Raw genomic sequence first — 223,570 nt, forward strand, 5'->3', positions numbered from 1 at the left:
TCAGGCCGAAGACCACGATCTCCGGGGAGAGAATCGTCCGGCAAAGGTTGCGCTTGGCCACCACGACGAAAGAGGGGCGCCCGTCCATAGGCTGTGGATAGACGCCCCTCGGGCATTACCGGACCGGGCAGGCGCCGGTCGTGCAGCTCTCGTCGGTGCTGTCCTCGATCGAGGTCACCTCGTACTTGGCGAACTGCTCGGCGGTGAGCCGCTCGTACGGGGCCTGCTCTCGCGTGCCGTCGACCATCACCGTCGTTCCCTTGAGCAGGGGCAGCCAGCGCTTGATCGTGTCGGCCGTCTCCATCAGGTCCAGGCCCTCCGGCACGTTCACCGTGAACGAGACCGCGTTGTCCGCGTACTCCTCCTGATACAGCGCCTGGAAGGCGAGGAGCTGATCGACCGTGAGCTCGTCCTGCGACTCGACGAGCTCGGCCGGGTAGCCCATCTCCTCGACCTCGGCGACGAGCTTGTCCTTGGTCGGGAAGGTGACGACCAGGGTGTTGCCGCTTTTGTCGTAGACGCACTCCTCGACCTGGAAGCCCTGGGCGAAGAAACGGTTCACCGTGTCGTACTGCTCGGGGTCGGCGATCGAGAAGCGGACCCGGCGCAGGAAGTACCGGCCGTACACCGCGTGGATGCCCTCGGTCACGCCGGGGAGCTTGGCGATCGTCCCGGTCGGGGCGACGGTGGTGACCTTCACCGGCTCCGGGATGCGGAGCTCGAAGGCGTACGAGCGGGCCTCGTGCCGGACTTCGCTCCGGAGTGTCCGCAGCATGCTCCGGACGGACAGGAGCCGCGGCGCCTCCGAGTAGCGGATGCCGCGCTTCGCGAGGAAGCCCTGCACGCCGAAGTGGCCCACGCCGATCCGGCGGTTGGCCGCCAGCTTGGCCGCCTGGCCGGCGTCGTTCACGTCGCCGTACGTCGCCCGGATCAGGAAGCGGGTCACCAGCCGGTGAGCCCGACGAAGGCCCCGCCAGTCGTACTGCCCGCCCATCACCGCTGGCGCGAAGGCGTCGAGGTTGACGTGGCCCAGGTTGCAGTTCTCCCACGCCTCCAGCGCGATCTCACCGCACGGGTTGGTCGCGATGACCTCGCCGACCTCGCCCTCGTTTGAGAAGGTCGAGTTCCAGTAGCCCGGCTCGCCGTTCCGCAGCATGCCCTCGACGACCTTGCGGTGGACGTGCCAGGCCATCTCCATCCCGCCCGGTCCGTGGTCGTCGTGCCGGTCGCCGGACAGGTAGTCGATGAAGTCCTGGTCGATCTCCACTGAGATGTTGGTCGTCCAGTGCTTCGCGCCGTCGGCCTTGCACGCGAGGAACTCGTCGATGAACGGGTCCATCCAGTGCACGATCGCCATGCGGGCCGAGCGGCGGTTGCCGCCCGAGACGACGCACTCCGCGATGGCGTGGTCGATCTCCATCGCCTCGATCGGCGTCAGGTGGTCGCGGTCCATCGGGATCGTGTTCTCGACGTGGACCCGGGTCGCCGGGTCGCTCGCGCGGCTGAGCACCTCGCCGATCTCGATCATCATCCGGGCGAACGGGGTCGGGCCGGAGGCCACACCGCCGAACGTCTTGAGGCGGGCGCCCCGGCCGCGCACGCGGGACACGTCATAGACGCGCTCGCGGTGCTTCACCTCGTCGTTGGTCATCGCGGTGTCGATCAGGTCGACCAGGGCCGCGGCCCAGCCCTCGCGGGAGTCCTCGACCTCGAACGCGCCGGTCCAGTCCGAGTCATACTGCTCGGACAGCATGCCGAGCGCGCTCATCTCGTCGTAGTCGGGGTGGTTGGGGTCGCAGACGATGTGCACGTCCAGCTCGCGGCGCGGGGCGCCGTACGGGGCCAGGAAGCGCGAGGAGTAGTTGGCGCCGACGCCGCCGCCCTCCATCAGTCGCATGAACGAGAACTCGAAATGCTTCGAGAGCTTCTCGGCCCAGCCGGAGACGTGGCAGTTGAAGAGGTACTGACGGCCCTTCACTCCGGAAGCCCACAGATGCCGTCCTGCCGGCAGGATCGCGAACCGGTCCATGAAGGAGACCAGCTCGTCGTACTCGGCCTTCACGGGCTCGCTCCAGCCCTCGGACGGGCCGTAAGCGAGGGCCAGGTTGCCGGCCGCGACGCGGCGGACGGTGTCCGGCCAGGTCTCGCGGGTGCCGTCCGCCTGCACGCGGGAGTAGGTCCGGTTGTAGACGGTCTCGCCGGTCGGGCCGAACAGAACGGTGGTCGGGGTGCCGATTGCAGTCTCCTTCGGGTTGGGGTGTTCTCACTTACACACGGGGCCGTCGAGCTACTCAGTCTCGATGTCCTCGGGGTTGTCGTAGCCGTCCACGTACGGGACGCCGTTGAGTTGGGCGGCCATCTTGCCGACGCCACGCTCGGTGCTCTCCTGCGCGGACTGCTTGCGCACGCCGCGGGCCTTGCCGATCTCCTCGAACGTCCAGTCCAGGCCGTACCGCAGGAGGAGCGACTGGCGCTCCAGGACGGTCAGCGGGGCCGTCTTCCACGCCTGCCGGATGTCGGAGAGGTGAGCCATCAGCGGGCTCCCCTTCTTCTTGTCGACGAAGCCCTTCGGCATGTCGGCGTCCGGCCGGGTCTCGTTCTTGAGGCCGTAGGCCGCGCCCTGGTCCCAGACGGCCGGCAGCAGGTGCTCGACCAGGGCGCGGTTGTATCCAGCGGACAAGTCAGTCCACCGCCGGGTTGAACTTGGCGAGCTCCGCCTCGTACGACCGGTTCTTCCGCAGGTGCGTCGCCTGCGTTTTGAACTTGTCCCGCAGGAGTCGGTACCCGCGGAACGTCAGCACGCCGATCGGCTTCTCCATCGTGGCGAGCACCTCGTGGACCATGCTCGACCTGGACGCGAACTCGATCAGGAGCTCCTGCTCCATGTCCCCGGCTTCGACGGCCCCCTCGTAGTCCCGGGCGAAGGAGCGTGCGGCGCTCTTGGCCGCCGTGGCCACTTCGTGGACCTCGATGAGGGACCAGTCGGTGACGGCCTCCTCGATGCTCTGGCTCGGCTCGATGTCGACGATCTCGATCAACGCACTACCTCCTTCGTGTTGGTCTCGCCGGCGCTGGTGACGGCAACGATCAGGCCCGGGGCCCCAGTGGTGCCCTTGGCGTGCCGCCACCAGGTCGACTCGGATTCCATGGCCGGCGGCTGGACGAACGTCCGGAAGCCGTCGGTGTCGATGAACTCGTGGTGCAGGTGGCCGGCCACCAGGAGGTCGGCCTGGTGCATCGCCGAGGCCCGGTTGAACGCCTGGCCACGCCACCAGTCGAAGTGCTTGCCCGGCCGCCACTGGTGGCCGTGGGCGTGGGCCACGACCGTGCCCGAGCAGTCGACGACGACCGTCAGCTCGTCCGTGTCCGGCACGAAGAACTCGGCGTGCCCGAAGCGCTCCGGGTGCAGATCGGCGGCGTCCTTCACTGCGATCAGGGACTCGGTGTCGTGGCTGTCGTCGTACCGCGTCACGCCCTTGCCGTTGAACCGGACGGCCTCGCCGTGGTTGCCCGGCACCGCGGCCATCGTGACCCGCTCGACCAGCGGCGCGAACAGGAGGAGGGCGTGCAGCATGACCCGGCGGGTCAGGCGGATCTGCTCGGACAGCGTCAGGGGCGTCCGCCAGACGTTGGCGCCGGCCTGCGAGACGAAGCCCTCGATGTGGTCGCCGAGCCAGGCGACGTGCACGTGCCCGATGTCGAACCGGCGCCGGTACTGGCCGAGGAGCTCGGCCGCCTTGTTGAGGCACTCGACCGTGCGTCGCAGAGTGCCCTCGACGCCGTCACCGTCGATCTTGCCGAACTGCATGTCGCCGAGCAGCACCAGGAAGGTGTGATCCCCGGAAGCGCGCTCGAAGTTGACGATCGGCCGGCTGTCGACGGCCGCCAGGAGCTCGCCGAGGTCAAGCGGGGCCGCGCTGGACGACCCGCGCCGGGCGTACGTGAAGCGGGTCGAGACGCCGGTCTCGCCGTTCGCCATCGTCCACTCCGAGGACCGGAAGCCCGTCGCCGTCCAGTCCACGGGGTCGAGGCCCTGCGTTCGCAGGAAGGCCGTGGCCGCGTCCTCGTCGACCTCGTTGGCGGCACCTCGCACGGTCACCTCGGCGACCTCGCCGGACACCTCGATCTGCCGGGTGAAGTCGCGGTCCGGATCGGTCTGCCGGGCCGGCACCGCGGGCCCGACGGGCTTCGCCAGGAGCTCGTCTCGAAGGTCGCTCAACTTACACACTCGCTTCCTGGCGAAGGGCTCGCCGGTAGGTACGGATCGTGGTGGCGGACACCTCGTGTCCGTACTTGCGGAGGACGCCGGCCAGCCAGTCGGCCGACGTCTCGCCCAGCAGGTGGGGCACCAAGGCAAGCTGTTCGCCCAGGCTCATCGAGTCGAAAATGGCGGCGAGGGACGGGCCGGGATTCCCCGGCAGGCCGCTCACTCCGCCTCCTCGGGGTAGATCAGGCAGAGGCCGGCGTCGTACTCGGTCGAGCCGTAGAAGTAGGAGTAGTGCTCCTCGAACCACGACTCGATCAGGTAGCGCCCCGGACGGACGCCATCGGTGAACGAGGTGCCGTCCTCGCCCAGGTCGGGCCGGTGGAAGAACAGGTCGAGCCCGTCCTCCTCGTGGAACACCACGTCGCAGGCGACGTTGCCGTACGGGCCGAGGCAGTCGTCGGTGTGCTCGACCTCGAAGCCGTCGTCGGGGTGCTCGTGGACGACCAGCCAGTGCGGCTGGCCAGCGGCCGGCACCTTGCCCGGGTAGATCATCGCCGGCAGGACGTTCGCCACGCCCAGGTCGGCCAGGCCGGACCACGGATCAGGCTCGCGGTCGACCAACTCGAAGAGGGCCAGGGTCACTCGGACCTCCGGTCGATGTCCTCGACCGCGGAGATGGCCTCGGCGGCGAGCAGGACCAGGGCCCGGCGCACGTCCGCGTCGTCGACCTCGCCGAGGGCCGCGAAGGCGTCCTCCAGGATCAGGCCGTCCTTCCCGAGCGTGCCGGCGACCGACCGAGCTGCGTTGATGGCTGACCAGCGGCCCTCCTGCTCGACGTAGTGAAGCCGTCCAGACTCGGAGTTGAGCCCGCCCCGCAGGGGCAGGGGCTCGCCCTGCCGGTCCTTCACCAGCGCCTTGATCTCCGCCAGGATCGCGGTCACCGGGTCGGCCTTGCGCCCTCCGCGCTTCGCCGTCGTCATCTCGGTCAAGCTCAGTCCTCCTTCTTGATCAGCGCGTACAGCGCATCAGCGCCCCCCGCGAGGTAGGTGTCGGTCACGTCGCCCTCCCGCAGTCGAACGCCCTTGGCGGACCGCAGCGAGCGGCTGATCTTGCTTACGAGCTCGGCGCCCGCGTCGTCCGGATCGCCCCAGACGTAGACCCGGTTGAAGCCGGCCAGCATCCGGCGGTGCCGGCCGGCCCACATGTTCGCGCCGGGCATGGCCACCGCGTGCAGGCCGATCTTCCGCAGGATGATCCGGTCGAGCTCGCCCTCGGTCACGTGGATCACGTCGTCGGCCTGGTGGACCGACTCGATCCCGTACATGCGCGGCGGGTCGTCCTTGATCGTGTTGTACTTCCCGTGGAAGAAGTCCCGGTGGGTGTGCTCCTGGAGGCAGCGGAACCGCACCGTGAGGGGCTGGCCGTTCCGGTCGAGATAGGGGATCGCCAGCATCCCCCGGAACCTCTCGTGACCCGGGTACGGGTCAGCGACGACGCCAAGCCGGGACGTAACCGCTTCCTCCCGACCGATCCCCCTTGCGAGCAGGTAGCCGGCGACCTCGGGCGTAACGGCTGCCTGATAGCTCGTCACCGCCTCCTCCAGCGCCTCCCGCTGCGAGACCGAGAGTGGCTGCAAAGGTGCGTGCTCCGACAAAGTCCGTGTCCTCCTTCTTCATGATCAGCGAGTAGCTGTCGCCCCCCTCACCGCAGGAGTGGCAGCGCCACAGCCCCTTGTCGGTGTTGAAGCTCATCGACGGTGTGTTGTCCTCGTGAAGTGGGCACCGGACCATCCCGGTCGCCCGCAGCGGGTTGCGCCCGACGTCGTAGTGGTCGAGCAGCTCGCCCAGGTCCGGCTTCTCGTCGCCGCCGGACTCGTCCCGGTCGCCGACCCGGCTGAACCTCATGCGACGCGCCGCGCCTGGAAGGCGCCCCGGACCGCGTCGTAGCCCAGCTCCTCCAGCGCGTCTTCGGCCGGCAGCTCCTCGTCGAAGCCGCCCAGGATGCGGATGTCCCGCAGGTCGGCGGCCTCGGTCACCTTCGCCTTGATCACGCCTCGCCCCCGAGCTCGAAGTACCGCTCGACGGTGGTGAGCACGAACGCCTGGCGCCAGCTCTTGCCCCGGCGCTTCACGACCACGATGCCGTCGACCTTGGCCGGGTCCAGGCCGCGGTGCTTGGCGAAGTTCGCGGCCTCGCGCTCCATCTCGCAGATGAACACCCCGGGCTCGAACTTGGCGTTCTTGTTCTCGATGACCAGGAAGTAGCCGTCGTCCTCGCGGATGACGTTGTCGCCCTCGTCGTCCTTGCCGGCAAGCCGGAGGCGCTCGATGTCGAAGCCCTCCTCGCGCATGCCCTGGTTGAAGTCGATCTCCCAGTCGGCGCCCTTGCGCTTGTTCCGCTTGTTCCGTGCCGCCACTGCATTGGTCACACTTACACACCCCTCCCGGAGAGAAGCGGCCGAAGCCGCGTCCGTGCTGTCTGTTGGTCAGGAGCCCATGACGGCATCCGCTGGGCTCCAGGCAGGCTCCGCCTGGAGGGGCGCCGGCTTCGAGCGAAGGCTCAGGTCGAGCTTGGCGAAGCGCGTCACCTCGGGATGGCAGCGCATCGAGGCGTACCGCTTGGCCGTCGGGTCGCACGGGCCCATGCGCTGCTTGATGACCGCGACGCGGTACTCCAGGCTGTTCGGGTCCAGCGCGACGGAGAGGCTCAGCTCCGGCTTCTCGGACAGGCCGCCCTTGACCTGGTCTCGCGACGGCGGCGACCAGGGATCGGTCTTGGCCTCCCACGCCTTATCCGAGGCGTGGTGCAGGATGATGACGGTCGCGCCGGTGGCGCGGGCCAGCTCGGTCGCGTTGCTCATGACGGACATCTGCTCGGTGTAGTCCGACTCGGCGCCCTCGAAGTCCATCAGGTTGTCGAACACGATGACCTGCGGGTACTCGTCCCAGAGCTCGACGTACGCCTCCAGCTCCTCGTCCACTGCCCGCCACGTAATGGGGGAGCCGAACGAGAAGGTGAGGCGGCTGCCGGCGAGCGCCTCCAGGTACGCCTGGCGGTATCGGTCGCCCTCGGCCATGCCGGCCTCGACCATCTCGGTCGTGTCGCCCGTGGCCATCGATGCCAAGCGGGACGACGCCGTGAAGGCGCTCATGTCCGCCGAGAAGTACAGCGTCGGCAAGTTCATCGTGGCCACCCAGAACAGGGCGAAGCCGGACTTCTGCGTACCGGACCGACCAGCGATCATGACGACTTCGCCGTGCCGGGGCCGGCATCCCATGGCGTACAACGCCTCGAACGCCTCGACGCGCGGGAGCTCGCGGCCGGACTCGGCGTGCAGCGCCAGGGACCTTGCAGGGTTGAGCACTTACTCTCCTCTCACGACCACGCGGCGAATGCCCGCGGCCTCGATCAGCGTCTGGCAGGCCGGACACGGCCGGCGGGTGACGTACAGCGTTGCCCCCGCCAACTCGTGCGGGTCCGCGTGGTAGATCGCGTTCGCCTCGGCGTGCACCGCCGGGCAGTTCGAGTAGTCGGCGTTCCGGGCGCACTCCTCGATCGAGAGGCGCCCGCGCGGGCAGTTGCCCGCAGAAGCGCAGCCAGGAAGGCCGGCAGGGAGGCCGTTGTACCCCACGCCCAGCACGCGGTGCGTGCGGCTCAGGAGCACGGCGCCGACCTGCGCTCGAACGCAGTCGGCCCGGCTGGCCACGGCCTCGGCAATGGCCAAGGCCCAGTCGTCCCACGAAGGACGGCTCACTCTCTCCTCCTTCGGTGGAGCGGGGGCCGGTTCGGAACCGGCCCCCTGCTTCTCACTTACACACCGGTCAGTCGAAGTCGGGCGCGTCGTCCAGGGCGGCGTTCACCGCAGCCTCGCGCTTGGTGGCGTAGTCGACGACGTCCTGACGGACCGACGCCGAGGCGACCGGGCGCCACACCCAGGCCGGACGCTGACCCGGCTTCTTCGGCGGGATCTGGTCGAGGGTCACGATCGTGGCCGAGCCGACCATGTCCGCCAGGTCGCGGGCCAGGATGGTCTGCTCGATCCTCTGGCCCTTGGCGATCTGCGGGGTGCCGGCCGCGAGGTCGGCGTCGGACTGGAAGACCGAGACATCGGCCAGGATGCTGTCCTTCGGCCCGTTCGGGGTCGGCCGTTGGCGGTCGAAGCCCTTCACCTCGATGAGGATGGCGACCGCGCTGTTGTTGTCGGCCGGCTTGAACCAGCCGCCACCCTGGGTGGGGATGTCCATGAAGTTGAGGCTCAAGAGTGATGCTCCTTTGTTCGGTGTACCGGTGATCGGTTAGCGGTTGATGCAACGTGCGGGCATGTCGCCCGCCTTGGAGTAGGACCACAGGCCGCAGGGCGCGGAGGTCCAGACCCACACGGAGCCGACGATCAGCACGAGGCCGAGCAGGGCTGCCGCGAGGGAAGACAGGCGGTCTTTCATCAGGCGGCCAGGGCCTTGCCCTTGCTCTTCCAGGCGGCCATCACGGCCGGGTCGGCGAAGAAGCTCTGGTTCTCGGCCCACAGGCGCTTGAGCGAGTCCCGGTCGGGCTGCTTCTCGATCTCGCCGAGAATCCAGGCGTTCGGGTCCTCCGCTGCCGGCTCGGGCCCGGACGCCTTCGGGGCCCAGTTGCTGGCCGGCGCCGACTGAGCGGCAGCCGCCCACGGGTCACCGGTCGGCGCGGCCGGCACCGCGGACTGGCTCACGGGGATGATCGTCGCGCCCAGCATGGCGGCGATGTTGCCCTTGCCGTGCGCCAGGCTGGTCGCGTTGACGACCACCTCACTCAGGGTCAGGCCCTCCATCGCCTCGGGCGGGAAGCCGAAGTACGCGGCGATGTCCTCGCGCACTTCGTTGGCGCTGCCCTTGAAGACCGCCCAGGTCTCCTCGTAGCCCTTGCCGTACTTGATGGTGACCGTGATGCCCCTGTTGTCGCTCACTCGGTGATCTCTCCTCTCGTCGGTGTCGAGTTCAACTTACACACCATGAGATTGATGTGCAACTTGGAACTCCCTGGCGAGGTTGCCCTCGCTGTTGAAGTTCAACTTACACACCCACAGCGTCAGAAACAACTTCGGGTGCCGTGACCTGGCCCACGAACGGGCGCATGGCGTTGCGCGTCCCCCGCATCTTGCGGATCTGGAGCGCGAGCTGAGCAGCAGCCCAGCCGATGTTGAGGTCGACCCAGTAGGGGGTGCACTCACCCTTGCCTGCCGGCAGATGGATGATGATGCCCCAGTCCTGGTTGACCGACGGCAACGCGGTGTACGCCTGGGCGGCCTCTTCGGCTGGCACGGCGGTCTTCTTCCAGGCTGCGAGGGCCTTCTTGTCCGTCGTGTCGATCGGGAAGCGCGTGTGGTCGTAGAGCTCGCCGCGCGAGTACACCGCGAGCTGACTGGCCATCTTGAGGCCGCCGTACTCGACCGAGCCGGTTTTGAGGTCGCCGATGAAGTGGCCCTCGATGTGGTTGCCGAACGGGTCCGGTCCGCTGTACCGCAGCATGCGGTCGAAGGTGCCGGCGGTACTCAGCTCGTTCACCACGACGAACTGTTCGACGGCGATGACCTCGAAGTCAACGGTCGCCATCATGTAGGCCGCCATGTCCCGCATGTCCTCGGGAGTGGTGCCGGCCGGCAGGGCCTCACCGCGGTCTACATACTCGGAGAGAGTGTGCAGGTGCGTCCCCCTCTCCCGCTTGTCGTTGGCGCCTGAGACGTCCGTAGCGCGCTCGGCGAGGGCATTGAGCTGCTGCTTGTCCTCGCCTGCCTCAGGGTCGAGTCCGCGCGCCGCGTCGAGGAGGCTGGGCTGCCGGGAGGCGCCGATGAGGACCATGCGCTTGCCCCAGGCGATGAGGCTGCTCTTGTCCTCGATGCAGTCGATGAAGGTCGTCGTCCTCGTGTGGCCGACGGGCCTTCCGCCGACCCGAGGGACCACAAGAGGTCGATCCCACCCGTCCCGCGGAACCTTGCGGGTGTTGTCGGGCGCGGGCAGATCGATGAAGTTCAGCAAGCGGCTACCTCCAGGGTCGCAGGGATTCGTTCAACGAGGTCGGGCAGCGTGATCGGCAGAAGGATGCGCCCCTTGAGGATGAGCTCCTTGTGGGGCGGATTGTGGATGATCGGCGTCAGGTACAGGCGAACAGCTCCGTTGGGAAGGATCTCAGGCTCGCACTCGTCGTCGTCCATGAGTTCAAGGCCGAGGCGCCTGAGGATCTCCAGCAGTGCCCTCATGATGCGCGGGCTGTACTCGGGCAGGGCGTCGATGTGGAAGTCGCACTCGGAGCTGTCGGCGTAGAAGGTGATCAGGCCGTCAGCCGTGGTGGTCGTGGTCGTCAAACCCGAGAAGGTTCTCCCCCTGCTCGAAGTGGTTGGTCATTCACTATCGCCCCCTCGTGTGTGTAAGTGGAACCGCAAGGGATCAAGTTCTACCCGCTGCCACACCCGCAGTCAAGGAGTTGTAACGCTCAGGTAATGGGCCCGTCCCGCGCCCGATCATCGCACAACCGTTCGACCGCCGGAAGGGGTTAATCCGCTTGCACGTTGCGTAACTATTGCAGGTGGCAGGTGGTGTAGATAGCCACTCTCCGTGACTTGTCGGAGGGGTGCGCTAGCTTGCTGCGTGTTGGGAAACATGAATCCCCCTGCGGTCGTGCCGGCAGGAGGATTCAGTCGGAGAGTGGTGCGTCAGTCGCGGGATTGGCGTCCGGTCTTGGTTGCTGGCTGGCGAACGATGTCCCGATCGGAGGGCTCGCGGTGAACGTAGTGGAAGCCTTCCTCGGTGTCGGGATCGTAGTAGACGACGGCGTTCTCCTCGTCCAGCATCTGGAGCCAGGAAGCCAGGCGAACGGCATCAGCCTCGGTGAGCTCCTTGCCCTCGCGGCGGCGGGCTTCTGCACGAAGCATGATGACCGGGAAGGACCAGCGATGTTCCGCCTTCACAGCCCAGGGGATGAGCTCCTCGTCCCGTGTTAGGCGGCGATCTAGGCCGCGGCGCCGCCGGAAATTCCCCCACATCGAAGGAACGGTCTCGATGTTGTACTTCCGGCGGTACTCCTCCACCATCCAGCTGTACGTTCGCCCCTCCTCGAACCAGCGAAGAACCTCGGTCTCGTCGACGATCTTGCTAGCGGCCATCCCTCCTCCTTTCAACCTAAATTTCACATGGAGCTCATACACTTGCACACTGGCTAGATGATCGTCAAGCTGTAGCTGTGCAAGTGGTTACCCTTGCATGGTGACACCTTGACAGTGGGTGCGGGACGCGAAGGAGGAGGGGAAGTGGCCACGATTACCGTGTGCGATGAGGACATGACCGAAGTGGGGAAGCCGACCGAGAGCTACACCATCACGAGCGGCGACCGCACTGTAACGAAGGATCTCTGCGCGGACCACGCGGCCCCGCTGGAGGCCCTACTAAGCGGACAGTCAATGCCAGCGACTGCCACGCTGGCGCTGACTGGGGGCGGGGAGACCCCGGTCGAGTCGAAGCCCGTCAGCCGGCCGCGGAAGGCCGCCACTGATCCGAAGCCACTGCCGGCGCCAGCCCGGCCAGCCCGCCGCCGGCCGAAGATTCGCACCGTCGAGGAGATCGAGGCGGAGAAGAGCGGTAAGTCTTGAGACACAGAGAAGCCCCGTCGACCGAACAATAGTCGACGGGGCTTCGTTGTATCCGAGGTCACTCGGTGGCGGCGTCCTCCTCGGCCGGCTGGCCGTTCGGCTGGGCGTAGACGCCAAGGGCGGTCAGCACCTGGACGGCTGCTGCCACGCGCGGCTCGTCGCCGAAGTAGAGGACGGCGATGCCGGCCAGGGTGCCGAGCAGAGCGACGACGGCCTTGGCGTACGGCTGGGCCTTGACCGGCAGGAGGGGCAGGATCAGGGTCTTCAACGGGAGTGTCCTTTCTCTCATCGGGATGCAGCCGCCGCGCTCTTCGGGCCCCAGACGCCATCGGCGGTGACGCCGAGGGAGTGCTGAGCCGCGATGACGGCCGTCTTGGTCGCCGGGCCGTACGCGCCGTCCACGGACAGGTGTCCGTACCCGCGAGCGTTGAGCCAGGTCTGGAGGTCGCGCACCGCCTGGCCAGAGCTACCGACGCCGAGCACGGCGGTCGGGATCGGGAGCCGGCTGTACGCCGCGACGCCGGCCGCAGTCTGGGGGCCCCAGACGCCGTCCACCGCGACGTGCACCGCACGCTGGGCGGCCTTCACGGCCTCCTCGGTGGCCGGACCGAAGTCGCCGTCCACGTTGAGCCGAGCGAGGCCCTTGACGTTCAGGAGGGCCTGGAGGGTGCTCACGGCCTCGCCCTTGTCGCCGCGCCGGAGGACGAGCGCAGACGGGTTCGGAGCCGGAGCCGGAGCGGGGGCGCCACCGGAGACGGGCATGCCGGCCTTCACCCAGGCGTAGAGCTTCGGGCCGGGGCAGTCGGTGGCGAAGCCGTCCTTGTGTCCCATCTTGGCGAGGGTGCGGTTGGCCCGGTCGCACGCCTCGTCGTACAGCGCGCGGGTCGCGGCGAGGGCCGCCTCGGACGGGGCCTGGTCGCCGCCGACGGCCACCTGCACGCCGATGCCGGAGCGGTTGTGGTTCGGGCAGTGGGCACCCTGGAGGTTCCAGCCGCGGCCCTCGTAGACGTTGCCGGCCTGGTCGACGACGAAGTTGTAGCCGACGCCCGACCAGCCGTTCGCCAGGTGCTCGCGCTCGATCGCCTGCGGGATCGAGTTGCCCGTCCGGGTGATCGGGGTCGCGCCGTCGTAGTGGACGAAGAACTCGGTCCGCTCGCTGATGGCGACGGTGTTCGGGGTGCCGTTCCAAGGCTTGGCGCCCCAGGCTGCACGGGAGATGACGTTGACGGACAAGGTGATTGCCTCCAGGAATGACGAAGGCCCCGCCGGGTAGGCGGGGCCAGGGATGGATGGATGGATCGGTCAGCGGTCGAGGCTGATGTGCTTGTCGAGGCGCTCGGCGACGGCCAGGCGCTCGGAGCGCTCGTGGGCGACCTCGCGGCGGAGGTCGTGCAGGGCCTCCTCGTGGCGGGCCTGGCCGTCGAGGACGCGGTCGAGGCCGGCGATCACACGGTCGAGGTCGTCGCGCAAGTTCGTGCTGTGCGTGTTGGCGACCTGGTCCCGGGCCTCCTGCGCGTGATCGCGCACCTCGCTGATCGCCCGCCCTTGGCGCCGCAGGAGCTCGACCACGACCCCGACCGCAGCCACCGTGACGGCGCCGGCGGTGGTGACGATGGCGCCCTGGACCGAGGCGTCGATGGCGATGAGTTGGCTCACCGGGCACCCCCGGCCAGCTCCGCGACGACGCCGGCAAGGTGGTAGACGGCGGCCTCCAGGCGCTCGATGCGCGCCTGCTGGTTCTTCGCGACGTCAAGCAGGGCCAGGCCGAGCAGGTCGTAGCGGACGCTGTCGATCTCGCCGTCCTTGCGGATGACGATCTCCGGGACGAGCTGGTCGACCTCCTCGGCGATTAGGCCGTACTCGTCCTTCTGGCCCGGCGTTACGACGCCGTCCTCCTCGGTGTCCTTCCGGTCGTAGACGCGAGGCTGGAGCGCCAGCACCTTCGCGGGGTCCACGGAGTAGTCGCGGACGTTCTTCTTGAACTTGATCGAGGAGGTGTTGCGGCAGAAGTTGTGGTTTCCGTCGACCCACACCGCGTACCAGCCGGAGCCGGCCGGCGTGTACGAGTGCGGCCGGTCAGAGCCGTTCGCCCGGTTGATCGTGCCCCACCACTCCAGGTACTGGCTGTGGTAGTGGGTCGCGGGGGTGTACTCGTTCGGGATCTCGCTCAGCGACCAGAAGGAGTGCTGGTGGCTCGACGGGGGGAACTGCGTCGGCTTGTCCGTGAGCACGTTCCAGGAGTGGGTGTGCGTGCTCGGCGTGAACGAGGTCGGCTTGTTGGTCACGTCGTTGTAGTCGATGACGTGCGTGTGGGTGCTCGGCGGGAACGTGGCCGGCTTGTTGGTAACGCTGGTCCAGGAGACGATCGGCGCGAGGTCGGCCCACGCGGTGCCGCTCCAGAACTCCCACTTCGCGGTGGTCGAGTTGTAGCCGAGCTTGCCGAGTCGTGGAGTGGCCGGCCGGGTCGCGGTCGACCAGGTGCCGACTCGTGTGCCGGCGAAGCGCCGGTCATCGGTGACCGCGGTCGCCGCGATGTTGGTGACGTTGGCGCCGACCGCGACCAGGCCGAGCGACACCTCGAAGATGTCGGTGTCGGTCTGGGTCAGTGCCGGCGCGGTGCCGCCCGCGGCCCCCTTGAGCACGACCAGAGTGATCCCGTTCGTGGTGGGGTTGAGCCGCAGGATCACGCGGTCGGTCCGGGCGGTGGTGTCGGCCGCCGCGACGGTGAGCACCTCGACGGCCGTGCTCAGGAAGGCGTGTCCGCGCACCAGGTGGAAGCCGGGCTGGACGAAGACCTTCATGCCGGAGCCGTCGGCGGAGACCTTGAGGTCGAGACTGTCGGCTGACGCGCAGACGCCGGAGTCCTGGAGCTCGCGGAAGAGCTGCGAGAACTGGCTTTCGGTGGTCGCCTGACCATCGAACGGGTAAGAGCTGGTGGCCACTTAGGGGCTCCCTCCTTGGGGAATGGAAAGGCCCCCGCGGGAGTCGCGGGGGCCGAAAGTCGAGGGACGCTACGCGGTGAGGATGGGGAGGAGCGCGTCGGCCGTGAACTGGTGTCCGGCGTTGCTCATGTGGATGGGGTCGGTGCCGGACACGCCGCCGGCCGTGGACGCGTTGCCCCAGTACCCCTGGTTGCTCCAGTGGTTCCAGGAGTTGCGGCCGAGCGGCCAAACGTTGACGAATGCCGCACCGTAGGCTTCGGCGATCCCGCGTGCCCGGTCGCAGTAGTCGTGCCACCGGGGGGTGGTGGCGTTGTCGTACGAGCCGATGTGCTGCATGAGGATCAGGACGTCGGTGTTGCCCGTCGCCTTCACTCCGCCAACCGTCTGCCCGTCCTTCACGGCCGAGAGGAACTTCCGCAGGTTCGCCGTGTAGGTGTCGATGGCGACACCGCTGGATGCGTCGTTGGCCCCAAGGGCGTAGATCAGGAGATCCGCCGGGTAATTGGGGCCCCCGTTCCAGGTGATCGGCTGGTAGGTGGCCGAGTCGGCACCGACGAAAGTGCTCGTCTGGGCGCCGGACAGGCCGTAGTTGTTCACCACGACTCCGGTCGCGTTCTCGCCGGTGACGCCGCATGGGGAGAAGTTGGAGCCGTTGGCGCCGTTGTGGGCGATCTTGACCGTGTGCTCGCCGGCCGAGAGGCCGCTGATCGTGGTCACCTGGATGGAAGGGGTGCCGCTATCAGTGACAGGAGTGACCGTTCCGCCGTCGATCTGGTAGGTCCAGTTGACCCGGCCGCCACCGCTCATCGTGTAGATGCGGATGGTGGTGCCGCGGACCTTGGTGAACTGGGCGTAGTTCCCGGGGGCCGAGCAGTACAGGTACTGGCCACCGGGGCCGTAGTTGTTTCCGCCGAGCCAGGAGCCCGACAGCGTGGCCAGGTTGCCGGGGAGGGCGTCCCAGGCGTTGGCGATGGCTCCCGCACCGAGGAACGTCACGCTCCGGGTCGTGCCGAAGTATCCGGAGCCGCCATCGCCGTACGAGCTCTGGAGCGAGGTGCGGAGCTTCGAGACGAACGGGTCGGTCAGGAGGTTGCCGGAGTAGAGCCCCTGAGTCGAGCTGGAGCCGACGGCCGCGATGACAGCCTTGCCCGTGCCTGCGGCGGCGGCGTCACGCTTCGTCCGCCAGAACGAGCCCCAGCCGGCCGGCACCCAGATGCCCACGTCGGCGCGAGGCGCATAGGGAGACGACGCTCCAGGGTCACCCTTCGGCCCCTGCGGGCCGGTCGCTCCAGTCAGGCCCGTGTCACCCTTCGGGCCCTGTGGTCCCGTCGAGCCTTGCGGGCCGGTTGCCCCCTGCGGGCCAGTTGCTCCAGCCGGACCGGCGGGGCCGGTCGCGCCTGCGGCGCCTGTTGCGCCGGTTGCACCCTTAGCGCCGGTTGCACCGGTCGCACCCTGCGGCCCCTGCGGGCCGGTGGCCCCCGTCGGGCCAACGACGCCGGAGTCCGCCGGCGATGGGAAAACACTCAGTCCCACTTACACAACCTCCACTCCGCTGATGTGCGTCGGGGCCGCCATGGCGTTGCCCTGCACTTCGATCTGGTCGCCGGCATTGAGCACCTGGCTCAACTCGACGGTGAGCACGCCGCCGGCGGCGATGCCCGTATTGGCGAGCACGTAGATGCCGCCGATCTTGACGCCGACGCTCGCGGCCGACGCGCCCGGATTGGTCGCGACGATGTTCGTGACGATGGCCGAGGCACCCGCAGGCACCGTGTAGACGGACGTCATCGCCGCGGGCAGAGCGCCCCGGTAGAAGTTCTTCGGCGTTGCCGCCATCACCACACCCCCATGATCGACATGAGCTGACTGTCTGAATTCCCGCCCTCGGCCGTGCGCTCCAGGGCGGAGATGCGCGACTCGGAGTCCCGCACTCGTCGATGCAGCGCGGCGTCGAGGTTGAAGCCGGTCGGGTCGCCCAGCAGGGCGCCCAGGAAGAAGCCGTCCGCGTTGGCCTTCAAGGCCATTCCGGTGACCGTGGAGCTGAGCTCCTGATCCTCGACGACGACGCCGACGTGGTCGCCGAGGTGCCAGTCGATGCCGAAGGCCATCGACGAGTCCTCGACGGGGACGGCCTGCACCGCGATGGTCGTCGAGCCCTCGTCGGCGAGCGTCTCGTCGCCGGCCTGCTGGAGCTCGGCCCAGTCGTCGGTGTTGCGCTGGTCGACGAACTTCTCAATCCGCCGGCCCCAGTCGGCCTCGGCGGCGAGCGAGGTGGCGTTGTCGACCAGCAGGAACTGGCGCGCGGTCAGGTCGCCCTGGCCGGCCACCAGGACCCGGGTCGTCTTCGGCGGAGCGATCGACACACGCTGACCGGAGAGCGTCCGGTTGCGCGCGTCGAGGCGGATCTCGCGGGACCGGTCGACGACCGCGTAGGTCTCGAAGACCAGGTGGTTGCCGCGCTGGACGACACGGAAGCCAAGGTTTGCGACGACGGCGATCTCAGCGAGTAGGTCACCCAGGACCGGGAAGCGGGCCGACTTGGAGACGGTCGGCCCGCGGCCCAGGTTGGTGCCCATCGTGAGCCCGCCCCGGCGTCGTGCGGCCGGCGCGGTAGGACCGATGTTCGCGGAGACGTAGGCGTGCATGACGGTCTCGGCGGGGCCGGTCCTACTGTCGTGCGCGAGCTTCTGCGCTGCAAGATCCGGATTGGACGGCTCGGGGATCGCGAGCATGTCGTTCAGCACGACGCTGTCGGACACGCCCTCGAAGGACACCGTGCCGCTGGAATCCTCCGGGGTCGAAGCAAGCTCTGACGCCACGGTCGGACCGGACATCAGCACGTCCGTCGGACCGGTCACGATGATGCCCGACCCGGGGGTGCGCAGGACGCTCGCGAGCGGGTGCTCGGAGGCCAGCACGACCTTCCACGTGCCGACGTTGTTGAACTGGTCGGACAGCTCCAGGACAAGCTCCTCGGGGCGTATGACGCCCTGTCGTGCGAGGGTCTTGTCTCGGACCTCGACGGTGATGTCTGACGCTCGCACCTCAGATCACCATCCACTTCCGAGGCCGCCACGAACAGACGATCTTCGATGTCGGGCTGACACCGATCAGGCTCGCGGTCGCGACCGAGCGGCCGGGGGCGATGCTCCAGAAGCGAGGGGCCGGCGCGAGGTCCGCGTACCGGTTGGCCCCGGCCTGGTCGACCACCAGGCCCGTGCGGGTGTCGATGATGAGCACCTCGCCGTCAGCGAGGGTGCCCTCCCATCGGATCGACTCGGGCGTCTTCTGTCCGTCCCGGAGCGGGGCGATGGCCTCGAAGTCGTGGCCGGGCCCGTGGATCTCCCAGACCGGGTAGGCGTCCGCGTCGCCGACGTTCTCCAGGTCGATCGAGCCGATCGCCTGCGACGAGGCGACAGGCAGCGACACCATCGAGGAGAGGAAAGACCCCGTCGTGGTGTCGCCGCCGATGGACTTGGAGGTCACGTCTTCGGACGTGAAGTACGAGCTCGGCGCCCGGAGGGTGATGGTCGTCTGCCAGTCCCGCTCGCCGGTCGACCCCTCGCCGTACGCGAAGTCGCCCCCGCCGACGAGGACGACGTCCGCAGACCAGCGGGAGCCGTCCTCGTCGATGTGGGTCAGCGTGCACGGGCCGGCGAGCATGAGAGCCAGCCGGGAGAGGATCTTCTTGAGGTGGACTCGGTCCCGACCCACGACGTCGAGCGGGAGGTTGATGTCGCGGGACAGGATGCGCCGGCCCTGGTAGATCGAGCCGTCGCCAGCGCCCTCCAGCCACTGGAGCGAGCGCTGGGGCAGGCCGAATCCGGTCGCGCCGGCCACGGCCTGAATCCCTGTCCCGACTTCGTACTGCTCGTTGAGGTTGATCACAGCGAGCGCGTTGCGAAGTTCGAGCTTGATCACCAGCCAGCCATCCTTCCTCGCGACACCGCAGCGAACAGGTCTTCCTCGCTGCCGAGGCTGCTGCCGGGTGCCGCGTAGTAGTTGAGAACCTTGGTCACACCGCCCTCGGTGGAGAGGCCGGCCAGGGCGCGAGCCGAGGCGTTGGAGGCCCGGCGGGCCGTGTTGATCTGGCCGATGGTCGGGGAGTCGAACTCCGTGCCGGCGACGTCCTCGGTGAGGCCCTTGAGGGACTTCCGGACGGCGTCGTAGCGGGACTCCAGGCCGTCGATGAAGCCGTCGATGATCAGCCGGCCAGCATCCTTGAGTAGGACGCGGTCGAGGCTCTCCGGGCCCTTCCAGTCCGGGAGCATGTCGGTCAGGCCCTTGAGCGTGTCCTTGACCTTGCCGATCTTCTCCTTGATGCCGTTGATCAGGCCGTCGATGATCTTCCGGCCGATGTCCAGCAGCCACTGGCCGGCGCCGGCGAAGACCGAGATGATCTGGCCGGGCAGGCCGGTCACGAAGTCGACGACCGCCGTGATGCCCTGCGAGACGCCGTTCTTGATGCCGTCCCAGGCGACGATGACCGCCGCCTTGATGTCGTCCCAGGCACCCTTGAAGAGCGCCTTGATCTCGGAGAGGAACGCGCCCGGGGTGTTCTTCAACGTCGTCATGAACGAGGTGAAGCGACTCCCGAGGGACTCCCACAGGTCGACGACGACCGTCTTGATCAGCGTCCAGCCGGCCACGAATCCGTCCTTGATCAGGACGAGGGCCTTCTTGGCAGTGCCGAGGATGCCGATGTTGAGGAAGAACTCCAGGGCGCCGAGGATGACGTCCCAGATGCCCTTGAGGAACCCGAGGATGCCGTCCCAGAGGTCCGAGAAGCCCTGCTTGAAGGTGTCCCAGTTGCCGGTGAAGATGCCTTCGAACAGGCCCCACCAGACCTCGAAGAAGCCCTTGATGTAGTTCCAGATGCCGACGAAGACTTCCTTCAAGCCCTCCAGGACCAGGCCGACGCCGTTGATCGCGGCGACAAGCGAGTTCGCCAGGATGTTCACCAGGAAGGTGATCACCGGGACGAGGATCGGCATGATGAAGTTGACGATTGCCAACAGCGCCTGGAGGAAAGGCTGGAGAGCGTCCGCGACGCGGGCGATGGCCTCGCCGAGCTTCGGCAGGACCGCCGACAGCACCGCCTGGAGCACCGTGATGAGCGGCGTCAGGATGGCCGTGACGATCTGGAGCAGGACCGAGATGATCGGCGAGAGCGCCGTCATGATCGTGCTCAGGGCCTGCGCGAGGATCGGCAGGATCGGGGCCAGCGCGTTGACGAGCTGCTCGACGAGCGGGGCGACGGCCGTGAGGAGCTGACCGAAGATCGAGGCGATCGGCGGCAGGATCGCGGCCAGCGCCTGGAAGGCCATGGCCATGGCGTTCTGGACGATCGGCACCAGTTCGTTGATGACCGGCGTGAGCTGCTGGATGATGCCGAGCAGTGCGCCGCCGAGCAGTCCGATCAGCGGTGTGATCGACGGAACGAGGGCCTGGAAGGCCATGGCCAGGGGGACCAAGGCGCCGGCTACCAGCGGGCCGAGCGTCGTCGCGAACGAGGCGACCAGGGACATCAGCGAGCCGAGCGCCTGGCCGAGCGGGACCATCGCCGGAGCGAGGGCGTTCACGGCGTCCTGGATGCCGGAGAACATCAGCTTGAGGCCGTCAGTCACTGCCGGCTGCGACAGGGCGTTGGCGATGGCGCCGATCGCCGTGCCGAGGATCGTGCCGACCTGCGGCAGGACTGCCGTCAGCGTCTCGCCGAGGGTGATGAAGAGCTGCTTCACCGCCGGGCCGGAGCCGGTCGCCAGGTTGGACATGGCGGCGTGCGCGGCCTTGAAGGTGTCGACCAGGCCGGACTGGAAGGTCGGGCTGTCGACGGTCTGGTGGATCGACTGGAGGGTGTCGGCCAGCATCCCGAGGGTGGAGCCGCCGGCTTCCTGTGCGGCCCGGCCGAGGCCGGCGAAGATGCCGCCGAGGTTGCTCAGGACGGACCCGAGATCCTTGAGGTTCTGGAGGGCGACGTCGATCCAGCCCTGGAGCCGGCCATCGGTCTCGGCCGCGGTGAGGAAGTCCGAGAAGCGCGTCGAGATGTTGACGAACCACTGCGCGAGCTCGGGCAGGTAGCTAGTGCCGACCTTGCCGAGCACCGCAATGATGTTCGCGAAGGCCCCGGTGCCGGTCGTCGCGATGGTGATCGAGTCGGACAGGTCCGCGAACATCTGGGTCAGCGCCGGGCTGAGCGCGCCCTTGAGGCCCGTGGCCAGGCCGGCGAAGAACCCGCCGAGCTGAGTGGCCGTCTTGGCAACGCCAGCCGTGAAGGCCGGGAGGAGCTCGTCGACCATCGCGCGGATCGGCGCGGCAGCCTTGTCCCAGAAGTTCTTGCTGATGACGTCCTGGAGCTTCGAGAGCTGACCCTTGACCTCGGGCAGCACCTTGTTGAAGTCCTTGAACGCCGCGATCATCGTGCCGACGCCGACGGCTATGCCGCCGAGCAGGCCGGGCAGCAGTAGGGCTGCTGGTCCGATCTGGGCGAGCGAGGAGCTCAGGGCGAAGAGGTTCGAGGCCGCGGTGAGGCCCCAGCCGGCGAGGCCAGCGATGGCGAGCGCCAGGGAGCCGATGACTGGAACGCTCTTGTCGAGGTTCTTGATCATGTTCCCGAGGTCTTCGAAGATGTTCGTCAGCACACGGGCGCCGCTGAGCGCGGCCAGCGCGGTCGCGACCTTGGTGACCGAGGTGTTGTCCAGCTCGGGCATGATCGGCACCGTGCGGGGCCGGGTGAGCACCTGGAGGCGGGCGGAGACTGCGGCGCCCGCGCCGTTGGCAATGTCGAGCTTGACCTCGACCTTGAGCGGGCTGACCTTGTCGCGCCAGTGCTCCAGGTCGTGCTTGATCTTGTCCAGGTTGGCCTGGTCGAGCTCCAACTTGATGTCGCCGGTGACCTCGACGTCGTCGGCCCGGAACTTGATCGTCTTGCCTGTCGCGCGGGCCTGGAGCTCGCGGACCGCGTCGTTGATGGCCTTGTTCATGCCGGCCGTGGAGATCGTCGAGTAGAAGCGGACCTTGCGCGCGTCCGTCGTCTTGTTCTTGGCGTTGATCTCCTTGATCTGCGTCAGCAGATCCCGCTGGAGGCCGGTCGTGTCGATCTTGACCGCGACTTTGATCTTGAGCTGCTTCTCGATCCGATCGAGCTGCTTCTGCGCGTCGCGGCGGAAGTCATCCGTATCCGGAAGCACCTTGACCGAGACGCGGCCGATGATCTGCCCTGCGGGCATGCGTCACCTCCGGGTGAACTTCTTGTAGATGTCGGCGACGCCGACGCGCTTCGGCTTGTCGCTCGGTGCGGTCTTCTTCTTCGCCCTGGCTGCCGGCCGTGGCCAGGCGGGGAACTTAGGGGCCTTGCCCTTGGGCCAGTTGCCGGTGGCCCGGGTGTTGACGTTCAGCGCGTCGTAGAGGTCGGCCGCGAGGTAGCGGTCAACCCCCCATCCGAAGTGGTCCCGACCGCCCGACGCGAGAGCGACGGTCAGGGAGGTGTCAGGGAGCCTCTGCACAAGCAGGAGCACCAGAGCGGGGCTCGGGCCCCGACCCGCGATCACGTCGGCGAGGTCGACGCCGTAGTGGAAGCGCAGGTCGGGGTACAGCCCCTCTCCGTACTCGTCGATCAGGCGGCAGAGGCCGAGGCTTCCCCCACCTGGGTCGACTTGCTGTAGGTCTCGACGATCTCGGCCAGCACGGCCAGGTCCCCGCCGATCGCGGCGATCAGGGCGTCACCCTTCTTGGGGTTGTCCGCGACGAGGCGGATCACGCCCTCCATCAGGGCCTCCTGGTCGGCGCCGTCGGCCTCCATCTGGTCCTGGAGTCCCTGGAGCTCCTCGCGCGTCGCCTTCGGCAGGCGGAGCGGGTTGAGCAGGCGAACGACGCTGCCGGCGCTGAGCTCGATGTCGGTCGAGCCGTACTTGGCCTCGGCGGCGGCGCGGATGTTGTCGAGGGTGTAGCTGGCCATAGGGGTGCGGACCTCCTGTGCTGGTAGGGATGGTGATGCGGACTTCGGAGAGGGACTCCCGAGAGGGAGTCCCCGGCGCGCAAGGGGTCCGCGTCACTCGCGCGCCGGGGGAGCTGGTTAGGCGGCCTGGCCGGCCTTCCACATGGAGCCGTCCCAGTACGCCTTCGAGGAGTCGCCCAGCACGACGTGCTGGCCGGTGGTCCAGGCGGTTGCCGGGCTGGCCGTGATGCCGGTCAGGCCGGCGAGGTTGGCCGGCCGGACGGCGCCGGTCGGGGTGAAGCTGCCGGGGGTGCCGGCGGTCGCGCCGGTCGGGGCGATCACGCCAGAGCCGAGCGGGGTCACCGCGTAGGTCCAGTTGTTCGAGCCGTACGCCATCGGCTTCACGCCGATCGGCAGGCCGGCCAGCGACTCGGTGTCCGAGAGGGACAGGTCGTCGGCCCGGTAAATCTCGGCCTTCGGCGCGTAGAACGCGAACTCGTTCTCGCCGTCCACGAAGACCGCGAGGAAGGCCGCGACGGTCGGGGTCGGGTCGGTCGGGACACCCACGCTGCCGTCGGGCAGGATCGGCGCGTTGGAGCCGTAGAAGAGCTTGAGGCCGGCGACGTCGAACTGCTGGAGCGTCACGGCCATGGTCTCGGTCCGGGCGCTGTACTTGGTCCGCAGGCTCTTGTTCTGGAGGGTGCCGATGACGGTCGCCTCGCCGCCCTCGGACGAGATCGCGAAGATGTCTTCGAGCGAGGTGTGGCCGACGTTCTCCCACGGGGAAGTGGGGGCGAGCAGGTCCGTCGGGATGGGGGCGCCGACCGGGGCCGTCAGGTAGTTGCCGGACCCGATGACGAGGGTTGCGGCGTCGTTCAGTGCCACTTAGGGGGCCTCCTTGCTTAGGGGATGGGGAGCGGGTACGGGCGCGACTGCGGCTTGCGGATCGCGATGTCGTACTTGGTCTCGTAGCGCCAGACCCCAGTGGGGAGGTCCGCGTACTGCACTGGGCCGGTGCTGGTGGACCAGTCGGGCGCCCGTCGGGGCGCCGAGTTGAGGTCGGCCCGGGTGATGTGGCCGCGGCTGGCGACCACCTTGTGCTTGAGCCAGGCGTCGCGGATGACCACGCGGACGGCCTCGGCGAGGATCGCTGCGTCCTCGTCGCCGTCGGGGTCCTCGCAGAAGGTGTGCACCACCACGAGGGCGCTGTCGGTGAAGCGCGGGTCGCCGTCCCACGAGCCGAAGCTCGGGTCTCGGCGGACCAGGACGAGCGGGAAAGTCTGGGCTTTGCGGATCAGGGACTGGACCTGGATGCCAGGGAGGCCGTCGCGGAGGATCGCCAGGAGGAGATCCTCGACCGGTGACAGCTCGGCCAGGGCCTTGATTTCGGCGGGGAGGCCGGCCACTACTTCTTTCGCCTCCCCTTCGCCTTGGTGCTGGGGACCTTGACCCGCGGGCGCTGTCGCTTCGGCAGGTTCGATGCCTGGGTGAGGATGAACAGGCCATCCATCGCGCCGACTTCGACCTCGAACTCGTTGCCGTACTTGTCCTTGCGGGTGGTCGTGTAGGCCGAACGGCCGAACTCGATCGAGGCGGCCGAGTTGGCGTACTGCTGGCTCTTGTTCTCGCGCTGGTTGGAGGTGTTGGAGTCGGCGAGGACCACGTACTTGTCGACGCCGCCCTCTTCGACCTCGATGTGGGCGATGCCCTCCGCGCGGTGCGCGAGCAGCAACTCCTCGGCGCGGATGCCGATCTCGAAGGCGTAGCGCTCCAACTCGGCCTGTACGCCGTCGTTGAGGGCGATGGCCTTGGAGAACTTCCGGCCCCGGACCTTCTCGTAGAGGTAGGCCGTCAGGGGCGCTCCCTGATGTCGATGCCCCAGTGCCGGGTGCGGCGAGTGCCGTGGTGGTAGGCCGGCGGCGAGACGACGTCCCACTGTCGGCCGCCGTACTCGACGCGGGACCAGAGGGTGACGTCGTCGAGGTCGGGGTCGACGAGCATGCGGACGACGTTGATCTGCTGCTGGCCGGGCACCTCGGCCCTGGCCGAGCGCTGCGGAATGAAGGCCGCCTGCACCTCGTGGGGCCCGTCCGCGTCGGCCATGATGACCTCGTTGCCGCGGTGGTCGGTGATGGTCTTGGTCTTCCAGATGCGGGCCGTCTGGCCGCGCCTGCGCTGCCGGCTCACCAGGGACTCTCCGGGTCATTGAAGAGGGGGAACGGCTTGCCGCCGATGTACTCGACGGGCACCCAGCCGTCGCCGGACCGGTGCTGGTCTCGGATCTTCGAGCCCCAGGCGCTCACGGTCGCGCTGCCGAGGCCAGGCTTGCGACCGCCCAGGCCCTCCAGGAGGCGGACCTCCTCGGCCGTGAAGTAGACGGTGCCAGCGTCGGTGCCGGCCGCGTCGGACCAGGCGAGGGTCTCGTCTCCCGCGCGGCTCTGGATGTAGCCGTCGGGGTTGCGTAGGTACCGGGTCGCGGCCTTGAGTACCAGTGTGCGAACCAGGCGGGGAGCGGACGCCGCTGTCGGCCAGTCGCGGCCGTAATGCGCCGCGAGGTCGGAGGCGTCCTCCAGCGCGGTGGCGGCGATCCGCTCCTCGTCCACGTCAAGGGTCCAGTCGAGGCGAGCTTTGAGCTCTTCGATCGTTGCGTACGCCGTGGTGTACCTCCTTGGTCGGGCCACAGATCAGCGCGAACCTGCTGCGCTGTCAGTCCGAGGCGCTAAAATCGTTCTTCGGCAGCCAATGCTGGTGTTCGTTCCGCGAGGAGTGGATCTGATGCAGTTCAAGCGGCGCACGGTCAATCAGCTCGCGGACATGGTCTGCGGAAATTTCCCCGCGGAGACCACCTTCTTTCCGTATCGAAGCAGCAAATACATTACCGAATTCTTTCAGGACGTAGAAACCGACTACGAACACGATGGGTCAACTCGTGCTGCCTGGGTAGCTGACGTGCTCGCGGAGATTCTTTCGGAGCCGCAGCCTGGATCGGGCGTGCCACCTGAGTCGTTCGCGCGGGTAATAGATAGACTGATGGACCCGCAGGATGCAGTGAACGAGGATAGTTCGCGCCCTGGGGCCCTGTCTCAATTGAATGCCTCGCTCGCCCGTGAAGGCTTCCAAGCCTTCTTTGCGCCCGATGGAAGGTGCTACCTCAAGAATGTTGTAACGAATGAGGTAGCCGCGCCGAGGCCGAACCCTCATCGGCCTTTCTCTGCTGTCGAGATGGAGCGCCGCGAACGGCTCGTCTCCTATCTGGAGTTCGCATCAGAGGACGAGCTAATCGAGGATCTTCTACTTCCCCTGTTTCGGCAACTTGGATTCCAGAGAATCACGGCTGCCGGCCACCGGGACAAGGCACTGGAGTATGGGAAGGACGTGTGGATGAAGTACGTCTTGCCCACCACCCACGTACTGTACTTCGGCATCCAAGCAAAGAAGGGGAAGCTGGATTCGTCGGGCGTCAGTAAAGCGGGAAGCGCGAACGTTGCAGAAATTTTGAACCAAGTGGCAATGATGCTTGGTCATGAAATCTTTGACCCCGAGATCGGGAAGCGAGTGCTCGTCGACCACGCTTTCATTGTTGCGGGCGGTGACATCACGAAAGCTGCTCGAAACTGGCTTGGCAACAAGCTCGACGCCTCAAAGCGAAGCCAGATTCTCTTCATGGACAGAGAGGACATCGTTAACCTCTTTGTCGTGAATAATCTGCCTGTGCCGACTCTGCGGGCACAGGTCGCTGGACCAGTACCTTTCTGACGCCCGCAGCAGGGGAGGCGCTAGACCGCTCATTGCGCCATCCCCTGCTTACGCGATTAGGCGTTGGCCGGGTCGGTCTCGGCCTTGAACCCGGTCGGGGTCCAGACCTTGGCGTCGGAGATGCCGGTGATCTGGGCCAGCTCGGAGGCCGCAGCCGGGTAGTCCGAGGAGCCGTCGAGGCTCAGCTTGATGCCGCGCACAAAGTGCTCCTGGGTGGAGATCACTTCGGTCTTGCCGACCGAGTTGTAGCCGACCAGGACGTCCTTCACGCTGCGGAAGCCGGCGTAGGTGTTCACGACCGAGCGGTCCTGCATGTACAGCGGGTCGTAGTCGCGCACCCAGCGCAGGGCGACACCCTCGAAGGAGGTGGTCGCGCCGTACGGCACGGACTGCGGGACCGACGGGGCGCCGGACAGAAAGATGAACGCGGAGCCGGCGAAGGCGTACGCGGCGTCGCCCGGGATGGTCTGGTCGACCACGATGCGGAAGCCGTAGCGCTGGCCGATGGTGGCGTTGCGCAGGGCGGACTCGGCCTCGGAGTCGCCAACGTTCTGGGCGAGGTTGAGCTTGTCGTCCGAGAGCAGGGCGGTCTCGAAGTCGGAGCCGACGAGCAGGTAGCGGTCGCCCTCGGGGACGTTGAACTTGTTGAGGACCCGGCGGGCCTCTATCAGCGCGCCGCGGAGGTTGGCCTGGGCGTTGCCGATGGTGACGTTATACGTCTGGCCGGTCAGGGTGTCGACCGCCCGGCGCTGGAGACCGCGAGCGACCGCCTTGACCTGGGGCCGCAGGAGCTTGCTCCAGTTGTCGATGTCGAAGTCGTTCTGCTCGTCGGTCAGCTTGACCGCGGAGTAGACGTTGCCACCGAAGGTGACAGCGATCTTGCGCTCGCTGTACTCGTCGAACTGGATCGGCTGGCTGCGGTCGTTGCGGAAGGCGTAGTCGCGGAACGGCAGGACGCCCTCGACCTTGACCGAGATGGTGTCGTTGTCGGCGCCCTTGAACTGGTCGATGCCCTCCTTCTGGAAGAGGGACGGGACGATCAGCTCCTGCTCCAGCATGCCCACGGCAGTGGCGGCGAGCTTCTCGGGCTTGACGATCTGGTGCTGTGCCAAGGTGGGTTACCTCCAGGGGGCATGAGGAAACCCCCGGCCGGATGGCTCGGGGGCTTGGGTGGGTTGGGAGTTGGGCGTCAGTAACGCCGCGAGCGGCGCGCGAGCTTGCGCGGGTCCATCTCGCCGTCGTCGCCGTCGGACGGGTCCAGCCCGCCAGAAAGGGACTGCGGGGCTGGCGGAGTGACGAGGGCCTGGAGCGTCTTGGCGTCGGCCTCCAGCTCGTCGGCGGTGTTGCCGGTGAGGCGGGCCGCCAGGGCGTCGGGCAGCTCGTACTTGCGCGCCACGTTGGCCAGCAGGATCGACCGCTCCAGCGCGGCGTTCTGCGCCTTCACCTTGGCGAGGGCGGCCTCGAACTCCTCGGACGACTTCGCGTCGGACAGCTTGGTCTCGGCGTCGCGCAGGCGGGTGCGGTAGCTCGCGGCCTCGCCGCGAACCTTCGTCAGCTCCTTGCGCGCCCACTCGGGCAGCTCGTCCTCGGCGGTGCCGGCCGGGGCCTGGGTCTCCGAAGGGTTGGGGGTCTCCTCGCCGGCCGGGGGAGTGGCGCCCTCTGCGGGCTTCTCCTCGCCGCTGGTACCGGCCGCGGGGGTCTGGGGGGTCTCGATCTGCTGGGTCACTCTGTTCACGCCTCCTGGACGCTCGTGGTGGATCGCCGAGCCTCCTGGGCTGCGGCCTTTTGCTGGTCTCGGATGTAGCGGCGCCATGCGGACACGGCGGCCTTGCCGGACAGTCCGCGCGTGACGCGGGGCCAGTCCTCCGAGTAAAGGCGGTTGAGCTCGAACAGGGCCGAGCCCTCGAACTGCTGGCGCGAGAAGATCGGCATCGCGTAGCAGTGGCAGTTGTCGTGGTACTTGTCGCCGTCCGCGTAGATTGCGGATTTCTCCGAGCGGTAGACCGCGCCGCGAGAGATGAGCATCGCGCACCACCCGCACGGGGTTCCGGTGCGCGACAGCCGGACGTAGCCGATCGCTCGGCGGTCCTTGCTCGCGTGGTTCCACACTGTCGACCGGCCGCCGTTCATGGCGACGCGCTCGGCGGCTGCGGCCTGGCGGGCGCCGGCCTGATCGTGGGCCTCCTGGCGGAGCCTGTCCGCGTCCCTGGCCGGCTGATCCGGGTCGATGCCGTTGAGCTTGTTGTCGAGGTTGGCAGGCCCGAGGGCCTCCAGGACCGTCGCGAGCTCCTGCTCGGCCTCGCGCTCGATGCGCTCTTCCTCTTCGCGGAGACCGGCGAGCTCCTCGACGAGGATGCGGTCGAGATCGTCGTCCTCCGAGTCGTCCCCGTGGTCCGAGGACTGGCTCGTATCGTCCGCAGGAGCCTCGCTCGCGGCCTGCTGGGAGTCGTCCGGCCCGTCGGTCGTGGAGTCCGTGGAGCCGCCCTCCTGGGGCGGCGCTGGCTGCTCTCCAACCAGGGCGGCGAACTCGCGGCGGAGCACGTCGAGCGTGATGTAGGTCGGCTCCGGGTGGTACGGGTCGGCGACGGTCGTACCGGTCTGGAGCGCTCGCGCGAGCCGGTAGTAGGCCCGCGCCAGGTCGCGGCTCATACGGCGACGGGTCATCACGAGGGTGATGGCCTTCTTGAGCCAGCCGGAGACGACCGGGCCCCGACCAGTGGTCGTGACCTCGGCCCACAGCTTCATGGCCTCTTGGACGGTGCCGGCCCCGATCTGGGTCAGCGCCACCTGGAAGGCGACCGACGCCTTGTCGGCCTCGGCCTGGCGAGCTGCTGTCGTCATGCCGCCGCCGGCAGGTCGTCCGACACGGACGGCGTCGCGCGGGTCAGCGCGGACGCGAGCTGGCCAACGGAGTCGTCCTCCTCAGCCATCTGCTCCCAGTCCTCGTACTCGGTCTGGGTCACGCCGGGCACTCGCTTCCACAGCCCGCGGGCCGGGATGCCGAGCTGTTCGCGCAGCTTGCCGAGCGCGTCCGCGGCCTGGGCCAGCGAGCGGGACTCGACGTCGCGCCAGATGACCTCGCCGGAGAAGTCGGACGCCGAAGCGGCGTTGCCGGCCAGCTCTGCGGCCAGCCGGAAGACGCGCTCCCAGCTCTCACCAAAGGACGTCTTGAAGCGGGAGACCATGCGCGCGAGCGAGGTCTCCGCCGCCTGGAGGGCCTCCGCCGAGAGGTTGGCGATCTGGCCCAGCAGGTGGTGCGGGGGCACCTGCGCGAGCGCGCTGAGGTGCCGGATGCTCATGTCGATCGACTCGATGAAGCCGCCGAGCGGGGTCTCGTCGAGGCTGCCGAACTTGGTGTCTGGGTCCTCGGCGAAGAGGAAGCGCCGGGCGTTGTGGTTGATCGGCAAGGGGATCTCGTTGCCGTTGTCGTCGAGCTCGGGCTCGCCGGTCTCGGGGTTGCGCTTGACCGGGGGCGCCATGCCCGTCACGGTCCGGACCTTCGTCGAGGCGTAGGTCTGGGCCACCAGCAGGTCGAAGACCGTCTGGTTGATCCGGTCCTGGAGGGCGATCATCGGCTCGATCACGCCGACGGTGCGGCCTTCGAGGTCGACGGCGGCGACGAAGCGGGTGACCGGATTCTCGGTCGCGCCGTGCAGCCGGCCGTCACCGACTCGGACTCCGTCATCCGAGTCGCGGCTCTTGAAGGTGACCTCGTACTCACGGCGCGAGTCCCACATGCGGGCCTTGCCGGCGATGTCGCCGGACGGCCAGCGGGTGACGGTCAGGGCCGCGTATGGCGTGTCGTCGTTCGCCGGGTCCTCGAAGAGGGCCGCGGTCCGCAGGGCTGACAGGCCCTTCGTGCGGATCTGGCCCGACCGGACCTTCTCGGTCAGCGTGAAGCTGTGGCCAAAGGTCAGGGCGCCGTTGTAGATGGCAGCCTGGCGGCTGTCGAGCCGCGAGCGCTGCCAGTGCTCCCACTCGGTCGAGGTGGAGGTCGGCGCGGCCGGCAACGAGGTGCCGGCGGAGCCGGGGCGGAAGCCGTCCACGTACATCGCCTGGGCCGGCGTCGAGACCAGCAAGGGCGTCCAGTTGGAGACGGAGCGCTTGGCCAGCAGTCGGTACTCGTCGTCCGCGTTGGGCGGCATGTACGGGTCGTCGTGCTGGCCCTGGTGATACCGGTCGATCCGCTCCAAGCGGTCACGGTCCTTGCGTAGGACGGCGAGGAGCTGCTTCGCCAGAGACAGGGGCGTGGGCTCGGTGGCCATGGCCTCACCGTCCTTTCTCACTTACACACGCGGGTCAGAGGAAGTAGCCGCGACCGGTCCGCTTGCGGACCTTCTTGCCGCGGGCGCGGAGCTCGACGAGGGCCTCGTGGGCCAACATGAGCGCCGCGTAGGCGTCGACCTTCCGGGGCGAGTCCTTGGACTCCTTACGGAAGCTGACGCCGTAGTTGTTCGTGGCCCGCCGCGCGTTGAGCGCGTGCCGACGCAAGGTCAGGTCGCCGTCGTGGGCGAGCTTGCGGTCGAACACCGACCGCATGAGGCGCTCGTGCGCCAGCGTGGACGTCTTGAGCGACGACCGCATGTCCCAGCCGATCTGGTCCTTGCCGAGCGGCGAGCGCACGGCCAGGCCCTCGCCGTAGGTGTCGGCCCACTCGGAGATGTAGCTCTCCCAGAGGGCGACGTCGGCGAAGAAGCCCTGCACCTGGAAGGTGCCGAAGGCGTCGTGCACCGCGCTGTCGACGGAGGCCCGAGGGACGGACCAGCCGTCGCCGGCAGGACCGTCGGGTTTCTCCCAGACGCCGAGAACGAAGGCGCACATGTCGCGCACGCGAAGCGCGACCAGGGCGGTCGCGTCGTCCGTCTTGCCGCCGTCGAAGCCCAAGGTGATCTCGTCGCCGGGCTGGAGCGTCTTGGCGTCGTCCCGGAGGACGTCCCACTCGGCCGGCCCGTACAGCGCGTCTTCCTCGGCCACGATCTGGTTCAGCCACATGCGGCGCGACCGTGACGCCGAGAGCGTCGTGTCGAGCACCGACTGAATGATCGTCTCGACCCGCAGCCAGATCGCGTCACCGCGGATCTTCGGGAGGACGATCTCCAGGGCCGCCGGCGTGAGCGGCGTCTTGGGGTGGGCCTCCAGCGAGTCGTACATGAAGCCGATGTCGACTGCGCGGCCTTCTCGGATCTTCTCGAACGCCTCGCGCATCCGCTCGGCGACAGAGTCCTCGCCGGGCAGGTAGGCGTTGGTGATCGCCAGGTACCGCGAGTCCTTCTTGGTCGCGTTGCCGTCGATCGTCTCGTACATCTTGTCGCCGTTGTTGCCCCGGACCCAGTGATGGGTCTCGTTGAGCACGACGAACGTCGACCGTCCACCTTCCAGTGCGCGGAAGGACGAGGTCACGGCCTCCAGGCGTTGCCGGCCGCCGTTCGCGCGGATCAGCTCGGCGCCGGCCTTGATGCCGTACGTCTCGATAAAGCGGTCCGACATGAGCGACGGGAACAGCGTCATCGTGTTGCGCGTCTGGTCGCGGCTGACGGCGGCGACCTGGACCCAAGCTTGCGGGTGGGCGACGCCGACCGGCTCGCCGTCCGGGCCCCAGTGGGAGAACCGCGACGGGCCGACCAGCTCGACCAGGCAGAGCACCGCGAGGAGCGGGTCCTTCCCCCAGCCCTTGAGGCGCTGGAGGACACCCTTGCGGGCGGTGAAGCGACCGTTCTCGTCCACGGCGTACCAGTGGAGGACGAAGCGGAGCTGTTCCGGCGTGAAGCGCCAGGGCCCGCCATTCTCGGCGCGCAGGTACTCCGCCGCCCAGCCGGCGATCTGCCAGCCGAGCGTATAGCGGGGGAGGAGCCAGGAACCGTCAGGATTCCGCAGCCAGGTAGGGCCGAGGTAGGTCGGCTCCAGGGCGTCGATCTCCTCGGGGGTGAGCGTGGCCTGCTTGGTCACCGATCACCCCCTCAGTCCTTGACGACCCCCAACGCCCGCTTGTAGTCGTCGATCGCGAGCACGGCCGCGGACTGTTCCTCGGGCTCGGGCTCGTGCAGTTCGATGCGCACGCGGCGCCGGTCGCCCTCGGCGACGAGGAGTCGCTCGAAGGCCGAGTAGATGGTCTGGAGCATCTGGCCGCTCCGCTTGCCGGACTTCTTGTAAACCGACAGGTCTTCGCACAGTGAGTAGGCGAAAGCCCAGTCGCTGTTCTGGTAGAAGTCGGCCTGGCCGGACGTCTTGAGCGAGTCCCATAGCCGGCGGGCAATGGGGTGCCAGTCGCGATCCGCATTTGGGATCTTGACTTCACGCATAACGCCCTTGGTCACGGGCTGAACATCGCCGCCCTTGCGCTCGCGGGGGCGAGCGAGGTCGGCCTCGCGGTTTGGCACAGGTCCGGGCATGGACACTCACCCCCACCCTTGCGCGCTGTTGATCTGATGTAGCATCAGGTTGCGGGCTCCATCTTCGGCGGTGTGAGCTGCTTAACTCACGAATTCCGCCGCTGCGAGAGCCGTTTTCGAATTAGGCAGCTGCCTGTAGACGCGGGGCAGGCTGTCTACTGGGACGCAGGCGGGCGTCTTGAGGCAACTTCTTCGAAGGGACTTGCAGCGAAATTGTGCCCCTGTAATCCGAGTAACTGCTTGCGTCGGCAGCCACTCAGTCAAGATCACGAATTTGGTGGTCGGGCTGAGGCTGTCGAGAAACCAGTCCGGAGAGACTGCTCGTAGTCTCTCCGACCGCCATGTGGTTAACCCCTTGAAGGGATTCACCCATGGTGAACTGGAGCCACCTGAACAACGAGACGATCGAGGTATTCGCCTACCTGGGTCTCGTCCTTTTCCTTCTGGTCGGATTCATCGGCCAGCTTCGCGAGGTCGTGGACGCCATCAAGGCGTTCTTCGGAAAGCCTCGCAAGGGCCGGAGGGACCGCAACCGTAAGGGCCGCAAGGACCAGGATGTGGGCCGCGAGGACTGCGAGGAGCAGGACGTGGACCGCGAGGACCGCAAGTAGCGCGCAACTACCCGATAGCCAGCGCCCCCGGACAGCAGTGTCGGTCCGGGGGCTTCTGGTTTAGTACGTGCCGCCGGTCAGGAAGTGCACCGACAGCCAGGCCAGGAACGCGAGCAGGGTGAAGCGGCGCAGGCGAAGCCAGCCGTTGGGCTGGCCCTGGGGCCGGTCGTCGCGGGCGGTGCCGAACCACTTCCAGACGTGCTCGCTGAGGGTGTCGCCCTCGGTCTTGTTGAAGAGGGCCTTGCCCTCGATTGCGGCGAAGGCCGCCAGCCAGGCGACCCAGAGCCAGGACCACACGGTCACAGGCGCCTCCTTCGTTGAACTTGCAGGGCGGGCAGGACTCGAACCTGCGACGTGCGGTGTTGGAGACCGCTGCTCTACCAACTGAGCTACCGCCCTTGGGCCCCTCGGGATGAGCCGTACCGAGGGGCAGGCACCGCGCCCGGGGAGAGGAGGACCCGGGGGTGCCGGCGCGGCTCGACGAGGCGGGGAGCCCTCGGAGCACTGCGCGTCTACAGCAGGCCGGGGTGACCCTCGGTCCTGCGGAACTTGCGGTCCTGGCGCCTACGCGCCGCGGCCTTGGCGACCGCCCCCTCTCGGGAGGACTTGGCCCGGTGATGCCACCCGCAGAGCGATCTGAGGTTGGCCTCGCGATGGTCGTCACCGGGCACGATGTGGTCCACGTCCGTAGCGATCTCCTCGCACCGCACGTCGTTGTGGCGGTGGGTGCAGCGTTGACCGTCGCGGCGAAGGACTCGGGCCCGGATCTGGGGCCAGCTGGCCGGCAGGCGTTCCCGCCTGTCTGAGTTGGACCAGGCCATCCCTCACCTCCCCTTGACGCGGGACGAAGCACCCGACGACGTCCTCGCCCGCCAGGGCGAGCTGCTCGAAGCTGTCGACTCGGGGCTGTCATTGGGAAGTACGTACAGACGTACTAGCGTCATCGACTGAGCGGCCCCGCCAGGGGCCGAAGGCTACAGACGTACTGACGTCATCCTCAGTGAGCCCCGACAGGGGCTCAGTCTCTCAGCCTTGTCACTTACGTACTTACACTTAATAGTCGGAAGTTGATCTTGGTCTGTCAGGGCACCATTCCTGTGAAGCGGCTCACACTTACACATGAGCTCGACGGCGAAGGGCTGGCGCCCCGAAGGGCGCACTGAGGCAGCGGCGAAGCGCTGAGCAGCGACGTCAGACGTACTGGCCAGCCCTCCGGCCGGCATCGAGGCAGCGGCGAAGTGCTCCTTCGAGCGAAGCGCCCTGCGGCCGGCTGTCGCCGGCCAAAAGTCCGTTGCCGACTGGCACTGGCCAGTTACACTGGCACACATGGCAGAGCGAGACCCGATCGAGGAGACGAAGACCTTCGTCCAGCAGATGACCACGTACCGCATCGTCGAGGGGCCGGCGGAGCCGGACAGCCCCCGCGGCCGGCTGGAGCGCTACCTGGCCGAGCACCCGGACGAGAGGGTCACTCCTGAGCTCGTGAAGGCGGCCCGCGAGGGCAAGCTCTGAGCGCCGTCGGGGTGCACACTCAGCGGCCCGGGGCTAGCTTGGCGGCATGGCCGAGAACTGGACGCCGATGGACATCGTCGCCATCGAGGCGCTGACCGCCTACCGTGGTGCGAGCGGCCTGCTGGCGCAAGGCAACGCCGTCGATGCAGTCGTGACTGGCGTCGATGGCTGGGGTTACCAGGGGCTCAGTTTCAGTCTGCTCAGCCTGACGAACAGGCTTCTGCGCACGCTGGTCGAGAAGACCGGAGTCCCCGCCGACCAGCAAGAACAAGCCGTCACAAAGCTCCTCCAAGAGCTCGCACTCCAGGCCCACAGTCGACAGTCCGACGAGGGGTTCTGAGCTCGGCTCTACACCGCCGTCGACCTGGTGAAACGTCCAGGCCGGCGGCTTTTCCGTTCGTCCTGCCGGCACCCCTGATCGACCTTGGAACCGTGGCGCGATCTCAGCGGCTAAGACGTGGCGGTCAGCGAATCGCGTTACCGGGGGTCACCCCCCACCCCCTGCCCGACCGGCTGAGCGCGCCCGCTACCCTCCGCGCGTTGCGTCCGGTTCCCGTTGGCTTGGCGCTGTACGCCTGTCTGCGTGCCCGTTCCCGGCATGCTTGGCACCCGTGCCCAATTGGGCTCTGAGAGGGCCGGAGAGGGGCGGCTGGACCTGCTCTGACCTGCACGGTTTGACGCCATGTGCAAGTGGGACTTAACGTTCTGCCTGTCGTCGCCACGGGACACCGCAGGATCGGCAACGGGAGCGCCAAGCGCGACACCACCCATGGCCACCGGCTCACGGCAGAGTGATCCCGCAATGCAAGTTCCACTTGCACATCATGGTCAGCCCCGATAGGGTTGGACCAACGCCAATCGGCAAGCCACATAGCGCCCCTCACGAGAGGGAGCCCGGGGCAAGTCGACCGGCAAGCAAGGCCAGGCGGTGTGATAGTGTCACCGCAGCGAAAGGCCGAAGGGCCCGACGCACAAGAGCTTCGTAAGGCGCTCGCCCGGCCCCCGCAAGGGATGTCGCAGCCGCAAGGTGTGGGTGAGTACGCAAGGCACAGCTGGGCCCCGAAGTGTGACGGCCGGAGGTGGGACACCCCACTGATGATGGCAAGAGCATGTAGGACGACAGCGAACCCTTGGGGTACAGCCAACGTAAGAGCAAGGACCGGACCTTTGTCCGGACACCGCCCGTACGGCTCCTGGTGAAGCCGCGAACCGCCCCCCTGTGGGGGTAGGCGTGGCGGGAAGTGCCCGTCCGGGTGTCCGGCGGGTGCAGCGTCGGGTAACCGTGTGCGAACTCGAAGGTCAGGGCTCACCGTTCACCGAACGGCCGGGAAACCGGGCCAGACGGAACGAACGGCCGGAAGAGAGGAAGTCCGGCCGGTCGATCGGGTGATGGAGCGGTGGGCCCGGAGGTCGGAGTAATCCCGCTTCCGCTACCCACAGAGCGCCCGAGACCCAGAACTACCGGCCCGCACGGGCCGGGGGATGGCCCGTGCAGGGCAGTCTCGCAGCACCCTCCCGCCCCGGCTAGGTCGGGCGGTCACCGATCTGCCGGTGCCCGAGGTTCAACTCCTGCGGAGAGGGTCTAAGCTCCCCCGATGTGTAAGTGGGAAGCTCACTTGCAAGTCACACACCCTAACCGGATCAAGGAGGTCGAGACGATGCACGAACTCAGCATCACCAGAAGGCCCGTCTACGGGCTGGCCCAGAAGCCCGACAGCATCCAGCAGTTCACGACCCGCGACGAGCTGTACGCCGAGCTCGAATCGCTCGGCATCCCGCCGAAGGACTGGCGGGTCGGCGAGCACCAGCACGCTGGCGACCGGTACGCCTGGCGGGCCGTCGAGGTCCGCGGCGTCAAGAAGTCCGATGAAGACTTCCGCTGCAACGACTGCGTCGACTTCTGCACCTGGCAGCGCGAGACGCACGCCGGTGACGTCACCCAGCGGTGCACCTACTGCAAGGGTCCGGTGTACTTCACCCAGTCCACCGAGACCGAGGTCCGTGCGGCTGACGCCGAGACCTATCGGGCCGCGCTCGCCGCCGCCCGCCGAGACTCCGAGCGCATCGCCGACGCCACCAGCGCGCCGGACGAGATGCCCGAGAACGGCACGTACTTCCTGACCGACGACCTTCAGTCCGGCTTCGGGATCAGTCCCGACCTTGAGCTGATCGGCCTCTTCTCACTGGTGAAAGGGCGCGGTGAGTGCCTGATCACCGAGGCCCTGACTGCCGGCGCCGAGCGCCTCGACTGCTTCGACGGCTTCCTGCCGAAGCTTTACGAGCGGTTCGGCTTCCGCGAGACCGAGCGGGTCGCGAACTGGACGCCGGGTGAGCCTGACGTCGTTTTCATGGCCCTCGTCTGACGCCTGACCTGGCGAAACCGCCGGGAGGCGGTCCGCGGGAGATGGGCTGCCCCGCGCTGAATGAGCCAGCCCACAGCACCACAACCACCTACAGGGGAGGACGGGTTACCTGAGCCCGTCCGGGGCGAGCCCGCCATAGCTCGCTCGGGAATGAAAGCCGTGAGGCATCCATGATCAGCGTTCTCTCGGTCCATCTGGACGCCCGTCGCAACCGCGAGGACAGCACCGGGTTCCCCGGAATCCACAGGAGGTAGCCGCCTCCGCAGTACCAACTCACACTCCGCGTAGGCCCCCTGCGGGGAGGGGGCCACGCAACTTGCGAAGGCGAAACGCCCTGCACTCAGGGCGTCCACGGGACGGCTTCCCGTGCTGACGATGCCAGCCCGCATCTGCACACCCAGGAGAACCTCATGCTCGACGCCGGCTTCCAGGAGAACGAGATCGTGACCGCCACTGCCGCGGTGTCGCTGGTGAAGGCCCCGAACCCCGAGGAGACCACGTTCTGGAAGGGCCGCGCTGCCTCTGTCGAGGAGAAGGCCGCCTACTGGAAGGCTCGCGCCCTGGACGCCGAGGCCGCCAGGGAGGTCGCGGAGGCCGCTGCGCAGGGGGCCGAGAATGAGGTGAAGCGGCGCCTGGCGGAGATCGACAAGCTCTCCGGCTCGTGGACCACCCAGCGCAACGAGGCGAACGCCGCCCGGGAAGCCCTGGCTCGATTCAAGGCTGACCTCCGCGAAGACCTGGCAGACCTCGTCCGCGAGGAGTCGATCGAGCGCGACGTAGCCAACGAACTGCTGGAAAAGCTCAAGCTCGACCCGCTGACCGCCAAGTACACCGCGAGCTTCACCATCACCGTGACGGTCGAGGGGCTGGAGCGTCTCGACGGCAAGGAAATCGAGTTCGAGCGTGCGGCAAAGGCCATAGAGGTCACCGTCGACACCCTTCACGGGTTCCAGCACGACTGGATCAGCGTGGGGACCGTCGAGGTCGACGACCTCGAAGAGCTTGACAACTGAGTGTGCAAGTGAGAATGGGCGAAACCCCTTCGGGGGTCGGGCGGGCCTGGCGACCCGCTCCTGATGAGCCTGCCACCAAAACCGAGAGCGAGCGATCACCGTGCGCAACAGCAACACCCACGCCTCCCGCCAGGCCGCGAAGGGCAAGACCCGGCTCCGCAAGCAGCAGCGCGCCGTCAAGTACGGCCAGGGCGCCCCGGCCTCCGAGGCGGATGCCCGATGAGCACGGTGACCAGCACGCTTACCGACGAGAACGTGGCGGACATCATCGAGATTGCCGCCTACGGAGGCATCACCTACTGGGCGGAGCAGCCGACCAAGGCCGACTTCGAGTCCGCCCCGGAGGGCACCGCGGCCACCATCCGCGAGCAGGAAGACGGCAAGGTCCATTACCTGACAGCCCAGAAGATCCGCGAGGCGTACGAGGCCCTGCTCCAGGTCGACCAGCCGTACGTGAACCGGCGGATTCACGGCTACATCCTCCAATCCTGGGTTGACAGGGGTGACTTGGACGGTATTGACGCCAGCCACATCGACGCCGACGCAGCCGACGTGATCATCCAGGTCGCCGCCTTCGGCGACGTGGTCTACGGGTGAAGCACGTCCAACCGGCCCCGGGAGGGACCTATGAGCGCACGACAACTCACCGTCCGACTCGACGCGGAGATGTCCGCCGACCTTAAGACGCTGATGGAGCCAGGCATCAACCAGACCGAGGCCGTCCGACGGGCGCTCGCGACCCTGGCCGCCGCCCACCGAGGCGCATGGATGCACGGCTACGTCGCGGACGGGGCGGCCGTCCAGGTGACTGCCTTCCGTGTCATCGAGCACGGCACCGAGGTGGAGTCCGAGGGCCTCGAAGCCGCCGCGTAACCCCAAGGCGAAACCCCTGAAAGGGGGTCGGCCGGAGTGGATCTCCGGTCCTGACGAGCCCAACCGAGTGTGAAAGTGAGAAAGCCATGGCCTCCGACGGTAGGGACCTCCTGTTCCAAGTGGCCTGCGAGGAGTGCGGACAGACACCGGAGCTCCTCGACGAAGACCTGACCTGTGCCCCCTGCCGGGAGCACATCCACAAGAAGGGGACCAGCGCATGAGCGCCACCGCCAAGAACTGGATCATCGGCATCCTCGCCTTTGCCGTCGTCGGCGCCATCATCAACAAGCAGGACACCAAGGCCGCCGCGCAGCCGACCGTCGCGGTCGCAGCCCCGACTCAGCCGGCCATCCCGAGCGAGCGAGACCCGCTGGTCGTGAAGACGCCCATCGTCGGCCTCCCGACCCGGGCCTGCGACTACGAGGACGACCGCAACTGCTTCTGGGACGCCGGCCAGCGCGACCTGGGCAAGGGCTACAGCTACTGGGTCGACCGGAACGGCACCGTCACCTACCTCGACCCGCAGCTCAACGACGCCGGCGCCCGCTTGAAGTGGCAGGCCGACAAGAAGAAGGCCGGCTGGGAGCGCTACGGCGCGGTCGGCGGTCACCAGAACTGCTACGCGCTGGCCTCCGCCGTCGAGTGCTGGGACGGCTTCCGCAGCACCCTCTGATCCCCACCGCGGCGAAACCCCTCCGGGGGTCGAGCGGGCTGGCATCCCGCTCCTGATGAGCCTGCCGCAACCCGAGGAGAGATCGGCATGACCGAGCCCTACCAGTTCGCGTACCCCGCTGCCGGCGCCACGCTGTACGTCACCATTCTGGCCGCCAAGCACCGGTCGGACGGAGGCTGGCACAAGCCGGCCGACGAGCAGGTCTTCCTTCCCCGGATACGGGTGAGCACGGCCAAGAGCTCGCGGCTCGACGCCGAGCACGGCCCCGTGACGATCCGAGGCCGGAAGTACACCATCGACTCCTACATCACCTGGGAGGAGCGTCCGGGTTGGACCGACCGCGAGGGCAAGCCGGTCGTCTGGCACACCGAGTCGTCCTACCGAGGGGACTACCGGAGCGACCAGGACCGGAAGGTGGAGTACGACACCCCGACGTTCCGGGCCCTGCGGGCCATCGTCGAGGGCGACGTTCTCGCCCAGTTCGAGGCCGAGCACCCCGGGTGGCGCCGGATCAGCGAGCGCCTGGCGCTGGAGGCTGAGCGGGCGACGTGGCTCCGCAGTGCCGAGACCGCCCTCGCCGAGGTCGCGGCGGCCGAGCGGAAGGCGGCTGCGATCACGAAGCGCCTGCTGCCCTATGTCGTCCAGGAAGAGCCGGCGAAGCTCGGTGCGCGTCTCACGCCGATCGACGTTTTCAACCACCGCGCGGAGCTGATCGGCAAGCCGGCAGCGCTCGCGTACTGGGAGGACAACCTCCCGCCGCACCTGTTTGGCTTCGCCTTCAAGCCGCTGGCCGACGTCGTCCCGAGCCCGCACGGCAACGCCTTCACCCTCGTGTTCGGTGACGGCACGACCGCGGACCTGACGAGCTACGACCGCGTGGCCGTCCTCAACTGACCCAACGGCGAAACCCCTTCGGGGGTCGGGCGGGCCTGGCGACCCGCTCCTGATGAGCCTGCCACCAATCCGAGGAGACAGCAGTGACCTCCCTTGCGACCCTGAGCCGAGGCGACTACCGCGTCCGGATCATCCAGGACAGCGACCAGCGCAACCCCCGCTCCGAGTTCACCAACCTCGCCCACGCGCTCACCATCGACACCCACCTCGGCAACTACATCGAGGTCGACCCCGACGGTGGCCCGCTGGAGGCTGCCTGGAAGCGCGTCGCCTGGAACTACAAGGCCGGCGTCGACACATTCGAGCGGTACGCCCGGATCTACCACGGCGCCACCGTGATCGAGCACCGGCCGGCCAGAGGTGCGGTCAGCCTCTGGTACCTCACCGCGGCCGACATCGAGGAGCACGGGATCGAGAACCCGGAGGCCCTCATCCGGACCGAGATCAGCCAGTACCAGGCGTGGGCGGACGGCGAGGTGTACTCCCTGCTCGCCGAGAAGCTCGCCCTGCTCCAGGAGATCGGCAAGCCGGAGGCGCCCATCCGCCGGGAGTGGAACAGCTTCCACGCCGAGTCCGGTCTGTACGGCATCGAGTACGCGACCGAGGCGGCCAACGACCTCCTCGACCGTGCGCCCGAGACCTGGGCGGCGGTGAGCGGCTGATGCCGTGGGTCAAGGGGGAGTGGCGCCCCACGGTTGGGGAAGTGCTCGCCGACCTGCTCTACGACAAGTGGGGCCAGGAGTACGACGAGGCTGCCGAGGTTCTCGAAAGCCTGATCGAGGCGGTCGTTCGCGAGATTGCCGCCGACGTCCGGGCGGAGTTCCCCGACGCCGGCGAGCGGATCGCCCAGCACATCGAGAAGTACCGAGCGAAGGAGTACGAGACGTGACCACCCTGTTGATCGGGCTGAGCGGGTACTCCCGCAGCGGGAAGGACAGCGCCGCTCAGGTGCTCGTGGACGGCGGCTGGCGTCGAGACGCCTTCGCCGACCGGCTCCGGACCTTCCTCCTCAACCTCAACCCGCTGGTGCCGGCGCACTACGACACCCCGCCCTACCGCCTGTCCAACCTGGTGCACGCCCACGGATGGGACCGAGCGAAGGAGCTCTTCCCGGAGATCCGGTCCCTGCTCCAGCGGACCGGCACCGAGGCCGGCCGGGCGGTACTCGGCGAGGACATCTGGGTCGACGCCCTGTTCCGCGCCTTCCGCCCCGAGGCGGAGGCCCTGGTGATCTCCGACGTCCGGTTCCCCAACGAGGCCCGGCGCGTGAAGGCGGCCGGCGGCGTCGTGATCCGGATCAGAAGGCCCGGGGTCGGCCCGCTCAAGACCCGGGACGGCGCCGTGCACCAGAGCGAGATCGCCCTCGACGACTGGCCCTTCGACGCCGAGGTGGTCAATGACGGGAGCCTGGACGACCTCCGCGACAAGCTCCTGCGAGTCGCCCTCCTCGCAAATACCAAGTTGCACACCACTCAGGCAGGTGTGTAAGTTGAAGACCAGCGCCGAGACGGTCGGATCGGCGGAAGCCGAGACCACGTACACCACCTGCTCCTCCCTCGACGAGCTCCCGAACGGGACTGTCGTGGTGGGGCTGGACCCCTGGAAGACCATGCGAATCAAGGTCTCCGACCGTTGGATCGACCCCAAGAAGCCACTCGGCACCACCTACGACGTCGACACCTACGCCACGGCCCGGCGGTACGGCTTTCGAGCCGCGTTCCTGCCGACCGTGGTGTGAATGTGGAACTGAGCCGAAACCCCCGCGAGGGGGTCCGCGGGACCAGGCCCCCCGCGCTGACGAGGCAGCCACCCGAGCAGAGGAGACACCACCGATGAGCAGGCAGACCACCGACGTGACCCTGACCGACCGGGTGATCGAGCACCTCACCCGAGTCACGGACGGCGCGACCGACTTCGAGCTCGCCGCCGCCAACAAGGCCCTGCTGTCCAGCGTGAACGCCGTGCGGAACGGCCTGATGAACAAGGGCCTGGTCGTCGCCCGCGGAGACAGGCGCCCCTCGGGTCGGGGCGGGATGGCCACGGTCTGGGTCCTCGCTTGAGGCTCACCCCTCGCAAGGAGGAGATCGAGGTCGTCAAGGACATCCTCGAAGATCCGACCTTCGAGAACGCAGACCAGATGGCGAAGGCCCTGATCAAGGAAGTCGCCGACATGCTGGCGATGCGCGACTGGTTCGCGCTGGTGCACACCTGGACGGATGGCACGCGGGGCCTGAACTTCGCCCCGTTCGGCAACGAGGCCGAGGTCAAGGCGTTTGCGACCAAGCTCTCGATTGGCGGCACCGGCCGGCTGGTGAAGCTCTACGGGCCCGGCCCGTTCATCGCCAACATCGACGGCCGCAAGGGCTGGAAGGGCTACTGCCAGCACCCCGAGTGCGGCCACGCGCCCTTCACCCACAGCGCTGTCGGCAACAGCAAGGGCCAGTGCCACGTGCCGACTTGCCCATGCGACAAGTGGATCGCCGAACCCCCCAAGAAGCGGAAGTAGGAGGAGGCCGAAGTGACCTTCAAGACCGTGAGTTTCCGGGTCTGCGAGTGCGGAGCCGGCCGAGGATTCTCGGACACCCGACTCGCCGGCCGCGCCCTCGGCCGCGCGCAGGCCAAGCGCAACAGGCGTGCCGACAAGCACGGCTCCAGGCGCGGCTTGGAGCGCGAGAACCGCTTCTTCGAGTGCCAGTACGGCCTGTTCCACCTGACGCGGCAGAGCCGCCGCGAGCGGACGGTGGTCGGCCTGTGAGCGCGATCGAAATGGCAGACCCGGACGACATTCTGATCGTCTACGGGCGCCACCAGGCCCGGCAGTACCCGCAGTTCAAGTCCTCCCAGGTGATTCCCTTCCTGTCTCTGTACCTGCTCAAGGGCTGGCGGCCCAAGCGGGTGTTTCGAACCGGCCTCGGCGTATCGGACGCCGCCTGGCGGATGCTCGCGGAGCTGGAAGCAATGGCGTGGAAGCGCGGCACCGAGCTGTATCGGATCGAGCAGTACGACGAGGTGATGTGCAAGTGAGAGCGTGTCCCGCGGTGGTGTCCTTCGGCGCGGCGGCCCTGTCGCTGGCCCTGCTGGGCGCGGCCATCATCGACGAGGCGGCCGACGCCCCCGAGATGCCCGAACTGCGGCCGACAGTGAGCGAGACGTCCCCGACGCCGACCGCCGCCACGACCGAGAGCCCCTCGCCGATGCCGTCGCCAAGCGCCACGTCGGCCAGTCCGTCGCCGGCGCCGTCCACCGCCACCCTGGAGCCTGCTCAGACGACACGATCGGCCCCGCAGCCCGCCCGGACAGAGCGAACCTCGCGGACCGGAACGAGAGCACCCCTGACGCCCTCCGGGACGCCCCGTCAGCTCGGCCAGGCGGCCGCCCAGGCGAAGGGCTGGGGTGACGCTCAGTGGAAGTGCCTGGACGCCCTCTGGAGCCGCGAGAGCGGCTGGAACCCGCGGGCGAAGAACCCTAGCTCCACCGCTTACGGCATCGCGCAGTTCCTGGACTCGACCTGGGCCAGCACCGGCATGGCGAAGACGTCCGACCCGGCCCGGCAGATCGAGGCCGGCCTGATCTACATCAACCGCCGCTACGGCACCCCGTGCGCGGCCTGGGCCTTCTGGCAGAAGCGGAGCTGGTACTGATGTGCACCATCCCTGGAGGAATTGGTTGAGCGGAAAAATGATGGACGTTGCGGACGTTGCCGAATACCTCCAGAAGCCTGAGTCGTGGGTTTACGGAAATTGGCGAAGGCGGGAGATTCCGTTCAAGAAGATCGGAAATCAGCTCCGGTGCCGACCTGCTGACCTGGAGCGCTGGATAGACCGTCAGGCCGCGTAGGGCTACGGCTGCGGGAACCTTGCGAGGGGCTCGCAGGAGAGGGGAATTTCAATTGTCAGTCAGTAAGCGTTGCAAGTGCCCGTGTTTGTGCGCTGAAAAGTGCCGCCATAAGGACCCGGCAAAGTGCATGTGTCGCGCGAAGTGCGAGTGTGAGCGTAAGGGCTGCTCTCACGGATGGACTGCCCGTGTCCGTGACGCGAATGGTGACCCGGCGGACATGACCTTCGAAAAGAAGGGTGAGGCTCAGGCGTACGAGCGGCGCGTGCTTGAAGCCAAGTCTGCGGGCGTCGCTGTCCGGCCGAAGAACCTCCGCACGACGTTCCAGGCCTGGTCGGAGGAATGGATCAAGTCGAAGGAGCGGCGCCCGGGAACTCAGCAGTCCTACGAGATCAACCTTCGCAAGCACATCCAGCCGGTCTTCGGCGGCATGCTGCTGCACCGAATCGAGCCGACCCACGTACAGGTGTGGGTCAACGAGCTTAAGGGCAAGGGGCTCGCACCGCGGACGGTGCACCTGATCTACAAGACCTTCCGGGCCTGCGTGAACAGTGCGGTCCGCAAGCGTGTCCTGCCTCACTCGCCGTGCGTTGACATCGATCTCCCGAAGATCCAGAAGAAGCGCATAGTCCCGGCCACCCGCGAGCAGGTATGGGCCCTGTACAAGGCTATGCCTGCACACTCCCGAGCGCTGATCATGGTTGGCGTCGGCTGCGGTCTGCGGTCCGGCGAGGCCCTGGGCCTCTGCGAGGACGCCATCGACTTTGAGGCTGGCACCGTCCTGGTGTGCCGTCAGGTCATCAAGGTGGCGTCCAAGGCCGAGCTGGTTGAGTACAACAAGACGGAAACCTCGCACATGCGAGAGGTGCCCCTTCCGGCCTTCGCCCACAAAGCGCTGATGCTGCACCTCGACACACAGTCCGTGCTTCGAACCCCGGCAGGTCACGGCGTGCTCTTCCGGTCCTCTCGGGGGAACCTCTTCCGCCGGGACGCCTTCTACAAGACGTTCAAGAAGGCCCTGAAGGAAGCTGGCCTCCCGCTCGACTTCCGCTTCCACGACCTTCGGCACACCTTCGCCTCCCATGCCCTCGATCAGGGTGTTCCGGAGTCCACGGTGCAGCTCTACATGGGGCACGCCTCGACGGAGGAGCTGAAGGACACCTACCACCACCAGGTGAAGGGAGCCGCGGCGCGGGACCGCAAGGCACTCGAAGCCGTGTTCTTCGAAGAGACCGCTGCCGTGGACGTTCCCGCTACCGTGGAGGCGGACGACGAGGCCGAGTGAAGTGGCGGTCTCCCGAGGTGTGGCGATTGCGTGGCGATCTGAGCCCGTCGGAGGACGTTTTCGCAGGTCGCTGCTGGTCAAGAGACTGTGCCCGGCGTACAGGCCTGCTCGTCCGCCGCCTGACTGAAGTAAGGCCCCCTGATCTGCATCCTCAGGTCAGAGGGCCTTTTCTGCCAGGCCCTTCTCGGCATGCTCCACGTCGAACCAGACCTTGCCGGATCCCCGCCGGGGCAGACCCCGATCGGTGACCGGCGGCGCAAGCACCTCCTCCGGAAGATCATCAGCCGCACCGGCATGCCGCCGCAGGTCGCCCGCCCGCCGCTCGCGGAGAACTTCCAGCAGGTCATCACCATCGCCATGCGCCAGCACGGAGTGCCACGCATCCGTCAGATCCTGGTGGCGGGCTCGCCGCTTATCGAGGCCGGCTTGCTGGCCCCCGAGGGCCTGGCGGCTGTCGCCGCCCGCCTGGAAACCCAATCCCCGGCCACGGGGGATCACGAGGTTGTGTTTGCGCTCCTGGCCGACTCCGCGCTCACCTGTCGCTGAAAGCGCGGAGTGCCCGCATCGGACTGTCAGCTGCGGGCACTCCTGGCTTGTCGCTACAGCCTGTACCCGGTCATCAGGTCGGCCAGCTCCGGCATGGGCCGGGCTTCCCGCTGGAGGAAGTACACCTTCGCCCCGCGGCGGTCCGCGACTCGCAGCGGCTCCCAACCCTGGGCCTCCTGGTAGTACCGCGAGAGTCGTTCCTGACCGGTCCCACGCCGTACCCACGTCAGCCCCTGGCCGGCAGCCCGGTTCAGGGACCACCAGGCGATCAGGCGGCCGAGCCGGTGGGCGTTCGGCACGGTGAAGGTGGTCGCAAGGAAGAGGGACGGTTCGGCCCGTTCCTCGTCGGTGAACGCCCACTCGGGTAGGGCTTCGTTGCCGTAGTGCGAGGTGCAGCCGACGACGCCGCCGGTCTCGTGCTCCAGCACCCAGACCGGGAAGGCGGGGTTCCCGGCCTGGGAGCCGTACTCATCGGCCATGTCGGCGCACTGGCCCAGTCCTCGCGCGGACAGCCACGCGGACCGAGCCCGGACCATCTCGGCGATCGGGCCGGCGTCAGCAGCCGTTGCCTCACGCATCTGATACACCAGGGCTCTCCCTTCGGCACACCCGGTGCAGAGCCTACGGGCGCGAGCGTTCGCTCATCACTTCCGGCGCCCTCGGGGTAGTCGTGGCCGTCGACGAACGGGACACCGTCGTGGTGGGTGGCCATCGGTCCCGCGTCATGCTCGGTGCCCCTGTGTGCGGACCACTTCCTCGCACCGCGGGCCTCGCCGATCTCCTCGGACGTCCGGTCCAGGCCGCACGGCCGACGCGGTACCCAGAACCCGCTGCCGCGTTTGCAGGAGGCGAGACGGCCGGCTGCGCCGTGTGCGGTCGCAGCGGCGTGTTCAGAGGTCCAGGCCCAGGCGGCGGGCGGCTTCCGCTACCGGGCCGCCGGTGCGGCCGCGGGGTGCCGCCGCGGCCACGGTCTCCCGTGCCAGTGGGTGGCAGCGGACGGTCTGCGGTGAGATCCGGTCCGCGGCGAGCAGTTCGCGCATCGCCCCTTCGTCGTCCCCCGCCCTGGCGCGGGCGCGGGCCCGGTCGATGCCGTGGCGGGCCCGGCGTTCCCTGGGAAGCCGGCTCAGGTCGACCCCGGCGATCCGGTCCAGTGCCTCCAGGTCCTCGCCGAGTTCGAGGGCGGCGTGGACCAGGTGGATCGCGTGGTTCCCGGCCGAGAACTCGGTCTGGTGGCCGGTGTGTTCGGTGTCCGGTCCGCCGATGCGCTCCAGTGCTGCGCGGGCGTCGGCGAGGTGCCCGGCCGACTCCGGCTGGCGTCCGCGCTGGGCCTCCAGTACGGCGGCCACCAGGTGCAGGGTGCCCCAGATGCTCCAGGCGCCGGACCCGGCCCACATTCGGGACCCGGCCCGGGCGTCGGCGCCCGAGGCGGCCTCGCCGAGCAGCCCGTCCGTCCGGTCCAGGGCGTCGGCGATCAGGGCCCGGGCCTGCGGCCCGAAGCCCGCCGCCAGGCAGACCTCGGCCTGCAGCCACTGGGCGGCGAGGACGAGCAGCGGGTCCCCGGCGGCGGCCGCCGCCTCGCGGGCCTGCCCGGCTGCGAGGGCGGCCAGATCGGTGTGGCCGAGTTTCTTGGCCAGCACGGCCGCGTTGTGCCGTGCCTCGGTGAGCAGCCGGTACGCGACGTCCCGCTCGACGCCGTCCAGCAGGGCCGCGGCGCCGCCGAGTTCGGTGAGCAGCGCGGGCAGCCGGTCCCCGAGTTCGCCGTAGCGCGCGTCGCGCCGCAGCCGGTCGGTCTCGTCCACCCGCCGGCGCAGCTCGTCCACCGACGGCGGGGCCGCGGAGGCCGGGGCAAGGGGCTCGGCGTGGGGCCCGGCGTGGGGCCCGAATTGGGGCCCGTACAGGGCGTGCCGCAGGGCCGGGAGAGTCCGGTACGCGGCCAGGAGGTGGGGGTCGCCGCCCGGCCGGGGCCGGCCGAGCAGGTCGGCGAGGTCGGCGTGGAGCGCTTCGGCGAGGGCCTGGATCATGGTGTAGCGGTCGAGCCGGCGGTTGCCGAGTTCGACCGACCGCAGCCACTTGGCGCTGCGGCCGACCTGTTCGGCGAGCTGTTCCCGGGTGAGGCCGGCCGCCTCCCGGTGCGCCTTCACCCGCTGTCCGATGGTCGGCCGGGCCTCCACGGGGCACCTCCGCGGTCGTGTGGTGCCCCCATCTTCGGGCCTGCCCGCCGGCCGGCCGCGGACCGGCCGCCTGCCGCGCGGGTCGTGGGGTCGGGCGCCGTTGCCCACCCCCGTGGGGCAGCGGCGCCCGGGGCGCGGGGTCGAGCTGCGCCCGGGGCAGGCCTGGGCACAGGAGATGCCTGGGCCCTCGGTGTTGATCCTGCCCGTGGCGTGAAGGGGTGTCAACTATCGTTGATTGCCGAGCCGGGAATCAGGGCCGTCGCGCCGGGAGATTCACAGGTTCATCCCGAATTGTCCCCAACGATCGTGCAGTCCGACACCGGAGCCGGATTCTGGCGAACCGTCAGGACGTTCTATGATCCGCCCCATGTCCACGGATTCTCCACCCACTCGAACGCCGGAACCACCGGATTTCGCGGCCCGCCTCCGGCGGCTGATCGCGGTGATCTACCCCAAGGATCTGGGCCGCTCCTGGCGTGACTCGGAGATAGCCGAGGGGACCGGCCTGAGCGGCACCTACATCGGCAACCTCCGCAAGGGCACCCAGAAGCCGAGCCTGGAGAACGCGGTGAAGATCGCCAGATTCTTCGGCGTACCGCTGGACTACTTCAGCGACTCCGCCACCGCCCAGGCGGTCGAGGCCGACCTGCGCAAGATCGAGGCACTGCGCGACTCCCGGGTCGAGCGGATCGCGATGCGGGCCGCCGGGCTTCCGCCCGAGATGCAGGACGCCGCCCTCACCGTCGTGGAGCAGCTCCGCAGGGCGGTCGGCCTCACCGACGACGGCAACCCCGCGGCGTGAGCGATCAGCCCGTGAGCGACCGACCCGTGGGCGACCGACCCGTGGGCGACCACGACGTGGGCGACCACCAGGAGATGCCGCTGGGCCGCTGGCGGCGGCCCGCGGGGGAGGAGGGGGAGCAGGTGCGAGGTGTAGGGCGTACCCGGCGCCGGATGCGGTCCGTGGCGCGGCAGTTGGAGCTGCCACCGCTGAGCACGGTGGAGGAGCTGTGCGCGGCGGTCGCCGACCGCTGCGGGCGCCCCGTGCGGCTGGAGCCGCGACGGATGCGGGTGGGCGAGCCGTCCGGGTTCGTCGAGCGCCGGGCGGACGCGGACGTGATCCACTTCGAGCAGGAGACCTCCGGGCTGCACCAGGCGCACATCATCTGCCACGAACTGGCCCACCTGCTCTGCGGCCACCTCGCCGAGGTCCCGCCGCCGGAGGCCGACCCGGCCCGGGTGGAGCTGCCCACCATCGACCCGGACGTCCTGCGACTGGTCCTCGGCCGCTCGCACTACGACGACGCCGCCGAGGAGGAGGCCGAGGTGCTCGGCGCCGAACTGCTGCGGATCCTGGTGCTGGCCCCCGGCGCCGGGACCACCTCCCAGCTGGCACCCGCGCTGGAGCACCGCAAGGGCCAGCATGTCTGAGCTGCCGTTCGACCTCGGCTACCTGACGATCGGCTCGCTGGCCTGGCTGGTGGCGGCCCTCAAGTTCCGGGCCTGGCGCCGGGAACCGTCCCGCGGACTGCTGGTGGTGGCGCTGGCCGTCGCCTCACCCGCCACCTCGTTCCTGCTGGCCTCCCCGTTGCTGTACCGCGCCGTCGACCGGCTCACCGGCGTCGGCAACCTCGCCACCCTGCTGGTCTACCTCGGCATCGCCGGCTTCTCCGCCGCCGCCGTCGTGCTGGCCCTGATCTGGATGCCGCCCGCCCGCCGGGCCGGCGCCGTGGTGTGGGCGGCGGCCTCTCCGCCGACCTGGCGCCGGGCCCGCCGCCGGCTCGCCGCCTTCGCCGTGCTCGGCCCGCTGATGGCGGCGCTGTTCGCACTCGGCGGCCCGTACCGGCCGGAGACCCCGCTCACCTTCGACACCGACTTCGCCGCCACCCCGGCGACCGCCCTGTTCCTGTCGCTGTACCAGGGGCTGTTCGCGTTCGCGCTGATCGACATCGGCCGGGTCTGCCTCGGCCACGCCGCCCGGCTGCCGGCCGGGTCGCTGCGGCGCGGCATCCGGCGGATCGCCCACGGCTCCTTCACCGCCTGCGGCTACGTGCTGTGCAAGCTGCTCGCGATCGGCGCGGCCTGCGCGGGCGCGCGGGACCTGGACTGGCTGAGCACCGGCCTCGGCCCGGTCTTCGCCGCGGCCGGCGCCGTCCTGATCACCGCCGGGTTCGCCGGACCGGCCGGCGCGGCCTGGCTGCGCCGCCGCCGCGACTACCGTGCGCTGCGCCCGCTGTGGGACCTGGTCTACCGCGCGGACCGCAGGCTGGCGCTGGAGGCGCCGGCCTCGCCGCGGACCGAGCGGCTGGCCCTGCGCGACCTGGAGTGGCGGACCGCCCGGCGCGGACTGGAGATCCGGGACGGGCAGCTGACGCTGCGTCCGTGGGTGGACCCGCAGGCGGTGGCCGCGGCCGGCCGGGTCGCCGAGCGGGCCGGGCTGGACGAGGCGCAGCGGGCCGCGCTGGTCGTCGCGGCCGCGCTGCGGTCGGCCGTCACCGCGCTGGCGGCCGGTGCGCCGCCCCGGCCGCGCGAGGAGCAGCCGGTGCTGCCCGGCCTGGACGCGGAGCCGGCCGAGGAGCGGGCGCACCTGGTCCGGGTCGCGCGGCTGCTGGACGGTCGGCTCACCGCCGAGGCGCTGGCGGAGGGCGTGGACGGCGTGGACGACGTGGCCGGGGTGACCGGGTGAGCGGGATGTCGGCGAGCGGGATGCCGGCCGCCGACCCGTTCGCCCGGCTGGTGCTGGAGACCATGCCGCAGGAGTCCCGGGTGGGTCTGACCCTCGGGTTCGTCCGGACCTTCGCGGTGCCGGAGATCGCCGAGGTGCTGTACGGCACCGGGCGGATGACCGGCGCGCCCAAGGACCGGGCCAAGGCGACCGGTGCGGCGATGTTCGCGCTGATCGGCCACGGGACCGGTAGCCCGGAGGGCCGGCGGATCGTCGAAGACCTCCGCCGGGTCCATCAACGCCCGGGAATCACACCCGAGTTGATGCGGTACGTGCTGGCCTGCTTCACGGTCTGCCCGCTGCGGTTCGTCGAGGAGCACGGACCGCGGCCGGTCACCGGCGCGGAGCGCGACGCGGCCTACCGCTTCCACCTGGACGTGGCGGGGGCGCTCGGCCTGCCGGAGCTCACGGTCGACGGACTGCCGGGCCTGGAGCACTGGATGGCCCGGTTCGAACGGGACCGCTTCGCCCCCGGCGCGCCGGCCCGCGCCCTGTGGCGGGCGAGCGGCGGGCTGCTCGCGGCCCGGCTGCCGCGCCCGCTGGCCCGGCTCGCCCCGCTGGTGGCGGCCTGCCTGCTGGACCAGCCGTTGCGGGCGGCCCTCGGCGTACGGCGTCCGCCCGCGCCGCTGAGGTTCCTGGTCGCCCGGGCGCTGCGGGCCCGCGCCCGGCGGGGGCACTGACCGGCGGGGGCACCTGCGGGGGCACTGACGGGCCGGGCCGGCGCGCGGCACCCCGGGGAGCGCGGGGAGCGGGGCCGGTCAGCGCAGCAGCCGGCGCTCCTTGGCGGCGGCCACCGCGCCCGCCCGGGTGTCGACGCCCAGCTTGGCGTAGATCCGGCCGAGGTGGGTCTTGACGGTCGCCTCGCTGATGAACAGGGCCCGGGCGATCTCCCGGTTGCCGTGGCCCTGGGCGAGCTGGGCGAGGATGTCCTGCTCGCGGTCGGTCAGCTGGGGTGCCGGGGCGCGCATCTGGGCCATCACCCGGGTGGCGACCGGCGGGGAGAGCGCGGTGCGGCCCTCGGCGGCGGCGTGGATGGCGGCGAACAGTTCCTCGGGGCGCTCCGCCTTGAGCAGGTAGCCGGTGGCGCCGGCGGCGATGGCCCGGGTGATGTCGGCGTCGGTGTCGTAGGTGGTGAGCACCAGCACCCGGGCGGCGGCGGGCCCGGTGGTGATCCGGCGGGTGGCCTCGATCCCGTCGATGCCCGGCCCGAGCTGCAGGTCCATCAGCACCACGTCCGGCCGCAGCCGTTCGGCCAGCGCGACCGCCTCCTCGCCGCTGCCCGCCTCCCCGGCCACCTCGATGCCGGGGGCGCTGGCCAGCAGGGCCAGCAGGCCGGCCCGGACCACCGCGTGGTCGTCGCAGACCAGCAGCCGTACGTCCGTGTTCACCGGTCCTCCAGCGGGATCGAGGCGGAGACCACGGTGCCTTCGCCGGGGGTGCTCTCGACGGTGAGGGTGCCGCCGAGCTGGCGCAGTCTGGCCCGCATCGCGGGCAGCCCGTGGCCGCGCCCGGCCGCCGGGGGGCCACCCGGCGGGGTGTCACCATCCGCTCCCGCACCGCCGGGCGGCCCGGCCAGGCCGCGGCCGTCGTCCGCGATGTCCAGGACGGCCTGGTCGCCGAGGTAGGAGAGGCTGAGCGCGGCCGTCCGGGCGTCGGCGTGTTCGCGGACGTTGGCGAGCGCGCCCTGCGCGATCCGCAGCAGGGCGGCCTGTGCGGCGGCGGGCACCGGGACGGGCGCGCCGTCGATGCGGACGTGCACCGGGCGCCCGCTCTCGGCGGTCTCCCGTTCGGCGAGGGCCCGCAGTGCGGCGTCCAGCGTGCCGCCGTCGGCGAGTTCGGCGGGAGCGAGGTCGTGGACGAAGCGACGGGCCTCGGCCAGGTTGCGGGCGGTGATGGCGGTGGCGGTCCGGACGTGGCCGCGGGCGGTGGCCGGGTCGCGGTCCCAGACCCGCTCGGCGGCCTGGAGCAGCATCTGCTGGCTGGACAGGCCCTGCGCCAGGGTGTCGTGGATCTCCATGGCGAGCCGTTCGCGTTCGGCGAGCGTGCCCTCGCGGCGTCCGGTGGCGGCCAGTTCGCGGCGGGTGCTGATCAGGTCGTCGATCAGGGCGCGCTGCCGGGCACCCTGCCGTTCCATGTACCGGAAGACCGCCGTGGCGAGGACCGCGACGGTGGGCGGCAGCAGCGGCAGGGTGGGGTCGAAGCCGTCCGACAGCCGCAGTTCGGCGGTCACCACCAGCGCGGTCATCGCGCCGATCACCGGGACGGCGGCCCGGGTGGGCAGGGCCCGCAGCACGGTGTAGATCAGCGGTACGGCGCACCAGGCGAAGCTGGGCGCCATCAGCACCAGGACCGCCCAGCTGCCGAGCACCGCGAGCAGGCCGGCCAGCTCGGCGGGGCGCCGCCCGGCGGCGGCCAGGCGGCCCGGGCTCCGGGCGGGCAGCAGCAGGTGCGCCGCGGCAAGCGCGACCGACAGTCCGATCACCCAGGGGGTGCGGGCGGAGTGCCAGTGGTGGTCCAGGTACCGGGTGAGCGAGGCGGCGAGCAGCAGCAGGAAGGCGATCCGCATCACCGTGGCCAGCCACCCCGCGTCGGGGTCGCCGGCCGGCGGCCGGTGGTCGTCCACGTGGTTCTCCTCGTCCGTCGGCGGGCCCGCTCCCGCCGGCTGTCCTCCTGGCATGGTGGCCCGCCAGGGGGCCGTGCGCATCGACCGATCGGCCGACCCCCGTGTCGTCCATGATGCCTGCCGGTCCGGGCCGGTCCGACGATCCGGACGGCGGGTGGCCGGCCGGAGGATCGAGGCAGAGCGGGAGCCGGTGCGGTTCCCGGAGCCGATCCGAGCAGGAGCCGAAGCATGACGAAGATGAGCCCGCGGGCCCGTGTACTGACCGGCGCCGTCGCCGTGGCCGCCCTGGCGGCGGGCACCCTCGGTGCGGTGTCGGCCAACGCCGAGACCGGCCGGGCACCGGAGGCCGCCAAGGCGGACGCGGTGAAGGCCGATGCCGCCGACCGCAACCTCACCGGGTCGACGGGCCTGAGCATCGAGGCCGCCACCAAGGCCGCCCAGGCCGCCCTGGACGCCGCCGAGAAGGGCGGCCAGCACGTCTCGGTGGCCGTGGTCGACCGCAACGGCGTGACCCGGGTGCTGCTGAAGGGCGACGGCGCGGGCCCGCAGTCCCCGGAGTCGGCCGAGCGCAAGGCGTTCACCGCGGTGTCCTGGAACGCGCCCACCTCCGAGCTGGTCAAGCGCCTGGCGGCCACCCCGAACCTGAAGGACATCCCCGGCACGCTGTTCCTGGGTGGCGGCGCCCCGGTCCAGGCCAAGGGGGCCCCGATCGCGGCCGTCGGGGTGGCCGGCGCCCCGAGCGGCGACCTCGACGAGCAGTTCGCCCAGGCCGGCGTGGCGGCGCTGGGCAAGTAGCCGCACCGCCCCGACCGGCGGCGCGCCGCTCACCGCGGCGGTGCGCCGCCCGCCCGGGGCGGTGTGCGCAGCGCCGCCGCCACGGCGTCCTCGTACACCTGGCCGGCCAGCCGGGCGTGCTCCGCGCCGTGGCCGCTGAAACGCTCCAGGCAGACGCTGCTGTTGACCTCCAGCACCGCGAGAGCGCCGCCGGTGCTGTCCGGGTCGCGCCCGTCGCCCGCGTCGGCCGTGTCGACGATGTCCACGGCGGCGAAGGTCAGGCCGGTCGCCCGGGCGGCCGCCGCCGCGAGGGCGGCCAGCCGCGCGCGGACCGCCGCCGGCACCTCCAGCCGCGGCACCGCCCCGTACGCCAGGTTGTGCCGCCACTCACCGGAGCCGTCCGGCGGGCGGGCCTTGTCGAACACGATCCGGTCCCGGTCCGCCAGCACGACCACCCGGTACTCGTGCCGGATCGGCACCCACGGTGAGAGCGCCAGCGCGGGATGGACGGCGAACAGCCGCTCCAGCAGCGCGGTCAGCTCCGGCAGGGTACCGGCCCTGGCGACGTCCCGCCCGCCGCGTCCGTCCAGCGGCTTCACCACCAGCGGCAGCGCCAGGTCCGCGACGAGCGCCGCGGGGTCCTCGCCGTCCGCCTGCCGCAGCAGGCGGTGGCCGACCGCGGGGACGCCCGCCGCGGCCAGCACCGCGCAGGTGGCCACCTTGTCGGCGGCGACGGCGGCCGCGGCGGCGTCGTTCAGCGGGAACTCGTAGCCGACGACGTGGGTGTGCCGCCCGCCCCGGCGCAGCTCGGCCACCCAGCCCCGGGAGTGCCAGGTGAGGTCCGCGCCCGCCAGGGCCGCCGCCCGGGTCAGCTGCGCGGTGAAGTACGGCCGCCGCCCGGCCTGCGCCGCGGGCCGGCGCAGCGCGAGGGCCCGCTCGGTGGGAGCGGGCCCGGCGGGCGGACGGGCCGCGGGGCCCGGTCGGCGGCTCAGAACGCCGGCTCCTTGTGGTACACGCACAGCGCCCAGATCACGAAGACGTCGATGGCCAGCAGCACCAGTGACCACAGCGGGTAGTAGGGCAGCGAGAGGAAGGCGGCGATCGCGCTCAGCGAGGCGAAGAAGATGCCGCCGATCCGGGCCCAGGTGGCGGCCCGCAGCAGGCCGAGTCCGGTGAGCGTGATCAGGACGCCCAGGACCAGGTGGATCCAGCCCCAGCTGGTGAGGTCCAGCCGGAAGACGTACCGGGGCGTGGTGACGAACAGGTCGTCGTCGGCGATGGCCATGATCCCCTGGAAGATCTCCAGGATCCCGTTGACCAGCAGCATCACGGCGGCGAACAGCACCAGCCCGGTGACCCAGGCGGTGTTCTCGCCGTCGTCGTAGGAGTCGTAGGAGCTGCCGGTCGGCGGCGGGCCGGTCGGGCCGGAGGCAGTACTCATGGATCCTCCTCGGGTGAGGCACTGTCACCCGACCTTCGACCCGCCCGGGACGGGCCGGCAATCCGGCGGCGCCGTCCGGGTGACCCCTCCCGCGGGACCGGCCCCGGGCGGAGGTCAGGGCTGCTGCGCCGCCAGCTCCTGCAGCGCGGCCACCGCCCGGTCCGCCTCGTCGGCGCCGACGAACAGGTGGTCGTGGTGGAAGCCCGCCACCACGTTGCAGCTGATGCCGTGTCCGGCCAGGTGCCCGGCGACGGCGGCGGTGAGTCCGACGGCGTCCAGCGCGGAGTGGATCTGCAGGGTGATCCAGGCGGCCACGTAGTCGTAGCGCAGCCCCAGCGCGTCGGCCTCCTCCTGCGCCACGACCACGGTCGGGCCTTCGGCTTCGGCGACCGTGACCACCGGCCGGAGCCCGGTGGGCACCTTGCCGGGGAGGGTGCAGTACACGTACCGGCCGGGGTTGAGCACCGGGCGCATACCGCCGAGCAGCTTCTGGAGATCGCGTTCGCCTGCCATGCCGCCACCGTAGTGCGGGGGGACCCGGCGGCGGGGCGCGACGCACCTGTCCCGCCCGGGGGAAGTACCCGGCCCGGTCCGGGCCCGGGGACGGGGTCAGCCCGCGGGCCGGGCCCCCGCGCCGGTCCCGGGGGCGGGGTGGCGGTCCAGGACGGCCTCGACGATCCGCATCAGCCGCTCGCCCGCGTCCCGGACGCTGCCGTTCTGCGCGCTCACCTGGGCGCCTTCGAGAGCGAAGGTGATCTCCGCGGCGGCCTGGTCCGGATCGGACATCCCGGCCCCGGCGCACAGGTCGGCGAGCCGGCGCAGCTGGCCGGCCTTGTGGGCCTCGATCAGGCGGCGGGCGGGGTGGGTGCGGTCGGGCAGTGCCGCGATGGCGTTGATGAACGGGCACCCCCGGTGGGAGATCCCGGGAAGTCCGTCGGCGATGAACCGGGCCATCCCCAGGATCTGCGCCCGGGGCTCGTCGGGGTGCGCGTCCCGGCACCGGTCGAAGGCGGCGGTGTAGTCGGCCGCGACGATCCGCAGCCACTCCTCGACCAGCGCGTCCTTGGTCGCGAAGTGGCGGTACAGCGCCATCTTGGTGGTCGCGGCCCGGTCGGCGATGGCCTGCACCCCGACCGCCTTGATCCCTTCGCGGGAGAAGAGCTCCTCCGCCGCGTCGAGGATCCGCTCCCGGGGCGGCAGCTTGGCCACCCGGGTCTGCCTGCTGACTCTGTCCATGTCCGCCGTTCGGCCCCTCGTCCGGTGGGGTGTCGTCTCCGCCGGGGTGTCGTACTGCCCCGCCCGCAATGCTACGGTACCGACCAGTCCCAAGCGATACCGATCGGTATCGCTGGATACCGAATGGTATCGATGCTGGCGCCGACCCCCTGAACGGATGACCATGAAGCTCTCCGAGTACGTGACCTACGACGGCGTCGGCCTGGCCGACCTGGTGGCGCGCGGCGAGGTGACCGCCGCGGAACTCGCCTCGGCCGCCCAGCGGGCCGTCGAGGCGGTGAACCCGCAGATCAACGCCGTGGTCGAGACCTGGCCCGCGCAGGACGCGCCGATCCCGGGCTCCACACCGCTGGCGGGGGTGCCGTTCCTGATCAAGGACCTCGCCGTCGCGATGGCCGGCAAGCGGGTCGAACTGGGCAGCCGGATCGCCGCGGGGAACGTCGCCGCGGCCGATTCGGCGCTCATGACGCGCTTCCGCCGGGCCGGACTGGTGACGCTCGGGCGCACCACGACCCCGGAGTTCGCCTACAGCACCACCACGGAGGGCGTCCTGTACGGCGCCACCCGCAACCCCTGGGATCCGGCCCGCAGCCCCGGCGGCTCCAGCGGCGGCTCGGGAGCCGCCGTCGCCGCGGGCATCGTCCCGATCGCCCACGCCACCGACGCGGCGGGCTCCATCCGGGTCCCCGCCGCCGCCAACGGCCTGTTCGGGCTGAAGCCGACCCGGGGCCGGATCTCCATGGGCCCCGACGCGGACGAGGTCTTCAACGGGCTCGCCGTCCACGGCGCCCTCAGCCGCTCGGTACGCGACAGCGCCACGCTGCTGGACCTCGTCCACGGCCCCGAGGCCGGCGACCCCTACGCCGCCCGGCCGCCGCAGCGGCCCTACGCGCAGGAGACCACGCGCGCCCCGGGCAGCCTGCGGATCGGCCTGCTCACCCGGCCCTGGGGCGGCCGGGCCGTCGAACCCACGGTGGTCGACGCCACGCTGCGCGCCGCACGGCTCGCCGAGAGCCTCGGGCACCGGGTCGACGAGGTCGAGGTCGGCCTCGGCGTCGACTGGGAGGAGTTCGTCCTGGCCAACGCCCGCCTGTGGAGCACCAACCTGGTGACCTGGATCGACGCCTTCGCCGCGGCCTCCGGCCGGCCCGTCGACGACACCACGCTCGAACCCGAGATGCTGGCCGGCTACGCCTACGGACAGCGGGTCGGCGGGACCGAGTTCGTCCACGCGCTCGCGATGCGCAACAGCGTCGCGCGCGCGATCGGCCGGTACTTCGCCGACTACGACCTGCTGCTCACCCCGACCCTGCCCGAACTGCCGGTCCTCCTGGGCGCTTACGCCGAAGGGGCCGAGGGTACCGACGGTCTCGGCTGGCTCGGGCAGCTCATGCACCGCTCGCCGTTCACCGCCGCGTTCAACGTCGCGGGCACCCCGGCGATGTCGGTCCCCCTGGAGACCGACCCCGCCACCGGACTCCCCATCGGCATCCAGTTCGCCGCGGGATACGGACGCGAGGACGTCCTCTTCCGCCTCGCCGGCCAGCTCGAACAGGCCGCCCCCTGGGCCCGGCGCACTCCTCCCGTCCGGGCCGGCGGCCACGACGGGGCCGTCCTGTGACAGGCGACCCGGACCGATCGCCGTCGACGTCGGACCGCCGCACGGGACGTGCGGGGCGGACCGGCCCCGGCTGCGGTCAGCGGCGCACCCGGTAGCGCAGGTGGAGCACCCGGTCGGCCTGGATCGCCACGTCAGGATCGTCCAGCAGGTGCTGCGCCCGGACCGACCCGAAGTAGCGCTTGCCGGACCCGAACACGACCGGAACGACGTCCATGCGCACCTCGTCGATCAGGCCCGCGGCGAGCACCTGGCCACCGACGTCGCCGGCGGCGACCTCGACGATGCGGTCACCCGCGAGCTCCTGCGCCTCCGTCATGGCCGCCTCGACGCCTTCGACGAAGTGGAACGGCGCCCCGGGGTCCCAGCCCTCGGGCGCAGGCCGGTGCGTCACGACGACCACGTGGTCGATCCCGCCCGGCGGCTTCCCGTCCCAGCCGTCCGTCAGGTCGAAGACGTGGCGGCCGACGATCGTGACTCCGATCCGGTCCCAGTACGGCCGGGTGTAGTCGTAGGACGTCTGCGACACCTTCAGCGCGCCGCTCCCGTCCAGCGGGACGTCACCGCTGGACAGCCAGTCGAACAGCGGTCCTGGCCGGTCGTTCTCGTCCGCGATGAAGCCGTCCACCGACACCGAGCCGTACATGACCGCCTTGCCCACGGGGCTCTCCTCTGCTTCGGGGTGTCCAAGTTAGCCGGGACCTGACCTGCGGCGGTCCGACCGCGCCGGCACGGGCGTTGCCTTCCGACAGTCACCGATATATCGTTGAGCTATCGGGATGCTTCGTTGGGAGGTGTCCGCAGCGGGAAGGGGTGCGTCATGCGCTCAGGAATGCGAAATCGGGGGATGGGTCGCCGTGGACGGCGACCGGGGCCCGGGGAGCCGTTCGGCGAGGAGTTCGAGGTGCGGGAGGCGTTCGGGCCGTTCGGCGGGCCGGGCGGTCCCGGTGGGCCGTTCGGGGCCGGGCCCTACGGGCCGGGGCCGTTCGGGCCGCCCGGGTTCGGCGGCCACGGCCGGGGCGGCCGCGGGCAGGGCCACGGCGGCCGGCGCGGCGGCCGGGCGCGGCGCGGGGACGTCCGCGCGTCGCTGCTGGCGCTGCTGAAGGAGCGGCCGATGCACGGCTACGAGATGATCACCGAGATCGGTGAGCGGACCGGCGGCACCTGGCGGCCGAGCCCGGGATCGGTCTACCCGACCCTCCAGCTGCTGGAGGAGGAGGGCATGGTCACCGCGCAGGAGGCGTCCGGCAAGCGGCTGTTCGAGCTCACCGAGAGCGGCCGGGCGGAGGCCGACGCGGGCGGCGACAGCCCGTGGGCGGAGGCCGGCCGCGGCGTCGACTGGGAGGCCGTGCGCGAGGTGCGCGAGTCGCTGTCCGCGGTCGAGCACGCGGTGCGGCAGGTGATGGCGACCGGCACCGAGACCCAGCGCACGCAGGGCCTCGCGGTGCTGGCCGAGGCGAAGAAGAAGCTCTACCTGATCCTCGCCGAGGAGGCGTGAGCGCTCCGGGCGGCGGGCCTACCGCTCGCCGCCCGCGGGCTGCCCGGCCTCGTCCTCGGCCGCGGTCGCCGTCGTCGTGGCGGTGGCGGCGGACGTGACCGGCGGCCGGCTCCAGGGCCAGCGCAGGCCCCCGGCGGTGTCGCCGTCCGGGTCGTACTCGTAGCGCCAGCGCCAGCGGCCCTTGGCGTCGTACTCCTTGGCCCGCCGGTAGACCAGCGTGGTGGCGGGGACGTCGTGGTACGCGGGCACCGGTACCCGGTAGACCTTGCCGACGTTGTGGAACACGGTCAGCGGGATGCGCAGCTCCCGGCCGTCCAGCGGTCCGCCGACGAATGCGGTGTCCTTGCTCTTCACGTCGTCCAGGGTACGTGCGGGTCGGGCGGCTCCCGTGCGGGTCCGGAGCGGGCCGTGTGCAGCAGATGTGACCGGCGCAGCACCCCGTTCGGTCATCCGGACCGTCCCGGCACCCTTATTCTGCTCTGTACGCCTCCGGGGTTCACCCGGGTCCGCGGGCCTCGTACGGGCCGGGTCGGGTGCCTGTGCGCCTGCCCGCCGAGTCGCAACTCTCGTTCCTCCGTACCGTGCCCCGGCGTCGGCCGCCCGGTCACCCCGGCATCCGGCCGACGGCAGACGTGCCGCACGGATCCGCCCGGGAAGCCTTGGGCGCGTTTCGGTGTTGCGTCCAATGTTGCACCGGTCGCTGTGTCACACCAGGCACAGCAGGTCACGGCAGTGCGGAAGGGGCCCGATGGAAGCCAGCAGCAGGTGGACGACCTGGTGGCGGCGTGACCGGCAGCAGGAGCGGCCGGTCGCGGGTGGGGACGCGGCGACCCGGCTGGATCTGCTGCTGGGGGCGGTGCGTGCGGGTTTCCCGCTGGCGCCCGCCGCGCACCCGGCCGGCCACCGGTGTTCCTGCGACCGGATCGGCTGTCCGGCGCCGGCCCAGCACCCGGTCTCCTTCGCCTGGCAGTCCCAGGCGACCACCGATCCCGAGCAGCTGGCCCGCTGGCTGTCCCGCGACCCGCAGGCGAACTTCGTGACCGCCACCGGCCGCGCCCACGACGTCCTGGACGTCCCCGCGTCGGCCGGCGTGCTGGCCGTGGAGCGGCTGGACGAGCTCGGCATCGGCGGTCCGGTCGCGGTCGTCGGCGAGGACCGCTACCTGTTCTTCACCGCGACCCGCGGCACCCCGGCCGACGAGGACGAGTGGTGGACCAGCGCGCTGGACTCCACCCCGGACACCATGTCCGAGCACCCGGGGCTGCGCTGGCACTGCCGCGGCTCGTACACGCTGCTGCCGCCGGCCGCGCTCGCGGACGGCGGTGAGGTGCGCTGGCTGCGCGGTCCCGAGCAGCCGCTGCCGGACCCGCTGCGGGTGCTGGACGTGCTCACCGACGCGTGCACCGAGGTCGGCGCCGTCGCCGAGGAGCAGTGGCTGATCGGCTGAGCCGCCGCCGACGACGACGTGCGTGAGGGGCCGCCCCCGGCCGGGGGCGGCCCCTCACCCACGTCCGTGCGCTACGGCAGGGTGAGGATCTCGGCGCCGTCGGCGGTGACCACCAGGGTGTGCTCGAACTGGGCGGTGCGCTTGCGGTCCTTGGTGACCACGGTCCAGCCGTCGGCCCAGACCTCGTAGTCGTAGGTGCCCAGGGTGAGCATCGGCTCGATGGTGAAGGTCATCCCGGGCTTGATCACCTCGGTGGCCCGCTCGCTGTCGTAGTGCGGGATGATCAGGCCGGAGTGGAACGAGGTGTTGATCCCGTGGCCGGTGAAGTCGCGGACCACGCCGTAGTCGAAGCGCTTGGCGTAGGACTCGATGACCCGGCCGATCACGTTGACCTGGCGGCCCGGCTTGACCGCCTTGATCGCCCGGGCGAGCGCCTCCCGGGTGCGCTCCACCAGCAGCTTCGACTCCTCGTCGACGTCGCCGCACAGGTAGGTGGCGTTGAGGTCGCCGTGCACCCCGTGGATGAAGGCGGTGGCGTCGATGTTGACGATGTCGCCGTCCTGGAGCACCGTCGTGTCCGGGATGCCGTGGCAGATCACCTCGTTGACGGAGGTGCAGATCGACTTCGGGAAGCCCCGGTAGCCGAGGTCGGAGGGGTAGGCGCCGTGGTCGCACATGTACGCGTGGGCCACCGCGTCGAGCGCGTCGGTGGTGACACCGGGCTCGATCAGCTTGGCGGCCTCCTCCATCGCCCGGGCGGCGATCCGGCCGGCGATCCGCATCTTCTCGACGGTCTCCGCGGTCTGCACCTCGGGCCCGGTGTACGGCGCCGGCGCCGGGCGCCCGACGTACTCGGGGCGCGCGATGTGCGCGGGGACCTTGCGGGTGGGGGACACGATGCCGGGTACCAGAGACATGCCGGTGAGTCTATCGGCCGGGCCCCGGCCCGCCCCGGCCGTGTGTGCGAGGGCGGCGCCGGGAATGATCCGTACGGCACACATCCGGTACGCACGAGGAACGGGAGGCGCACGATGGCGCTGGGATTCGGCCGCAAGGGCACCGGGAACCCGGGGGAGTGGTTCTACTGCATCAAGCACGCCAAGGTCGAGGAGGGCCCGGACTGCCCGGCGAAGGACCGGCTGGGCCCGTACGCGAGCCGTGAGGAGGCGGCGCACGCCCTGGAGACCGCCGCCGAGCGCAACCGGGAGTGGAAGAACGACCCCCGCTGGCAGGACGACGCGCCCGCGGACGGCCAGGGCTGACCCGCACGCCGCCCGCCGCCGCCCTCAGGAGGCGGTGACGGCCTCCGGGACGGCCTGGTCCCGGGCGGCCCGCTCCCGGGCCTCGTGCTCGGCGCGGACGGCGGCCGCGTGCGGGTCGGTGCGGTCGTCGTAGCCGAGCAGCCGGGGCAGCGCCGCGGTCAGCGCCACCACACCGACCACACAGGCCAGCCCGCCGGCCCAGATCGAACCGCGGACCCCGACCAGCGCGGCCATGCCGCCCGCCCGGACCTGGCCGAGCTGCGGGCCGACCGAGTAGCTGAGCAGTTCCACCCCGGCCATCCGGCCGCGGACCTCGTCCGGGATCGACTGGTTCCACATGGTGGAGCGGGCGGTGCCGGAGATCTGGTCGGCGCCGCCCGCCAGGGCCAGGCACAGCAGCACCAGCCAGATGTTGGGCGCGACACCGGCGAGTGCCACCGCGGCGCCCCAGCCGAGCGCGGCGAGCACCAGCATCCGGCCGTGCCGGTGGATGCGCGAGGTCCAGCCGCTGGTCGCGGAGACCACCAGGGCGCCGACCGCGGTCGCGCCGTACATCAGGCCGAGCGCCCAGTCGGCGTGCAGTTCCGCCGCGAAGAACGGGTAGATCGCCACCGGGAAGGCGAACAGCATCGCGCAGACGTCGATCACGTAGGTGCCCAGCAGGTCCTTGCGGCTCCAGGCGTACCGCACACCGGTGGCGATCGCCCGTACGGACGGCTTCTGGGCGCCGGTCGGCGGCGGCACCGCCCGCATCCGGGCGAGCAGCAGCAGCGACACGACGAAGGTCGCCACGTCGAGCGCGAACGCCGTCTGCACCCCCGCGGCCGCCACGATCAGACCGGCCAGCGCCGGGCCGGCCACCGAACCGACGTTGCGGTACAGCGAGTTGAGGGCGAACGCGGCGGTCAGCTGGTCGTGCGCGACGATCCGCGGGGTGAGCGAGTCCAGCGCCGGACGCTGCACGCCGTCGACCGCCGCGACCAGGGCCGCGACCAGGTAGACCGGCCACAGCAGCGGATCCGGCAGCAGCGCGTTCACCAGCAGCAGGCCGGTCAGCAGCGCCAGGCCCGCCTCGGAGACCAGCACCAGCCGGCGCCGGTCCAGCGCGTCGGCGAGCGCCCCGCCCCACAGCCCGAACACGATCAGCGGCACCAGCTCGAACGCCCCGACCAGGCCCACCGCGAACGAGGAACCGGTCAGCTCCTTGATCTGCAGCGGCACGGCGACATAGGTCAGGAAACTGCCGAACGAGGTGACGCACCCCGAGGTCCACAGCAGCCGGAAGTCCCGGGACGAACGCCAGGGCGCGAGGTCGGGCAGCAGGCCGCGGGCGCGCGAAGGTGCCGGGAGGGCCGGATCGGGGGAGGTCACAACGGGACATCATGGGCGCGCCCCGGATCGGTGGCAAACGAATTACCGGCGGGCGCCGCTCACCAGCGCAGCGCCGGCGGCGCGGTCAGCAGCTCCGCCAGCCGGGCCAGCCGGGGGGTCCGCGCCGCCGGCGCCCCGGCCGCCGCGCTGACCAGGTGCTGCACCAGGTCGAACGGCTCGCCCGCCAGGCCCGGCACCGCCAGCCGCTGGTGCACCGGCGCCGCCGGCCCGCCGGTGTCGCCGTCGAGGGCGAGCACCGTCGCACCGCCGCGCCGGGCGTCCTCGACCCGCTCCAGCAGCACCTCGTCCGGCGCCGCCGGGGCCACCAGCAGCACCGTCGTCCCCCGCGGGCGCTCGGACAGCAGCCGCAGGCCGTGCGAGAGGTGGGCGGGCGCGCCCGCCGGCACGCTGTGCCGCAGCAGCGTCGGCGCCAGCAGGGCGGCCCCCGAGCGGGCCGCCTCCTCGTCCAGGTGCGCCGCCAGGTGCCACGGCTCGTACGCCTCGGTGCCGACCAGCAGCAGCCCCCGGGAGGCGCGCCGGGTCACCGAGCGGCGCAGCTCCCCGCCGAACTCGCGGGTCGACTCCAGCCAGCCGCTGCCCGCCAGCCTCTCCCGGAGTGCTGAAACTCTCAGTGCGTCCATGGCGCACAGCGTGGAGCAGCCGCCCCGCCTTTGGCAGGATCTTCGGCATGACGCACCCCGATTCAGTGAACGCACCGGCCGCCGCGGCCACCCCCGAGCGGCCCGAGGTATCCCAGTTGGTGGTCGGTGTCCTCGGCGGCACCGGGGACCAGGGCCGCGGCCTCGCCTACCGGCTGGCCGCCGCCGGACAGCAGGTGATCATCGGCTCCCGGACCGCCGAGCGGGCCGAGGCCGCCGCCGCCGAGCTGGGCGCGGGGGTCCGGGGCGCGGACAACGCGACCTGCGCCCGGGAGAGCGACATCGTGATCGTCGCGGTGCCGTGGGACGGGCACGCCGACACCCTGCGCGCGCTGCGCACCGAGCTGGCCGGCAAGATCGTCGTGGACTGCGTCAACCCGCTCGGCTTCGACAAGCAGGGCGCCTACGCGCTCAAGCCCGAGGAGGGCAGCGCCGCCGAGCAGGCCGCCGCCCTGCTGCCGGACTCCCGGGTCACCGCCGCGTTCCACCACCTGTCGGCGGTGCTGCTGCAGGACCGGGAGATCGAGCGGATCGACACCGACGTCCTGGTGCTCGGCGACGAGCGGGCCGCCACCGACCTGGTGCAGGCGCTGGCCGAGAAGATCCCCGGGATGCGCGGGGTGTTCGCCGGCCGGCTCCGCAACGCCCACCAGGTCGAGGCGCTGGTGGCCAACCTGATCTCGGTCAACCGCCGCTACAAGGCCCACGCCGGCCTGCGGATCACCGACGTCTGAGCCGCGCACCCCGGCGCGCCGCACCGTCCGCACCACCCCGAAGGGGGCCCCTCGACCGGCCGAGGGGCCCCCTTCGGGGACAATGGGCCCGACCGCGCATCCGACCCTGGAGCTCCGCCATGCCCCGCAACGCCCTGCTCGCCTCGATCGTCCTCGTCCTCGCCGTGACGGCGGCGGTGATCTCCTTCGTGGAGGGCAACTGGTTCGGCGTGATCTGGGTGCTGATGGCCGGCGTCGCCAGCAACATGGCCTGGTTCTACGTCCGCAAGGAGCGCGCCGACCGGGCCCGCGCCGCCGAGGCCGGCCAGGGCTGAGCCGCCCGGGCCGGGTGCCTGCGCCCGGTCAGGACCAGAAGCGGAACAGCGCGTCGCCGACCGCGACCAGGTAGTTCTCCACCCCGAACAGATCCATGATCCACAGCGCCAGGCGGCTCAGCCACCTGCCCGCCTCGGTCTGCCAGATCACCAGGAACAGCAGCAGCATCCCGTACGGCGCGAACGGCTCGACCGCGCGCCGGGTCCGGTAGGACAGCCACGGCTCGACGATCCCGTAGCCGTCCAGGCCGGGGACCGGCAGGAAGTTCAGGATCGCCGCGGTGATCTGCAGGTAGGCGAGGAAGGACAGCGCCGCCGGGAACGGCGCGACCGGCAGGTCGAAGCCGTTGACCGGGCTGGTCAGCCCCGGGTCGTCGAACAGGCCGCTGCCGACCAGCAGCAGCAGCCCGATGCCGAGCACCAGGTTGACCAGCGGCCCGGCCGCCGAGATCAGGCTGTGCTTGAGCCGGCCGCGGATCCGGTGCCGCTCGATGAAGACCGCGCCACCGGGCAGACCGATCCCGCCCATGATCACGAAGATCACCGGCAGCACGAAGCTCAGCATCGCGTGCGCGTACTTGAAGGGGTTGAGGGTCAGGTAGCCCTTCGCCCCGATCGAGATGTCCCCGCTGTGCAGGGCCGTCCTGGCGTGCGCGTACTCGTGCAGGCACAGCGACACCATCCAGCCCGCGACCACGAACAGGAAGACCCCGAAGCGGGAGTTGCCGTACCCCGCGGCCACCGCCCACGCGGAGGTGCCCAGGATCGCGACCAGCACCAGGAAGACCGGGCTGATCCGGTTCTGACTGCTGTGGCGGTCGGTGGTGGCGAAGCTCATGTGGCGGGACTCCGGGGCTGGCTCGGGCACGGGCGGGAAGCACGATCATGCCGGGTGCCGGCGGACCGGACAACCGTCCCCGGGTGAACGTACGGCACCCCGGGCCCGTTCCGGCGCCGCGGACCGCCCCGCCTGCCGCCCCGGACGCCAGGCCGGACGCCGGGCCGGACGCCGGGCCGGTAAAGGGCGTGCGGCGGTCCGGCCGTCCACCAGAATGGTCCTGTGCACTACGGCATCCTCGGCACCACCACGGCCCACCACGACGACGGCACGCCCATCGCGCTCGGCGGGGCGAGGCTGCGCGCCCTGCTGGCCGCCCTGGTGCTGCGCCAGGGCCGGCCCGTCCCCGCCGAACTGCTGGTCGAGGAGGTCTGGGACGCCGACCCGCCGCAGGACTCCGCCGCCGCCCTGCAGACCCTGGTCGGCCGGCTTCGCCGCACCGTCGGCCGGGCCGAGATCGGCTCCGGCCCGGCCGGGTACTGGCTGACCGGCGCCGGCACCGACCTCGGCGACTTCCAGCGCCTCGCCGACCAGGGCCGCCGGGCCCTCGCCGACGGCGACCACGCCCGGGCCGCCGACGACCTGCACACCGCCCTCGCCCTGTGGCGCGGCCCCGCGCTGGCCGACCTGCCCGACCGCAGCGGCCCGGCCGCCCGGCTGGAGGCCCGCCGCGACGAGGCCCGCCGGCACCGGATCACCGCCGACCTCGCCCTCGGCCGGGCCGGCCGGGTCACCGGCGAACTCGCCGAACTCTGCGCCGGGCGCCCGCTCGACGAACAGCTCCAGGCCCTGCTGATCCGCGCCCTGCACCAGGACGGCCGCACCGCCGAGGCCCTCCAGCAGTACGAGAGCGCGCGCCGCGCCCTCGCCGACCGGCTCGGCGCCGACCCCGGCCCGGCCCTGCAGGCCCTGCACCGCGAGCTGCTCGCCCCCGCCGCGGCCGTACCTGCCACCGCCGCCACCGCCGCCACCGCCGCCGCTCCGACCACCCCCGCCCCGCCGGCCCGCCAGGCCCGCCAGGGCGGCAACCTGCGCCCCCGGCTGACCAGCTTCGTCGGCCGCGACGGGGACCTCGCCGCCCTCGGCCGGGCCCTCGCCTCCGGCCGGCTCACCACCCTCACCGGACCGGGCGGCTCCGGCAAGACCCGGCTCTCGGTCGAGGCCGGCCGTGTCGCCCAGGCCGACGGCGCCTGGCCCGACGGCGTCTGGCTGGCCGAACTCGCCCCGCTGGAGGACCCGGCCGCCGTTCCCGGCGCGGTGCTCTCCGCACTCGGCCTGCGCGAGACCGTGCTGCACGCCGGCAGCGCCGTCGCCGAGGCGATCGAGGGACGCGAGACGGACCCGCTGCGCCGGCTGGTCGACCACTGCGGCCGCCGCCGGATGCTGCTGGTCCTGGACAACTGCGAGCACCTGATCCAGGCCGCCGCCGACCTCGCCGACCGGCTGCTCGCCGAGTGCCCCGGCCTCACCGTGCTGGCCACCAGCCGGGAGCCGCTCGGCGTCCCCGGCGAACGGGTGCTGCCGGTCGAGCCGCTCCCCGACGCCGCCGCGCTTCGCCTGCTGGCCGAACGCGGCGCCGCCGCCCGCCCCCGCTTCGACCCGGCCGAGGACCCGCAGGCCTGCGCCGAGATCTGCCGCCGCCTCGACGGACTCCCGCTCGCCATCGAACTCGCCGCCGCCCGCCTGCGCGGCCTGACCCCGCGCCAGATAGCCGACCGGCTGGACGGCCGGTTCGCCCTGCTCACCGCCGGCTCCCGGACCCTGCTGCCGCGCCAGCAGACCCTGCGCGCGGTGGTCGACTGGAGCTGGGACCTGCTCGGCAAGCGCGAACGCGCGGTGCTGCGCCGGCTCTCGGTCTTCGCCGGCGGCTGCACCCTGGAGAGCGCCGAGCAGGTCCTCGCCGACGAGGCCGACGTCCCCACCGAGGAGGTCGCCGACCTGCTGCTGTCCCTGGTCGACAAGTCGCTGGTGGTCGCCGGGCTCGGCGAGGAGCCCAGGTACTGGATGCTCGAGACCATCCACGAGTACGCCGCCGAGCGGCTCGCCGGGTCCGGCGAGGCCGGCCGGGTTGCGGACCGGCACACCGCCTGGCACCGGGACCTGGTGCGCGCCGCCGACCACGACCTGCGCGGCCCCGGACAGGTGCACTGGCTGGCCGTCCTGGAGCGCGAGCAGGACAACGTCCGGGCCGCGCTGCGCCGGGCGGTGGACACCGGTGACGAGCAGCAGGCGCTGGTCATCGTGCTGGCGGTGAGCTGGTTCTGGTCGCTGCGCAACTACCGCGAGGAGGCGTGCGTCTGGTACGAGCAGGTGTGCGGGCTCGGCCCCGACCCGTTCGCCGCGGACGCGCCGGCGCCGGTGCCGCTGGAGCTGGACCCGCTGGCGGTGCCGCTGCCGCTGCCGCGCGAGCAGCTGGAGGAGGCCCGCCGCCAGGTCCACCTGCACTGGCTGGTGGCCCGGTTCACCGGCAACATGGCCACGCTCGGCGATCCGGAGACGGCCGCCCGCGCGCGCCGGGTGCTCGAGGTGTACACCCCCGATCTGCCGCAGTCGTACCGCGCCCCGGTGCTGATGCGGGTGTTCGCGGCCTTCCTGTCGGGCGAGATCGGCGAACTGCGGGACCTGCTGGACGACGCCGTGGCCGGGGCCCGCCGCCACGGCCGGCCGCACGACCTGGGGTTCGCGCTGGGGATCCGGGCCCGGCTGCTGAACGACTGGGTGGGCGGCCTGGAGCAGGCGGTGCGCGACAGCGACGAGGCGCTGGCGCTGGCGGTGCGGACCGGCGACCCGTGGGCGATGTCCGAGGCGTACTCCTCGAAGGCCGAGCACGCGGCCAAGCGCGGCGACGCGGCCGGCGCCACCGAGGCGTACCGGCGGGCGATCGAACTGGCCGAGGAGATCGGCTCGCCCCAGGAGGTGCCGCTGCTGCAGGCCCGGCTGGGCGAGGCGCTGTACGAGCTGGACCCGGTGGAGGGCGAACGGCTGATCAGGGCCGCGGTGGGCGCGGTCGACCGGCGCGATCAGGCGGCCGACGGCGCGATGCTGTACGGCCGGCTGCTGCTGTGCAACATCCACGTGGGCCGCGAGGAGTACCGGGAGGCGGCCGAGGAGCTGGACCGGTTGGAGGCCGAGCAGCGCAGCTTCGGCCCGCTCTCGCCGGAGGTCTTCGAGGCGATCGTGTTCTGCCTGCGCGGCTGGGTGGCCGCCCGATCCGGGGACCCGGAGCGGGGGCTCGCGCTGCTGGGCGACAGCCGGCGGGGGATCAGCGGGGTCAGCGGCCTGGTCACGGTCTTCGCCGAGCACATGACCATGATGCTGCTGCTGCCCGCCTCCGGGATCCTGCTGGAGTACGCCACCGCCACCGGCGACCGGGGCGTCGCCCGCCGCTCCGCGGTGATGCTCGGCGCGCACCTGGCCCTGCACGGGGCGATGGGGTCGCTGATGGAACGGGCGGAGCGGGTCCGCACCGCGGAGCGGCTGACGGCGCTGCTCGGCGCCGAGGAGTTCCAGGACGCACGCGAGGAGGGCGGCCGCCTCGGACTGACCGAGGCGACCGCCCTGCTGGACGAGCACCGGCACACGTCCTAGACCGGACTAGGTGCGCTTGCGGAAGCGGGCCACCGCGAGCGGGGCGGTGACCGCGGTGATCACCGCGGAGCAGACCAGCACCACGGTCACCGAGTGGGCGAGCGGGCCGCCGTTGATCAGGCTGCGGCAGGCGTCGGCCAGCGCGGAGAGCGGGTTGTACTCGGTGAAAGCCTGCAGCCAGCCGGGCATGGTGGTGGTGGGCGCGAAGATCGAGCTGCCGAACTGCAGCGGCATGATCACCAGCATCCCGACGCCCTGGACGGCCTGGACGCTGCGCAGCGACATCCCGAGCAGCATCGAGATCCACACGATCGACATGCCGAACACCAGGGACAGGCCGACCGCCGCGAGCAGCTCCAGGATTCCGGTCTTGATCTGCAGGCCGATCAGCATCGCGAAGCCGATCAGGATGGTGAAGGAGACCAGCGCCCGGCAGGTCTCCGCCGCGATCTTGGAGAGCAGCACCGCGGACCGCCCGATCGGCAGGGTCCGGAAGCGGTCCATCACCCCGCTCTGGAAGTCGCTGTTCAGCCCGGTGCCGACGGACATCGCGAGGTTGAGGCCGGTGGTGCCGAGCAGGCCCGGGATCATGTACTGGATGTAGTCCTGCTGGCTGCCGGAGACCGCGCCGCCGAAGACGTAGACGAACAGCAGGGTGAAGATGATCGGGATCAGCAGGGCGTCCAGCATGGACTCCGGGTCGGCCTTGATCCGCATCAGGTTGCGCCGGGTCAGCGCACCGACGTGGCGCAGGTTGGCCCGCAGGCCGATCCGGGGGTCGTCGAGGTGGCCGGGGGCCAGGGTCGCGGCGCTCATGCCACGGTCTCCTTCGGGAGGGTCGGGGCGGTGTCGGCCGCGGCGGCGGCGGGCTTGCCGGTGATGGCCAGGAAGACCTCGTCCAGGCTGGGCAGCAGGGTGTCGATGCCCGCGACGGCGAAGCCGCGGGTGCCCAGCACGCCGATCACGGTGGTGAGCTGGTCGTCGGCGGTGAGCGGTACCGAGAGCAGCCCGGTGTCGGTGGAGAAGGTGGCGCGCAGGCCGGTCTCGTGCAGGCAGCGGGCCATTTCCGGCAGTTCCGCCGGGTGGACCGGGCGGACCTGCAGGGTCTGCCCGCCGACCTGGGTCTTCAGCTCGGCGATGCCGCCGCCCGCGATCACCCGGCCGCGGTCGATGACGGTCAGCTCGTTGGCGAGCTGTTCGGCCTCCTCCATGTACTGGGTGGTGAGCAGGACGGTGGCGCCCTCGCCGACCATCCGCTGCACCTCGTCCCAGACCTCGTTGCGGGTGCGCGGGTCGAGGCCGGTGGTGGGCTCGTCCAGGTAGAGCACCTTGGGCCGGCCGATCATGGAGGCGGCCAGGTCGAGCCGGCGGCGCATCCCGCCGGAGTAGGTCTTGGCGGGGCGGCGGGCGGCCTCGGTGAGGGAGAAGCGCTCGAGCAGCTCGCCGGCCCGGGACTTGGACTCCTTGGCGGACAGGTCCAGCAGGCGGCCGATCAGGTAGAGGTTCTCGTACCCGGAGAGCAGCTCGTCCACGGAGGCGTACTGGCCGGTCAGGCCGATGGTGCGGCGCAGCTGCTTGGGCTGGCGCAGCACGTCGTAGCCGCCGACGAAGGCGGTGCCGGCGTCCGGCTTGATCAGCGTGGAGAGCACCCGGACCAGGGTGGTCTTGCCGGCGCCGTTGGGGCCGAGCAGGCCGAGCACGGTGCCTTCGCGGACGGTGAGGTCGACGCCGTCGAGCGCCTTCGTCGAGCCGTAGTGCTTGACGATGCCGCGGACCTCGACGGCGTTGGTGCGGTGTCCCCGGTCGTTCGGGGCGGTGGCGATTCCTGTCATGCCGTCAGACTGCCCGGCGCCGCTGTCAGCCCGCTGTCAGCGCTCTGTCGCCGCTGACAGCGGGCTGTCGCCCGGCGCCGGGGGCCCGGCCGGAGCTGCCGCCGGGGCCTACTTGAAGCTGTGCTCGGCCGCCGGGAAGGTGCCGGCGGTGACCTCGGCCGCGAACTCGCGGGCGGCCTCGCCGAGGACGGCCCGCAGGTTGGCGTACTGCTTGACGAACTTCGGCACCCGGCCGGCGGTCATGCCGGCCATGTCGGTCCAGACCAGCACCTGGGCGTCGGTCCCGGCGCCGGCGCCGATGCCGACGGTCGGGATCATCAGCTGCTCGGTGACCTGGGCGGCCAGCTCGGCCGGTACGGCCTCCAGGACCACCGCGAAGGCGCCGGCCTGCTGGACCGTCTTGGCGTCGCGCAGCAGCTGGTGGGCGGCCTCGTCGCCGCGGCCCTGGACCGGGTAGCCGCCGAGCGCGTGCACCGACTGCGGGGTGAGGCCGATGTGGGCCATCACCGGGATGCCGGCCTCGACCAGCAGCTCGATCGAGCGGGCGCTGCGCTCGCCGCCCTCCAGCTTGACCGCGCCGACCCCGGCCTCCTTCATCAGCCGGGCGGCGTTGTGCATGGCCTGGGCGGCCGACTCCTGGTACGAGCCGAACGGCATGTCGCCGACCACCATGGCCCGCTTGGTGCCGCGGACCACGGCGGCCGAGAGCATCACCATCTGGTCCATGGTGACCGGGACGGTGGTCTCGTAGCCGAGGTGGCAGTTGCCGGCCGAGTCGCCGACCAGCAGCACCGGGATCCCGGCCTCGTCGAAGACGCCGGCGGTCAGCGCGTCGTAGGCGGTCAGCATCGACCACCGCTCGCCGCGCTGCTTGGCGGCGGCGAGGTCGCGGACGGTCACCCGGCGGTTGGTCACACCGCCGTACAGGGTGGCCGTGCCCCGGTCCGCGGCGGGCTGCGGGGCGGGTGCCTGCGCGGGGGCAGGCGAAAGCGGAGAAGCGTTCATCGAACAGGCTCCTGAAGGGTTGTCGTCTCGTGGCGCCGTGCGGCGTCCCCGGATCTGCTCCCATGCTTGCACGGCCGGGCCCGGGCGCAAAGAGCGGTGCACGGTGGGTTCCGGCCCGGTCCTTTTACCGGAAGTTTGCGATACGGGTCTGTCTCGTATCGAAATCGGGGCTACCCTGGACCCGAGGGGTTACGAGACGAATCCGACTCGTAAGTCCGGACATCCTCGTACGGACAGGGAAGACAGACCCATGACCACCGCTGCCGCCACGCCGCGCGTGTCCGAAGCCATCCACCGCCGCCGCTGGGCCATCCTGAGCACCCTGGTGCTCGCCCTGCTGGTCGTGGTGCTCGACAACTCGATCCTCAACGTCGCGATGAAGACCATCGCCACCCCGGCCCCCACCGGCCTGGGCGCCAGCCAGAGCGACCTGGAATGGTCGATCAACTCCTACACGCTGGTCTTCGCCGGCCTGCTGTTCACCGCAGGCCTGCTCGGCGACCGGCTCGGCCGCAAGTGGACCCTGCTCGGCGGCATGTTCGTCTTCGGCCTCGGCTCGCTGCTCTCCGCCTTCGCCGACTCGCCCGGCCAGCTGATCACCTTCCGCGCCGTGATGGGCCTCGGCGGCGCCTTCGTGATGCCGGCCACGCTGGCCATCATCATGAACGTCTTCGAGCGGCACGAGCAGCCCAAGGCGATCGGCATCTGGGCCGGCGCGGTCGGCCTCGCCATCGCCATCGGCCCGATCACCGGCGGCCTGCTCATCGAGCACTTCTGGTGGGGCTCGGTCTTCCTGGTCAACGTGCCGATCGTGGCCCTCGCCCTGGTCGTGATGGCGCTGCTGGTGCCCAACTCCAAGGACCCCGCCCCGGGCCGGCTCGACCCGGTCGGCGTACTGCTGTCGATCATCGGCCTGGTCGCGCTGATCTACGGCATCATCAAGGGCGGCGAACTGGCCGACTTCACCGACGCCGCCGCCTGGGTGCCGATCCTGATCGGCCTGCTGGCGCTGGCCGCCTTCGTGGTCTTCGAGAAGCGCACCACGCACCCGGCGCTGGACATCACCTGGTTCCGCAACAAGGTGTTCTCGGCCTCGGTCGTGGTGATCGGCGTGATCTTCTTCGCGCTGATGGGCGTCTCCTTCTTCGGCGTCTTCTACACCCAGAGCGTGCGCGGCTACAGCGCGCTGCAGGCCGGCCTGCTGATGCTGCCGCTGGCCGGCGCCCAGATGGTGTTCGCCCCGCGGGCCCGCCTGGTGGTCGACCGCTTCGGCGTCCGCGCCACCTGCGCCGCCGGGATGGCGCTGGTCGCGGCCGGGTTCTTCGGATACCTCACGCTGGGTGTCTCCACCCCGATCTGGGTGCTGATCGTGATCGGCTTCGTGATGGGTGCCGGCATGGCCCACGTGATGCCCCCGGTCACCGTCGCGATCATGGGCTCGCTGCCCCGCGAGAAGGCCGGCGCCGGCTCCGCCCTGAACAACACCTTCCGCCAGGTCGGCGGTTCGCTCGGGGTCGCCATCCTGGGCGCGGTGCTCTCCACCGTCTACCGGGACGGCATGGCCGACCGGCTCGCCGCCCTGCCGCCCGCCCTGCGCGACAAGGCCGGCGAGTCGCTGGAGGCCACCGTGGCCATCGCCAACGGCACCCACAACCCCGGCCTGATCACGCCCGCCCAGGACTCCTTCGTGCACGCCATGCACGTGGTGGCCGGCCTGTCCGGCGGCATCACCGCCGTCGGCGCCCTGATCGCCCTCCTGCTGCTGCCGGGCCGCATCACCCCCGGCACCCCCGGCACCCCCGGCGCCCCCGCCGGACCGGGCCGGCCGGCCGCTGCCGAGGACGGCCGGGCGACCGCCGGGCAGCGTCCCGCACAGGTCTGACCTCGGGCCATGGACAATAGCGGCATGCAGACCGACACCCCGGCCGCCCGCCGCGCCCCCGAGGCCGGCCCCGCCAAGGAGCCCTGCGCTCCCCGGCGGGGCCGGCCCCGCAGCGAAGCGGCGGAGCAGGCCATCTTCGCCGCCGTCGAGCAGCTCATGGAGGACGGCGTCGGCCTCGCCGAGCTCTCCATCGAGCGGGTCGCCGCCGCGGCCGGGGTCGGCAAGGCCACCATCTACCGCCGCTGGCCGAACATGGAGGCCCTGCTGGTCGACGTGGTCGCCCGGCTGGAGGCGCCCCCGCCGCAGCTCACCGGCGGCTCGGTCCACGACGACCTGGTCGGCATGGTCGACTACATGCGCAAGCGCGGCCTGGCCAAGCGCTCCCGCTGGGTCCTCAAGTCCGCCCTCGGCCAGATGAACGACTGGCCCGAGCTGCGCGCCATCTACCAGGAGCGGGTGGTGAAACCGCGCCGCGAACTGGTGCGCACCATCGTCCGCCGCGGCGTCGACGAAGGGGTGCTGCGCGCCGACCTCGACCAGGAACTGGTCTGCGAGGTGCTGATCGGCCCGATCCTGCTGCGGACCATCCTGTGGGACGACGCCCCGCTGGACGACCCCGGACTGGCCCACAAGATGATCGACGCGGTGCTGAACGGCGTCGGCGCCCACCCGCCGCGTGGCGAATCCCACTGATCCGGTGCGTGCCGGAACCTTGTCGGAGGGGAGCGACGTCTGTCCCGTCATAGGCTGAGCCGAGAATCAGACTAAAACGGCATCAGCCGGGCGGAACGGGCTCGTGTGGAGGAGTGGCGATGGTGCAGGCGGACAGTCCGGCGGCGGCCGCGGGGAGCGGGCCGCCGGAGTCCGAACCCGGCGGACGGCTGCGGGCCCTGCGCCGCCGCCTCGACCCGTGGCTGGAGCCGCGCCGCGGCTGGATCGTCGCCACCCTGGCCGTCCTGCTCGCCCTGGTCCTCGGCTTCCACGCCGACATCCCCAACACCGTCGGCAACCTTGGCAGCCTGCTGGAGACCTTCCTGCCCTGGCTCGGCCTCGCCCTGCCCGTCCTGCTGGCGCTGGCCCTGTGGCGGCGCTCCGCGGTGGCGCTGGCCGCCGTCCTGCTCCCGGCCGTGGTCTGGGCCAACCTGTTCGGCGGGCTGCTCACCGACAAGAGCACCGGCAAGGGCGACTTCACCGTCCTGACCCACAACGTGGCCGCCGCCAACTCCGACCCGGCCGGCACCCTGCGGCTGCTGAACGACTCCGGTGCGCAGATCGTCGCCCTGGAGGAACTGGCCTCCGGCGCCGCCCAGACCTACGGCAAGGGCCTGGCCGCCAAGTACCCGTTCCACGTGGTCGAGGGCACCGTCGGGCTGTGGTCCAGCTACCCGATCCAGGGCGTCTCGGTGGTGGACATCAAGATCGGCTGGACCCGGGCCTTCCGGGCCGAGGTGACCACCCCCAAGGGCCCGCTGGCCGTGTACGTGGCCCACCTGCCCTCCGTCCGGGTGAACTTCGACGGCGGCTTCACCGCCGGACAGCGGGACGTCAGCGCCCAGGCCCTCGGCGACGCCATCGAGGCCGAGCCGATCAAGAAGGTGCTGCTGATGGGCGACCTCAACGGCACCATGAACGACCGCAGCCTCGCCCCGATCAGCGCCCAGATGCGCTCCGCCCACGGCGCGGCCGGCGACGGCTTCGGCTTCTCCTGGCCGGCTGCCTTCCCGATGGCCCGGATCGACCAGATCCTCAGCAAGGGCGGCCTGAAGCCCACCGACTCCCGGGTGCTGGCCGCCGACGGCAGTGACCACCGCGCGGTCGCCGCCGACTACCGCTACTGACGCCCGCGGCGCCCCCGCACGGCACGCTGCCCGGCGGGTCCGGGGCGGGACCGGCCGGGCAGCGGACCGTCATCGGCGGGCCCCCGCCGGGCCGACGACCTGGGGATGGCTCTGCGGGTCGGGACCCCAAGACTGGCAGGGGGCCCGGGCATTCACCAGGGTGAATTCAAGTCGTCCGCGGCGCAGCTGGGGTGAATGGCCGAAAGGCGGCCGAACCCCCGGCCGGCCGTGGACGGGCCGGACCGGGGGCCGAGGACCGCGGATCAGCTCGCGCTGAGGTTGATCGTCGCGCCGTCCGGCAGGTTGTGGACCTGCTGCGCGACCGGCCCGCGGATCCGCATCGCGGTCACCGCGTCCCGGACCGCGAAGTTGTCGAACTCGTAGCCGCCGCCGGCCACGAAGAACTGCAGCGGGACCAGCCGCTGGCCGGGCTCCAGCGGACCATTCTGCTGCTGGAAGGCGTACGCGAAGTTCGACGCCGCGTTGACCTCCGGGTCCGCCAGCAGCCACTGCGCCCAGGACTCCAGGCCGGTGCCCAGCACCTCCACCTCGGCGGTCTCCGGGTCGAACACCACCACCTCGGCGCCGTCCATCACCGCGAACTGGTTGCCGAAGATGTCCTGGCCGAAGCAGAACAGCCCGTCGGCCAGGCCGTCGTAGGTGTCCTTCCAGGTGTTCTCCTCGTTCCAGCTCAGCAGGTCGGGGCCGAGCCCCTCCTCGCCGACGCGGAAGACCTGCACACCGGCGTTGAACGCGAAGAAGCCGTTCAGCCGCGAGACCAGGGCGCCCAGCTCGGCCAGCGGCCCGCCCTCCACCCCGAAGTCCAGCTCGGTGGACGGCCCCATCGGCCCCCGGGCGCGGCCGAGCAGCTGCTCCAGCGCACTCTGGGTCATTTCCGGTCACTCCTCGCTTCGGGGCCGATCGGCCGGGTCAGATAGTGCTCACGCACCCGGTCGGTGACGACCGGGCGCAGGGCGGGCTGCAGGACCATCGAGTCGGGGATGGCGTCCCACCGCATGTACGGCCACCAGCGCCCGTGCGCGGCCAGCAGCATTCTCTCACCGGCCTCCACCGCCCCCTCGACGGCGTACCAGCCCGCCAGCCACAGCAGGGCGTCGTACTCCTCGGGCAGCTCGCCCGCGTCCTCGACCAGCGCACGGGCCCGCGGGAAGTCGTTGGTCGTCTTCAGCGCCGTCCAGGCGACCGGCTTGTCCCGCTCGCCCAGCGACCCGAACTCGCGCTCCAGGAGCTGCCCGCCGATGACCCCGTCGGCGGACCTGACCGGGCCGCCCCAGTCGTGCGCGCTAGGCAGCAGCTGCCCCGCCGGGCGCAGCGCCAGCTCGTCGGCCCGCCACAGCAGCGACTCGCCCAGCACCCGGTCCGGCGGCACCAGCGCGGCGGCGGCCCGCATCCGCGGCCCGGCGGGCACCCCGGCGTGCAGTTCGGCGGCCAGGAACGAGTCGTCGAACGGCACGTCCTGGTCGCACAGCTCACCGCCGAGCGGCGCCTGGCGGGTGATCAGCGTCTCGGCCAGGTCGGCCGCCTCGGCGAACCGGTCGTGCCAGAACAGGATCTGGATGGCGGCCGCCCCGGCCTCCCAGGCCGGATCCGGTTCGCCCGCGGGGTCGGTCGCGAGGGCGAGCAACTGCGGCAGCAGTTCCCCGAACCTCCCGCGCCGTGCCTGCGAGATCAGCTGCTCAGCCGCGTCCACGTACATCACCCCTCGCCGTCACCGTACCCGTATTCGCACCCTGGCATTGTGGGGCAGGCCGTGCAGGGCACTGCCCATCGCCGACCCCGAGCCGCGGTTGTCGGAGTCGGAGATGTACTTCACGCTGGCGCCCTTGCCGCCCTCCTGGAACATCGCCGGGGGGTACTCGTCCCGGTCCTTCGGGGGCGCGGTGGGGATGCCGCGCAGCGATTCGGCCCGGTTGGCGTCCGCGTTCGGCCGGTCGATCGTCAGGACCGAGGGCTTGGCCGGACCCGTCCGGGAGCGTCCGCCGCGCCAGATGGTGCCGTTCTGCGCCTCGCGGATGTGCTGCGCCGACTCCGGGTACTTCGAGGAGTCGATCACCATCTCGGCGTCGTAGTCGCCGCGGACCCCGAGGTGCCCGGCGATCCGGGTGCGGGCGTCGTGCTGGCGGACCATCCGCTTGCGGGCGCCCCTACCGGTCATCCCGTCGTTCTTGGCGATCTTCTCGGCCAGCGCGATGATCTGCTTGGCGTGGGCGTCGTCCGCGTCCTTCAGGTTCTTCACGACCTGCTTCGCGCCGTGGCCGGCCTGCTCGTACATCTCGGAGACCGCCTTGGCGGCGTCCTGACTGATGGTCCGGCCGACCCGCTGGGCGGCGTCCTCCAGGGCCTTGGCGATGGGGTGCGTCAACTGAACGACACCCCCGAGGTCGCCGTGGCGAAGGCGCTCGCATGGCCGGCCACCTGGTCGGAGTGGCGCTGGAGTTCGGCGGCGTGCGCGAGCATCCGGTCGGGGTCGACCCGGAAGCCCTCGCCGACCGCGCCGCCCGCGGCGCCGAGCGCCGACTGCACGCCCTTGAAGACCAGCCCGGTCAGCGCCCGGGTGACGGCCTCCTCCAGCGGGGCGACCGCCCGCTCCACCAACATGCCGACCACCTGGTCCTCGGCCTCCTGGATGATCTCCTTGACGATCCGGCGCTGGACCTCGGCGAGCGCGGCCTCGGCCGCGGCGGAGGCGCCGAGGGTCACCACGGCGGTGGCGGCCGCGGCCGCCAGTTCGGCGGCCATGATGCCGAGTTGGGTGATGACCGCGAGCTTGGCCGCCACGATCACGTCGGCGGCGATGTCCAGCGCCGTGGCGGAGGCGTTGCAGACCTGGACGAGGTCGTCCATGTGGTCCTCGGACATCCGGGCCCAGCGCTCGGCCAGCTGCTCGTACGAACTGGCCTGGTAGGCGTCGGCCATGGCCCGGATGGTGGCGGTGGCCGCCTGGTGGGTGCCGTCGATGTTGACGGCGAACCGCCGGACGTGGTCGGCGAACTCGCGGACGCCGTCCTCGTTGACCTGCGGCCAGTTCAGGCCGAGCAGGTCCATCACGAAGACCAGTTCACCGGGTAGTTCGATGGCCATGAATGATGACCCCCCGTCATCGCTCCCGTGACATCTCGTCACTGATGAAGCGATGGTAGTACCAACCGGCGGGCCCCGACCCCGGCCGTGGTGGGCTTCGGGGACGGGGCTCGTGACGGTTCGGTGAGCGTCGCGCGCCGGACGGGTCAGCCGCGGCGCCAGCGGTTGGTGACCGGGAGCCGGCGGTCGCGGCCGAAGCCCTTGGCGGAGATCTTCGGGCCCGGCGGGTACTGGCGGCGCTTGTACTCCGCGGTGTCGACCAGCCGGACGATCCGGTCGACCACCGCCGCCTCGAACCCGGCCGCCACGATCGCGTCCCGGCCCCGGTCGCCCTCCACGTACAGGTCCAGGACGGTGTCCAGCAGGTCGTAGTCGGGCAGCGAGTCGCTGTCCTGCTGGTCCGGGCGCAGCTCGGCCGACGGCGGCTTGACGATGGTGTTCTCCGGGATCGGCGGCACCTCGCCGCGGCGTACGGCCTCCTCGTTGCGCCAGCGGGCCAGCCGGAACACCAGCGACTTGTAGACGTCCTTGATCGGCCCGTACGCGCCCACCGAGTCGCCGTACAGCGTGGAGTAGCCGACCGCCAGCTCGCTCTTGTTGCCCGGCGCGAGCACGAGGTGCCCCTCCTGGTTGGAGACCGCCATCAGCAGGGTGCCGCGCAGCCGGGACTGCAGGTTCTCCTCGGCCAGGCCGGTCAGGCCGAGCGACGCCATGTAGGCGTCGAACATGGGGGCGATCGGCACCGTCCGGAAGGCGAGGCCGGTGCGCGCCGCCAGGTCGGCGGCGTCGTCCCGGGAGTGCTGGGAGGAGTACCGGCTGGGCATCGAGACGCCGTGCACGTTCCCGGCGCCGACCGCGTCCACGGCGATCGCCGCGACCAGCGCCGAGTCGATGCCGCCGGAGAGGCCGATCAGCACCGAGGCGAAGCCGTTCTTGCGGACGTACGCCCGGGTGCCGGTGACCAGCGCGGCGTAGATCTCGGCCTCGTCCTCGAGCCGCGGCGCGGTCCCGGCGGCCGCGGGGACGGCGGGCGCGGGCAGCGGCTCGCCGCCGAGGTCGGTGCGGACCAGGCGCAGCCCGTCGCTCAGGCGCTGCCCGTCGGGGTGTGCGTCGGTGGCGGCCGGCAGGTCGAGGTCGACCACCAGCAGCCGCTCCTCGAACTGCGGGGCCCGCGCGAGCACCTCGCCGCCGGGGGCGACCACCAGCGAGTCGCCGTCGAAGACCAGCTCGTCCTGGGCGCCGACCATGTTGACGTAGGCCAGTGGGCAGCCCGCCTCGGCGGCGCGGCGCCGGACCAGCTCCAGCCGGACGTCGTCCTTGTCGCGCTCGTACGGCGAACCGTTGACGACCAGCAGCAGCCCGGCGCCGGCCTCGCGGGCGGCGGTCACCCGGCCGCCGTCCTGCCAGATGTCCTCGCAGATCGCCAGGGCGACGTCGACGCCGTGCAGGCGCAGCACCGGGAGCTGGTCGCCGGGGACGAAGTAGCGGTGCTCGTCGAAGACGCCGTAGTTGGGCAGGTGGTGCTTGGCGAACCGGGTGGCCACCCGGCCGCGGTGGAGGACCGCGGCGCAGTTCTGCGGTGCCCCGGCCGGGCGGCCGAGGGCGGGGGAGGGGTGCTCCGAGCGGCCCAGGTACCCGACCAGGACCGGCAGCTCGCCGAGTCCCTCGGCGGCGAGCCGCGAGGCCAGCGCGACCAGGGCCGACCGGGAGGCCTCCACGAACGAGTCGCGCAGCGCCAGGTCCTCGACCGGGTAACCCGTCAGGGCCATCTCGGGGAACGCGGCGAGCCGGGCGCCGGCCGCGGCCGCCTGCCGGGCCAGGCGCACCACCTCCTCGCCGTTGTGGACGAGGTCACCGACCCAGGGGTCGATCTGGCACAGGGCGAGACGGAGATTCGGCATGCCCCGGAGTGTAATCGTCAACCTGACGCTATGTCCTGGCCGGGGGGTACGTTCCGAGCGGGGATCCGCCATGATGGGACCAGTCGCCACGGTGGCCGGTTCCGGACGTAACACGGGCGTAAAGAGCAGAGGTGAGACTGTCCCCATGGGCAAGCAGCAGGAGTTCGTGCTTCGTACGCTCGAAGAGCGTGACATCCGTTTTGTCCGGCTGTGGTTCACCGACGTGCTCGGGTTCCTGAAGTCGGTCGCGGTCGCTCCGGCCGAGCTGGAGCAGGCCTTCGAGGAAGGCATCGGCTTCGACGGCTCGGCGATCGAGGGCTTCGCCCGGGTCTACGAGTCCGACATGATCGCCAAGCCGGACCCGACCACCTTCCAGATACTGCCGTGGCGCTCCGAGACCCCGGGCACCGCGCGGATGTTCTGCGACATCATGATGCCGGACGGGTCGCCCTCCTACGCCGACCCGCGGTTCGTGCTCAAGCGCACCCTGGAGAAGGCCTCGGCGCAGGGCTTCACCTTCTACACCCACCCGGAGATCGAGTTCTTCCTGCTGAAGAACCTCCCGGGTGACGGCACCCCGCCCATCCCGGCCGACCAGTCCGGCTACTTCGACCACACCCCGCGCGGGGTCGGGCACGACTTCCGCCGCCAGGCCATCACCATGCTGGAGTCGATGGGCATCTCGGTGGAGTTCTCCCACCACGAGGGCGCCCCCGGCCAGCAGGAGATCGACCTGCGGTACGCGGACGCGCTCTCCACCGCCGACAACATCATGACCTTCCGCCTGGTCATGAAGGAGGTCGCGCTGGAGCAGGGCGTGCACGCCAGTTTCATGCCCAAGCCGTTCTCCAACTTCCCCGGCTCGGGCATGCACACCCACCTCTCGCTGTTCGAGGGCGACCGCAACGCCTTCCACGAGTCGGGCGCCGAGTACCAGCTCTCCAAGGTCGGCCGCTCCTTCATCGCCGGCCTGCTCAAGTACGCCGCCGAGACGGCCGCGGTCACCAACCAGTGGGTCAACTCCTACAAGCGGATCTGGGGCGGCTCGCAGCGCACCGCGGGCGCCGGCGGCGAGGCGCCCTCGTACGTCTGCTGGGGGCACAACAACCGCTCGGCGCTGATCCGGGTCCCGATGTACAAGCCCGGCAAGCAGGGCTCCACCCGGGTCGAGGTCCGCTCGCTGGACACCGGCTGCAACCCGTACCTCGCCTACGCGGTGGTGCTGGCCTCCGGCCTCAAGGGCATCGAGGACGGCCTCGAACTCCCCCCGGGCGCCGACGACGACGTCTGGGCACTCAGCGACGCCGAACGCCGGGCGCTCGGCATCCAGCCGATGCCGCAGAACCTGGGCGAGGCGATCGACCTGATGCAGCGCAGCGAACTGGTCGCCGAGACGCTCGGTGAGCACGTCTTCGACTTCTTCCTGCGCAACAAGCGCCAGGAGTGGGAGGAGTACCGCTCCGAGGTCACCCCGTTCGAGCTGCGCAAGAACCTCCAGGTGCTGTAACCGCAGGCCGGGCCGGGTCCGGGCCCGGGCCGGGCAGTGATGAGCCCCCGTGGGAGACGAGACGTTCCGTCACCCGCGGGGGCTTCCTGATGCTCCTGGGCCGTCTGCGGGCCGTCTCCGCAGGGGGTGGCGGCGGGCCGCGCCCGGGGCGTCGGCCCGCCGGGCTGTTAGGTTGGCGGCCATGCGGATCTGGAAGGCTCTGGCGGCGGCTGCGGCGATGTGCGGCGCCGTGTGGCTGGTCTCGGCATGGCTGGGGGTCGAGCCGTGGATCCGGACCGCCGCGATGACGACCGTCGGGACCTGCTGCGGGGCTGTGTCGGGAGCCTTGCGGGCCTCCTGAACGCTCGCGACCCGGTCCGGGTGCGCGTCAGCCGGCCGGGCCGGACCAGATGACGTCCTTGCGCTGCATCCCCGAGCCGTAGGTGAACTGGACGGTGAACGGGTCGGCCGCGTCGTCGGGCAGGGTGTACGCCTCCAGGCTGGTGGTCTCCTGGCCGGGGGCGAGGGAGTCGGCGAGGAACTTCGCCCGGCCGCTGCCGTCGAAGAAGGCGAAGGCGAGGCTGCCCCTGGAGTCGCGGACGAAGGGCGATCCCGACCCGTAGAGCGAGAGTGCCGCCGGGCCGGTGTTGACGACGGTGATCCGCACCTGGACGATCCTGGCGTTCGCGGGGACCTTGAACACGGTCTCGTTCGGGACGAACGGTTCCGGCGCGGCGGTGGTGACCTTCAGCCCGTCCTCGTAGGTGTAGGACTGCCCGAACGGCAGGCGCCGGGCCCGCTCGTCCGCGGCCTTCTTCTCCTGCTCGGCCGCCAGCTTCTTCCGGGCGGCCTCGAGCCGTTCCCGCTCCTGCGCCGCCTGCTCGTCGGCGCGGGCGCTCGCGGCGGCGGCCTCCGCCCGCAGTTCCTCGTTGACCGAGTGCACGCGCGCCGCGATGAACACCCCGGTGCCGACCGAGATCAGCAGCCCGGCGGCGCCCAGGACGACGCCCGCGAGCGCCATGCCCCGGTTGGTCGCCCGGCCCTTGCGCACCAGCCCCAGCCCGATGGCGCCGAAGACCACGGCGAGCAGTGCCGGCAGCCAGGACAGCCAGAACACGACCAGGAGCAGGCTGAGGACGGTCCCGGTGATCCCGAGCACCATGGCCGCGACGCCGAGGCCGTTGCGCGGCTCCGCCGCCGGCATCGGGTACGGCGGCCAGTACGGCACACCCGGGCCCGGGCCCGGGAGGGCGGCCGGGTCGTGGCCCGATGCCGCGCCCTCGTCCTGCCACGGGCCCGGCGGCGCCCACGGGTCGGCGGCGGCCGGTTCCCCGGCGGGCTGCGGGCTGTCGGGCGGGGCGGGAGTGGTCATGCGAACCCTTCGGGCGGATGGGGACGGTGGGCGGCCGACCGCTCGGCCGCTCGGGCCGGGGGTCTCGACGCCGAAGTCTGTCCGGATCCCACGGTGGTGGCGACCCGATTTCCGGCCGGCGGGCCGGTCGACGATCTTCGGCGGATGATCAACGTACAGGTGTCCGGTTGCGGCCCGGACGCCGCGCCCGCGCTGCGGGCGGCCCGCGCTGCAGGGGCGTTGCAGCGCGTGTCGGCTTGTGAACCGTCCGTGCGCGGGGTGGGGTGGGGGCTCAGGGTGGATCGGGCGCGGCGGGAGGCCGGTCGGCATGGCTCAGGTGGCGCGGGAGCGGCGGTGGCGCGGACGGGTGCGGGTGGCGGCCGGTGCCGGTGGTGACCTGCTGATCGCGCTCGGGGTGCTGCTGGCCCTGTTCGCCTGCTACTCGCTGTGGTGGACGGACGTGGTGGCGGACCGCCGGGCCGAGCGGGCCGGCGACCTGCTGCGGCGGACCTGGTCGGCCGCCGCACCCGCGGGCCGGGCGGTCCCGCCCGTACGCGGCGCCGGGATCGGCTTCCTGCACGTCCCCGCGATGGGCCGGGACTACCAGGTGCTGATCAGACTGGGCACCGACGAGGACACCCTCGCCGAGGGGGTGGCGGGGGTCTACACCGAGCCCTACCCCGCGGCGATGCCGTGGGACGCGCAGGGCAACGTCGCACTGGCCGCGCACCGGGACGGCCACGGCGCGAAGTTCCACGACCTGGACGCGGTGGAACCGGGTGACGCGGTGGTGGTGGAGACCCGTGACAGCTGGTACGTCTACCGGGTGGACGGCGTGCTGCCGCAGACCTCCGAGTACGACACGGGCGTGATCGCGCCGGTGCCGGTGGGCTCCCCGTACCACGCGCCGGGCCGCTACATCACGCTGACGACCTGTACGCCGGTGTACACCTCCGACTACCGGATGGCGGTCTGGGGCAGTCTGGTGCGGGTCGACCCGGTGGACGCGGTGCGCACGCCGCCGGCCGAACTGCGCTGACCCGAGGGACCTCAGGGAGCCCCAGGGGTACCTCGGGGGGCCTCAGGGGGAGGGATGTTCGATGGTGAGCAGGTCGGCCTCCAGCCTGACCGGGTCGCGGCCGACCGGCGGGGAGTGGAAGGAGCCGTCGCTGATCGACAGGTTGAGGATCAGATAGGCCGCGAAGTCCTCGCCCACGCCGGTTCCGTCGGAGAACGCCTCGGTGAGCCGGTCGGGTTGGGCCCCGATGTACCAGGTGGTGTTGTCGGCGCCGAACCGCGCCCCCACGTATATCCAGCGGCCCGCACCGACGTTGGCGTCGCGGTAGACGGTGCTGCCGGAGCGTACGTGGTTGACGAACTCGATCTGGTCGGGCCGGTCCGCGTACCACTCGAAGACGTCGAGCTCGTTGCCGCCGTCGCGCCAGGTCCACAGGCACGGCCAGGCGCCGGTGTCGGCGGCGGGCAGCCGGACGTGCACCATCACCAGGTCGCCGGTGCGGACCATGGCCCCGCTGCCGCCGGAGTCGCAGGAGTCGCCGGTGGTCACCAGGCCGGTGTTCCAGCGGCCGTCGGGCTGCGGGGTGGCGGTGATGACCAGGTGGCCGGAGGCGGTGCTGAGGGAGTCGGTGGTGAGCCGGTCGTACTTCCAGCTGTTGGGGTTCTCGGTGCACTGGGCGTACGCGCCGGTCTGCCAGCCCCAGGCGTGGCCCGGGCCGAGGTCCAGGGTCCGGAAGTCCTCGGCCAGGACCGAGCGGGTCGCGAGCTGCCGGGCGGCGGTGAGGGCCGCGGAGGTGGTGGCGGCCTGGGCGGGGGCGGTGGCGAGGGAGGCGGAGACGGTGATCGCGGCCGCCAGGAGAAGTCGGGTAGCCATGGCGCTCACGATCCTCGGAGGTGGGCGGTTCTGCGCTGAGGCAGAGCTGTCCGGATGAATCTGGCGGGACCGGCGCGCGGGTGCTCCGTCCACGGTGTGGTTATTGGCTGATCGCCAGTTCGCCCGTGGTACATGTTATTCCGACCTGCACCGGGCGTAATCCTCGAACATGGGGTGAATTCCGTTCGACCGCAGGGCGTGAAATCCCTGAAGGTGCCCATTCGGAACGGCCTGAAAAGGATTGACCTATGTATGCTCTCGCTCACACCGGCGTCGCCTCTCTGGCCCTGCTGGCGGTAGGCGGTGCCAGCTCCGCGATCGGTGCGGCCGTGAAGTGGTTCGCGCGCCGGTGACCGAATCGCTCACGGTGCTGATCCCGGCACACAACGAGGCGGACTTCATCGCTGACGCGGTGAGGTCCGCCTTGGGTCAGACGGCCGGTCCCGAGACCGTCCTGGTGATCGCGGACTCCTGCACCGACGACACCGCCGGGATCGCCCGGCGGCTCGGCGCCACCGTCCGGGAGGTGTCCCGGCAGAGCAAGCCCGAGTCGCTGAACATCGCGCTGGCCGAGGTGACCACCGAGTACGTGGCGCTGCTGGACGCCGACGGCTACTTCGCCTCCGACGACGTACTGGCGACCTGCCTCGCGCAGATGCGCGAGAACGGCCACGGCGGCGTCTGCATGTCCGTCACCCCGCACAGCGTCAAGGGCCTGTTCCAGCGGTCGCGGACGATCGAGTGGGCGGCCGCGCACCGGATGTCGCGGACCGTGGAGTCCTGGCACGGCTGGGTGGCGGTGCTGTCGGGCTGCGCCGGGGTGTACCGCACCGAGGCGGTCCGGGAGGTCGGCGGCTGGTCCACCGACAGCCTCTGCGAGGACGTCGAACTGGCGCTCAGGATGAACCGCTCGGGCCACGCGGCCGGCTTCGTGCCGGGTGCGTACGTGTGCGTCCGGGACCCGGGCAGCTGGGGCGTGTACTGGCGCCAGACGCACCGCTGGGCGGCCGGCTGGGCGCAGGCGCTGTACAAGCACCGCGGCCTGTTCTTCCGCAGCTGGGGATTTACCAAGGTGTTCGGCGCGATGCTGGTGGACAGTGCGCTGATGGCGGTCGGATATCTCTCGCTGCTTTATCATCTGATCACCGGATTCACCCATTTCGACACCGTCCGGTGGCTCGGCTGGTGGTTCCTGATGATGCTCGCGCTGACCCTCGGGACGGCCACCGTGCAGATCGGGTTCCGCAAGGCGGTCACCTGTTATCCGGCCTATCTCGTGGTCGGCACGATGGGCACCCTGCTATCGCTCTGGGTGATGTTCCGGGAATGGGTGCTCGGCCGGCACCTGACGTCCTGGACCGGCCGGCAGGACCGCCGGACGGTGATCACCCGGATGCCCGGGGACCGCAGACGGTGCCTCACCGCCGCCGGACTGCTCGGGGGCGCCGTCGCGGCGGCCGCCGGGTCGGTGCTGCGCCGCGAGGACCTGCTGCTGGCGGGTGCCGGGGCCGCGGCCGTGGTGCTGCTGGCGCCGCTGTTCCACCGGCTGCTGGTGGGCGCCGCGCAGGCGGGCCGGCCGGTCGCCGGCGCGCTGCCGGCGGCCGGGCCGGTCGGGCCGGGGGAGCGCGCGGGAGGCACGGGATCGTAGGCTCATCACTCGTAGGCTCATAGACCCGCGCATCTCGCGCGGGTCTGCCGCCGTACCGGAGGGGCCATGGCACTGGAGGATCGGTCCGGGAGCCGGACCAGCCGGCCGGAGATCCGTCTGGTCCGACGCGGGTTCACCGACCCCGAACACGCCCTGCGGCTGCTCGCCGAACCGGCGCTGCACGGACTGGCCGCCGACCCGGTCCTGATCGACGCCCTCGGCTCCACCGCCGACCCCGACCTCGCCCTGCGCGGCCTCGCCCACCTGCTGGAGGCCCTGGACGAGCCCGAACGGGCCGCCCTGCGCGACACCCTGACCGGCTCCAAACCGCTGCGCGACCGGCTGCTCGGCACCCTCGGCGCCTCCGCCGCGCTCGCCGACCACCTCGCCCGCCACCCCCGCGACTGGCACGCCCTGGTCACCTTCGAACAGCGCGACATGCACCCCGGCCAGGCCGAGTTCCGGCGCGAACTCTCCGAGCGGGTCCGCGCCGCCGCGCCGCCCGCCCGCCCGGACGCCCTGCGCGCCGCATACCGGCGCTGCCTGCTCACCATCGCCGCCCGCGACCTGAGCGGCACCACCGACCTGCCGCAGACCTCCGCCGAACTCGCCGACCTGGCCGGCGCCACCCTGCAGACCGCCCTCGACCTCGCCGCCGACGAGGACCAGGAGGCCGCCGCGGACTGCCGGCTCGCCGTGATCGGCATGGGCAAGTGCGGCGGCCGCGAGCTCAACTACGTCTCCGACGTCGACGTGATCTTCGTGGCCGAGCCCGCCGACGGCGTCGAGGAGCAGCGCGCCACCCGGGCCGCCACCCGGCTCGCCGCCCGCACCATGCGGCTGTGCTCCGACACCACCGGCGAGGGCACCATCTGGCCCGTCGACGCCAACCTGCGCCCCGAGGGTCGCAACGGCCCGCTGGTGCGCACCCTCGCCAGCCACCTCGCCTACTACCAGCGCTGGGCCAAGACCTGGGAGTTCCAGGCCCTGCTCAAGGCCCGCCCGGTGGCCGGCGACGCCGACCTCGGCGCCGCCTACGCCGAGGCCATCGCCCCGCTGGTGTGGCAGGCCGCCGCCCGGGAGAACTTCGTCACCGACGTCCAGCAGATGCGCCGCCGGGTGATCGACGCGATCCCCGCCACCGAGGTCGGGCGGCAGCTCAAGCTCGGGCCCGGCGGCCTGCGCGACGTCGAGTTCGCCGTCCAGCTGCTCCAGCTGGTGCACGGCCGCACCGACCCCACACTGCGCAGCGGCAACACCCTCCGGGCGCTGGCCGCCCTCAGCGACGGCGGCTACGTCGGCCGGGCCGACGCCGCCTCGCTCGACGCGGCCTACCGCTTCCTGCGCGCCCTGGAGCACCGCATCCAGCTCCACCGGCTGCGCCGCACCCACCTGGTCCCCACCGACCCGGACGACCTGCGCCGGCTCGCCCGGTCGCTCTCCCCGCTGATCAACGACGACACCCGGGCCGACCCGGTCGCCGCGCTGGACCGCGAGTGGAAGCGGCACGCCGTCGAGGTCAGGCGGCTGCACGAGCGGCTGTTCTACCGGCCGCTGCTGGACGCGGTGGCCGAACTCCCGGCCGGCGCCGCCGCCCTGGACCACGCGGCGCTCGGACCCGCCGGACTGACCCCGGCCGCCGCCAAGGCCAGGCTGGAGGCGCTCGGCTACGCCGACCCCGCCGCCGCCCTGCGCCACCTCACCGCGCTGGCCTCCGGCGTCAGCCGCAAGGCGGCCATCCAGCGCACCCTGCTGCCGGTCCTGCTCGGCTGGTTCGCCGACTCCGCCGACCCCGACGCCGGCCTGCTCAACTTCCGGCAGGTCTCCGACGCCCTCGGCCGCACCCCCTGGTACCTGCGGCTGCTGCGCGACGAGGGCGCCGCCGCCGAGCGGCTGGCCCGGGTCCTGTCGGCCGGCCGGCTCGCCCCCGACCTGCTGCTGCGCGCCCCCGAGGCGGTCGCCATGCTCGGCGACCCGCAGGGCCTGGTGCCGCGCGGCCGGCCCGCCCTGGAGCAGGAGATCCTGGCGGCCGTCGGCCGCGCCCCCACCGCCGCCGCCGGGGTGGCCGCCGCCCGCGCGGTGCGCCGCCGGGAGCTGTTCCGCACCAGCGCCGCCGACCTGCTCGGCCGCCTCGACCCGGACCCGGCGCGCGCCCTGGACACCGCAGGCGAGGCACTCACCGCGCTCAACGCCGCCACCCTGCAGGGCGCGCTGAAGGCCTGCATCGCGGGGTGGGAGGCGACCAACGGCGAACTGCCGACCCGGCTCGCGGTGATCGCGATGGGCCGGTTCGGCGGCCACGAGCTCGGCTACGGCTCCGACGCCGACGTCCTGCTGGTCCACGAACCGCTGCTCGGCATGCTCGACGAGGACGCGGCCCGGGCCGCCCACGCCGTCTGCAACGAACTGCGCACCCTGCTCGCCGCCCCCGCCACCGAACCCCCGCTGCTGGTCGACGCCGACCTGCGCCCGGAGGGCCGGCAGGGCCCGCTGGTGCGCACCCTGGCCTCGTACGAGGCGTACTACCGGCGCTGGTCGCACGTCTGGGAGAGCCAGGCCCTGCTGCGGGCCGAGCCGGTGGCGGGCGATCCGGAGCTCGGGGAGCGGTTCCGGGCGCTGATCGACCCGCTGCGCCACCCGGGCGGCGGGGTGCCCGAGCGGGACCTGCTGGAGATCCGCCGGATCAAGGCCCGGATCGAGTCCGAGCGGCTGCCGCGCGGGGCCGACCCCACCACCCACACCAAGATCGGGCGCGGCGGGCTGGCCGACGTCGAGTGGACGGTCCAGCTGCTGCAGCTGCAGCACGGCCACGCCCTGCCGGAGCTGCGCACCACCCGGACCAGGGCCGCGCTGGCGGCCGCGGCCGGGGCGGGACTGGTCGACGCCGAGGACGCCGGGGTGCTGGACGCCGCCTGGGTGCTCGCCTCCCGGGTGCGCAGCGCGGTGATGCTGGTCCGGGGCCGGGCCGGGGACTCCTTCCCCGGCGACCCGCGCGAGCTGTCCGGCGTGGCCCGGTACCTGGGCTACGGGGCCGGGCACAGCGGGGAGCTGGTCGACGACTACCGGCGCACCACCCGGCGGGCCCGCGCGGTGGTGGAGCGGCTGTTCTACGGGCCGTAGCCGCGGCTGCGGCCGGCCCGGGCCGGTGCGCGGTGCCCCGGTACGGCGGAGCCCCACCGGAGCGGGTCCGGTGGGGCTCGGTGCTGCGGCCGGGCGGCCGGGGCTCAGCGGCGGGCGGCGCCGACCCGGTCGCTCACCCACTGCTCGGGGACGGTGACCTCGTCGTCCTCGGCGGCGCCGGTGACCCTGGGCAGCCGGTAGGCCCACACGTGGTAGATCAGCCGGGCGGCGGTGAAGCCGACGGCCAGGCACAGCGCGCCGCCGACGGCGTCCATCCAGAAGTGGTTGGCGGTGGAGATGATCACGACCAGGGTGGCCGCCGGGTACAGCAGGCCGAGCAGCCGCACCCACAGCGGGCGGGCCAGGAAGAAGATGGTCAGACCGCACCAGAGCGACCACCCGATGTGCATCGAGGGCATCGCCGCGTACTGGTTGGAGACGTGCGCCCCGGCGCCGGAGGCCATCGAGCCCCAGGTGTGGTGGGCGGTCACGGTGTCGATGAAGCCGCCGCCGGTCATCAGCCTGGGCGGGGCCAGCGGGAAGAAGTAGAAGCCGACCAGGGCGATCCCCGTGGTCACGAAGAGCACCGTGCGGGCCGCCGCGTAGCGGCCCGGGTGCGAGCGGTACAGCCAGACCAGCACGCCGATGGTGACGATGAAGTGCAGCGTGGCGTAGTAGTAGTTCATCCCCACGATCAGCCAGCCGACCGAGTCGACCGCGTGGTTCACCGAGCGCTCGACGGCGACGCCGAGGGCGCGTTCGAGGTCCCATATCCAGGTCGCGTGGTGCTGGGCGATCGAGGCCTGCTCGGGGACGGCGTTGCGGACCAGGGAGTACAGCCAGTAGCTGATCCCGATCAGGGCGAGTTCGAACCAGAGCCGGGGCCGGGCGGGCCGTCTGCGCTGTTCCCGCACCCGGCCGCGCAGGGCCGCGCTCGGTGACTGGGCTGCGCGGGTGGCTCCGTCCGGCTGCCCGCCCACGTGGGCGCAGCCAGGGACGGAACCGCCGGTGCGCGCCGTGGCGCGCTCGGCGCCCGGTGCGTGGATCTCGGTCGGTTCCCCCATGGACGAGAAGTCTGCCAGACGTCCCGTGGCCGCCTGCTCATCCTCTGGTCGGGGATTCTTCACCGACCGTCCCCCTGCGGGGGTACGGGTAGAAGAGGTATGGGGACGCATATCGACCATTGTTGCTCGGGGGTAACCGGCGGTCGAACGCGGGTGGCCAAACTTGACCTGGACTTTGGCCGAGAGGTGTCGCGGGGCCCAACGACCGAGGCCCGCCGGGGGTCAGGTGTCCGGCGGGCCGCTACGACTCTGCTGCCTTCACAACGGTTCGGTCAAGACCCTGCTTGCAACATTTTCAGCATCTTGCTGAAACATATTTCAGCGCGCTACGGTCCGGCCACTCACAGACGAGCCGCATCGAGGGAGAGCCAGCCGTGGCCGAAGTCCCGCCCCGCCCGCCCCGGAGCACGACACCCCACCGCAGACCCGGCCGAGCCGCCGTCCTGCTCGCCGCGGCGCTGACCGCCGCCACGCTCGGCGCCGCCCCCGCGTTCGCCGCCGCGCCCCCCGCGCCGCCGTCCGATGCCGCACTCGCGGCCACGGCGGGCCGGCACGACCTCACCAGGGAGCAGTTCTACTTCGTCCTGCCGGATCGTTTCGCCAACGGTTCGAGTGCAAACGACACCGGCGGCATCACCGGAGGCCGCCTGGACCACGGCTTCGACCCCGCCGACAAGGGCTTCTACCACGGCGGCGACCTCAAGGGCCTGATCGACCGCCTCGACTACATCCAGGACCTCGGCACCACCGCGATCTGGCTCGCCCCGATCTTCAAGAACAGGCCGGTCCAGGGCACCGGCGACCAGGCCTCGGCCGGCTACCACGGCTACTGGATCACCGACTTCACCCAGGTCGACCCGCACTTCGGCACCAACGCCCAGCTCAAGGAGCTGATCGCGAAGGCGCACGGCAAGGGCATCAAGGTCTTCTTCGACGTCATCACCAACCACACCGCCGACGTCATCGACCACCAGGAGACGTCCAGCGCCTACCGCTCCACCGGCGCCTATCCCACCCTGGACACCGACGGCCGCCCCGTCGACGAGACCGCCCTCGCCGGCAGCGGCGCCCCCTGGCCCGCGGTCACCGCCGACTCCTTCCCGTACCGCCCGGTGCTGCGCAGCAAGGCCGACGCCACCGCGAAGAACCCGTCCTGGCTGAACGACCCCGCGCTCTACCACAACCGCGGCGACTCGACCTTCGCCGGCGAGTCCGCCACCGAGGGCGACTTCTCCGGCCTCGACGACCTCGACACCCAGAACCCCGAGGTGGTCGAGGGCTTCAAGAAGGTCTACCAGCAGTGGGTCAAGGAGACCGGCGTCGACGGCTTCCGGATCGACACCGTCAAGCACGTGGACATGGCCTTCTGGCAGAACTGGGCGCCCGCGCTCAAGAAGTACGCCGCCGACCAGGGCGACAAGCGGTTCTTCATGTTCGGCGAGGTCTACTCCGGCGACCCGGCCGTCACCTCGCCGTACGTCACCCGGGGCAAGCTGCAGGCCACCCTGGACTTCCCGTTCCAGCAGGCCGCCCGCTCGTACGTCTCGCAGAACGGCTCCGCCGCGGCGCTGTCCGAGCTCTACCGCCAGGACTACCGGTACACCACCGCCGACACCGACGCCTACGAACTGCCGACCTTCCTCGGCAACCACGACATGGGCCGGATCGGCTCCTTCCTGCGCGCCGACGACCCCGCCGCCACGCCCCAGCAGCTGCTGGACCGCGACCGGCTCGCCGACGAGCTGCAGTTCCTCACCCGCGGCCAGCCCGTCGTCTACTACGGCGACGAGCAGGGCTTCACCGGCGCGGGCGGCGACAAGGACGCCCGGCAGGACCTGTTCGCCTCGAGGACCCCCTCGTACAACACCGACCCGGTGATCGGCGGCACCCCCGGATCCGCCGACCGCTACGGCCGCACCGGCCCGCTCTACCAGGACATAGCCGCCCTCGCGAAGCTCCGCAAGGACCACCCGGCGCTCGCCGACGGCGCCCAGCGGGAGCGGTACGCCGCCGACGGGCCCGGCGTGTACGCCTTCTCCCGGACCGACGCCGCCCAGCAGGTCGAGTACCTGGTCGCCGTCAACAACGCGGCCGAGCCGAAGACCGTCACCCTGGACACCTACTCGGCCGGCATGGCCTTCGACCGGATCTACCCCTCGGCCGGGCAGCGGCTCACCACCGGCGCCGACAAGCGGCTCACCGTGACCGTGCCTCCGCTGTCCTCGGTGGTGCTGCGCGCCGCCGGGCGGATCGCCGCCCCGGCCGCCGCCCCCGCCGTCACCCTGACCCCGCCCGCCGACGGCGCCACCGGGACCGTCACCCTCGCCGCCCAGGTGCCCGGCGGCGGCCTCGACCGGGTGAGCTTCGCCGCCCAGATCGGCAACGGCCCCTGGCGCACCCTCGGCACCGCCGACAACGGCGACTACCGGGTCACCCAGGACCTCGGCGCCACCGCGCCCGGCACGGTGGTCCGCTACAAGGCCGTGGTCCGCGACTCCGCCGGCCACCTGCGCTCCGCCACCGCGAGCTTCACCACCGGCACCCCGGCGCCCAAGCCGGTGCCGACCGCCACCAGCCGCCCCTACGCGGTCGTCCACTACCAGCGCAAGGACGGCGACTACACCGGCTGGAACCTCTACGCCTGGGGCGACCTCGCCGACGGCGAGTCCACCCCCTGGCCGGCCGGCCACCCCTTCACCGGCCGCGACGCCTACGGCGCCTTCGCCTACGTCAGGCTCAAGGAGGGCGCCGCCGACCTCGGCTTCATCGTCGAGAAGGACGGCACCAAGGACGTCGACACCGACCGGCACATCGACCTCGGCGCCACCGGGGAGGTCTGGATCAAGGAGGGTGACCCCGCCGTCCGCACCGCCGACCCCGACCCGGTCCCGCCCGTCCCGGCCGGTACCGCCGTGATCCACTACCACCGCGCCGACGGCACGTACGACGGCTGGGGCCTGCACGACTGGACCGGCGCCGCCACCCCCACCGACTGGGGCAGGCCGCTGCCGCCCGCCCGTACCGACGCCTTCGGCGCCGTCTTCGAGGTACCGCTCGCCCCCGGCGCCACCAGCCTCAGCTACATCCTGCACAACGGCAACGACAAGGACCTGCCCGCCGACCAGTCCCTGGACCTCAACGCCACCGGCCGCGAGGTGTGGATCCTCGGCGGCCAGGAGGGCTACCTGCTCCCGCAGGCCGCCGGCAGCAGCTCCCAGCTCGACCTCACCGCCGCCCGCGCCCAGTGGATCGACGCCGGCACGGTCGTCGTCCCGCCCGGCTACGGCGCCGGCGACGCCGCCCTGGCCGGCGGCACCAGCGCCCAGCTGGTCTACGACCCCGCCGGCGGCATCAAGGCCGACCACGGCACGCTCGGCAAGCCCGGACAGTGGATCCGGCTCACCCCGCAGCCCGGCGGCCTGACCGCCGCCCAGAAGGCGAAGTACCCGCACCTGGCGGCCTACCGCGCCTTCACCGTCGACCCGCGCGACACCGCCAGGACCACCGCCGCCCTGCGCAGCCAGCTGCTGTTCACCGAGCACCTGCCGAACGGCGCCGTCCTCGCCGCCACCGGCGTGCAGCTCGCCGGCGTCCTCGACGACCGGTACGCGGCCAGGGCCGCCGCCGTCCCGCTCGGCCCGGTGTACACCGCCGGCCGGCGCGAGGACTGGCTGCGCCGCGACCGCCGCCAGGTGACCCTCTCGCTCTGGGCGCCGACCGCCACCGACGTCTCGGTCCAGCTCTTCGACCGGGCCACCGGCGGCACCCCGCGGACCGTCCCGCTGCGCCGCGACGAGACCACCGGGGTCTGGTCGCTCACCCGCGCCGCCCACGAACTCGACGGCCGGTACTACCTGTTCCAGGTCAAGGTGTGGGCGCCGAGCGTCCAGCAGACGGTCACCAACACGGTCACCGACCCGTACTCGGTGGCGCTGTCCGCCGACTCCGGGCGCAGCCTGGTCACCGACCTCGCCGACCGCGCCAACAAGCCCGCGGGCTGGGACGCCCACACCACCCCGCCGGCCGTCCCGGCCGCCCGCCAGCAGATCCAGGAGCTGCACGTCCGCGACTTCTCGGCCGAGGACACCACCGTCCCCGCCCCCGAACGCGGCACCTACCTGGCCTTCACCGAGTCGACGTCGGCGGGGATGCAGCACCTGCGCGACCTCGCCAAGGCCGGGGTGACCACCGTCCACCTGCTGCCGACCTTCGACATCGCCACCATCCGGGAGCAGCGCGCCGAGCAGAAGCTGCCCGCCTGCGACCTCGCCTCGCTGCCCGCCGACGGCGAACGGCAGCAGGAGTGCGTGGCCGCCGTGCAGGCCGACGACGCCTACAACTGGGGCTACGACCCGCTGCACTACACGGTGCCCGAGGGCTCGTACGCCACCGACCCGGCCGGTACCGCGCGGACCGTGCAGTTCCGCGCGATGGTGCAGGCGATGCACGAGGCCGGGCTGCGGGTGGTGCTGGACGTGGTCTACAACCACACCGCCGCCGCCGGGCAGGACCCGCACTCGGTGCTGGACAAGGTGGTGCCCGGCTACTACCAGCGCCTGAGCGACTCCGGCAAGGTCACCACCGACAGTTGCTGCGCGGACACCGCGCCCGAACACGCCATGATGAACCGGCTGGTGGTCGACTCGGTGGTGACCTGGGCGAAGCAGTACCGGGTGGACGGCTTCCGCTTCGACCTGATGGGGCTGGACCCGAGGTCCACCATGCTGGACGTGCAGTCGGCGCTGCGCTCGCTGACCCGGCAGAAGGACGGCGTCGAGGGCAAGGACCTCTTCCTGTACGGCGAGGGCTGGAACTTCGGCACCGTTGCCAACGACGCCCGGTTCGTCCAGGCCACCCAGGCGAACATGGCGGGTACCGGCATCGCCACCTTCAACGACCGGATCCGCGACGCCGGGCGCGGCGGCAACTTCCAGCTCTCCTCGGCGCCGCAGCAGGGCTTCGCCTCCGGCCTGTACACCGATCCCAACGGCTCCGCCGACAACGGCACCCCCGAGGAGCAGAAGGCCCGGCTGCTGCACCAGATGGACCAGATCAAGGTCGGCCTGACCGGCAACCTGGCCGGATTCCGCTTCACCGACAGCGCGGGCAGGCCGGTCACCGGCGCCGGGGTCGACTACAACGGCTCGCCGACCGGCTACGCGGCCGCGCCCGGCGAGGCGGTGGAGTACCTGGACGCGCACGACAACGCCGACCTGTTCGACGCGCTCGCGTACAAGCTGCCGCCGGCCACCGCGCCCGCCGACCGGGCCCGGATGCAGGCGCTGGCGCTGTCGCTGACGGCGCTCTCCCAGGGCCCGGGCTTCGCCCAGGCCGGCAGCGACCTGCTGCGCTCCAAGTCGCTGGACGCCAACTCCTTCGACTCGGGCGACTGGTTCAACGCGATCCACTGGGACTGCCGCCAGGGCAACGGCTGGGGCCGGGGCGTGCCGATGGCCGCCGACAACAAGGCCATGTGGCCGGCCGCGAAGTCGCTGCTGGCCGACCCGCGGCTGACCGTCGGCTGCGCGGAGACCGGGGCGAGCACCGCGCTGTACCAGCAGCTCCTGACGATTCGTCAATCCTCGCCGCTGTTCGCCCTGGACAGTGCCGATCAGGTCCAGCGCCGGGTCTCCTTCCCGCTCTCCGGCACCGCCGGGGAGGCCCCGGGCGTGATCACCATGCACCTGGACGGGGCCGGGCTGCCGGGGGCCGCCAAGGGCCTCACGGTGGTCTTCAACGCCACCCCCGCCGCCCAGCGGCAGTCGGTGGCCGCCCTCGCGGGCAGCGCCCAGGCCCTGCACCCGGTGCAGGCACAGGGCGGTGACCCGGTGGTCCGGCAGGCCGCGTTCGACCCGGCCACCGGCACGTTCACGGTGCCGGCCCGGACGGTGGCGGTCTTCGTCCAGGGCTGACATCCGGCCAGTTCCGCCCAGGGGTCCCGCCAACGGCGGGGCCCCTGTGGCGTCGATGGCCGAAAAACGACGCCCCCGGCTTGAACAACATGACATGTACCGGCCCTTATGTGCACGCGACGCCGACCGTACGTTCGGCCGGTCTACGCGTGCAGCGTGTCCGCTAGCTCAGCCGCTGTGCAACAGCAATGACATCCATCCCCACCAAACCTTGACCTCGACACCAACTCGCCCTTGCGGTGCCATTGTTGTTAATTGGCCAATCAGTGGCATGCATCTGTCATTCATGGTCCGTTTGCTGCCACGATTCCCCTCGCTGCAGCCGCGCGGGGCCCCACCCCCCGGTGCAGCGGATCCAGCGCACGTTCAGCGCTACCTGGCTCCACCCGCTCCTGATTGCACCGCACCCATCGCCGCGAACCAGCGGCAGGGCCCCCGCTGCGCCGCAACCCCGCGGCCAGGTTCTCTCCACCGGACGTGACCCCGCGCCGGTCGGATAAGGAGTCTGCATGACCCGCCACACCCATGTCCGGACGAGTCTGGCCGCCCTCGCCGCCACCACCGCGCTGCTGGTGACAGGCTTCCCGGTGGTCGCCGCCCAGGCCGCACCCGCCGCCCCGGCCGCGATCGCGCCCGCCGCCGCCCACGCCTCCGCGATCGCCGCCGCCGGCCAGCAGAGCGCCGCGCTGGCGCAGACCCTGGGCCTCGGCAGCCAGGAGAAGCTGGTCGTCAAGGACGCCTTCCGCGACGCCGACGGCACCCAGCACTTCCGCTACGAGCGCACCTACGCCGGACTCCCGGTGCTCGGCGGTGACCTGGTGGTGCACCAGACCTCCGGCGGTGTCGTCAAGGGTGTCGACAAGGCCACCCAGGCCTCCCTGACCGGCGTCAGCACCACCCCCGCGCTGGCCGCCCCCAAGGCCCAGGCCACCGCGCTCGCCGCCGAGGCCGGCTCCAGCCTGGAGAACGCCCCCCGCCTGGTCGTCTGGGCCGCCGACGGCAACCCGCGGCTCGCGTACGAGACCGTCGTCTCCGGCAAGGAGGCCGACGGCACCCCGAGCAAGCTGCACGTGGTCACCGACGCCACCAGCGGCGCGGTCATCCACAGCTTCGAGGGCATCCAGACCGGCACCGGCCAGGGCGTCTTCGTCGGCAACGTCACGATCGGCACCACGCTGTCGGGTTCGACGTACCAGATGAAGGACACCACCCGCGGTGGGATGTACACCACCAACATGAACAACGGGACGTCCGGCAACGGCACCCTGTTCACCAAGTCCACGGACACCTGGGGCAACGGCCAGGCCAGCAACAAGGAGTCGGCCGCCGTCGACGCCCACTACGGCGTCGCGATGACCTGGGACTACTACAAGAACACGTTCGGCCGCAACGGCATCCGCAACGACGGTGTCGGCGCCTACAGCCGCGTCCACTACGACAACGGCTACGTCAACGCGTTCTGGGACGACTCCTGCTTCTGCATGACCTACGGCGACGGCGCCAACAACACCGCCCCGCTGACCGAGCTGGACGTGGCCGGCCACGAGATGAGCCACGGCGTCACCGCCGCCACCGCCAACCTCAACTACTCCGGCGAGTCCGGCGGCCTCAACGAGGCCACCTCGGACATCTTCGGCTCGATGGTGGAGTTCTACGCCAACATCCCGTCCGACAACCCGGACTACCTGATCGGCGAGCTCATCAACATCAACGGGGACGGCACGCCGCTCCGTTACATGGACAAGCCGTCCAAGGACGGCCAGTCCGCCGACAACTGGTCCTCCACCGTCGGCAACAAGGACGTCCACTACTCGTCCGGCGTCGCCAACCACTTCTTCTACCTGCTGGCCGAGGGCAGCGGCGCGAAGGTGATCAACGGCGTCAGCTACAACAGCCCGACCTCCAACGGCTCCACCCTGACCGGCATCGGCCGGGACAAGGCCGCCGCGATCTGGTACCGCGCGCTGACCACCTACATGACCTCCACCACCAACTACGCCGCCGCGCGGACCGCGACCATCAACGCGGCCAACGACCTGTACGGCGCGGGCGGCGCCGAGGCCACCGCGGTCGCCAACACCTGGGCCGCCGTCAACGTCGGCTCCGTGGTCAGCAACTCGCCGGTGGTGACCAACCCGGGCAACCAGGTGACCGCCATCAACACCGCGGTGAACCTGCAGATCTCGGCCACCGGCGGCACCGGCGCGCTGACCTACTCGGCCACCGGCCTGCCGGCCGGCCTGTCGATCAACGCCTCCACCGGCAAGATCACCGGCACCGTGACCACCGCTGGCACCTCCAACGTGGTGGTGACCGCCAAGGACACTGCCAACAAGACCGGCACCGCCAGCTTCACCTGGACCGTCAACACCGGTGGTGGCGGCGGCTGCACCCCGACCCAGCTGCTCGGCAACGCCGGCTTCGAGACCGGCTCCGCCGCGCCGTGGACCACCACCAGCGGCGTGGTCGACAACAGCGCCTCCCAGGCCGCCCACTCGGGCAGCTGGAAGGCGTGGCTGAACGGCTACGGCTCCGCCCACACGGACTCCGCCTCCCAGACGGTGACCATCCCGGCGGGCTGCAAGGCCACCCTCAGCTACTGGCTGCACATCGACACGGCGGAGACCACCACCACCACCGCCTACGACAAGCTGACGGTGACCGTCAACGGCACCACCGTCGCCTCGTACTCGAACCTGAACAAGGCCACCGGGTACGCCCAGAAGACCGTCGACCTGTCGGCCTACGCCGGCCAGACGGTCACCCTGAAGTTCAACGGCGTCGAGGACTCCTCGCTGCAGACGAGCTTCGTGATCGACGACACCGCGATCAACACCAGCAACTGAGCTAGGTGAGCGCAGGGCCCGGTGGCTTCGGCCGCCGGGCCCTGCGGCCGTCCCCGGGCGGGTCGCGGGGCGCCCCGGGCACCGTTCGGACCCGCCCCGCGTCCTTGGGCCCGCGGCGCGGCCCGCGGCTGTACGATCGCGGCGTCCCGGACGGCGGCCGCGCCGCCGCCCACGGCCCACCCCGTGCCCAGGCACCCGTCGAGCGGACCCCGCGCATGAAGCTGATCACCGCCGTCGTCAAGCCGTTCCGGCTGGACGACGTCAAGTCCGCCCTGCAGGAGATCGGGGTGCACGGACTGACCGTCACCGAGGCCAGCGGCTACGGCCGCCAGCACGGCCACACCGAGGTCTACCGCGGCGCCGAGTACCGGATCGACCTGGTGCCCAAGCTGCGGATAGAGGTGGTGGTCGAGGACGACGACGCCGAGGCGGTGATGACCGCGATCGTCGACGCCGCCCGCACCGGACAGATCGGCGACGGCAAGGTCTGGGCCGTGCCGGTCGACACCATCGTGCGGGTCAGGACCGGCGAACGCGGGCCCGACGCGGTCTGAGCCGGGGCGGCGCCGCGGCTGCGGCTACGGCTGGGCCCACAGGCGGCGCCAGAGCGCGCCCTCGGCGATCTGCTCCTGCGGCATCGTCGGCTGCCACTGCGGGTCGGTGGCGACCTGCTCCAACTGCTCCGGGGTCAGGACCGGGGCGTCCAGCGACTGCCGCACCTCGACCCGGCCGCCCTCCGCGTGGGCGGTGCCGTCCAGTGCGGTGATCACGAACAGGACACCCCCGGGGCGCTGCACCGCGACGGTGGACCCGCCGAGGGTGTCGGCGCCGGCCCGGGCGGTGGCCAGGGTCAGCACCTGCGAGCCGTCCGGCCGGGTGACGGCCTCGCAGGTGTCCCCGCCGGGACGGACCGCCGACAGGACCGGTGCGCCCAGCGGCCGGATCGGCACCGCGCAGCTCAGCGCGGGCTGCTCGTCGGCCGCCGTGATCAGCGCGACCGACAGGGTGCCGGCGCCCCGGCCGCCGTCGTAGTCCACCAGGAAGGCGTGCCCGGGCCGCGCGTCCGGTCCGAGGGACGTACGGAAGTGGCTGTACCGGCCGCCGGGCAGCTCGGTGGCGAGCAGTGCCAGCATGCCGTCGGCGGTGGTCGGCACCTCGACCGGGACGGCGGCCGGCGAGGGGCCCGCGGCCGCCGCGGCGGGGACGTCGACCGGGGGCCGGGCCTGCTGGACGGCCACGGCGGCCGTGCCGGCCAGGGCCGCGGCGGCGAGCGCGGAGCCCAGGACGGTCAGCCGGCGGCGCCGGCGCAGCACCCGGCCCCTGGCGGTGGCTTCGCCGACCATCAGGACCACGGGGGGAGTGGCGAGATCGTCCGAGCTCTCCCTGAGCAGGCGGGAGAGTTCGTTCTCAAGGTCCATGTCCGGGTTCCTCGTTCGGTTCTACGGGCGGAGGCAGGGGGGCGGGGGAAGCGGGGTGCGGGGGAGCGCGGTCAGGCGAGGAACATCAGCTCGCGGTCCTCGCCCAGGATGCCCCGGAGCTTGGCCAGCGAACGGGTGTTGAGACTCTTCACGGCCGCCGGGGAGAGGTCGAGCAGATCGGCGACCTCCTCGATCGAACGGTCCTCCAGGTAGCGCAGCACGACGACGGCACGGTTGCGGGGCGGCAGCAGCCGCAGCGCCTCGGTGAGCGCGAGCCGCAGGTCCGGGGTGACGGCGCCGCCGGGGGAGTCCGGCAGCTCGGCGAGCACCACCTCGGTGGACTTCCGCAGCCTGCGGTGCGAGAGGTAGTACCGCAGCATCACCTTGCGGGCGTACGCGTCGAGGCCGGGCTCGTCACGGCCGCGCCGCAGCCGTCCCCAGATCGAGAACATCTTGGCGAGCGTGGTCTGGACGAGGTCCTGCGCCTGGTGCCAGTCGCCGCACATCAGGTAGGCGACCTGGAACAGGCGGCGGGCCCGGGTGCCCGCGAACTCCTCGAACTCGAGTGCCGCGTCGTCCATCCGGAAGTCCCCCGAGGTGCCTGGTGCTGGTTGCCGTCAGCCGTACTGACGTGGTGGCGGGGGCGGAGGTATCACCCGGTCTCCGGCGAGTTCGAACTGTAGTCGTCACCGGTCTTGACGCACCCACGACCCGGTCATATGTTCTCAGCGCACTGCAAGTTTCCTGAAAGTTTCATCGATCTTTCAGCAAGCAGCACGGCCGTCGCGTGGCCCCCACCCACCCCACTCCCCGCGACCCGCCGACGCCGCCGTGCCTCCTGTGCCGTACCCGCTCATCCACCCACCCGCTGCCCGTGCACCTGCGTCCACGGGCCGCACCAGGCCGCCCACCCGCCCCCTGGAGACACCGTGGTCACCACCTCCCCCACCCGCCGTCCCGCCCGTACCGCCCGTACCGCCGGCGCACTGGCCGCCGCGGCCGCGCTCGCGCTGTCGATCGGCACCGGACTCACCCTCGCGCCCACCGCCGGGGCCACCCCGCCCGGTGGCGGCAAGGACGTCACCGCCACCCTCTTCGAGTGGAAGTTCGACTCGGTGGCGAGAGCCTGCACCGACACCCTCGGCCCCAAGGGCTACGGCTTCGTCGAGGTCTCCCCGCCCCAGGAACACATCCAGGGCCCGCAGTGGTGGACCTCCTACCAGCCCGTCAGCTACAAGATCGCCGGCCGGCTCGGCGACCGCGCCGCGTTCCAGTCCATGGTCGCCACCTGTCACACCGCAGGCGTCAAGGTGATCGCCGACTCGGTGGTCAACCACATGTCCGCGGGGTCCGGCACCGGCACCGGCGGCACCGTCTACAGCAAGTACAACTACCCCGGGTACTACCAGGACCAGGACTTCCACTCCTGCCGCAGCGCGATCTCCAACTACGCCGACCGCGCCAACGTGCAGAACTGCGAACTGGTCAACCTCTCCGACCTGAACACCGGCAGCTCCTACGTCCAGCAGACCATCGCCAACTACCTCAGCGACCTGCTCTCGCTCGGCGTGGACGGCTTCCGGATCGACGCCGCCAAGCACATCGCCGCCACCGACCTGGCCGCCATCAAGGCCAGGATGAGCAACCCGAACGCCTACTGGGTGCAGGAGGTCATCTACGGCGCCGGCGAGCCGATCCAGCCGAGCGAGTACACCGGCACCGGCGACGTGGACGAGTTCCGCTCCGGCACCTGGCTGAAGAGCGCCTTCGACGGCGGCCGGATCGCCGACCTGTCGACCTGGGGCTCCGGCCTGCTGGGCAGCTCCCAGGCCCGCACCTTCGTCGACAACTGGGACACCGAGCGCAACGGCTCCACCCTCACCTACAAGAACGGCAACACCTACACCCTGGCCAACGTCTTCATGCTGGCCTTCCCGTACGGCGCGCCCAACGTCTACTCCGGCTACGCCTTCGGCGCCAACGACGACGGCCCGCCGAACGGCGGTACCGTCAACGCCTGCTACCAGGACGGCTGGAACTGCACCCACGCCTGGCGCCAGGTGGCCAACATGGTCGGCTTCCGCAACGCCGTGGCCGGCACCGCCGTCACCAACTGGTGGTCCGACGGCAGCAACGCGATCGGCTTCGGCCGCGGCGGCAAGGGCTACGTGGCGATCAACCACGAGAGCGGTCCGATCACCCAGACCTTCCAGACCTCGCTGCCCGCCGGCAGCTACTGCGACGTCCAGCACGGCGACCCGGTGGCCGGCGGCGGCTGCACCGGTGTGAGCTACCAGGTCGGCACGGACGGGAGGTTCACCGCCACGGTGGGCGCGGGTGACGCGGTCGCCCTGTACGTCGGGGCGAGCGGCGGCTCCACCGCCTCGCCGTCGCCGTCGCCGACCGCCTCCGGCGCCTCGTTCGCGGTCAACGCCACCACGGTGTTCGGGCAGAACGTCTACGTGGTGGGGAACACCGCCGCACTCGGCGGCTGGGACACCTCGAAGGCGCTGCCGCTGTCCTCGGCGGCCTACCCGGTCTGGAAGCTCGACCTGTCGCTGCCGGCCGGCACCGCCTTCGAGTACAAGTACATCCGCAAGGAGGCCAACGGTTCGGTGACTTGGGAGAGCGGCGCCAACCGCACCGCCACCGTGCCGGCCACCGGCCGGGTCACCCTGAACGACACCTGGCGCAGCTGACCCACCGGCACCATTCCCGTCATCCCGTCATCCCGTCGCCCCCGTCCGGCCCTCCCGCCGGGCGGGGGTTACGGCTGTCCGCCCGAAACCCACCGATCGAGTGGCACCCGCGGTGTCGATCCGGCCACCACCACCCCCGGCTGACAGCATCGGCAGCGTGAACGCCACCCCCACCCCCACCCCCACCTCCGCCGTGCTCGACCTCGAACTCCGCGGCGGCCGCTGGGACGGGCACCGCAAGCGGGTCCGGTCCACCGCCCCGCCGCCAGCCCTGCGGATGGTGCTGCGCGCCGACCTCCCGCACCCCGAGGCGGGCGAGTACTGGCCGACCACCAGCATCTACCGGCTCGACCAGGACGGCCCGGTCCGGCACTACCGCCACTCCCACGACGAGTGAGCCGAACGGCACGCGCGGCGGTGGCACCGGGCCGGGCCGGCGGCCGGGGGGTGTGTCCGCGGGGTCAGTGGCCGAAGTCGAACCAGTTGACGTTGACGAAGTCGGCCGGCTGGCCGCTGGTGAAGGTCAGGTAGACGTCGTGGAGGCCGGTGACGTCGGTGATGTTGGCGGGGACGGTCCGCCAGCTCTGCCAGCCGCCGGTGCCGGCGATGGCGAAGGAGCCGATCGGCGCGGCGGTCCGGCTGTCGAGGCGGACCTCGACCAGGCCGCTGACCCCGCCGGCCGCGCCGCTCGCCACCCGGCCGGTGAACTGCCGGGCCGGTGCGGCACCGAAGTCGACGCCCCGGTAGAGCGCCCAGTCACCGTTGGCCAGTGAACCGATGTCCTGCCCGCCCTCGGTGCACGCCTCGGTGGACGTCCCGCCCTGGGCGTCGAAGGACTCCGCCTGGATCGGGGCGTAGGCGTTCCGGTTCCCGCCGGGCGGCGTCGGTGTGGGAGTGGGGGTGGGGGTCGGGGTGGGCGTCGGGTTGCCGCCGCCGGACTGCCAGACGCCGACGTAGTCGACCACCATCGGCACGCCGGAGACGGTGCCGCCGTCCGGTCCGCCGCCGAACGCCCCCGGGAAGCCGCCGCCCATCGCGACGTTGAGGATCACGAAGAACCCGTGGCCGGTGGCCGCCGCCCAGGTGCCGGCGTCCATCTGGGCGGCGCTCACGCTGTGGAACTGCACCCCGTCCAGGTACCAGCGCAGTTGCTCGGGGCTGGTGCTGCGGTCCCACTCCACGGTGTAGGTGTGGAAGCCGCTCTGGCAGGTCCCCGGGGAGCAGGCGCGCTGGCCGCCGATGCCGGTGGTCTCGTTGCAGACGCCGCCCGGGCTGGTGCCGCAGTGCAGGGTGGCCCACTCGTTGTTGAGGCCCTGGACGTTCTCCATGATGTCGATCTCGCCGATGCCCGGCCAGTTCCAGTAGTTGCCCCGGAACGGCGCGCCGAGCATCCAGAACGCCGGCCAGTAGCCCTTGGCGGCCGCGCCGGTCACGTTCGGCATCTGGAGCCGGGCCTCGACCCGGAGCTTGCCGCCGGCCGGGGGCCGGAAGTCGGTCCGGTTGGTCTCGATCCGGCCGGAGGTCCACTGCCCGGCGGCGTTGCGGACCGGGGTGATCCGCAGGTTCCCCGCGCCGTCGAGCGCCACGTTCGCGGTGCTCGAGGTCATCGTCTCGATCTCGCCGGTGCCGAAGCCGGCCGGGCCGCCGGGGTACGAAGTGCCGGTGGTGTAGAGCCAGTTGGCGGTGTTGACGCCGGTGCCGGCCGGGCCGTTGAAGTCGTCGGCGAAGACCTGGGTCCAGCCGCTCGGTGCCGGGACGGCGGCCTGCGCCGGGCCGAACTGCCCGGCGAGGCCGGCGGCCAGCAGTCCGGCCAGGCCGAGCGCGGCCAGCAGCCGGCGGGTACGGGGACGTCGGTGCGGTCGGTGTCTCATCGGGTGCCTCTCGACGGGTGGGGGGCTGGGCCGAATCTGAGAGCGCTCTCTCGTTTGGTATCGGAGCCGATGTCACCTGTCAATGGATGAAGGCTATTTATCGGGGAGTTGGGGTCTTCCCTTGAAGAGTTCGACGCGCTGTGATGACAGTGTGTCACTCATGTCGCACGCTTCGTGCGAGAGCGCTCCCAGACCCGCACTCTCGGCCCCCGCCCCGCCGTTCCGGTCAGCCGATCCGGATGACCGCCTTGCCGCGCACGTGACCCTTCATCAGGTCGTTGATGGCGTCGGCGGCCTCGTCCATGCCGTAGCTCCGGTCGAGCGCGGGGACCACCGAACCGGCCTCGACCAGGTCGGCGAGCGCCGCCAGGTCGTCGTGGTTCGGCTTGCCGGCCACCGCGCGCACCCGGCGCCCGCCGATCGGCGGCAGCAGGACGGCCCGCAGCTGCCGGTCGAAGCCGCCGGTCCAGTTGCCGCCGCTCTCGCCGCCGACCAGGACCAGCGTGCCGCCCGGGGCGAGGATGCGGCGCAGCCGGCCGAGGGTCCGGTTGCCGCCGGTGTCGAGCACGAGGTCGTAGCGGCCGGGGCCGTCGGTCGGGTCGTCGCGGGTGTAGTCCACCACCTCGTCGGCGCCGAGCGCCCGCACCAGGTCGGCCTTGCCCGGGCTGCAGACGCCGGTGACGTGGGCGCCGGAGGCCTTCGCCAGCTGGACGGCGAAGCTGCCCACGCCGCCGGAGGCGCCGAGCACCAGCACCCGCCCGCCGGACTGCAGCCGCCCGCTGTCGCGCAGCGCCTGGAGTGCGGTGCAGCCGGAGACCGGGACGGCGGCGGCCTGTTCGAAGGTGAGGCCGGCGGGCTTGCGGGCGAGCCGGTCCTGGGAGGTGGTGGCGTACTCGGCGTACGAGCCGTCGCAGGTGCCGTACACCTCGTCGCCGGGCGCGAAGCGGCTGACGCCCGGGCCGACGGCCTCCACCACACCGGCCAGGTCCAGGCCGCGGATGCGGAGCTTGGGTGCCCGCAGCCCGAAGCCGAGCGCACGGACCAGGTACGGCTTTCCGGTGGTGAGGTGCCACACGCCGGGGTCGACGCCGGCCGCGTGGATCCGGACCAGCACCTCGCCGCTGCCGGGCACCGGGCGCGGGAGCTCCTCGACGCGGAGGATCTCGGGCGGTCCGTAGCTGTCGTGCACGATGGCTCTCACGAGCTCTCTCCTTCGGTGTCGGGGTACTGGAACACGCCGTCCAGCGGGACGGCGAAGACGCGGGCGATCTGGAAGGCCATCTCCAGGGAGGGCGAGTAGCGGCCCTGTTCGATGGCGATGACGGTCTGGCGGGTCACGCCGATCCGGCGGGCGAGTTCGGCCTGGGTCATCTCGCCGTGGGTGAAGCGAAGGGCCCGGATCGTGTTGGTGACCCTGGTCGGCGGTTTCACCACGACTGGAAGCCGACCCGGTAGGCGGCGATCTTGGCGGTCGAGGCCAGCACGGCCGAGAGCGTGAAGGCCAGGTAGATCGCGTTGGCGATCCAGAACTGGTCGGCGTCGGCCATCGCGAGCCCGAGGCCGGTGAGGGCTCCGATCGCGACGAACGACTGACCGATGTGGTCGCCGGCCCGGTGGATCTCACGGTCGCGCTGGTCCTTGACGTTGGCGCCTTCCGGCGAGGCGATCGACACCACGATGTGGAGCACGATCGACACCACGATCGACAGACCGACCGTCCACAGCAGGGCCCCGGCGTAGGGCTGCTCGGCCAGCGGCGGGCCGCCGGGCCGTCCGAGCAGGATGGACAGATACGTCCCGTAGGACACCACCGCGACCAGGAGCATGATCCAGGCGCGTTTCTCTTCGAAGGCCACTGCGGCTCCCATGTAAAGAAAACCTGACACCCGTGAGTGTCAAGCAGTCCGGACATGGTGTCAAGTTTTCTGTACATGGGAGCCGCAGTGGCGGCCCCGGGCCCGCGGGGAACCCGGTCAGCCGCGCCCGATGTACGGCATCGCGGTCGCCATCACGGTGGCGAACTGGACATTGGCCTCCAGCGGCAGTTCGGCCATGTGCCGGACGGTGCGGGCCACGTCGGCCACGTCCATGGTGGGTTCGGCCGCCGTCCGGCCGTCCGCCTGACGCACGCCGGTCGTCATCGCCGCGGTCATGTCGGTCGCCGCGTTGCCGATGTCGATCTGGCCGCAGGCGATCCGGTACGGCCGCCCGTCCAGCGAGAGCGACCTGGTCAGGCCGGTGACGGCGTGCTTGGTCGCGGTGTACGCGATGCTGTGCGGCCGCGGCACGTGGGCGGAGATTGAACCGTTGTTGATGATCCGGCCGCCCTGCGGGCGCTGCGCCTTCATCAGCCGGAACGCGCCCTGGGCGCACAGGAAGGCGCCGGTCAGATTGAGCTCGACCACCGCACGCCACTGCTCGTACCCGAGGTCCTCGACCGGGGTGGGCGCACCGAACGTGCCGGCGTTGTTGAACAGCAGGTCCAGCCGGCCGAAGCGCCCGGCGGTCCCGTCGAAGAGCGCGTCCACGGCCGCCGGGTCGGTGACGTCGGTCGGGAACACGGCGGCCGGCCGCCCGCCCGGGGCGGCCGCCCCGATCAGCTCGGCCGTGCCGCGGAGCGGGTCGGCGCGGCGGCCGGCCAGGACCAGCTGCCAGCCGGCCCCGGCGAGCTCCAGCGCCACCGCGCGGCCCACCCCGCTGCCGGCTCCGGTGACCACGGCGACCTGCTGCGACACGTGCTGCTCCTGGGGGTCGTACGGGGGCGGGCCGCTCCGGCGCCGGGTGTCCGGCATCCGGCGCTCTGCCCGCCGGGCCCGGCGTGCGGACGGCCGGAGGTGCCCCGATGATCCCGCGGCGGCCGGTCCCGCGTCACTGGTACGAGCGTCCAAGCAGCGGCGCGGCTGGCGGGCGCCCGGCTGGCGGGACCTCCGGCGGCGGGTGCGCGACCGGGCGCGGCGGACCGGCCTGCGGACCGGCCTGCGGACCGTGCGGCGGAGGCGGGCGGAGCGGCGCGACGCGCCGGGCGGGTGTGCGTTGCTCCGGGCGGGTGGCTGCCGATCGGGGTAATCCGACGGGGCCGGTCGGGTGGTCCGGCACCCCGGCCAGCGGCGGCTTGGGTGCGGCCGGCGGCGTGAGAGTGGTCACCGCGGCCCGGCCCCCGGGCGCCCGTGCCGGTCCGGCCGAGGCCCGCCGTCAGGCGGCTGCGGGCCGTCCGGCGGCCCCGGCCCCTCCCGTACGGAGGGGGTCGCCCCCGCCGTTCGGCGGGTTCCCGGCCCGTGGCGCAACCGGGCTCCGGCCTGCTCCGTCATAGGATCTCGGGTGGTGCGGTCTCCGGTCGGAGGCCGCCGCGCCCGTTCTCGGGGCGGCTGACAGCCAGAGGTCCGCCGCCCGTCCCCAGGCCCCGCCGGGGCCGCCGCCCGGATCCACCGACCGGGCGAGAACCGCTCGGAGAGTCCCCACCGTGCTGCCGCAGCCGTCCGTCACCCGTGCCCGTGCCGTCCTGTCAGCCGCCGCCGTGTTCGCGCTGGCCGCCGCGCTGGCCGGGTGCGGGAGTTCCCAGTCCGGCAAACCGGCCGCCGACGGTGCGAAGGCGGCCGCGGGGTCGGCCTCGGCGCCGTCGCCGAGCCCGAGCCCGACGCCGACCAAGCCCTCCAAGGTGCTGAAGCCGACCGGGCCCGCCGCCGACCTCCAGAAGGCGACCGACACCTCGGCCGGGCCGATCATGGTGACCACGCTGACCGGGCCGAAGTCCGGCGTCAGCGGAAAGGTCTGGGTCTGGCTGCCGCCCGAGTACAACGACCCCAAGTACGCCAACACCGGCTTCCCGGTGCTGACCCTGTACGCGGGTGGCCAGAGCGCCGGGTACAACACCTGGACCGACAACCAGCTGCCGATCCAGGCGGTCGACACCCAGCTGGTGAAGGAGGGCAAGGCGCACCCGTTCATCATGATCATGCCGGTGCAGAACCTGAACTCCAACGAGGCCACCGCCATGGAGTGCGCCGACATCCCGGGCCAGCCGAAGATCGGGACCTGGATGGCCGAGGACATCCCGGACTTCGTCCGGGCCAACTTCCGGACGGTCAAGGGCCGCGACGGCTGGGCCGTGATGGGCGCGTCCACCGGTGCGTTCTGCAGCGCCAAGCTGGCCCTGCAGCACCCGGAGGTGTTCAAGGCGGCGGTGCCGATCGACGGCTACTTCAACCCGGACTCGCCGCTCTGGAAGGGACACGAGCAGGAGCGGCTGGCGAACAGCCCCGACGTGCTGGCGACTTCGGGCACCGCCGACGTCCGGATCCTGGCGACCGCGGGCGGCTCCAACTCCGCCGAGCTCAAGCTGGTGAAGGCGTGGGTCGGCAAGGTGAAGGCCCCGGCGACCGTCGAGTACTACGAGCAGCCCGGCGGCAAGCACCTCACCTCCGACTTCAAGAAGATGATCCCGGACCTCCTGCAGTGGGTGTCCAAGAACGTGGCCGGCCCCGAGAGCGACTGACGCGACACCGGTCGGGTCGGCGGGTCGGGTCGGCGGGTCGGGTGCGGTGGGTCGGGTGCGGTGGGTCGGGTGCGGCGGGGGCGACGACGGGCCGGGCGCGCGCGGAGGGCGTCCGGTCCGAGTTCGGCGGACCGGCCCCGTCGTCGCGCCCCGCGCGGCATACTGTTCGTGGGCCCCGCGACCGGCCCGAGGGCGGCCCCGAGGGCGGCCCGGAGGCGGTGCCCGTAGCGCGGGCGGAGCAGCCTCCCCGAGGGCCGAGATGGCCTCTGACCTGCACGTCAATCAGACATTCATTCGATCCTGATGGCATGTCATCACTCTGGAGACCCGGGCCGGGACACCTAAGATCGGTGTCCGCAGCGGCCAGCCTCAGCCAGCCGTGAAGAGAGCGACATGCCCAGCCACTTGCTGCCCGTCAGGACCCCGACCATCCCCGCCCAGAAGGACGGGGAGAGCACCGGGTCCGTCGCCGAGCCGCCCGCCGCCGTCGCACCGATTCCGTTCGCCGGTCTGCGGCTCGTGCACGCGGCCCTGCGCCGTGACCTCGCCCGCCTGCCCAACGCGCTCCGACTGCTCCAGCCCGGCGACACGGTGGCCGGTGACGCCCTCCAGCGGCACTGGGACTTCATGCTCGCCATGGTCACCTGCCACCACGAGCAGCAGGACACCCGGCTGTGGCCGCTGCTCCGCCGCTTCGTGCCCGAGCTGCGGCTGCTGCTCAACTGGCTGGAGGCCGACCACCACAACCTCGACCACTCGTTCACCCGGGTGACCACCCTGGTGAAGATCGCCACCCGGGACGCGGCCAGCAGCTGGCCGGTCGCCTACGCGGTGGAGGAGCTGGCCGCGCGCCTGGAGACCCACCTGCGCATCGAGGAGCGTCAGTTGCTGCCCCGGATGGAAGGCGTCTTCCCGGCCGGCTCCCGGATCGGCACTCTGCCCGAGCTGCTCGACCTGCTCCGCTCCGCCGACGGTCCGGCCTCCTCGGACGCCCTGGTCTGGCTGCTGGAAGGCGTGGACGAGCAGGAGATCGACCGGCTGCTCGCCGACTGCGACCACGAGACCGTCCGGCACTGGCCGCACTGGCGCGACACCTACGCCCGCTGCACCGACGAACTCTGGGGCCCGCGCCTCTGACCGGCCCGCACCGGCCCGCACCGGCCCGCACCGGCCCGCACCGGCCCGCACCGGCCCGCACCGGCCCATGCCGGTCCGCGCCGGTCCCCGCGGTCAGCTGCCGGGTGGTGCCCGCCCGGCGGCCGCGGGTCAGCAGGGCCCGGCGCCGACCGACCGGAGGTACCCGGCGAGGTCGGCGGAGTCCTCGGTGGCCGGCCCGACGTAGCCAAGCTGCTCGGTGCGCTCGCCGCGCCGGACGGACTTCTCGCTGCCGTCATCAGCGGTGGCGCCGCCCCGGGCGCGGTGCAGCGAGGTGCTGATCTCCAGGACGTCCGCGGCGACCGGCAGCCGCTCGGCCTCGTAGCTCTCCAGCAGGGCGGCGGGGGCGCCGTGCCGCAGCTGGTCGCCGGGATCGCCGCCCGCCCTGGAGCTGACCGACCCGGGAGCTGACTTGGCCTCAGGGGCCTGTTACGGTCCCCGGATGCCCTCGCTCCTCGAACCTCCGCTGCTGGCCCGCCTGAAGTCCGCCGGGCGGATCCTGATCGCGGGCGCGGGCGGCGGCTTCGACGTCTACGCGGGACTGCCGATCGCCCTCGCGCTCCGGGGTGCCGGCAAGGAGGTGCACCTCGCGAGCCTGTCCTTCAGCCACCTGTACGGGCTCGACGCCGAGGTCTGGCTGGAGCCGGAGGTGGCCGAGATCCGCCCCGACACCCGGTCCGCCGAACCGTACTTCCCGGAACGCACCCTGGCCCGCTGGCTGCGGCTGCACGGACTGCCCGACACCGTCTGGGCGTTCGGGTCGGTCGGGGTGCAGCCGCTGCGGGCCGCGTACCGGGCCCTCATCCGGCACCTGGGCATCGATGCCGTCCTGCTGGTCGACGGCGGTACCGACATCCTGATGCGCGGCGACGAGGCGGGCCTCGGCACCCCCGAGGAGGACATGGCCAGCCTGGCCGCGGTGGCCGGGCTCACCGAGATCCCCGAACGCCTGGTCAGCTGCCTGGGATTCGGAGTGGACGCGTACCACGGGGTCAACCACAGCCTGGTGCTGGAGAACCTGGCCGCGCTGGACCGGGCCGGCGGCTACCTCGGCGCGTTCTCCATCCCGCGCGACTCCCGCGAGGGCGCCCTCTACCTGGACGCGGTCGCCCATGCGCAGGCCGCCTTCCCCGAGCACCCGAGCATCGTCCAGGGCTCGGTCGCCGCCGCCCTGCGCGGCGAGTTCGGCGACGTCCAATTCACCGAGCGCACCCGGCACAGTGAGCTCTTCGTCAACCCGCTGATGACGCTCTACTTCTCGGTCACCGTCGAGGCCCTGGCCGCCCGCCACCGCTACCTCGACCGGATCGAGCACACCGTGCGCACCCGCCAGATCAGCACCGCCATCGAGGAGTTCCGCGACACCCTGCCCCGGCAGCGGCCGCCCCGGTTGTTCCCGCACTGACCCGCCGCCGACGGCGCCGACCGTCCCGCATCAGGGCTTCTTCGCCGCCGCGAGGATCTTGACGGTGGTGTGGAAGAAGCGCGAAGTGCCGTGGCCGGGATAGGACTTGGGGAAGGCGGTGGCAGGGTTCGAGCCGAGGCGCCCGTCGCGCAGGTGCATCACCACGTACGCCGCGCCCGGCGTGGCACCGAGGATCTCCCAGTCGCCCTTGGGGGAGCGGACCGGGAACTCCAGGCCCTCCGGGAGCGGTTCGGACAGGAAGACCACGCAGAGCCGCAGCTCCGGGGTCACCTCGACCTCCGCGAACGGGTCCGCGGCGACCAGCTCCTCCACCTCCGCGACGGTACGCACCATCGCCGGGACCGGGTAGCCGAGCGCGGATGCCAGGTGCTCCTCGATCCGGCGGGTGAGCGCCGCGCGGTCGGTCTCCTCGGTGTCGAAGAAGACGTTCCCGCTCTGGATGTAGCTGCGGACCCGCTCCAGCCCGAGTTCGGCGAAGAGCTCACGCAGCCGCTCCATCTTCACCGTCCGCCCGCCGACGTTGATCGCGCGCAGGAATGCGATGTAGGTCTGTGCCATCCGGCCAGTCTGTCAGGGCCCGCCGACAACGCGGGCCCGGCCGGGCGGGCCGTCCTCGGCCGGTTCGCCGCCGGCCGGTGCCACACTGGCGCCATGGTTACCTGGCAGGATTTCGAACAGGAGGCGCCGGACCTCGCGCCCCTGGTGCGGGCCCGGTTCGAGGCCCACCGCCACCACGTCCTGGCGACCCTGCGCGCCACCGGAGCGCCGCGGGTGAGTGGCACCGAGGTGGGCTTCACCGGCGCGGACCTGACGATCGGGTCGATGCCGGGCGCGGTCAAGGCGCTCGACCTGCGCCGGGACGGCCGCTTCGCGCTGCACAGCCATCCCGGCGACGAGACGATGACCGACGGCGACGCCAAGATCTCCGGTGTCGCCGTCGAGATCACCGACGAGGTCGAGCTGTCCGCGTACGAGAGCGAGCTGCCGCAGCCGCCGCCCGGGCCGTTCCACGCCTTCCGGCTGGGGGTCACCGAGGCGGTGCTGACCACGGTCGAGGACGGCCGGCTGGTGATCCGTTCCTGGCGTCCGGGCGAGGCGGTGCGGACGGTCACCCGCGACTGAGCCGTGCCGGGCGGGGGAGGCGCCGCCGCTCAGCCGGGCAGCACCGAGCGCAGCGCCTCCGGGGTGCGCGCCACCACCGCGTGCCCGTCGTCCGCGGTGATGATCGGCCGCTGGATCAGCACCGGGTGCTCCGCCAGCGCCGCGATCCAGCGCGCCCGCTCGCCGCTCTCCCGCGGCCACTGCTTCATGCCCAGCTCCTTGGCGGGCTGCTCGTCCAGCCGGGTGATGTCCCAGGGCTCCAGCAGCAGCCGCGCCAGCACCTCCTCCAGCTCGGCGGCGGTCGGCGGCTCCTCCAGGTAGCGGCGGACGGTGTACTCGGCGCCGGCCGCGTCCAGCTCGGTGAGGGCGACACGGCACTTGCTGCAACGCGGATTGATCCAGATCTCCATCCCGCCACCCTAGATCCCGCCGCCCCGGGCCGTATCCGACAGCCCGGGTGCGCGCCCGGCGGCCGTCCGCGGAGCCGCGCTGCTGCTCCGGGGCCTGCGGGAACGCAGCCGCGGCCGTCGCCCGTTCACCCGGGGCGGGCGGAGCACGGCGACGCCCGCGGTACGGAGTGACCGGCTGGTGCTGCGCGGCTACCGGACGCTGCCGGTGACGACGGTCTGAATCGGGCCCTTGGTCCCTCCCCGGCGGGACCTTCGGCCGCCGGATCGGCCGGGCCCGCGGGCGACCATGGGGGAAGCGGCGCACCGCGGTGCCGGGAGCAGGTCCTGGGGCCGCGCGCCGTCCCAGGAGGACCCTTGCCCGACCGTTCCCGCTCCGCCGAGCGGGCCCCGACCGCCGTCCGCCGGACGGAGAGCGGTGGGGTCCGCCGTACCGAGGCGTCCGCGGTCGCCCGTTGGCAGCAGGCGCTGGCGGAGGCGACCAGGGCGCCGCGCTGGGTGCTGTGGCTCCCGGTGCTGCTGGTCGTGGTCGACCTGGGGCTGGAGTACGCGCTGCCCGAGTCGGTGGCGGCCGGGTTCCTGTGCACGGTGCTGCCGGTGGTGGTGGCGTTCGGCCTGGGCCCCGGTCTGGTGGCCGCCTCGACGCTGGTCGCGGTCGGCCTGCAGATGATGCTCGCCGAGCGCGCCGGACACCTCGCCGAGCAGCACCACATCTGGGTGTACGTGACCACCGTGCTCGCGGGGGTGCTGGGTGCGGCGCTGTCCTGGCAGCGCCGTCGGCAGGCCCGTGACCTGGTCCGGGTCAGGACCATCGCGGACACCCTCCAGCACGCCGTACTGCGGCCGGTCCCGGCCGCCCCGGGCCGGCTCCGCGCCGCGGGGCTGTACCGTCCGGCGCAGGCGGACGTCGCGGTCGGCGGTGACCTGTACGAGGTCTGCGAGACCAGGTTCGGGACCCGGGTCCTGCTGGGCGACGTCCGCGGCAAGGGGCTGGACGCGGTCCGTACCGTCGCCGACGTGATCGGCGCCTTCCGGGTGACCGCGCACGAGACGGCCGACCTCACGGAGCTGGCGGGGCAGCTCGACCGCCAGGTGCTGCGGGAGGCGGCCGACCGGGCCGACGAGGAACTGTTCGTGACCGCGGTGCTGCTCCAGCACTGCCCGCGGACCGGCCGGGTCGAGCTGGTCAACCGCGGCCACCTCGCGCCGCTGCTGCTCAGCCCCGGCGCCGCCGAGCCGGTCGACTGCCCGGACCGGCTGCCGCTCGGGTTCGGGCACCTGGCGGCGGACGGCGAGCGGCCCACCACCGTCGAGCTGGCGCGCGGCTGCACCCTGCTGCTGCACACCGACGGCGTGAGCGAGGCCCGCGACCGGGCCGGGGTGTTCTACCCGCTGGCCGAACGGCTCGCCCGGCTCGGCACCACCGACCCGCGGGCGGTGGTGGCCTTCCTGGACCGCGACGTCCGCGGCCACTGCGAGCGGCTCACCGACGATCTCGCGGTCCTCGCGCTCACCCCGGCCTGAGCCGTACCCGTGGCCCGACCTGTACCGGTGGTCGGTGCGGGGCGGCAGACTGGGCGGATGTCCGATCCCGCACTGTCAGTTCCCGCACTGTCCGATCCCGCGCTGTCCGATCCCGCGCTGATCCCGCCGATCCCCGCCAGGCTGCCCGCCGAGGTCCGCTGCCTGCGCTGCGGCCGGCTGCTGCACGACCCGGAGTCCCGGATGCTGCGCCTGGGCCGGGAGTGCCGCCGCCCGTCCGATCCGGTCCGGGTGGTCGCCGGGGAGCAGGAGGCGCTGCCAGGAATGATCCTTCCCAGCAACGAAATTGACGAACAGTCAGGGTTGCCCTCGCCGCCCCCGTGATTCATCCTGGCTGATATGGCGCGGTGGTGGGGGAGCTCCGGACGCTGGCTGATCGCCGGCCAGCTGTTGCTGATCACGGTGGCCGAACTGGTCCTGACGGTCGGCCTGGTCTGGCTGACCGCGTTCACGGTGGACCACACGGGCGAGCGCTCCGTGCCGACCATGATCTGCTACGTCCTGGTCGCCCTCGCCGCAATGGCCGCCCTGCTGCTCGGCGTGATCGTCCTGGACGAGGACCGCCCGCTCAACTTCCTGGCCGCCCTGCTGGCCGGTGCGGGATGGCTGCTGCTGGGCTGGAGCTGGCTGACGGGCGCCGAGCAGCAGGCCATGCACGACCGGGGCGTACCGGAGAACGCGGTGGTGCTCCGGTGCTGGACCGACCCGCCGGACCTGCGGACCTCGGACGACAGGATGAGCGTCCGCCTCCCCGACGGCTCGACCCTCACCCTGGGCACCGGCGGCCGCTGCGAGACCCCCGGGACCCAGGTCGTGATCACCCGCGATCCGACCGGCACCTACGGCCCGGTGAGCGGCCCACCCCCCGGCCCGCCGGACCACACCCGCCGCACGGTGGGGCTGGTCATGCTGTGCGTCGGCGCACTGGGCCTGGCGTCCTTCTTCCGCTACGTCCTCGACTGACCTCCCCGTGTTCGGTCCGGTTGACCCGGCCGCGAAGGTGGCCGGGTCACGCGCCTCCGGTGTCAGCCGACCGCCCTGGCGGCGTCGTCGATGAGGTCGGCGACGACCCTCGGGTGGCTGAGCATCACGACGTGGGAGGAGGTCGGCACTTCGACGACCTTGCGGGCGTTGGCGCGGGTGTACATCCAGCGCTCGCACGCCGGCGGGATCGCCTTGTCCCGGCCGGCGACCAGGCCCCAGGACGGGATCGTCCTCCAGGCCGCGGCCGTCGTCGGGAAGGTGAAGGAGTCCGCGTCGAACGGCCGCTGCGTGGCCTGGAGGATCTGGAAGTCGGCGGTGGAGAGGTCGGCGGCGAAGGCCGCCTGGCCGTTCCTGCCCAGGTACAGATCGGTCTCGGTGGTGCCGTCGGCCTTGGTGTACGGCACCGGCACGCTCACCGGCGCGACCTCGCTGCCCGGGAACTTGGTGATGAGCTCGCCCTGCGTCTCGCCCACGTCGGGCACGAATGCGGCGACGTACACCAGGGCTTTGACATTCGCCTTCCCGGCGGCTGCGTTGGTGATGACCGTTCCACCCATGGAGTGGGCGACCAGTACGACCGGGCCGGCGATGCTGTCCAGCAGGCTGGCGATGTAGGGGGCGTCGGTCGGGATGCCGCGCAGCGGATTGGACCCGCAGATCGTGGTGTAGCCCTTGTGCTGCAGCTCGCCGATGGTGGCGTTCCAGCAGGAGGAGTCGGCGTAGCCGCCGTGCACCAGGACGATGGTGGGCTTCACTCTCGGCTTCCTCTCACCGGTACCGCTCGGGGCCGCGGCCGCGGCCGGCCCTCCGACACCTGCCGCCAGCACGGCCGACCCGGCCAGCGCCGCTCCCGCGGTCAGCATCCTGCGGCGGGGGAACTCTGTACTCATGGGACTCCTCGTACGTTGGGATCGGGGGCTGCCGGGCCGAGGTCACCCGCCCGCGGCCCGCTCGATCAGGTCCTCGGCGAAGGATCCGGGGAACGTGTCCCGGACCAGGAACAGGAAGCCGTCGACGGTCATGCGCGGGGCAGGATGCCCGGCCCCGCCTGTGACGGTAGGAGCGCCGACGGCGGTCCCGCTCCCGTCATATGACGTGGTGCCACTGAACGAGCCGTCCGAGGCGGCCCGGCAAACCCTGCCGACGGCCTGGCACGGACACTTTTGCACGTCGTTTTGCCTGGCTGGCGGATTTGCCCGGCGACTTCAATGAAGGCATCTCGAACGCCTGCGACGGAGGCACGGCATCATGCTCGACGCATCGGACCCGGACAGGACACCGGACACCCCGCCCGGGTCGCTGGTCGGCCGGTCACCGGACCTGGCGCGGTTCGACGACTTCATCGCCGGCATCCCGGATGCCGGTGGATCCGTCGTGCTGCTGGGCGAGCCCGGCGTGGGAAAGACGGCACTACTGGACGCCGCGGCCGCCAAGGCGAGAGCCCGCGGGCTGCGGGTGCTGCAGGCCACCGGCGGCTCGGCCCCGGCCAGTGCGGTCAGCGTCTTGTTCCGGTCCCTCGGCAGCAGCAGACCGGTCAGGTACTCCCGAAACCTCCGCCGCTGAGCGAGCGACCGGAACAGATCATCGAACCTGGCCGCGTACTCCTCCAGCGGACCAGGAGCAGGCGGACACGGTACTCGTGCGGTCATGGCAGCACCCCCGAAGGGCCTTGTCCTCACCGATACAGCTGACCTGACCCCATGGCAACAAATCACCGGTAGTCCGGCGATGGCAGTCGGGATTCTGCTGCCATAAAATGATCTAATGGATATTCTGGAACCCGTTGTTCAGCCCTATGCGTGGGGCTCCACCGTGTCGATCGCCGAGTTGCAGCAGCGGCCGGTCCCGGCCCTGGGCCCGGAGGCCGAGCTGTGGATGGGCGCGCACCCCAGCGCGCCGTCCGGGCTGACTCGCGGTGCTCACCGCACCACACTTGACGTCGTGGTGGCCGCCGATCCGGTCGGTGAGCTCGGCCGGGAGTGCGTCGACCGCTTCGGCTCCCGGCTGCCGTTCCTGCTGAAGGTGCTGGCGGCGGAGAAGGCACTGTCGATTCAGGTCCATCCGGATCGTACTCAGGCGGAAGCCGGCTTTAAGGAGGAGAACGATCGGGGGCTCGACCGGAACGATCTGACTCGGAACTACGTGGACGATTGGCCGAAGCCGGAAATAATCTGTGCACTGACGCCTTTCGAGGCGCTGGCCGGGTTCCGGTCGCCCGGGGAATCGGCAGAGATCCTCGAAGCACTCGGGCTGCCGAGGCTACTCCCGCTGCTCACGGTGCTGCGCACCGCAGCACCGCCCGCCTGCCTGACGGAGGCGCTCCGGCTCGTCACCACCTGGCCGGCCGCCGAGCGCGGCGAGCTGATCGCGGAGTTGGTCGCGGCCTGTGCCCGCCTCGCGGCGGCCGGTGGGGAGCACGCGGCGGCGTACGACGCCGCAGTGCGGATCGCGGCCGACCACCCGGGCGACGCGGGGGTGCTCGCCTCGCTGCTCTTCCGGCACCTGGTGCTGGCACCGGGTGAGGCGCTGTTCATGCCCGCAGGCGGACTGCACGCCTACGTTAAGGGGGTCGGGGTCGAGCTGCTGGCCAACTCGGACAATGTCCTGCGTGCGGGCCTGACCGGCAAGCACATGGACGTTCCCGAACTGCTGCGCATCGTCGACCCGACCGTCGAGGTGCCCGTGCTGCGACCGGAAGCGCTCGGAGAGTCGGTCGCGGTCTACCACACGCCCGCCCCGGAGTTCGAGCTGTACCGGCTCACTCCCGGGATCGGGTCGGTCACCGTCCCCGGCGCCGGGCCGCGGATCGTGCTGTGCGTTGAGGGAGGGGTTGTGCTCCAGGACCCCCAAGCCAGCGAACTGCAGCTCGGCCGGGGCGAGTCATGCTTCCTGTCTGCCGCGGACGACGCGGTGACCGCCACCGGCGACTCGCTGGTGTTCGTCGCAGCGGTGGGCTGAGCCGGATCAGGCCGAGGGGGCCGGGCGAGGCTGGTGCCGCGCCCGGCCCCCTCGGCAGTTCAGCGTTCGGCCGATCCCGTCATCGATCCAGGAGACCGGAGCGGAGTGCCACCTCGCGGACTTCGAGCAGCCGGTCCTTGGGCATCTCGACCTCTCGCACCACGCTCGTCGCCTCGGTCGCCCGGCCGCCCTTCCAGATGATCGACCCGTCCTGGGCCGTGCGCAGGGACTGTGCCTTGAGCCGCGGCCCCTGGATGACCAGCGAGAAGGTGTTGCTCGCCGAGGTGACCGAGTGCACCATGTGCTGGTCGATCGCGTAGGAGGAGCCCGCCCCCTCGTTGCGAACCATGCTGGGTATCAGCGAGCCGGGCGAAGCCTCCAGCTGCGCCCGCACCACCGCCTCCGGTCCGTAGAAGCGGTGCAGGTACTGCCCCTTGAGGATCCGGGTGTGGAAGGGCCAGCGGTGGCTGTGCGGGAAGTGCGTCCCCTGGTCGAAGCGGTGCAGCCGGATCCTCAGCATGCTGTCGGGATCGTCGAACAGCACGATCCGGTCGCCCCACCACTGGCGTTCCGACAGGTTGAGCAGCGTGGCGTCGTCCAGCGCGTTGTCCATCAGTTCGCGCAGGGCGCCCGGCGTCGAGATCAGGTCGGTCACCTGTCCCGCGACCTGCTCAGCCACCTCGATCCGCGACCAGTCGAGCCGCTGCAATCGGGTCAGGTCACGATCCATTTGTCCACACTCCACACCTCTGGTGATCCATCGAATAGTCCGTCACGAGCCGGGCGCGACTCAGACGACCGCGACCGAGTAGGTGCGGAGCACCTGCTTCGCGGCCAGCGCCACGTCCGGCGCCGTCACCCGGGCGAGCCGCCCGGCCCAGTCACCGGCGCCCGGCTCTCCACCGTCCCGCTCGCCGGCCCCCTGGCCGGGCGCGTCGTCGATCGACTCGACGGCCGCACGGACGGAGCGCAGCACCGGGTCGGCCGCCTCGGTGGCGGCCGCGGTGCGGGCGGCCGCCAGGGCCGCCCGGAAGGACGGCTCCGACAGGCGCCCGTTCGCGACGAGTTCGAGCACCTCGCGGACCGCCGCCTCGGTCAGCGCCACCGCCTCCGTGTCCAACTCCAGTTCCAGCTGCCACAAACCGCAGTCGCCGTACCCGAGATATTCGGCAGCCACCGTGCACTCCAACGCGAAGTCCTCGTACAGCGTTCGCCGCAGCAGAGACCCCTCCGCTGCCCCACACACCTCGGCCAGCACCCCGAACGCGGCTGCCTCGGGGGCAGTGCGGGCGGGGGCGTGCCCGCCCGCCGCCACCCAGGCCCGCGGACCACCGTCCGCCGCCCGCAGGTTGATGCCGCCGTCCGAGAAGACCTCCGCGACTGGCGCCCGGCGCCCACCAGTCCCGGATCCGATGGCCGCGACCGGCGGCAACCCGCCGGCCAGCAGCTCCAGGGCCGCCGGGACGACCGACGGCGGGCAGGCGAGGACCACGACCGGAGCCGCGACGGCCAGCAGCTCCTGGCGGAGCGTCAGCAGCTGGGCGGCGTCGAGCGCGGGGAGCTCTGCCGACCCGTCCACCGAGTGGCCCAACGGGTGCGACCCGAAGAGCAATTCGCGCAGCCGCCGGCTGGCCCGGGCACGGGCGGACGGCCCGGCCGCCCGCAGCTCGGACAGCTCACGGTGCGCGACGAGACAGCGGGCGTCGGTGAGGGTGGGCCGGGCGACAGCGGTCAGGAAGACCGGCAGGCAGTCGCCGAGTCCGTCGACCGACACCCGGCAGCGCAGCGTGACGCTCTCCTGATCGACCACCGCCTCGGCCACCGCGCCGCGCTCGCGCAACCAGCTGTTGAGGCCGGTGCCCGCCCCGTCGACCGGGGCGTCCAGCAGCGCGCTGCCGAGCAGCTCCAGGGCCGCAGCTCCGCCGGTCCCGAAGTCCCGCGCCCCGGTCGGCAGGACCAGGCTCAGCACCACTGCGTCGTCGGCCGGCAGGACCAGTACCCGGCGGCCATCGGGAAGTTCACGACGGACGACCGGTGCGACAGGTTCATTGGACATGGAACAGTGCCTTCTCATTCGGCTGCGAGATCGTTGAGCATGCTGGGCAGCAGCGCCAAGTCCCGGATGACGTGGTCTGCGGCGGCGAGTCGCTCCGGCGGGGTGACCGCGGCGAAGCCGATCACGCGCATGCCGGCGGCCCGGGCGGCCCGGACACCGAGCTCGCTGTCCTCCACCACCAGCGCGGCCGCCGGATCGACCCCCATCTGCGCCGCGGCGTACTGGAACAGGTCAGGCGCGGGCTTGCCGGCCGCGACCTCGGCCGCGCTGAAGACCCGCCCCTGGACCAGCGGGGCCAGGCCGGTCACGTCGAGCGACAGTGCCAGCCGCTCGGGGTCGGAACTGGAGGCCACGCAGCATCGGGTGCCACGTGCGGCCAGCGCCTCCAGCACTGCCCGGGCGCCCGCCATCGGCTCCAGGCCGGTGCGCAGCACGGCGGACAGGCGCTGCTGGAAGCGTTCGCCGAAATCCTCAGGGAGCGGGAAACCCGCCCGCTCCTCGGCGAGTTGCCGGACTCGGGCGAAGGATCCGCCCATGTAGTCGCGGATACTCTGGTCAAGGGTGGTGGGGATACCAACCTCGGTGAGGAGCTCGGCCAGCACGGTGTTGGCCAGTCGCTCCGAGTCGACCAGAACGCCGTCGTTGTCGAAGATGACCAGCTCGATCGATTTCACCGGTGGATCACCTGTCCCGGGTACGCCTCCAGCGCCAGCAGGTCCTCAATGTCGAGGGCGCAGTCCCCGCAGCCGGTGTTCGCCCCGGTCTCCTTGCGCACGGCGGCCAAGTCCCGGTGTCCGCGCCTGATGGCCGCCAGGATCGAGCCCTCGGTCACCGCCAGGCAGACACAGACCACCGAATCGGTATCGTCAGTCACGGGCCGGTCCCCTCGCTGCCGCGGCGGCCTCGGTCTCCTCGGTCAGCACTCGCAGCGCGAGGTCGAGCACCTCGGCCAGCTGGTCCAACTCGCCGTCCGTGATGACCAGCGGCGGGTGGATGTTGATCACGTCGGGAGCCATGCCGGTCGAAGCCACCAGGACGCCCAGGTCAGGGTGGACGGTGGTGCACAGCTGCCGCAATCGGGGGGCGTACGGGCCGCTCAGTACGATGCGTGCCGTGCCGCCGGTGGCGTCCACCCGGTCGACGACCGAGGTCCAGCGCCTGGCCAGCTCGACCAGGCGGCCGTGCATGCCGCGTTCGAGGGCGGCGACGTCGGCCTCGACGTTCTGCCAGGCCGCCCAGCGGTCCAGCACGGTCTCGACCATGGCGAGCGCATGCGGGATCCCGACGTAGGTGGACGAGTGGCTGCCGGGCGGGTAGTGGTCCGCGTCGGCCAGCGGCTCCCGCGCCCACACCGCGCTCAGCGCCGCGCCGCCGTTGCTCAGGCCCTTGCTGGTCACCACCACGTCGGGTTCGACGCCCGTCAGCTGGAAACCCCAGCGCGGGCCGACCCGGTGCATGCCCGTAAAGATCTCGTCGGCGATGACCACGGCGCCCTGGCTGCGCGCGTGGTCCACCGCTGCCCGCAGCAGGGCGGGGTCGGGCACCACCATGCCGCCCACGTTCTGTACCGACTCGAAGACGAACGCCGAGACCTTGCGCCCGAAGCCCTTCCCGCCTACGCCAGACAGCTCGGAGCCCCAGCGCGAAACCGCGCTGACACACCCCGTGTCGCAGGCGGCCGTTGGGCCGCCCGTCGCGGCGAGCATCGCGGCAGCGTGCGGGCAGGTCCGGCAGTCCGGGCTGGGCAGCCGGACAACCTCCATACCCCAGGCTGCGAGCAGTTCGCGGTAGCGAGGGCTGGAGCTGAGCATGCTGGTCACGCCCGACCGGCCGTGGAAGGCCCCCTCGAAGACGACCACCGTGCCGGGCCCGTTGTTGCTGAAGGCGATCCGCAACGCGGTCTCCATGCCCTGCGCGCCACCGAGGTCCAACTCGACCCGGCCCGGTCTCCCCAGCACCTCGGAGAACAGGCGTTCCAGCCGCTCCAGGACGCGCAGGCGCAGCGGCGACTCGCAGAACGACGGCAGCGCGGGCAGCTCCAGGCACCGCCGGGCGGCCTCCCGCAGGAGCGAACTGTCGTACCCCCAGGCCACGGTGCCATTCGCCGCCTCCGCGTCGAGGAAGCGACGGCCGTCGTCGGCGGTCAGGAAGCAGCCGGAGCCGCCAACGAAGCGGGGCACCACCTCCGACCGGTAGATCAGGTTCCCGGTCCCGGCGAACGGCGGAACCCTCCGACCGGTGGTCGCTCCACTCAGACCAGACATGTATCGCCCTCCTGCTCGGACCGCAGCCCGTCGTCGTCGGCCGGCTGCCAGGCAGCGGCCGAGGGGGTGGACAACAGCGGGGCGACGCCGCGCTCGTTGCAGTCGATCCACCCGGTCACCACGGTGAGCACGTCCCACCGGGCCGGACCCGCCGGGAGCCGGTCCGGCCCGAGCGCGTCGAGCCACTGCCCGACCTGCTCGCGGGTGCCGGCCCGCTGCGCCAGCTCGGCCCAGCGGCCACCGCCGCCTCGTAGCCGTCGCAGTGCGGCGGTCAGGTCGAGGTCATGGGCCGGCACCGCCGCGTGGACCTGCGCGAGCAGGGCGTACGCGGGATCGCGCTCCGGCGACCAGCCGTCGGCCACCTGTCCCGGCTCACGCAGCGCGCGGGCGCACCAGTCCCAACCGGCCTGGTACGAGAAGAGCTGGAGCTCGCGGATCACGTCGGCCGGATCGTCCGCTGTGTGGATGAAGTTGAACAGGCCGTTCACCCGGCCGATCCGGCTGCGCAGGTCGGTGCCGCGCGCGGCCTCCGGATCCGCCGAGCCCTTGGCCGCGGTCAGCCGGACGCTGGCCGGCATCCCGGCGGGGCGCCGGGTGTCGTGCAGCAGCACCAGCAGGGCCGGGCCGGAACCCAGCAGGTGGTCCACCACCGCGATCCGCTGCGCGGAGGCGGCGTTGAACTGGTAGCGCCACAGTTCGCGGGTGAGCAGCGGGTCGAAGCGGATCGTGGTCGCGGCGGCCGGCAGCCAGCCCTGGGACCGCAGGATCTCCAGGATCAGTTCGCAGCGCCGGCCCGCGACAGCGTCCGGCTTGAGCACCACGAAGGTGAACTCGTGACTGCGGGTCAGGTCGGTCAGCGCGCTGAACGACCGCAGGCCCTCGCGGGCGTAGGTGTCGTAGCGGTACGCCTCCCGCTTGGCCGGGTCGGCCGACAGTCCGTCGAACTCCGTGGCGGTGAGTGCCGATCGGGGCAGGACGGCGTCCAGTTCCAGAGGTGCCATCAGAGTCTCCGCCCGCCGAGCGCGGTGGCCTGCCCGTCGACCAGGACCACTCGGCTGCCGTCCGGATGGGTTTCACCGGAAAGCGCCAGGCGACCGGCGGCGAAGGCGCGCACGGTCCACTCCAGGCAAGGCCGGTCGCTCTCGGTCTTCTGCAACAGCTCTTGCTCCCAGGCGTCTTCGGGGGTGGCGGCGCGTCCGTCGGTAGGGACGGACGCGCCCATGCAGAGCACCGGGCCGCCGTCCTTGGTCCCGTCGACCAGGAAGCAGGACGTGCGCGTCGCGGTGTGGCCGGCGGCCATTGCCAGGCGCACCGGGTCGTTCCCCACCAACTGGCGCCGGCCGTCCGCGTCGAGCACGCTCAGGTCGGCCGGGTGCTGGTTGACGAGGCGGCCGTGGAACCGGTCGAGCAGGTTTCCCTCGATCCACCGGTGGTAGGCGAGGACCAACAGGTCCAGCGGCCCGTCGACTGCCTCCCAGGCGGCGATCCGAGCGTCCAGGCCGTCGTGCCAGGCGCGGGCGCGCTCGCGGTAGCGCGCCCTGCCCGCCTCGTCGACGGCCTGTGAGGCGAGCCCGCAGTGGGCGTCGAAGTCGCCGGTCCAGGTCTCCACGCCGGCGCCGCGCGCCACCTCCAGGGCCTTGGCCGTGCTGCCGTGCGAGGCCACCAGGCAGACCTGGAACGCCTCGGGCTCGCGGTCCTGCAGGGCCAGGAGCGTGCTCAGGTTGGCGCCTGTAGCGGAGACCAGCACGCCGATCCGCAGCGGGCGCGAGCTGCCGCCGGCCGGGCCCAGGGCGATGTGGTCGTGCTGACGGGGTGTCATGACGCGGGCCCGGCGGTCGCGATCAGCAGCTCCCGGACGGTCGTGAAGGCGGCGCGCTCCGGGTTGACCAGGTGCATGTGCCGGGCCTGCGGGACCACCCGGTGCTCGGGTGCCAGCCCCGCGGCGGACCACTGGGCGAGCTGCTCGGCGACCAGTTCGGTCGGTACGGCCTGGTCGGCCGCGGCCTCGACCACCACCAGCGCCGACAGGTCGGCGGCGGTCGGGCGCGGGGTCGCGTCGGCGCAGCGGCCGCCCGCCGCGAGGTGCCGGCTGACGAGGTGCGGCACGGCGCTGCCGCCGACCCCGAGGGCGGCCGCCCGCTCCAGGTCCACCACGGGGGCCAGCAGCACCAGTCGGCGGCCCGCCGAACGGCCTGCCACCGCTGCGAGGGCCAGCTGGGCGCCGGCCGAGTGGCCCGCCAGCACAGCGGTGTCCCACCCTGCGTCCTGCTCCGCGAGCGCGTCCAGCGCAGCCGTGCAGTCGTCCTGCGCACCGGGCCACCAGCCGCCGTCCCAGACCGGGCGGTACTCGACGACGGCGACGGCGCTGCCGTCGCCCACCAGCGCCACGGCCATCGGTTCGAGGTCGCGGGCGATCCGGTCGTGCCGCCAGAAGCCTCCGTGGAACAGCACGACCCGGGACTGCACCCGCTCCTGCGGCGGCTGGTAGACGTCGATCCGGTGCCACGGTGACGCCCCGTAGCGCAGGATGCTCTCGCGGACGGTCACAGCACCCCGATCGCTTCCAGCCGGGCCACCCAGTGGTCGAACCGCTCGTCGCTCATCCGTACTTCGGCACGCCGCTCGGCGGTCTCGTCGGCGGCCCCCTCGCGCCACCAGACCTGGCCGTCGGCCTTGCGGATGATGAACGCGCGCCGCTTGGCCGCCGGGCTCTGGATCATCAGGGAGATGGTCTCGGGCTCGGTGATCGTGGTGTGCAGCTGCTCGTGGTGGATGGTGAAGCAGCTGCCGGTCGGCTCCTCGCGCACGAAGTGGGGCCAGAACCGGCTGACGTCCGCCGTCTCGTCCAGCGGCTGGTCTGTCGCGTACAGGGTGTGCTGGTAGGCACCGCTGAGGATGTGCGCGGTGAAGCTGAAGCGGTGGTTGTGCACCCGCTCGTACTGGTCGGTGTTGGCCAGCCGCAGCCTGATCCGCAGGCCCTTCTCGGGCTCGTCCCAGAGGACGAGCTTGTCGTCGAGCGCGTGGCACTCGCACTTCTCGCGCAGCTCCGGGGTCCGCCGGATCCGCTCGACCAGCGCGCGCAGCAGCGGGCGGTCCTCGCCGAGCCGGCGGGCGATCGCCTCCGTCACCTCGGCGGCCGCCTCCAGGTCGTCCCAGCGCACGGCGGGCAGCGAGTCCATGAAGGCGACGGCGTCCTGCTCGGACACGGCCTGGTCGGCCGGGTTCACGACTGTCTCGGTCATCAGAGGACCTCCATGCCCTGCAGACGGTGGGTCAGGTCGTCGAAGTACTGCTTGCTGATCCGCTTGCTGCCGCGCCGAGCGGTCTTCTCCTGGTCCTCGCCGAAGCGCCACCAGACCTTGCCGGTCTCGCGCTCGGTGATCAGCGAGCGCTCCTTCTCCGCCGGGCCGCGCAGGAAGAGCGAGACCGTGTCCGGTGTCGTGTAGGTGGTGTGGATCTCGCTGTGGTGCAGCGTGTAGCAGTTGCCCGCGACCTCATTGGTCGCGAACCGGGGCTCCACCCGCAGGTCGCTGTCCCGGGCGTCGAAGTCGTCCTGCACCTCGTCGGGGATGTCCTCGGGCCGGCCCACCAGCTGGTGGCGCACGTGGCGGTAGCGGCCCCGCAGGATCAGCGAGGTGAAGGAGAACCGGTGGTCGTGCGGGCGGTCGCGGTGGTCCTCGGTGGAGACGTGGACCCGGATCCGGAAGCCCCGGTCCAGGGCGTCGTAGATCACCAGCTTGTCGAGGAGCCGGTGGTGCTCGCACTTGTCGAAGAGGTCCTCCTCCTCGCGGGCCCGCTCCAGGAGCTCTCGCAGCGCCGCCTTGTCCTCGGAGAGTTCGAGCAGGATGTCCTTGGTCTGGGCCCGCGCTTTCGTCAGGTCCGACCAGTCCACCGTCAGGCGGTCGAGTGCGTTCAGCATGACTTGCTCCCTACTGCATTCACGTCGGGTCGGGGCGCGGCAGGCGCCCTTGGTCAGCGGTTGCGCACCGCGTGGCTCGGCCGCGGGTCAGCGCGCCCCGACGGCCACGGCCAGTTCGGTGGCCGCGCCGGTGCCGAAGGCCCGGTGCGCCGTGCCCGCCACCAGCTGCCACAGCGGTGCGTCGGCGATCCCCAGGCCCTGGGCATTGCGCATCTGACGGGCCAACGGCTGGGAGCCGGCCGCGACGATGCCGCCGTCCTGGTACCACAGGCCGTTCTCCTCGGTCTGGTGCAGCCCCTGGCCGCCGATCCGCGCGGAGTCGCAGCGGTCGGTCATCATCATCGAGTTGGCGAAGCCCATCAGCTCCACCGCCCGGTTCGCGATCGCGAGGTCGACGTGCTCGCCGTCGAAGTTGATGCAGGCCGAGATCCGACCGGCGGCGGCCTCGCGCATGATCGCGGCCGGAACCGGACCGGCGATCCGGTCCATGTCGGCCAGCGTCCAGTTCGGCAGGTCGTATACGGCCAGCGTGCTCTCCCGGGTCGCCCGCGCCGCAGAGGTGCGGAAGGCGTGCCGGATGTTCAGCGGCATGTCGTTGAACAGGTGGTCGGTGATCACCCGGGAGCCGGTGCCCGCCCAGTCGCCCTGCCAGGCCAGGTCGACGATGTCGCGCACCAGCTCTGCGGCGCCCTTCGGGTCCGCCTTGGTGAAGTGGCCTAGCGCGGGGCGGACACCGTGCGCCATAAGCAGCGGCACGATCCAGTCCAGCCGCGGGTGCCGGTTGTCCAGGTTGTCGTGCAGTCCGGACGCGCCGGTGAACGCGTCGGGGGAGATCACGGTATAGACCAGGCCCAGTTCGCCGAGACGGGCCAGGCGCTCCCACTCGTGCCGGGTCGGCGCCCAGACGGTGGCGGCCGGCGTTCCGCCGTGGCTCGCCAGCAGCGGTCCCTCCAGGGCGATGCCGAGGATGTGCGGCAGCAGTCCGGCCAGCCGCTGTGCGCGGTAGCGCCGCATGAACTGCTCGAAGTCGGCCAGCTTGTCCTGGCGCAGGTATAGCGTGGGAATGCACGCGACGTTCTCCTCGGCGCACTTCTGGTTCAGCAGAAGCAGGTCGAGCGTGGCGAACTCCGAGAAGTCCACCTCCCCGAAGCCGTGGCAGTGAACCTCGACCGGCAGTCCGAGGTCCTCGTGATCGGTTGTCAACACTGTGTCCCCCATGGCGGACCTTCTTTCTATTCGGTGCTTCCGGGCCGCCGGAGGAGAACGATCCGTCCCCCGTGCGCTCGGGTCAAGCGACCATCCCGTACCGGCGCAGCTCGTCCAGGGCCGCCGGGTCGTCGAACGCGCCGAGCGACTGGAAGTAGTGGACGGTCTGGCGCGAGGTGGCCGCCAGGTGGGCCCCGATGATCCCCGGCGTGTACGTCTCTGCGGCGACCTGCTCGGCGTCGGCCGCGCTCAGCCCGTACCCGGCCAGCTCCAGCCGGATGGCCGGCAGGTCGGGGCGCAGGAAGGCATCGACCAGGCGAGGTACCAGCAGGCCGGCGGTGCGGCGTTCGCGCGGCGACAGCTGTCCCCACAGGTGGCGCAGGAACGTCGCGAAGTACGCGTGGTGGCGTCCCTCGTCCGAGGCGTGGTCGCGGACCGTGCTGCGGACCGCCGCCACCACGTCGGCGCGCTCCGGCACTTCGGCCAGGCTCGCCGAGATCAGGGTCTCGGAGACGATGACGAACAGGACCTCGGCGAGCGCCCGGTCCCCGGCCGGCAGCTCGGCCAGGATCTGCTGCAGGCGCACCAGGAAGTACGGCTCCCCGGTCTCCTTCGGCACGATGCCGGTCCGCTGCCGCACCTGTCGGGAGAGGTCCACCGAGAACAGCGTGTGGTAGGCCTCGTCGCAGTACATCTTGTACGCGTCGAAGCGCATCTCCTCCGGCAGGTGGACGCCGATCGATCCCCGAGCGATGCCGAGCACCGTGCGGTTGACCACGAGGTACTCCAGGCGGGCGGTGAACTCGAGGTAGCGGTACAGGTGCTGGACCAGGACTTCCTCGAAGCAGGCGGGCGGCAGCTCCTTCACCAGCGGGTGCTGGGCGATGGCCACCAGGTCGGGCGAGAAGTAGTGGCGGTCGCCCTCGTCGTCCGCGAGCACGCGGCGCGGTGCCTGGCGCACGCTGGCCCGCTCGTGCCAGTTGCGGAACGGGCTGCGGTAGCCTGCGGCGCCGTCAGGCGCCGCGGCCGGTGTGCCGGCCAGCAACTGCTTCGGGCAGTACGACAGTGCCGTGCACCCGACGAACAGGCCGACTATCCCGCACATCCCGCCTCCTCCCGTTCCTGCTGCGCCTGCTGACGACTACTGATGACTGCTCACGGCCGGCCACTCGACCATGCCGTTCTCGGTGAGCTGGGCCAGCAGCTCGGCGCAGTCGGAGACGGCCTCCGCCACCGAGATGTCGTACTCGGCGGCGACCTTCTCGCCGATCTGCTGGAGCGTGGCGACGCCGTCGACACTGCGGAAGATGAGTTCGGCGACCTCGTCCAGCTCGAAGGCGAGCGACGCGTTCGCGACGAAGAGCTTGCCGCGGAACTTGCGGACCCGGGCCTCCAGCTTGCGGGCCGGGACGGACTGGGCGTCATAGGTCTGGGACGTCATCAGATCTCCACTTCCACGGAAAGGTCCTTGCAGAGCGTCACGACCCGGCGGACCCAGTCGGCCGGGTCCCGCGCGTCGTAGTCGGCCATGGTTTCCAGCGCCCAGTACCGCTCGAAGGGCAGCTCCCGCAGGGCCGCCTCCTTGACCCGGCGGGCCCGCCACTTGGGCGTGCGGGAGCCGTAGTTGCCGTGGCTCTCCAGCAGCGCATCGACGGCGTGGCCGAGCGCCTTGCGGGCGGCCATGACCGCGCTCTCGATGTCGCCGGCGACCAGCATGCCCAGCGCGTCCTCTACGTTGCCGTCCGCCTCGGCCAGCGACCGGGTGGTCAGGAAGGCCTGGTAGGCGGTGTCGGCGAGTTCCACCCGGCGCCGGTCCAGCCAGTCCTCGCCGAGCAGCGGGAGGCCGGTCCGGATCCGCTCCAGGAACAGCTCCTCGGTGTCGACCATGACCTTCAGGGAGGAGACCCCGGCGTCGAACTCGGACCAGGTCACTTTCGACAGCATCTGGTCGACCTGGGAGTCGAGCCAGTAGGCGACCTCCCAGCGGCGGCCGTCCAACGGGAAGTCGAAGGTGCTGATCGTCTCGTGGCCCAGCGGCACCGGGACGGTCCGCGCACCCTCGATCCGCGGCACGCTGCGGGAGACCAGGTAGAAGTCGAAGTCGCTGCTCTGATTGGCCCAGCCACGGGCCACCGAGCCGACGCTGAACAGGGTCATGCAGTCGGTCGGCACCAGGCCGCGGCGGCGCAGTTCGGCCTCGCAACCGCTCAGGTCGAGCATCATGCCCAGCCCCTGTCGTCGTTGTCGCGCTGCAGCTCCAGCACGACGGTCGGAATGTTGTTCAGCACGTGCGCCAGCAGTGCCGGGTAGATCGAGCCCGAGGCCACGGTCAGCAGCAGCAGCGCGGCGGCCGCGCTGATCTCCACTGCGGTCGAGCGGGTGGTGCCGCGCCGGTTGGTGCCCGGCTGGATGTGGTGGCGGGCGACGAAGGCGATGGCGCCGAGCAGGCCCAGCGGCGTGGTGGCCGAGGCCAGCAGCACCGGCGCGCGGAAGACCGCCTCCTCGCCGACCGGGCACAGTGCGCTGGCGAAGGCCCGGGCCGCGCCGTGCGCGCGGGGGGTCGGGCCGAAGACGAACGCCAGCTCGCCGGAGAGCAGCGACCGCATCCGCATGTTGCTCAGGGCGACCAGGCCGCCGGTGACCGCGACCGCGATGGGGTACCACCACCAGGCGGCGCCCCTGCCGAGCCAGTCGGGCCGGGTCACCGCGGTCAGCACCAGCGAACCGATCGGCGCCAGCAGGCCGCAGAGCGTCTCGGTCCAGAAGCTCAGTCCGCTGCGCATGGTCCGCGGCACCCGCCAGGGCAGGCACATCAGGACCAGCTCGACCACCAGCAGGCCCGCAAGCACGCGGGGGTTGGTGCCGCCCAGGGTCCACAGCCCGACGGCGAAGGCCGCCACGCAGGAGACCGCGGTCAGTCGCCGGACGTCGAACACCCACCCCGGCGGGTCGAAGCTGGACTCGTAGGGCCGCTCAACGGCCGCCGGCTTCTTCGTCTCCTCAAGCGTCGTGCTCACTTGACGGCCCCCGCTCCCAGCTGGTCGTTGCGGACATCCACCAGGCCGAGTTCCAGGGCCTCGGCGAACAGCGACTCGACCTGGTCCCGCTCGTGGCCGAGCGCGTGCAGTACCGCGTCCAGCGTCGAGCTGCCGTCCAACGCCCGCAGCACGCTCAGCCATTCGGGCGTCTCGGTCTCGTCGATCACGAACTCCACCGCGCCGTCGACCACCACGTACCAGGTGGAGGCGTCCTCGGGAGCGTGCAAGAGCATGACGCCGTCGGCGAGTTCGGGCACGGTCTCGAAGTCGACGGGCGGCCGGCGCAGCACCGTGGCCTCGATCTGCTCCTGCTGCGCGTCCCAGTCGGTCACCGGAACCGCGAGCGGCACCGGCGCCTTCGGGGCCTGCACGTGCGGGGCCGGCAGCTCCTTGGTCAGCTGCTCCAGCAGGCCCAGGTTGACCACCCGGAGCAGGAACTCCACGTGCCCGGCGGTCGGGTCCAGTTCGAGCCGGCGCAGCGAGGCGCGAAGGTTGTCGGCGTCCAGGAACTCGCGGGCGCCGGGGCTGCTCAGCGCCTCGTCGAGCAGCGCGTCGCCGTGCTGCGCCAGCATCCGGGTGAAGGTCCGGTAGGTGTGCTGGACACCCTCTCCGTAGAAGAACGGGACCTTGGGACGGGCGATCGCCTCGGGCGGCAGGATCCCGGCCATGGCCCGGCGCAGGATCTGCTTGTCCCAGATCAGGTTGGGGCGCAACTGTTCGGGGACCGCGGCGATCAGCTCCACCAGCCGGTGGTCGAGGAACGGCACCCGCGCCTCGATGCCGTTGCCGGCGGCCGTGCGGTCCTCGTGCCAGCAGTTGTACTGCTGCACGTCGCGATACTTCCAGCGGTAGAGCATCTCGTACGGGCTGCGCGCAGCGCCGCCGCCGACCGCCTCCCGCAGCGCGGAGGCCCGCACCAGGGGCAGGTCGGACTGGTCCCACCAGGCACCCAGGTCCGGCCGGCGGTGCTGGTCACCCCGGATGCCCATCCGATTGACGTTCGTGAGGAAGTCGCTCCACTCGCCACCGCCGGCGAAGGAGACCGAGTAGCCGCCGTTGAACTCGTCCGCGCCGCCGCCGAGCAGCATCGCCTTGATCTCGGGGGCGTGCGCGCCGACGTAGCGGTACATCTCGTACTTGTAGTAGGCCTCTGGACCGGCCAGCGGGGTCTCCAGCAGCCACAGGAACTGCTTCCACTCCTCGATGCCGGGCACGGCGGAGGTGTCGAAGAGGACCTGATGGTTGGTCAGACCGAGCCAGCCCGCGATGCGGTGGCCGTATTCGGCGTCGGCGTTCGCGAGCGTGCTGCCGTTGAGCGCCGTGAAGGTTCGCGGCTTTTCGGCGGCGAGTGCCGCGACCGCGGCCGAATCAATCCCACCGCTGAGGAAGAGGCCGATCTCGACATCGGCCATTCCGCATTCCTTGACCGAGGCGGCCAAAGTCTCGCCGTAGGCCCGGACAATTTCCTGCTCACTCCCGGTGCGCGTACCGTCGAATTCCGGGAAGGACCAGTAACGGTGGGTCGAGGTGCCTCCGGTGGTCAGGTCGAAAGTGACGATGCAGCCGGCCGGAGCGAGTTCGATCTCCTTGAAGAACGTGTTCGGCGGACTGTCGTCGAGCACCATCGCACCGGTCATCAGCTGATCGGAGAGGGCGCCCGCCCAGTCGATCTTCCGGGGGCAGGACGGGTCCTCGAAGAGCGCCTTGATCTCGGAGCCGAAAACAATGCGCTCGGCATTGCGGTGGTAGAAGAGCGGCTTGATCCCGAAGCGGTCGCGCGCGAATACCAGGCGGTTGCGGTCGCGGTCCCAGAGGACCAGGGAGAACATGCCCCGGACCTTGTCGAGGAACGCCATGCCGTCCCGCCGGTACAGGTGCAGCAGGACTTCGCAGTCGGAGCCGGTGCGCAGCCTGGTGCCGCGCGGCAGCCCGGCTGCAAGCTCCCGGTGGTTGTAGATCTCGCCGTTCGCGATCAGCACCAGTGAGCCGTCCTCGGTGCTCAGCGGCTGGCCGCCGCCGACCGGGTCGACCAGCGAGAGCCGCACGAACCCCAGGCCCACGGCACCGGAGCGGTGGAACGCCGCCGCTCCGTCGGGGCCCCGGTGCGCGATCACCTGCGTCATGCGGCGGAGCAGTTCGTCCGCCTCAGAACCGATCGAGCACCCGCCGAGACGGGCCACTCCAGCCAAACCACACATAGGTACCCTCGCGTGTGCCTTTGCAAGCCCGAACCACGAATTGCCCGAGCGCATGTGCCAGCAAAAGACCGGGCCATTCGTACCGGCCCGGGAAAACGTGCTGCGGGTGTGCCGCACTTTTGGCGAGTGCGGCACACCCAGGTATCAGCAGACGTTCGTCAGAACGGTGCCGAAGACAACCTTCTTCGCAACCGGCTTGGTGTACTTGCGCATGGATTTCACCCCCTCCAAGGACATGCCGAGCATTCCAGGGAAATGTCACTCCCGTGACGCGGGCAGGCCGGTCGAAAGGATGGAAAGCTGCGCGCAAGGCGCAGTCGACATCCTTGACCAGTGAAGAGAAGATGCGCCAGATCGGCTGCATCAAAGCCCCGTTACATCCCCGTTTGCACCCTCATAGGTGCCGCCCCCGTGCCGCCCCGCTTTCTTGATCGAAGTTCATCACCCATGCAGGCTGCGCGTCAAGCGCCAAGTGAACCGCCGGTTGATAATTCGTATCAATCTGATGGGCAAGGCCACTGTATGTCCGGTTTGTAATCGACCGATCTTTGCGCTGCTCATACGGACGACTGCGACTCCGCGCCCGGTGGGCGGGTCAGGGAGTCGAGCAGCGCGAGCGCGTCCTCAACCGACCCTGCCGGGTCGGGCAGCGGATAGAGCACGCCGCGCACAGTGCGCCCGCCGTCGATGACGAGGGTGAGCCGCTTCAGTCGGTCGACGCCTGCGGCACGGAAGGTCGGCAGGCGCAACGCCCCCGTCAGGCGCAGGTCCTGGTCGGAGAGGAGCGGGAAGGTGATCCGCTCGTGCGCCGCGAAGCCGGCCAGCTGGTCCGGGCTCTGTGTGCTGACCCCGTAGACAACGGTGTTTCGTTCGGTAAACTCGCCCAGCCGGTCGCGGTACGTGCAGGATTCGAGCGTGCAGCCACGGGCTCCGGGTATCGCTCCCCAGTCGGGCGAGTAGGCCTGGGCAGCCGGGGCGAACGCGCCCGGGAAGCAGTACAGGACCGTCCAAGTGGCGGGCGAGCAGGGGTCCGTGGGCACCCCGACCGCACTCGTCAGGGTCAATTGCGGCACCCGCGTACCCACCAGCGCCAGGGCCCGTCGCGCCTCCGGCCCGCCGGGCTCACTGGTCGCGGACACGCTGCCGTCGCCCAGCAGGTGGCGCGATCCCCAGTCCTGGAGTGCTACCAGCACCGGCAACAGGCCCCAGCCGGCCGGGGTCAGGTGGTAGCTGAACCGCGGCGGGTGGGCGTTGTAGAGCCGCTTCTCCAACACCTGATCCTCGACCAGCAAGTTCAGGCGCGCCGACAGGACCTTGCGGCTGATGCCCAGGCGTTCGTGCAGGGCCGCGAAGCGGTCTACGCCGCCGGCAATGTCACGGACGATCAACAGCGTCCACGCATCACCGACGACCCCCAGCGCCTGCGCGATGGAGCAGTCACTGTCGGCAGCCAGATCCGAGTAACGCACAGTCACCTATTGTGCCGTCTTGGAAGATCGATAGAGTAAGTATCTCAAGGGAACTCACATCGGGGGTAGGCATGGCCAACCTGACCGCAGAGCGTGCTGCTCCGGCCAGGCCGTCGGGCGCCTGGCTGTTCTGGCGCTACTGGACCGCATCGACCGTCAGCAACGTGGGGAACGCAGTCACCGCCGTCGCCCTGCCACTGGTGGCGGTGGAGACCTTGAAGGTCTCTAGCCTCCAGGTGAGTTTCATCACGGCCGCCAGCTACGCGGCGTGGATCCTGATCGGCCTGCCAGCCGGCGTCCTCGTCCAGCGCTTCCCACTGCGGGCCACCCAGGTGGCGATGGACCTGCTCCGGGCGGGCGCCATCGCATCGGTGCCGGTGGCGGCGGCGTTCGGGGCCCTCTCACTCGCCCAACTCGTGGTGGTCGCCCTGGTAATCGGGCTGGCGAACGTCGTCTTCGACGTGGGGAACTCCTCCTTCCTACCGTCGATCGTCAGCAAGGAGGAGCTGACTTCGCGCAACAGCCTGACCTCAGTCTCGGGGGCGGCGACCGACCTGGGCGGACCCTCACTCGGCGGCGTCTTGGTCCAACTCCTCGGGGCGGCCAGCAGTCTGGTGGTCGATGCCATCAGTTACCTGGCCTCGGCGGTCCTGCTGTGGACCCTCCCCCGCCCGGAACGCGGCCCGTCCAGCCAAGACAACACGTCGTTCGTGCAACTCATCAAGGACGGCGTCCGGTACGTGGTTCGCCACCCGGTGATGGCGCCATGCGTCGCGGTGGCCACCCTGATCAACTTCGTCGCAGGGGCCCAGATGGCGCTCGCGCCGGTCTTCCTGGTGCGCACCCTCGGGGCTCCCGCGAGCCTGGTTGGCGTCCTCATCGCCACCCAGGGCATCGGCAGCCTGGTCGGCGCCGCCTGGACGCCGCGCCTGAGCAGGCGGATCGGCAGCGCCCGCGCCGTCCTGGTCGCGATCACCACGGCCGCCGTCGCCACGATCCTCATGCCGCTGGCCGGACACGGCTGGCTGCTCTCGCTGTTCGCACTGGGCAGCGCCGGCTTCACCGCCGGGGTGGTCGTAGTGAGCATCCTCACCCGGACGCACCGCCAGACCGTCACGCCCGCTGACCTGTTGCCTCGGGTGATGGCGACGGTCCGCTTCATCTCCTGGGGAGCCATCCCGTTCGGCGCCCTCGCCGCTGGCCTCACCTCCAGCGCGCTAGGTATCCGCGCGGCGTTCTGGCTGTGCAGCCTCGTCATCGCGCTCGCCCCGACGGCCCTGTTCCTGAGCCCGGTCCGCCGGCTGCGCGATCTGAATTGAGTACCTGACGCTGTCGGGGATCTTGGAGGCAACTGAGGGGGCCTCCAACGAGCAGCGAGGGGCTGGGTCATCAGAAGCGGGCGACTCGGTCCGCAATTGAGGCCCGGATGTGCTGGCCTGGCGGGTCGGCTGGTTGTTGATGAACAGGCGGTCTGCCTGGCGAGCACGAGTTAGGTGCGTGCCGCGTCCGCGATCACTGCGGCGTCCTTGGCGTCGGTCTTCGCCTCGCCGGGGTAGAGATCGGCGATTCGTCGCATGGCCAGTCCTGGAAGGTAGGCGACTTGGCAGCCGGCCGCGCGGGCGACGGTCAGAGGCAGGGCGCCGATGGAGGCGGGCTGGTCCACGATCACCAGGACAGTGCCGAACTTCGCGGCCAGCTTCTCGAGGACGGCCCGCAGTTTCGGCTCGCTGTTGGGCAGCGGTTTGTCGAAGACCTTCTTGCCTGCCGGGGTCAGGCCGTGGCCGTGGTGAGCGGTCTTACCGACGTCCAGGCCGAGGAACACGCCCACGTCTTCGGTGTCGAACATCGCACCCTTCCAGGGGAGTCGGACGAGCCGGCCTCGGCGGTGGTGTCGTACGCGCGCATCCACGTTGTGCAGACCTGCCGCCTGCGGCCGTCCGGCATTGCGCCGGACCGGGCGGTGGCCGGACCTCTCATCAGCGTCTCCGACGACACCTCCGGGCCCGGTGACACCACCCCCCAGGTCATCTCTTCGACAGGGGGACACAGTCATGCCGGGCCCGGAGGCCAGCGGCCCTCTTGCAGGGCCGCGAAGAACATAACGGGGGCTGGCGGACCCCCAGATGATCGACCATCGACTCGCAATGCAGCTGCGTAGAGATACTTACATGATTGATCGTCAGAACACTTGCTGATGAACAGAGAACGGCCCTCGATGCGGACCGCCAGCCGTGGACCGACCCGCCATACAACTGCGCTTGGTCATGCCCACGAGGCAGAACCTCGGCGGCATCCAGGGAGACACGGGGGCAGCACCCTTCGTGCGAGCGACCCGATGACCCCAGGCCCCTCCGCTAGCTGTGGGGCCTCCACCATCACGAGGAATGTGGCGTTCTCGACAGGGAGAAGCACTCCGTCCGTGCCCGCTCCGGGGGCGAGTGGTGTTCGCTGCAGGCTCTCGTATCCGGAGAGCCGGGGGTTTGCGCGTCAGGGGCGGCGGGTTGTGAGTCCGCGTGCCCGGTCGGTGCGGTGATGTGCCGGGGTCGGCGGCGGCGGGTTTCTGCGAGGAGCGCTCAACGGGTGGCGGGTGGGAGAGAGGAGAGGGTGTCGGAAGCGGTGAGGCGGGGCGTACCCGGTGGGGTGGCAAGCCTCCTCGCGTCGGGTGTTACTCCTGACGGCCTGTCAGTGATGCCACGTGATGGCACACAAGTGCACCGCCCGCGGTTCGTGGGCCCACGCGTGAGAGGCGCTACACAGAACTCCTGCCGAGATCGAACCCGGTGCACTCAGTTCACATCGCGAGCCGCAGAGCGTTCGGAGCGTGTCGGCGGCCTGGCGTTTTCACAGCTCAGAGCGTTGCCGACCTGCGGAAACGATGAGAGATCGAATCACGTTTCCGCAGGTCGGAGGCGCCCCTACAGGTCGTAGTACAGCTCGAACTCGTGCGGGTGGGGGCGCAGTGCGATCGGGGCGATCTCGTTGGTGCGCTTGAAGTCGATCCAGGTCTCGATCAGGTCGGGGGTGAAGACGCCGCCCGCGAGCAGGTACTCGTGGTCGGCCTCGAGCGCCTCCAGCACGGCCCCGAGCGAGGCGGGCACCTGCGGGACGGCGGCGTGCTCGTCCGGCGCGAGCTCGTACAGGTCCTTGTCGACCGGCTCCAGCGGCTCGATCTTGTTCTTGATGCCGTCCAGGCCGGCCATCAGCATCGCGGCGAAGGCCAGGTACGGGTTGGACGCCGGGTCGGGCGCGCGGAACTCGATGCGCTTGGCCTTGGCGTTGGAGCCGGTGATCGGGATCCGGATCGCGGCGGAGCGGTTGCGCTGTGAGTAGACCAGGTTGACCGGGGCCTCGAAGCCGGGCACCAGGCGGTGGTAGGAGTTCACCGACGGGTTGGTGAAGGCCAGCAGCGAGGGGGCGTGCCGCAGCAGGCCGCCGATGTAGTAGCGGGCGGTGTCGGACAGCCCCGCGTAGCCCTGCTCGTCGTAGAAGAGCGGCGAGCCCTCGGTCCACAGCGACTGGTGGACGTGCATGCCGGAGCCGTTGTCGCCGAAGATCGGCTTGGGCATGAAGGTGGCGGTCTTGCCGTTGCGCCACGCGACGTTCTTGATGATGTACTTGAACAGCATCAGGTCGTCGGCGGCGTGCAGCAGGGTGTTGAACTTGTAGTTGATCTCGGCCTGGCCGGCGGTGCCGACCTCGTGGTGCTGGCGTTCGACCTCCAGCCCCGCCTTGGCCAGTTCCAGCGACATCTCGGCGCGCAGGTCGGCGAAGTGGTCGACCGGGGGGATCGGGAAGTACCCGCCCTTGTACTTGACCTTGTAGCCGCGTGCGTCGCCCTCGGCGGAGCCGCTGTTCCAGGCGCCGGCCTCGGAGTCGATGTGGTAGTACGAGGCGTTGGCGCTGGTCTCGAAGCGCACCGAGTCGAAGACGTAGAACTCGGCCTCCGGGCCGAAGTACGCGGTGTCGGCGATGCCGGAGGAGGCCAGGAACGCCTCGGCCTTCTTGGCCACGTTGCGCGGGTCGCGGCTGTAGGCCTCGCCCGTGATCGGGTCCTGGATGAAGAAGTTGATGTTGAGGTGCTTCTCGGTCCGGAACGGGTCCAGCCGGGCGGTCGCCAGGTCCGGCACGAGTGCCATGTCGGACTCGTGGATGGCCTGGAAGCCGCGGATCGACGAGCCGTCGAACATCAGGGTCTCGGACGGATCGAAGGTCGCCGCGGGTACCGAGAAGTGCTGCATGACGCCCGGCAGGTCGCAGAACCGGACATCGACGAACTTGATGTCGTTGTCGGCGATGTACTGCTTCACCTCGTCGGCGTTGGTGAACATCCATCCTCCTCAGCGTGCGGTCTGGTGGCGCCCTAGGGCGGCTCACGTTAGAGCTGGGCCGTTTCCGGCCGGTGACTCCACCGTTTCCTGAATGTTAACCGGACCGCTCCGCCGGGCGGCAAAGTCGTACGGTTTCGGACAAATCGCAGCCTCCGGCGGCCCGGTGGCCCATGAGTGGTCCAGACCACTTGCGGGGTCCGGGCGACACGGATTCACCCCTGCGGGGGGAGGGTGCCGAAGATCGCCCGACCGGTCCGGATACTGTGGATTCGTGGATACCAGAGAAGCGTTGGGATCGTGGATCGACGGGCCGAAGGCCGCCGCCGAGCGGATGGGCGCCGACTTCGGGTACCGCGGCGAGCGCCTCGGCCTGCCCAAGGAGGGCCCCGGCTCGATCGCCGGGCCGGGCCGCCGGATCGGCGCGCTGTTCGTCGACGGCTGGCTGGTCAGCCTGGTCGCGTACGGGCTGATCGCACGCGGTGACCAGGCGGCGGCCAACCTGTGGACCACCCCGCTGTTCTACGTCGTCACGGTGCTGCTGCTGGCCACGGCCGGCTTCACGGTCGGCAAGCGGATCTTCGGCCTGCGGGTGGTCCGCCTGGACGGCGGCCGGGCCACCATCCCGCAGATCCTGCTGCGCACGCTGCTGCTCTGCCTGCTGGTGCCCGCCCTGGTCTGGGACCGTGACACCCGCGGCCTGCACGACAAGGCGGTCGGCACGGTGGAGATCCGCGCCTGAACCACGGTGGAGATCCGCGCCTGAACAGCGTCCGCCCCGCCGCCCGCCCGCCCCGCCGCCCACCGGCCCCGCCGCCGCCCGCGGCCACGCCTGCGGACGTCGAACGGCCCCGTCGCGATCTCTCGCGGCGGGGCCGTGGTGTCAAACGAAGCAGGCGGGGTCAGCGGGCCTGGCCGCCCTTGGGCATCCGGGCACCCTTGGGCATCGGGCCCTTGGGGATCGGCGCCTTGGAGAGCAGGTCGCCCAGCGCGCGCAGCCGGTCGTTGGTCTCGGTGACCTGGCCGGGGGTGATGGCGCGCGGCAGCCGCATCAGGTGGATCTGCAGCTTCTTCAGCGGGATCTCACCCTCCCCGTTGCCGACCATGATGTCGTGCACCGGGACGTCGCCGACGACCTTGGCCATCTTGCGCTTCTCGGACGCCAGCAGCGGCCGGACCCGGTTCGGGTTGCCCTCACCGATCAGCGCGATGCCCGCGCGGCCGACCGCCCGGTAGACCGCGTCTTGGTTGCGGGTCACCGCGACCGGCGTGGTGTTGGCGCTCCAGCCGCGGCGGATGTTGTCCAGCACCGCCGCGACCGCGCCGGGCTGGCCCTCCATCTGTCCGAAGGCCGCCCGCTCCGCCCGGCGGCCGAAGACGATCGCCATGGCCAGGAACGCCACGATGAAGCCCAGGATGCCCAGGTAGATGGGGTGACCGATCAGGAAACCGATGGCGAGGAACACGCCGAAGGTGAGGAGGCCGATGCCTCCGATGATCAGGCCGATCTTGGTGTCGACCTTCTTGGTCATTTGGTACGCCGTGCGGATCTGCTGCAGCCGCCCGGGGTTCACGGATGATTCCCTCGCCATACCGGCCATGGTACGTGTGGCAGGTACGGGATATCCAAGGGCGGTGCCGGTTCGTGACCTGCGTCTTCCCCGGAGTCCCCGCCGGACCGCCGCCCGCGCGGCGCTCCCCGGGCCGCGGTACCGCCGCCGACCGGGGCCCTGCCGCGGGTCAGACCCGCGGGCCGGCCGCGGCGGACGGCACCGCGTCCTGCACCCGGTCGGCCGCGTGCCGCCGGTTCTCGCACACCGCCGACCAGGCGTTGCGCCGCGCGCCGCCCAGCAGGGCGCGCTCCGCCAGCCGCACCGCGTCCCCGACCGAGCGGACCCGGCCGATGCCCCGGCCGGTCCGTACCGCTCCGATTCCTGCCTGCATCTCGCGTGCTCCCGTAGCTGTCGAGGTGGATCCGACACCGTTCATGGTGGCCCACCGGTGTTGCCGACCGGTGACCCCGGCGTCAAAGGCCGATGAAGACCGGGCCCGTCGGCGTGTTGCGGGCACGCCGGACGGGCCCGGACACGGCGACGGGGCGGGCCCGACCGGACCCGCCCCATCATCGGACGAAACTCAGACCGCTGCCTGCGCGCGGTGCTCCAGCGCCTGCCGGTACAGCCGCCCGGCGCGGTACGAGGAGCGCACCAGCGGGCCGGACATCACACCGGCGAAGCCCAGCTCCTCGGCCTCCTGCTGCAGCTCCACGAACTCGTGCGGCTTCACCCAGCGCTCGACCGGGTGGTGGCGCAGCGACGGCCGCAGGTACTGGGTGATGGTGATCAGCTCGCAGCCGGCCCCGACCAGGTCGGCCAGCGCCTGGCTGACCTCCTCGCGGGTCTCGCCCATGCCCAGGATCAGGTTGGACTTGGTCACCAGTCCGGCCGCGCGCGCCTGGGTGATGACGTCCAGCGAACGCTCGTACCGGAACGCCGGGCGGATCCGCTTGAAGATCCGCGGCACCGTCTCGACGTTGTGCGCCAGCACCTCGGGCCGGGAGGAGAAGACCTCGGCCAGCTGCTCGGGCACCGCGTTGAAGTCCGGGATCAGCAGCTCGACACCGGTCCGGCCGGCCTGGCGCTCCGCGGTCATCGCGTGCACCTGGCGGACGGTCTCGGCGTACAGCCAGGCGCCGCCGTCGGGCAGGTCGTCACGGGCGACACCGGTGATGGTGGCGTAGTTGAGGTCCATCGTGACGATCGACTCGGCGACCCGGCGCGGCTCGTCCCGGTCGAAGTCGGCGGGCTTGCCGGTGTCGATCTGGCAGAAGTCACAGCGGCGGGTGCACTGGTCGCCGCCGATCAGGAAGGTCGCCTCGCGGTCCTCCCAGCATTCGAAGATGTTGGGGCAGCCGGCCTCCTGGCAGACCGTGTGCAGCCCCTCCTTCTTCACCAGCGACTGCAGTGCGTTGTACTCCGGGCCCATCTTCGCCCGGGTCTTGATCCACTCGGGCTTCCGCTCGATGGGGGTCTCGGCGTTCCGGACCTCGAGGCGGAGGAGCTTCCGGCCGTCGGGTGCGACAGCGGACACGTGCGACTCCTAGGACTAGACGGGGTACCCCCAGGGTACGCCTGTGCATTCATCGGTTGTGCCGGGCCCGGCCCTGCAATCGCAGGGCAACAACCGGAACCCGGTCTGGATTCCCTACCTCAGCGGGTGAGGGCGGGTTCCGGCAGCTCGGCGAGGACCGCCGACAGGTGCCGCTCGACCGCGGGCAGCGCCTCGGCCACGGTGAAGTCCCGGCCCAGCTCGGAGCTGAGCGAACCCACCCCGGCGTCCCGGATCCCGCACGGCACGATCTTGTCGAACCAGGTCATGTCCGGGTCGCAGTTGAGTGCGAACCCGTGCATCGTCACCCCGCGCGCCACCCGGACGCCGATCGCCGCCAGCTTGCGGTCGTCGCCGCGCTGACCGGCGTTGGAGGGCGCGTACTCCGGCCCGGCCAGCCGCGGGTCGATCCCCAGCGGCAGGCCCATCCGCAGCGTGAGCTTGCCGATCTCCACCACCTGGGACGGGTCCACCACCGCGTCCGGGATCTCCGCACCGAGCTTCCACACCCCGCTGCGGCCCTCGATCCGGGTGGTCTCCACACCGAACTCGGCGCAGGCCCGGATCAGCGCCTCCTCCAGCCGGCGCACGTACGCCACCACGTCGATCGGGTCCGGCAGCTTCACGATCGGGTAGCCCACCAGCTGGCCGGGACCGTGCCAGGTGATCTCACCGCCGCGGTTCACCTCCACCACCGGCGTACCGTCCAGCGGCAGGTCGGCCGGGTTGGTGCGCTTGCCCATCGTGTACACGGGCGGGTGCTCCAGCAGCAGCACGGTGTCCGGGATCTCGTCCGCCACCCGCAGCGCGTGCAGCCGCTGCTGCTCGGCCCAGGCCTCCTGGTACGGCACCGCAGCCTCGCCGGTACCCAACCGCACAAACCGTATCCGCTCGCTCACCGCTGCTCCTTGCCAGGCGTTCGAGACCAACCTCGTCACTGTACGCCCCGCGCCGCGGCACCCTTCAAGGCGCGGGGTGCACAGCGCGGGGTGCGCACGGTGCGGGGTGCACGGTGGGGAGCGCGGTCGGGGGGCTCAGGGGGCGGCGAGCAGTTGCAGGCGCAGCGCGAGGTGGAGTTCGAGAGCGCGCTCGGGGTGGTTCCAGCCGGGGCCGAGCAGCGCCTCGACCCGGTCCAGGCGCTGGACCACGGTGTTGACGTGGACGTGCAGCTGGTCCTTGGCACGGGTGAGGCTGCCGCCGCTGTCGAAGTACGCCCGCAGGGTGCGCACCAGCTCGGTGCCGCGCCGCGCGTCGTAGTCGATCAGCGGGCCGAGCGCGCCGGTGACGAACGCGTCCACCTCGTGGCCGTCGCCGAGCAGCACCCCGAGGAACCCGAGGTCGGCCGCCGAGGCGCCGTCCCCCTCCCGGCCGAGCACCCGTAGCGCGCGGACGCAGCGCACCCCCTCGGCGTGGGCGGCGGCCAGTGCGGCGGGCCCGGCGGCGGGGCGGCCGACGCCGACGGTGACCGGGGCGCCGGTGAGCCGGGCCAGCCGGTCGGCGGTGTCGCGGGCGACCCGGCCGGGTGCGGTGCCGTCCTCCGGGAGCAGCAGGACGACGGCCTCGCCGTGCTCGGCGCTGATCCCGCGCGAGCCGAAGAGGTGGCGGGCGGCGGCGCCCGCCAGCCTGGTCCGGCCGTCCGGGGTGGTGTCGGCGACCAGCGCCAGGTGGGGGCGGGCCAGGTCGACGCCGAGCCGGCGGCCGCGCGCGGTCAGGCCGGCGGGGTCGCGGTCGGGTGCGGTGAGCAGGTCGGTGAGCAGTTCGCCGCGGATCCGGTTCTCGGTCTCGGCGACGGACCGCCGCAGCAGCAGGAGCAGGGCGGTGACGACCCCGGCCCGTTCGAAGATCCGCCGGTCGGCGTCGTCCAGGTCGGGGCGGCCGTGCAGGGCCAGCCCGCCGAGCAGCTCCTGTCCGGCCAGGACGGCGCAGACCCAGCCGTCCCCGTGCCGGACCGCGCGGGCCTCGCCGCGGGAGGCGGAGAGCGCCCGGGCCAGGTCCTCGGCAGCGGCCGGGCGGCCGGTGACCGGGCGGCCCTCGCTGTCGTGCACCGAGACCTCGCCGCCCAGCAGGGCGGCGACCTCGGCCGCCACGTCCGCCACCTCGGCGCCGCGCAGCACCAGGTCGGTCAGCCGGTCGTGGGCCTGCTCGGCGCGCTGGACGGCGGCGGCGTGGGCCTTGATGACCTCGTTGGCGCCGGCCAGTTCGGCCAGGGCGGCGCGGGTTCCGGCGAGCGACTCGGCGGTGTCCAGGGCGATCGCGGCGTGGGCGGCCAGCGTGCACAGCAGCGCCACCTCGTCGGGGGAGAAGGTGCGGGCCGAGCGGTCGGCGGCGAACAGCACGCCGATCACCCGGCCGCCGAGCAGCAGCGGGACGCCGATGATCGCGACCAGGCCCTCGTCCAGCACCCCGGCGTCGATCCGGCCGGTGTGCCGGAACCGTCCGTCGGTGCGGTAGTCGGGGGTGGCGTACGGGCGGGCGGTCTGGGCGACCAGGCCGCCGAGTCCGTCGCCGAGGCTGAGCCGCAGGTGCTGGAAGAGCGCGGACACCGAGCCGTCGGTGACCCGCATGTAGGTGTCGCCGGCGGCCTCGTCCGGCAGGGTCAGGTAGGCGGTGTCGGTGCCCAGCAGCATCCGGGCCCGGCGGACGATCGCCTGGAGCACGGAGTCCAGGTCGCGGGAGGCCGCGAGGTCGCCGGCGGTGTCGAAGAGCGCGGTCAGCTCGGTCTCCCGGCGGCGGTGCTGACGCAGGGTCCGGTGCACCCGCAGGGCCTGCCAGGTGGCGTCGTCGATCTCGGCGAGCACCTGCGGCGGGGCGCCCCGGTGGCGGGCGTCCGCGAGCACCGCGGCGAAGTCCTCGGTGGCCGCGCCGGTGGCCAGCAGGTCGAGCAGCCGGCGCAGGGCCGGGGCCGCGGTGGCCTCCGGGGCCCGGGCGCCGGGTACGGAGCTGGTGTCGGGGTGGTCCATGGTGCGGGACATCGTGCCAGTTCTCGGTGGAGGGCGGAACGGCCCGGCGCGGATGGCGGAGCGCGCCGGGCGGTACGGGGGCTCAGACGGTGACCGCCTGCCCCGCCGCGCGGTCCCCGGCCGGGCCGGAGGGCTCGATCGCGGCCAGGTCACGGCCCCGGGTCTCGCGGGCGCAGAGCACGGCGAGGAAGGTGACCGCGGCGGCGATGGCGACGTAGACGGCGATCGGGGTGGCGCTGCCGTAGTCCTTGAGCAGCGCGGTGGCGATCAGCGGCGCGGGGGCGCCGGCGGCCACCGAGGAGAACTGGGCGCCGATGGAGGCCCCGGAGTACCGCATCCGGGTGGCGAACAGCTCGGAGAAGAAGGCCGCCTGGGGGGCGTACATCGCGCTGTGGAAGACCAGGCCGACGGTGACCGCCAGCACCAGCGAGCCGAAGTCCTTGGTGTCGACCAGCCCGAAGAAGACGAACGCCCAGACCCCGACGCCGACCGCGCCGACCAGGTAGACGGGCTTGCGGCCGACCCGGTCGGAGAGCGCGCCGAAGACCGGGATCAGGGTGAACTGGATCGCCGAGCCGATCAGGACGGCGTTCAGCGCGGTCTGCTTGGGCAGGTGGACGTGGCCGACCGCGTACGCCAGCACGAAGGTGGTCATCACGTAGTACGAGATGTTCTCGGCCATCCGGGCGCCCATCGCCACCAGCACGTCCCGCCAGTGGTCGCGCAGGACGGCGACCAGCGGCGGCCGCTCCTCGCGGCCGCGCGCCTCGGCGGCCGCCAGCGCCTGCTTGAACAGCGGCGACTCGTCCACCGACAGCCGGATCCACATCCCGACCATCACCAGCAGCGCGGACAGCAGGAACGGGATCCGCCAGCCCCAGGCGAGGAAGTCGGCGTCGCTCTGCACGGTGGTCAGCAGCGAGAGCACACCGGCGGCCAGCAGGTTGCCGGCCGGGGCGCCGCCCTGCGGCCAGGAGGCCCAGAAGCCGCGCCGCCGCTGGTCGCCGTGTTCGGAGACGAGCAGCACCGCCCCGCCCCACTCGCCGCCCAGCGCGAAGCCCTGGACCAGCCGCAGCGCGGTCAGCAGCAGCGGTGCGGCCACCCCGATCTGGCGGTACGTCGGCAGGCAGCCGATCAGCGTCGTCGCCCCGCCCATCAGCAGCAGGCTCAGCACCAGCAGCCGCTTGCGGCCGATCCGGTCGCCGAAGTGCCCGAACACCAGGGCGCCGAGCGGCCGGGCGGCGAAGCCGATCGCGTAGGTGAGGAAGGAGAGCAGGGTGCCGGTCAGCGGGTCGCTGTTGGGGAAGAAGACCTTGCCGAAGACCAGGGCCGCGGCCGTGCCGTAGAGGAAGTAGTCGTACCACTCGATGGTGGTGCCGATCAGGCTGGCACCGACCACCTTCCAGAGCCGGGAGCCGTTTCTCGCGTCGTCGGGGGAACTGGCCATCAGGGTCACCTCGGGGGGTTGCGGGACGGGACGGGACGGGACGGGGCGGGACGGGGCGGGGCGGGGCGGCGCGGGGGAGGCGCGGTGTCAGTACGCGGTCCAGCCGCCGTCGACGGGCAGGCTGGCGCCGGTGATGTAGGCGGCGGCCGGGGAGCACAGCCACAGCGCCAGTGCGGCCACCTCGGCGGGCTCGATCAGCCGCTTGACGGCGGTCCGGTCGAGCATGATCCGCTCGACCACCTCGTCCTCGGGGATGCCGTGGGCGGCGGCCTGGGCGGCGATCTGCCGCTCCACCAGCGGGGTGCGGACGTAGGCCGGGTTGACGCAGTTGCTGGTGACGCCGTGCGGGGCGCCCTCCAGGGCCGCCGTCTTGCTCAGCCCCTCCAGGGCGTGCTTGGCGGTGACGTACGCGGACTTGTAGGGGCTCGCCCGCAGCCCGTGCACGGAGGAGATGTTGACGATCCGTCCCCACCCCTGCCGGTACATGTGCGGCAGGGTGCGGCGCAGGATCCGGAACGGCGCCTCCACCATCACCCGCTGGATCTGGGCGAACCGCTCCGGCGGGAACTCGTGCAGCGGCGCGATGTGCTGCAGGCCGGCGTTGTTGACGACGATGTCGGCGTCGTCGGGCAAAGCGTCCACCGCGCGGGGGTCGGCCAGGTCGGCGACGACGGCCGTCCCGCCGATCCGCGCGGCCAACTCCCCGGCCGGGCCCGCACTGAGGTCGACGACGTACACCCGGGCGCCGGCCGCGGCGAGCGCCTCGGCGCAGGCCCGGCCGATGCCGGAGGCGGCACCGGTGACCAGGGCGGTGCGGCCGCCGAGCGAGGGCGGCGCGGAAGTGGTGTCCATGGCCGAGAACGGTAGGAAGGGCGGGCCCGCACTCCTATGTGCCCGGCAGCCATAGCGGGGGAGGGCCGCATGGGGGGTCGCGCCATGTGCGGCGATTCGTGACAGCCGACCCCCAACCCAAACACGCCGGGCCGGAGCTTCCCCACAACGGACGCCAATGCATCACCCGTTCGGAGGATTGCCCGCCCAGATCCGCCCATAGCGCCCGAATGCTCGCTACATTCACGCCGATTCCCGACAGGGGCGCCGCCCCGAGCACCGGGGGGATCCGGTGCGGCGCTCGAGAGGTGTTGACAGACATGCCCCAACGGCCTGCAACCGACAGCCCGGCGTACGGACCGCTCGATCCGCTCGACCTGCACGACCCGCACGACGTGCCGGACGGGGCCGCCGCGCAGGTGCCCGCCGGGCCCGCCGCCGCGGTGCCCCCGGCCGACCCGGCCGGAGGTCCGGTCCGGACCCAGAACCCTCAGCTCGCGGCGCTCATCGAGGAGTCAGGCTTCTCGCACGCCGGCCTCGCCCGGCGGGTCGACCAACTCGGCCTGGAGCACGGGCTCGACCTGCGCTACGACAAGACCTCGGTGACCCGCTGGCTGCGCGGCCAGCAGCCGCGCGGCGCGACCCCCGCGCTGATCGCCGAGGTCTTCACCCGCCGCCTCGGCCGCCGGCTGACCGCGCAGGACGCCGGCCTGGACGCCTGCGCCCCGGTCTACGCCGGGCTCGAGTTCGCCGAGACGCCGCAGGAGGCCGTGGACATCGTCGCGTCGATGTGGCGCAAGGACAACGGCCCGTACGCCGAACTCCGCAAGATCGCCTTCACCCCGGCCGGCCTGGTGGTCCCCAGCCGGGACTGGCTGATCGGCCGCACCGACGAACGGGTCGCCCGGGACGGCTCCGCGCCGCCGGCCCCGGACACCGCCGACGGGCGCCCGGAGCCGGCCGTCGCCAGGGCCGGCCTGCCCGGCGCGGCACCCCGGGTGCCCCAGCAGGCCCGGGTGCCGCAGCAGAGCCGCCGCCCGCCCGCGGCCGGACCGGAGCAGGCCGAGACCGCCCGCGACCACCGGCCGCAGGTCCGGGTCGGCCGGGGCGACATCGCGGCCATCCGCGCGGTCGGTGACCTCTTCCGCGCCCTCGACCAGGCGTACGGCGGAGGCCACGCCCGGCAGGCGCTGGTCCGCTACCTGGAGAGCGAGGCCGAGCCGATGCTGCGCGGCCGCTACGGCGAACCGGTCGGCCGGGCCCTGTTCAGCGCCGTCGCGGACCTGACCAGGCTGGCCGGCTGGACCTCGTTCGACATCGCCGCGCACGGGCTGGCCCAGCGCTACTTCGTCCAGGCGCTGCGGCTGTCCCAGGCGGCGGGGGACAGAGTGCTCGGCGGCTTCATCCTCACCACCATGAGCCAGCAGGCCGTCCACCTCGGGCACGCCCGGGAGGCGATCCAGCTCGCCCGGGTCGCCCAGCAGGGCGTCGGCACCACCGCGGTGCCCGTGGTGCAGGCGCTGATGCACGCCGCCGAGGCCCGCGGCCACGCCCTGCTCGGCGACGTCCGCTCCTGCACCACCGCGCTGGTGCGCTGCGAGCGGGCCCTCGCGACCGGCCGTACGGGCGACGAAGTCCCCTCCTGGGCCCGTTACTTCGACGACGCCCAGCTCGCCGACGAGTTCGCCCACTGCTACCGCGACCTCCAGCAGTGGCGGCCCGCCGCCCAGCACGCCGAGAAGTCCCTACGGCTGCGCGGGCCCGCCTACGCCCGCAGCCGGATCCTCTGCCGCCTGGTGCTGGCCTCCGCCCGGCTCGGCCTCGGCGAGGCCGAGGAGGCCTGCGGCATGGCCACCGACGCGCTGCGCGCCGCCGGTGAGATGCGCTCCGCCCGCACCGTCGAGTACCTGCGCGACTTCCACCGCCGCCTCGCCCCCTACCGCAGCCACCCGGCGGTGCGCGCCTTCGAGGACGCCGCCCGCCAGTCGGGGGTGATCTGACGGCGCCCCACGCGCGGCGGGCGGGCGGCGGACGCGCCCTGCGGCGCCCCGGCCCGGTGGCTGCCGCCTGCCGGTTGGGGGGATCCGACGGCGACGTACGTGCGGGCCGTGCGGCCAGGGTGTGTCCTGCGAGCCCGCGCCTGCGGCGGTTCGGTCCGGCGGTTCGGCCCGGCAGGCGCCGCCGCAAGCCGTACGGGCGGCGGCGCCGGGGCCGCCGTGCGTTGCCGTGCGCGGGATGGTCGCCAGGGGCGCACGGGCTGCGCGCCGGGTGCCGGGGTGCGGCAGGAGCGCCGCGGGCCGGTGCCGCGGCGCGACCGGCCGGCGCAGCCGCCCCGCCCCGGGCCGCCCCGGACGCCGTGGCCGGGGGCGCCGCTCCCGCGGTGGCTGCGCCCCGCCCCGGGGTCACCAGCTCTCGGCCTGTCCCCGGGGGCCGTCGGCCGGTGGCTCGGGCGGGGCCGACCGGCCGAGCACCCGCTGGGCGAGCAGCGGCAGCAGCAGCACGGAGAGCAGTCCCGCGCCGACCAGCGCGGCGGCGGTGGAGGACTGCAGGTGGCCGTCGTCCACCTCGATGGTGGTGATCACCACGACCAGGGGGAGGGCCGTGGCGGCGTACAGCCCGAGCGCGGCCCGGTCGCGGTGCGGCAGATCGGGGGCGAGCAGGGCGGCCGGCAGCCCGCGCACCACCACGAAGCACAGCAGGAAGACCGGGACCAGCAGTAGGGTGCCCGGCCGGTGGAGCAGTGACTCCAGGTCGAAGGTCATTCCGCTGACCACGAAGAACACCGGGACCAGGAACCCGAAGCCGATCGCCTCCAGTTTGGCGTCCACCACCTCCCGCTCGGCCTCGGCGGCGCCCGCCATCAGCAGCCGGGAGACGATCCCGGCCGTGAAGGCACCGAGCAGCATGTCGAGGTCGAGCCGGACCGCGGCCGCGACCATGGTGCCGAGCACCAGGATCAGCGTGCGCACGGCGAACTGCCCGGAGGTGCGCAGGGTGCGCCGCATCACCCGGCCGACCCAGGCCGGCCTCGGCCGGCGCGCGAGGCCGACGGCGGTGACGGCGACGATCGCGAACGCGCCCAGGATCACGGCGGACCGGGTCGGGCTGTTCCCGCTGAGCAGGACCGCGACGCCGATGATCGGTCCGAACTCGCCGACCGCACCGGTGGCCATCGTCATCGAGCCGAACGGCGTCGGCAGCGCCCCGGAGTCGCGCAGGACCGGCAGGATGGTCCCCAGCGCCGTGGTGGTGAACACCAGCCCGGTGAAGGCGCCGTTCAGCGGATCGCTGTTGAGCAGGGCGCCGAAGACCAGCGCCACGGTGAGCGAGAGCAGCCAGGCGGCGCCGGCCCGGCGCAGCGGGCCGCCGCGCAGCCGGGCGAAGTCGATCTCGTACCCGGCCAGGAACATCAGCATCGCCAGGCCGAAGTCGGAGAGCGCACCGAGGAAGTCGCCCACGCTCGCCCAGCCCAGCACGTCGGGGCCGATCAGGATCCCCAGGACGATCTCGAACACCACGGTCGGCACCGCCAGCCGTCGGCGCAGCCGGTCGGCGAGGAGGGGCGCGGCGACGGCACAGGCCGGGACCAGGATCAGGGCCTGGATCTGGATGTCGGCCGCGCTCACGGCTCGCCGCCGCCGGTGCGAAATGTCCGACTACTACTCATATCGGCATACTGGCACGCGGCGCCGGGGACACCGGGCATGCCCCGCCCGGCCGGTCCGGCGGGACGTCCCGGCACCCCCGGTACGAGAACGTCCCACCGGCCGGCGACGGTCGGGCCGGCCCGCCCGGATCCCGGCCCGGCCCGCGCGTCACCCCGCCGTGACGGCCGCGACGGCCGCTACGCCGCCACGTCCGCCACCCGCTCCGCCGTCGGCACCCCCAGGTCGCTGAGCACCGCCTGGGCGGCCCGCCGGCCGGAGACCAGCGCGCCCTGGACGGTGCTGGTGTCGCGGTGGTCGCCGCAGGTGTACAGGCCGGCCAGCAGCCGCACCGGGCGGCGGACGTTGTGCGGCGGCGGCATGGCCGGCACCGCGTCCGGCAGGTGCCGCACGCTCAGGAACTCCCAGTCGCCCGTCCCGGTGCCGTACAGCTCCGCCAGCCTGCGCCGGACGGCCGGCTCCTCCCCGGCGGGCCCGCCCGGGTCGAAGCTCTGCCGCCCGAGCACGGTGGTGGCGATCAGCGCCCGCCCGCCGGGGGCGTACGAGCGGTCCAGCTCGCTGAGGACCAGGGAGTGCGAGACCCCGCCGCGGCCGGTACCGCGGTCGGCGTCGAGCAGCAGCAGCGCCTCGTCCATCGGCGAGCGGTCCGCCACGTGGTAGTACGTGGTGACCGGGTGGAAACCGGGCAGCCGCAGACCGGGGAGCAGTGCGGCCGCCGACCGCGCGTCGGTGGCCACCACCACCGCGCGGGTGGCGATCCGCCCGTGGGCCGCGGTCTGCACGCCGTCCGCGGCGACAGCGGTGACCTTGACCCCCAGCCGGACCGTGCCGGCCGGCAGGTGCTCGGCCAGCTGCGCCGGTACCGCGCTCGCCCCGGCGGCGGGCAGGCACAGCCGCCCCCTGGCGTAGCTGCGCAGCACCAGATCGGCGACCCGGCTGCTGGTGGTGAGTGCGGGGTCGGCGAGCAGGACGCCGAGCAGCGGGCGCAGGAAGCCGTCCACGGTCCGGGGCGACAGACCGCGGTCGGCCAGGGCGCGGGCGGCGGTGGTCTCGGGACGCGCCAGCAGCCGGGCGGCCGGCGTCGCGGCCAGCCGGGCGAGGGTGGCGGCGAGCCGGGCCTTGTCCAGCGGGCTGCCGAGCGGGCCGCGGGAGGCGGCCTGCCGGGCGGTGGTCTGCTGCGGGCCGCCGATCCGGTGGCGGCGGCCGCCGCTGTGCACCAGCAGGCCGGGGGCGAGCGGGCGCAGCGCGAGCCGTTCCAGGTCGAAGCGGCGGGCCAGCTCCGGGAAGTCGGTGTTGAGCAGCAGGCCGCCGTGGTCCAGCCGGAAGCCGTCCAGTTCGCGGGCGGCCATCCGCCCGCCGAGCTGCTCGGCGGCCTCCAGGACCTGGACGGTGATGCCGCGGGCGGTCAGCGCGCGGGCGGCCGCCAGGCCGGCGAGCCCGGCGCCGACCACGATGACGTCGGGGTCCGACGGCTGACGGATGCGGCGGGTGAAGTCGTATGCGGGCACGGATGTGTTCCTCCCTGACGGTGGCCTCCGCGGCCGGGCGTCCGGACCGGTGAACTCCGGCCGAGCGGGCAGCGACGTGCCGGGAACCGGTCCGTTCTCGTGATGCCCCGTCAATGTCCTGATCAGACAGAAGGATCAGGTGAAATGAGGAGGCACGGGAGGGGCGTGGCGGCACCTGACGGGGGCACGGTCACGGAGTGTGCGCGATCCGGGGACGGTTTGCGCGCCCGCGGGCGCGCACGGTCACCACGGGCGCGCGGCGCGCCTCCGGTATGCCTCCGTGCGCCCCCCGATGTCCGATCCGCGAACCGGCACGGCGGCACCGGCACCACCAACAGCGCCTCGCCTGCCGCCCTTCGCCCGGCGCACCGCCGACCCCACCCGCCCCTCACCCCGCACCTCGCGGCGCCACCCCGAGGTGCCACCCCGAGGTGCCACCGCACCGCGCCACCTCGTGGCGCTACAGCGCGGCGCACACCACCGACTCCGGGTCCCGGTGGCGGAACTCGAACCCCGCCTCCAGCAGCCGCCGCGGCACCACCCGGTGGCTGCCCGCGACCTCCACCGCCATCTCGCCGAGCACCGCGTCCAGCGCGAACCGCGGCACCGTGAACGCGGTCGGCCGGCCGAGGACCCGGCCGATCGCCTCGGTCAGCCGCCGGTTGGTGACCGGCTCGGGCCCGGTCAGGTTGACCGGGCCGCTCAGCTCGGGGGTGTCGATCAGGAAGCGCAGGGCCGCGACCTCGTCGTCCAGCGAGATGACGCTCCAGTACTGGTCGCCGGAGCCGAGCCGTCCGCCCAGCCCGAGCTTGAACAGCGGCAGCAGCCGGGCCCCGGCGCCGCCCCCGCCCGCCAGCACCAGACCGGTACGGGGGTGCACCACCCGGATGCCGGCGGCTTCGGCGGGGCGGGCCGCGGCCTCCCAGTCCACGCAGACGGAGGCCAGGAAGTCCCCGCCGGCCGGGTCGCGCTCGTCGATCACCCGGTCGCCGGTCTGCCCGTAGTAGCCGACGGCCGAGCCGCTCACCAGCACCCTCGGCGGTTCCTTCAGCGCGGCCAGGGCCCCGGCGATGGTCTCGGTGCCCAGCACCCGGCTGTCCCGGATCTCCCGCTTGTACGACTCGCTCCAGCGCCGGTCGCCGACGCCGGCCCCGGCCAGGTGCACCACGGCCTCGACGCCCTCGAGGCCGGCCGGGTCCACCTGCATCAGGTGCGGGTTCCAGCCCACCCCGACGGTGCCGTCCGGCTGCGGCCCGGTCCGGCTCCTGCGCCGTACCAGCCGCACGACCCGGTGGCCGTCCGCCAGCAGCGAGCGGACCAGTGCCGAACCGATCAGTCCCGTGGAGCCTGTCACCGCGATGCGCATGGTTCCATCCTGTCAGGCCCGGACCGCCCGGACGGCGGGGGCGCGCTGCCCCGCGCGCCGGTCCGCCCGTCTCGGTGCGGTCGTCGGCTGCCGCCGGAAGGCTCCTCCGTGAACGATGTGCTGACGGCCCGTCGGAGCCTCCCCGGACCCGCCGTGACGGCGTCCCGGAGGTGCCAAGTCGTGACCGGGCCTCCCCTGCCGCGGGCCCGTCCGGGGCCGGTAGCGTTACGAGGTGACCAATTCGATCCCTCCCGGCTGGTACCCCGTCCCGGGGACGTCGCAGGAGCGCTGGTGGGACGGCAACGCCTGGGCCGCCGACGTCCGCCAGGCCGGAGCGCCCACGGCCGGGCAGCTCGCCGACGCGCCGACCCAGGCCTGGGGGAGCCCGTCCTTCACCCCGCCCGCGGACGGCCAGGGCGTCCCGTCCGGCCAGGCCGCGTACGGCTACCCGCCGCAGGGCCCGCTCGGCGGCGGGTACGGCTACCCGGGCCCGCCGCCGAACCCCAACCGTAACGGCCTGGTGATCGGCATCAGCATCGCGGTCGTCGTGGTGCTCGTGGCCGCCGCCGCCATCGGGTACGCGTTCACCCAGGGCGACGGCCCGGGCCCGCCGCCGCCGACCCCCACCTCGTCGACCTCCGGTCCGGCCACCAGGTCGCCGTCCCCGTCGCGCAGCCCGAGCGAGCGCCCGAGCCCGTCCCCGAGCACCGGGTCCTCCACCACCGTCACCGACACCGTGCACGCGCTGCGGATCACCGTGCCGTACGGCTGGACCACGAGGGACGCCACCGCGACCGCCTCGATGCACGCGACCAGCGGACCCTACGACTGCGGGCTGTCCAGCCAGTGCGTGCGCGGCCAGTTCTCGATCGAGGCCGAGGCGGTGGAGGGCACCGGTGCCCAGTCGGCCGCGGAGACCGCGATGGCGAACTACGCCCCCGCGATCTTCGGCAAGCTGCTGGGCCACCGCGAGCTCGCCTCCGGCCCGATCGTGGTCGCCGGGGTGAACAGCTACGCGGTGCGCTGGTACGTCACCCCCGAGCAGGGCGCGCAGGGCTACGTGCTGCTGATCGCGGCGCCGGCCGAGGGCGGCGGTTTCGTCCTCCTGCACGGCGGCGTGGACGACGACCCGCTGGCGCCGAAGCCCGCGGTGCTGGAACAGATCGTCGCCGGCATCCGGTCCACCGACTCCGGCAGCGGCGCCTGAGCGGCCCGGCGCCGGGACGCGGCGGCACCGGCCGGGCCACCCGGCCGGTGCCGCCGCGTGACCGGCCGGCGGGGCTGCTCAGTCGCCGAAGCGCTCCCACAGCCGGGGGAACCGTTTCGCCATGATCTCGGGGTCGTCGAAGTCGAAGGGCTCGCCCTCGGGTCCGTCCGGCTGTTCCATCCCGAGGTCCGGCAGCGGCAGCCCGGTCAGCGCCTCGTACGCCTCGTCGGCCGCGTAACCGAGGTCCTCCGCGTCGCCGTCCTCCTCCTCGTCGAAGTCCGGCACCAGGTCCGCCAACGCGTCCGGCTCGTGCACGGCACCCTCGAACACCTCCCGGCCCTGGCCGATCAGCCAGCACCGGAAGTAGTCGAAGGCGTCGTCCGGGGCGCCGTCCATCAGGAGGTGGGCGGCGCCCCACAGCTCGGTCCGGTACGCGCGCTGGAACCGCGCCTCGAACAGCCGGGCGAAGTCGATCACGTCATCGGGCGTCAACTGCGCCAGGCGCTCCACCAGCGCGTCCGCCTGGTCGTCCGGGTCGCCCTCGGCCGCGTCCCTGGTCTCGTCGATCAGTTGCCAGAAGTCCGTCTCGTACATCACCGCTCCAGCATCCTCGCTCACCCCCGCCGACGCACTCGCGGCGCACGGGGGCGGGTACCCCGTGCTCCCCGGTTCGGGCCAACGGCCGCAGACGCCGGTGCCCCGCCCGTCCGGGGACGAGCGGGGCACCGGCGGTCAGGCCTGTGACCGTCAGAGGCCGAGGTCGCCCTCGAAGGCGCCCTCTTCCAGACGGGCCTTGACGGTGCCCAGGTAACGGGCGGCGTCGGCGCCGTCGACGATCCGGTGGTCGTACGACAGGGCCAGGTAGACCATGTCGCGGACCGCGATCGTCTCGCCCAGGTCCGGGTGGTTGATGACCACCGGGCGCTTCACAGCGGCACCGATGCCCAGGATCGCCACCTGCGGCTGGTTGATGATCGGGGTGTCGAACAGGGCACCGCGCGAGCCGGTGTTGGTGATGGTGAAGGTGCCACCACCCAGCTCGTCCGGGGTCACCTTGTTGTCGCGGGTACGGGCCGCCAGGTCGGCGGTCTTCTTCGCGATGCCGGCGATGTTGAGGTCGCCCGCGTCGTGGATGACCGGGACCAGCAGACCGCGCTCGGTGTCCACCGCGATGCCGACGTGCTCGGCGCCGTGGTAGGTGATGGTGCCCTCGGCCTCGTTCACCTGGGAGTTGACGACCGGGTGGGCCTTCAGCGCCTCGGTGGCGGCCTTCACGAAGAACGGCATCGGGGACAGCTTGACGCCCTCGCGGGCCTCGAAGCCGGCCTTCGCCTTGGCACGCAGCCGCATGATGTTGGTGATGTCCACCTCGACCACGGTGGTCAGCTGGGCCGACACCTGGAGCGACTCCACCATGCGCTTGGCGATCACCGAGCGCAGGCGGGACATCTTGACCGTGGTGCCGCGCAGCGGGGAGACCGCGGCGACGGTGGCCGGGGCCTTCGCGGCAGCGGGCGCCGGGGCGGCGGCCTGCGCCTTGGCGGCCTCGGCGGCGGCCAGCACGTCCTGCTTGCGGATGCGGCCACCGACACCGGTACCGGCGACGGCGGACAGCGCGACACCCTGCTCGGCGGCGAGCTTGCGCACCAGCGGGGTGACGTAGGCGTCACCGGCGTCGGCGGCCGGCACGGCCTGGGCCACCGGAGCCGGGGCGGCCGGGGCGGCGGCCGGAGCGGCCGGAGCCACCGGGGCCGGAGCGGCGACCGGAGCAGCCGGGGCGACCGGAGCCGGAGCGGCCACCGGGGCGGGGGCGGCGACCGGAGCAGCCGGGGCCGGAGCCGGGGTCTCGGCCACGGGGGCCGGGGCGGCGACCGGGGCAGCCGGAGCGGCCGGGGCCGGGGCGGCGGCGACCGCGCCCGCCGCGCCGATCAGCGCGAGCTGGGCGCCGACCTCGGCGGTCTCGTCCTCGCCGACCAGGATCTTGACCACGACACCGGCGACCGGCGACGGGATCTCGGTGTCGACCTTGTCGGTGGACACCTCCAGCAGCGGCTCGTCGACCTCGACGGTGTCGCCCTCGGCCTTGAGCCAGCGGGTGACGGTGCCCTCGGTGACCGACTCGCCCAGCGCGGGGAGCAGCACCGGGGTGGCGTCGGCGGCCGGCGCGGCCGCGGCCGGGGCGGCGGCCGGAGCAGCCGGGGCGGCGGGTGCGGCGGGAGCCTCGGCCACCGGGGCCGGGGCGGCGGGGGCCGGGGCGGCCTCCGCGACGGGGGCGGCAGCGGCGGCCGGGGCGCCCGAGCCGTCGTCGATGATCGCCAGCTCGGCGCCCACCTCGACGGTCTCGTCCTCGCCGACCTTGATCGAGGCCAGGATGCCGGAGGCCGGCGCCGGGATCTCGGTGTCGACCTTGTCGGTCGACACCTCCAGCAGCGGCTCGTCCATCTCCACCCGCTCACCCTCGGCCTTCAGCCAGCGGGTGACGGTGCCCTCGGTCACGCTCTCGCCCAGTGCGGGCAGTGTTACTGAGACCGCCATGGTTTCAGCGACTCCTATCAAGTCTTGCGTACAGGAATGGGGGTGGCTGGGCGCGATCAGTCGTGCGCGTGCAGCGGCTTGCCGGCCAGCGCCAGGTGCGCCTCGCCGAGGGCCTCGGACTGGGTCGGGTGGGCGTGGATGAGCTGGGCCACCTCGGCCGGCAGAGCCTCCCAGTTGTAGATCAGCTGGGCTTCGCCGACCTGCTCGCCCATGCGGGCGCCGACCATGTGGACGCCGACCACGGCGCCGTCCTTGACCTGGACGAGCTTGATCTCGCCGGCGGTCTTCAGGATCTTGCTCTTGCCGTTGCCGGCCAGGTTGTACTTGAGCGTGACGACCTTGTCCTTGCCGTACAGCTCGACGGCCTTGGCCTCCGAGATGCCCACCGAGGCGACCTCGGGGTTGGAGTAGGTCACCCGCGGCACGCCGTCGTAGTCGATCGGCACGGCCTTGAGGCCGGCCAGGCGCTCGGCGACCAGGATGCCCTCGGCGAAGCCGACGTGGGCGAGCTGCAGGGTCGGGACGAGGTCGCCGACGGCCGAGATGGTCGGCACGTTGGTGCGCATGTACTCGTCGACCAGGACGTAGCCGCGGTCCATCGCGACGCCGTTCTCCTCGTAACCGAGGCCGGCCGAGACCGGGCCGCGGCCGATCGCGACGAGCAGCAGGTCGGCGTCGATCTGCTTGCCGTTCTCGGTCGAGACGCGGACCCCGTCGGCGGTGTACTCGACGCCGGAGAAGCGGGCCTTGAGCTCGAACTTGATGCCACGCTTGCGGAAGGCGCGCTCCAGCAGCTTGGAGGAGTTCTCGTCCTCCAGCGGCACCAGGTGCGGCAGGGCCTCGACGATGGTGACGTCGACGCCGAAGGACTTCCAGACGGAGGCGAACTCGACACCGATCACGCCGCCGCCGAGGATGACGGCCGACTTCGGGATCCGGTCGAGCTTGAGGGCGTGGTCCGAGGAGATGACCCGGTCGCCGTCGATGTTCAGGCCGGGCAGCGACTTCGGCACCGAGCCGGTGGCGAGGACGATGTGGCGGCCCTCGATGCGCTGGCCGTTCACGTCCACCGAGGTCTGCGAGGAGAGCCTGCCCTCGCCGGTGATGTAGTTGACCTTGCGCGAGGCGACCAGGCCCTGCAGGCCCTTGTACAGGCCGCTGACCACGTCGTCCTTGTACTTGTGGACGCCGTTGATGTCGATGCCCTGGAAGGTGGCCAGAACGCCGAACTCGGCGGCTTCCTTGGTCTCGTCGGCGATCTCGGCCGCGTGCAGCAGGGCCTTGGTCGGGATGCAGCCGCGGTGCAGGCAGGTGCCGCCGAGCTCACCCTTCTCGATCAGGGTGACGCTCAGACCCAGCTGGGCGGCGCGGAGCGCCGCGGCGTAACCGCCGCTTCCGCCTCCGAGAATGACTACGTCGAAAACGGTGCTGGCGTCGTTCGCCACGTCACGTCCTCCATGCAAGGGGTGCGGTTCGCCGGGCCGGTCGCGGTCCGGTGGGTCGGAAGCCTTTGTAAGGCGCCCAGTCGTGCCGGAAATACATCTTTGCACTTGTTGAGCGCGGCTGACGTCGGGGGCTGCCCTGCCGGGGCCCATGAGGCCGTCGTCGGGCTGCCCGGTACCCGGTACGTGTGGTCATTGTCGCAGCTCAAAGGCGTGCCGCGGCAGGGGCGAAGGGCCCGGGTGGCCGCCCGGGGGAGCGGCTGGTTCCACGGTGCGGAACAAAGTTTCGCCGGAGGCGAACAGGCGCACCGATTGCGCAGCGGCGTTACCGGCTGGTAATGCCGCAGGGGCCCGGCGCCGGGTCGGCGCCGGGCCCCTGCCTGCCGGGCGTCAGGCGCCCGCGGTGTCCTCGGCGAAGCGGACCAGGGTGCGGATCGCGCTGCCGGTGCCGCCCTTGGGGGTGTAGCCGTACGGCGCGCCCTCGTGGAAGGCCGGGCCGGCGATGTCCAGGTGCGCCCAGTCGATGCCCTCGGCCACGAACTCCTTGAGGAACAGGCCGGCCACCAGGCCGCCGCCCATCCGCTCACCCATGTTCTGCAGGTCGGCGATGGTGGTCTCGACCATGGCCTTGCGCAGGTCGGCCGGGAGCGGCATCGGCCAGGACTGCTCGCCGACCGCCTCCGCGGTGTTGTGCAGGCGGGTGCGCAGCTCGTCGTCGTTGGCCATCACACCGAAGGTGCGGTTGCCCAGCGCGAGCACCATCGCCCCGGTCAGGGTGGCGACGTCGACGATCACGTCCGGGTTCTCCTCGCCGGCCCGCACGATCGCGTCGGCCAGCACCAGACGGCCCTCGGCGTCGGTGTTCAGCACCTCGACGGTCTTGCCGCCGTACATCCGCAGCACGTCGCCGGGGCGGGTGGCGGAACCGGACGGCATGTTCTCCGCCAGCGCCAGCCACGCGGTCACGTTGACCTGCAGGCCCAGGCGCTTGGCGGCGACCACGGCGGCGAACACGGCGGCGGCGCCGGACATGTCGCACTTCATGGTCTCGTTGTGGCCGGCCGGCTTCAGCGAGATGCCGCCCGAGTCGTAGGTGATGCCCTTGCCGACGAAGGCGAGGGTCGCCTTGGCCTTCGGGTGGGTGTAGGCGACCTTCACCAGCCGGGGCGGGTTGGCCGAACCGACGCCGACGCCGAGGATGCCGCCGAAGCCGCCCTTGGCCAGCGCCTTCTCGTCGAGCACCTCGACCTTGAGGCCGTGCTCCTTGCCGGCGGCCTGGGCGATGGCCGCGAAGGCCTTCGGGTGCAGGTCGTTCGGGGCGGTGTTGATCAGGTCGCGGGCGCGGTTGATCTCCTCGCCGATCGCGGTGGCGCGCTCGACGGCGGCCTTGGCGTCCTTGCTGCCCTTGCGGGCGGCCAGCACGACCAGCTCGCCGACCGGCTCCTTGGCGCTGCCCGCGCCCTTGTAGGTGCCGAAGCTGTACGAGCCGAGCAGGCCGCCCAGCGCGACGGCCTCGATCTCCTCGGCCGACTCGGCCGGCAGCAGCAGCGCGGCCTTCTTGACGCCGGCCAGGGTGCGCGCCGCGACACCGGCGGCCCGGCGCAGCGCGTCGGCGTCGTAGGCGCCCTCGGCGGCCTCGCCGAGGCCGACGGCCAGCACCAGCGGGGCCTTCAGACCCGCGGCGGCGGGGAGCTTGACCGCCTCACCCTCGGCGCCGGTCGCGCCCAGGGTGGTGAGGACCTCGGCCAGCTTGCCCTCGAACGCCTCGACGACGGCCTCGGCGCCGGAGGCGACGACCAGGCCCTTGGGGCCCTTGGCGACACCGATCACCAGGGCGTCCGCGCGCAGCGAGGCGGCGGAGGAGGTGCTCACAGACAGTGCAGTCACGTAAATGCGTCCTGTTCTTTCGCGGTCCACGGCCGGGTACGGCACCGGTGCCGTACCGGCATAACCCCGGCGTGTTCCGCGGGGAAACGGGCGCAGGGCTACGGTTGCTCCCCGCATGGTAGTCCGCATGCTGGGATCACGCCGCCCCCGGTACGGGGCCCGGCCGGTCGTCACGGTGAGTGACGAAGCCTGTCCGCAGCCGCTGATCCGGTGTCAGCTGAGCGGGCGTCGGCTTCCGGTCCGTCAGATCCCTTCCCCGCCGCAGCCGCCGCTATCCCTGATCCGGTACCTGTCAGATCCCGGCCCCCGGACGGCGGGGGCGCCTCAGAGCAGCGCCAGCGCCACCAGCGCGCCGGTGGCCGCGGTCTCCGCCAGCGCCCCCAGCACGTCCCCGGTCACCCCGCCGAACCGCCGTACGCAGCGGCGCAGCAGCAGCAGCGCGCAGCCGAGCCCGACCGCCAGCGCCGCGGGGTAGCGCAGCGCCCACCAGCCCTCGGCCGTCCCCGCCAGCCCCAGCAGCAGCGCGCACCCGGCCGACACCGCGGCCGCCCCGGCCGGCGGGACGGTCCCGGCCACCATCGCGCCCAGCCCGCCGGGCCGGGCCGCCGGTACCGGCCGCAGACAGCCCCAGCCCAGCGCGCAGCGGGCCGTCACGGCCGCCGTCAGCACCGCGAGCGCACCCCGCCCGGCCGACCCGGCGAACGCCCCGGCCAGCGCCGCGACCTGAGCCAGCAGTACCAGCAGCAGCGTCAGCACCCCGAACGGGCCGATGTCCGACTGCTTCATGATCCGCAGCGCGTCCTCGGCCGGCTTCCCGCTGCCCAGCCCGTCCGCGACGTCCGCCAGACCGTCCAGGTGCAGGCCCCGGGTCAGCGCCGCGAGCACCGCCACCGCGGCCACCGCCGCCAGCAGCCCGCCGGCCCGCAGGCCGACCAGCGCACCGGCGCCCGCCGCGAACCCGCCCAGCACCAGGCCGACCAGCGGTGCGGCGAGCATCGCCCGGCCCGCGGCCGTCCGGTCCCAGCGGTCCACCCGCACCCGCAGCACCGACAGCGTGCCGAACGCGAACCGCAGTCCGTCCAGGGCCACTAGGACACCTCCGCGGCCCGGCCCGCCGGGCGGCAACCACCGTGCACCGCGGACTACCCCCGGCCCAGCAGCTCCGCCGCGGAGGGCAGCTTCGCCGGCGGCCGCGGCTCCTGCGGGGCGGCGGCCGGCACCGCCGAGGGCTCGGCCAGGGTGTCCGAGGCGGCCTGGAACAGCGGCAGCGCCAGCAGCGCGCCGGTGCCCTCGCCCATCGAGACCCCCAGGTCCTGCACCGGCGTCAGGGTCAGCCGGTCGTAAGCCTTCGCCTGGGCCGGCTCACCGGTGGACATCCCGGCCTGCCACCACTCCGGCGCCCGGAACGCGATCCGCTGCGCCACCAGCGCGCAGGCGGCCGACACCACGCCGTCCAGCACCACCGGGAGCCGGCGCACGGCGGCCTGCAGCAGGAAGCCGGTGATCGCGGCGAAGTCCGCGCCGCCGGTGGTGGCCAGCAGCGCCAGCTGGTCGCCCAGCACCGGGCGGGCCCGGCGCAGCGCGTCGCGCACGGTGGCGCACTTGACCATCCACACCCGGTCGTCGATGCCCGAGCCGCGCCCGGTCACGGCGGCGGCGTCGGTGCCGCACAGCGCGCCGACCAGGACGGCGGCGACGGTGGTCGAGCCGACCCCCAGGTCGCCGAGGACGACCAGGTCGGTACCGGCGTCGGCCTCCTCGTCGGCGATCGCGATCCCGGCCCGGAACGCCCGGGCGGCCTCCTCGGCGCTGACCGCGTCCTCGAGGTCGATCCGGCCGGAGCCGCGGCGCACCCGGTGCCGGACCACCTCGGCCGGGAACTCGCCCGGGTCGGCGTCGACCGCCACGTCGACCACCCGCAGCCCGGCGCCGTACCGGCGGGCGAGCACCGCGACCGGCGCGGTGCCGTCCAGCACGGCGTGCACCCGGCGGGCGGTGCCGCCGGCGGCGTCCAGCCGGGAGACACCGAGCGCGGCGACGCCGTGGTCGCCCGCGAACAGCAGCACCTTGGCCGAGGTCAGCGGCCGGGTCGGCGCACCGCCCTGGACCGAGGCGAGCCAGCTGCCCAGCTCCTCCAGCTGCCCGAGGCCGCCACGCGGCTTCGCCGACGCCTGCCAGCGCTCCTCGGCGGCACGCCGCGCGCTCTCGTCGGGGCGCTCGACGAGCGAGGAGAACATATCGAGATCCACGGTGGTGTCCATCGTCCGGAAGGCTACACGGCGGCCGTGCTCAGACGGCAGCAGGCTTGATGGTCAGGACCTGACCCGCCACCACCAGCAGGACCCGCTCGGAGGCCTCGGCCACCGCCATGTTCAGCCGGCCCAGGGTGTCCCGGAAGCGCCGTCCGGCGGCGGTGGCCGGCACCACCCCCATCCCCACCTCGTTGCTCACCGCGACCACCTGACGCCCGGTGTGCTGCCAGGCCCGGGCCAGCGCCGTGCAGCGCTCCTGCACGGCCCGCTCGCCGCCGGCCGCCCAGCGCGCGTCGTCCCAGGCGCCGTGCTCGTCCATCACCCAGGTCAGCCACAGCGCCAGACAGTCCACCAGCACCGGCGCCGGGTCGTCCCGGTCCGCCAGCACCGTCTCCAGGTCGCAGGTCTCCGCGGTGCGCCAGCCGGCCGGGCGGCGCTCGCGGTGCAGCGCGACCCGCTGCGCCCACTCGGCGTCGCCGTCCCGGGTGCCGCCGGTCGCCACGTACAGCACGTCGGGCTGCCCGCCGAGCAGTTGCTCGGCCCGGGTGGACTTGCCGGAGCGGGCGCCGCCGAGGATCAGGGTGCGGGGGAGCGACATGTGCCCCATCCTGCCGCAGATGCGGCCTGACGAGGTATGGGACCGATCACGGCGGGCACGCTACTGTCCGTACGACACAGCGGTCGGACGGTGGGAGGAGCACGGCATGGTGTGGACGTGGCGGTTCGAGAAGGAGGACGGCTCCCAGGTCGCCGCCTCCGGCGCCGAGGAGGAGTTCTCCAGCCAGGGCGACGCGGAGTCGTGGATCGGCGAGAGCTGGAAGGACCTGCTCGAGGGCGGGGCCGACCGCGCGGTGCTGCGCGACGACGACCGGGTGATCTACAGCATGAGCCTGCACGAGGGCTGAGCCGCCCGGACCGCCCGGCGGGCTACTTCCCGCCGAAGACGTGGAGCAGGGCCGCGACCTGCCGGTACGGATCCTGCCGGCCGGCCCGCTCCTCGGCGTCGATCAGCTGGGCGAGCTGCCGGCCGTCCACCGGTGCGGCGTGGTCGGGGGTGTTGTCGGTGAACACCCGCACGCCGTACCAGGCGCGCAGCGGTACCGAGATCTCGGTGAGGGTGAGCGAGAGGTCGGCGAGGCGGTCCGCGCGGGCGGACAGGCCGACCCGGTCGGTGTAGCGCACCGAGTCGAAGGAGTTCAGGGCGGTCCGCCAGTCCCCGGCCAGCCCGGGGCGCATGGCCAGCGCGTCGGCGTTGCGGACCAGCAGCGACAGCACGCCGCCGGGGGCCAGCACCCGGGCCAGCGAGGCCAGCATCGGGTCCGGATCGGAGAGGTTGCGCAGCACGTCGTGGCAGAGCACCACGTCGAAGCTGCGCGGGCCGAACCAGCGCCCGCAGTGGTGGCCGTCCCCGGTGTGCAGCTGCACCCGGGCGCGGACCTCCTCGGACTCGGCCGCGAGCGCGGCCTGGGCGACACCGAGGTTGACCGGGTCGGGGTCCAGCGCGGTCACGGTGTGCCCGGCGCGGGCCAGCCGCCGCGCCTGGGTGCCCTGGCCGCAGCCGACGTCGAGCACCCGCAGTCCGGTCCGGCCGGCCAGTTGCTCGGCGAGCTGCCGGGCCACCAGCTCCTGCCGGACCAGGTTGCGCAGTCCGCCGTGCCGCTCCAGCCAGTGCCCGGCGGCGCTGCCGAGCGGCGGCGCCCCGCGGGCCGGCAGGTGGGTGTGCGGCACGGGCGCCTGGGGCGGCTGCGCCGCCGGGGCCATCCGGTCGTGGCCGCCGCCGCCCTGTCCGGGCAGCGCGTACAGCCCTGGTGGCTGCGGATCGACCGCGTACACCCGGTGCGGCGGGACCGGCTCCGCGGTCAGGGCCGCTCGCCCCGCTTCACCTGCGGCTTGGGCAGCCGCAGCCGGCGCATCTGCAGGGTGCGCATCATGGCGTACGCGACCACACCGCGGGTGTTCTCGTTCGGGAAGCGCTCGCGCAGGGCCTTGCGCAGGCCCAGGCCCAGGCGCAGGAAGTCCAGGATCACCACGACGAAGAACGCCATGAAGAGCAGGGTGGAGAGCACCTGGAGGCTCTGCACCTTCATCACGCTGAGCACCAGCACGACGACGGCGTAGGGCAGGAAGAACTCGGCGGCGGACCAGCGGGAGTCGATGAAGTCCCGGGCGAAGCGCCGGACCGGGCCCTTGTCGCGGGCCGGGAGGTAGCGCTCGTCGCCCTCCAGCAGGGCGGTGCGCTGCTTCTCGCGCTCGGTGCGCATCCGGTCGCGGGCCTGGCGCTGGGCCTCCTTCCGGTCCTTGGGAACGGTCACCCGGGTCCGGCGGTTGGCCTCGGCCTCGCTGCGCTTGGGCGTCGGCCGGCCCTTGGGGGCCTGCGGGTCACGGGACAGGGTCTTCTCGTCCTGCTCGGCCAGCGCGGTGGCGGAGGAGGCGTCATCTGAGCGGCGTCGGAACACATGACCAGCGTACGTGCTGGCCGGGTGGATTCGGCCAGGGCCGTCGGACCCAAACCGGTATCGATCACCTGGCGTGTCCCCGGGGGTGTGTCCGGGTTGCGGTGGATCATGGTCTCAGGGTCGGCTCCACCCCAGGGACGATGCCGCAGGGGCCCCTGGTGTAGCAGTCTTGTTGCAGCTCGTGCACTGCGGCGAAGACCTCGCTGCGAATACACTCGACGTGTTACGAGACGAATCCGCAGGCCCGAAGAAGGGGGCACTCGAGGCCCATGAGCGACGGAATCATGAAGCGTATGGGGCTGATCTTCCGCTCCAAGGCGAACAAGGCCCTGGACCGGGCGGAGGACCCGCGCGAGACGCTCGACTACTCCTACCAGAAGCAGCTCGAACTGCTGCAGAAGGTGCGCAGGGGCGTCGCCGACGTGGCCACCTCGCGCAAGCGGCTGGAGCTCCAGCTCACCCAGCTCCAGCAGCAGTCCGCGAAGTACGAGGACCAGGGCCGCAAGGCGCTCTCGCTCGGCCGCGAGGACCTGGCCCGCGAGGCCCTGACCCGCAAGTCGAACCTGCAGTCCCAGATCACCGACCTGGAGACGCAGTACCAGCAGCTGCAGGCCGAGGAGGAGAAGCTCACCCTCGCCTCCCAGCGGCTGCAGGCCAAGGTGGACGCCTTCCGCACCAAGAAGGAGACCATCAAGGCCACCTACACCGCGGCCCAGGCGCAGACCCGGATCGCCGAGTCCTTCTCCGGCATCTCCGAGGAGATGGGCGACGTCGGCCTCGCCATCCAGCGGGCCGAGGACAAGACGGCCCAGATGCAGGCCCGGGCCGGTGCGATCGACGAGCTGCTGGCCTCCGGCGCGCTCGACGACGCCAGCGGCCTCGGCCGCAAGGACGACATCGAGGCCGAGCTGGAGCGGGTGGCCGGCGGCAGCGACGTAGAGCTGGAGCTGGCCCGGATGAAGGCCGAGCTCACCGGTGGCACCCCGGGCGGGGCGCCGCAGGCGATCGAGCAGGGCAAGCAGACCGGTGCCCCGCAGGACACCCCGCCCACCATCAACTACAACAAGTGACCTGACCTCCACGGACCAGGAGACGCGCGGCATGATCATGAGGGTCATGGGTGAGGGGCAGTTCCAGGTCGGCGAGAGCCACCTGAACCAGCTCAACCGGCTCGACGACGAGCTGCTCACCGCGGTGCAGGCGGGTGACGAGGCGGCCTTCCGGGCCGCGCTGGGCAACCTGCTGGACGCGGTGAAGTCGTACGGCAGCCCGCTGCCGGACGACTCGCTGGAGCCGTCCGAGCTGATCCTCCCGGACGCCGAGGCGACCATCGAGGAGGTCCGCGAGATGCTGCGGGACGAGGGCGACGGCCTGATCCCGGGCTTCCCGGAGTAGTCCGTGACACGGATCGGGGCGGCACCCAGCAGGTGCCGCCCCGATCCGTGTCCGCACGGATGTGCGGAAACGTTCCTGCTTGCCGCAGGCCCGGTCCGCTACGGCAGGGCCAGCATCCGGTCCAGCGCGGCCTTGGCGTACTTCTCGGTCTGCGGGTCGACCGTGATCACGTTCGGCACCCGGCCCTCGACCAGCGACTCCAGCGCCCAGACCAGGTGCGGCAGGTCGATCCGGTTCATGGTCGAGCAGAAGCAGACCGCCCGGTCCAGGAAGACGATCTCCTTGTCCGGGTGCGCCTTGGCCAGCCGGCGGACCAGGTTGAGCTCGGTGCCGATGGCCCACTTGGAGCCGGGCTCGGCCGCGTCCAGCGCCTTGATGATGTACTCGGTCGAGCCCACCATATCGGCGGCCGAGACGACCTCGTGCTTGCACTCCGGGTGCACGAGCACGGTGACCCCAGGGATCCGGGCCCGCACGTCGTTGACGGAGTCCAGCGAGAAGCGCCCGTGCACCGAGCAGTGCCCGCGCCACAGGATCATCTTGGCGTCCCGCAGCTGCTCGGTGGTCAGCCCGCCGTTCGGCTTGTGCGGGTTGTAGAGCACGCAGTCGTCCAGCGAGAAGCCCATGTCGCGCACCGCGGTGTTGCGGCCCAGGTGCTGGTCCGGCAGGAAGAGCACCTTCTGGCCCTGCTCGTACGCCCACTCCAGGGCCCGCTGGGCGTTGGAGGAGGTGCAGATGGTGCCGCCGTGCTTGCCGGTGAAGGCCTTGATGTCGGCCGAGGAGTTCATGTACGAGACCGGGACGGTGACGTCCGCGATGCCCGCCTCGGTCAGCACGTCCCAGCACTCGGCGACCTGCTCGGCGGTGGCCATGTCGGCCATCGAGCAGCCGGCCGCCAGGTCCGGCAGGACGACCTGCTGGGCGCTGCTGGTGAGGATGTCGGCGGACTCGGCCATGAAGTGCACGCCGCAGAAGACGATGTACTCGGCCTCCGGGCGGGCCGCCGCGTCCCGGGCCAGCTTGAAGGAGTCGCCGGTGACATCGGCGAACTCGATGACCTCGTCCCGCTGGTAGTGGTGGCCCAGGATGAAGACGCGGTCGCCCAGCTTCGCCTTGGCGGCGCGGGCGCGCTCGACCAGGTCCGGGTCGGAGGCGGCCGGGAGGTCGCCGGGGCACTCGACGCCGCGCTCGCTGTTCGGGTCGGCCTCCCGGCCGAGCAGCAGCAGTGCGAGCGGCGTCGGAGTGGGGTCGACGCCGTAGGTCTCGGTGGTGGTGGTCACGGGCGGGTGCCCTCCTGTGCGGCCGATCGAACGAACCAGCCTTCTCGTCTATCTGACACTATCTATGATAACCCGTTAGCGTCACTCTGACGATGGCCGACCTGTCAGTGTGACGAGAACCGCTCCGACGGATCGGTGTCTTCCCGGCGTGCCCGAATCGATATCCGGGCCGCCTCGCGCTTGGCTTGAGCCATGAAGGCAATCGCGATCAGGACCTACGGCGGCCCCGACGTCGTCGAGTACACCGAGCTGCCCGATCCCAAGGTCGGGCCCGATTCGGTACTGGTGCGGGTCAAGGCGGCCGGGGTCAACCCGGTCGACTGGCAGATCCGCGAAGGGCGCCTGGACGGGCTGATGGACGTGCACTTCCCGCTGATCATGGGCTGGGACCTGGCCGGGGTGGTGCAGGGGGTCGGCGGCGCGGTCACCGAGTTCCGCCCCGGCGACGAGGTGATCGGCTATGTCCGCAAGGACGCCGTGGAACACGGTACCTACGCCGAACTGGTCTCCGCCCCGGTGCGCACCCTGGCCCGCAAGCCCGCCGCGCTGGACTGGGCCCAGGCCGGGGGCCTGCCGCTGGCCGGGCTTACCGCCCGGCAGAGCCTGGTCGGGGCGCTCGCGCTGAAACCCGGCGAGCTCCTGCTGGTCCACGGCGCGGCCGGCGGCGTCGGCTGCCTCGCCGTGCAGCTCGCGGTCGCGATCGGCGCCCGGGTGATCGGTACCGCGGGCCCGCGCAACCACGACTTCCTGCGCAGCCTGGGCGCCGAGCCGGTGGCCCACGGCGAGGGGCTGGCGGAGCGGCTGCGCGCGCTCGCCCCGGACGGCGTCGACGCCGCGCTCGACCTGGTCGGCGGCGGCGAGCCGCTGGAGATCTCGGCGCAGCTGGTGGCGGACCCGTCCCGGCTCGCCTCGGTCGTCGACTACGGCGTGGTGGCGCTCGGCGGCCACTACGTCTTCGTCCGCCCGGACGCGGAGGGCCTGGCCGAGCTGGCCGCGCTGGCGGACGCCGGGAAGCTGCGGGTCCCGGTCGCGTCCACCTTCCCGCTGGCCCAGGCGGCCTCCGCGCAGGCGCTCAACGCCGAGGGCCGGACCAGGGGCAAGATCGTGCTGCTGGTGGACTGACCCGGTCCTGGTCAGAATAGGGGCGGCGGACCGTCCACCGGGACGCCCCCGCCGCCCTCACCCGCACCACCAGTGGAGCCCGCACCGATGACCACCCACCGACCGGCAGACCAGGGCGGGGCGGCACTGGACGAGACCGACCGGCTCCTGCTGGAACACCTCAGCCGGGACGGCCGCGCCTCGTACGCGGAGATCGGGCTGCTCGCCAACCTCTCCGCCACCGCCGTCCGGCGCCGGATCGACCGGCTGCGCGCCCGCGGTGTGGTGCGCGGGTTCACCGTGGTGCTCGACCCCGCGCTGCTGGGCTGGCAGACCGAGGCCTTCGTCGAGGTCTACTGCCGCGAGCGCACCGCGCCGGAGGAGATCCTGGCCAGTCTGCGGCAGTTCCCGGAGGTGGTGGCGGCCTGGACGGTCACCGGCGACCCGGACGCCCTGGTGCACCTGCGGGCCGCGGACACCCGGCACCTGGAGGCCGTCATCGAGCGGATCCGCAAGGAGCCCGGGGTGCAGCGCAGCCGCAGCTCGGTGGTGCTCTCCCGGCTGATCGGCTGACCCCGGCGCGCCCTCGCCGCGGCCTGCGCAGGAATCCTGCGTGCGGCGGCGGGAACACGCTCGAATCCTGCCTGCCCAGCCCGCTTCCGACGCGCGCCGGAACGTTTCTGCTGCCTAGGCTGAGGAGCGTCCGGTGCGCCCCAGAAACCCCACCCGCCACCGGAATCGCCCGCTCCGGGACCGTCCCGTCGAGCCCCGAGAACGACTGAGAGGGACCCCGGTGTCCGCAGCCCCCGACCGCATGCACCAGCCCGACAACCAGCTGGTCGACCTGGTCTTCGACTACATGCGCGAGCGGCTGCAGTACGACCCCGTGCCGCTCGACCACCCCGGCGACGGCGAGCACCTGCGCAGCCAGCTGGCCGGCCTGCTGAACGAGCGCGGCAACGCCCCCGCCGACGTGCTCAAGCTGTACGACCACGAGCTGTCCAGAGCGGTCATCTCCGCCGACAGCCCGCGCTACCTCTCCTTCATCCCCTGCGCCCCCACCAAGGCCGCCCTGCTCTTCGACATGGTGGTCTCCTGCGCCTCCCTGCAGGGCATCTCCTGGCTGGAGGCGGCCGGCGCCATCGCCGCCGAGAACCAGGTGCTGCGCCTGATCGCCGACCGGGCCGGACTGCCCGAGACGGCCGGCGGCACCTTCGTCTCCGGCGGCTCGGCCGGCAACCTCTCCGCCCTGGTGGTCGCCCGCGACACCGCCCGCCGCCGGCTCGCCAGGGAGGGCCGACCCAGTGGCCCGGAGGTCCGGCTGCGGATCGCCGTCGCCGACCAGGTGCACTCCTCGGTCAAGAACACCTTCAACATCATCGGCGTGGAGGCCTTCAAGGTCCCGACCGTCGACCGCCGCTTCACCGGCGAGGCCCTGCGGGCCGCGCTCGCCGCCGACCCGAACCCGGAGACCGTGATCGCGGTCGTCGGCACCGCCGGCACCACCAACGAAGGCATCGTCGACGACCTGCAGGGCCTGTCCGAGGTCACCCGCGAGCTCGGCCTGTGGTTCCACGTCGACGGCGCGTACGGCGGCGCCGGCCTGTTCGCCCCCTCGGTCCGCGAGCGCTACAACGGCATCGAGCACGCCGACTCGTTCGTGGTGGACCCGCACAAGTGGCTGTTCGCGCCGTTCGACTGCGCCGCGCTGATCTACCGCAACCCGCAGCTGGCCCGCGCCGTGCACACCCAGGACGCCTCGTACCTGGACGTCCTGCACACCGAGGGCGACGAGTGGAACCCCACCGACTACGCCTACCACCTCACCCGGCGCGCCCGCGGCCTGCCGCTCTGGTTCTCGCTGGCCGTGCACGGCACCCAGGCGTACACCGACGCCATCGAGACCGGCCTGCAGCTGGCCCGGGACACCGCGCAGGTGATCCGCGACACCGAGCACCTGGAACTGCTGCACGACCCGCAGCTGTCCGCGGTCTGCTTCCGCCGCACCGGCTGGACCAACGACGACTACTACCGCTGGTCCCAGCAGCTGCTCGCGGACCAGATCGGCTTCGTCACCCCGACCGGCTGGGACGGCGAGACAGTCGCCCGGTTCGCCTTCCTGCACCCCGGCACCACCATGGAGATGGTCGAGGAGATCCTCGCCACCATGGCCTGATCCCTCCGCCGGGCAGCGGCTCCCTCGGGCACGGGCCTCAGAGGAAGCCGCCGCTCGGGATGTACGGCATCGGCGGCCGCATCCCGCGCAGTGCCACGTACCCGCGGGTCCCCAGGGTGAGGCCGACCTCCAGACCGATGTCGACCGCCCACTCCTGCTCCGCGGTCAGGAACTCGACCTGCGCCCGCCGCCCGTCCGGCACCCGGGCCAGCGCCTCGCGCAGCAGCCGGCCCGCGATCCGCTTCGAGGTCGCGGCCAGCAGCTTCACCGCGCCGCCGTCCCGGTAGCAGTACCCGCTGCCGGCCAGGCTGTCCGCGATGAGCAGCTCGTCGTAGTGGCCCAGCATGAAGTCGTGGTCGGGCCCGTGCGCGGCACCGCGAACCCGGCGGTCCACCGAGTCCAGCAGGTGCCGGTGCCCGGCGTTGCCCGGATGCACCGGGATGTCGCCGGGATCCAGCAGCCCGGCCCGGTCCACGGTGCCCGACAGCGTCATCGCCGGGTGCAGGGTGAGACCCGCCCGCCGGTAGTGCACGGCCGCGGCCGGCGCGGGCGAGGCGCACAGCATCCCGCGCAGACACCCCCGCCCGTACGCGGCCGTCCGCTCCAGCAGCAGCCGCCCGACCCCCTGCCCCTGGGCCTCGGGCGCCACCGCGAACAGCGCCAGGATCCAGACACCCTCGCGGCGCAGCGACAGCGCCGCCCCCAGCACCGCGCCGTCCCGCTCGGCGACCCAGCAGCCCCGCGGGTCGGTCCGCGCCAGGTGCCGGACGCGCGCGAGCCGCTGCACGGCGGGTGCCGGGCGGCCGGGCGGGGCCGGATGCGATCTGTGCAGGTGGCCGAAGGCGGCCCCGGCGAGGTCGTCGACGGCCTGCGCGTCCGCCGCACCGTCCCGGAGCTGACGAAGGATCACGTCAGCCATCCTCGCCGCGCGGCGCCCCCGACGTGGCCGGTTCGCCAAGATCGTACGGTGACCAAGCCCTCGGGGTGTGCGAGCATTGGGGGTGTGGGGGAGCGGGCGACGAAAAGTCCCCCGGAAGCACCACCGACCGGAAATGATTCCGGGAGGCCGCTGGTTGGCACTGGCGGCAGACAGTCGTCAAAGACCGGGAGTAAGCATGACCGTCCAGGACGAGACCACCAAGGTCGAGAGTGGCATCCAGCTGACCGATGCCGCGGCGGCCAAGGTCAAGGGCCTCCTCGACCAGGAGGGCCGCGACGACCTCGCGCTGCGGGTCGCCGTGCAGCCGGGCGGTTGCTCGGGCCTCCGCTACCAGCTCTTCTTCGATGAGCGTTCGCTCGACGGCGACGTCATCAAGGACTTCAACGGTGTGAAGGTCGTCACCGACCGGATGAGCGCCCCGTACCTGGGCGGCGCCACGGTCGACTTCGTCGACACCATCGAGAAGCAGGGCTTCACCATCGACAACCCGAACGCCACCGGCTCCTGCGCCTGCGGCGACTCGTTCAGCTAAGCCCTGCACTGCCGAGAGGGCGGCCCCGGGATCTCCCGGGGCCGCCCTCTCGGCATGACCGGCCGCGCGCCCGAGGTCAGCGCGGCCCACCGGCCGGCTGCCCGCCCGGCTGGACCTGCTCGCCGGTGGCCAGGTCGAGCACGGCCTCGCCGTGGAACGGCTGCGCCAGCGTGGCGGACACCTCGTTCACCTTGACCAGGGCGGCGCACGCCTGCCCCTTGGGCGCGGGCTGCGCGATCACCACCCGGACCCGGATCACACCGGGCGTGGCCTCCTCGGCCTTGAGGCCGTACTTGTCGCAGGTGCCGCCGTAGAACGAGACCACCAGCGTGCTCGCGCCGTCGATGCGGTAGCCGAGCGCCGGGTACTTCGGCGCCGTCGGGTCGTGCTCGCCGACCGCGATGCCGGGGCCGGTCGGGCTCGCCGCGGACGGCTCGGCGGTGGGGTCGGCCGGCGGCGTGGACACCGGGGCGGACGCGGAGGCCGGCGGCGAGGCCGCCGCGCTCGGGCTGGTCCCGCCCGGCGAGGCGGCCCCCGAGGAGGCCGCGCCCGCCGAGGAGCTGTCCGAGGCGGTGGTCGACCCGGCCGACCCGCACGCGGTCAGCGCGCCGGCTCCCAGCAGCAGAGCGGCCAGTGCGGCGGCGCCGCGCCTGCGGGCGGCCCGGAACGGTACGGCTGCGGTCCTGTCGTCCATGCTGTGACTTCCTCCCGAGGGCTGGTCGCAGCGCCCTCCGCGGCGCCGCGCCGGTTTGACGTGCCCCGGAGGAATCCGGTTCCCCTCGCCCGGCGGGTGGGCAGGCGGGCCGGCCGGCCCGCCGGACGGGGCCGGTCAGCCCCCGTAGTCCGGCATCCCGGCGACCAGCCGCTGCGCCCCGGCCGGCACCTCGACCCCGGCCGGCGAAGCCGCGACCGGCTCCGGCCCGGACGCCAGCGGGGGCCAGAACCGCCCGAGCCGCCGTGACGAGCGCACCAGCGCGGCCAGACTGTCCGGATCGGAGTCCGCGCGCAGCACCTTCGACGGGCGGACGGGGGAGTGGCTGGGCATCATCGGTGAGCGCTCCGATCGCCTTGGCCGCGACGGACTGCCGCAGGCCCGGGGAGGCCCGCACGGGGCCCCTGTCTGCGACCCTAGGCCCGCCCGGGCGGCCCGGCCAGGCCTACCACGGGGTAGCACACGGACGAGGAAGGTCGGCCCGGCGTGCGGACCCCTGTACCGTAGGTGAGTTCCCGTCCAACGCTTCCGGCCCCAATCCGCCCGAGGAGAACTCCGTGCGTATCGCCGTCGCCGGCTCGATCGCCACCGACCATCTGACGACCTTCCCCGGTCGCTTCGCCGACCAGCTGGTCGCGGAGCAGCTGCACACCGTGTCGCTGTCCTTCCTGGTCGACACCCTCGACATCCGGCGCGGCGGCGTCGGCCCCAACATCGCGTTCGGCATGGGCGCCCTCGGCCTGCGCCCGATCCTGGTCGGCGCGGCCGGCGCGGACTTCGACGAGTACCGCAGCTGGCTGGAGCGCAACGGCGTCGACACCCAGTCGGTGCACATCTCGGAGACCCGGCACACCGCCCGCTTCATGTGCACCACCGACCAGGACCACAACCAGATCGCGTCCTTCTACACCGGCGCCATGGCCGAGGCCCGCAACATCGAGCTCAAGCCGATCGCTGACCGGGTCGGCGGCCTCGACCTGGTGCTGATCGGCGCGGACGACCCGCAGGGCATGGTCCGGCACACCCAGGAGTGCCGCAGCCGCGGCTACGCCTTCGCCGCCGACCCCTCCCAGCAGCTGGCCCGCCTGGAGGGCGACGACATCCGCGAGATCGTCGACGGCGCCGCGTACCTCTTCACCAACGAGTACGAGGCCGCGCTGATCGAGACCAAGACCGGCTGGTCGGCGGACGAGATCCTGAACCGGGTCGGCACCCGGGTCACCACGCTCGGCGCCAAGGGCGTCCGGATCCAGCGCAAGGGCGAGCCCGACATCACCGTCGGCTGCCCCGCCGAGGACCGCAAGGCCGACCCGACCGGCGTCGGCGACGGCTTCCGGGCCGGCTTCCTGGCAGGCCTGTCCTGGGACCTCGGCCTGGAGCGCTCCGCCCAGCTCGGCTGCATGCTCGCCACCCTGGTCATCGAGACCGTCGGCACCCAGGAGTACCAGCTGCGCCGCGGCTCCTTCCTCAAGCGCTTCGAGGCCGCGTACGGCGCCGAGGCCGCCGCCGAGATCCGCGCCAAGCTCGGCTGACCGGGCTCAGCCGGTCCTGCGCACCAGATAGGCCACGCCCCGGTCGCCGCCGTACGCGGCGGCCGGGGCCTCGCCGAGGTACTCCTGCCCGCGCATCCCGCACCACGCCGGGATGTCCAGCCGCGCCGCCTCGTCGTCGGCGAGCACCGCCACCGTCCCGCGGGCCGGCACCTCACCGATCCGCTTCGCCAGCTCGATCACGGGCAGCGGACACCTCTTCCCCAGCGCGTCGATCACCAGCTGCGGGGTGACTCGCCCGCTCGCCTCCGGCCGCTCCGGTCCGGTGCCGGCACTCCTCGCTCCGGCGCTCTCTTCGTTCGCTGGTCCCTCGTCGCTTCCGGCACCGGCGCGTCCTTCGGCTCGGGGCGGGGTGACTCGCCCGCTCGCCTCCGGCCGCTCCGGTCCGGCGCCGGCACTCCTCGCTCCGGCGCTCTCTTCGTTCGCCGGTCCCTCGTCGCTTCCGACACCGGCGCGCCCTTCGGCTCGGGGCGGGGCGGCGCTGGGTGTGAGGTCCAGCCCGAGGGGGGCGCGGACCCCGGCGACCAGGTCCGGCAGCAGGGAGAGGAAGCGGTCGACGTCCGCCTCCGCCACCCCGTACGGGAGCGAGACCCGGACGTTGCCCTCGGTCAGCACCCCCATCGCCGCCAGCACGTGGCTGGGCGTCAGGGTGGAGGAGGTGCACGAGGAGCCGGAGGAGACCGCGAAGCCGGCTCGGTCCAGCTCGGTCAGCAGGACCTCGCCGTCCACGTACAGGCAGGAGAAGGTGACCAGGTGCGGCAGCCGCCGCACCGGGTCGCCGACCACCTCGATCTCGGGGACCAGCTGCGGCACGCGGGCGCGGATCCGCTCCACCAGGCCGTGCAGCCGGGGGTTCTCCCGCTCGGCCTCGGCCCGGACCGCCCGCAGCGAGGCGGCCGCCGCGACGATGGCGGGGACGTTGACGAACCCGGGCACCCGGCCGCGCTCCCGCTCGTCGGCCGGCAGCGGCGAGCGGTACCGCACGCCCTTGCGGACGGCCAGCACCCCGACGCCGGCCGGGCCGCCCCACTTGTGCGCGCTCGCCGCCAGCAGCGACCAGCCCTCCGGTACGGGCAGCCGGCCGACGCTCTGCGCGGCGTCCACCAGCAGCGGGACCTCGCCGCACAGCCGGGCCGTCTCGGTGACCGGCTGCTGGGTGCCCACCTCGTGGTTGGCGGACTGCAGGACGGCGAGCACGGTGTCCGGCCGCAGCGCCGCGGCGAACTCCCCAGCCGAGACCCGGCCGTGCCGGTCGACCGGCACGGAGGCGACCGTTCCGCCCTCGGCCTCGTGCTGCTCGGCGGTGTGCAGGACGGCGGAGTGTTCGACGGCGGAGTGCACCAGGTGCCGGCCCCGGCGGTGGCCGCCGGCCAGCGCGCCCAGCATCCCCAGCTGCACGGCCTGGGTCCCGCTCGCGGTGAAGGAGATCTCGTCCGCCCGCGCGCCCAGCACCTCGGCGACGGTCTCCCGCGCGGCGTCCAGCAGCATCCGGGCCTGCCGGCCGGAACGGTACAGCCGCGCAGGGTCGGCCCAGCCCTCGTCCAGTGCGGCGGTCAGCGCCTGCCGGGCGACGGGGTGCAGCGGGGCGGTGGAGGCGACATCGAAATAGGACACGCCTCCCACGCTATCCCTCAGCCGGCCCGGGCCCGGGGGACCGCCCGTGCCGGCCGGACCCGGCTGACGGCGGGTCAGCCGCCGACCGGCCGCGGCCCCGGCCCCCGGCCCCGGCGGCAGGCAACGGCGCCCGGCCCCGGCGCGCGGACCGGCGCGCGACACTCCGCTTCGCAGGGGTGGTGCTTCCCTTTTGCCTGGTTCGTCCCCGTCCGACGGTCCGTCACCCGTGTGTCGCAGTGCCGTCGCCCGATCGGGTGTGCAACCCTCGGATGCCTGCGATGACCTGCGGGTCCACCCCTTCGGGGCCTGATCGGGTAGCCGGGCGGCGCGTTACCGGGGGCTGCTCGTGAGTGGCGCATAAGGATGCAGTAGCGTTTGGCCCGCATAAGCATTCAAACCGTGCCCGTGGCCGGGCCGCCGGGGGAGCCAAGGCTCCAGCTCAGGGTGGCGCGTTCGCGGGCGAGACTTCGGGAAGGCGCTACGTGAGTCCCAACGGCTCCGACCGCTCGCCGCGGCGCACGATGCGGCGGAAGCTGCCTCAGGCGCTGGCACTGGGCCTCGTCATCGCGTCCGCCACCGGCTGCTCGGCCAACGACCTCCCCAGGCTTGGCCTCCCCACCCCCGTCACCGAGGAAGGACCCCTGGTCCTCCACATGTGGCAGGGCTCGTGGATCGCGGCGCTGGCAGTGGGCGCACTGATGTGGGGTCTGATCCTCTGGAGCGTGATCTTCCACCGGCGCAGCCGCACCAAGGTGGAGATCCCGGCTCAGACCCGGTACAACGTGCCCATCGAGGCGCTGTACACCGCGGTCCCCCTTGTCATCGTCTCGGTGCTCTTCTACTTCGTCGCCCGCGACGAGGCGACGCTGACCTCCACCTCCGCCAAGCCCCAGCACACGGTCAACGTGGTGGGCTTCCAGTGGAGCTGGGCGTTCAACTACGAGAACACCGAGAACCCGGACCCGGCGAGCACCACCGCCGCGTACGACGTCGGTACCCCGCAGGAGCCGCCGACGCTGTGGCTGCCGGTCAACGAGTCGGTGAAGTTCGTCCTCACCTCGCGGGACGTCATCCACGACTTCTGGCCGATCAACTTCCTGATGAAGCAGGACGTCGTGCCCGGCGTGGTCAACGCCTTCGAGGTCACCCCGACCGCCGAGGGCACCTACCGGGGCAAGTGCGCCGAGCTGTGTGGCGTCGACCACTCGCGGATGCTCTTCAACGTGAAGGTCGTCTCCCACGACGCGTACGAGCAGCACCTCAAGGAGCTGCGGGCCAAGGGCCAGACCGGCGCGGTGCCCTCGGGCATCACGACCCTGGGAAGTGAATCAGAGTGACCATCCTCAACGAGCCCGCCGCGGCCGGCGGGGGCGCCGGGGCCGTCACGGCCGGCGGTGCCACGCGCACCCGCAAGCCGGGTTCCACCATCATCAAGTGGCTCACCACCACTGACCACAAGACGATCGGCACGATGTACCTGGGTACGTCGTTCGCGTTCTTCCTGATCGGTGGCATCCTCGCCCTGGTCATGCGCGCCGAGCTCGCCCGTCCCGGGACGCAGATCCTGTCGAACGAGCAGTTCAACCAGGCGTTCACCATGCACGGCACGATCATGCTGCTGATGTTCGCCACCCCGCTCTTCGCGGGCTTCGCGAACTGGATCATGCCGCTCCAGATCGGCGCCCCCGACGTCGCGTTCCCGCGGCTGAACATGTTCGCCTACTGGCTCTACCTGTTCGGCTCGATCATCGCGGTGGCCGGCTTCATCACCCCGCAGGGTGCCGCCGACTTCGGCTGGTTCGCCTACTCCCCGCTGTCCGACGCCGTCCGCTCCCCGGGCATCGGCGCCGACATGTGGATCATGGGTCTGGCCTTCTCCGGCTTCGGCACCATCCTCGGTGCGGTCAACTTCATCACCACGATCATCTGCATGCGCGCGCCCGGCATGACGATGTTCCGGATGTCGATCTTCGTCTGGAACGTCCTGCTGACCGCCGTGCTGGTCCTGCTGGCCTTCCCGGTCCTCGCCGCCGCGCTCTTCGCGCTGGAGGCGGATCGGAAGTTCGGAGCACACGTCTTCGACCCGGCCAACGGCGGGGCGATGCTCTGGCAGCACCTGTTCTGGTTCTTCGGCCACCCCGAGGTGTACATCATCGCGCTGCCGTTCTTCGGCATCGTGTCGGAGATCATCCCGGTCTTCAGCCGCAAGCCGATGTTCGGCTACTCCGGCCTGATCGCGGCCACCATCGCGATCGCCGGTCTGTCCGTGACGGTGTGGGCCCACCACATGTACGTCACCGGCCAGGTGCTGCTGCCGTTCTTCTCCTTCATGACCTTCCTGATCGCGGTCCCGACCGGTGTGAAGTTCTTCAACTGGGTCGGCACCATGTGGAAGGGCTCGCTGAGCTTCGAGACCCCGATGCTCTGGACGGTCGGCTTCCTGGTCACCTTCCTCTTCGGTGGTCTGACCGGTGTGCTGCTCGCCTCCCCGCCGATCGACTTCCACGTCTCGGACTCGTACTTCGTCGTCGCCCACTTCCACTACGTGGTCTTCGGCACCGTCGTCTTCGCGATGTTCGCCGGCTTCCACTTCTGGTGGCCGAAGATGACCGGCAAGATGCTGGACGAGACGCTCGGCAAGATCTGCTTCTGGACGCTGTTCATCGGCTTCCACGCCACCTTCCTGGTCCAGCACTGGCTCGGCGCAGAGGGCATGCCCCGCCGCTACGCCGACTACCTGGCCTCGGACGGCTTCACCACCCTGAACACCGTCTCCACCATCGGCTCGTTCCTGCTCGGCCTGTCGATCCTGCCGTTCCTCTACAACGTCTGGAAGACCGCCAAGTACGGCGAGAAGGTCGACGTGGACGACCCGTGGGGCTACGGCCGCTCGCTGGAGTGGGCGACCTCCTGCCCGCCGCCGCGGCACAACTTCCTCACCCTGCCGCGGATCCGCTCCGAATCCCCGGCGTTCGACCTCCACTACCCGGAGATCGCCGCGCTGGACTACCTGGAGAACCACGGCGAGCACGCCAAGCACTTCGCCGGCGTGACCCCCGCGCAGTACGACCGCCCCCCGCTGGGCAAGGGCAAGAAGGAGGGTGACGCCTGATGAAGGAGCAGGGCAAGATCTTCATCGGCTTCGCCGTCTTCATCCTGGCGATGGCCATCACGTACGGTCTGTGGTCCAAGGAGCCGGCCGGTACCACCGCGCTGTTCCTGGCCTTCTCGCTGTGCGCCTTCATCGGCTACTACCTGGCCTTCACGGCCAAGCGGGTGGACGCGGGCCCGGGTGACAACCCGGAGGCCGAGGTCGCCGACGACGCCGGTGACGTGGGCTTCTTCGCCCCGCACAGCTGGCAGCCGCTCTCCCTGGCGGTCGGCGGTGCGCTGGCCTTCCTGGGCGTGATCTTCGGCTGGTGGCTGCTCTACTGGTCGATCCCGGTCATCCTGATCGGCCTGTACGGCTGGGTCTTCGAGTTCTACCGGGGCGAGAACCAGAACCAGTAGGTCCTCCCGCTCCGGCCCGGGCCGGGCATCCCTTCGGGGGTGTCCGGCCCGTGCTCTTTCCCGGCGCTCTCCCGGGCCCTTCTCCGGCCCCTCCCCGGCCCGTTCGCCGCCCCTTTCCCCCCTTGCACCCCGTCACCCGGGTGGGGCAACGGGCCCGGCGCCGGGGTGCCGTCCTTCCGGGTGCTTCCTACGCTCCGAGTAATCGTCTCAAGAGCTCGGAGGCCGCAATGGGCCGCAGTCGGAGACACACGAACGGGCGGACCGCCGCCGCCGCGATACTGCTCCTGGTGCCGGTCGCGGCCTGTTCGTCAGCAGGCGGAACCAAGGACACCACCACCTTCTCGACGGTGGACGCCGCCCCCCTGATCCACGCCACGGCCGACACCAATGTCGACCCGTCCAAGCCGTACACGGTCACCGCGGAGCCGGGCAGCCGGCTCACCGACGTCACCGTGACCGGGCCCGACGGCAAGCAGGTCGCCGGGAAGCTGGCCGACGACCAGGCCAGCTGGCAGACCACCGGCCGGCTCAGGGCCGGCACCCACTACGCCGTCCAGGTGGCGGCCGACAACGGCCGGGGCGGCCGGGGCCTGACCACCACCGCCTTCACCACCCTGACGGCGCAGAACCTGCTCACCGCCCAGCTGGGCCCGGACTCCTCCGGCAGCGGCATCTACGGCGTCGGCCAGCCGCTCACCGTGAAGCTCTCCGCCCCGGTCAAGGACCCGGCGGCGCGCCAGGAGATCGAGCGCAGCCTCACCGTCCGCTCCGAGCCCGCCGCCACCGGCGGCTGGTACTGGGTGGACGACCAGAACCTGCACTTCCGTCCGCAGGAGTACTGGCCCGCCAACGCCAAGGTCCAGCTGACCTTCGACGCGGCCGGTGTGCGGATCGCGGACGGCCTGTACGGCGGCGACCCCAGCAGCCTCAGCCTGCGCACCGGCGACCGGGTCGAGGCCCTGGTCGACGCCGGCAGCCACCAGATGACCTTCAAACGCAACGGAGAACTGGTGAAGACCCTCCCCGTGACCACCGGCAAGCCGGGCTTCTCCACCCGCAACGGCATCAAGGTGGTGCTGGGGCAGGAGTCCCAGGTCCGGATGAGCGGCGAGAGCATAGGCATAGCCGCCGGCAGCGCGGAGTCCTACGACCTCCAGGTCATGTGGGCCACCCGGGTGACGTGGAGCGGTGAGTACGTGCACGCCGCGCCCTGGTCGGTCGGCTCGCAGGGGGTGGCCAACGTCAGCCACGGCTGTACCGGTATGAGTACCGAGAACGCCCACTGGTTCTTCGAGAACACCCGGGTGGGTGACATCGTCCAGGTGGTCAACAGCCTGGGCGACCCGATGGAGCCGTTCGGCAACGGCTTCGGTGACTGGAACGTCAGCTGGGACGACTGGGTCAAGCACAGCGCCCTCGGCAAGCCGGTCACCACCTCCGGCTCGCCCGACGGCGGACCGGCCCAGAGCTGGGGCGGCCTGACCCCGCAGGTGTGACGCCACGGGCGGGACGCCACCGATGTGACGCCGCCGTCAGGCCCGCTGCCGGGCGCGCTCCCCGTACACCAGGGCGAGCGCGCCCGTCGCCGCTGCCAGCGCCTCCTCCTCGGAGACCCCGAGCCGCAGCGCGTGCCGGGCGTACTCGGCGGCCGCGGCGGCCGTCAGCCGGTGCGCGGTGTCCCCGGCGGCGGCGATCAGGGTGCCGCGCCGGCCGTGCGTCTCCACCACCCCGTCCGACTCCAGCTCCCGGTACGCGCGCGCCACCGTGTTGGCGGCCAGGCCCAGCTGCTCGGCCAGGGCCCGTACGGTGGGCAGCTTCAGACCGACCGGCAGCTCCCCGGCGCGGGCCAGCTCGGCGATCCGGGCCCGGACCTGCTCGTACGGCGGGACGGCGGAGTCGTGGTCGACGGACAGCTGCACGGACGCTCCTGACGGTTCGTTGGGGCAGGCACCATTGTGCCCCGTGGACGGCGACGACGAGGGCCCCTGCGCGCGGTGCGCAGGGGCCCTCGTACGGTGGCGATCGGGTCAGGCGGGATCAGTGGTGGCCGTGGCCGCTCTCGATCTCGCGGAACTCCTCGGCCGTCGGCTTGGCGATCTGGGCGCCCTCGCCGTAGAAGCCCTCGGAGAGCTTGGCCCGGGTCTTGGCCAGCACGCCGGCCTTGCGGGCGACACCGTTCTCGTCGGTCTCCGCGGGGAGCTCGACCGGCTGCGGCTGGTCGTGCGCGGTGAGGGTGTGCAGGTCCTTGGCCGCCAGCGGCGTGTGGACCTCGACGAACTCACCGTGCGGCAGGCGCTTGATGATGCCGCTCTCGCGACCGTGCAGCACCTTCTCCTTGTCCCGGCGCTGCAGGCCGAGGCACCAGCGCTTGGTGATGAAGAAGACGACGACCGGCACCACGAAGAACCCGACCCGCACGAAGTACGTGATGGAGTTCAGCGACAGGTGGAAGTGGGTCGCGAACAGGTCGTTGCCACCACCGACCAGCAGCACCAGGTACAGGCTGATCCAGGCCGCGCCGAGCGCGGTGCGGACCGGGGCGTTGCGCGGACGGTCCAGGATGTGGTGCTCGCGCTTGTCACCGGTGATCCAGCCCTCGATGAACGGGTAGACCGCGATCGCGACCAGCACCATCGGGAAGATCGCCAGCGGGATCATCACGCCCAGGTTGAGGGTGTGGCCACCCCAGACCGAGATCTCCCAGCCCGGCATGACGCGGATCAGGCCCTCGGAGAAGCCCATGTACCAGTCGGGCTGGGCGTCGGTCGACACCTGGTCCGGACGGTACGGGCCGTACGCCCAGATCGGGTTGATCGTGGCGATCGCCGAGATGGCCGAGATGACGCCGAAGACCAGGAAGAAGAAGCCACCGGCCTTGGCCATGTAGACCGGCATCAGCGGCATGCCGACGACGTTCTTCTCGGTCTTGCCCGGGCCCGCCCACTGGGTGTGCTTGTGGTAGAAGACCAGGATCAGGTGCGCCACCAGCAGGCCCAGCATGATGCCCGGGATGAGCAGCACGTGGATGGTGAAGAACCGCGGCACGATGTCGGTGCCCGGGAACTGGCCGCCGAACAGGAACATCTGGATGTAGGTGCCGACGATCGGCACCGCCAGGATCGCGCCCTCCATGAACCGGATGCCGGTGCCCGACAGCAGGTCGTCGGGGAGCGAGTAACCGAAGAACCCGTCGAACATGCCGAGCACGAGCAGCAGGAAGCCGAAGACCCAGTTGATCTCGCGGGGCTTGCGGAACGCGCCGGTGAAGAAGACGCGCATCATGTGCACGAGCATCGCCGCCACGAAGACCAGCGCGGCCCAGTGGTGGATCTGGCGGATCAGCAGACCGCCGCGGATCTCGAAGCTGATGTTCATGGTCGAGGCGTACGCCTCGGACATCCGGATGCCCTCGAGCGGGGTGTACGGACCGTGGTAGACGACCTCGGCCATGCTCGGCTTGAAGAACAGCGTCAGGTACACACCCGTGAGGATGATGATGACGAAGCTGTAGAGGCAGATCTCGCCGAGCATGAAGGACCAGTGGTCCGGGAAGATCTTCCGCAGGTTGGACTTGGCGAGGGTGTAGATCCCCAGCCGGCCGTCCACCCAGTCCACGGCCGCCTCGCCCTTGTTGGCGGGCTTGGCGCGGGTGCTCGCCGGCTTGGACGCGCTGGTGGTCGCGCCGCTCGTGCTGCTCATCGCTTGCGCTCCCAGAAGCTCGGACCGACGGGCTCGTCGAAGTCGCCGGTGGCGACCAGGAAGCCCTGCTCGTCAGTGGTGATCTTCAGCTGCGGGAGCGGGTGACCGGCCGGGCCGAAGATGACGCGGGCGCCGTCCGCCAGGTCGAAGGTCGACTGGTGGCAGGGGCACAGCGCGTGGTGGGTCTGCTGCTCGTACAGGCTGATCGGGCAGCCGACGTGGGTGCAGATCTTCGAGTAGGCGAGGATCCCCTCGAAGCCCTTGTCGCGCGAGGTGCTGTCCTTGATGTCCTCCGGAGCGATCCGGATGAGCATCAGGGCGTCCTTGGCGATCTGGACCTGGAAGTCCTCCGCGTCCTCCTCCAGGCCCTCGGGCTTGGCGAAGGTCAGCGAGCCGACGAGGACGTCCTCGGGCTTCATGGGCTCGTTGGTGTTCATGTTGATCAGCTGCAGCGGCTTCTGGACCGTCGCGGCCTCCCAGCCGGTGTGGTTCAGCTTCTGCTGCGGCATCGGACCGAGGTCGCGCAGCAGCACGACACCGGACAGCGGCACCATGGCCATCGAGCCGATCAGGGTGTTGCGGATCATCTTGCGGCGGCCGAAGCCGGACTCGGCGGCGCCGGTCCTGAACTGCTCGATGACGTCCGCACGGACCTCGTCGTCGGCCTCGATCGGGTGACGCTCGGCCGGCAGCTCGTGGTCCGACATCAGCGTGCGGGCCCAGTGGACCGCGCCGGCGCCGATGCAGAAGAGCGCCACACCGAGGGTCAGGCCGAGCGCGAAGTTCAGCGCGCTGACGTGACCCAGCGGGAAGATGTAGACGATCTTGTCGATGTCGAGCACGACGTACGAGGCGATGAAGCCGATCGTCGCGAGCATCGAGACCACGAACATCAGCGACACCTGGCGCTCGGCCCGCTTGGCGGCCCGCTCGTCGATGTCGGTGCGACGCGGCTCGTGGACCGGCAGGCCCGGGTCGGCGAACGGGTCGTCGTGGACGGCGACCGCGTGGCCGTGGGAGTCGCCGTGCGACTCCGGCAGGTTCTCTTCAGAGATGTCGTGGCTCATGACTTCTTGGCCTTGGTGGTGTGGGCGGCGACCCAGATCGCGACCGCGATGAGCGCGCCGAGGCCGAAGATCCAGCCGAACAGGCCCTCGGTCACCGGACCGAGGCTGCCCAGGGCCAGACCGCCGGGGTTGGGCTCATCGTTGGTGGTGTGGCGGACGAAGGCCACGATCTGCTTCTTCTGCTCCTCCGGCATGGTGGTGTCGGGGAACGACGGCATGTTCTGCGGGCCGGTCTGCATGGCCTCGTAGATGTGCTTCGGGTCGACACCGTCCAGCGACGGGGCGTACTTGCCCTTGGTGAGGGCACCGCCCTGGCCGGCGAAGTTGTGGCACTGGGCGCAGTTGGTGCGGAACAGCTCGCCGCCCTTGGCGACGGCGTTGGCGTCCGTGGCCGTGTACTGCTCCTCGGTCGGGATCACCGGGCCGGGGCCGAGCGAGGCCACGAAGGCGGCCATCTGGTCGATCTGGGTCTGGCTGTAGATGTTCTTCTTCGACGGGACCTGGGCACCGGGCTGCTGCGCGGGCATCCGACCCGTGCCGACCTGGAAGTCCACGGCGGCCGAACCGACGCCGACCAGGCTCGGGCCGTCGGAGCTGCCCTGGCCGTTCAGGCCGTGGCAGGAGGAGCAGCCCACGGCGAAGAGCTTCTTGCCCTCGTCGATGGCCAGGGACTGCGCGGAGGTGTCGGCCTGAGCCTTCTCGGCCGGCGCGAAAGCGGCGTACAGCCCCCCGGTGGCCGCCAGGGCGAGAAGTAGGACGACCAGCGCCGCCAGTGGGTGGCGCCGTCGTGCGGAGAGCTTTTTCACGGAATAACCCCGGTGTCAGGATCTGGTCGGCTGGTGGCTGCGTCCAGGTGCCTCGGCTGCTCAGGCCGGGCAAGGGGACGCGCGGTCGGGTCGGTGCGGGGTCCGCGGGCGGGCCCGGTCTCCGGCCGGCGGCCAGCGACCTGATCAGCTGGTTACTTGATCAGGTAGATGGTCGCGAACAGGCCGATCCACACGACGTCGACGAAGTGCCAGTAGTACGACACCACGATCGCGGCGGTGGCCTGCTCGTGCGTGAACCGCTTGGCTGCGTACGTCCGTCCCAGGACCAGCAGGAAGGCGATCAGACCACCCGTCACGTGCAGACCGTGGAAGCCGGTGGTGAGGTAGAACACCGTGCCGTACGGGTCGGAGGAGAGCGAGAGCCCGTCCTTCTTCACCAGCTCGGTGTACTCGAAGATCTGACCACCGATGAAGATCGCGCCCATCACGAAGGTGATGGTGAACCACGACCGGAGCTTCTTCACGTCACCGCGCTCGGCGGCGAAGACGCCGAGCTGGCAGGTGAGGGAGGAGAGCACCAGGATCGTGGTGTTCACCGAGGAGAACGGGACGTTGAGGGCGCTCGCCTTCTCGGTCCAGAACTCCGAGCCCTTGACCGAGCGGAGCGTGAAGTACATCGCGAACAGGGCCGCGAAGAACATCAGCTCCGAGCTCAGCCAGACAATGGTTCCGACGCTGACCAGGTTCGGCCTGTTGACCGCTCCGTGCGCGTGTCCGGTTTCTGTTGCTGTTGCTGTCGCCACGACGGACATTATGTCGGTCCCTTATTCCGTCTTCACGTCGGGGGGTCTCCCTCGGAGTGTCCGGTGCGTGCGGTATGCCCCGATGGGCTCGGCCGGGCGGGGCGCGGGTGCCGCTCGCTGGGCATTGTCCGATTTCTGACGGTTGTTCGGTGGGCCCCTGACGGGTCCGGCCACCCGTCTGCTCCGCGTGTCCCCTGCCGCGCCCGGACCGGCGGGGGTGTAGCGGCAGAGCCGTCCGGGTGGTCCGCGGCGGAGAGGGTGACGCAGGTACACCCGGGAGAGTGAGTGCCGCGCGCGGCGGCTTGAGCGAGATCGCGTCAGGGGCTCACCACGACGGGTGGGCCGGAGTAGCATCCGGGGTGAACGTGGTCCGGATCACACCGGCCGCGCGGAGCCGACATGCACGACACCTATTAATGGGGACGAGCACCCGGGAGCAGGGCCCATGGCGCACACGACCGACGAGACGCTCACCGTTCTCGTCTACAGCGACGACCGCAACACCCGCGAGCAGGTGACCCTGGCACTCGGCCGCCGGCCCGCGGCCGACCTCCCGGAGATCGAGTACCTGGAGTGCGCGACCACCCCGGCGGTGCTGCGCGCCCTGGAGAAGGGCGGGGTCGACCTCTGCGTGCTGGACGGCGAGGCGGTGCCGGCCGGCGGGCTCGGCCTCGGCCGCCAGCTGAAGGATGAGATCTACGGCTGCCCGCCGGTGCTGGTGGTGATCGGACGCCCGCAGGACGCCTGGCTCGCCGCCTGGAGCCGGGCCGACGCCGCCGTCTCGCACCCGGTGGACCCGGTGGCGCTGGCCGAGGCCGCGGCCACCCTGCTGCGGGCCCGGGTGGCCCGGCGCACCCCCGCCCACCGCTGATCCGGCGGGCTCCGCCCGACCGGTCGTCTCACCAGGAGAGAAGCCGTCCGGACATTCCGGCGCGGGCGCCGCGCCGCTCGCTAGGCTGGCTCCGACCCGATGACGACGTACCGATCGAGAGCTGGAGTCAGCCATGGTGAACGTGCACCCTGCGAACGGCGGCGACGACCCCGCGCAGGTGGTCCGCACCTGGCCGGACGTCCTGAGCGCGCTGCTGAAGGGGGAGGACCTCGGCCAGGCCGACGCGGCCTGGGCGATGGACCGGATCATGACCGGCGAGGCCACCCCGGTCCAGGTGGCCGGCTTCATGGTGGCCCTGCGGGCCAAGGGCGAGACGGTCGACGAGGTCTCCGGCCTGGTCGACGCGATGTACGAGCACGCCGAGCCGCTGCACATCCCCGGCCCGGCGGTGGACATCGTCGGCACCGGCGGCGACCGGGCCAAGACCGTCAACATCTCCACCATGTCGGCGATCGTCGCGGCGGCGGCCGGGGCCAAGGTGGTCAAGCACGGCAACCGGGCCGCCTCCTCCGCCAGCGGCTCCTCGGACGTGCTGGAGCGGCTCGGCATCCGGCTGGACCTGAGCGCCCGCCGGGTCGCCGAGGTGGCCGAGGAGACCGGTCTGACCTTCTGCTTCGCGGCCAAGTTCCACCCCGCGATGCGGCACGCCGCCCAGGCCCGCCGCGACCTGGGCGTGCCGACCGCGTTCAACATCCTCGGCCCGCTCACCAACCCCGCCAAGGTCACCGCGCACGCCATCGGCTGCTTCGACACCCGGCTGGCGGGGCTGATCGCCGGCGTGCTGGCCCGCCGCGGCTCCACCGCCCTGGTCTTCCGCGGCGACGACGGCCTGGACGAGCTGACCATCTCCACCACCTCCCGGATCTGGCTGGTCAGTGGCGGCCAGGTGGCCGTGAGCGGCTTCGACCCGAGGGACGTCGGGATCGAGCCGGTCGGCCTGGAGGCGCTGCGCGGCGGCGACCCCGAGTACAACGCCGCGGTGGTCCGGCGGCTGCTGGCCGGCGAGCGCGGCCCGGTCCGCGACGCGGTCCTGCTGAACGCCGCCGCCGCGCTGGTCGCGCTGGACCTGACCGGTGCGCCGCTGGCCGAGCAGCTGGCCGCCGGCATGGAGCGGACCGCCGCCGCGATCGACTCCGGCGCGGCCGAGGCGACCCTCAAGCGCTGGGTGGAGGCGACCACCCGCGGCTGACCGTCCACCGGCGAGGGGCCCGTGGTGCCGAGGCGCCGCGGGCCCCTCGCCCGTCCGGATGCCGGAACGGTGTTTGACCACTCTCCGGAAGCTGGCCTAGAGTCCGTGCCAGGTCATGAGTGACAGCGACAAGCCCCAGCTTGCTGTCCGGCAACCCTCCGTCCGTGGCGGGGTGCCCTGGGTGAGGACCGGGCCACTCGGCGATCCGTCCGCGTGGCAAGCGCGGACTTCCGGCATCGCACTCCCGGGGTCCTTTCCCCAGGAGGAGTGCATCCCGTGACCCTTTCCACCGACCTCTGCGCCACCGGCCTCACCACCCCGCTCGCCGTCCTCGGCCACGACGTCCAGGTCCCGCTCGTCAGCGGCGAGAAGGTCACCTACGCCGCGCTCGACTACGCCGCCAGCGCCCCCGCCCTGCAGCGGGTCTGGGACGACGTCGCCGCCTACGCCCCCTACTACGGCAGCGTGCACCGCGGCGCCGGCTACCTCTCGCAGCTGTCCACCGACCTGTTCGAGCAGAGCCGCCGTACCGTCGCCGACTTCCTCGACCTGCGCGAGGGCGACCAGGTGGTCTTCACCCGGGCCACCACCGACTCGCTCAACCTGCTGGCCGCCGCGGTGCCGGCCGGCACCCGGGTGTACGCCTTCGAGACCGAGCACCACGCCTCCCTGCTGCCCTGGCGCCGGGCCGGGATCACCGTCGGCTACCTGCGGGCACCGCGCTCGCACGCCGAGGCGGTCGCCGCGCTGGAGGCCGCGCTCGCCGAGGCCGGTGACGGCCCGAAGCTGCTCTGCGTCACCGGCGCCTCCAACGTCACCGGCGAGCTGTGGCCGGTCGCCGAGCTGACCGAGGTCGCCCACCGCCACGGCGCCCGGGTCGTGCTGGACGCCGCCCAGCTCGCCCCGCACCACCGGGTCTCGGTCCGCGACCTGGACGTCGACTGGATCGCCTTCTCGGGCCACAAGCTGTACGCGCCGTTCGGCGCCGGGGTGCTGGCCGGCCGCAGCGACTGGCTGGACGCGGCCGAGCCGTACCTGGCCGGCGGCGGCGCCAGCCGGACCGTCGCCCGCGAGGCGGACGGCTCGGTGGCGGTGGAGTGGCACTCGGGCCCGTCCCGGCACGAGGCCGGCTCGCCCAACGTGATCGGCGCCTACGCCATCGCCTCCGCCTGCCGGGCGCTCACCGAGGCCGGGTTCGACGCGCTGCAGGCCCGCGAGGAGCAGCTGATCGAGCGGCTCAAGGCCGGGCTCGCCGGGATCCCCGAGGTCAAGGTGCTCAGCCTGTTCGGGACGGACGCCGCCCGGGTCGGCGTGCTCTCGTTCGTGGTGGAGGGCTGGAACAGCTCGCACTTCTCGGCCGCGCTCTCCGCCGAGTACGGGATCGGGGTGCGGGACGGCCTGTTCTGTGCGCACCCGCTGGTGCGGACCCTGCTCGGCGGGCAGGAGGCGACGCCGTCCGAGTGCGGTGCGCCCGAGGCCTCGCTGCCCGGCGAGCGCAGCCTCAATGCGATCCGGGTCAGCTTCGGCGCCGGCACCCCGGACGAGCACCTGGAGCGCTTCCTCGGCGCCGTCCGCGAGCTGGTCGCCGACGGCGCCCGGTGGACCTACCGCAACGAGGGCGGCCGCTGCGTCGCCGACACCCGCCGGCCCTGAGACCGCCGCCGCGGGCGCACCCGGGCTACTCCAGGCCGAGCGCGAACGCGGCCTCCAGGTCGTGCTGGGAGTAGGTACGGAAGGCGATGTGGGTCTCCGTGTGCTCCACCCCGGGGACCTTGTTGACCTGGCCGGGGATCACCTCGGCCAGGTCCTCGTGCTGCCGGACCCGCACCATGGCCACCAGGTCGTGGGTGCCGGTGACCGAGTAGACCTCGCTGACGCCCTCGATCGCGGCGATCGCCTCGGCGATCTCGGGGATCCGGTCGACGCTGGTCTTGATGAGGACGATCGCGGTGATCACGCTGGCTCCTGTGTGAAGGGGACGGGCCCAGCGTATCCGCCGTCAGGTGGGGCGTCTGCTGCCCCGCGCACACCAGGCCCAGGCGGACAGCCACCCGGCCGAGAAGCCGATCACGTGCACCAGGTACGCCACCCCGGAGCCGCCCGCCCGCACCGACCACCACTGCAGCGCGAACCACAGGCCCAGCACCGCCCAGGCCGGGAACCGCAGCGGCAGGAACAGCAGCACCGGCACCAGCGTGGTGACCCTGGCCCGCGGGAACAGCCGCAGGTAGGCGCCGAGCACCCCGGCGATCGCCCCGGAGGCCCCGACCAGGGCCCGGACCGCGTCCGGGGACCCGGACTCCGCGAGCGCGTAGCCGTAGGTCGCCAGGTAGCCGACCGCCAGGTAGCAGAGCAGGAAGCGGATCCGGCCGAGCCGCTCCTCCACCCCCGGGCCGAAGACGAACAGGAACAGCATGTTGCCCGCCAGGTGCAGCCAGCCCGCGTGCACGAACAGCGAGGTCAGCACCGACAGCGCCGGGCTCTTGCCGGGGTCGGGCGGCAGCGTGCAGCCGTCCGTCGCGGGTGGCAGAGCGGCCAGCTGACCGGCGGTCAGCGGGTGCCGCCCGATCAGCTCGGCCGGCACCGCGCCCCAGCGCTGCTCGTACCGCTGCTCGGCGCAGACCCGGTCGGTGCCGGTGCCGTACGCCGGGTTGAGGCCGAAGCTCGGGCCGAGCAGCAGGACCACGGCGCTCAGCGCGATCAGGCCGAAGGTGACCAGCGGCGGGCGGGTGGCCGCGGCGGCCGGCGGCGGGGGCGCCTGGTCGAGTACGGGAAGGGCCATCCGGGGAGCATTCCTCGCCGGGCCGCCCGCGACACCGGCGGCTACTGCGAGCGGGTGAGTGCCGGACCTGAGACCGGTGGCGGGGCGCGGGGGCCCAGGCAATAGGCTGGTGCGCCCGGAACCGGATCATCCGAGAGGACCGCCGATGAGCATCGCCGCCCCCACCGCCGAGACCCGCTGGCGCTGCACCCTGTGCGGCAACCTGACCCGTTTCGACGTGACGCGCTCCGCCCGGGTGGTCGAGTACCTGCACTTCGACCTGGCCGGCGAGTCGAAGGTGGAGGAGACCGAGGTGCTCAGCGAGACCCTGGAGTCGGTGCGCTGCCGCTGGTGCAACGCCGTCGACCAGGTCGAACTGGTGGCCCGTCCGGGTGCCGAGGAGGCCGCCGCCGGGACCGGTGACGCGGGCGCCGCCGACCCGGCCGGGGAGCACCCCGGCGCCTGACCCCGGGCCCCGGGCCGGCCGCCGCCGATGTGTGGCGTGCTGTCGGTGGGGCACGGTAGACGGGACAATTGCAGAGAGCGGTGAGTTCCGGGGCAGCGGCAGACGGCCGTACGGACCCCGCCGGACCAGGATCGGAGCCGAGGACGTGGTGGACGCAGCGAGGGGGCCCGCCGAGCCGCAGGGGCAGCAGCCCGCCGCGGACCCGGCGCTTCCCGGCACGGACCCGGCGGTTCCCGGCACGGACGGCAGCACGCCCTCGGCCGGGACCGCGGCCGACGAGGCGCCCGGGGCGGCCGAGGCAACCGAGCACCTGGACCGCCCGCTGCCCGAGGGTGTCCGCCGCCGGGTGGTCGGCCTGGCGGCCGACGCGCTCGGCGGCATCCCCGCCGCCGACCTGCCCGCCTCGCTGCGCCAGTACGCGAAGTTCACCCCCGCCCGGCGGGCCAAGTACGCCGGGACCGCGCTGGCCGCCGCGCTGGAGGCGGACCCGGTGTTCCGGCTGCGGATAGCCGACCGCCTCCGCCTCGGCCAGCCCGACCTGGTGCGGTCCCTGGAGTCGGGCACCGTGCCCGGCGCGGCCGACCCGATGGACGTGGCCGCCGGCGCCTACCTGCTGCGGACGGCCGGCTGGACCCGGGTGGTCGTGGAGGCCGGCGAGGAGGTCGAGCGGGCCGGGGCCGAGGGCGCCGCCGCGGAGGCCGCCCGGCTGGTCGAGAAGCTCCAGGAGGAGCTGTCCGAGGTGCGCGCCACCGCCCGGGCCGACCTGGAGCGCCAGCGGGCCGAGTCGGAGGGCGTCCGCAAGGAGGCCGAGTCGCTGCGCAAGCGGGTCCGCAGCCTGGAGAGCGACACCCGGCGGGCGCAGGCCGAGAGCCGCAAGCTGCACGGTGAGCTGGAGGCGCTGCGGGCGGCCGGGACGACCGAGCGCAGCGCGGCCGAGAGCGAGGCGCGCCGGCTGAAGCATCGGATCACTGAGCTGGAGGCCGCCGTCGAGGCCGGCCGCCGCTCCGCGCGCGAGGGCCGCAGTGTGGAGGACATGCGGCTGCGGCTGCTGCTGGACACCGTGCTGCAGTCCGCGCAGGGACTGCAGCGGGAGTTGGCGCTGCCGGTCGCGCAGCTGCGCCCGGCGGACCTGGTGGACGCGGTGGCCCCGGTCTCCGCCTCGCCGAACGACGTGGCCAGGCGCGGGCTGGCCGAGGACGACCCGGCGCTGCTGGACCAGCTGCTGGCGATCCCGCAGGTCCACCTGGTGGTGGACGGTTACAACGTGACCAAGTCCGGCTACCCGGCGCTGCCGCTGGAGCAGCAGCGGATGCGGCTGCTCGGCGGGCTGGCGATGCTGGCGCAGCGCACCCAGGCCGAGGTGACCTGCGTGTTCGACGGGCAGGACCTGGACGTTCCGGTGATGATGGCGCCGCCGCGGGGCGTGCGGGTGCGGTTCAGCCGGACCGGGGAGACCGCGGACGAGCTGATCCGCCGCCTGGTCCGGGCGGAGCCGCAAGGGCGTCCGGTGGTGGTGGTGTCCACCGACAAGGAGGTCGCGGAGGGCGTGCGCAAGGCCGGTGCGCGCCCGGTGGCCTCGGTCCTGCTGCTGAACCGGCTGGCCCGGGCGTAGCGTCCCCTTCCGGTGGGTGCGAGGGCTCCCGGGCGGGTGTCCGGGGGCTCCCGGGCGTCAATCGGGCTGAGCGCCCGTCACCCGTGCGTGGCCGGGATGTGTCGGCGGCGTGAACGGCCCTGGCGGGTAGGAAGTTCGTTCCGATAGGGGAGTGGCGCCGGAGCTTGATCTTCACTAGGGTCTGGCGTCAAACCTATATTCCGGACTTTCGCTCGTTCGGGTGAGTCCAGCAGGAAGAAGGAGCTACCCCCTTGGCCTCCCACCGCCGTCCTAAGCAGCCGAGCCGTGCGCGGGTGACCGTGCTGACCGCTGCCGCAGCGACCGCGGTCGCCCTGTCCGCCCAGGTCAGCGCCCACGCGGCGCCCGCCAAGCCGAACAAGGACGAGGTCAAGGCACAGGTCGACAAGCTGCTCGACGAGCAGGAGCAGGCCGCCGAGCGCTACAACGGCGCCAAGGAGCGGGCCGACCAGCTGCGCAAGCAGGCCGACCAGCTCCAGGACCAGGTCGCCCGCGGCCAGGGCCAGATGACCGAGCTGGCCGCCGGGCTGGCCGCGGTGGCCGGGCAGGAGTACCGCTCCGGCGGCGTGGACCCGTCGATGCAGCTGATGCTCTCCGCGGACCCGGACGGCTACCTCGCCCAGGCCTCCAGCTTCGAGCAGGCCGCCAGCACCCAGGCGGACACCCTGAAGTCGCTGAAGGACCAGCAGCGCCGGCTGGACCAGCAGAAGCAGGAGGCCGCGACCGTCCTCGCCGAGCTGGACCGCTCCACCCAGGCGCTGAACGACGCCAAGGCCGAGGTGCAGTCCAAGCTCCAGGACGCGCAGAAGCTGCTCAACCAGCTGAGCGCCGCCGACCGGGCCGCCGTGCTCGGTGACAAGGCCTCCCGCAGCGACTCCCGGTTCGACCTCAGCAACCTTCCCCCGGCCAGCGGTTACGCCGCGGCCGCGGTCGCGGCCGCGATGAGCAAGCAGGGTTCGCCGTACGTCTGGGGCGCCACCGGCCCGAGCAGCTTCGACTGCTCCGGCCTGATGGTCTGGGCCTACGCCAAGGCCGGCGTCTCGCTGCCGCGCACCTCGCAGAGCCAGGCCACGGTCGGCGTCAACGTCGGCACCAACATCGCCAACGCCCAGCCCGGCGACCTGGTCATCTACCACAGCGACGCGCACCACGTCGGGATGTACATCGGCAACGGCCTGGTGGTGCACGCCCCGCACACCGGTGACGTGGTGAAGGTGATGAAGGCCGACGCGATGCCGATCAAGACGATCCGCCGGGTCTGACTCCCTGTCCCATATCGGACATTCGGCGTCACTCGGGATCAACTGACGCCGCTACAGCTCTCCATGGACGCCCGGACGGGTCGAGATCGCGCTGTGATCTCCGACACGTCCGGGTGTCCCATTATCCGGCCATATTCGTAATACTTATCGGCCGAGCGTAGATGTACCGTCACTGTCGGTCGTAATCACAATCGAACTTAGCCAGAATTACGACTTTTTTCTGACAACGATTTGAACGGATCACGGATGGGTTACTAGGGTCATCCCACGGACCGCCGCCCAGTCGTCCATCCAACCCGGGTGGCAACGGTGGTCGCCGCCGAGTCCGAGACGCAGCTGGGCAGTTCGACTGCCCACGGGGAAGCCCCCGACGGGGGTCGCTGTCGATCGGAGCCGGGGAACCACGTTCCTCGGGGTGAATCGGCGCCAGGTCGGCCGCTGCGGCGGCGCGCGGAGGTTCGCGTGCCGGACGGGTGGCCGGTGAGGCGTCGTAGGGCGTCTCTTTCGGCCCGAACCCGTCAGCTCACCCGGTAGGCGGTGTGAGGGAGAAGGAGTCCGCCTTCGTGGCGTCCCATCGTCGTCCCAAGCCCGCCGGCCGGGCCCGTGTCTCGATCCTGACGGCTGCCGCCGCCACCGCGGTGGCGCTGTCCTCGCAGGCCGGCGCGCACGCCGACCCGGCCCCCAGCAAGGACCAGGTCAAGCAGCAGGTCGACACGCTCAACGAGCAGGCCGAGGTCAAGACCGAGGAGTACAACGCCGCGGTCGAGAAGGAGCAGGGGCTGCAGAAGCAGGTCTCCCAGCTCCAGGACCAGGTCGCGCGGCAGCAGGCCGAGGTGAGCACCATTCAGGGCAGCCTGGGTGAGATCGCCGCCGAGCAGTACCGCACCGGCGGGATCCCGCAGACCGTGCAGCTGATGCTCTCGGCCAGCCCGGACTCCTTCCTCGGCCAGGCCGGGGCGATGAACCAGGTCGGCAGCACCCAGGCCGACGTGCTGAAGTCCTTCAAGGGCGAGCAGGCCAAGCTCGACCAGCAGAAGGCCGAGGCCGAGCAGAAGCTCGCCGAGCTGGACTCCACCACCCAGCGGCTGAAGGCCGACAAGGAGGAGATCCAGGGCAAGCTGGCCCAGGCCCGGAATCTGCTCGACTCGCTCACCCAGAAGGAGCGCGACGAGCTCGCCGCGGCCGAGGCCAAGGCCGCCGCCGACGCGAAGGCCAAGGCGACCGGCGGTCAGAGCACCGAGCGGGCCTCCCGCGACGCGGCCCGCACCGACGTGGCCGTCAACGTGCCGGCCGGCTCGCACGCCGCCGCCGCCATCGCGGCCGCCCAGTCCAAGCTCGGTACGCCGTACTCCTACGGCGCGGCCGGCCCCGACAGCTTCGACTGCTCGGGCCTGATGAAGTGGGCCTACGCGCAGGCCGGCGTGTCGCTGCCGCGGACCTCGCAGGAGCAGCGCAGTGCCGGGACCAACGTCGGCACCAACATCGCCAACGCCCTGCCGGGCGACCTGATCATCTACAACAGCAGCGCCAGCCACGTCGCGCTGTACGTGGGCAACGGCCAGGTCATCCACGCCCCGCACACCGGTGCCGTGGTGCGCTACGAGACGGCGACCATGAGCCCGATCAACGCGATCGTCCGCCCCTGACGCGGTCCGTGCTGTTCGTCCGCCGGCCCGGCGCTCCCCGTGAGCGCCGGGCCGGCGTCGTCGTGCCCCGGGCCTGCGGGGCTTCGCGGCGTTGGGCCAGGTGTCCGATTAGTGGTCAAATATTCGCTACTGGAGGGGTTTGGACTAGATCGCCGTGACTCGCTAACGTCTGCCCCCGGACCTCCGCGAGGACGGCCGCCCCCGCCCGGGGCGGCGGCGGTGGCCCGGCCCGAGGAACGGGAGTCGCCGCAGCATGACCGTGCACCGCCGTCCCCAACTGCCGGGCGTCCGGCGGCTCGCCCGCGCGCTGGCCGTCACGGCCGCGACCACCACCGCCCTCGGTGTGACGGTCGCAGGCAGCGCCCGGGCGCTGCCCGGGCCGCCCGCCGAGCCGGTCGCCAAGCAGGACGTCAAGGCCCAGGTCGACCGGCTCTACGACGAGGCCGAGCAGGCCAGCCAGAGGTTCGAGGCCGCCCAGGAGTACCAGCAGCGGCTGCAGAGCGAGACCTCGGCCCTGCAGGACCAGGTCGCCACCGGCCAGGAGGACCTCAACCGGCTCCGGCAGGACCTCGCCGCACTGGCCGGCGCCGAGTACCGGGCCGGCGGGATGGACCCCGGCGTCCGGCTGATGCTCGACTCCGACCCCGACGCGTACCTGGCCGGGGCCAGGGCGCTGGACCAGGCCGCCCAGCGGCAGAACGACACCCTGCGCCTGGTGCTCGACCGCCAGCGCCGGCTCGACCAGCGCCGCTCCGAGGTCGGCGCCAAGCTCGCCGAGCTGGAGGAGGTCCGGCGCGCGCTGGCGCAGAGCAGGTCGGAGGTCCGCGGCCGGCTCGCCAAGGCCCAGCGGCTGCTGAACAGCCTCGGCTCCGCCGAGCGGGCCAGGATGGTCGCCGACGACGCCCGGGCCGCCGAGCAGCGCGCCACCCGCGGGACCGACCGGATCGACCTCGGCGACCAGCCGCCCTCCTCCGGCCGGGCCGCCGCCGCGCTGGCCGCCGCCGTGAGCAAGATCGGATCGCCGTACGTGTACGGGTCGACCGGGCCCCGTACGTTCGACTGCTCCGGTCTGATGTACTGGAGCTGGCGGCAGGCCGGAGTGACCCTGCCCCGCACCTCGCAGGCGCAGGCCTTCGCGGGGCAGCGGATCAGCCTCGGCGAAGCACGGCCCGGAGACCTCGTGATCTTCTACAACGACATGCACCACGTCGGCATGTACGCCGGCGGCGGCGTGGTCGTGCACGCGCCGTACCCGGGCGCCCGGGTCCGCTACGAGAGCGTCAACGCGATGCCCGTCTCCGGGGTGGTACGGGTCTGAGCGGCGCGCCGGAACAGCTGGTGACCAACCTGCCCCCGCGGTCCGGGGACGGGCGGCCCGTGCTGTCCCGGCGCGCCGCGCTGCTGCTGGCGGCCGGCGGCCTGGCCCAGCTCTCGCTGCCGCTGCTGCGGGCGGACGCCCGTCCCGCCGCGGCCGCCGCGCCGGGCGCCGCGCCGCTGCGCCCGGTGGTCGAGGATCTGCTCGCGCGCCGCGCGCAGGCCCTGATCGGGCTGGACCGGGCCGCGCTCGCGGCCGGGACGGCGCCCGCCGCGCAGCCGGATCAGCAGGCGGCACTGGACCGGCTCGCGCAGGTGCCGTTCGCCGCGTTGGCCTACCGGCTGACCGGCTTCACCGAGCCGCCGCCGGAGGCGGACCGGATCACCGTCACCGCCGAGCTCGACCACCGGCTGACCGGGCTGGACGACCACCCGGCGACGCTGACCCGGCGGCTGGCCCTGGTCCGGCTCGCCGACGGGTGGCGGCTGGCCGAGGACGGGCCGGTCGGCGCCCCCGCGCTGTGGGACCTCGGCACGGTCCGCGCGGTGCGCGGCGCGCACTGCCTGGTGCTCGGGCTCGCCGAGCAGGACCGGGTCGCCGAGCTGGCCGCCCGGGCGGACCGCGCGGTGCCGGACGTCGACGCGGTCTGGGGGGATGCCTGGGCCGGCCGGCTGCTGCTCGAACTCCCCGCCACCGAGGTCGACTTCGCCCGTGTGCTGGATGTCGCACCGGAGGCGTACCAGGGCATCGCCGCGGTCACGGTGGCCGCCGCGGGGGCGCCGGAGCACACCCCGGCGGACCGCATCGTGGTCAACCCGGAGGCGTACCGGGGCCTGAGCGAGCTGGGCCGGCGGGTGGTCGTCACGCACGAGGCCACCCACGTCGCCACCCGGGCCGACACCCACGCGTGGACCCCGATGTGGCTGTCCGAGGGCGTCGCCGACCACACCGCCTACCTGGGCACCGGGCGCACCGCCCGGCAGATCGCGCCGGCGCTGGCCCAGGACGTCGCGGCGGGCCGGGTGCCGACGGCGCTGCCGGCCGACGCCGCGTTCACGGCAGGCACCGAACGGATCGGGCAGGCGTACGAGCTGTCCTGGCTGGCCTGCGAGGTGCTGGCGCGGGAGTTCGGTGAGCGCGGCCTGGTCGGGTTCTACCAGGACTACGGCCGCACGGGTCGGCCCGCGTCCGGGGAGAGCCCGGACGCGGTGCTGGACCGGGTGCTGCGCGGGCGGCTGGGGATCGGCGCCGCCGACTTCACCAGGCTCTGGACGGCGGAGGCGGCCCGGCTGGCCTGACGGCCTGCGGTCCGGACGCTCAGGCGGTGGCCGGGGCCGCCGGGGCCGGGGCGAGGGCGGCGGCGAGCCGGTCCGGGCCGATCAGCGCGGTGTGGGTGCCCGCCGCCGTGCAGGCCCAGGCACCGGCCGCCGCACCCGCGCGCATGCACTCCTCCACCGGCCGGCCGGCCAGCCGGCGGCTGAGGAACCCGCTGACGAAGGCGTCGCCTGCGCCGTTGCTGTCGACCACCGGCCGTCCGGGGTCGGTGGCGGGGAAGTGCCGGACCTCGTCCCCCTCCCGGGTGAGCAGGTAGCTGCCGTCCGCGCCCGCCGTGGCCACCACCAGCTCGGCCCGGCCCTCGGCCAGCACCGCGCGCATCACCTCCTCGTGCCGGCCGCGGCAGCCCGCGGCGGACAGGAAGACCAGGTCGGCGCCGAGCGCGTAGTGGCGGTGGTGCGGGTTCACGCCGTCCCAGGCGTGCAGATCGGTCGAGCAGGTCGGGCCGAGCCGGTGGATGTCCGGGAAGAGGTCGCGGGTGACGCCCGTGATCGACAGGTGGACGTGCCGGGAGCGCTCCACCAGGGGCAGCCAGAACTCCCGGGGCAGCCGCAGGTCGGCCGGGTGCCGGGCGTCGTAGAAGGAGAGCCGCCGGCCCGCGGCGTCCACCAGGTTGACCCCGCGCGGGGTGCCGACGGGTGCGGTTACATGGCTGAAGTCCAGGCCGTGGCGGCGGCAGGCGGCCAGCACCAGCTCGCCCTGCGGGTCTTCGCCGAGGAAGTCGGCGAACTTGGTGCGCAGGCCCAGGGTGTGGCAGCCGAGCGCGACGCCGGTGCCGGTGTGGCCGGCGTGGTCGGACACCGGGGGGACCTGCACCGAGTCGGCGTCCGGCAGCTCCAGCCGCTCGACCCGAACGATGGTGTCGACCCCGGCACCGCCGACCACCAGGACGTCGTACTCGGGCATGGCTTCCCCCAGGGCGGCACGGCCGGACGCGCCGGACCGGGTGGTGCCGGGCGCAGGCCGATGCTGCCAGGGCCGCGGGGCGTCTGCAAGACCTTGCGGAAACTTTCAGCGGTGGCGCCGGGCCGGCCCGCTCAGGAGGAGGAGCCGCGCCCGACCGGCTGGTCCAGCCCGTCCAGCAGGGCCTGCTCGTACGCGATGCCCGGGCGGACCGGGTAGCCGACCGGGGCGGGCTCCGCCGGGGCGGGCAGCACCACGGTGGTGGCCGGCTCGATCCGGCGGGTCGACCGCCAGAGCCGGCGGCAGGAGATCACGGTGGCGGCCAGCAGGGTCAGGTTGCGCAGGCTGATCACGGCCACGCCGAGCAGCTGGCTCTTCTGCACCTGCCCGAACAGCAGCGGGAACTCCAGCGTGGTCAGCACCGCGGCGACGAGGATCAGCACCGCGACCGGCTTCTGGCCGGTGCCCCGGACGGTCAGGCAGACCGCGGCCAGGCCGATCAGCCAGATCATGTACTGCGGGCTGATCACCCGGCTGGTGACGGTGAACACCAGCAGCGCCGCCAGCGCCGCGTCGAACGGCGTCGACGGCTGCCAGCGGGCCGCCCGCAGCCGCCAGACCAGCAGCCAGCCGAAGCCGATCGCGGTGCCCGCCAGGGACAGCTTGGCGATCACCGGCACCCAGGGGCCGAGCATCTCCTGGGCGCCGTAGTTCATCGTCACCTGGCCGTCCCAGGCGCCGAACAGCCGGGCGAAGTGCAGCGGGAGGGCGCCCAGGGACTCGATCTCGATCCCGCGCTCCTTCTGGAACTTCAGGAAGTCGAAGGCGCCGTTCATCCCGGCCGTCAGCAGGAAGCCCAGCGCCGCGGCGGTGGCCGCGGCGGAGGTCCAGGAGCGCCGGGTGCGGCGCCCGCGCGGGGTGCCCGCCAGCGCCAGCACCGGCCAGACCTTGATCAGCGCGCCGAGCCCGAGCAGCAGCCCGCCGAGGGCCGGCTTGCGCGCCACGGCCAGCAGCCCGACCACGGTGATCGCGGTCACGATGATGTCGTACCGGCAGTAGACCGTCGGGCCGAGCAGCGGCACCCCGACCACCCACATCCAGGCGCCGGTGAAGCTGCGGCCCTTGCGGGCGCCGACCCGCATCAGCAGGCCCATGGTCAGCAGGTCGAACAGCCCGCACAGCACGAAGAAGGAGACCAGGTACGACCAGGGCAGCACCCCCGGCAGCATGATCACCAGGGCGGCGCCGGGCGGGTACTGCCAGGTCACGTCGTCGAGCGGGAAGGTGCCGGTGCGCAGGACCTCGAACCAGCCGTGGTAGATCACCGAGACGTCGGTGGAGACGTCGGCGCCGGAGATCCTGACGATGCCGAGGACCATCAGCACGATCAGCACCCGGGTGGCGATCCAGCCGGCGCCCAGGCCCCACAGGGCACCGCCGGCCGGGCGGGCGGCCGAAGGGGGCGGCGCGGGGCGCTCGGTGCTGGCAGGACTGCGCTCGGCTCTGCCGGCCGGGGCCAACTCCACGACTCTCCTTCGTTCGTCACGTGCCACCGGGTGAACGCCGCGGCACGGGCGGCCGTGAGGCCCCGTGCCGGTGGCATCCCCCGGGCCCATCAGCTAGGACCGGCCCCGAGCGGAAACGGTTGCGCGGGCATGCTTCGTTCCCGACGCGCCGGGGTGTTGACCTATGGTACGGATCAGCGAGCGGTACACCGAGCACCCCCCGACCGAGCGAGCCGTGGCAATGCACAAGACCCTGATCGTCACCAACGACTTCCCGCCCCGGCCCGGCGGCATCCAGGCCTTCGTCCACAATATGGCCGTCCGCCAGCCGGCGGGCAGCATTGTGGTCTACGCCTCGACCTGGCGGGACGGCCGCGAGGTGGCGGAGTTCGACGCGCAGCAGCCGTTCCCGGTGATCCGCGACCGGACGAAGATGATGGTCCCCACCCCCCGGGTCACCCGCCGGGCCGCCGAGATCCTGAAGGCCGAGGGCTGCAGCTCGGTGTGGTTCGGCGCCGCCGCGCCGCTCGGCCTGATGGCACCCGCGCTGCGCCGGGCCGGGGCCGGCCGGCTGCTCGGCATGACCCACGGCCACGAGGCCGCCTGGGCCCAGCTGCCCGGTTCCCGGCAGCTGCTGCGGCGGATCGGCGCGGGCACCGACACCCTCACCTACCTCGGCGAGTACACCCGCTCGCGGATCGCCGCGGCGGTCGGACCGGCGGCCGCGGACCGGATGGTGCAGCTGCCGCCCGGCGTCGACGAGCAGACCTTCCGCCCGGACTCCGGCGGCGCCGCGGTCCGCGAGCGGCTCGGCCTGACCGACCGCCCGGTGGTGGTCTGCGTCTCGCGGCTGGTGCCCCGCAAGGGCCAGGACACCCTGATCACGGCCATGCCGCAGATCCTGCGGGAGGTCCCGGACGCGGTGCTGCTGATCGTCGGCGGCGGCCCGTACCGCGGCGAGCTGGAGAAGCTCGCGGACGCCACCGGGGTGCGCGCGGCGGTGCGCTTCACCGGCGCGGTGCCGTGGGAGGAGCTGCCGGCCCACTACGGCGCCGGCGACGTGTTCGCGATGCCCTGCCGCACCCGGCGCGGCGGCCTGGACGTGGAGGGCCTCGGCATCGTCTACCTGGAGGCCTCCGCCACCGGCCTGCCGGTGGTGGCGGGCGACTCCGGCGGCGCGCCGGACGCGGTGCTGGAGGGGGAGACGGGTTACGTGGTGCCGGGCCGCTCGACCGAGGCGACGGCCGAGCGGATCGTCCGGCTGCTGCAGGACGAGCAGCTGCGCCGGCGGATGGGGGAGGCCGGGCGCCGCTGGGTGGAGCGCTCCTGGCGCTGGGACCTGCTGGCCGGGCGGCTGACCTCGCTGCTGGCCGGCTGAGGCTCCGCCCGAACAGACGGCCCGCGTGCTCCCCCCTGGGAGCACGCGGGCCGTCCGGCTGCCGGGCCGGGCCGCTCAGCGCTGGTAGAGCGCCTCCACCTCGGCCGCGTAGTCCTTGAGCACCACGTTGCGCTTGAGCTTGAGCGAGGGGGTGAGGTGGCCGCTGTCCTCCGAGAACACGGTGTCCAGCAGGCGGAACTTCTTCACCGCCTCGGCGTGCGAGACCGCCTGGTTGCCCTCGTCGACGGCCGACTGCAGGGCGGCCAGCAGGTCGGCGTCCTCGCGCAGGTCGGCCAGGGTGGCCTCGGCGGGCTTGCCGTTGAGCTCCTTCCACTTCGGGAAGAACTCCGGGTCGACGGTGATCAGGCAGGCGATGAACGGCCTGCGGTCGCCGACCACCATCACCTCGCCGACCAGGGCGTGGGCGCGGATCCGGTCCTCGATCACGGCGGGGGCGACGTTCTTGCCGCCGGCCGTGACGATGATCTCCTTCTTGCGGCCGGTGATGGTCAGGTAGCCCTCGGCGTCCAGGGTGCCGATGTCGCCGGTCGCGAACCAGCCGTCGCGCATCACCTCGGCGGTCGCCTCGGGGTTGTTCCAGTAGCCCGAGAAGATCTGCGGGCCCTTCATCAGCACCTCGCCGTCCTCGGCGATCCGGACGGCGGAGCCGGGCACCGGCTGGCCGACGGTGCCGATCTTCGGCTTGTCGTGCGGGTTGAAGGTGAAGGCGGCGCAGCTCTCGGTCAGGCCGTAGCCCTCCAGCACGGTGAAGCCGATGCCGCGGTAGAAGTGGCCGAGCCGCTCGCCGAGCGGGGCGCCGCCGGAGATCGCGTGGGTGCAGCGGCCGCCCAGCGCGGCGCGCAGCTTGCTGTAGACCAGCTTGTCGAAGACGGTGTGCCGGATCCGCAGGCCGAGCGGCACGCGGCCGGCGTCCAGCGCCCGGCTGTAGGCGATCGCGGTGTCGGTGGCCCGGTCGAAGATCTTGCCCTTGCCGTCCGCCTGGGCCTTGGCCCGCGCGGTGTTGTAGACCTTCTCGAACACCCGGGGCACGCCGAGGATCAGGGTCGGCCGGAACGAGCCGAGCTCCGCGGTGACGTTCTTGATGTCCGAGACGTGGCCCAGCTTGATCGGCGCGATGGCGGCCGCGATCTCCGCGATCCGGCCCAGCACGTGCGCCAGCGGCAGGAACAGCAGGGTGGAGCCCTCGCCGGTGCGGAACAGCGGCTCCAGCCGGGTGGTGACGTTGCCGAGCTCGGAGATGAAGTTGGCGTGGGTCAGCTGACAGCCCTTGGGGCGGCCGGTGGTGCCCGAGGTGTAGACGATGGTGGCGAGCGAGTGCTCGGTGGCGATCGAGCGGCGCTCGGTGACCGTCGCGTCGGCGACCTGGCGGCCCTGCTCGGCGAGCGCGGCGAGCGCGCCGGCCTCGATCTGCCAGGTGTGCTCCAGTGCGGGCAGCTCCCCGCGCAGGCCGTCCACCAGCGCGGCGTGGGCGGCGGTCTCGGTGATCACGGCCACGGCGCCGGAGTCGCCCAGGATCCAGCGCACCTGCTCGGCGGAGGAGGTCTCGTACACCGGGACGGTGACCGCGCCCGCGCACCAGATCGCGAAGTCCAGCAGCGTCCACTCGTACCGGGTGCGGGACAGCACGCCGACCCGGTCGCCTGGCCCGATGCCGGCGGCGATCAGTCCCTTGGCTGCCGCGTGCACCTCGGCCAGGAACTGCACGGCGGTGACGTCCTGCCAGACGCCGTCCACCTTGCGCCCGAGGACGGCCACGTCCGGGTGCCGCTCGGCGTTCTGGTGGACGAGGTCGGAGAGGTTACCGCCGCTCGGTACCTGGTAGCGGGCCGGAAGGCTGTACTCGAGCAAGACTGCTCCTCGTCTGCGACGCTGCGGGACGGCAGGACGTTACTGCCCGGTAGGTCGATTCGACCAGGGGGGTCGGCTCCGGTGTTCCGATCGTCACACCGGGCAGGCCGGGGTCAGGCCGTCCCACCGGCACCTTACGGCAGGGCCGCCGTGACCCATGGGTAGCGGGGTGCCCGCCGGACCCCCGCGGGCCCCTCGCCGGCACCCGCGGCCGACCGGACCGGACGGCCGGGCGGGGCCACCGGGCAGGGGCACCGGCCGGGGCGCCCGCCGGATCGCGATAGCCTCTGCCCTGGGCGCACGGCCGAAGAGACGCGGAGGGCTGTCATGGCGGAGCACACCAGGTCGAGCATCATCATCGAGGCCACCCCGGCCGAGGTGATGGCGGTGATCGCCGACTTCGCCGCCTACCCGGCCTGGACCGGGGAGGTCAAGGAGATCGAGGTGCTGGCCAGCGCGGACAACGGCCGGGCCGCCGAGGTGCGGCTGCTGCTGGACGCCGGGGCGATCCGCGACGAGCACGTGCTCGCCTACACCTGGGACGACGACCGCGAGGTCTCCTGGACCCTGGTCAAGAGCCAGATGCTCCGCTCGCTGGACGGCTCGTACGCGCTGGCGCCGCTGAAGAACGGCTCCACCGAGGTCACCTACCAGCTCGCCGTCGACGTCAAGATCCCGATGTTGGGGATGATCAAGCGCAAGGCCGAGAAGGTCATCATCGACCGTGCGCTGGCCGGCCTGAAGAAGCGCGTCGAGGGCTGACCCGCCCGATCGCCGCCACCCCCATCCCCACCCCCGGCCCGGACCGGCGGCGCCCGGACCCGGGCGGACCCGCAGGGCCGAGGCCCGGACGCTGAGCGGAGACACCCGTGGTACCCCGCACGATCCTGGTCAGCGGCGCCGGGGAGGCGGCCGTCACCGTCGCCGCCGCCACCGCGCTGCACCACGCCGCGGCCGGACGCCGCACCCTGCTGCTCGCCGCGGACGACCCGCACCGCGCCCTGGACGCCCTGCTCGGCACCAGGGTGACCGGGGAGCCCGCCCGGTACGCGGACCGCCTCGACGTCGCCCGGATCGACGAGCAGGCCGCCTTCCGCGACACCCTCGCGGCGCTCGAGGGCCGGCTCGCGCCCGCCCTCACCCTGCTCGGCGCCGAACCGCTCGACCCCGACGAACTCACCCCGCTGCCCGGCACCCGCCAGCTCGCCCTGCTCCGCGCGCTGCGCCCGGCCGCGGCCGGGGACGCCGCCGAGGTGGTGGTGGTCGCCGGTCCGGCCCCGGCCGAGCTGATCGCCACCCTCGCAATGCCCGAGCAACTCGACCGCTACCTGACCAGGCTGCTGCCCGAACAGCGGCAGGCCGCCCGGGCGCTGCGCCCGCTGCTGGCCGCCGTCGCCGGGGTGCCGATGCCCGCCGACTGGCTGTTCGAAGCCGGGGCCACCGCCCGGACGGCGCTGGCCGAGGCCCGCGAGGTGATCGCCGCGCCCACCACCACCGTGCGGCTGGCCGTCGACGCCGACACCCAGCGGCCCGCCGAACTGCGCCGGATCCGCGCCGGGCTGGCCCTGTACGGCCACCGGCTGGACGCCGTGGCCGCCCACCGTGCCCTGCCCGCCGGCGCCACCTCCTCCCCGGACGCGTGGCTGGCCGCCCACGCCGCCCACGAGGCCGAGCGCCTGGCCGAACTGGCCGCCGGACTCGACGACGTCCCGCTGCTGGTCGCCCGCCGGCCGGAGGTCGCCCTGGAGGACATCGCCGCGCAGCTGTACGCGGCGGGCGAACCGCAGCCCGGGCCGGACGCCCGGCCCCGGGTGGAGGACCGGCTGGCCGAGGACGGCCTGCTGCTGTGGCACCTCCCGCTGCCCGGCGCCGACCGGTCCGAGCTCGAACTCGTACGCCGTGGCGACGAGTTGGTGCTCGGCGTCGGCGGGTACCGGCGGATCCTGCTGCTGCCCTCCGCGCTGCGCCGCTGCACGGTGAGCGGCGCCGGCCTCGCCGACGGCGTACTGACCCTGCGCTTCGCGCCGGACCCGGCGCTCTGGCCCCGGGCCACGGGGGAGTAGCGGGCCCGCCCCGACCGGGCCCGCCCCGACCGGGCCCGCCCCGACCGGGCCCGCCCCGACCGGGCCCGCCCCGACCGGGCCCGCCCCGACCGGGCGCGGCACGGCGGGTCGGCGCGGTCCGGTAGCGTCGGGGGCTCCACCGCGGCGAGAGGGACCACTGATGGCGGACCAGAAGACCGACCGATCCGAGCGGAGCGGCGGCGGTGAGGCGTTCGGCCCGGAGCTCGGCCCGCTGGTCGAGGAGGTGCGCCGGTTCGCCGAGACGGTCGGCGGCAAGGCCCTGGAGTACGGCGTCCGGTTCCGGGAGAGCAACCCCGAGGTGTACGGACACCTGGCCGCGGCCGGCGGCGAACTGCTCGCCGCGTACCGGGCCGCCGTGGCCGGTCACGAGCGGCGCTGGTCGGCCCCCGGACACGCCGAGTCGGAGCACATCGACGTCGACGGAGCGTCCGACAACTTCTGAAGCTGCAGGTCAGCCACTGTGACCGAAAGTTCTGCTCATGTCACTCAACGGGGCGAACATTACGACTTTTGAAGGCGACTCCGACATATTCGCGAAAATTGCCTTCGATTCATGTAGGTCTTGGTGTGTACGGGAGCACCGGTCAGCGGGTAGCGTTTCGCTCAGCGGGAACGAGTGAATAGCTGAGGGACACATGGCTCTGACCATCGGCGTCGATGTCGGCGGAACGAAGATCGCGGCAGGCGTGGTCGACGAATCCGGCGAGATCCTGGCCAGGACCCGGGTACCCACCCCGGCCGACCCCCAGTGGGCGGTCGACGCCATCGCGCAGGCCGTCCGCGAGCTGAAGGAACAGCACCCCGAGGTGGCCGGCGTGGGCGTGGGCGCCCCCGGCTTCGTCGACCGGGACCGCTCCACGGTGATCTTCGCGCCCAACATCGACTGGGAGAACGAGCCGCTCAAGACCCGGGTCGAGGAGCTCACCGGGCTCCCCACCGTGGTCGAGAACGACGCCAACTGCGCGGCCTGGGCCGAGTTCCGGTTCGGCGCCGCGGCGGCCCACGAGGACATGGTGCTGATCACGGTCGGCACCGGCATCGGCGGCGGCATCGTGCTCGACGGGCGGCTGCACCGCGGCCGCTTCGGCGTGGCCGGCGAGATCGGCCACCTCAACATGGTCCCCGACGGCCTGCTCTGCGGCTGCGGCGGCCACGGCTGCTGGGAGCAGTACGGCTCCGGCCGGGCCCTGCGCCGCTACGGCCGGGAGAAGGCCGCCGCCGACCCGATCGCGGGCAAGCGGATGCTGGAGCTCAACGACGGCGTCGCCGAGACCATCCGCGGCATCCACATCACCGAGGCCGCCGAGGACGGCGACCCGCTGGCCCTGGAGTGCTACGCCGAACTGGCCGACTGGCTGGGCCGCGGCATGGCCGACCTCGCCGCCCTCTTCGACCCGGGCGTCTTCGTGCTCGGCGGCGGCGTCTCCGACTCCGGCAGCCTGCTGCTCGACCCGGTCACCGCCGCCTTCCGCACCTACCTGACCGGCGGTGTCCACCGCCCCCGGGCCGACGTGGTGCTCGCCTCCATGGGCTCCGCCGCCGGGATCGCGGGCGCGGCCGACCTGGCCCGGACCTGACCCACGCCTGACCTCACGGCGGGGCGGCGGCGGCGACCGCCCCGCCCCGCCACTTGCGCTGATCCTCCGTCAACTGCCGCACAGGGCCTAGCATCGGCTCCGTGACGTCAGTGACCGACCTGCCCGAGTCCGGGGCCGAGAGCGACGGCGCCCAGCGGGTCAGGGTGCTCAGCTACAACATCCGTTCGCTGCGCGACGACCGCGAGGCGGTGGCCCGGGTGATCCGCGCCTGCCGGCCCGACCTGGTCTGCGTCCAGGAGTCGCCGCGCTACTGGAAGCCCTCCAAGCAGGCCGCCTGGCTGGCCCGCCGGACCGGCACCGTCATCCTCGCCGGCGGCGGCCGGGTCGCTGCCGGGCCGCTGCTGCTCGGCAGGATGCGGGTCGACGTCCTGGCCACCCGGGACCGTCTGCTGCCCAAGACCAGGGGGCTGCACGCCCGAGGCTTCGCCACCGCGCTGGTCCGGATCGGCCGCTCGGTGCCGTTCGCCGTCACCAGCTGCCACCTCAGCCTCGACCCGGACGAGCGGCAGCGCCAGTTCGCCCTGCTGCCCGGCCAGTTCGACCCCGGGGAGCCCGGCCTGATCGCCGGCGACTTCAACGAGCACCCCGACGGCCCGGGCTGGCGGCAGCTGGCCGCCGACTTCCAGGACGCGCACCCGACCGCGCCCTGGGGCGGCACCAACACCTCGGTGCCGGACAACCCGTACCAGCGGATCGACGCGGTCTTCGCCACCCGCGACCTGACCGTCCTCGGCTGCGGGGTGCCGCACGACCTGCCCGGCCTCGATCCGGCCGACCTGCTCGCGGCCACCGACCACCTGCCGCTGCTCGCGGTGGTCCGGGTCCCGGCGGCCGCCCCAGCAGGGGACGACTGATCCCGTCCGGCCGCGTGCCGTCGTGCCGCCGCCGGGCCGGACGGTGCAACGGACGCGTCGACACGGGCGGGCCGAGGGGGAGTCAGGCGCGCCGTACCCGCGCCCGGGTCACCCGGCCGTGGGTACGGCACCCGCCGGCGAGCCACCGGATCGGGGGGCTCCGGAGCACGGATCGGCCGCAGAGGCGCGGCGTCCGGACCCCGGCCGGATCGCGACCCGCCCGGCGAGCCGGAGGCCGGGTGCGCCGGGCGCCGCGCACAGTGGTGGCGTGAGCGAGACGACGGCGCCGGAGGCGGCCGGGACGGCTGCGGACCACCGGGCGGGCTGGTTCGAGCTGTTCTTCGACCTGGTCTTCGTGGTGACGGTGAGCGTGCTGGCGCGCGCCCTGCACGGGGACCCGGACGCCGGTGACTTCGGCACCTTCGTGGTGCTGTTCTTCCCGGCCTGGTGGGCCTGGGCCAATCTGATGGTGACCGTCAACGTCTTCGGCTCGGCGCGCCCCGGGGCGCAGGCGATGCTGCTCTGCGCGATGCCGGGGCTCGGACTGATGGCCGCCGCCGCGCCGGACGGCCTCGGCACCCGGGCGTGGGCGTACGCGCTCGGCGCGGCCTGGGTCCGGCTGGTGTTCTTCCTGATCTGGTTCGGCCAGGCACGGCGCCGCGACAACGCGCTGCCGCTGTGGCGCCCGGTGTCGTACTGCCTGGTCCCGGCCGCGCTCTGGGCGGTGTCGGCGGCGGTGCCGGGGCCGGGCCGGTTCGTGCTGTGGGGAGCGGCGATCGCCCTGGAGGTGGTGCTGCTCGCGGTCCGGACCGGTCTCACCGAGGACTTCTACGGGCGGCTGTCGACCGAGCACCTAGTCGAGCGGATCGGCCTGTTCGTGGTGATCGTGCTCGGCGAGAGCGTGTTCACCGTGGTGGCCACGCTGGCCGACCACTTCACCGCCGCCTCCGCCCTCGCCGCGCTCGCCGGGTTCGTGGTGGTCGCCGAACTGGCGTTGATCTTCTTCTACTGGGGTACCGCCAACGCCGCCCGCGGCCTGGACCGGGCCCAGGCCGGCGGCGCCACCCGGGCGGTCCGCGACACCGTGATGTACCTGCCGTTCCTGCTGGTCTCCGGCATCACCGTGATCGCGGCGGCGCTCGGTACGGCCGTCGCCGAACCGGACCACCACCTGCCGACCGGCGCCTGCTGGGCGCTGTGCGGCGGCGTCCTCGCCTTCTACACCGCCAACGCCGCGATCGCCCTGCGCTACGGCGACACCGCCCGGACCGTCCTCGGCTGGTACCTGCCCTGCGTGCTGCTCACCCTCGGAGCCCTGCTGCCCGCCGCCCTGCTGCTGCCCGCCTGGGCGGCGGTGGCCTGCGCGGCGGCCGTCGTGTTCGCGCTCGCGAAGATCTCCCGGTACCTCGGCGGCCGGTCCGGCACCCTGCCGACGGCCTGAGCCGCGCAGCGGGCGCGGCCGCCCCGCCGAGGACGGCCGAGCGCCGCCCTCGGACCCCCGCGCCGCCCTCGGACCCCCGCGCCGCCCGCTCAGACCACCGCACCGCCGGTCGGGTCCTCGGGCTCGTCGTCGTCCCGGTCCTTCATCCGCGCGACCAGCGTGGCGAAGCCGCCCAGGAAGGCGGCGACCCCCACCCAGGCGGGCCAGCCGGAGACCTCCCGCCAGACCAGCGCGTCGAACAGCAGCAGGGCAGGCCCGCCCAGCACGGCCATCCAGGCGAACTTTGCCGTGGTGTCCGCCGGCGGCAGCGGCGGCGGCTCCGGCGGGACGAAGTGGCCCTCGTCCGGGTCCTCGGCGGCCGTGTAGTCGCGCGGGCCCGGTTCGCTGCGCCGGGGGCGGGGCTGCGGTGCCAGCTCGTGCGGCAGTCCGGCGGCCGGGTCCTGGCGGGTCGCCCGCAGGTTCTCGATCTCCGGCCACTGCGGATCGGTGAGGTCCACCGGGTCGTCGAACTGCGCCACCAGGGCGGCGAAGATCGCGTCCTGCTCGGCCTGGCTGCCACCCGCCGGACGGCGGACGGCCTCCGCGGCGTCCGCACCCTCGCCGGGCCCGGTCCGGCCGGTGGGGCCAGCGGGGCCGATGGGGCCGGTGGGATCGTCCGCGGCGCCCCGGGGCAGCTCCTCGTCGCCGCCCGCCTTGTTGGTCTCGTGCACTGCCGGCCCTTCAGCCCGAGTGGTTGTCGGCATCGACGGTCGCCACCGGTGCCAGCCGCCGGATGAAGTCGAGGCTCGCCTCGAAGATCAGCCCGGCGTCGTGGTCCAGCGTCGCCACGTGGTAGCTGCGCTCAAGGAGCAGCTCGGTCACGTCCGTCGAGGATATCCGGGCGAGCACCAGTTCCGAGTTGGCCGGCGAGACCACGTGGTCCTGCGGGCTGTGCAGCAGCAGCACCGGCTGCTCGACCTCGGGCAGCACCGACTGCACGTCCTTCCACAGCCGCGACAGCGACCAGGCGGCGTGCAGCGGGGTCCGGTCGTAGCCGAGCTCGGTGGAGCCCTCCAGGGCGATGTCGTTGGCCACCCCGGGCAGGCTCGGCACCACGTGACGCAGCACCGGCAACAGCACACTCGCGGGGTTGTCCGAGCGCACGGACGGGTTGACGAGCACCAGCCCGGAGATCTTCGACCGGTGCCGGGAGGCCAGCCGCAGCGCCAGCGCGCCGCCCATCGAGAGCGCGCAGACGAAGACCTGCTCGCACTCCTCGAGCAGCCCTGCCAACTCCCGCTCGGCCTCGGCGTACCAGTCCTCCCAGCGGGTCAGCTGCATGTCCTGCCAGCGGGTGCCGTGGCCAGGCAGCAGCGGTACCGACACGGTCAGGCCGGCCGCCGCGAGGTGCTCGGCCCACGGGCGCATCGACTGCGGTGAGCCGGTGAAGCCGTGCACGAGCAGGACTCCGACCGGGCCGCCCTGGTGGCGGAAGGGTTCGGCACCGGGCAGCGGTGACGGCATCTGCGGACTCCTTCGTGGGCGGGGGACGGAGGTCGGCCGATCGTCCCACGACCGGGCGGCCCCGTACAGGGCGTACCCGGCGCCGGGCACCGGGGACGTCAGGGGCAACGCCGGGGCCGCGCGAAACCTTCCGGCCGCCCCGCCCGCCCGTGTCCCCGCGCCGGTGTCCCCGTGCCCGTGCCGCCCGCCCGGGCCGCTCCGACGGCCCCGCCGGTACTGAGCCGACACCCGGGGGCATTAGGATCGACCGGTCCGCATAACAGGAGGCCCGGGTTGTTCTACCGACTGATGAAGATGATCGTCGCACCGCTGCTGCGGATCTTCTTCCGGCCCTGGATGGAGGGCGAGGAGAACATCCCCGACGAGGGGCCCGCGATCCTCGCCAGCAACCACCTCTCCTTCTCCGACTCCTTCTTCCTGCCCGCGCTGCTCAAGCGCCGGGTCACCTTCATCGCGAAGGCGGAGTACTTCACCACCCCCGGCCTCAAGGGCCGGCTCACCGCGGCCTTCTTCAAGGGCGTCGGCCAGCTCCCGGTGGACCGCTCCGGCGCCCGCGGCGCGGGCGAGGCGGCGATCCGCAGCGGCATCGCGGTGATCGAGCGCGGCGAGGTCTTCGGGGTCTACCCCGAGGGCACCCGCTCGCCCGACGGCAAGCTGTACCGCGGCAAGGTCGGTGGCCTCGCCCGGGTCGCGCTGGCCACCGGTGCGCCGGTGATCCCGGTCGCGATGATCAACACCGAGAAGGTGCAGCCGCCCGGCCAGGTGGTCCCCAACTTCGGCATCCGCCCCGGCATCCGGATCGGCCGCCCGCTGGACTTCTCCCGCTACCAGGGCATGGAGAACGACCGCTTCATCCTGCGTTCGGTGACGGACGAGGTGATGTACGAGATCATGCGGCTCTCCGGCCAGGAGTACGTCGACATCTACGCGACGGCGGCCAAGCGGCAGCTCACCGAGGACAAGAAGCGCGCCGACGCCGAGCGCAAGGCCGTCCAGAAGGCCGAGGCCGCGGAGCACAAGGCCGCCCAGAAGGCGGAGAAGGAGGCCGAGAAGGCCGCCGCCGAGGCCGCCGCCGAGACCGCAGCCTCGGAGGCCGACGCCGCCGGGACCGCCGCCACCGAGGGCGCCGCCGACCATCGGGACGAGACCGGCGGCAAGTAGCCCGGGAGCAGGGGGGGAGATGGCGGAGCTGGACTCCTCCGGCCCGGTGCCGGTCCGGCAGGACGCACCGGACACCCGGGCCGCGGTCGGCCCGTCCGACCCGGTCGACCTGCCGGGCCCGGCCGGTCCGGTCGGCCTGTCCGGCCCGGTCGGTGTCGCCCGGGCGCTCGCCGCGCCCCTGCGCGGCAGCCTCGGCGCCGGCGGGATGTCCGTCGAACTCCCGCTCTGGCGGGCCATCTCCTACTTCCGGGTGATGGCCCTGGCGTACGCGGTGGTGCGGTTCTTCAACGCGTACCTGGACGTCCGGCACCCGGTGGCCGGCTGGATCTACCTCGGCGCGCTCACCCTCTGGACGCTCGCCACCTCCCGGGCCTTCGCCAACCCGCTGCGCTGCACCTGGGCGGTGCTCGGCACCGATCTCGCGGTGGTGGTCACCGGCGTCCTGCTCAGCGGCTACGTCGACACTCCGGAGCGGATCCGGGCCGGCGCGCTCACCCTGCCCACCATCTGGGCCTGCGGCACCGTCCTCGGCGCCGCCTGCAAGGGGGGCTGGCGGCCCGCCGCGCTCTTCGCCACGGTGATCGGCCTCGCCAACATCGGCGGCCACGGCGGCGTCACCCCGGACAACTTGCACAACATCGTGCTGCTGCTGATGGCCGGCTGCGCCGTCGGCTACGTGATCGAACTCGCCCGCGCCAGCGAGGCCGTCCTCACCCGGGCCCTACAGGTCGAGGCCGCCACCCGGGAACGCGAACGGCTCGCCAGGGACATCCACGACGGCGTGCTACAGGTGCTCGCCCTGGTCCAGCGCCAGGGCGACCGGGCCGACCCGGCCGACCCGGCCGACCCGGCCGGCCCGGGCGGCCTGGGCGAGCTCGGCCGGCTGGCCGGCGAGCAGGAACGCGCCCTGCGCGCCCTGATGAGCGGCGCCCCGCTGCCCGCGGCCGGCACCGCCGCCGCCGAACTCGACCTGCGGCAGCTCCTCGCACCGTACGCGGACGAGCGGATCACCGTCTCGGCCCCCGGTACGGCGGTGCTGCTGCCCGGTCCGGTGGCCGGGGAACTCGCCGCCGCGGTCGGCGCCGCCGTCGACAACGTCCGCAAGCACGCGGGCCCCGCCGCGCGGGCCTGGATCCTGGTCGAGGACGAGCCCGACGCGGTCACCGTCTCGGTCCGCGACGACGGCCCCGGCCTGCTGGCGGGCCGCCTCGCCGAGGCCGAACGGGCCGGGCGGATGGGCGTCTCGCAGTCGATCCGCGGACGGCTGCTGGACCTCGGGGGCAGCGCCGAGCTGTACTCGGCACCGGGGGAGGGCCTGGAGGTGGAACTCCGGGTGCCCAGGAAGGGGAACTGATGTCGGACCAGCAGCAGCCACCGGTACGGGTGATGGTGGTCGACGACCATCCGATGTGGCGGGAGGCGGTCTCCCGGGACCTCGCGGAGGCCGGGTTCGCGCTGGTCGCCACCGCCGGCGACGGCGAGGAGGCGGTCCGGCGCGCCCGCGCGGCGCAGCCGCAGGTGCTGGTGCTCGACCTCAACCTGCCGAGCCTGCCCGGGGTGGAGGTGTGCCGCCAGGTGGTGGGGCACGACCCGGCGCTGCGGGTGCTGGTCCTCTCGGCCAGCGGCGAGCACGCCGACGTGCTGGAGGCCGTGAAGTCCGGCGCGACCGGGTACCTGGTGAAGTCCGCCGGCCGCGAGGAACTGATCGACGCCGTCCGCCGCACCGCCGCCGGCGACCCGGTCTTCACCCCGGGCCTGGCCGGCCTGGTCCTCGGCGAGTTCCGCCGCCTGGCCGCCGAGCCGGCCGCCCCGGCCTCGCCCGCGGCCCCGCAGCTGACCGCCCGGGAGACCGAGGTCCTGCGGCTGGTGGCCAAGGGCCTGTCGTACCGTCAGATCGCCGAGCGGCTGGTGCTCTCGCACCGCACCGTGCAGAACCACGTCCAGAACACCCTCGGCAAGCTCCAGCTCCACAACCGCGTCGAACTGGTCCGCTACGCCATCGAACAGGGGCTGGACGACGACCTGCGCTGACCGCGGACGGCCGCGCCCGGACCGGGAAATCGCGGTCCGGGCGCGGCCAACCCGTCACCGGGTCAGGTCGTGCAGGTCATGGCCATGTGAACACCCTCCTTCGGTCCGAGGTCCTCCAGCACGACCACGTAGTCGACCAGGCACTGGCCGACCGTCGGCTCGACCGCATGGGGCGCCATGGTGAAGTTCGCGGGATCGTGGAAGTGCATCGTGAGCGGCGTGTCGGTGGAGCGCAGCGCGGCCGGCCCGGCTTCGTCCCGCTGGAACTTCTCCCGATCCATCCCGACAGAAGTAAGGAATCCAGTGGTGATGTCGGGCGTCGCCTCGAATTCCAGGACCGCCTGCTTGTCCCCCGACACCACCGCTTCGCAGAACGTCATCGACCCAACCCCGGCCGGACCCCGCACTGAGTACAGTGCCGCTGCCGTGTCAGGGACGGAATTCGCACAGACCGGAGCTTCGGCCTTCTGGCCGATCGGGTCGCAAGCGCAGCTTGCGAAGACAGTGGCGAGGGCGGCCACCAGGAGTGAAAGATTGGTCTTTGGGTGCATTCGGTTCACCTTGAGAAGCTCTGACGTGGTGGTGAGCTGTCCTTGGCCGGCCCCGACGGCGCCGGGTTGGCGGGAGCCCCGGCGGCGGCCGTTGCCGCCACCGCCGGAGTGTTCCCCGCACCGACGAGTGCCCCTACGGCCACCGCGGCGGCCAGCCAGCTGCGTGCGGACCGCCTCCACTCTGTATGTGCCACTGTGCCCCAGTTCCAAATTCTTAAGATCTTTTAATGCAGGCTCGTGGAGCTTCGCCGACGGCCGAACTGGGTGTCAAAGCGGTATTGCTGAGCGTGACAGTCTGTATTGGATCAAGGGTGGCGAGATGTGCCAAATAGGTCAAAGAGGTGGTCAACTGTGGTCAAATTCTCGGCAATGTGCGACTCGGTGTCACATTTGGCGAGTGAAGGCGGCGGCATTGGCGACTCTCGCCAATGTCGCATCCCGAGAAGATTCTTGACGGATTATCAGCCGGTGGCCACGCCGGCTCCCGCCCGCAGCAGTCCCGCGACGATGTCGACGCCCTCGCGGGTGAGGACCGACTCCGGGTGGAACTGGAGGGTGGCGAAGCCCGGGCCGCGCAGCGCGTGGACGTCGCCGGTCAGCGGGTCGCGGGAGAGCTCGACGGAGTCCAGCGCGAGGCGGGCCGCCTCGGCGTCGGTGCAGCGGGCGGTGAAGGTACTGTAGAAGCCGACGGTGCGCCGGGTGCCGAACAGGTCGATGCTCTCCTGGGCCCCCTGGTAGGGGACGCCCTTGCGGACCAGTGGCAGGCCGAGCTGATGGGCGATCAGCTGGTGGCTGAGGCAGACCGCGAGCAGTGGCGCGCCGCGGCTGCCGGAGCGGGCGGCGGCCAGCGCGTCGGCGGCGATCGGCCGCAGCAGCGCCATCTTGGGGTCGGCCGGGTCCGCGGGGTCGCCCGGTCCGGGGCCGAGCACCAGCGGGCCGCGGTGCGCGGCCGCCAGCGCGCGCAGGCCCGGGGTGTCGTACCGGAGCACGGTGACCCGGTGGCCGAGCGAGCCGAGCAGGTGGGAGAGCATCGAGGTGAAGGTGTCCTCGCCGTCCACCACCAGGGTGTGCGGACCCTCCACGGGCGCGGCGGGCTGCTGCATCCGCAGCCAGAACGGCGCCAGCCCGGCGCGCCGGGCGTCCAGCGCGGCCTGCACCCGGTGGTCGTCGGCCAGTCGGCGGGCCCCTCCGCCGGCCGCGCCGCCACCGCCGTCGACCGTGCCGCCGCTGCGCGCCGGCCCCGGGCGGGCGCCGATCGCGGCGAGCACCCCCGCAGCCTTGGCGTGGGTCTCGGCCACCTCGGAGTACGGGTCGGAGTGCCGGACCAGGGTCGCGCCGACCCGGACCACCAGCTCGCCGGTGGCGGGGTCGACGTCCGCGGTCCGGATGCAGATCGGGGAGTCCAGCTGCTGTCCGCCGCTGGCGCCGCGGCCGATCAGGGCCAGCGCACCGGAGTAGTAGCCGCGCCCGCCGTGCTCGTACCGCTTGATCACCCGGGTGGCGTTCTGCACCGGGCTGCCGGTGACGGTGGCCGCGAACATGGTCTCCTTCAGCACCTCCCGGACGTCCAGCGAGGTGCGCCCGCGCAGCTCGTACTCGGTGTGCGCGAGGTGCGCCATCTCCTTGAGCCGGGGGCCGAGCACCTGGCCGCCGAGGTCGCCGACGGTGCACATCATCTTGAGCTCCTCGTCGACCACCATGGTGAGTTCCTCCAGCTCCTTGGGGTCGTGCAGGAAGGCGAGCAGCGAGTCGAGGTCGGAGCCGCCGGCCGGATAGCGGTAGGTGCCGGAGATCGGGTTCATCACCACCGTGCCGCCGGACTGCCGGACGTGGACCTCCGGCGAGGCGCCGACCAGCACCCGGTCGCCGGTGTGCACCAGGAAGGTCCAGTACGCGCCGCGCTCCTGCTCCAGCAGCCGGCGCAGCAGCGTGAGCGCGGTGCCGGTGGTGAAGCCGTCGAGGCGGGCGCGGAAGTCGCGCCGGATGACGAAGTTGGCGCCCTCGCCGTTGCCGATCTCGTCCTCGATCACCCGGCGGACGATGCCGGCGTACTCCTCGTCGTCGATGTCGAAGCCGCCGCCCTCCAGCCGGACCGGCTGCTGCGGCAGCGCGGCGAGCAGGTCGGCCAGCGGGAAGGCGTACTGCTCCTCGACGGCGAGCGCCTGCAGCGGGGTGGCGTCGTCGTGCACCTCGAAGCCGCGTTCGCGGATCTGCCGGTACGGGACCAGGGCGAGCAGGTCGTGGCGCGGCCCGTCGGCGGGCAGGCCGGTGCGCACCGGCAGGTCGGCCAGCGTGTCGTGGCTGCCGACGGTGCCCAGCAGTACCTCGACGGTGTCCGGCGCGAGCCTGGGGGTGCGGCGGTGCAGCACCGCGAAGGCGGGGGCGCCGGGGGAGGTGAGACGGGCGAGCAGGGCGGCGGGGCCGGTGGTGGTCACGGGTGCGGCTGTCCTTCCGGGAGGGTGGGCGGGGAGCTGTGCTCCGGTCCGCTGTCCGGGAGGGCCGTCAGAGCCTCGATACGCCGACGGCCGCCCCGGGGGGCGGCCGTCGTGTCGTCTCAGGGACGCGCGATTCGTGGACCACCCGAGGGGTTGGTCCACCACCAGCAGAGGGTGTGCGGCGCGTTCATGGGCACGAGCGTAACCGATGGGCCGGGGGTGTGAACCCGATCACCGAAATGTCCAGCAGATGTCTCACCCAGCGGTCGGTCGTCACAATCCGGTTGTCGCACCCCGTAGCCTTGATCCTGTGACCGTGACGACTGAGACATCGAGGACTGGCCACTCCTGGCAGTCCCTGCCCGCGGCGCAGCAGCCTGAATGGCCGGACCAAGAGGCACTGCGCAAGACCCTTGCGGACCTCGCCTCGTATCCGCCGCTCGTCTTCGCCGGCGAGTGCGACCAGCTGCGCGCCAGGCTCGGTGCCGTCGCGCGCGGTGAGGCCTTCCTGCTGCAGGGCGGTGACTGCGCCGAGGCGTTCGACGGGGTCTCGGCCGAGCAGATCCGCAACAAGCTGAAGACCCTGCTGCAGATGGCCGCCGTGCTCACGTACGCGGCCTCGGTGCCGGTCGTGAAGGTCGGCCGGATCGCCGGGCAGTACTCCAAGCCCCGCTCCAAGTCGACCGAGACCCGCGACGGTGTGACCCTGCCGGTCTACCGCGGCGACTCGGTGAACGGCTTCGAGTTCACCCCGGAGTCCCGGATCCCGGACCCGGAGCGCCTGAAGCGGATGTACAACGCGTCCGCGGCGACGCTCAACCTGGTCCGTGCCTTCACCACCGGTGGCTACGCCGACCTGCGCCAGGTGCACGCCTGGAACCAGGACTTCGTGCGCAACTCGCCGGCCGGGCAGCGGTACGAGAAGCTGGCCCGCGAGATCGACAACGCGCTGGCCTTCATGAACGCCTGCGGGGTCGCCCCCGAGGAGTTCAAGACGGTCGAGTTCTTCTCCTCGCACGAGGCGCTGATCCTGGACTACGAGACCGCCCTGACCCGGACGGACTCGCGCACCGGCCACCTGTACGACGTCTCCGGCCACATGGTCTGGATCGGCGAGCGGACCAGGCAGCTGGACCACGCGCACATCGAGTTCGCCTCGAAGATCCGCAACCCGATCGGGGTCAAGCTCGGCCCGACCACCACGGTCGACGAGGCGCTCACCCTGATCGACCGCCTCGACCCGGACCGCGAGCCGGGCCGCCTCACCTTCATCACCCGGATGGGTGCGGGCAAGGTCCGCGATCACCTGCCCGACCTGGTCGAGAAGGTCACCGCCACCGGTGCCCAGGTGGTCTGGATCTGCGACCCGATGCACGGCAACACCTACGAGGCCGAGACCGGCCACAAGACCCGCCGCTTCGACGACGTGCTCGACGAGGTCAAGGGCTTCTTTGAGGTGCACCGCGCGCTCGGCACCCACCCGGGCGGCATCCACGTCGAGCTGACCGGTGACGACGTCACCGAGTGCGTCGGCGGCGGCGACGAGGTGTTCGAGGACGACCTGCACCAGCGCTACGAGACGGCCTGCGACCCGCGGCTCAACCGCAGCCAGTCGCTGGACCTGGCGTTCCTGGTGGCGGAGATGTACCGCAGCCACTGAGCCTGCCGACGGCGCCAGGGCGCGCCGGTGTGACGAAGGCCCCTCCCCGCTCGGACGATCCGAGCGGGGAGGGGCTTTTTCCTGCACCGATCGCCGGGTAAGGTAAGGCTTAGCGAGGTAAGGCAAGGCTTTGCTGAT

At 72.0% G+C, this 223,570-nt stretch carries 225 protein-coding genes, 1 tRNA gene, 5 other RNA genes, 3 pseudogenes and 2 riboswitches; of the genes and pseudogenes, 98 read left to right on the forward strand and 136 right to left on the reverse strand.

What is annotated here, in order from left to right; genetic code table 11:
• Positions 1–115: 115 nt before the first annotated feature.
• The 19 genes from nrdJ to AB0D08_RS00375 all read right to left on the reverse strand — a co-directional run bounded on the left by nrdJ (position 116) and on the right by AB0D08_RS00375 (position 11,338).
• Entirely contained in the window at positions 116–2,236 is a 2,121-nt protein-coding gene (nrdJ, locus tag AB0D08_RS00285) for a ribonucleoside-triphosphate reductase, adenosylcobalamin-dependent (RefSeq protein WP_359885918.1), read from the reverse strand.
• A 51-nt stretch (positions 2,237–2,287) separates the two neighbouring features.
• Positions 2,288–2,680, reverse strand: a complete 393-nt coding sequence (locus AB0D08_RS00290) for a hypothetical protein (protein ID WP_359885772.1) — start codon at positions 2,678–2,680, stop codon at positions 2,288–2,290.
• A gap of 1 nt (position 2,681) precedes the next feature.
• Positions 2,682–3,038, reverse strand: a complete 357-nt coding sequence (locus AB0D08_RS00295; protein ID WP_359885773.1) for a hypothetical protein — start codon at positions 3,036–3,038, stop codon at positions 2,682–2,684.
• Positions 3,035–4,219: a hypothetical protein gene (locus AB0D08_RS00300; protein ID WP_359885774.1), complete on the reverse strand. Its 1,185-nt coding sequence runs from the start codon at positions 4,217–4,219 to the stop codon at positions 3,035–3,037. Before AB0D08_RS00300 ends, AB0D08_RS00295 begins: the two co-directional genes overlap by 4 nt.
• Before the next feature lies 1 nt (position 4,220).
• The gene (locus AB0D08_RS00305) at positions 4,221–4,430 is read right to left on the reverse strand and encodes a hypothetical protein (RefSeq protein WP_359885775.1); all 210 of its coding nucleotides are present in this window, start codon (positions 4,428–4,430) and stop codon (positions 4,221–4,223) included.
• Positions 4,427–4,849: a hypothetical protein gene (locus AB0D08_RS00310; protein WP_359885776.1), complete on the reverse strand. Its 423-nt coding sequence runs from the start codon at positions 4,847–4,849 to the stop codon at positions 4,427–4,429. Before AB0D08_RS00310 ends, AB0D08_RS00305 begins: the two co-directional genes overlap by 4 nt.
• On the reverse strand, positions 4,846–5,196 hold the full coding sequence (locus AB0D08_RS00315; RefSeq protein WP_359885777.1) for a hypothetical protein: 351 nt from the start codon (positions 5,194–5,196) through the stop codon (positions 4,846–4,848). The genes AB0D08_RS00310 and AB0D08_RS00315 overlap by 4 nt, the downstream gene beginning before the upstream one ends.
• Positions 5,197–5,198: 2 nt before the next feature.
• Positions 5,199–5,660, reverse strand: coding sequence for a toprim domain-containing protein (locus tag AB0D08_RS00320; protein WP_359885778.1), 462 nt, complete (start codon positions 5,658–5,660; stop codon positions 5,199–5,201).
• Positions 5,661–5,691: 31 nt separating this feature from the next.
• Positions 5,692–6,111 carry a CHC2 zinc finger domain-containing protein gene (locus tag AB0D08_RS00325; RefSeq protein WP_359885779.1) on the reverse strand — a complete coding sequence of 140 codons (420 nt, stop codon included), beginning with the start codon at positions 6,109–6,111 and terminating at the stop codon, positions 5,692–5,694.
• Complete coding sequence (locus tag AB0D08_RS00330; RefSeq protein ID WP_359885780.1) at positions 6,108–6,257, reverse strand: hypothetical protein; 150 nt, start codon at positions 6,255–6,257, stop codon at positions 6,108–6,110. The genes AB0D08_RS00325 and AB0D08_RS00330 overlap by 4 nt, the downstream gene beginning before the upstream one ends.
• The gene (locus tag AB0D08_RS00335; protein ID WP_359885781.1) at positions 6,254–6,634 is read right to left on the reverse strand and encodes a hypothetical protein; all 381 of its coding nucleotides are present in this window, start codon (positions 6,632–6,634) and stop codon (positions 6,254–6,256) included. The genes AB0D08_RS00330 and AB0D08_RS00335 overlap by 4 nt, the downstream gene beginning before the upstream one ends.
• 57 nt (positions 6,635–6,691) lie before the next feature.
• The gene (locus tag AB0D08_RS00340; RefSeq protein ID WP_359885782.1) at positions 6,692–7,570 is read right to left on the reverse strand and encodes an AAA family ATPase; all 879 of its coding nucleotides are present in this window, start codon (positions 7,568–7,570) and stop codon (positions 6,692–6,694) included.
• The gene (locus AB0D08_RS00345; RefSeq protein ID WP_359885783.1) at positions 7,571–7,960 is read right to left on the reverse strand and encodes a deaminase; all 390 of its coding nucleotides are present in this window, start codon (positions 7,958–7,960) and stop codon (positions 7,571–7,573) included.
• Positions 7,961–8,027: 67 nt separating this feature from the next.
• Positions 8,028–8,465 (reverse strand): hypothetical protein, encoded by a 438-nt coding sequence (locus tag AB0D08_RS00350; protein ID WP_359885784.1) that lies wholly within the window; start codon positions 8,463–8,465, stop codon positions 8,028–8,030.
• Positions 8,466–8,501: 36 nt separating this feature from the next.
• Positions 8,502–8,648: a hypothetical protein gene (locus AB0D08_RS00355; RefSeq protein WP_359885785.1), complete on the reverse strand. Its 147-nt coding sequence runs from the start codon at positions 8,646–8,648 to the stop codon at positions 8,502–8,504.
• Positions 8,648–9,145 (reverse strand): hypothetical protein, encoded by a 498-nt coding sequence (locus tag AB0D08_RS00360; RefSeq protein WP_359885786.1) that lies wholly within the window; start codon positions 9,143–9,145, stop codon positions 8,648–8,650. Before AB0D08_RS00360 ends, AB0D08_RS00355 begins: the two co-directional genes overlap by 1 nt.
• Positions 9,146–9,251: 106 nt before the next feature.
• Complete coding sequence (locus AB0D08_RS00365; protein WP_359885787.1) at positions 9,252–10,214, reverse strand: hypothetical protein; 963 nt, start codon at positions 10,212–10,214, stop codon at positions 9,252–9,254.
• Positions 10,208–10,540, reverse strand: a complete 333-nt coding sequence (locus tag AB0D08_RS00370; protein WP_359885788.1) for a hypothetical protein — start codon at positions 10,538–10,540, stop codon at positions 10,208–10,210. Before AB0D08_RS00370 ends, AB0D08_RS00365 begins: the two co-directional genes overlap by 7 nt.
• Before the next feature lie 348 nt (positions 10,541–10,888).
• Positions 10,889–11,338 carry a hypothetical protein gene (locus AB0D08_RS00375; RefSeq protein WP_359885789.1) on the reverse strand — a complete coding sequence of 150 codons (450 nt, stop codon included), beginning with the start codon at positions 11,336–11,338 and terminating at the stop codon, positions 10,889–10,891.
• A gap of 144 nt (positions 11,339–11,482) precedes the next feature.
• On the opposite strand from AB0D08_RS00375, the gene AB0D08_RS00380 reads away from it, so the two are divergent.
• The gene (locus AB0D08_RS00380; protein WP_359885790.1) at positions 11,483–11,821 is read left to right on the forward strand and encodes a hypothetical protein; all 339 of its coding nucleotides are present in this window, start codon (positions 11,483–11,485) and stop codon (positions 11,819–11,821) included.
• 58 nt (positions 11,822–11,879) lie between these two features.
• On the opposite strand, the gene AB0D08_RS00385 is transcribed toward AB0D08_RS00380, so the two are convergent.
• From AB0D08_RS00385 to AB0D08_RS00460, 16 genes are all read right to left on the reverse strand, one after another.
• The gene (locus AB0D08_RS00385) at positions 11,880–12,089 is read right to left on the reverse strand and encodes a hypothetical protein (RefSeq protein WP_359885791.1); all 210 of its coding nucleotides are present in this window, start codon (positions 12,087–12,089) and stop codon (positions 11,880–11,882) included.
• 17 nt (positions 12,090–12,106) lie between these two features.
• Positions 12,107–13,054 carry an N-acetylmuramoyl-L-alanine amidase gene (locus tag AB0D08_RS00390; RefSeq protein ID WP_359885792.1) on the reverse strand — a complete coding sequence of 316 codons (948 nt, stop codon included), beginning with the start codon at positions 13,052–13,054 and terminating at the stop codon, positions 12,107–12,109.
• Between the two features lie 69 nt (positions 13,055–13,123).
• On the reverse strand, positions 13,124–13,477 hold the full coding sequence (locus AB0D08_RS00395) for a DUF2746 domain-containing protein (protein WP_359885793.1): 354 nt from the start codon (positions 13,475–13,477) through the stop codon (positions 13,124–13,126).
• Positions 13,474–14,763, reverse strand: coding sequence for a tail fiber domain-containing protein (locus AB0D08_RS00400; protein ID WP_359885794.1), 1,290 nt, complete (start codon positions 14,761–14,763; stop codon positions 13,474–13,476). The genes AB0D08_RS00395 and AB0D08_RS00400 overlap by 4 nt, the downstream gene beginning before the upstream one ends.
• 69 nt (positions 14,764–14,832) lie before the next feature.
• Positions 14,833–15,984, reverse strand: a complete 1,152-nt coding sequence (locus AB0D08_RS00405) for a GDSL-type esterase/lipase family protein (RefSeq protein ID WP_359885795.1) — start codon at positions 15,982–15,984, stop codon at positions 14,833–14,835.
• A gap of 312 nt (positions 15,985–16,296) precedes the next feature.
• A complete protein-coding gene (locus tag AB0D08_RS00410; RefSeq protein WP_359885919.1) occupies positions 16,297–16,599 on the reverse strand; it encodes a hypothetical protein in 303 nt (100 codons plus the stop codon).
• Positions 16,599–17,807 carry a siphovirus ReqiPepy6 Gp37-like family protein gene (locus AB0D08_RS00415; protein ID WP_359885796.1) on the reverse strand — a complete coding sequence of 403 codons (1,209 nt, stop codon included), beginning with the start codon at positions 17,805–17,807 and terminating at the stop codon, positions 16,599–16,601. The genes AB0D08_RS00410 and AB0D08_RS00415 overlap by 1 nt, the downstream gene beginning before the upstream one ends.
• A 1-nt stretch (position 17,808) precedes the next feature.
• On the reverse strand, positions 17,809–18,684 hold the full coding sequence (locus tag AB0D08_RS00420) for a phage tail family protein (protein ID WP_359885797.1): 876 nt from the start codon (positions 18,682–18,684) through the stop codon (positions 17,809–17,811).
• Complete coding sequence (locus AB0D08_RS00425; RefSeq protein ID WP_359885798.1) at positions 18,681–21,992, reverse strand: hypothetical protein; 3,312 nt, start codon at positions 21,990–21,992, stop codon at positions 18,681–18,683. Before AB0D08_RS00425 ends, AB0D08_RS00420 begins: the two co-directional genes overlap by 4 nt.
• Before the next feature lie 3 nt (positions 21,993–21,995).
• On the reverse strand, positions 21,996–22,268 hold the full coding sequence (locus tag AB0D08_RS00430) for a hypothetical protein (protein WP_359885799.1): 273 nt from the start codon (positions 22,266–22,268) through the stop codon (positions 21,996–21,998).
• Between the two features lie 110 nt (positions 22,269–22,378).
• Positions 22,379–22,720: a phage tail assembly protein gene (locus tag AB0D08_RS00435; RefSeq protein ID WP_359885800.1), complete on the reverse strand. Its 342-nt coding sequence runs from the start codon at positions 22,718–22,720 to the stop codon at positions 22,379–22,381.
• A 117-nt stretch (positions 22,721–22,837) separates the two neighbouring features.
• Positions 22,838–23,584 carry a hypothetical protein gene (locus AB0D08_RS00440; RefSeq protein ID WP_359885801.1) on the reverse strand — a complete coding sequence of 249 codons (747 nt, stop codon included), beginning with the start codon at positions 23,582–23,584 and terminating at the stop codon, positions 22,838–22,840.
• Positions 23,585–23,601: 17 nt separating this feature from the next.
• A complete protein-coding gene (locus tag AB0D08_RS00445) occupies positions 23,602–24,105 on the reverse strand; it encodes a hypothetical protein (RefSeq protein ID WP_359885802.1) in 504 nt (167 codons plus the stop codon).
• The gene (locus AB0D08_RS00450; protein ID WP_359885803.1) at positions 24,105–24,635 is read right to left on the reverse strand and encodes a hypothetical protein; all 531 of its coding nucleotides are present in this window, start codon (positions 24,633–24,635) and stop codon (positions 24,105–24,107) included. The genes AB0D08_RS00445 and AB0D08_RS00450 overlap by 1 nt, the downstream gene beginning before the upstream one ends.
• Positions 24,551–24,886, reverse strand: a complete 336-nt coding sequence (locus AB0D08_RS00455; protein WP_359885804.1) for a phage head-tail adapter protein — start codon at positions 24,884–24,886, stop codon at positions 24,551–24,553. The genes AB0D08_RS00450 and AB0D08_RS00455 overlap by 85 nt, the downstream gene beginning before the upstream one ends.
• Positions 24,883–25,302, reverse strand: coding sequence for a hypothetical protein (locus AB0D08_RS00460; RefSeq protein ID WP_359885805.1), 420 nt, complete (start codon positions 25,300–25,302; stop codon positions 24,883–24,885). The genes AB0D08_RS00455 and AB0D08_RS00460 overlap by 4 nt, the downstream gene beginning before the upstream one ends.
• Before the next feature lie 172 nt (positions 25,303–25,474).
• On the opposite strand from AB0D08_RS00460, the gene AB0D08_RS00465 reads away from it, so the two are divergent.
• Positions 25,475–26,455, forward strand: coding sequence for a hypothetical protein (locus tag AB0D08_RS00465; RefSeq protein ID WP_359885806.1), 981 nt, complete (start codon positions 25,475–25,477; stop codon positions 26,453–26,455).
• Positions 26,456–26,511: 56 nt separating this feature from the next.
• On the opposite strand, the gene AB0D08_RS00470 is transcribed toward AB0D08_RS00465, so the two are convergent.
• From AB0D08_RS00470 to AB0D08_RS00495, 6 genes are all read right to left on the reverse strand, one after another.
• Entirely contained in the window at positions 26,512–27,567 is a 1,056-nt protein-coding gene (locus AB0D08_RS00470; protein ID WP_359885807.1) for a hypothetical protein, read from the reverse strand.
• A 77-nt stretch (positions 27,568–27,644) separates the two neighbouring features.
• The gene (locus AB0D08_RS00475) at positions 27,645–28,190 is read right to left on the reverse strand and encodes a hypothetical protein (RefSeq protein ID WP_359885808.1); all 546 of its coding nucleotides are present in this window, start codon (positions 28,188–28,190) and stop codon (positions 27,645–27,647) included.
• A complete protein-coding gene (locus AB0D08_RS00480) occupies positions 28,187–29,296 on the reverse strand; it encodes a hypothetical protein (protein ID WP_359885809.1) in 1,110 nt (369 codons plus the stop codon). Before AB0D08_RS00480 ends, AB0D08_RS00475 begins: the two co-directional genes overlap by 4 nt.
• Entirely contained in the window at positions 29,293–30,720 is a 1,428-nt protein-coding gene (locus AB0D08_RS00485; protein WP_359885810.1) for a phage portal protein, read from the reverse strand. The genes AB0D08_RS00480 and AB0D08_RS00485 overlap by 4 nt, the downstream gene beginning before the upstream one ends.
• A gap of 34 nt (positions 30,721–30,754) precedes the next feature.
• Entirely contained in the window at positions 30,755–32,401 is a 1,647-nt protein-coding gene (locus AB0D08_RS00490) for a terminase (protein WP_359885811.1), read from the reverse strand.
• Between the two features lie 11 nt (positions 32,402–32,412).
• Positions 32,413–32,832 (reverse strand): hypothetical protein, encoded by a 420-nt coding sequence (locus AB0D08_RS00495; RefSeq protein ID WP_359885812.1) that lies wholly within the window; start codon positions 32,830–32,832, stop codon positions 32,413–32,415.
• A 383-nt stretch (positions 32,833–33,215) separates the two neighbouring features.
• Between AB0D08_RS00495 and AB0D08_RS00500 the strand changes: the two genes are divergently transcribed.
• Positions 33,216–33,455 (forward strand): hypothetical protein, encoded by a 240-nt coding sequence (locus tag AB0D08_RS00500; protein ID WP_359885813.1) that lies wholly within the window; start codon positions 33,216–33,218, stop codon positions 33,453–33,455.
• A 60-nt stretch (positions 33,456–33,515) separates the two neighbouring features.
• Here the strand turns inward: AB0D08_RS00500 and AB0D08_RS00505 are convergent, their stop codons facing one another.
• From AB0D08_RS00505 to AB0D08_RS00515, 3 genes are all read right to left on the reverse strand, one after another.
• On the reverse strand, positions 33,516–33,758 hold the full coding sequence (locus AB0D08_RS00505; protein ID WP_359885814.1) for a hypothetical protein: 243 nt from the start codon (positions 33,756–33,758) through the stop codon (positions 33,516–33,518).
• 23 nt (positions 33,759–33,781) lie between these two features.
• Positions 33,782–33,854 (reverse strand) — tRNA-Trp (locus AB0D08_RS00510).
• A 113-nt stretch (positions 33,855–33,967) separates the two neighbouring features.
• Complete coding sequence (locus AB0D08_RS00515; RefSeq protein WP_359885815.1) at positions 33,968–34,138, reverse strand: hypothetical protein; 171 nt, start codon at positions 34,136–34,138, stop codon at positions 33,968–33,970.
• A 643-nt stretch (positions 34,139–34,781) separates the two neighbouring features.
• Here AB0D08_RS00515 and AB0D08_RS00520 point away from each other — a divergent pair.
• The 26 genes from AB0D08_RS00520 to AB0D08_RS00645 all read left to right on the forward strand — a co-directional run bounded on the left by AB0D08_RS00520 (position 34,782) and on the right by AB0D08_RS00645 (position 46,448).
• Positions 34,782–34,967: a hypothetical protein gene (locus AB0D08_RS00520; RefSeq protein WP_359885816.1), complete on the forward strand. Its 186-nt coding sequence runs from the start codon at positions 34,782–34,784 to the stop codon at positions 34,965–34,967.
• 46 nt (positions 34,968–35,013) lie between these two features.
• On the forward strand, positions 35,014–35,307 hold the full coding sequence (locus AB0D08_RS00525; protein WP_359885817.1) for a hypothetical protein: 294 nt from the start codon (positions 35,014–35,016) through the stop codon (positions 35,305–35,307).
• A 1,318-nt stretch (positions 35,308–36,625) separates the two neighbouring features.
• Positions 36,626–37,330 (forward strand): hypothetical protein, encoded by a 705-nt coding sequence (locus AB0D08_RS00530; RefSeq protein ID WP_359885818.1) that lies wholly within the window; start codon positions 36,626–36,628, stop codon positions 37,328–37,330.
• A gap of 322 nt (positions 37,331–37,652) precedes the next feature.
• Positions 37,653–37,718: hammerhead ribozyme type II (locus AB0D08_RS00535), an RNA gene on the forward strand.
• Positions 37,719–37,740: 22 nt separating this feature from the next.
• On the forward strand, positions 37,741–38,343 hold the full coding sequence (locus AB0D08_RS00540) for a hypothetical protein (protein ID WP_359885819.1): 603 nt from the start codon (positions 37,741–37,743) through the stop codon (positions 38,341–38,343).
• Positions 38,344–38,359: 16 nt separating this feature from the next.
• Positions 38,360–38,424: hammerhead ribozyme type II (locus tag AB0D08_RS00545), an RNA gene on the forward strand.
• Positions 38,425–38,443: 19 nt separating this feature from the next.
• Positions 38,444–38,566, forward strand: a complete 123-nt coding sequence (locus tag AB0D08_RS00550) for a hypothetical protein (RefSeq protein ID WP_359885820.1) — start codon at positions 38,444–38,446, stop codon at positions 38,564–38,566.
• Positions 38,563–38,940, forward strand: coding sequence for a hypothetical protein (locus AB0D08_RS00555; protein ID WP_359885821.1), 378 nt, complete (start codon positions 38,563–38,565; stop codon positions 38,938–38,940). The genes AB0D08_RS00550 and AB0D08_RS00555 overlap by 4 nt, the downstream gene beginning before the upstream one ends.
• 30 nt (positions 38,941–38,970) lie before the next feature.
• Positions 38,971–39,216, forward strand: coding sequence for a hypothetical protein (locus AB0D08_RS00560; protein WP_359885822.1), 246 nt, complete (start codon positions 38,971–38,973; stop codon positions 39,214–39,216).
• Positions 39,217–39,221: 5 nt separating this feature from the next.
• An RNA gene (locus AB0D08_RS00565) (hammerhead ribozyme type II) lies at positions 39,222–39,285 on the forward strand.
• Positions 39,286–39,433: 148 nt separating this feature from the next.
• Positions 39,434–39,889, forward strand: a complete 456-nt coding sequence (locus tag AB0D08_RS00570; protein ID WP_359885823.1) for a hypothetical protein — start codon at positions 39,434–39,436, stop codon at positions 39,887–39,889.
• A gap of 87 nt (positions 39,890–39,976) precedes the next feature.
• A complete protein-coding gene (locus tag AB0D08_RS00575; protein ID WP_359885824.1) occupies positions 39,977–40,783 on the forward strand; it encodes a hypothetical protein in 807 nt (268 codons plus the stop codon).
• A 5-nt stretch (positions 40,784–40,788) separates the two neighbouring features.
• Positions 40,789–40,850, forward strand: an RNA gene (locus AB0D08_RS00580) — hammerhead ribozyme type II.
• A gap of 16 nt (positions 40,851–40,866) precedes the next feature.
• Positions 40,867–41,445: a hypothetical protein gene (locus tag AB0D08_RS00585; RefSeq protein WP_359885825.1), complete on the forward strand. Its 579-nt coding sequence runs from the start codon at positions 40,867–40,869 to the stop codon at positions 41,443–41,445.
• Positions 41,446–41,486: 41 nt separating this feature from the next.
• Complete coding sequence (locus AB0D08_RS00590) at positions 41,487–41,672, forward strand: hypothetical protein (protein ID WP_359885826.1); 186 nt, start codon at positions 41,487–41,489, stop codon at positions 41,670–41,672.
• A complete protein-coding gene (locus tag AB0D08_RS00595; RefSeq protein WP_359885827.1) occupies positions 41,669–42,271 on the forward strand; it encodes a hypothetical protein in 603 nt (200 codons plus the stop codon). Before AB0D08_RS00590 ends, AB0D08_RS00595 begins: the two co-directional genes overlap by 4 nt.
• A 1-nt stretch (position 42,272) precedes the next feature.
• On the forward strand, positions 42,273–42,521 hold the full coding sequence (locus AB0D08_RS00600; protein WP_359885828.1) for a hypothetical protein: 249 nt from the start codon (positions 42,273–42,275) through the stop codon (positions 42,519–42,521).
• An 11-nt stretch (positions 42,522–42,532) separates the two neighbouring features.
• Positions 42,533–42,595, forward strand: an RNA gene (locus tag AB0D08_RS00605) — hammerhead ribozyme type II.
• A 20-nt stretch (positions 42,596–42,615) separates the two neighbouring features.
• Complete coding sequence (locus AB0D08_RS00610) at positions 42,616–42,843, forward strand: hypothetical protein (RefSeq protein ID WP_359885829.1); 228 nt, start codon at positions 42,616–42,618, stop codon at positions 42,841–42,843.
• Positions 42,840–43,289 (forward strand): hypothetical protein, encoded by a 450-nt coding sequence (locus tag AB0D08_RS00615; protein ID WP_359885830.1) that lies wholly within the window; start codon positions 42,840–42,842, stop codon positions 43,287–43,289. Before AB0D08_RS00610 ends, AB0D08_RS00615 begins: the two co-directional genes overlap by 4 nt.
• Before the next feature lie 12 nt (positions 43,290–43,301).
• Positions 43,302–43,538 (forward strand): hypothetical protein, encoded by a 237-nt coding sequence (locus AB0D08_RS00620; protein WP_359885831.1) that lies wholly within the window; start codon positions 43,302–43,304, stop codon positions 43,536–43,538.
• A complete protein-coding gene (locus tag AB0D08_RS00625; RefSeq protein WP_359885832.1) occupies positions 43,535–43,807 on the forward strand; it encodes a hypothetical protein in 273 nt (90 codons plus the stop codon). Before AB0D08_RS00620 ends, AB0D08_RS00625 begins: the two co-directional genes overlap by 4 nt.
• The gene (locus AB0D08_RS00630; RefSeq protein ID WP_359885833.1) at positions 43,804–44,424 is read left to right on the forward strand and encodes a transglycosylase SLT domain-containing protein; all 621 of its coding nucleotides are present in this window, start codon (positions 43,804–43,806) and stop codon (positions 44,422–44,424) included. The genes AB0D08_RS00625 and AB0D08_RS00630 overlap by 4 nt, the downstream gene beginning before the upstream one ends.
• Before the next feature lie 40 nt (positions 44,425–44,464).
• Positions 44,465–44,620: a helix-turn-helix domain-containing protein gene (locus AB0D08_RS00635; protein ID WP_359885920.1), complete on the forward strand. Its 156-nt coding sequence runs from the start codon at positions 44,465–44,467 to the stop codon at positions 44,618–44,620.
• 217 nt (positions 44,621–44,837) lie between these two features.
• Positions 44,838–45,902, forward strand: a complete 1,065-nt coding sequence (locus AB0D08_RS00640) for a site-specific integrase (protein WP_359885834.1) — start codon at positions 44,838–44,840, stop codon at positions 45,900–45,902.
• A 189-nt stretch (positions 45,903–46,091) separates the two neighbouring features.
• Positions 46,092–46,448: a hypothetical protein gene (locus AB0D08_RS00645; RefSeq protein ID WP_033821817.1), complete on the forward strand. Its 357-nt coding sequence runs from the start codon at positions 46,092–46,094 to the stop codon at positions 46,446–46,448.
• Positions 46,449–46,501: 53 nt separating this feature from the next.
• On the opposite strand, the gene AB0D08_RS00650 is transcribed toward AB0D08_RS00645, so the two are convergent.
• The gene (locus AB0D08_RS00650; protein ID WP_051812990.1) at positions 46,502–47,026 is read right to left on the reverse strand and encodes a hypothetical protein; all 525 of its coding nucleotides are present in this window, start codon (positions 47,024–47,026) and stop codon (positions 46,502–46,504) included.
• A gap of 312 nt (positions 47,027–47,338) precedes the next feature.
• Positions 47,339–48,619 carry a helix-turn-helix transcriptional regulator gene (locus AB0D08_RS00655; protein WP_359885835.1) on the reverse strand — a complete coding sequence of 427 codons (1,281 nt, stop codon included), beginning with the start codon at positions 48,617–48,619 and terminating at the stop codon, positions 47,339–47,341.
• Positions 48,620–48,986: 367 nt separating this feature from the next.
• Here AB0D08_RS00655 and AB0D08_RS00660 point away from each other — a divergent pair, with 367 nt between their 5' ends.
• From AB0D08_RS00660 to AB0D08_RS00675, 4 genes are read left to right on the forward strand one after another with little or no spacing between them, the layout of a single operon-like run.
• Complete coding sequence (locus tag AB0D08_RS00660) at positions 48,987–49,421, forward strand: helix-turn-helix domain-containing protein (RefSeq protein ID WP_063794410.1); 435 nt, start codon at positions 48,987–48,989, stop codon at positions 49,419–49,421.
• An 11-nt stretch (positions 49,422–49,432) separates the two neighbouring features.
• On the forward strand, positions 49,433–50,050 hold the full coding sequence (locus AB0D08_RS00665) for a hypothetical protein (protein ID WP_359885836.1): 618 nt from the start codon (positions 49,433–49,435) through the stop codon (positions 50,048–50,050).
• Positions 50,043–51,305, forward strand: a complete 1,263-nt coding sequence (locus AB0D08_RS00670) for an MAB_1171c family putative transporter (RefSeq protein ID WP_033821814.1) — start codon at positions 50,043–50,045, stop codon at positions 51,303–51,305. Before AB0D08_RS00665 ends, AB0D08_RS00670 begins: the two co-directional genes overlap by 8 nt.
• Positions 51,302–52,024: an oxygenase MpaB family protein gene (locus tag AB0D08_RS00675; RefSeq protein ID WP_149038289.1), complete on the forward strand. Its 723-nt coding sequence runs from the start codon at positions 51,302–51,304 to the stop codon at positions 52,022–52,024. Before AB0D08_RS00670 ends, AB0D08_RS00675 begins: the two co-directional genes overlap by 4 nt.
• Before the next feature lie 78 nt (positions 52,025–52,102).
• Here the strand turns inward: AB0D08_RS00675 and AB0D08_RS00680 are convergent, their stop codons facing one another.
• Positions 52,103–52,732, reverse strand: coding sequence for a response regulator transcription factor (locus tag AB0D08_RS00680; protein WP_033819669.1), 630 nt, complete (start codon positions 52,730–52,732; stop codon positions 52,103–52,105).
• A complete protein-coding gene (locus tag AB0D08_RS00685) occupies positions 52,729–53,910 on the reverse strand; it encodes a sensor histidine kinase (RefSeq protein WP_359885921.1) in 1,182 nt (393 codons plus the stop codon). The genes AB0D08_RS00680 and AB0D08_RS00685 overlap by 4 nt, the downstream gene beginning before the upstream one ends.
• Before the next feature lie 285 nt (positions 53,911–54,195).
• On the opposite strand from AB0D08_RS00685, the gene AB0D08_RS00690 reads away from it, so the two are divergent.
• Positions 54,196–54,762, forward strand: a complete 567-nt coding sequence (locus tag AB0D08_RS00690) for a heme-binding protein (RefSeq protein WP_359885837.1) — start codon at positions 54,196–54,198, stop codon at positions 54,760–54,762.
• A 29-nt stretch (positions 54,763–54,791) separates the two neighbouring features.
• Here AB0D08_RS00690 and AB0D08_RS00695 read toward each other — a convergent pair whose 3' ends face one another.
• The 4 genes from AB0D08_RS00695 to AB0D08_RS00710 form a co-directional block, all read right to left on the reverse strand.
• Positions 54,792–55,760 carry a hypothetical protein gene (locus AB0D08_RS00695; protein ID WP_359885838.1) on the reverse strand — a complete coding sequence of 323 codons (969 nt, stop codon included), beginning with the start codon at positions 55,758–55,760 and terminating at the stop codon, positions 54,792–54,794.
• Complete coding sequence (locus AB0D08_RS00700) at positions 55,730–56,182, reverse strand: hypothetical protein (protein WP_233289208.1); 453 nt, start codon at positions 56,180–56,182, stop codon at positions 55,730–55,732. The genes AB0D08_RS00695 and AB0D08_RS00700 overlap by 31 nt, the downstream gene beginning before the upstream one ends.
• 114 nt (positions 56,183–56,296) lie before the next feature.
• A complete protein-coding gene (locus AB0D08_RS00705; RefSeq protein ID WP_033822890.1) occupies positions 56,297–56,695 on the reverse strand; it encodes an ACT domain-containing protein in 399 nt (132 codons plus the stop codon).
• Positions 56,696–56,791: 96 nt separating this feature from the next.
• Positions 56,792–57,418, reverse strand: a complete 627-nt coding sequence (locus tag AB0D08_RS00710; protein ID WP_033822891.1) for a TetR/AcrR family transcriptional regulator — start codon at positions 57,416–57,418, stop codon at positions 56,792–56,794.
• A gap of 163 nt (positions 57,419–57,581) precedes the next feature.
• Here AB0D08_RS00710 and AB0D08_RS00715 point away from each other — a divergent pair, with 163 nt between their 5' ends.
• The gene (locus AB0D08_RS00715; protein ID WP_359885922.1) at positions 57,582–59,039 is read left to right on the forward strand and encodes an amidase; all 1,458 of its coding nucleotides are present in this window, start codon (positions 57,582–57,584) and stop codon (positions 59,037–59,039) included.
• A gap of 76 nt (positions 59,040–59,115) precedes the next feature.
• Here the strand turns inward: AB0D08_RS00715 and AB0D08_RS00720 are convergent, their stop codons facing one another.
• Positions 59,116–59,697, reverse strand: coding sequence for a dihydrofolate reductase family protein (locus AB0D08_RS00720; RefSeq protein WP_033822893.1), 582 nt, complete (start codon positions 59,695–59,697; stop codon positions 59,116–59,118).
• 186 nt (positions 59,698–59,883) lie between these two features.
• On the opposite strand from AB0D08_RS00720, the gene AB0D08_RS00725 reads away from it, so the two are divergent.
• On the forward strand, positions 59,884–60,534 hold the full coding sequence (locus AB0D08_RS00725; protein WP_359885839.1) for a PadR family transcriptional regulator: 651 nt from the start codon (positions 59,884–59,886) through the stop codon (positions 60,532–60,534).
• A gap of 18 nt (positions 60,535–60,552) precedes the next feature.
• On the opposite strand, the gene AB0D08_RS00730 is transcribed toward AB0D08_RS00725, so the two are convergent.
• Positions 60,553–60,888: a hypothetical protein gene (locus AB0D08_RS00730; protein ID WP_359885840.1), complete on the reverse strand. Its 336-nt coding sequence runs from the start codon at positions 60,886–60,888 to the stop codon at positions 60,553–60,555.
• A gap of 394 nt (positions 60,889–61,282) precedes the next feature.
• Between AB0D08_RS00730 and AB0D08_RS00735 the strand changes: the two genes are divergently transcribed.
• Positions 61,283–61,981, forward strand: coding sequence for a bifunctional DNA primase/polymerase (locus tag AB0D08_RS00735; RefSeq protein WP_082526741.1), 699 nt, complete (start codon positions 61,283–61,285; stop codon positions 61,979–61,981).
• Positions 61,982–62,052: 71 nt separating this feature from the next.
• Here AB0D08_RS00735 and map read toward each other — a convergent pair whose 3' ends face one another.
• Positions 62,053–62,898, reverse strand: coding sequence for a type I methionyl aminopeptidase (gene map, locus AB0D08_RS00740; RefSeq protein ID WP_359885841.1), 846 nt, complete (start codon positions 62,896–62,898; stop codon positions 62,053–62,055).
• Positions 62,899–63,012: 114 nt separating this feature from the next.
• Here map and AB0D08_RS00745 point away from each other — a divergent pair, with 114 nt between their 5' ends.
• A complete protein-coding gene (locus tag AB0D08_RS00745; protein WP_359885842.1) occupies positions 63,013–63,243 on the forward strand; it encodes a hypothetical protein in 231 nt (76 codons plus the stop codon).
• 24 nt (positions 63,244–63,267) lie between these two features.
• On the opposite strand, the gene AB0D08_RS00750 is transcribed toward AB0D08_RS00745, so the two are convergent.
• Both AB0D08_RS00750 and AB0D08_RS00755 read right to left on the reverse strand, forming a co-directional pair.
• Positions 63,268–64,614 (reverse strand): MFS transporter, encoded by a 1,347-nt coding sequence (locus AB0D08_RS00750; protein WP_051813060.1) that lies wholly within the window; start codon positions 64,612–64,614, stop codon positions 63,268–63,270.
• Positions 64,615–64,673: 59 nt separating this feature from the next.
• Positions 64,674–65,255, reverse strand: a complete 582-nt coding sequence (locus AB0D08_RS00755) for a hypothetical protein (RefSeq protein ID WP_033821982.1) — start codon at positions 65,253–65,255, stop codon at positions 64,674–64,676.
• Positions 65,256–65,302: 47 nt separating this feature from the next.
• Between AB0D08_RS00755 and npdG the strand changes: the two genes are divergently transcribed.
• Positions 65,303–66,007, forward strand: a complete 705-nt coding sequence (gene npdG, locus AB0D08_RS00760; RefSeq protein ID WP_033821983.1) for an NADPH-dependent F420 reductase — start codon at positions 65,303–65,305, stop codon at positions 66,005–66,007.
• Positions 66,008–66,126: 119 nt separating this feature from the next.
• Entirely contained in the window at positions 66,127–66,321 is a 195-nt protein-coding gene (locus tag AB0D08_RS00765) for a hypothetical protein (protein WP_033821984.1), read from the forward strand.
• A 28-nt stretch (positions 66,322–66,349) separates the two neighbouring features.
• Here the strand turns inward: AB0D08_RS00765 and AB0D08_RS00770 are convergent, their stop codons facing one another.
• On the reverse strand, positions 66,350–67,159 hold the full coding sequence (locus AB0D08_RS00770; RefSeq protein ID WP_359885843.1) for a site-2 protease family protein: 810 nt from the start codon (positions 67,157–67,159) through the stop codon (positions 66,350–66,352).
• 222 nt (positions 67,160–67,381) lie between these two features.
• Here AB0D08_RS00770 and AB0D08_RS00775 point away from each other — a divergent pair, with 222 nt between their 5' ends.
• On the forward strand, positions 67,382–70,747 hold the full coding sequence (locus AB0D08_RS00775; RefSeq protein WP_359885844.1) for a BTAD domain-containing putative transcriptional regulator: 3,366 nt from the start codon (positions 67,382–67,384) through the stop codon (positions 70,745–70,747).
• Between the two features lie 6 nt (positions 70,748–70,753).
• Here AB0D08_RS00775 and AB0D08_RS00780 read toward each other — a convergent pair whose 3' ends face one another.
• The 3 genes from AB0D08_RS00780 to panB all read right to left on the reverse strand — a co-directional run bounded on the left by AB0D08_RS00780 (position 70,754) and on the right by panB (position 73,584).
• On the reverse strand, positions 70,754–71,563 hold the full coding sequence (locus AB0D08_RS00780; RefSeq protein ID WP_359885845.1) for an ABC transporter permease: 810 nt from the start codon (positions 71,561–71,563) through the stop codon (positions 70,754–70,756).
• Positions 71,560–72,579, reverse strand: a complete 1,020-nt coding sequence (locus AB0D08_RS00785; protein WP_033820265.1) for a daunorubicin resistance protein DrrA family ABC transporter ATP-binding protein — start codon at positions 72,577–72,579, stop codon at positions 71,560–71,562. The genes AB0D08_RS00780 and AB0D08_RS00785 overlap by 4 nt, the downstream gene beginning before the upstream one ends.
• 108 nt (positions 72,580–72,687) lie before the next feature.
• Positions 72,688–73,584, reverse strand: a complete 897-nt coding sequence (gene panB, locus AB0D08_RS00790; protein ID WP_033820266.1) for a 3-methyl-2-oxobutanoate hydroxymethyltransferase — start codon at positions 73,582–73,584, stop codon at positions 72,688–72,690.
• Between the two features lie 250 nt (positions 73,585–73,834).
• Here panB and AB0D08_RS00795 point away from each other — a divergent pair, with 250 nt between their 5' ends.
• The 3 genes from AB0D08_RS00795 (at position 73,835) to AB0D08_RS00805 (ending at position 77,304) form a co-directional block, all read left to right on the forward strand.
• Positions 73,835–75,466, forward strand: a complete 1,632-nt coding sequence (locus AB0D08_RS00795; RefSeq protein WP_359885846.1) for an MFS transporter — start codon at positions 73,835–73,837, stop codon at positions 75,464–75,466.
• Between the two features lie 24 nt (positions 75,467–75,490).
• Positions 75,491–76,159, forward strand: coding sequence for a TetR-like C-terminal domain-containing protein (locus AB0D08_RS00800; protein ID WP_359885847.1), 669 nt, complete (start codon positions 75,491–75,493; stop codon positions 76,157–76,159).
• Positions 76,160–76,278: 119 nt separating this feature from the next.
• Positions 76,279–77,304 (forward strand): endonuclease/exonuclease/phosphatase family protein, encoded by a 1,026-nt coding sequence (locus tag AB0D08_RS00805; protein WP_359885848.1) that lies wholly within the window; start codon positions 76,279–76,281, stop codon positions 77,302–77,304.
• Between the two features lie 263 nt (positions 77,305–77,567).
• Here AB0D08_RS00805 and AB0D08_RS00810 read toward each other — a convergent pair whose 3' ends face one another.
• From AB0D08_RS00810 to AB0D08_RS00830, 5 genes are all read right to left on the reverse strand, one after another.
• A complete protein-coding gene (locus AB0D08_RS00810; protein ID WP_033820268.1) occupies positions 77,568–78,197 on the reverse strand; it encodes a DUF2625 family protein in 630 nt (209 codons plus the stop codon).
• Positions 78,194–79,015: a hypothetical protein gene (locus AB0D08_RS00815; RefSeq protein ID WP_033820278.1), complete on the reverse strand. Its 822-nt coding sequence runs from the start codon at positions 79,013–79,015 to the stop codon at positions 78,194–78,196. The genes AB0D08_RS00810 and AB0D08_RS00815 overlap by 4 nt, the downstream gene beginning before the upstream one ends.
• Positions 79,016–79,033: 18 nt before the next feature.
• The gene (locus AB0D08_RS00820) at positions 79,034–79,687 is read right to left on the reverse strand and encodes a NucA/NucB deoxyribonuclease domain-containing protein (protein WP_033820269.1); all 654 of its coding nucleotides are present in this window, start codon (positions 79,685–79,687) and stop codon (positions 79,034–79,036) included.
• Complete coding sequence (locus tag AB0D08_RS00825) at positions 79,684–80,406, reverse strand: hypothetical protein (protein WP_359885849.1); 723 nt, start codon at positions 80,404–80,406, stop codon at positions 79,684–79,686. The genes AB0D08_RS00820 and AB0D08_RS00825 overlap by 4 nt, the downstream gene beginning before the upstream one ends.
• Positions 80,407–80,552: 146 nt before the next feature.
• On the reverse strand, positions 80,553–82,307 hold the full coding sequence (locus tag AB0D08_RS00830) for an NAD+ synthase (RefSeq protein ID WP_359885850.1): 1,755 nt from the start codon (positions 82,305–82,307) through the stop codon (positions 80,553–80,555).
• A gap of 145 nt (positions 82,308–82,452) precedes the next feature.
• Here AB0D08_RS00830 and AB0D08_RS00835 point away from each other — a divergent pair, with 145 nt between their 5' ends.
• A complete protein-coding gene (locus AB0D08_RS00835) occupies positions 82,453–83,814 on the forward strand; it encodes a glutamine synthetase family protein (RefSeq protein ID WP_033820272.1) in 1,362 nt (453 codons plus the stop codon).
• A 367-nt stretch (positions 83,815–84,181) separates the two neighbouring features.
• On the opposite strand, the gene AB0D08_RS00840 is transcribed toward AB0D08_RS00835, so the two are convergent.
• Positions 84,182–85,165, reverse strand: a complete 984-nt coding sequence (locus AB0D08_RS00840; RefSeq protein WP_359885851.1) for a DUF4190 domain-containing protein — start codon at positions 85,163–85,165, stop codon at positions 84,182–84,184.
• Between the two features lie 307 nt (positions 85,166–85,472).
• On the opposite strand from AB0D08_RS00840, the gene AB0D08_RS00845 reads away from it, so the two are divergent.
• Complete coding sequence (locus AB0D08_RS00845; protein WP_359885852.1) at positions 85,473–86,183, forward strand: class E sortase; 711 nt, start codon at positions 85,473–85,475, stop codon at positions 86,181–86,183.
• 42 nt (positions 86,184–86,225) lie between these two features.
• Here AB0D08_RS00845 and AB0D08_RS00850 read toward each other — a convergent pair whose 3' ends face one another.
• The gene (locus tag AB0D08_RS00850; protein ID WP_051812314.1) at positions 86,226–87,035 is read right to left on the reverse strand and encodes a hypothetical protein; all 810 of its coding nucleotides are present in this window, start codon (positions 87,033–87,035) and stop codon (positions 86,226–86,228) included.
• Between the two features lie 349 nt (positions 87,036–87,384).
• Between AB0D08_RS00850 and AB0D08_RS00855 the strand changes: the two genes are divergently transcribed.
• On the forward strand, positions 87,385–88,683 hold the full coding sequence (locus AB0D08_RS00855) for a glycosyltransferase family 2 protein (RefSeq protein WP_359885853.1): 1,299 nt from the start codon (positions 87,385–87,387) through the stop codon (positions 88,681–88,683).
• Between the two features lie 66 nt (positions 88,684–88,749).
• The gene (locus AB0D08_RS00860) at positions 88,750–91,803 is read left to right on the forward strand and encodes a bifunctional [glutamine synthetase] adenylyltransferase/[glutamine synthetase]-adenylyl-L-tyrosine phosphorylase (protein WP_359885854.1); all 3,054 of its coding nucleotides are present in this window, start codon (positions 88,750–88,752) and stop codon (positions 91,801–91,803) included.
• 104 nt (positions 91,804–91,907) lie between these two features.
• Here the strand turns inward: AB0D08_RS00860 and AB0D08_RS00865 are convergent, their stop codons facing one another.
• Positions 91,908–92,867, reverse strand: a complete 960-nt coding sequence (locus AB0D08_RS00865) for a phosphatase PAP2 family protein (RefSeq protein WP_359885855.1) — start codon at positions 92,865–92,867, stop codon at positions 91,908–91,910.
• Between the two features lie 374 nt (positions 92,868–93,241).
• Here AB0D08_RS00865 and pulA point away from each other — a divergent pair, with 374 nt between their 5' ends.
• The 3 genes from pulA (at position 93,242) to AB0D08_RS00880 (ending at position 102,179) form a co-directional block, all read left to right on the forward strand.
• Complete coding sequence (pulA, locus tag AB0D08_RS00870) at positions 93,242–98,779, forward strand: pullulanase-type alpha-1,6-glucosidase (RefSeq protein WP_359885856.1); 5,538 nt, start codon at positions 93,242–93,244, stop codon at positions 98,777–98,779.
• Between the two features lie 509 nt (positions 98,780–99,288).
• Positions 99,289–101,625, forward strand: a complete 2,337-nt coding sequence (locus tag AB0D08_RS00875) for a M4 family metallopeptidase (RefSeq protein WP_359885857.1) — start codon at positions 99,289–99,291, stop codon at positions 101,623–101,625.
• 215 nt (positions 101,626–101,840) lie between these two features.
• Positions 101,841–102,179 (forward strand): P-II family nitrogen regulator, encoded by a 339-nt coding sequence (locus AB0D08_RS00880; protein ID WP_033826217.1) that lies wholly within the window; start codon positions 101,841–101,843, stop codon positions 102,177–102,179.
• A gap of 24 nt (positions 102,180–102,203) precedes the next feature.
• Here AB0D08_RS00880 and AB0D08_RS00885 read toward each other — a convergent pair whose 3' ends face one another.
• Positions 102,204–103,043: a hypothetical protein gene (locus AB0D08_RS00885; protein ID WP_359885858.1), complete on the reverse strand. Its 840-nt coding sequence runs from the start codon at positions 103,041–103,043 to the stop codon at positions 102,204–102,206.
• A gap of 71 nt (positions 103,044–103,114) precedes the next feature.
• Positions 103,115–103,624, reverse strand: coding sequence for a SigE family RNA polymerase sigma factor (locus tag AB0D08_RS00890; protein WP_033824747.1), 510 nt, complete (start codon positions 103,622–103,624; stop codon positions 103,115–103,117).
• A 435-nt stretch (positions 103,625–104,059) separates the two neighbouring features.
• Here AB0D08_RS00890 and AB0D08_RS00895 point away from each other — a divergent pair, with 435 nt between their 5' ends.
• Positions 104,060–105,742, forward strand: coding sequence for a carbohydrate-binding module family 20 domain-containing protein (locus tag AB0D08_RS00895; RefSeq protein ID WP_233289276.1), 1,683 nt, complete (start codon positions 104,060–104,062; stop codon positions 105,740–105,742).
• Between the two features lie 157 nt (positions 105,743–105,899).
• Positions 105,900–106,139: a hypothetical protein gene (locus tag AB0D08_RS00900; protein ID WP_359885859.1), complete on the forward strand. Its 240-nt coding sequence runs from the start codon at positions 105,900–105,902 to the stop codon at positions 106,137–106,139.
• Positions 106,140–106,203: 64 nt separating this feature from the next.
• On the opposite strand, the gene AB0D08_RS00905 is transcribed toward AB0D08_RS00900, so the two are convergent.
• The 5 genes from AB0D08_RS00905 to AB0D08_RS00925 all read right to left on the reverse strand — a co-directional run bounded on the left by AB0D08_RS00905 (position 106,204) and on the right by AB0D08_RS00925 (position 110,348).
• Positions 106,204–107,613, reverse strand: a complete 1,410-nt coding sequence (locus AB0D08_RS00905) for a carbohydrate-binding protein (RefSeq protein ID WP_359885860.1) — start codon at positions 107,611–107,613, stop codon at positions 106,204–106,206.
• Positions 107,614–107,839: 226 nt separating this feature from the next.
• Positions 107,840–108,814, reverse strand: a complete 975-nt coding sequence (locus AB0D08_RS00910; protein ID WP_359885861.1) for an NAD(P)-dependent alcohol dehydrogenase — start codon at positions 108,812–108,814, stop codon at positions 107,840–107,842.
• Positions 108,811–109,014, reverse strand: coding sequence for a helix-turn-helix transcriptional regulator (locus AB0D08_RS00915; RefSeq protein WP_359885923.1), 204 nt, complete (start codon positions 109,012–109,014; stop codon positions 108,811–108,813). Before AB0D08_RS00915 ends, AB0D08_RS00910 begins: the two co-directional genes overlap by 4 nt.
• Before the next feature lie 26 nt (positions 109,015–109,040).
• The gene (locus AB0D08_RS00920) at positions 109,041–109,481 is read right to left on the reverse strand and encodes a hypothetical protein (RefSeq protein ID WP_033822479.1); all 441 of its coding nucleotides are present in this window, start codon (positions 109,479–109,481) and stop codon (positions 109,041–109,043) included.
• Positions 109,482–109,586: 105 nt separating this feature from the next.
• Positions 109,587–110,348 carry an SDR family oxidoreductase gene (locus tag AB0D08_RS00925; RefSeq protein WP_359885862.1) on the reverse strand — a complete coding sequence of 254 codons (762 nt, stop codon included), beginning with the start codon at positions 110,346–110,348 and terminating at the stop codon, positions 109,587–109,589.
• A gap of 725 nt (positions 110,349–111,073) precedes the next feature.
• Between AB0D08_RS00925 and AB0D08_RS00930 the strand changes: the two genes are divergently transcribed.
• From AB0D08_RS00930 to AB0D08_RS00940, 3 genes are all read left to right on the forward strand, one after another.
• Complete coding sequence (locus AB0D08_RS00930; RefSeq protein ID WP_033818194.1) at positions 111,074–112,105, forward strand: alpha/beta hydrolase-fold protein; 1,032 nt, start codon at positions 111,074–111,076, stop codon at positions 112,103–112,105.
• A gap of 393 nt (positions 112,106–112,498) precedes the next feature.
• Entirely contained in the window at positions 112,499–113,242 is a 744-nt protein-coding gene (locus AB0D08_RS00935; protein ID WP_033818193.1) for a hemerythrin domain-containing protein, read from the forward strand.
• A 460-nt stretch (positions 113,243–113,702) separates the two neighbouring features.
• Entirely contained in the window at positions 113,703–114,665 is a 963-nt protein-coding gene (locus AB0D08_RS00940) for a DUF1152 domain-containing protein (protein WP_359885863.1), read from the forward strand.
• A gap of 30 nt (positions 114,666–114,695) precedes the next feature.
• Here the strand turns inward: AB0D08_RS00940 and AB0D08_RS00945 are convergent, their stop codons facing one another.
• Complete coding sequence (locus tag AB0D08_RS00945) at positions 114,696–115,244, reverse strand: DUF1697 domain-containing protein (RefSeq protein ID WP_033818192.1); 549 nt, start codon at positions 115,242–115,244, stop codon at positions 114,696–114,698.
• A 93-nt stretch (positions 115,245–115,337) separates the two neighbouring features.
• Between AB0D08_RS00945 and AB0D08_RS00950 the strand changes: the two genes are divergently transcribed.
• Positions 115,338–115,808, forward strand: a complete 471-nt coding sequence (locus AB0D08_RS00950; protein ID WP_359885864.1) for a pyridoxamine 5'-phosphate oxidase family protein — start codon at positions 115,338–115,340, stop codon at positions 115,806–115,808.
• 29 nt (positions 115,809–115,837) lie between these two features.
• Here AB0D08_RS00950 and AB0D08_RS00955 read toward each other — a convergent pair whose 3' ends face one another.
• A complete protein-coding gene (locus tag AB0D08_RS00955; protein WP_033818190.1) occupies positions 115,838–116,197 on the reverse strand; it encodes an ArsC/Spx/MgsR family protein in 360 nt (119 codons plus the stop codon).
• Positions 116,198–116,551: 354 nt separating this feature from the next.
• On the opposite strand from AB0D08_RS00955, the gene AB0D08_RS00960 reads away from it, so the two are divergent.
• The 3 genes from AB0D08_RS00960 to AB0D08_RS00970 are packed head-to-tail and all read left to right on the forward strand — an operon-like array spanning position 116,552 to position 118,699.
• Entirely contained in the window at positions 116,552–117,718 is a 1,167-nt protein-coding gene (locus AB0D08_RS00960) for a PP2C family protein-serine/threonine phosphatase (protein WP_359885865.1), read from the forward strand.
• A gap of 57 nt (positions 117,719–117,775) precedes the next feature.
• A complete protein-coding gene (locus AB0D08_RS00965; RefSeq protein WP_359885866.1) occupies positions 117,776–118,060 on the forward strand; it encodes a DUF6011 domain-containing protein in 285 nt (94 codons plus the stop codon).
• Positions 118,061–118,075: 15 nt separating this feature from the next.
• Positions 118,076–118,699: a hypothetical protein gene (locus AB0D08_RS00970; RefSeq protein WP_033818188.1), complete on the forward strand. Its 624-nt coding sequence runs from the start codon at positions 118,076–118,078 to the stop codon at positions 118,697–118,699.
• A 62-nt stretch (positions 118,700–118,761) separates the two neighbouring features.
• Here AB0D08_RS00970 and AB0D08_RS00975 read toward each other — a convergent pair whose 3' ends face one another.
• Positions 118,762–119,610 (reverse strand): alpha/beta hydrolase, encoded by an 849-nt coding sequence (locus tag AB0D08_RS00975; protein WP_359885867.1) that lies wholly within the window; start codon positions 119,608–119,610, stop codon positions 118,762–118,764.
• Positions 119,611–119,968: 358 nt separating this feature from the next.
• Here AB0D08_RS00975 and AB0D08_RS00980 point away from each other — a divergent pair, with 358 nt between their 5' ends.
• Together AB0D08_RS00980 and manA are read left to right on the forward strand one after the other, a co-directional pair.
• Positions 119,969–120,283 (forward strand): AAA family ATPase, encoded by a 315-nt coding sequence (locus AB0D08_RS00980; protein ID WP_033818186.1) that lies wholly within the window; start codon positions 119,969–119,971, stop codon positions 120,281–120,283.
• 201 nt (positions 120,284–120,484) lie between these two features.
• The gene (manA, locus tag AB0D08_RS00985) at positions 120,485–121,678 is read left to right on the forward strand and encodes a mannose-6-phosphate isomerase, class I (RefSeq protein WP_359885868.1); all 1,194 of its coding nucleotides are present in this window, start codon (positions 120,485–120,487) and stop codon (positions 121,676–121,678) included.
• A 79-nt stretch (positions 121,679–121,757) separates the two neighbouring features.
• Here the strand turns inward: manA and AB0D08_RS00990 are convergent, their stop codons facing one another.
• From AB0D08_RS00990 to AB0D08_RS01070, 17 genes are all read right to left on the reverse strand, one after another.
• A complete protein-coding gene (locus AB0D08_RS00990) occupies positions 121,758–122,408 on the reverse strand; it encodes a hypothetical protein (RefSeq protein WP_051811738.1) in 651 nt (216 codons plus the stop codon).
• 60 nt (positions 122,409–122,468) lie between these two features.
• Positions 122,469–123,734, reverse strand: a complete 1,266-nt coding sequence (locus AB0D08_RS00995; RefSeq protein WP_359885869.1) for an insulinase family protein — start codon at positions 123,732–123,734, stop codon at positions 122,469–122,471.
• A 14-nt stretch (positions 123,735–123,748) separates the two neighbouring features.
• Positions 123,749–124,408 carry an HAD family phosphatase gene (locus tag AB0D08_RS01000; RefSeq protein ID WP_233288905.1) on the reverse strand — a complete coding sequence of 220 codons (660 nt, stop codon included), beginning with the start codon at positions 124,406–124,408 and terminating at the stop codon, positions 123,749–123,751.
• Positions 124,405–124,608 (reverse strand): (2Fe-2S)-binding protein, encoded by a 204-nt coding sequence (locus AB0D08_RS01005; RefSeq protein WP_033818183.1) that lies wholly within the window; start codon positions 124,606–124,608, stop codon positions 124,405–124,407. Before AB0D08_RS01005 ends, AB0D08_RS01000 begins: the two co-directional genes overlap by 4 nt.
• Positions 124,601–125,998 carry an aminotransferase class III-fold pyridoxal phosphate-dependent enzyme gene (locus AB0D08_RS01010; protein ID WP_359885870.1) on the reverse strand — a complete coding sequence of 466 codons (1,398 nt, stop codon included), beginning with the start codon at positions 125,996–125,998 and terminating at the stop codon, positions 124,601–124,603. Before AB0D08_RS01010 ends, AB0D08_RS01005 begins: the two co-directional genes overlap by 8 nt.
• Positions 125,986–126,999 (reverse strand): nucleoside-diphosphate kinase, encoded by a 1,014-nt coding sequence (locus AB0D08_RS01015; RefSeq protein ID WP_359885871.1) that lies wholly within the window; start codon positions 126,997–126,999, stop codon positions 125,986–125,988. Before AB0D08_RS01015 ends, AB0D08_RS01010 begins: the two co-directional genes overlap by 13 nt.
• A complete protein-coding gene (locus AB0D08_RS01020) occupies positions 126,999–127,817 on the reverse strand; it encodes a hypothetical protein (protein WP_359885872.1) in 819 nt (272 codons plus the stop codon). Before AB0D08_RS01020 ends, AB0D08_RS01015 begins: the two co-directional genes overlap by 1 nt.
• The gene (locus AB0D08_RS01025; RefSeq protein WP_359885873.1) at positions 127,814–128,545 is read right to left on the reverse strand and encodes an alpha/beta hydrolase; all 732 of its coding nucleotides are present in this window, start codon (positions 128,543–128,545) and stop codon (positions 127,814–127,816) included. Before AB0D08_RS01025 ends, AB0D08_RS01020 begins: the two co-directional genes overlap by 4 nt.
• Positions 128,542–129,240: a hypothetical protein gene (locus AB0D08_RS01030; protein WP_033818181.1), complete on the reverse strand. Its 699-nt coding sequence runs from the start codon at positions 129,238–129,240 to the stop codon at positions 128,542–128,544. Before AB0D08_RS01030 ends, AB0D08_RS01025 begins: the two co-directional genes overlap by 4 nt.
• Positions 129,240–129,917 carry a hypothetical protein gene (locus AB0D08_RS01035; RefSeq protein ID WP_033818180.1) on the reverse strand — a complete coding sequence of 226 codons (678 nt, stop codon included), beginning with the start codon at positions 129,915–129,917 and terminating at the stop codon, positions 129,240–129,242. The genes AB0D08_RS01030 and AB0D08_RS01035 overlap by 1 nt, the downstream gene beginning before the upstream one ends.
• Before the next feature lie 87 nt (positions 129,918–130,004).
• The gene (locus AB0D08_RS01040; RefSeq protein WP_033818179.1) at positions 130,005–131,120 is read right to left on the reverse strand and encodes a hypothetical protein; all 1,116 of its coding nucleotides are present in this window, start codon (positions 131,118–131,120) and stop codon (positions 130,005–130,007) included.
• Between the two features lie 85 nt (positions 131,121–131,205).
• Positions 131,206–132,228: a diiron oxygenase gene (locus AB0D08_RS01045; RefSeq protein WP_033818178.1), complete on the reverse strand. Its 1,023-nt coding sequence runs from the start codon at positions 132,226–132,228 to the stop codon at positions 131,206–131,208.
• Positions 132,229–132,264: 36 nt separating this feature from the next.
• The gene (locus AB0D08_RS01050; RefSeq protein ID WP_033818177.1) at positions 132,265–132,564 is read right to left on the reverse strand and encodes a PqqD family protein; all 300 of its coding nucleotides are present in this window, start codon (positions 132,562–132,564) and stop codon (positions 132,265–132,267) included.
• The gene (locus tag AB0D08_RS01055) at positions 132,564–133,346 is read right to left on the reverse strand and encodes a hypothetical protein (RefSeq protein WP_033818176.1); all 783 of its coding nucleotides are present in this window, start codon (positions 133,344–133,346) and stop codon (positions 132,564–132,566) included. The genes AB0D08_RS01050 and AB0D08_RS01055 overlap by 1 nt, the downstream gene beginning before the upstream one ends.
• Complete coding sequence (locus AB0D08_RS01060) at positions 133,343–134,140, reverse strand: CPBP family glutamic-type intramembrane protease (protein WP_082526215.1); 798 nt, start codon at positions 134,138–134,140, stop codon at positions 133,343–133,345. The genes AB0D08_RS01055 and AB0D08_RS01060 overlap by 4 nt, the downstream gene beginning before the upstream one ends.
• Positions 134,137–136,413, reverse strand: a complete 2,277-nt coding sequence (asnB, locus tag AB0D08_RS01065; RefSeq protein WP_359885924.1) for an asparagine synthase (glutamine-hydrolyzing) — start codon at positions 136,411–136,413, stop codon at positions 134,137–134,139. The genes AB0D08_RS01060 and asnB overlap by 4 nt, the downstream gene beginning before the upstream one ends.
• A gap of 503 nt (positions 136,414–136,916) precedes the next feature.
• Positions 136,917–137,828, reverse strand: a complete 912-nt coding sequence (locus AB0D08_RS01070; RefSeq protein ID WP_359885874.1) for a winged helix-turn-helix transcriptional regulator — start codon at positions 137,826–137,828, stop codon at positions 136,917–136,919.
• A 71-nt stretch (positions 137,829–137,899) separates the two neighbouring features.
• On the opposite strand from AB0D08_RS01070, the gene AB0D08_RS01075 reads away from it, so the two are divergent.
• Positions 137,900–139,147, forward strand: a complete 1,248-nt coding sequence (locus AB0D08_RS01075) for an MFS transporter (protein WP_051811730.1) — start codon at positions 137,900–137,902, stop codon at positions 139,145–139,147.
• A gap of 173 nt (positions 139,148–139,320) precedes the next feature.
• Here AB0D08_RS01075 and AB0D08_RS01080 read toward each other — a convergent pair.
• Positions 139,321–139,674: pseudogene (locus AB0D08_RS01080) on the reverse strand (IS110 family transposase); the annotation flags it as partial.
• Between the two features lie 1,069 nt (positions 139,675–140,743).
• Positions 140,744–142,156 carry a type I glutamate--ammonia ligase gene (glnA, locus tag AB0D08_RS01085; RefSeq protein ID WP_033822819.1) on the reverse strand — a complete coding sequence of 471 codons (1,413 nt, stop codon included), beginning with the start codon at positions 142,154–142,156 and terminating at the stop codon, positions 140,744–140,746.
• Positions 142,157–142,427: 271 nt separating this feature from the next.
• On the opposite strand from glnA, the gene AB0D08_RS01090 reads away from it, so the two are divergent.
• On the forward strand, positions 142,428–142,895 hold the full coding sequence (locus tag AB0D08_RS01090; RefSeq protein WP_033822818.1) for an RDD family protein: 468 nt from the start codon (positions 142,428–142,430) through the stop codon (positions 142,893–142,895).
• Between the two features lie 160 nt (positions 142,896–143,055).
• Here the strand turns inward: AB0D08_RS01090 and AB0D08_RS01095 are convergent, their stop codons facing one another.
• The 7 genes from AB0D08_RS01095 to AB0D08_RS01125 form a co-directional block, all read right to left on the reverse strand.
• The gene (locus AB0D08_RS01095; protein WP_033817826.1) at positions 143,056–143,745 is read right to left on the reverse strand and encodes a DUF4191 domain-containing protein; all 690 of its coding nucleotides are present in this window, start codon (positions 143,743–143,745) and stop codon (positions 143,056–143,058) included.
• A gap of 148 nt (positions 143,746–143,893) precedes the next feature.
• Positions 143,894–144,097: a hypothetical protein gene (locus AB0D08_RS01100; RefSeq protein WP_033817827.1), complete on the reverse strand. Its 204-nt coding sequence runs from the start codon at positions 144,095–144,097 to the stop codon at positions 143,894–143,896.
• Between the two features lie 192 nt (positions 144,098–144,289).
• A complete protein-coding gene (locus tag AB0D08_RS01105; RefSeq protein WP_033817828.1) occupies positions 144,290–145,243 on the reverse strand; it encodes a lipoyl synthase in 954 nt (317 codons plus the stop codon).
• A gap of 119 nt (positions 145,244–145,362) precedes the next feature.
• Positions 145,363–146,160: a lipoyl(octanoyl) transferase LipB gene (lipB, locus tag AB0D08_RS01110; RefSeq protein ID WP_359885875.1), complete on the reverse strand. Its 798-nt coding sequence runs from the start codon at positions 146,158–146,160 to the stop codon at positions 145,363–145,365.
• Between the two features lie 135 nt (positions 146,161–146,295).
• Positions 146,296–148,221 carry a GAF domain-containing protein gene (locus AB0D08_RS01115; protein ID WP_051811557.1) on the reverse strand — a complete coding sequence of 642 codons (1,926 nt, stop codon included), beginning with the start codon at positions 148,219–148,221 and terminating at the stop codon, positions 146,296–146,298.
• A gap of 82 nt (positions 148,222–148,303) precedes the next feature.
• Positions 148,304–149,668, reverse strand: coding sequence for an MFS transporter (locus tag AB0D08_RS01120; RefSeq protein WP_359885876.1), 1,365 nt, complete (start codon positions 149,666–149,668; stop codon positions 148,304–148,306).
• 87 nt (positions 149,669–149,755) lie between these two features.
• Complete coding sequence (locus AB0D08_RS01125; RefSeq protein WP_033824977.1) at positions 149,756–150,520, reverse strand: 3-hydroxybutyrate dehydrogenase; 765 nt, start codon at positions 150,518–150,520, stop codon at positions 149,756–149,758.
• A gap of 299 nt (positions 150,521–150,819) precedes the next feature.
• Between AB0D08_RS01125 and AB0D08_RS01130 the strand changes: the two genes are divergently transcribed.
• On the forward strand, positions 150,820–152,499 hold the full coding sequence (locus AB0D08_RS01130) for a regulator (RefSeq protein WP_359885877.1): 1,680 nt from the start codon (positions 150,820–150,822) through the stop codon (positions 152,497–152,499).
• Positions 152,500–152,901: 402 nt separating this feature from the next.
• Here the strand turns inward: AB0D08_RS01130 and AB0D08_RS01135 are convergent, their stop codons facing one another.
• From AB0D08_RS01135 to AB0D08_RS01145, 3 genes are all read right to left on the reverse strand, one after another.
• Entirely contained in the window at positions 152,902–154,125 is a 1,224-nt protein-coding gene (locus AB0D08_RS01135; RefSeq protein ID WP_359885878.1) for a cation:proton antiporter, read from the reverse strand.
• Between the two features lie 218 nt (positions 154,126–154,343).
• Positions 154,344–155,672: an FAD-dependent oxidoreductase gene (locus tag AB0D08_RS01140; protein WP_359885879.1), complete on the reverse strand. Its 1,329-nt coding sequence runs from the start codon at positions 155,670–155,672 to the stop codon at positions 154,344–154,346.
• Between the two features lie 460 nt (positions 155,673–156,132).
• Positions 156,133–157,038 (reverse strand): TIGR01777 family oxidoreductase, encoded by a 906-nt coding sequence (locus AB0D08_RS01145; protein ID WP_033820554.1) that lies wholly within the window; start codon positions 157,036–157,038, stop codon positions 156,133–156,135.
• A gap of 232 nt (positions 157,039–157,270) precedes the next feature.
• Between AB0D08_RS01145 and AB0D08_RS01150 the strand changes: the two genes are divergently transcribed.
• Positions 157,271–158,245: a DUF2510 domain-containing protein gene (locus AB0D08_RS01150; protein WP_033820555.1), complete on the forward strand. Its 975-nt coding sequence runs from the start codon at positions 157,271–157,273 to the stop codon at positions 158,243–158,245.
• 78 nt (positions 158,246–158,323) lie between these two features.
• On the opposite strand, the gene AB0D08_RS01155 is transcribed toward AB0D08_RS01150, so the two are convergent.
• The 7 genes and pseudogenes from AB0D08_RS01155 to cobU all read right to left on the reverse strand — a co-directional run.
• Positions 158,324–158,839, reverse strand: coding sequence for a DUF4240 domain-containing protein (locus AB0D08_RS01155; RefSeq protein WP_359885925.1), 516 nt, complete (start codon positions 158,837–158,839; stop codon positions 158,324–158,326).
• Positions 158,840–158,992: 153 nt separating this feature from the next.
• Positions 158,993–160,780 (reverse strand): 2-oxoglutarate dehydrogenase, E2 component, dihydrolipoamide succinyltransferase, encoded by a 1,788-nt coding sequence (gene sucB / locus AB0D08_RS01160; protein WP_359885880.1) that lies wholly within the window; start codon positions 160,778–160,780, stop codon positions 158,993–158,995.
• 56 nt (positions 160,781–160,836) lie between these two features.
• Positions 160,837–162,225 (reverse strand): dihydrolipoyl dehydrogenase, encoded by a 1,389-nt coding sequence (lpdA, locus tag AB0D08_RS01165; RefSeq protein WP_033821735.1) that lies wholly within the window; start codon positions 162,223–162,225, stop codon positions 160,837–160,839.
• 387 nt (positions 162,226–162,612) lie between these two features.
• Positions 162,613–164,109: a leucyl aminopeptidase gene (locus tag AB0D08_RS01170; protein ID WP_359885881.1), complete on the reverse strand. Its 1,497-nt coding sequence runs from the start codon at positions 164,107–164,109 to the stop codon at positions 162,613–162,615.
• Positions 164,110–164,433: 324 nt separating this feature from the next.
• Positions 164,434–165,198 (reverse strand): adenosylcobinamide-GDP ribazoletransferase, encoded by a 765-nt coding sequence (locus tag AB0D08_RS01175; RefSeq protein WP_359885882.1) that lies wholly within the window; start codon positions 165,196–165,198, stop codon positions 164,434–164,436.
• Between the two features lie 53 nt (positions 165,199–165,251).
• Positions 165,252–166,370 (reverse strand): nicotinate-nucleotide--dimethylbenzimidazole phosphoribosyltransferase, encoded by a 1,119-nt coding sequence (locus tag AB0D08_RS01180; protein WP_359885883.1) that lies wholly within the window; start codon positions 166,368–166,370, stop codon positions 165,252–165,254.
• A gap of 28 nt (positions 166,371–166,398) precedes the next feature.
• Positions 166,399–166,953, reverse strand: a pseudogene (gene cobU, locus AB0D08_RS01185) (bifunctional adenosylcobinamide kinase/adenosylcobinamide-phosphate guanylyltransferase); the annotation flags it as partial.
• Positions 166,954–167,065: 112 nt separating this feature from the next.
• Here cobU and AB0D08_RS01190 point away from each other — a divergent pair.
• The gene (locus tag AB0D08_RS01190; RefSeq protein WP_033821740.1) at positions 167,066–167,266 is read left to right on the forward strand and encodes a hypothetical protein; all 201 of its coding nucleotides are present in this window, start codon (positions 167,066–167,068) and stop codon (positions 167,264–167,266) included.
• 22 nt (positions 167,267–167,288) lie between these two features.
• Here the strand turns inward: AB0D08_RS01190 and AB0D08_RS01195 are convergent, their stop codons facing one another.
• Positions 167,289–167,981 carry a class I SAM-dependent methyltransferase gene (locus AB0D08_RS01195; protein ID WP_233289124.1) on the reverse strand — a complete coding sequence of 231 codons (693 nt, stop codon included), beginning with the start codon at positions 167,979–167,981 and terminating at the stop codon, positions 167,289–167,291.
• A 239-nt stretch (positions 167,982–168,220) separates the two neighbouring features.
• Positions 168,221–168,817: a DUF3043 domain-containing protein gene (locus AB0D08_RS01200; RefSeq protein WP_033821741.1), complete on the reverse strand. Its 597-nt coding sequence runs from the start codon at positions 168,815–168,817 to the stop codon at positions 168,221–168,223.
• 269 nt (positions 168,818–169,086) lie between these two features.
• Between AB0D08_RS01200 and AB0D08_RS01205 the strand changes: the two genes are divergently transcribed.
• Positions 169,087–169,887, forward strand: a complete 801-nt coding sequence (locus tag AB0D08_RS01205) for a PspA/IM30 family protein (RefSeq protein WP_082526702.1) — start codon at positions 169,087–169,089, stop codon at positions 169,885–169,887.
• A gap of 31 nt (positions 169,888–169,918) precedes the next feature.
• Complete coding sequence (locus tag AB0D08_RS01210; RefSeq protein ID WP_033821743.1) at positions 169,919–170,212, forward strand: hypothetical protein; 294 nt, start codon at positions 169,919–169,921, stop codon at positions 170,210–170,212.
• 98 nt (positions 170,213–170,310) lie between these two features.
• Here AB0D08_RS01210 and nadA read toward each other — a convergent pair whose 3' ends face one another.
• On the reverse strand, positions 170,311–171,492 hold the full coding sequence (nadA, locus tag AB0D08_RS01215; RefSeq protein ID WP_359885884.1) for a quinolinate synthase NadA: 1,182 nt from the start codon (positions 171,490–171,492) through the stop codon (positions 170,311–170,313).
• A gap of 192 nt (positions 171,493–171,684) precedes the next feature.
• On the opposite strand from nadA, the gene AB0D08_RS01220 reads away from it, so the two are divergent.
• The 3 genes from AB0D08_RS01220 (at position 171,685) to AB0D08_RS01230 (ending at position 174,769) form a co-directional block, all read left to right on the forward strand.
• Entirely contained in the window at positions 171,685–172,614 is a 930-nt protein-coding gene (locus AB0D08_RS01220) for an NADP-dependent oxidoreductase (protein ID WP_082526703.1), read from the forward strand.
• A gap of 87 nt (positions 172,615–172,701) precedes the next feature.
• Entirely contained in the window at positions 172,702–173,166 is a 465-nt protein-coding gene (locus AB0D08_RS01225) for an Lrp/AsnC family transcriptional regulator (protein ID WP_051812956.1), read from the forward strand.
• 220 nt (positions 173,167–173,386) lie between these two features.
• The gene (locus tag AB0D08_RS01230; RefSeq protein WP_233289122.1) at positions 173,387–174,769 is read left to right on the forward strand and encodes a pyridoxal-dependent decarboxylase; all 1,383 of its coding nucleotides are present in this window, start codon (positions 173,387–173,389) and stop codon (positions 174,767–174,769) included.
• A gap of 37 nt (positions 174,770–174,806) precedes the next feature.
• Here the strand turns inward: AB0D08_RS01230 and AB0D08_RS01235 are convergent, their stop codons facing one another.
• Entirely contained in the window at positions 174,807–175,679 is an 873-nt protein-coding gene (locus AB0D08_RS01235) for a GNAT family N-acetyltransferase (RefSeq protein ID WP_033821745.1), read from the reverse strand.
• Positions 175,680–175,884: 205 nt separating this feature from the next.
• On the opposite strand from AB0D08_RS01235, the gene erpA reads away from it, so the two are divergent.
• Positions 175,885–176,241 (forward strand): iron-sulfur cluster insertion protein ErpA, encoded by a 357-nt coding sequence (gene erpA / locus AB0D08_RS01240; RefSeq protein ID WP_033821746.1) that lies wholly within the window; start codon positions 175,885–175,887, stop codon positions 176,239–176,241.
• A 76-nt stretch (positions 176,242–176,317) separates the two neighbouring features.
• Here the strand turns inward: erpA and AB0D08_RS01245 are convergent, their stop codons facing one another.
• The gene (locus AB0D08_RS01245) at positions 176,318–176,935 is read right to left on the reverse strand and encodes a hypothetical protein (RefSeq protein ID WP_359885885.1); all 618 of its coding nucleotides are present in this window, start codon (positions 176,933–176,935) and stop codon (positions 176,318–176,320) included.
• Positions 176,936–177,070: 135 nt separating this feature from the next.
• Positions 177,071–177,289 (reverse strand): hypothetical protein, encoded by a 219-nt coding sequence (locus AB0D08_RS01250; protein ID WP_051812960.1) that lies wholly within the window; start codon positions 177,287–177,289, stop codon positions 177,071–177,073.
• Positions 177,290–177,510: 221 nt separating this feature from the next.
• Here AB0D08_RS01250 and AB0D08_RS01255 point away from each other — a divergent pair, with 221 nt between their 5' ends.
• Entirely contained in the window at positions 177,511–178,485 is a 975-nt protein-coding gene (locus tag AB0D08_RS01255; protein WP_033821749.1) for a carbohydrate kinase family protein, read from the forward strand.
• A 6-nt stretch (positions 178,486–178,491) separates the two neighbouring features.
• On the opposite strand, the gene AB0D08_RS01260 is transcribed toward AB0D08_RS01255, so the two are convergent.
• A complete protein-coding gene (locus AB0D08_RS01260; protein ID WP_359885886.1) occupies positions 178,492–180,117 on the reverse strand; it encodes an aminotransferase class V-fold PLP-dependent enzyme in 1,626 nt (541 codons plus the stop codon).
• 482 nt (positions 180,118–180,599) lie between these two features.
• Between AB0D08_RS01260 and coxB the strand changes: the two genes are divergently transcribed.
• The 4 genes from coxB to AB0D08_RS01280 all read left to right on the forward strand — a co-directional run bounded on the left by coxB (position 180,600) and on the right by AB0D08_RS01280 (position 185,123).
• On the forward strand, positions 180,600–181,454 hold the full coding sequence (gene coxB / locus AB0D08_RS01265) for a cytochrome c oxidase subunit II (RefSeq protein ID WP_033822923.1): 855 nt from the start codon (positions 180,600–180,602) through the stop codon (positions 181,452–181,454).
• An 89-nt stretch (positions 181,455–181,543) separates the two neighbouring features.
• Positions 181,544–183,229, forward strand: coding sequence for a cytochrome c oxidase subunit I (ctaD, locus tag AB0D08_RS01270; protein ID WP_233289210.1), 1,686 nt, complete (start codon positions 181,544–181,546; stop codon positions 183,227–183,229).
• Positions 183,229–183,627 (forward strand): cytochrome c oxidase subunit 4, encoded by a 399-nt coding sequence (locus tag AB0D08_RS01275; RefSeq protein WP_033822925.1) that lies wholly within the window; start codon positions 183,229–183,231, stop codon positions 183,625–183,627. The genes ctaD and AB0D08_RS01275 overlap by 1 nt, the downstream gene beginning before the upstream one ends.
• A 227-nt stretch (positions 183,628–183,854) precedes the next feature.
• Complete coding sequence (locus AB0D08_RS01280; protein WP_051813469.1) at positions 183,855–185,123, forward strand: Ig-like domain-containing protein; 1,269 nt, start codon at positions 183,855–183,857, stop codon at positions 185,121–185,123.
• Between the two features lie 36 nt (positions 185,124–185,159).
• Here AB0D08_RS01280 and AB0D08_RS01285 read toward each other — a convergent pair whose 3' ends face one another.
• The 5 genes from AB0D08_RS01285 to AB0D08_RS01305 form a co-directional block, all read right to left on the reverse strand.
• Positions 185,160–185,546 (reverse strand): GntR family transcriptional regulator, encoded by a 387-nt coding sequence (locus tag AB0D08_RS01285; RefSeq protein ID WP_033822926.1) that lies wholly within the window; start codon positions 185,544–185,546, stop codon positions 185,160–185,162.
• A 118-nt stretch (positions 185,547–185,664) separates the two neighbouring features.
• The gene (locus AB0D08_RS01290) at positions 185,665–187,326 is read right to left on the reverse strand and encodes a ubiquinol-cytochrome c reductase cytochrome b subunit (protein ID WP_033822927.1); all 1,662 of its coding nucleotides are present in this window, start codon (positions 187,324–187,326) and stop codon (positions 185,665–185,667) included.
• The gene (locus AB0D08_RS01295; RefSeq protein WP_033822928.1) at positions 187,323–188,393 is read right to left on the reverse strand and encodes a Rieske 2Fe-2S domain-containing protein; all 1,071 of its coding nucleotides are present in this window, start codon (positions 188,391–188,393) and stop codon (positions 187,323–187,325) included. The genes AB0D08_RS01290 and AB0D08_RS01295 overlap by 4 nt, the downstream gene beginning before the upstream one ends.
• Positions 188,390–189,199 (reverse strand): c-type cytochrome, encoded by an 810-nt coding sequence (locus tag AB0D08_RS01300; protein WP_033822929.1) that lies wholly within the window; start codon positions 189,197–189,199, stop codon positions 188,390–188,392. The genes AB0D08_RS01295 and AB0D08_RS01300 overlap by 4 nt, the downstream gene beginning before the upstream one ends.
• Positions 189,200–189,351: 152 nt before the next feature.
• Complete coding sequence (locus AB0D08_RS01305) at positions 189,352–189,972, reverse strand: heme-copper oxidase subunit III (RefSeq protein ID WP_033822930.1); 621 nt, start codon at positions 189,970–189,972, stop codon at positions 189,352–189,354.
• Between the two features lie 436 nt (positions 189,973–190,408).
• On the opposite strand from AB0D08_RS01305, the gene AB0D08_RS01310 reads away from it, so the two are divergent.
• The 3 genes from AB0D08_RS01310 to AB0D08_RS01320 all read left to right on the forward strand — a co-directional run bounded on the left by AB0D08_RS01310 (position 190,409) and on the right by AB0D08_RS01320 (position 193,697).
• Entirely contained in the window at positions 190,409–190,834 is a 426-nt protein-coding gene (locus AB0D08_RS01310) for a hypothetical protein (RefSeq protein WP_033822931.1), read from the forward strand.
• A gap of 133 nt (positions 190,835–190,967) precedes the next feature.
• Complete coding sequence (trpD, locus tag AB0D08_RS01315; protein WP_033822932.1) at positions 190,968–192,044, forward strand: anthranilate phosphoribosyltransferase; 1,077 nt, start codon at positions 190,968–190,970, stop codon at positions 192,042–192,044.
• Between the two features lie 111 nt (positions 192,045–192,155).
• Positions 192,156–192,273, forward strand: a riboswitch (SAM riboswitch).
• 47 nt (positions 192,274–192,320) lie between these two features.
• The gene (locus AB0D08_RS01320) at positions 192,321–193,697 is read left to right on the forward strand and encodes an aminotransferase class V-fold PLP-dependent enzyme (RefSeq protein ID WP_359885887.1); all 1,377 of its coding nucleotides are present in this window, start codon (positions 192,321–192,323) and stop codon (positions 193,695–193,697) included.
• A gap of 25 nt (positions 193,698–193,722) precedes the next feature.
• Here the strand turns inward: AB0D08_RS01320 and AB0D08_RS01325 are convergent, their stop codons facing one another.
• Both AB0D08_RS01325 and AB0D08_RS01330 read right to left on the reverse strand, forming a co-directional pair.
• Entirely contained in the window at positions 193,723–194,001 is a 279-nt protein-coding gene (locus AB0D08_RS01325; RefSeq protein ID WP_033822934.1) for an Lrp/AsnC ligand binding domain-containing protein, read from the reverse strand.
• 42 nt (positions 194,002–194,043) lie between these two features.
• Positions 194,044–194,826 (reverse strand): rhomboid family intramembrane serine protease, encoded by a 783-nt coding sequence (locus AB0D08_RS01330; RefSeq protein WP_359885888.1) that lies wholly within the window; start codon positions 194,824–194,826, stop codon positions 194,044–194,046.
• A gap of 145 nt (positions 194,827–194,971) precedes the next feature.
• On the opposite strand from AB0D08_RS01330, the gene AB0D08_RS01335 reads away from it, so the two are divergent.
• The 6 genes from AB0D08_RS01335 (at position 194,972) to AB0D08_RS01360 (ending at position 202,422) form a co-directional block, all read left to right on the forward strand.
• Positions 194,972–195,271, forward strand: coding sequence for a hypothetical protein (locus AB0D08_RS01335; RefSeq protein ID WP_051813470.1), 300 nt, complete (start codon positions 194,972–194,974; stop codon positions 195,269–195,271).
• Positions 195,272–195,581: 310 nt separating this feature from the next.
• Positions 195,582–196,883: an NYN domain-containing protein gene (locus AB0D08_RS01340; RefSeq protein WP_033822940.1), complete on the forward strand. Its 1,302-nt coding sequence runs from the start codon at positions 195,582–195,584 to the stop codon at positions 196,881–196,883.
• A 251-nt stretch (positions 196,884–197,134) separates the two neighbouring features.
• Positions 197,135–198,163, forward strand: a complete 1,029-nt coding sequence (locus tag AB0D08_RS01345; RefSeq protein WP_082526864.1) for a C40 family peptidase — start codon at positions 197,135–197,137, stop codon at positions 198,161–198,163.
• A 368-nt stretch (positions 198,164–198,531) separates the two neighbouring features.
• A riboswitch (cyclic di-AMP (ydaO/yuaA leader) is annotated at positions 198,532–198,716 on the forward strand.
• A 10-nt stretch (positions 198,717–198,726) separates the two neighbouring features.
• Positions 198,727–199,809, forward strand: coding sequence for an NlpC/P60 family protein (locus AB0D08_RS01350; RefSeq protein WP_359885889.1), 1,083 nt, complete (start codon positions 198,727–198,729; stop codon positions 199,807–199,809).
• 253 nt (positions 199,810–200,062) lie between these two features.
• The gene (locus tag AB0D08_RS01355) at positions 200,063–201,127 is read left to right on the forward strand and encodes a C40 family peptidase (RefSeq protein WP_033822937.1); all 1,065 of its coding nucleotides are present in this window, start codon (positions 200,063–200,065) and stop codon (positions 201,125–201,127) included.
• Positions 201,128–201,147: 20 nt separating this feature from the next.
• A complete protein-coding gene (locus AB0D08_RS01360; RefSeq protein ID WP_359885890.1) occupies positions 201,148–202,422 on the forward strand; it encodes a hypothetical protein in 1,275 nt (424 codons plus the stop codon).
• Positions 202,423–202,441: 19 nt separating this feature from the next.
• On the opposite strand, the gene AB0D08_RS01365 is transcribed toward AB0D08_RS01360, so the two are convergent.
• Positions 202,442–203,365, reverse strand: coding sequence for a PfkB family carbohydrate kinase (locus AB0D08_RS01365; RefSeq protein ID WP_359885891.1), 924 nt, complete (start codon positions 203,363–203,365; stop codon positions 202,442–202,444).
• Between the two features lie 131 nt (positions 203,366–203,496).
• Complete coding sequence (locus tag AB0D08_RS01370; RefSeq protein ID WP_233289366.1) at positions 203,497–204,888, reverse strand: glycosyltransferase 87 family protein; 1,392 nt, start codon at positions 204,886–204,888, stop codon at positions 203,497–203,499.
• 220 nt (positions 204,889–205,108) lie between these two features.
• On the opposite strand from AB0D08_RS01370, the gene AB0D08_RS01375 reads away from it, so the two are divergent.
• Positions 205,109–206,245: a glycosyltransferase family 4 protein gene (locus tag AB0D08_RS01375; RefSeq protein WP_033825057.1), complete on the forward strand. Its 1,137-nt coding sequence runs from the start codon at positions 205,109–205,111 to the stop codon at positions 206,243–206,245.
• A gap of 75 nt (positions 206,246–206,320) precedes the next feature.
• Here the strand turns inward: AB0D08_RS01375 and AB0D08_RS01380 are convergent, their stop codons facing one another.
• The gene (locus tag AB0D08_RS01380) at positions 206,321–208,114 is read right to left on the reverse strand and encodes an AMP-dependent synthetase/ligase (RefSeq protein WP_033825042.1); all 1,794 of its coding nucleotides are present in this window, start codon (positions 208,112–208,114) and stop codon (positions 206,321–206,323) included.
• Positions 208,115–208,441: 327 nt separating this feature from the next.
• On the opposite strand from AB0D08_RS01380, the gene AB0D08_RS01385 reads away from it, so the two are divergent.
• The 6 genes and pseudogenes from AB0D08_RS01385 (at position 208,442) to AB0D08_RS01410 (ending at position 214,091) form a co-directional block, all read left to right on the forward strand.
• Complete coding sequence (locus AB0D08_RS01385; RefSeq protein WP_033825043.1) at positions 208,442–208,876, forward strand: SRPBCC family protein; 435 nt, start codon at positions 208,442–208,444, stop codon at positions 208,874–208,876.
• Between the two features lie 107 nt (positions 208,877–208,983).
• Positions 208,984–210,177 (forward strand): ArsA-related P-loop ATPase, encoded by a 1,194-nt coding sequence (locus AB0D08_RS01390; RefSeq protein ID WP_033825044.1) that lies wholly within the window; start codon positions 208,984–208,986, stop codon positions 210,175–210,177.
• Between the two features lie 304 nt (positions 210,178–210,481).
• Positions 210,482–210,640, forward strand: a pseudogene (locus AB0D08_RS01395) (DUF5304 family protein); the annotation flags it as partial.
• A 193-nt stretch (positions 210,641–210,833) separates the two neighbouring features.
• A complete protein-coding gene (locus tag AB0D08_RS01400; RefSeq protein ID WP_033825045.1) occupies positions 210,834–211,775 on the forward strand; it encodes an ROK family glucokinase in 942 nt (313 codons plus the stop codon).
• 101 nt (positions 211,776–211,876) lie between these two features.
• Positions 211,877–212,650: an endonuclease/exonuclease/phosphatase family protein gene (locus AB0D08_RS01405; protein ID WP_033825046.1), complete on the forward strand. Its 774-nt coding sequence runs from the start codon at positions 211,877–211,879 to the stop codon at positions 212,648–212,650.
• A 268-nt stretch (positions 212,651–212,918) separates the two neighbouring features.
• Positions 212,919–214,091, forward strand: coding sequence for a low temperature requirement protein A (locus AB0D08_RS01410; protein WP_359885892.1), 1,173 nt, complete (start codon positions 212,919–212,921; stop codon positions 214,089–214,091).
• Positions 214,092–214,180: 89 nt separating this feature from the next.
• Here AB0D08_RS01410 and AB0D08_RS01415 read toward each other — a convergent pair whose 3' ends face one another.
• Entirely contained in the window at positions 214,181–214,801 is a 621-nt protein-coding gene (locus AB0D08_RS01415) for a hypothetical protein (RefSeq protein ID WP_233289367.1), read from the reverse strand.
• A gap of 10 nt (positions 214,802–214,811) precedes the next feature.
• Positions 214,812–215,594: an alpha/beta fold hydrolase gene (locus AB0D08_RS01420; protein ID WP_033825049.1), complete on the reverse strand. Its 783-nt coding sequence runs from the start codon at positions 215,592–215,594 to the stop codon at positions 214,812–214,814.
• Positions 215,595–215,882: 288 nt separating this feature from the next.
• Between AB0D08_RS01420 and AB0D08_RS01425 the strand changes: the two genes are divergently transcribed.
• From AB0D08_RS01425 to AB0D08_RS01435, 3 genes are all read left to right on the forward strand, one after another.
• Positions 215,883–216,755 carry a lysophospholipid acyltransferase family protein gene (locus tag AB0D08_RS01425; RefSeq protein ID WP_233289368.1) on the forward strand — a complete coding sequence of 291 codons (873 nt, stop codon included), beginning with the start codon at positions 215,883–215,885 and terminating at the stop codon, positions 216,753–216,755.
• Between the two features lie 205 nt (positions 216,756–216,960).
• Positions 216,961–218,109 (forward strand): DUF5931 domain-containing protein, encoded by a 1,149-nt coding sequence (locus AB0D08_RS01430; RefSeq protein WP_359885926.1) that lies wholly within the window; start codon positions 216,961–216,963, stop codon positions 218,107–218,109.
• Complete coding sequence (locus AB0D08_RS01435) at positions 218,109–218,786, forward strand: response regulator transcription factor (RefSeq protein WP_359885893.1); 678 nt, start codon at positions 218,109–218,111, stop codon at positions 218,784–218,786. Before AB0D08_RS01430 ends, AB0D08_RS01435 begins: the two co-directional genes overlap by 1 nt.
• A gap of 62 nt (positions 218,787–218,848) precedes the next feature.
• On the opposite strand, the gene AB0D08_RS01440 is transcribed toward AB0D08_RS01435, so the two are convergent.
• On the reverse strand, positions 218,849–219,166 hold the full coding sequence (locus tag AB0D08_RS01440) for a hypothetical protein (protein ID WP_359885894.1): 318 nt from the start codon (positions 219,164–219,166) through the stop codon (positions 218,849–218,851).
• A gap of 632 nt (positions 219,167–219,798) precedes the next feature.
• On the reverse strand, positions 219,799–221,772 hold the full coding sequence (locus AB0D08_RS01445) for an anthranilate synthase family protein (RefSeq protein ID WP_359885895.1): 1,974 nt from the start codon (positions 221,770–221,772) through the stop codon (positions 219,799–219,801).
• A 310-nt stretch (positions 221,773–222,082) separates the two neighbouring features.
• Here AB0D08_RS01445 and AB0D08_RS01450 point away from each other — a divergent pair, with 310 nt between their 5' ends.
• Positions 222,083–223,432 carry a class II 3-deoxy-7-phosphoheptulonate synthase gene (locus AB0D08_RS01450; RefSeq protein WP_033824706.1) on the forward strand — a complete coding sequence of 450 codons (1,350 nt, stop codon included), beginning with the start codon at positions 222,083–222,085 and terminating at the stop codon, positions 223,430–223,432.
• Positions 223,433–223,570 lie beyond the last annotated feature (138 nt).

Source organism: Kitasatospora sp. NPDC048540 (assembly GCF_040651175.1).
Lineage (GTDB): Bacteria > Actinomycetota > Actinomycetes > Streptomycetales > Streptomycetaceae > Kitasatospora.

Bases quoted from the DNA above. Each gene is read 5' to 3' on its own strand.
- AB0D08_RS00320 (WP_359885778.1), bottom strand. From the start codon at position 5,660: ATGCTGGCGATCCCCTATCTCGACCGGAACGGCCAGCCCCTCACGGTG.
- AB0D08_RS00325 (WP_359885779.1), bottom strand. From the start codon at position 6,111: ATGAGGTTCAGCCGGGTCGGCGACCGGGACGAGTCCGGCGGCGACGAG.
- AB0D08_RS00355 (WP_359885785.1), bottom strand. From the start codon at position 8,648: ATGAAAGACCGCCTGTCTTCCCTCGCGGCAGCCCTGCTCGGCCTCGTG.
- AB0D08_RS00375 (WP_359885789.1), bottom strand. From the start codon at position 11,338: ATGGCCGCTAGCAAGATCGTCGACGAGACCGAGGTTCTTCGCTGGTTC.
- AB0D08_RS00410 (WP_359885919.1), bottom strand. From the start codon at position 16,599: ATGGCGGCAACGCCGAAGAACTTCTACCGGGGCGCTCTGCCCGCGGCG.
- AB0D08_RS00425 (WP_359885798.1), bottom strand. From the start codon at position 21,992: ATGCCCGCAGGGCAGATCATCGGCCGCGTCTCGGTCAAGGTGCTTCCG.
- AB0D08_RS00435 (WP_359885800.1), bottom strand. From the start codon at position 22,720: ATGGCCAGCTACACCCTCGACAACATCCGCGCCGCCGCCGAGGCCAAG.
- AB0D08_RS00465 (WP_359885806.1), top strand. From the start codon at position 25,475: ATGCAGTTCAAGCGGCGCACGGTCAATCAGCTCGCGGACATGGTCTGC.
- AB0D08_RS00480 (WP_359885809.1), bottom strand. From the start codon at position 29,296: ATGACGACAGCAGCTCGCCAGGCCGAGGCCGACAAGGCGTCGGTCGCC.
- AB0D08_RS00485 (WP_359885810.1), bottom strand. From the start codon at position 30,720: ATGGCCACCGAGCCCACGCCCCTGTCTCTGGCGAAGCAGCTCCTCGCC.
- AB0D08_RS00500 (WP_359885813.1), top strand. From the start codon at position 33,216: ATGGTGAACTGGAGCCACCTGAACAACGAGACGATCGAGGTATTCGCC.
- AB0D08_RS00520 (WP_359885816.1), top strand. From the start codon at position 34,782: ATGGCAGAGCGAGACCCGATCGAGGAGACGAAGACCTTCGTCCAGCAG.
- AB0D08_RS00525 (WP_359885817.1), top strand. From the start codon at position 35,014: ATGGCCGAGAACTGGACGCCGATGGACATCGTCGCCATCGAGGCGCTG.
- AB0D08_RS00530 (WP_359885818.1), top strand. From the start codon at position 36,626: ATGCACGAACTCAGCATCACCAGAAGGCCCGTCTACGGGCTGGCCCAG.
- AB0D08_RS00540 (WP_359885819.1), top strand. From the start codon at position 37,741: ATGCTCGACGCCGGCTTCCAGGAGAACGAGATCGTGACCGCCACTGCC.
- AB0D08_RS00555 (WP_359885821.1), top strand. From the start codon at position 38,563: ATGAGCACGGTGACCAGCACGCTTACCGACGAGAACGTGGCGGACATC.
- AB0D08_RS00560 (WP_359885822.1), top strand. From the start codon at position 38,971: ATGAGCGCACGACAACTCACCGTCCGACTCGACGCGGAGATGTCCGCC.
- AB0D08_RS00570 (WP_359885823.1), top strand. From the start codon at position 39,434: ATGAGCGCCACCGCCAAGAACTGGATCATCGGCATCCTCGCCTTTGCC.
- AB0D08_RS00575 (WP_359885824.1), top strand. From the start codon at position 39,977: ATGACCGAGCCCTACCAGTTCGCGTACCCCGCTGCCGGCGCCACGCTG.
- AB0D08_RS00610 (WP_359885829.1), top strand. From the start codon at position 42,616: ATGAGCAGGCAGACCACCGACGTGACCCTGACCGACCGGGTGATCGAG.
- AB0D08_RS00635 (WP_359885920.1), top strand. From the start codon at position 44,465: ATGGACGTTGCGGACGTTGCCGAATACCTCCAGAAGCCTGAGTCGTGG.
- AB0D08_RS00640 (WP_359885834.1), top strand. From the start codon at position 44,838: ATGACCTTCGAAAAGAAGGGTGAGGCTCAGGCGTACGAGCGGCGCGTG.
- AB0D08_RS00645 (WP_033821817.1), top strand. From the start codon at position 46,092: ATGCTCCACGTCGAACCAGACCTTGCCGGATCCCCGCCGGGGCAGACC.
- AB0D08_RS00650 (WP_051812990.1), bottom strand. From the start codon at position 47,026: ATGCGTGAGGCAACGGCTGCTGACGCCGGCCCGATCGCCGAGATGGTC.
- AB0D08_RS00660 (WP_063794410.1), top strand. From the start codon at position 48,987: ATGTCCACGGATTCTCCACCCACTCGAACGCCGGAACCACCGGATTTC.
- AB0D08_RS00670 (WP_033821814.1), top strand. From the start codon at position 50,043: ATGTCTGAGCTGCCGTTCGACCTCGGCTACCTGACGATCGGCTCGCTG.
- AB0D08_RS00685 (WP_359885921.1), bottom strand. From the start codon at position 53,910: ATGCGGATCGCCTTCCTGCTGCTGCTCGCCGCCTCGCTCACCCGGTAC.
- AB0D08_RS00690 (WP_359885837.1), top strand. From the start codon at position 54,196: ATGACGAAGATGAGCCCGCGGGCCCGTGTACTGACCGGCGCCGTCGCC.
- AB0D08_RS00700 (WP_233289208.1), bottom strand. From the start codon at position 56,182: ATGAGTACTGCCTCCGGCCCGACCGGCCCGCCGCCGACCGGCAGCTCC.
- AB0D08_RS00705 (WP_033822890.1), bottom strand. From the start codon at position 56,695: ATGGCAGGCGAACGCGATCTCCAGAAGCTGCTCGGCGGTATGCGCCCG.
- AB0D08_RS00710 (WP_033822891.1), bottom strand. From the start codon at position 57,418: ATGGACAGAGTCAGCAGGCAGACCCGGGTGGCCAAGCTGCCGCCCCGG.
- AB0D08_RS00715 (WP_359885922.1), top strand. From the start codon at position 57,582: ATGAAGCTCTCCGAGTACGTGACCTACGACGGCGTCGGCCTGGCCGAC.
- AB0D08_RS00725 (WP_359885839.1), top strand. From the start codon at position 59,884: ATGGGTCGCCGTGGACGGCGACCGGGGCCCGGGGAGCCGTTCGGCGAG.
- AB0D08_RS00735 (WP_082526741.1), top strand. From the start codon at position 61,283: ATGGAAGCCAGCAGCAGGTGGACGACCTGGTGGCGGCGTGACCGGCAG.
- map (WP_359885841.1), bottom strand. From the start codon at position 62,898: ATGTCTCTGGTACCCGGCATCGTGTCCCCCACCCGCAAGGTCCCCGCG.
- AB0D08_RS00745 (WP_359885842.1), top strand. From the start codon at position 63,013: ATGGCGCTGGGATTCGGCCGCAAGGGCACCGGGAACCCGGGGGAGTGG.
- AB0D08_RS00755 (WP_033821982.1), bottom strand. From the start codon at position 65,255: ATGGACGCACTGAGAGTTTCAGCACTCCGGGAGAGGCTGGCGGGCAGC.
- npdG (WP_033821983.1), top strand. From the start codon at position 65,303: ATGACGCACCCCGATTCAGTGAACGCACCGGCCGCCGCGGCCACCCCC.
- AB0D08_RS00765 (WP_033821984.1), top strand. From the start codon at position 66,127: ATGCCCCGCAACGCCCTGCTCGCCTCGATCGTCCTCGTCCTCGCCGTG.
- AB0D08_RS00770 (WP_359885843.1), bottom strand. From the start codon at position 67,159: ATGAGCTTCGCCACCACCGACCGCCACAGCAGTCAGAACCGGATCAGC.
- AB0D08_RS00780 (WP_359885845.1), bottom strand. From the start codon at position 71,563: ATGAGCGCCGCGACCCTGGCCCCCGGCCACCTCGACGACCCCCGGATC.
- AB0D08_RS00785 (WP_033820265.1), bottom strand. From the start codon at position 72,579: ATGACAGGAATCGCCACCGCCCCGAACGACCGGGGACACCGCACCAAC.
- panB (WP_033820266.1), bottom strand. From the start codon at position 73,584: ATGAACGCTTCTCCGCTTTCGCCTGCCCCCGCGCAGGCACCCGCCCCG.
- AB0D08_RS00795 (WP_359885846.1), top strand. From the start codon at position 73,835: ATGACCACCGCTGCCGCCACGCCGCGCGTGTCCGAAGCCATCCACCGC.
- AB0D08_RS00800 (WP_359885847.1), top strand. From the start codon at position 75,491: ATGCAGACCGACACCCCGGCCGCCCGCCGCGCCCCCGAGGCCGGCCCC.
- AB0D08_RS00805 (WP_359885848.1), top strand. From the start codon at position 76,279: ATGGTGCAGGCGGACAGTCCGGCGGCGGCCGCGGGGAGCGGGCCGCCG.
- AB0D08_RS00810 (WP_033820268.1), bottom strand. From the start codon at position 78,197: ATGACCCAGAGTGCGCTGGAGCAGCTGCTCGGCCGCGCCCGGGGGCCG.
- AB0D08_RS00825 (WP_359885849.1), bottom strand. From the start codon at position 80,406: ATGGCCATCGAACTACCCGGTGAACTGGTCTTCGTGATGGACCTGCTC.
- AB0D08_RS00830 (WP_359885850.1), bottom strand. From the start codon at position 82,307: ATGCCGAATCTCCGTCTCGCCCTGTGCCAGATCGACCCCTGGGTCGGT.
- AB0D08_RS00835 (WP_033820272.1), top strand. From the start codon at position 82,453: ATGGGCAAGCAGCAGGAGTTCGTGCTTCGTACGCTCGAAGAGCGTGAC.
- AB0D08_RS00840 (WP_359885851.1), bottom strand. From the start codon at position 85,165: ATGACCACTCCCGCCCCGCCCGACAGCCCGCAGCCCGCCGGGGAACCG.
- AB0D08_RS00845 (WP_359885852.1), top strand. From the start codon at position 85,473: ATGGCTCAGGTGGCGCGGGAGCGGCGGTGGCGCGGACGGGTGCGGGTG.
- AB0D08_RS00850 (WP_051812314.1), bottom strand. From the start codon at position 87,035: ATGGCTACCCGACTTCTCCTGGCGGCCGCGATCACCGTCTCCGCCTCC.
- AB0D08_RS00860 (WP_359885854.1), top strand. From the start codon at position 88,750: ATGGCACTGGAGGATCGGTCCGGGAGCCGGACCAGCCGGCCGGAGATC.
- AB0D08_RS00865 (WP_359885855.1), bottom strand. From the start codon at position 92,867: ATGGGGGAACCGACCGAGATCCACGCACCGGGCGCCGAGCGCGCCACG.
- AB0D08_RS00875 (WP_359885857.1), top strand. From the start codon at position 99,289: ATGACCCGCCACACCCATGTCCGGACGAGTCTGGCCGCCCTCGCCGCC.
- AB0D08_RS00880 (WP_033826217.1), top strand. From the start codon at position 101,841: ATGAAGCTGATCACCGCCGTCGTCAAGCCGTTCCGGCTGGACGACGTC.
- AB0D08_RS00885 (WP_359885858.1), bottom strand. From the start codon at position 103,043: ATGGACCTTGAGAACGAACTCTCCCGCCTGCTCAGGGAGAGCTCGGAC.
- AB0D08_RS00890 (WP_033824747.1), bottom strand. From the start codon at position 103,624: ATGGACGACGCGGCACTCGAGTTCGAGGAGTTCGCGGGCACCCGGGCC.
- AB0D08_RS00905 (WP_359885860.1), bottom strand. From the start codon at position 107,613: ATGAGACACCGACCGCACCGACGTCCCCGTACCCGCCGGCTGCTGGCC.
- AB0D08_RS00920 (WP_033822479.1), bottom strand. From the start codon at position 109,481: ATGGGAGCCGCAGTGGCCTTCGAAGAGAAACGCGCCTGGATCATGCTC.
- AB0D08_RS00935 (WP_033818193.1), top strand. From the start codon at position 112,499: ATGCCCAGCCACTTGCTGCCCGTCAGGACCCCGACCATCCCCGCCCAG.
- AB0D08_RS00940 (WP_359885863.1), top strand. From the start codon at position 113,703: ATGCCCTCGCTCCTCGAACCTCCGCTGCTGGCCCGCCTGAAGTCCGCC.
- AB0D08_RS00945 (WP_033818192.1), bottom strand. From the start codon at position 115,244: ATGGCACAGACCTACATCGCATTCCTGCGCGCGATCAACGTCGGCGGG.
- AB0D08_RS00950 (WP_359885864.1), top strand. From the start codon at position 115,338: ATGGTTACCTGGCAGGATTTCGAACAGGAGGCGCCGGACCTCGCGCCC.
- AB0D08_RS00955 (WP_033818190.1), bottom strand. From the start codon at position 116,197: ATGGAGATCTGGATCAATCCGCGTTGCAGCAAGTGCCGTGTCGCCCTC.
- AB0D08_RS00965 (WP_359885866.1), top strand. From the start codon at position 117,776: ATGTCCGATCCCGCACTGTCAGTTCCCGCACTGTCCGATCCCGCGCTG.
- AB0D08_RS00970 (WP_033818188.1), top strand. From the start codon at position 118,076: ATGGCGCGGTGGTGGGGGAGCTCCGGACGCTGGCTGATCGCCGGCCAG.
- AB0D08_RS00975 (WP_359885867.1), bottom strand. From the start codon at position 119,610: ATGAGTACAGAGTTCCCCCGCCGCAGGATGCTGACCGCGGGAGCGGCG.
- AB0D08_RS00980 (WP_033818186.1), top strand. From the start codon at position 119,969: ATGCTCGACGCATCGGACCCGGACAGGACACCGGACACCCCGCCCGGG.
- manA (WP_359885868.1), top strand. From the start codon at position 120,485: ATGGATATTCTGGAACCCGTTGTTCAGCCCTATGCGTGGGGCTCCACC.
- AB0D08_RS00990 (WP_051811738.1), bottom strand. From the start codon at position 122,408: ATGGATCGTGACCTGACCCGATTGCAGCGGCTCGACTGGTCGCGGATC.
- AB0D08_RS00995 (WP_359885869.1), bottom strand. From the start codon at position 123,734: ATGTCCAATGAACCTGTCGCACCGGTCGTCCGTCGTGAACTTCCCGAT.
- AB0D08_RS01010 (WP_359885870.1), bottom strand. From the start codon at position 125,998: ATGTCTGGTCTGAGTGGAGCGACCACCGGTCGGAGGGTTCCGCCGTTC.
- AB0D08_RS01015 (WP_359885871.1), bottom strand. From the start codon at position 126,999: ATGGCACCTCTGGAACTGGACGCCGTCCTGCCCCGATCGGCACTCACC.
- AB0D08_RS01020 (WP_359885872.1), bottom strand. From the start codon at position 127,817: ATGACACCCCGTCAGCACGACCACATCGCCCTGGGCCCGGCCGGCGGC.
- AB0D08_RS01030 (WP_033818181.1), bottom strand. From the start codon at position 129,240: ATGACCGAGACAGTCGTGAACCCGGCCGACCAGGCCGTGTCCGAGCAG.
- AB0D08_RS01035 (WP_033818180.1), bottom strand. From the start codon at position 129,917: ATGCTGAACGCACTCGACCGCCTGACGGTGGACTGGTCGGACCTGACG.
- AB0D08_RS01045 (WP_033818178.1), bottom strand. From the start codon at position 132,228: ATGTGCGGGATAGTCGGCCTGTTCGTCGGGTGCACGGCACTGTCGTAC.
- AB0D08_RS01050 (WP_033818177.1), bottom strand. From the start codon at position 132,564: ATGACGTCCCAGACCTATGACGCCCAGTCCGTCCCGGCCCGCAAGCTG.
- AB0D08_RS01055 (WP_033818176.1), bottom strand. From the start codon at position 133,346: ATGATGCTCGACCTGAGCGGTTGCGAGGCCGAACTGCGCCGCCGCGGC.
- asnB (WP_359885924.1), bottom strand. From the start codon at position 136,413: ATGCGCTCGGGCAATTCGTGGTTCGGGCTTGCAAAGGCACACGCGAGG.
- AB0D08_RS01075 (WP_051811730.1), top strand. From the start codon at position 137,900: ATGGCCAACCTGACCGCAGAGCGTGCTGCTCCGGCCAGGCCGTCGGGC.
- glnA (WP_033822819.1), bottom strand. From the start codon at position 142,156: ATGTTCACCAACGCCGACGAGGTGAAGCAGTACATCGCCGACAACGAC.
- AB0D08_RS01095 (WP_033817826.1), bottom strand. From the start codon at position 143,745: ATGGCGAGGGAATCATCCGTGAACCCCGGGCGGCTGCAGCAGATCCGC.
- AB0D08_RS01100 (WP_033817827.1), bottom strand. From the start codon at position 144,097: ATGCAGGCAGGAATCGGAGCGGTACGGACCGGCCGGGGCATCGGCCGG.
- AB0D08_RS01115 (WP_051811557.1), bottom strand. From the start codon at position 148,221: ATGGACCACCCCGACACCAGCTCCGTACCCGGCGCCCGGGCCCCGGAG.
- AB0D08_RS01120 (WP_359885876.1), bottom strand. From the start codon at position 149,668: ATGGCCAGTTCCCCCGACGACGCGAGAAACGGCTCCCGGCTCTGGAAG.
- AB0D08_RS01125 (WP_033824977.1), bottom strand. From the start codon at position 150,520: ATGGACACCACTTCCGCGCCGCCCTCGCTCGGCGGCCGCACCGCCCTG.
- AB0D08_RS01130 (WP_359885877.1), top strand. From the start codon at position 150,820: ATGCCCCAACGGCCTGCAACCGACAGCCCGGCGTACGGACCGCTCGAT.
- AB0D08_RS01145 (WP_033820554.1), bottom strand. From the start codon at position 157,038: ATGCGCATCGCGGTGACAGGCTCCACGGGACTGATCGGTTCGGCACTG.
- AB0D08_RS01155 (WP_359885925.1), bottom strand. From the start codon at position 158,839: ATGTACGAGACGGACTTCTGGCAACTGATCGACGAGACCAGGGACGCG.
- sucB (WP_359885880.1), bottom strand. From the start codon at position 160,780: ATGGCGGTCTCAGTAACACTGCCCGCACTGGGCGAGAGCGTGACCGAG.
- AB0D08_RS01180 (WP_359885883.1), bottom strand. From the start codon at position 166,370: ATGGACACCACCGTGGATCTCGATATGTTCTCCTCGCTCGTCGAGCGC.
- AB0D08_RS01190 (WP_033821740.1), top strand. From the start codon at position 167,066: ATGGTGTGGACGTGGCGGTTCGAGAAGGAGGACGGCTCCCAGGTCGCC.
- AB0D08_RS01205 (WP_082526702.1), top strand. From the start codon at position 169,087: ATGAGCGACGGAATCATGAAGCGTATGGGGCTGATCTTCCGCTCCAAG.
- AB0D08_RS01210 (WP_033821743.1), top strand. From the start codon at position 169,919: ATGATCATGAGGGTCATGGGTGAGGGGCAGTTCCAGGTCGGCGAGAGC.
- AB0D08_RS01220 (WP_082526703.1), top strand. From the start codon at position 171,685: ATGAAGGCAATCGCGATCAGGACCTACGGCGGCCCCGACGTCGTCGAG.
- AB0D08_RS01225 (WP_051812956.1), top strand. From the start codon at position 172,702: ATGACCACCCACCGACCGGCAGACCAGGGCGGGGCGGCACTGGACGAG.
- erpA (WP_033821746.1), top strand. From the start codon at position 175,885: ATGACCGTCCAGGACGAGACCACCAAGGTCGAGAGTGGCATCCAGCTG.
- AB0D08_RS01245 (WP_359885885.1), bottom strand. From the start codon at position 176,935: ATGGACGACAGGACCGCAGCCGTACCGTTCCGGGCCGCCCGCAGGCGC.
- AB0D08_RS01250 (WP_051812960.1), bottom strand. From the start codon at position 177,289: ATGATGCCCAGCCACTCCCCCGTCCGCCCGTCGAAGGTGCTGCGCGCG.
- AB0D08_RS01275 (WP_033822925.1), top strand. From the start codon at position 183,229: ATGAAGGAGCAGGGCAAGATCTTCATCGGCTTCGCCGTCTTCATCCTG.
- AB0D08_RS01280 (WP_051813469.1), top strand. From the start codon at position 183,855: ATGGGCCGCAGTCGGAGACACACGAACGGGCGGACCGCCGCCGCCGCG.
- AB0D08_RS01290 (WP_033822927.1), bottom strand. From the start codon at position 187,326: ATGAGCAGCACGAGCGGCGCGACCACCAGCGCGTCCAAGCCGGCGAGC.
- AB0D08_RS01295 (WP_033822928.1), bottom strand. From the start codon at position 188,393: ATGAGCCACGACATCTCTGAAGAGAACCTGCCGGAGTCGCACGGCGAC.
- AB0D08_RS01305 (WP_033822930.1), bottom strand. From the start codon at position 189,972: ATGTCCGTCGTGGCGACAGCAACAGCAACAGAAACCGGACACGCGCAC.
- AB0D08_RS01310 (WP_033822931.1), top strand. From the start codon at position 190,409: ATGGCGCACACGACCGACGAGACGCTCACCGTTCTCGTCTACAGCGAC.
- trpD (WP_033822932.1), top strand. From the start codon at position 190,968: ATGGTGAACGTGCACCCTGCGAACGGCGGCGACGACCCCGCGCAGGTG.
- AB0D08_RS01330 (WP_359885888.1), bottom strand. From the start codon at position 194,826: ATGGCCCTTCCCGTACTCGACCAGGCGCCCCCGCCGCCGGCCGCCGCG.
- AB0D08_RS01335 (WP_051813470.1), top strand. From the start codon at position 194,972: ATGAGCATCGCCGCCCCCACCGCCGAGACCCGCTGGCGCTGCACCCTG.
- AB0D08_RS01355 (WP_033822937.1), top strand. From the start codon at position 200,063: ATGACCGTGCACCGCCGTCCCCAACTGCCGGGCGTCCGGCGGCTCGCC.
- AB0D08_RS01365 (WP_359885891.1), bottom strand. From the start codon at position 203,365: ATGCCCGAGTACGACGTCCTGGTGGTCGGCGGTGCCGGGGTCGACACC.
- AB0D08_RS01375 (WP_033825057.1), top strand. From the start codon at position 205,109: ATGCACAAGACCCTGATCGTCACCAACGACTTCCCGCCCCGGCCCGGC.
- AB0D08_RS01385 (WP_033825043.1), top strand. From the start codon at position 208,442: ATGGCGGAGCACACCAGGTCGAGCATCATCATCGAGGCCACCCCGGCC.
- AB0D08_RS01400 (WP_033825045.1), top strand. From the start codon at position 210,834: ATGGCTCTGACCATCGGCGTCGATGTCGGCGGAACGAAGATCGCGGCA.
- AB0D08_RS01420 (WP_033825049.1), bottom strand. From the start codon at position 215,594: ATGCCGTCACCGCTGCCCGGTGCCGAACCCTTCCGCCACCAGGGCGGC.
- AB0D08_RS01425 (WP_233289368.1), top strand. From the start codon at position 215,883: ATGAAGATGATCGTCGCACCGCTGCTGCGGATCTTCTTCCGGCCCTGG.
- AB0D08_RS01430 (WP_359885926.1), top strand. From the start codon at position 216,961: ATGTCCGTCGAACTCCCGCTCTGGCGGGCCATCTCCTACTTCCGGGTG.
- AB0D08_RS01435 (WP_359885893.1), top strand. From the start codon at position 218,109: ATGTCGGACCAGCAGCAGCCACCGGTACGGGTGATGGTGGTCGACGAC.
- AB0D08_RS01440 (WP_359885894.1), bottom strand. From the start codon at position 219,166: ATGACGTTCTGCGAAGCGGTGGTGTCGGGGGACAAGCAGGCGGTCCTG.